This is a genomic window from Parapedobacter sp. GCM10030251 (assembly GCF_042666505.1).
GTDB lineage: Bacteria > Bacteroidota > Bacteroidia > Sphingobacteriales > Sphingobacteriaceae > Parapedobacter.
Genome location: NZ_JBHTDN010000001.1, coordinates 169051 through 399736, shown reverse-complemented (window position 1 = coordinate 399736; position 230686 = coordinate 169051). Strand labels below are relative to the sequence as shown.

Sequence of the window (230686 nt, the reverse complement as noted above, 5' to 3'; positions counted from 1 at the left end):
TAGAATTTTTCAACCTTAATCCCAAAAGCACGGGCCGCCAAAAAGTGACCGAACTCGTGCAGTACCACTAAAATGGACAAGCCCAATAACACTTGTCCGATCATTATCAATACACCCATTTAATTTATTTTGCTACTTGATATATTTTTTTGCTTTTTGTGACTAGTTCTCTCGCGACTTCACGACTAATCCGATCGGTTTCCGTATAGCTGTCCAATGATGGCGCCGCATGGTACGCTACCGTTTGCATGGTCTCTTCAATGATATCACTCATTTGCAAAAACCCAACCTCGCTTTTCAAAAATGCTGCCACGACTACCTCGTTGGCAGCATTAAGGATACACGGCATGTTGCCTTTTGCTTCCAATGCTTCGAACGCCAGGGCCAAATTACGGAAGGTATCCCGATCGGCTTGTTCAAACGTTAAATCGGGAAAATCCATGAAATTGAATCGCTTTAGGCTATTTTTTATCCGCGAAGGATAGGTGAGCGCATACTGAATAGGCAATTTCATGTCGGGTAGCCCGAGTTGCGCTTTGATGCTGCCGTCTTCAAACTGAACCAGGGAATGCACGATGGATTGGGGATGAACAATTACGTCAATTTGACGCATTTCCAATCCAAACAGCCATTTTGCCTCGATGACCTCCAAGCCCTTGTTCATCAACGTTGCAGAATCCACCGTGATCTTTGCCCCCATTACCCAATTGGGATGACGCAGTGCCTGTTCGGGCCCTACCGCGGCTAAATACTCCTTACTTCTTCCTCGAAAAGGACCACCGGATGCAGTAAGGTAAATCTTTTCGATACGATTCTCACTTTCACCTGCCAGACACTGAAAGATGGCAGAATGTTCCGAATCAACAGGTAATAGCTTAACGCCGTTTCTGCGTACGAGATCCATCACCAGCTCGCCAGCAACAACAAGCGTTTCCTTATTAGCCAATGCTACGTCCTTGCCTGCGTTAATGGCTGCCACCGTAGGTCGCAGTCCTACTGAACCGACCAAAGCGTTTAATACCAGATCGATCGCGGGATCACTGGCAGCCTCTTCAAGTGCAGCGTGGCCTGCCAATACCCGTATCGGGACACCTGAAAGCGCCTCTTTTACCTCGGCATATTTTCCTTCATCGGCAATAACTACCGTATGCGGATGAAACTCCAACGCCTGCTGAACCAATAATTTGGCATTCGTTGCTGCGGTGATTACCTGTATATCGAATCTCCCCGGATGTGCACGGGCCACATCCAACGCCTGCGTGCCTATGCTCCCTGTGGAACCTAATATGGCTATCTGCTTCTTTATCAAAACAATCCTATAACTTCACAATATTACTATCACATCCTGCCGGCTCCGTTCCTTATGCGCTACTTCACAAAATATTCTTCATCAACTCAGGATCATCCCCGCCCCGGTAGTCAACCATCATATTGCGATAAGCTACCGCGACTACCACACTGGATAACGGTCCGACCAAAAACGAATTGATCAAACTCAACACGGTTGACACCATTGGATACCCTGCATAGTTGAAATATAAGTATAAAAGGTGCAAAATGGCAAAAAATGCCAAGATGAGCAACAGTTTGGTCACATTTCCCTTGGTAAGCGCGAAACTGAGCCGGATAGCCCGGAACGGCTCCGCATGCCGATCGATGATGAAAAAAGGGTAAAACGCAACGCGAAGCAGAAAAATAAAGATGACTATCGCGGAAACAATACGGGCAATATTAACCATAAGTGAAACTTCAATCCGGGCATAAACCAAGGGAAATGCCAAAACAGAAATCACCAAATAAAATACCAGGGCAAGCAGCGCAATGCTGAACATCCCCGTAAAAAAAAACAGCAGTTCTTTGGTACTGGGTATGGTTTCGGTAAACTGGATTTTTTCCTTGTGATCAATTAACGTAAAAATATACTTGAACAGCGTAAGTTGGGTGCCGAAATACAAGATGGCAAAAAGGAAAGCCATGAACACGCTTAGAAAAGTATTAACCTCGCTGAAGTAAAAGGCCAGGATACCCGAGGTATTGGATGTAAGAAATAGTAAGAAACACAGCCCGGCAATTGAAAAATAATGTTGCCTAAGCAGATCCCACGATCTGTTGATCACTTCATTAACCGCAAATGTACTGTCTTTTAAAAATTGAATCATCGGATCGGCCAATTATCAAGGCAAAGGTGGGATAAAGTTTTTTATTTTTAAAATAACTTCACGCTAACATTACCAATACCGTGCTGCCTGTTCCAAAAACGATAAAGGAAGTACCATTTTGCGCATGGTATCCTCGGCTCAACCAATGTACCTTGCAACCCGTTTATTTTATTTAACCAACACCCATAAAAACGAATTATGAAAAAGTTGTATCTGTCTAATCAATTTAACCAATGAAGACGAAATTAGTGTATATATTTTTAACCGTATTTGTGCTGGGCGCAAATGCGGCCCCTCCCATCAGCGGACGGATTACAGATACCGATGGGCTTCCGCTTATCGGCGCTACCGTCGAAATCAAGGGCACTACCTCGGCCACAAAAACCGACGAAAATGGGAATTTCTCGCTGGATGTATCCTCTGGCCAAACGCTGGTTGTCTCGTTCATCGGCTATCAAAGTCGGGAAGTCCAAGTAGAAGACCTCTCAGCTCCCCTAACCATCCAATTGATCGCGGATGACGCACTGCTCGACGAGGTCGTGGTAGTGAGCTACGGCACCCAGAAAAAAAGAGAAATAACAGGGGCCATTTCAGATATCGATGCCGATAAGCTGAAAGATCAACCGGTAGGTCAGCTACTGAACAAGCTTCAGGGTAGGTTGGCTGGTGTCCAGATCAGCCAGACAAGCGGTACCCCAGGACAGGGCATGTCCATCAAGATACGTGGAGCAGCTTCAATTGGCGCCGGCAATAATCCGCTGTATGTCATTGATGGGGTTCCCATCGTCGGCGGTGCGTTCGGAATCGGCAACATCAATCCTAACGAAATCGAAAACATAAGCGTATTGAAAGATGCCTCTGCGGCTTCACTGTACGGCTCCCGGGCGGCAAACGGAGTAGTTTTGATCACGACAAAAAAAGCGAAGGCCGGACAAACCAACGTTACGTTGAGTGCGTTGTACGGGCTTACCAACGTTCCTCAAAAAGGGCGGCCCGAATTGATGAATGCTGAGGAATGGGTCCAGTTCCAAAAGGAAATCTATGAAGATAAGGCGCGATATGAAGGTTATGAAGACGGCGTACCCGAAATGTACCAAGATCCATCTGCCTATCGAAACAAAAGCACCGACTGGTACGATGCATTGCTCAGGCCAGGCAGGTCGTCGGACTATAGCCTTTCCATCGCCACGAACAAAGACAAATTCAGTTCTACATTAACAGCCGGATACTTCAAGCAGGACGGCGTCCTGCTGAACACCGACTACTCGCGCTTTTCCTTACGGTCCAACAACGAATACAACGTAAATGACCACATTAAAATCGGCACCAACATTTCGGCTACGCGCCAAAGCTTCCAAAGCTTCAACACCGACGGTGGTTACCAAATCCTTTTCTCAGCGTTTGTGACACCTCCTATTTTCTCGCCTTTCGATACCGATGAAACTGGCAACATCAAAACGAGTTTCTCCGCACCCGGAATACTTACGCAGCCCAACTGGTACCGTACGTTGACAGAACGTATCGAGCGCACTCACACGAATGGGTTGCTGACCAACAGTTATCTAGCGGTTACCTTCCTCAAGGATTTCAGGTTTAAGTCGACCTTCGGAGTCGAACTCGAAGACTGGCGGAATCGATCGTGGCGACCTTCAACGGCATCAGGCGATGTTTTCACCCCACCACCAACGCCGGGTGCAGCGGGTTACAACACGACTTCGGATATTTCGTGGGTTTGGGAAAACAACGTTACGTACAGTAAAACCTTTGCTGAAGACCATCAGGTGGAAGTATTGGTAGGTTATTCGGCTCAACGGTTTAGGAGAGAATACAACGAAGCCGGCGGTTCGAATTTTTCGGACGACCTGATTCCATGGATCAGCGGCGGGCTGCCTGAATTCCGTACGGCAAACAGCGGCACGACACAATGGTCGCTATTGGGAGAATACGCACGGTTGAATTACAATTTCCAAGGAAAGTATCTGCTTAACGCCGCGATTCGACGTGACGGATCATCACGGTTTGGAGTCGATGACCGGTGGGGCAGCTTCCCCTCCCTTTCTCTCGGATGGATTGTAACCGAGGAGAAATTTGCACAAAACTGGGGGGTATTCGATTATTTGAAACTCCGTGCTGGTTACGGTGTGACGGGTAATTTCAATATCGGCGATTTCCTTCAGTATCCTAACATTGGGCAGGATAACTATCCAATAAACCAGCAGATCACCATCGGCCGACCCATCGCAGCGCTGGGTAACTCGTTGCTCACATGGGAAACTACCAAGGGTAGCAATCTTGGCGCTGACCTTGGATTTTTCAACGACCGGATTGCGTTCAGTTTTGACTACTACGACAAAGTCACAGAGGGACTTTTGTACAACCTCGAAGTACCCGCTTCTTCAGGATTTGGCAGTGTAATGTCAAACATCGGCAAATTTAAGCTTTGGGGATACGAATTTGCACTCACCACGCAGAACCTACAAGGGAAATTGAACTGGACTACGGACATCAACGTATCGATCAACCGCACGAAGGTGATTCAATTGGGTGCCAACAATACACCGATTGGCGGTATAAACGAATACGGAGATAGCTGGAAAACGGAAATCGGCCGACCCATGGGGCAATTTTGGGGTTATGTTTACGATGGCATCTATATGACGGAAGAAGAATTCGAATCGCAGCCCAGGGGAATAAATTCCATGGTCGGAACCGTACGCTTCAAAGACATTAATGGCGACGGGGTCATCAATGCCGACGACCGGACGTACATTGGCAATCCCAATCCTAAGTTTGTCTTCGGAATCAACAATACATTGACTTATAAGAATTTCGATTTTAATATCGTCGCAACCGGTGCGGTTGGAGGTGACATCTTTGACGGTAAAGCCGAGTGGTTAGAACTGATAGACGGTTTGTTCAACACCTATAGCTATGTAAAAGATCGGTGGCGCTCACCTGAAAATCCGGGAGCGGGTATCATCGGACGTACTTCGCCGGGATCGACAACAGGTGAACACCGCAAAGACAACAGTCGGTACGTTCATGACGGCACGTATCTGACGATCAAAAACATCGCACTGGGATATACCTATCCACAGCCCTTTAAATCCATTGGCAGCATCAGGGCCTTTCTTAGCATTCAGCAAGCGTTCGTATTCAGCAGCTATGCAAATCCCGAAGTGAGTGCCAATGGGCTCAACGGACTCAGCGAGGGTAAGGACGCCGCAGCCTATCCAATCCCCCGAATATTTAGTTTGGGCATAAATGTTAACTTTTAAACAATCACAACGATGAAGAAATTAGTTATATTAGTCGCTGCCATTTTTTCGCTGGGGTCGTGCTCAGAAAGTTTTCTTGATAATGTCCCAGAAGATATTTTGACCGCCGGCAATTTCTTTAAAACAGAAAGCGACTTTCAGCAGGCGCTGATTGCGACGTATGGAGCTGTTCGGACGGCCGGCGATCTGAACTCTTGGGTAATGGGCGAAATGCGTTCAGACAATACACATTACGATATTAATCGCGGCGCGGATGCGAGTATCGGCACGATGGCAAGATTGGCAGTTGCGGATTTTCTGGATGACGATGACAATGGCGTCACCAATTCGAAATACGATGGTTCTTATGTGGGAATCTCGCGTGCAAACACAATATTAGACAGGATCAATGACATAGAAATGGATGCCGGGAGAAAAGACCAGATTATCGCTGAAGCAAAGTTTCTGCGGGCTTTTTTTTATTTTGAGCTTGCGCGTTATTACGGCGGCGTACCCCTGTACATACATGAGGTAAACAACGCCGAAGAAGCATCCTTGAAACGAGCAACCGTGGAAGAAGTGTATGCCCAAATCATTGCAGACGCTACGGAAGCGGCCGCGATCCTGCCGCCCAAAGCACAGGAGCTGGGCAGGGCATCCCAGGCTGCTGCGCAAATGCTCCTAGGATATGTCTACCTTACGCAAAAAAACTACCCCGCTGCCGAGGAGGTTCTCCGAGCAGTTACGGGCTACGGATATTCCCTGTTGGCCGACTATCGTTCCATATTCGACCCAAAGAATAAGACCAACAATGAATTGATCTTTGAAGTACAGTATCAAGATGGTCCGAACGGGATACCCAGTGATTTTATCTATCGGTTCCTACCGATGACGGACGACGCATCGATCGTGACAGGCTTTGCGATCAAAAACATTACGAGCGGATTGAACGTGCCGACGCAAGATCTACTCGAACAATACGAGGAAGGCGATACGAGACTGGAGGCATCCGTAGCCATTGCGGAAGGGACAGGCGAAACGGGATCCAGTTTCATTATTGAATCGATCAAAAGTCCGGTTAACTATGTTGCCCCCGCCGGTAAGCGGGGCAAGCCTTTCATTCACAAATATTCATGGCCCCATGCCATCGTGCAGGAAACGAACAGCAATTGGCCCATTTATCGGTATGCGGATGCATTGTTGCTCCTTGCCGAAGCATTGAACGAACAAGGGGGTGCAAAATCCGCCGAGGCGCTGACATACTTAAACGAGGTGCGGCACCGGGCATTTAATGGCGGAGGGACGATCGCGACCACCGACCAGGGAGCGCTTCGGGAAATCATTGCACACGAACGCAGAATCGAACTGGCGTTTGAAAACAAAAGATGGCTCGACCTGGTCCGGACCGGACAGGCCATTGATGTCATGACCGCTCACGGCGCTGAAATCAAAACGATCGATCGCGGCGTAAATCCGAACGCCTACAACGTAACCGCAACCAGGTTAATCTTTCCGATACCCCGGAGGGAAATACAGGTTGGCGGACTTGAACAGAATCCGGGGTATGATTAATTATTGGAAAGCAATAAAGTATGGATTTTAAAAAGCGATTCGGTTTTATTCCTTTGGTTATTTTTATACTGGCTCACAGTCCGATCTGCAACGCATCCGACGAAAAGCTGACGCTCACCAATCTCAGGTGCGATGACAGGATGAACCCCTTGGGCGTCGAATCCGAACATCCAAGGCTGAGCTGGATCATTCAAGCAGCGTATAGCGATGTCAAACAGACGGCTTATCGGATCCTCGTCTCAGACGATCCCGAGATGCTGAGCAAAGGAAAAGGAAACATCTGGGATACCGGAAAAATAAACGCCAGTACATCTATCCAGGTACCCTATGCCGGCAGCAAGCTTGCACCGGCAAAAAAATACTACTGGCAGGTAAAAATCTGGGACAACCATGGACAAGTTTCCGACTGGAGCGAGCCGGCAAGCTGGCAAATGGGACTGCTTGCAACGTCCGGTTGGATGGGTGCCCAGTGGATCGGCTACGACGAGTTGCCCGAATCCGACCGGATCGTTCCTGCTGCGCATGGCGGTGGAAAACCCGAATGGGGCACACTCCGGGATACCCTGCCCATCCTGAGGCGCAGATTTACCGTGGAAAAGCCTTTAAAACAGGCAACCATCTACATCTCCGGATTAGGGCATTTCGACCTGCATGTGAATGGAAAGAAAGTCGGCGACCATTTCCTGGATCCGGGCTGGACAAACTATGATAAGGCGGCACAATACGTCACATTCGATGTCACCGAGCAGCTAAATGGGGGTGCCAATGCGCTGGGCGTAATGCTTGGAAATGGCTTCTATCATGTTCCTGCTGAGCGGTACCGCAAGCTGACAGGTACATTTGGCCATCCGAAAATGATCTGTAGATTATTGCTTGAATATGCGGACGGAACGGTGGCCAACGTCATCAGTGACGGTTCGTGGAAAGCCGCCCCCGGCCCTATCCTGTTTTCGAGCATTTTCGGTGGCGAAGATTACGATGCGCGGCTTGAACAGCCGGGATGGGATACACCCTCGTTTGACGATGGGGCGTGGAAAGAGGCCATACGAGTGGATGGCCCGCTAAAGCTGATCTGCCAGTCGGCTGAACCGCTGAAAGTGATGGATACCTTTACCCCTACACGGATAAACCGATTGGGTCCGGCCAAGTGGGTGTACGACCTCGGACAGAATTTCTCCGGCATACCGGCTATATCGGTTAGCGGAAAAAGAGGAGACATGGTACGGATCATACCGGGTGAAATCCTCGATTCCACCGCAGCTGTCAGCCAACGGCCATCGGGCGGTCCCTCCTACTTCACGTACATTCTGGATGGTGAGGGCACAGAAAACTGGCAACCCCAGTTCACCTACTATGGATTCAGGTACCTACAAATCGAGGGAGCCGTTCCTGAAGGTGAACCAAACCCCGAAGGCCTGCCTGTGCTTACACGGGTAAATGGGTTGCATACGCGCAATGCGGCACAAACGGTGGGGGAATTCCATTGTTCCAATGCGCTTTTCAACGACATATTCCAACTGATCGATTGGTCGATCAAAAGCAATATGGCTAGCGTGTTGACGGATTGTCCCCACAGGGAAAAGCTCGGGTGGCTGGAAGTAGCGCACCTCCTCGGTGGTTCCATCCGCTACAATTATGATATCGCCACGTTTTACCGGAAGATCGTCCGGGATATGCAGCGGTCGCAGACCGATGCGGGCTTGGTACCCAACATCGCCCCGGAATGGGTCCAATTTGATCCGGATTTCCGGGACTCGCCCGAATGGGGAAGCAGCAGCGTGCTCCTGCCCTGGTACCTTTATCAATGGTACGGCGACAAAGAAATCGTCCGAGAAAGCTACCCCATGATGAAGCGATATGTCGATTACTTGGGTTCAAAAGCCGAAAATCACGTGGTATCACACGGGTTGGGCGATTGGTTTGACATCGGCGAAAACGGTTCCGGATCGGGTTATTCGCTAAATACGCCACAAGGAATAACCGGCACAGCCATCTATTACCATGACCTGACCGTCATGCAACGTGTGGCAGCTTTGCTGGGATACACTGGCGATTCGGCTCGGTACGGACAGCTTCGTGAGCGGGTAAAAACTGCTTTCAACAAGGTCTTTTTCAATGAAGAAACGAAGCAATATGGCACGGGAAGCCAAGCAGCCAATGCCATGGCGGTGTACATGGAGCTGGTCGACCCGCAGCATAAGGCCACCGTGGTCGAAAACATCGTCAAGGACATCCGCAACCGAAACAACAAACTCACTTCCGGCGAAGTGGGATTCCGCCACCTGGTGGATGTGCTGGAAGCTGAAAATAGATCCGATGTATTATTCGATATGAATAACCGATCCGACGTGCCGGGTTACGGATATCAGATCGCCCACGGTGCTACCACCTTGATGGAAGATTGGACCGCGATTAAAACGCTCGGCAACAACCATTGCATGCTGGGGCACCTGATGAAATGGTTTTACAGCGGACTTGCCGGAATCCGCCCCGCCGAAAATTCCGTGGCTTTTGATCACATCGTGATCTGCCCGGAGCCGGTGGGCGATGTCTCATCGACAACTGCTAGTTACCATTCACCGTATGGCTTGATCCGTAGCGTCTGGAACAGAAATGGCGATACGTTTGAACTCGACGTGACAATTCCGCCAAATACAGACGCCGTGGTGTATATACCGGCTGGTGCTGGAGCAAAAATTCTACAAAACGGCAAACGTGTCGACCCGCACCGGGTAACAACCGACGGGCACGGAAGGCAAGCCATTTCCATTGGTTCAGGAACGTACAAATTCCTGGTAACAGAATAATTGATCTCAAAACACTAACAGATGAAACCTGACTTCAGCTGGATGGTAGGACTTATTTTCCTCGCTTTCCATGTAGCATGTACCGGCCCGACAGAGACCGGCAGCTCTAAGGCATCCCTCATCCCGAAGCCGCAATCCGTAGAATGGTCGGACGAAACGTTCGACCTCGGCCAATGCACCGCCATTGCGGTGGAGACGCCCGTACTGGAGGAAGAGGGGGTCCGTCTGCAGCGGATGCTCGAAGAAATGGGGCACACGATAGCACTTACCGACTCCGAACTGCCGGAAAACTATACCATTGCGCTCCGCCTGGATTCGGTCGAAGCACAACACCTTCCGGCGGAAGCGTACCGCCTCCAGGTGAAAACCAATAGGATCGACCTTATCGCCAATACCCCGCATGGTATCTTCAATGGGCTGCAGACACTCGCGCAGCTGATTACAGACGGGAAATTCGTGCAGGGTTGCGATATCAATGATTTCCCCGCATATCAATGGCGGGGCTATATGGTCGATGTGGGGCGAAACTACCAATCCATCGAATTGCTAAAGCAACAAATCGACCAGATGGCCCGGTACAAGTTGAACGTATTTCACTTCCACCTGACCGAAGACGTTGCCTGGCGACTACAGATTGACCAGTACCCGCAACTCACCGACGGGGCGCACATGACACGGAACAAAGGAATGTTCTATAGCATTGAGCAGCTCAAGGAACTGATCGAATACTGCAAAGAACAATACATCACTCTGGTACCTGAAATCGATATGCCCGGACATAGTGCGGCGTTTACGAGGGCCATGGGTGTAAACATGCAGTCGGAAAAAGGTTTTGAAATCGTCAAAAACATCGTTGAGGAGGTATGCGAGACATACGATGTCCCCTATCTCCATATTGGCGCTGATGAGGTAAGAATTACCAATCAACAGTTTTTGCCGGAAATAACGGCCCTCATCCAGCGGCATGGAAAGACGGTGATTGGCTGGGCTCCGGGAGGCAACTACAGCGCACAGACCATCCACCAACTCTGGAAGGAAGAGGGCGACCAAACCGTTACCGACCGCACCCGCTTTATCGACTCAAAATTCTTATATATCAGCGATTTCGACCCGATGAACAGTGTAGTCACCATTTTCAACCGGCAACTCGGAGGGAAACCGCACGGTGATTCGACTTTATTAGGTGCTGAATTTTGCCTATGGGCAGATCGGCGGGCAAAGGATGAAGCCGCCCTGATGAACATGAACCCGGTGTACCCGGCCATGCTCGCCTTTTCCGAACGGAGCTGGCAAGGCGGCGGGTATCCCGGTGTGGTATTCAGCATCGGTCCAGATTCATCCGAACGGGCCACCGCGTTCGCCGATTTCGAGCAACGGCTATTAGCACATAAAGAAAAGTATTTTAGCGAGCTACCGTTCAATTATGTGAAGCAGACCCATATCAAATGGAAGCTGTTCGGCCCGTTTGAAAACCAAGGAAACCTGTCTGCAGCCTACTGGCCGGAACAGGCAGACGTGGCACCCGAGGATTCGGCGGCAGCGGTCACCGCCACGGGCGGCACGGTCTGGCTTTGGCATACCCATGGTCCTCCGGTACAAGCTTGGCTACCTTCACCCAAAGAAAACACCACATGGTATGCTTATACACGATTTTGGAGCGATGCTGATACCACAACGGCCCTATGGGTAGATTCTAAAGATCAATCCAAATCGGGTGCCGATGCCACGCCTCCGAAAGGCGAATGGGACTATATGAAAAGCAAAATATGGCTTAATGGCAACCTTATTCCACCGCCGGAGTGGTCATTCCCGGGTAGGCCATCCGGGCAATTGGAAGATCCATTGGCCGACGAAGGATTCTACTACCGGCCACCGGTGTCGGTAAGCGTCCAAAAAGGCTGGAATACAGTACTCATGAAACTGCCCATGGGATCGTTCGATCCTCTTTTGGATTGGCAAGTTCCTCCGAAGTGGATGTTCACCTTCGTGCCCGTACATAAGGGAAAAGGCATCAACTACGTTGCAAATGACATTAAATTCGAACCCTAAGGTGGCGATAAGCCAAATACACACAGATATTTTAAACCAGCAAGAAGCATTATAGATGAGCGAAAAAACAGCGAAGATCGGGTTATTTGGAATAGGGCTTGACACCTATTGGCCTCAGTTTCCGGAACTGAAGGAACGCCTTGAAGGATATCTTTCGGAGATAGCCGCAAAGCTCACCTCCTTTCAATCGGAGGTGGTCAACGTAGGACTGGTGGACACCGTAGACAAGGCCTTTGACGCCGGCAGCACATTTAGACGGGAAGAGGTCAGCCTAATTTTTTTGTATGCATCTACTTACGCTTTATCCTCCACCGTCTTTCCGGTTGTGCGCCAGGCCAACGTGCCTGTGGTTATCCTCAATTTGACCCCCGAGGCCGCAATCGACTACAGCGCATTTAATGCCATGGGCGACCGGACAAAAATGACGGGGGAATGGCTGGCTTACTGCTCCGCGTGTCCGGTACCGGAAATAGCCAGTGTGTTTAACCGCACAGGCATTGCTTTTTATGAGGTAACCGGTATGTTACACGACGAGGCCTGCTGGAATGAAGTGCGCGAATGGGTGGAGGCAGCGAATGTAGCGCACATCCTCTCTCGAAACCGATTGGGTTGTATAGGGCACTATTACAGCGGCATGCTCGATATCTATTCGGACCTAACCCAACAATACGCTTATTTCGGTGGACACATCGAAATCATTGAGGTGGATGAACTCTCCGCACTGCGCAGGAATGTATCGACCACGGAGATCACTGATCGGGTAGCACACTTCTACGAGTGCTTCGATGTGCAACCCGACTGCGTCAAGGAAGAACTTGAACGGGCTGCGCGGACATCCGTCGCGCTCGATAAACTCGCAGACCAGTACCGATTAGGCTCAATGGCGTATTACTACAAAGGCACCGGGACCGAAAATGCCGACACGATGAGTTCCATTATCCTTGGCACTTCGCTCCTCACGGCACGGAACATCCCGGTTGCCGGCGAGTATGAGATCAAAAATGCCCAAGCCATGAAGATATTGGACAGCTTTGGCGCCGGAGGGTCATTTACCGAATACTACGCGGTTGATTTCAATGACGACATCGTACTGATGGGTCACGATGGGCCGGGACACATTTCCATCGCAGAAGGAAAGACAAAGGTGCGACCGCTGTACGTATATCATGGAAAGGTAGGCAAAGGTCTATCCGTTGAAATGTCGGTCAAGAACGGACCCGTGACGCTGCTGGCCGTGGTCCAGCGCAAATCGGGCGAGCTAAGCCTGCTGATCGCCGAGGCAGAATCAGTTGCCGGACCGATATTGGAAATTGGCAACACCAACAGCCGTTATCGATTTCCCATCGGCGCAAGAAACTTTATCAAGAGCTGGAACAGGCATGGACCTGCCCACCATTGTGCCGTTGCGGTAGGTCATATAGCGGCCAAAATCGAAAAACTTGGCCATCTACTGGGCATGGAAACGGTGATAGTTTGTTAACTTGTAGGTAATATGGACCCCTATCGCAAATATTTCAGCACCAAGCAATTGAAAGAGCTGGTCGAAATGCAGCCGAATTGGGGGGTCAATGTCCTGAATGTCGGCCATAATATACATCCCGCATTCAAAAATTATCCAGATAAAGATCATCCCAATCATTACTTCTTTGACTGGAAAAAAGGAAGAATCCTCCATGAATACCAACTGGTATTCATCGCTAAAGGTCGCGGCACATTTGAAACGGAGCATATCGGGGAGGTCCCCATCAATCCGGGCTCCGTTTTCTTGCTTTTTCCCAATACCTGGCATACGTTTAAACCCCTGACAGATTCCGGCTGGGAGGAATACTGGGTGGGATTTAATGGTCCCTATGCGGAATATCTCATGCAGCAGGAATGCTTTAACCCGCGTTTTCCGCTGATTCACATGGGATTCAATACCGAGTTTCTGGATATTTTCACCCGTCTGCTGGAGACCATGAAAGGCGAAGGTGTTGCCTTCTGCCAGATTGCTTCCTGCCAGACTGTCCAGCTGCTTAGTTTAACCTACGCCGCAGCCTTGCTCAAAGCATCTCCACAGAACCGAAAAGAACACATTATCAATAACATCCGTTTCAAAATGCACGATGCCCTAGACAAGCATATAAACCTGGACGAATTGGCCGCAGACCACAACGTGAGCTATACGTGGTTCCGGAAGGCATTTAAAGAAGTTATCGGTGTCCCGCCCGGCCAATACCTCCTTAATCTCAAATTGGAAAAAACATGCAAACTACTTAAAGAAACAGATCTTACTATCGCAGAAATCGCATTCGCTGCAGGCTTTATGTCCGAATATCACTTTTCAAGGATATTCAAGAAGAAGATGAATATTTCCCCCTCGCTTTACAAGAAAGAGAGCAAATCTGATAGAATCTCGCATCCGCTTTAAGTTACATCGATTGTTTGCGGGGAGCCCGCAAAATAGTCCCCTTTAAATAAAAAAAGCGACTTCAAAAAAGTCGCCTTATGTCCTGTGGAGGATACCGGATTCGAACCGGTGACCTCTTGCATGCCATGCAAGCGCTCTAGCCAGCTGAGCTAAACCCCCGTTTTTCGGATTGCAAACATAGAGAAAATAGATTTCACTTGCAAGCGCCAAAACAAAATTTACGATTGTTGAAAATTAGACAGCAACAGATCGACGATGGCTCTATTATTCGATTCCAATGCAAGATTTCGCTGTCTGAGACGGTCATTTTCCGCTTCCAATTCATCCAATCGTCTCCGTCCATCCTCACGCATTTTCAGGTATTTTTTTTTCCACTGGTAAAATGTATTACGGTGAATGTTCAATTCTCTGCAAATATCACTTACTCGCTTCCCGTCAGCCGATGCACGGAGTGCTTTTAGCATCGCGGCCTCTTTGATTCTAGTTTTATTCATGGCGATGTCGTACCTCAAAATTGAATGTGCAGATAGCAAGGGTCACTATACCGCGTCATTCGATACAAAGTAAGAAAAAAACTACCACCGGAACAATACCTATTTGTGTGTATTTTCTGGCATCGGTTCAATTCTAAATCTCCACATGTTGCTGGGCAAAGACAAACAAACCATTGTTCCCTTTGATATCCAGCTTTACGCAAATGTTCCTTCGATGCGTTTCAATAGTAAATGGACTCACAAAAAGCTGGTCAGCTATTTCCTGCGTGGTTTTATTTTGCCTCACCAACCGGATAATTTCCACTTCGCGTTTAGTGAGGTTATATTTTTGCCGAATGTCTTTCTGTCCGTTTTCGTCGTCGGTCGAAGGTCGATTCACATAGGTCATAAAAAAATGCCCGCCACTATAGATTTGCTCAATCGCCTGTACAAGAACCGTGGCGTCTGAATCTTTCGGTATAAAGCCCGCTACCCCCGTTTCTTGTAGCGACTCTTGCAGCGAAGCCGTATAGTACATAGAGACAACCAATATTTTCAAACCCGGATACATCGCCAAGGCTTTGGTTGCTGCCTGCTGGCCGTCGATCTTGGGCATATTTAAATCCATGACAACCACGTCAGGTCTATGATACTGAAGCCATTGAAGTGCCTCACGACCGTCGCGCGCCGTATGACATACTGCAAAACGGGGATGGTTGCCCAGGATGGATCGTAGGCCATCGATGAAAAGTTGATGGTCATCGACCAGCAAAAGGTTGATCTTTTGGGCATCAATTGGTTGCGTCTCTATCATTTTGAAAGGGGATCTCTATCGTAATGGTTGTTCCGTTTTGGTTGGTATCAATCGTGTAGCGTCCACCTAAATACTGGATACGTGAAGACACGTTTTTAAGTCCGATACCGCTGGACGTTTCATAGCCCTCAAACCCGATACCGTTGTCCTCCACCGTAATAACGAGTTCCTGCGTGGTCTCAACCAATTGGATGGTAGCCTGCGTTGCACAAGAATGCTTCACGACGTTATTGATAAGTTCGTTGACAACGCGATAGATGGACAATTCAATTTCGGGATTCCCCCGCCGCGTATATTGATACACAAATTCAAAGTTGACCGCACTCACACGATTGAGGATAGAAATCCGCTCCTGTATCGTTCCGATGAGCCCGTTCTCCATAAAGAACTTGGGCTTGAGGCTATGCGATATTTCGCGGAGATCGTCGCAAGCCCGACTGATGAGTTGTATCGTTTCGTTGTAAACGATGCGTTCTTCGGGACGTAAAAGATCTAACTTTTTCTGAAAGTCGGTCGCTTTTAGCCGGATGACAGAAAGTGTGCCGCCCAAGTCATCGTGCAGGTCTTTTGCCAGCCGGTCACGTTCATCTTCCTGCGCCTGAAAAACCTGTCGGACAGCTTGCAACTTAATGTGGTCATTCTCTTTTTTTAATTGTGCTTTCTCACGCTTCAGGAAGTTGTAGCGCTGTGTAAATGCGAATGACAAAATGATTACTTCCGCCGCAAATCCAACGATCACCCCGTTAGGCTTGAACAATTGTGCCCCCACCACGCCCATGACCTGTAAGACATAGTTCGTGCCGCCGATGATCAGTGGCAATACGGCCAACAAATAATAATAGCCAAGTACAAAACCGTTCTTAATGCGCTCGATGGTGCAAACCACAATAACGAGTAAGGAAACCAGTGCCTGTATATTGGCGAAAAAGAAAATCGCTTTTTCCAACCGGATGTCAATGGGAAACAGCAGTGCAAAAAAAGGAACGGTCCCCATTGCATAGAGCAGATACGCATAGTACTTGGTAAAGCGATAAAGCTTGCTGTTCGCCGCAGTTTGGTTGGTAAATAATTGCATTACCTGAATTAACAGGGCACAACTCAAGATGCCGCAGGTAGCCTTTACGTAATCGTGAAATCTCCCCAGATCGTGAAACAACCACTCCTTCGTCAATCCCACCTCGTCGAGCACCAAGGTGACCGAACAAAAAATATACAACGAATAGTATAAATGAATGCGATCGCCAACCGACAGGAACATCAGGACATTAAAGAACAAGGCAAATGCAAAGATCCCGGCATAGAAGCTAAATACTGTATATATCTGAATATCGTCCTGTAAGATGGCTTCTCGTTTACCCAATCTGGTTTTGATAATAAAGTTCTGCCCGCGTTTATCGACTTTGAATAGCAGCACAGAAGTTTCATGTCCCTGTAGCCGGATCGGAAAAAGAAACTCCCACACCGGCCAGGGACGCTGGGCAAACGGAAGGCGATCGCCGGTCCTGCTCACTAACCTGAGTGAGCTATCTGCCATATGGTATTGGTATAATTCCAACACGTTAATGCTCGGACTGGGAACTGACAGAAATAAGTCTACATAATCGGGAAGCGTATTTTCCAGGTCGATAACCAGCCAATAGTACGAATCGGTATAGCCAAAGCTGATATACTCGTCGCCATTAATAGGGATAAACTGCCCGCGCTTTTTACGGGCCAGCACCTCTTCGGGCGTAGCATTCAGCGTACTGTCCTCGTAATAGGCAACGTATCCGTTAAGGGTATAGGTCGCTGCCGAATCAATCAATACCGGCTTGATTTCATCCGCACGGACTCCTGATGCCGTCCAGGCACAACACATCGACAATAGCAAACCATAATAGATACCCTTGTGCATCAGTGGCTGAAATAACGTAACCTTTCGGAGAACCAAAGGTACGATTGCTATCCGTCAGAATAAATACCGAACGTCAGGTAATTTTTGTACGTGCCGCCAACAAAAGATTATCGCAATGACGGGGGCACCGGCTTTTCTAACAAATATTGATAGTAAAACCGAAACCGCTCTTTGCTATCGTAAGCCGATTTTTCACGCGAAAAACCGTGTCGGCTCCCCGGATAGATCATTAGTTCAAACGGTTGGTCGCGGTTGGTCAGCGCGTCCACGAGTTGGATGGTGTTTTGCATGTGCACATTGTCGTCGATGTCGCCATGCATAATACGCAACCTGCCCTTATATTGATTTACGTAGGTCAACACGGACCCGTTTTTGTAGCCTTCAGGATTGTCCTGCGGAGTATCCATATATCGTTCAGTGTAATGCGTATCATACAGTTCCCAACTGGTTACGGGTGCCCCCGCAATGCCGTAATCAAAATAATCCGCTCCTTTGGTCAGCGCCAAACAGGTCATATACCCACCATAGCTGTGGCCCGTGATCAACAGCTTATCCTTTGCAACCCAGGGCTTGCTCTTTAACCATTTGGCAGCCGTGCTGTAGTCGATCATCTCCCAATGCCCCAGATTGCGATGCATCAGGGCAACACCTTCCTTGCCGAAATGACCGGATGCGCGGTGATCCACGCTGATTTGGATAATTCCCTCGTTAGCCCAATGCTGGTTAGCCGTACCTTTCCATGTATTTCTTACGGTACCAGCATCCGGACCTCCGTAAATGCTGAAAATGACCGGATGGGGCTTTGTTTTATCAAAATCAGTTGGCCAGGTAATCACCGCCGGCAGTTGATAACCGTCGGGTGTGGGAATCGTGACCATCTCTGTCTTGCCATACAAATAGTCACTAAAATCGTCCGCTTGGCTGTCCGCAAGCTCTTGGACAAGCTTACCTCTGTTATCCAGCAAAGCGACCTTGGGCGGTGTGCTTACATTGGAATATGTCGTAATGAAATGTTTGCCGTCTGGGGCTACTGCCACCTGATGGGTATAATCACCAAAGGTCAGCCGTTTCAGGTTTTGGCCATTATAATCCACGCGGTATAAGTCAACCGTAGTCGATTGTTCCTTACGAGCGGTGAAATAGATCACTTTATTTTTCTCATCTACCAATTCCAGCGACGACACCTGCCACTTGCCCGAGGTGATGGGGTTCATCAGGGTGCCGTCCAGCTTGTATAGATAATAATGTGCCCAACCGGTTTGATCACTTTTCAGGATGTAATGTTTGTTGTCTTTAAGATAGGTGATCCGCTCTTCGTGACTTAGGTCTATCCAGGAGTCCTGATGCTCGTGGTAAATTTCTCTTTTACTTCCCGCGAGAGGATCAACTTGATAAAATTTAAGATCGGTCTGATCACGGTTCATCCACTGGACCATCAGGTTGTTGCTATCGTAACTCCAATAGGGTTGTCCAAAATACTGGTCCGCTTCCTCGTCGAAGTCTGCCCAAACGACGTTCCCTCCCTCTACCGGTACAAAGCCAACCCGCACTTCAGGGTTCGGATCACCGGCTTTCGGATAGCGAGTCTGCTCTAAAAATCCATGCTGCCCGGTAGCGTTGTAGATCGGAAACATCGGTACGCGGGTGTCGTCAAACCGCATGAAAGCGATTGTCTTACTATTGGGAGACCACCAGAAGGCCCTGTAATTCGAACTTCTTCCCAGAATCTCCTCGTAGTACACCCACGATGCCCATCCATTGTATATAACATCTGTAGCGTCGGATGTATACCGGATTTCGTGACCATCCGTCACCCGTACGGCATACAGATCATTTTTTCGGGTAAAGGCGACATATTGATTATCCGGCGATAATGTCGGATTTTTTTCCTCGACTTCGGGCGAGTGAGTCAGCTGCTTTGGCGCACCCGTGCCCTGGCGAATGAACACATCCTTGTCCTGCAAGTACACTTCCACATCGCTGGCGGGTGGTGGCGTATAGGGTTTGCGTTCGCCGGTTTTGATATGCACCTGATAGGTTCGGCCGGTTTGCACATCGTGTTCTATGTAATGTTGGCTATCCGCCCAACCCTCGATCGTTGCGATCGGTTTGGTGAGCGATGGTTTGCTACCAAAGATTTGCTCCAGGTCCAATCGCTTGGTCTGGGCCGATACTGAATTCCCCAATAGGAGGAACACGCCAATTGCGAAATGTAGTTTATTCATATGTGTAAATTGGTTGTGTCAATAAAGGACGTAACTGGTGCCATTACACAACGATGTTCACGATCCTTCCTTTCACATAAATCACTTTCTTGACCGGTTTACCTTCCAGGTACCGCTGCACGTCCTCATTCGCCAGCACCGCTTTTTCGACATCCGGCTGAGTGAGGTCAAGTGGCAAAGTAAGATTCATCCGGGTCTTGCCGTTGACCGAAACGGGATATGAAAACTCACTTTCCACCAGGTAGTCGGGGTTGAATGCCGGAAAGGCCGCATAAGAAAGTGTGCCCGGCTCATTTCCCAGCAATTCCCATAGTTCTTCCGTAATATGCGGTGCATACGGATGTAACACGATACACAGTTCGTGCAGGATTGCCCGTTTGTTGCACTTCAGATCGGTCAGTTCGTTTACGCAGATCATGAACGAAGACACCGATGTATTAAAAGAAAACCGCTCAATATCGTCTTCTACTTTCTTGATGATTTTATGCAACGCCTTCCACTCGGCTTTGTTCGGCGCTTCATCGCTAACGGCAAAGTTGCCCGTTGCATCGTGAAACAGCTTCCAGAATTTCCGGAGAAATTTATAAACGCCTTCGATACCGTTGGTATTCCAGGGCTTGCTTTGCTCCAACGGCCCGAGGAACATCTCGTACATGCGCAAGGTATCGGCGCCGTATTGTTCAATGATATCATCCGGATTCACCACGTTGTATTTGGATTTCGACATCTTCTCTACCTCGTGTCCACAGGTATATTTGCCGTTCTCAAGGATAAACTCAGCGTCGGCGAAATCCGGCCGGAATTTTCGGAACTTATCAAGGTCGAGCACATCATTGCTTACAATGTTTACGTCAACATGCAACGCAATCGTCCGGTAATCGTCTTTCAGTCCGTGGGATACGAACGTATTGGTTCCCCGCCCCTCGTCATCCAGTACGCGGTACACAAAATTACTCCGCCCTTGGATCATCCCTTGGTTGATGAGCTTCTTGAAGGGTTCTTCTTCGCTCACGTACCCCAGGTCTTTTAGGAACTTGTTCCAGAACCGGCTATACAGCAAATGCCCAGTGGCATGTTCCGAACCGCCGATATACAGGTCAACATCCCGCCAATAATCGATGGCCTCCGACGACGCGAACGCCTCGGTATTCCGGGCATCCATATACCGGTACCAGTACCAGCTCGATCCAGCCCAGCCCGGCATGGTGCTCAGTTCGTATTCAAACGTATCGTGGTATTTCCAGTTTTTGGCGCGGCCCAAAGGCGGTTCTCCGGTTTCCGTTGGCAGGTATTTGTCTACTTCCGGAAGTAGCAAGGGTAATTCACTTTTATCGATTAATTGCGGCAGCCCCTCCCTGAAATACACGGGTACGGGTTCACCCCAATAACGCTGGCGACCGAAGATGGCGTCGCGCATCCGGTAGTTGATCGTTGCCTTGCCCGCGCCGATTGCTTCCAATTTCGCAATCAGCGTATCCACCGCTTCCCGGTAGGTCATGCCATTAATCACATCGGAATTGATGTATCGCCCTTCCTTCGTGGGGTCGGCCTGGCCATCTAGCTGCTGAGCATCGGAGATCGGTATAATCGGCAACCCAAAGTGCGTTGAAAATAAATAATCTCGTTGATCGCCCGACGGTACCGCCATGACTGCACCCGTACCGTACCCTGCCAGCACATAGTCGGCGATCCAGATCGGCACATCCTTACCGGTCAGCGGATGCACGGCGTACCTTCCGGTGAACGCTCCGGAAACCGCTTTTATATCTGCCATCCGGTCAAGTTCGGATTTCTTCTTGGTCTGCGCGATGTACGCATCCACCTCCGTCCGCTGTTCGTCGGTAGTCAGGGCCCCTACCAGCTCATGCTCCGGAGCGAGCACCAATGCGTTTACTCCATAAATAGTATCTACCCGTGTCGTAAACACTTCAATGTGCGGATTACCCGCTAGACCGGGTACGCCGAAACGTACGCTTGCGCCCACGCTTTTGCCGATCCAGTTACGCTGCATCTCAACCAAAGGTTCCGGCCAATCGATGGTTTCCAAACCGCTGAGCAAACGCTCCGCATAGGCCGTGATGCGCATGCTCCATTGCATCATCTTTTTTTGTTCCACCGGATATCCGCCCCGTTCGGATACCCCATTGACCACCTCGTCATTAGCCAATACGGTGCCCAACGCGGCACACCAGTTGACGGTACTTTCCCTCAGGTACGCCAATCGGTATTTCAGCAGCTCCCGCTGTTTTTCATCGTCTGTGAACGCCATCCATTCATCCGCCGTAAAGTAACGGGTATCGTCGTCGCAAACGGCGTGGACATTCTGCGTACCGACGGATTCAAAATGCGTCACCAATTCGTCGATGGGTACCGCACGGTCCCGCGACTTGTCATACCACGCATTAAAGAGCTGCATGAAAATCCATTGCGTCCACTTGTAAAACGACGGATCACTCGTGCGCACCTCCCGTTCCCAATCAAACGAAAAGCCAATGTTGTCCAACTGCTCGCGATACCGCGCGATGTTTGCGTCCGTTGTGATGGCCGGATGCTGTCCGGTTTGGATGGCATACTGCTCGGCCGGAAGACCGAACGAATCGAATCCCATCGGATGGAGCACATTGAATCCTTTCAACCGCTTGTACCGCGCAAAAATATCCGAAGCAATGTAGCCCAACGGATGCCCCACATGCAGTCCCGCACCCGACGGATAAGGGAACATATCCAACACATAATACTTCGGCTTGTCGGATGCATTGCTTACACGGAACGTCCGATTATCCGCCCAGAATTGCTGCCATTTTCTTTCAATCGCACGATGATGATAATCCATAGCTACGGTATATGGTAAGGACGGCGAAATTACAACTTTTTGGGCAATGGAGGAAATGACATCCATACGTAACAAAATCATGATTATATCCGTCCGATTTTGTCAATTATGCTATCTTTGCGTCCGGTCATGCGTACGAGATTGTTTTGCTTTCTTGCTCTTATTGCCTACATCAACACCATCTTTTACGAGGATGGTCATGTGCACGGTCGAAGCTCCGGCCAAATCATCGATGGTGCTCCGTTAGTCGAAATCATTCTGGAAGATGTGCTCGACATTCCGTGCAGTGACGAAGATGGAACGTCTGATGATTTCCCGTATAACGATTACCGGCCTGCATCTTCGAAATACCTTTCCATTGCGCCCCCTGAAAAGAAATCAGAATTCGCCCCCCTTTGGGGCCTGGATATTTTCCAATATACCGCCCGACTTAAGCTGAATACCAAAATCAGCTGCTTGTTGGGTTATTATAGCTTCCTCTTCCGGCTTAAACCGTTTTAACGGTATTTGCTCTCTCCCCTTTATTTAAACATTGATCGCCTTCCTTTAGCTGGCAAGGTGCTATACTATTTACCACGTTGGTAGGAATCGCTGCCGATCTGGCAAAGGTTCTTACTGATTTAACGCAGTTACTACTCGAATTTTAGAAGATGAATACGAAAACAAACAGACTGACTATTTTTTCGCTCGGCCTAATGGCCGTATCAATTACCGCCTGCACGGGCGACGCTAAGGAAATCAATGATACGAACACAATCCCGACAGCACCGGTCGCATCCATCGTCGAGCTCGACACGACCATACATCAGGATTACGTGGCGAACATTCAGGCGTTCAAAAATGTTGAAATCCGCTCTCGGCTGAAAGGTTTTTTGGATAAAATCTATGTGGACGAGGGAAGTGAAGTGAGTCAGGGTCAACCCCTTTTCCAGTTGAACGATACCGAGTACCAAGCGGAGGTTGCTCGGGCGGAAGCCGTTCTGGGCAGTGCGATTGCCGACCGGAAGACCATTGCCCTGGAAGTGGAGCGTACCCGGCTGCTTGTGGATAAAAACATTGTTTCGTCGACCGACCTTGAAGTCGCCGAAGCGCAGCTCAGCGCTGCTGACTCCCGGATCAAGGAAGCCAAATCGCAACTTCAGCATGCGAAAACACAGCTCTCCTATACCATCGTCCGTGCACCTTTTTCCGGACGCATCGACCGCATACCGCTGAAAGAGGGAAGCCTGTTGGATGAAGGCACGCTGCTTACTTCGATTTCAGACCTCAGCAAGGTGTATGCGTATTTCGACATCTCTGAACAGGAATACCTCAGCATTGTCGCCAACGATAGCGTTCGCACGGCAGATCCCCGCATGCCCGTAAAGCTCACCCTGGCCAACGATCGGGTATATCCCTACGAAGGGAAAGCGGAATTCGCCGAAAATGAATTTGAAGCAACCACAGGTACCATTTCGTTGCGCGCGCTCTTTCCAAATCCCCAAGGGTTGATCAAACATGCGGCCTCTGGCAAAGTGAGCGTACCCATGAAAAGCGGGCAGAACCTGGTGGTCCACCAAAAGTCTGTATTTGAAATCCAGGATCGGACCTACGTCTATAAAGTCAACGCGGATAGTACCATTGCCATGACGCCGTTTAAAGCTGGCCAGCGGGTGGGCCACTATTATTTGGTGGAGGCGGGCTTAGAGCCGGACGATAAAGTTGTTTTCGAGGGTGCGCAAAATCTAAGAGATGGCATGGTCATCGCTCCGCAGGAAATTGGCAGCAATGAAGGGCCGGAAATGGCCGTAAACAGCATCCCCTAATCAATGAACGTCGGTTAATTTTGCCTTAACTATCATGCTTGAAACATTCATCAAACGGCCGGTGCTATCACTGGTTATCTCCTTATTGATTACGTTGTTGGGATTGTTGTCCCTCTTTACATTGCCTGTCACACAATTCCCGGATATTGTACCCCCATCGGTCGTGGTCACGGCGAATTATACCGGTGCCAATGCGGAGGTTTGCACCGATGCGGTGGCCATTCCGCTGGAGCGCGCCATCAACGGTGTGGCCGGCATGACCTACATGACGTCGGTGTCGACCAATAACGGAACCACGCTCATCCAGGTATTTTTCAAAGTCGGCACCGATCCCGACATTGCCGCAGTGAACGTACAGAATCGCGTCACCACCGTACTCGACGAACTGCCCGAAGAGGTCATCAAAGCCGGTGTGACTACCGAGAAAGAGGTAAATAGCATGCTGATGTACCTTAATGTATTCAGCGATGACCCTACAGCAGACGAGCGGTTTATTTACAACTTTACGGACATCAATATCCTCAAAGAGCTGAAACGCATTGAGGGCGTCGGGTTTGCCCAGATCATGGGCATGCGTGACTACGCGATGCGGGTATGGCTGAAGCCGGATCGGCTTACCGCCTACGACATTTCCAGCGAGGAAGTTATCGCGGCGCTGCGTGCGCAGAACGTGGAAGCCGCTCCCGGCCAAACCGGCATCGGCTCAGACCAGCGGATTAATATGCAGCAATACGTGTTGCGATATCCGGGTAAGTTTTCTGAACCCGAGCAATACCGGAACATCCCCATCCGTGCAAACGCGGATGGCTCCGTTTTACGGGTAGGTGATATCGCCGACGTGGAATTCGGCTCGCTGGATTATGAAATGGAATCCAGGACCGATGGAAGGCCATCCGCTTCCATCATGATGAAACAGCTTCCGGGTTCCAACGCGCAGGAGGTTATTGAAAACGTGAAGCAGCGTATGGCAGAACTCAAGGAAACGTCGTTTCCACCGGGAATGAAATATACGGTAAGCTACGACGTATCCCGATTTCTGGATGCTTCAATCAACGAGGTAATCCGTACGCTGATCGAGGCTTTCCTCTTGGTGTTCCTCGTTGTATTCATTTTCCTGCAAGATTTCCGATCCACGCTGATACCGGCCTTAGCCGTGCCGGTATGCCTTATCGGCGCGCTTTTTTTTATGCAATTGCTCGGGTTCTCGATCAACTTGCTGACGCTATTTGCCCTGGTGCTTGCGATCGGCATCGTGGTCGACAACGCCATTGTCGTGGTCGAGGCCGTCCACGTAAAAATGGAAGAGGACCACCTTCCGCCGATGGAGGCAACCCTGGCGGCAATGAAAGAGATCGGCGGCGCGGTGGTGGCCATCACGCTGGTTATGTCGGCCGTCTTTGTGCCGGTGGCCTTTCTCTCGGGTCCGGTAGGCATCTTTTACCGGCAGTTTTCGCTCACATTGGCGGCAGCCATCGTGATTTCGGGCATCAATGCGCTCACACTCACACCAGCACTTTGCGCACTTTTCCTTCGCTCACCGCACGGAAAGCCACCGGCAAAAGGATGGTTGCCTAGCTTCTTCAAGCGTTTCAACCGCTGGTATAACGGAATATCGTCCCGCTATGCAGGCCTTATCGGCAAAATTGCCGGACGCAGGGTGGTGACCTTGGGCCTGCTGGCAGGATTCTTTGTGGCGACATGGGGAGTCAACAGCATTCTTCCATCCGGTTTCATCCCCACTGAAGACCAGGGTATGATTTATGTGAATGTGACTACGCCACCCGGTGCTACGGTAGACCGCACCATTGCCGTATTGAATCAAATCGATTCGATCAGCCGGCAGCACGAAGCGGTAGAGACGGTGTCGACCCTAGCGGGATATAGCATTGTAACGGAAGTATCCGGTGCCTCGTATGGCATGGGTATGATCAACCTGAAAGCCTGGGAAGACCGCAGGGAATCGGTTGCTGAGGTGATCGGCTGGCTGGAAGAGAACACCGGTCACCTGATGGACGCCAGCATCGAGTACTTTCCCCCGCCCACCGTACCGGGTTTTGGAAATTCCAGCGGCTTCGAGCTCCGGTTGCTTGACCGATCAGGGGCCGACAACCTGCAGCATACTGCCGACGTCCTGGAAGCGTTCATGACCGCACTGGAAGAAACGCCCGAGGTGGGGAATACGTTTTCCACGTTCGATCCGCGTTTTCCGCAATACCTCGTCAATGTGGACCACGACATGGCAGCGAAAAGGGGCATAAGTGTAGAAAATGCCATGACCACCCTACAAACGCTGATGGGCAGTTTTTACGCAACCAATTTCATCCGGTTTGGCCAAATGTATAAAGTGATGGTCCAAGCGGGGCCGGGCTACCGGGAGAAACCGGAGGACGTGCTCCGGCTCCATGTGAAAAACGCTTCCGGCGAAATGGTCCCCTTTTCGGCATTCATCACCATGGAACGTGTTTATGGACCGGAACAGGTGACCCGGTATAACATGTTCAGCTCGGCGTTGATCAGTGGTGACGCAGCTCCGGGATTCAGCTCCGGACAGGTGATCGACGCCGTGGAGCGGGTAGCCGCGGCAACCCTGCCCCAAGGATACGCGATCGAATGGTCAGGAATGACCCGCGAACAGATTTTATCGGGTAATCAGGCCATTTATGTTTTTGCATTGTGCCTCCTATTCGTGTATTTGATCCTTGCCGCACAGTACGAGAGCTTCTTATTACCGTTACCGGTCATCTTGTCATTACCTGCGGGGGTATTCGGCGCGTTCTTATTTCTGAAGTTGTTAGGGCTGGAAAATAACATTTATGCGCAGGTGGCCCTGGTCATGTTAATCGGGCTATTGGGAAAAAATGCCATTCTCATTGTGGAATATGCGATTCTCCGTTACAAACAAGGGGCTACGCAGCTGCAGGCGGCTGTCGAAGGATCGGTGGCCCGTCTCCGACCGATCCTGATGACGTCGTTTGCGTTCATTGCCGGACTGATTCCTCTGGCGATGGCTTCCGGGGCGGGCGCATTGGGTAACCGTTCGATCGGAACCACAGCGGTCGGCGGCATGATCATTGGCACGCTGGTCGGTGTGATTGTCATCCCGGGCTTGTACGTCTTGTTTACTGCGGTCCGACGGAATAAAAAGAGAAAAGCAATTAAGGCGGGAACCGCCGGGTTGCTGATGATTGCCGCCATCGGGCTACTGCCGGGATGTACCGCCGTAAAAAGCCTTCCCGATCCTCAACATCGCGTGTTACCGGAAACCTACGCAGGCAACACCGATACCTTAAACACCGCGCATCAACGCTGGCGTAGTTTCTTCAACGATCCGAATCTCATAGCACTTATCGACACGGCGTTGACTAACCATCCCGATATGTCGGCTGCACTTCATCAAATCGAAATTGCCCAGGCTAACTTAAGATTGAGGAAGTCGGCATTCTTCCCCTCGGTCGATGCGTTGGCCGAAGCCGGCCTCCGCAGATATGGCTTTTATACGATGGACGGCATCGGTAATTATGACACGAATTTCTCCGAAAACCTGAAAGACGATGAAAAACTCCCCGATCCCCTGCCCGACTATTTCGTAGGATTGCGCACAACCTGGGAAATCGACCTATGGGGTAAACTTAGAAATCGGAAACGCGCTGCTTACCAGCGATTCTTGTCGTCATACGAAGGAAAGCATCTGGTACAAACCGCCTTGATCGAAGAGGTAGCGACGACTTATTACGATCTCCTGGCTTTGGACAATGAGTTAGCGATTCTCCGCAAAAACATCACCCTGCAAAAAAATGCGTTGGATATCATCAACGTACAGAAAGCTGCGGGACGGGCAAATGAGCTGGGTGTCCAGCAGTTTATCGCTATGGTACACCATGCCCAAGGGAAAGAGCAGGAAGTGCGGCAGCAGATCTCCGCGGCCGAAGCCCATCTAAACTTCCTACTGGGACGCTTTCAAGGGGATATTCCGCGAGACACCGCCTTGTGGATGACTTCGGCGTTTACAGACTCCATCCACGTTGGTGTGCCGGCGCATTTTCTTGCCCTCCGCCCCGACATCCGGCAAGCCAGGCTGGAGCTGGCGGCGTCGGGGGCCGAACAACTGGCCGCAAAGGCGGAGTTCTTGCCATCCCTGGTTCTTTCGCCTTACGTCGGACTTCAGGCTTTCGACATCGATAAATTGCTGCTGGCCCCTACGTCAGTGGCATATGGCCTGGTGGGCGGTCTCACCGCGCCGATCTTCAACCAACGCACCATCCGGACGGCGTATGAAACGGCAAAAGCTACGTATGGAATCGCTTTTCACGACTACGAACGAGCCGTTTTAAAGGCATGGGAAGAAGTGCAACGCACCATGACTGCGCAAAAGCATATCAATCGCCGAACGGATCATAACCTGCAGGAGGTTGCTTCCCTACAGAAAGCCGTCGACGCCGCCCACGAGTTATTCAAAGCCGGCCGAGCGTCCTATCTGGATATTATTACGGCCCAACGTGCCGCACTGGATGCAGAGCTCAACCTGGTGAGTACCCGGCGAGAGAAAGCCATCAACAAGCTTTCCCTGTATAAAGCGTTGGGAGGCGGCTGGCAATAATTTGCAGGTCGTGGCGTCTTTTTTATGAATTGGGGCCGAATGTATTTTCTGCTTGCCAGATAGTACATTTCTCGCCCCAATTCATTACTTTCGCAACGAAAATAGCCGGCTATGGAAGTATATGAAGTAAGTACATCCTCAAAAAAGACCAAATCTGTATACATTTCCACGGTCATCAGTATTGCGTTGGTGCTGTTGATGACAGGCCTGTTGGGCCTCCTACTCGTTCATGCGAAAAACCTTTCCAATTATGTGAAGGAGAATATCGTACTCAACATCATCATGAAAGAAGGTGTAACCGAGGGAAATGTACTCGCCTACCAGAAAGAACTGGAATCCGATGCCTATGTACTCCGTTCCGAGTACATCAGTAAGGAGTTAGCTGCGAAAAATCTCTCCCAGGAACTGGGGGAAGACTTCGTGGAATTTCTCGGGCATAATCCCTTGCTTTCCTCCATTGATATCTATTTAAAAGCCGATTACGCCAACACCGATAGCATCGAAACGTTTATTAAAAAGGTATCCGCCAACGAAATGGTAAAAGAGGTCGTCTACCAAGAGTCACTCATCGACATGGTCAACAAAAACATACGGACCATTGGAATCGTCATCCTTGCCTTTACCGCCCTTTTATTAATCATTGCCGTTGCGCTCATTAACAATACCATCCGGCTGGCCATCTATTCGCAGCGCTTTTTAATCAAAAGTATGCAGATGGTAGGTGCAACCAAAGGTTTTATCAGGCGCCCGTTTATAGGTTATGGCATCCTGCACGGACTGTTAGGCGCCCTCATTGCTATTTTGCTCCTCTTGCTTACGCTGCACCTCGGGCAGCGTGAAGTTCCCGAATTGGTGTTCCTCCGCAATTGGTTTGAATTTATTGCCATTTTCGTGATTGTAACCTTATTAGGTATTCTTATTTCCGGATTGAGCACTTATTTTGCCGTGGGTAAGTATCTTCGGCTGAAATCAAACGAACTGTATCGATAATTATAGCTTATGTCACCATATAAAAAATCTCCGCAAGAACAAAAATCATCCTTAGTGTTCGGTAAACGGAACTATCAGTTTTTTTTGTTAAGCATTGCAGTGGTCACCCTCGGATTTATTCTGATGATGGGCACGGAGGACATCTATAGTTTTACCAAAATCACTTTGGCTCCTTTGGTTGTTGTTATTGGCTTCGCACTGGGCGTCGTATCCATTTTGATAAAACCTAAAAATTCCGAAAAAAGTTAATGACCTTATTCGAAGTGATTGTGTTGGCCATCATCGAGGGCCTCACGGAATTTCTGCCGGTTTCATCAACCGGTCATATGATCATTGCAACCGCGTTGATGGGCATAGCCCCGACTCCTTTTGTTAAACTGTTTACGATTGCTATCCAATTGGGTACCATCCTATCCGTTTTGGTGTTGTATTACCGCAGGTTTTTTCGGTCGCTTTCGTTTTATTACAAACTTGTTGTAGCAGCGATTCCTGCCTCTATTTTCGGCTATTTATTCAGCGATGAAATCGATGGGTTGCTGGAAAGCCCCTTAGTAGTGGGTATTACGCTGGTACTGGGAGGCGTCATTTTGCTATTTGTCGATAAATGGTTCAACCGTCCCCATATCGATGACTCCGACGAGATCTCCTACTGGCAAGCGTTGAAAATCGGTTTCTTTCAATGCCTGGCATTGATACCGGGCACGTCACGTTCTGCAAGCACCATTATCGGGGGCATGACCCAAAACCTAACCCGGAAAGCCGCCGCCGAGTTTTCCTTCTTTTTGGCTGTGCCGATGATGTTTGGCGCTACGGTACTTAAGCTAAAAGGCCATTTCGATGATGGGAACGGATTAAGCTCCACCGAAATCAACCAACTTGTCATTGGCAACGCGGTAGGATTTGTGGTGGCGATCATCGCTATCAAATCATTCATCGGTGTGGTATCCAAATATGGCTTTAAGGCATTTGGTTGGTATCGCATCGTTGTCGGCGGAATTATTCTAATCATGCTGGCAAGCGGACACAGTTTGCAGATTCTATAATGGAAACCACCGGAACGCCCCGTATATTTAACTTTGCCGACGGCGAAATACTGTTGGTTGACAAACCCATTCGCTGGACCAGTTTCGACGTGGTGCGAAAAATCCGGAATGCCATCAAGCCGTTGAAAATAAAGGTGGGGCATGCGGGCACACTGGATCCGTTGGCAACGGGATTATTGGTTGTCTGCACCGGGAAGTTCACAAAGCGCATTGACGAGTTTCAGGCCGAGGAAAAAGAATACATAGGAACGATCACCCTAGGGGCTACGACTCCTTCCTACGATCTGGAACGGGACATCGATGCCCGTTTTGACTGGTCGGCCATCGATGAAAATGAAATCATAGAAACGGCTGCTTCTTTTCTGGGTGAAATTGAGCAGATCCCTCCCGCTCATTCGGCCATCAAAATGGATGGCGAACGGGTATATGAAAAGGCACGGCGCGGGGAATCGGTTGACGTTAAATCGCGACGTGTGCATATTTACGAATTTGAGATAACACGTATCGCCATGCCGGATGTGGATTTCAGAGTGGTGTGTAGCAAAGGCACCTACATCCGGTCGCTGGCGCATGATTTCGGCAAAGCCATGAACAATGGTGCGCATCTGAGTCGCCTGAGACGAACGAAGAGTGGCGATTTCCACGTAAACGACGCCTGGCAAGTGAGCGATTTGGTGAACAGTATCAAGGAATTTACCGTTGCATCATCACAATGAAGATATACAGAAACCTTGAGGATTTTAGCCCGTTAAATAACGCCGTAGTAACCATCGGCACATTCGATGGCGTACACGTAGGGCATCAGAAAATATTGAGCACGCTCAAGGACTGTGCCCGGGAGAGCGGAGGCGAAACCGTGCTGCTCACCTTCTTTCCCCACCCGCGAATGATTTTACATCCCGAAGACGACAGTCTGCGACTCATCAGCGATATCGAAGAAAAAGTAGAACTCCTGGCCGGTGCGGGCATCGATCACCTTATCATCACACCCTTTACGCGCGATTTTTCCAACCAGTCGCCGGAAGCGTACATCCGGGACGTCCTCGTCGGTAAAATAGGCACTAAAAAGATTGTCATCGGCTATGACCATCGCTTTGGAAAAGATCGCAGCGGATCACTCGCCGATTTGGTAGATCATGCTGAAATCTATGGTTATACCGTCGAACAAATCCCCGAGCAGGATATTAACGACGTCGCCGTCTCGTCCACTAAAATTCGGGAGGCTTTGATTAAAGGCGATATCGCCACGGCAAACAGTTACTTAGGACATCCCTTTCAACTGACCGGCAAGGTTGTACGCGGTAATCAGTTGGGCCGCAACATCGGCTATCCCACGGCCAACCTGCAGGTACTCGAAAATTACAAACTTATCCCTGCTTACGGAATTTATGCCGTAGAAGCTGCCGTTATCGATCTGGCGAACATTGGTACCGGTGTTTATCAACCTAATCCCCCTGAACACGTGGTCAAGGGGATGGGATATATCGGCACCCGGCCAACCGTCGATGGCCTTAACAGAAGCATTGAAGTACACTTATTCGATTTCCATTCGGATATTTATGGAAAAACGTTGCGTATAAATTTCCTTCATTTTATCAGGCACGACCAGTGGTTTAATACCATGCAGGAAATGATTGATCAAATGGCAATGGATGAAAAGAAAATCCGTAATCTATTTGATTTGTAGGTGAAAACCAAGTCCGAAAAATCAGAAAACAAAACGTAACCCGGAGTTCGGATCGTTAGGCACTAAAATAGGCCCGGACATTTTTTCCCTCCACCCAATTCATATACGCACGGTTGACAACCCGATTGCCACCTGGCGTTGGGTAATCTCCCGAAAAATACCAATCGCCTTTATGCCCCGGACAAGCAACATGCAGGTTTTCCAGCTTCTGATAAATCACCTCCACGTCCGCTTGGATATGCGTGCCTCGGATGATACCGGCAATCTCCTTGGAAATCTCTTCATCCGTAAACGGCGCATAAATCGCCTTCACATAGTTTTCTACATCCGCTTTGGGTAGTTCCAGCGAAGCTACGCATTGATGGTAAACTTTTTCGATGACATCGCCCAGTCCCTTCTTGTACAAAAGTGAGACGGCCGCTTCAAACGCAACGAACTCCCCAAGCCGCGACATATCGATGCCATAACAGTCGGGGTAGCGAATCTGAGGGGCAGAAGATACGATGATGATTTTTTTCGGATTTAAGCGATCAAGAATAGTAAGAATGCTCTGCTTGAGCGTGGTCCCCCGTACAATGGAGTCGTCTACCGCTACAATGGTATCCTGATGGTCTCTCACGATGCCGTAGGTCGTATCGTATACGTGTTGCACCATGTCTTGACGATCCGCATCCTGTGTGATGAATGTACGCAGCTTCGCATCCTTGATATTGAGTTTCTCAAACCGCGGCTTAATGCTCAGCATTTCGTTCAACTCTTCGTCCGATATTTTATCGGCCCGATTAAGTAGGGTGTCTTTCTGTAATTTGCGAACGTAATCATTAATCCCCTCTCCCAGTCCGTAGAAAGCAACTTCCGCGGTATTAGGAATGTAGGAAAAAACCGTATTTTTTATGTCATAGTTAATCGCATCCAATATCTGCGGACATAGCAACCGCCCCAGATGTTTGCGTTCTTGATAAATGGCCGCATCACTGCCTCGAGAGAAATAAATCCGCTCAAATGAGCATGATTTTTTTTCCACGGGCTCCCGGAACATCTCCTCGGTAATTGTTCCGTCCTTTTTCACGATCAAGGCATAACCCGGCTTTATCTCGTTGATTTCTTCAAACTTTACATTGAAAGCGGTTTGAATAGCCGGCCTTTCGGATGTAACCACCACTACTTCATCGTTAACGTAATAATAGGCTGGTCGGATCCCTGCCGGATCACGCATCACGAACGCGTCCCCGTGCCCAACGATACCGCTGATGGTATAACCGCCGTCCCACGTCTTGGCCGATTTACGCAGAATCCGTGCTACATCCAGGTGCTCGGCAATTAGTGCACTGATTTCAACATTACTATATCCTTTTTGCTTGAACTTGTCGAACTGCTCTTGATTTTCAGCATCCAGAAAGTGACCGATTTTCTCCAATACGGTCACGGTATCCGCCTTTTCCTTGGGATGCTGGCCCAGTTCGTAAAGTTGTTCAAGCAATTCATCCACATTGGTCATGTTAAAATTGCCGGCGATGACCAGATTACGTGTCATCCAGTTGTTCTGACGGAGAAACGGATGGCAATTCTCGATGCTATTCTTACCATGTGTACCGTATCGCAGGTGCCCCATCAATACCTCACCTGTAAAACTCACGTTGTTCTTTAGCCACTGGCTGTCGGAAAACCGGTCGGGATAAGCCCGTTGCACCGTGGCAAACTTCCTTTGCACATACTCGAAAATGTCAGCTACTGCGTTGGGGGCCATTGACCGATAACGGCTGATGTAGCGGCTTCCGGGCTTTACGTCGAGTTTGATGGTAGCAATGCCTGCCCCATCTTGCCCCCGATTGTGCTGTTTCTCCATCAATAGGTACAGTTTATTGATGCCATATAAGGCCGTACCGTATTTTTCCTGATAATATGAAAGGGGTTTTAACAGGCGAATCAGTGCGATACCGCACTCGTGTTTGATAGCGTCACTCATGTTATGCTTTGAGTGCACAAAGATACACAAATTATTTCTTTCGCATGCAAATAAAAAAATGAGTCTGGACAAGATCCGCTCACGCCGGTGTTCTAGCCTGCCACGAAGCAAGCTCGCCGAGACACAAACGACGCGCGAAGGATTCGATGCTTGCGAGCCGCAGGCGTAGACCGGGCAGGTTCAATCCAAAACAAACTTGTAAAGAATCTGAAGTATCCTTAATTTTGCCGCCAAATTGCACACATCCATGTCCCAACAAACGGAGCAACGAGGTTCACTCTCGTTTGAAAATACTAAAATTGCGTTCAGGAGTAAAAGCAATCGAGACCTGGACAAAGCTTACTGGCTATTCAAAATTATTAGCAGTAACTTTCTGACCAAGGTGGGTCCGCCCATTACCAACTTTGCGCTGAATATCGGTTTGCCCATTACCGGCCTGATTCGCAACACCATTTTCGATCATTTCTGTGGCGGAGAAACCATTGAGGGCTGCCTCCCCGCCATCGATCGACTAGCGAATCAACGCGTAGAAACCATTCTCGACTATTCAGTTGAAGGCGAAGATAACGAGGCAGCCTTTGACGAAACATGCGACGAAATATTGCGTACGATCGAATATGCGCAACGCAATCCTAATATATCGTTTTCCGTATTTAAGCCCTCGGGGTTGGGACGTTTTGCATTGTTCGAAAAAGTAAATGCCGACCTTTCCCTTAACGAACAGGAAACAACGGAATACAATCGCGTCAAACATCGCATTGACCGTATATGCAAGGCCTGCCATGACGGCAACATCCGCGTATTGATCGATGCGGAACACTCGTGGATACAGCAAGCGATCGACGACATTGCCCGCGATATGATGCGTTTGTATAACCGTACCTCGCCTATCGTATATAACACCTACCAACTTTACCGGGTCGATAAACTGGCGTCTCTCCAAGCGGATTACTACCTCGCAGAGGCTGATGGATTCTTCTTGGGAGCTAAACTGGTACGCGGAGCGTATATGGAAATTGAACGAGGAAGAGCCGCGGAACTGGGATATGCCTCACCTATCCAACCCGATAAAGAAGCAACGGACCGCGACTACAATTCCGCCCTACGCTTCTGTTTAGATCATATGGACCGAATCGGGTTTATGGCTGGCACCCATAACGAGACCAGCTGCAGGCTGTTAGCCGAAGAGATCGACAAACGGCAATTATCGCATAACCATCCGCACATCCATTTCGCGCAGCTTCTGGGCATGAGCGACAACCTCAGCTTTAACCTTGCGGAAGCAGGCTATCAAGTTGCAAAATATATGCCTTACGGACCGGTTAAGGCCGTGATGCCCTATTTATTCCGAAGAGCCCAGGAAAACACGTCCGTCGCCGGGCAGACCGGACGCGAACTCTCATTAATTATCAAAGAAAAAAAACGAAGGAAATCCAGTAAATGACCACCGAGATCGTAGCACCCAAAAAACTTGAAATTCTCACCCAGGTGAGCCAACAGAAAAATTACCTGGCGTATTTATATGATTGTGACGGAACGCTGGCAGACAATATGCCCATGCACCGGGCTGCATACCGTCACGCCGCCGCCCAATACGGTATTGATTTGGATACGGCGATCGTTGATGAGCTGGCAGGCTGGCCAACGGTGCTCATAGCGGAGGAAATCAACAAGCGGTATGGCACTCAGGTACCACCCCATGAATTTGCTGCAACAAAATCGTCGATATTCCTGACGCACTATGTATCGAAAACCCAACCCGTGGATTTTGTGGTGCAACACCTGAAGAACCACGTGGGCAAAGTTCGCATTGGCGTAGTATCCGGTGGCAGCCGGAATACCGTTACGCAAACACTTACCGCCATCGGGCTGATCAACACCATTGAAACCCTGGTTTGCGCCGGTGAAACCGACCGCGGAAAACCCTATGCCGATCCGTTTCTACGTGCCGCACAACAACTGGGCGTTGCGCCCCAAGACTGCCTAGTTTTTGAAGATGGCAATCCCGGAGTACAGAGCGCCATTGCCGCCGGTATGGATTGGGTTCGTATCGATCAGATCTGAGTGTTTTTGACATTAGCCGCTTTCAGCATCAGGTAGTGAAGGTCGGTGTTACGCACAAATGGCGTGAGCAGGTCAGCTCCGGCGCCGTAGGCTGCAACTTCCACGTGATCACCGGAATGTCCGGTTCCCGCCCAACCGATCGATGTATATTTCCGCTGTATTTCGGCAAAATCGGCAAATGGTAATTTATAGGGATTATACAATCCATCTTCTCCCCGATCGGTCACATAATGACTAAGTAACCGCACGGCCTCATCCGCATTGATTGCGTATCCGTGCGCATATTCAATGCGCTCCCGCACCTGATTCGCGTTAAAGTCCCTGTCGATTCCTTGCAACACCCACTCATTGGTGTGCTTGAAACCCATAATTCGTTCAAAATTGGCGGTTGCGCCAAACAGTCCGGGATTCGCATTGCCGTGGTCGGTCGTCACGATTACCAAGGTTTCACCGTCCTTTTCGGCAAAATCAATCACCGTTGCCAGTGCTTTGTCAAATTCCAATTGATCGTAGATCAACGCCCCGATATCATTGGCATGAGCACCCCAATCCACCTTTCCGGCTTCAATTTGCAGAACAAATCCTTTAGGGTTCTGCTTCAAGCAACCGATGGCGGTAGCTACCATTTCCGTCAACGAGGGCGTACCAGTTTTCAGCGCTTCATCATGCTCCCGGTCTAATGCATACGGCAAGCCATCGGCATGGAACACCCCGAGAAGCGGCTTTTTAGAAACGCCGGCAGCAAGCATTTCATCCCGTGTTTTAACAACGGTAAAACCGCTCGTGGCAAATTTACCAAAGACGTCCTGCTTGTCTTTACGCATATCGGCACTGAAAAAATCCGTTCCACCTCCCATCATCACGTCAAAACGCAGATCATGGTACATCAGTGCAATCTCGGCCTGATCGCCACGGCTGTCACTGTTGACGCAGAATCCGGCTGGTGTAGCATGCGTAATCGGCACGGTCGTCACGCATCCGACGGACTTTCCCGCAGCTTTAAATTTCTGCAAAATGGGTGTAGGCCGGGCACCGTCAGGCGTGACATTTAACGTCCCGTTATTCACCCGTACTCCGCCTCCCCACGAAGAACTCGCAGCTGCTGAATCGGTCACCAGGCTGTTCGCCGATGCCGTGTCCATCAACCCCCGTACGGCATTTCCCTCCTTATATAAATTCATCCATGTGCACAACTTCCCGTCCCGCCGCTCACTAAGCATGTTAGCCATACTCAACGTACCTGTGCTCATGCCATCGCTAACCATGAAGATGATATTTTTTGCCGTTTTTTTTGCCTCCCGGTCGAATAGCCGCGGGGATCCGGGAGTCGCACCGGATCGCAAAGGAGAAATCACGGCAGAGCCCGCAGCCACCAGGGCCGTGTTCCTGAAAAAATCTCTACGTTTCATCTTTATCTTTAAAGGGTTCAAATTTTTCCTAATATATAGGCTGTTACAAATACCAAAAATAAGAGATTCAGGTTAACCCTTTGTAAAGAAATAATGACCAAACCAATCTTTGAGAAGTTACGCCTATCCTTTGAAACGGATTTTGTAAATGGAAAATTCGCCAAATGTGTACTGGATACTTCCCCCAAGTTGCTTTGTCAACGAATGAATCAGCCGGAACCCTAAAGTTTCATCGGTCTGTTTCAATTTGCTTTCCGGTATTCCTACGCCATCATCTTTAAAAATCAGTTCATATTCCTTTGGTCCTTCCTGCTTCACCAGAATACCGATCTCACCGGAACTCCGGCCTACAAAGGCATATTTCAGCGAATTTGTCATTAGTTCGGTCAATATTAATCCCAACGGAATCGCCGTATCTATATCCAGGGAAACCTCGTTGGCCTCTACACAGAAACGCACATTTTTTTTCCCAACGTTATAGACACTTAACAGATGTACCCCCAACTGCTCGATGTAGTCCTGTATGTCCAACCGGTTGAGGCTCTGCTGTTGATAGAGTTTCGTGTGGATAAGGGCTATGGAATTGATCCGGCTACTGCTTTCCTGCATCATCGCAACCACTTCCGGGCTGGCAGTTTTTCTGGATTGCAGATTAAGCAAGCTATTAATGATCTGCAAATTGTTCTTTACCCGATGGTGGATTTCGCGTAACAACAACTCATTCTGCTTATTTGCCTGTTTCAATATTTCGTTTTGAACGGATATCTCCGAATTCTGAAGCGCAACGCGGTGAGCCAACCGATCTTTTTCCCGGAAGTGGAAATATAGAATCGCCAAAATGGTAAGCAGGACGACAATTCCTACAATCAGGCCGTACCGTTGGTAGTTGGTATTGGACAACCTCAATTCCTGCTCCTTGATCTGCCGCTCAAACTTTTCCAATTTGTAGTTTTCGCTCATTTCCCTTCCTTGCCCGATGTATTGAGCGGCATAGAGGCTGTCCTTGGCATATTCATAGTCATCCAAAAGCATATCTGCGCGGTTGACATCGCCCAAAGCGTATAGTGCCTTTGTTTGCAACAGCCGTACGCGATGGCGTTCTTCGTCCTGCGACTTTCTATCGGTTAGCCGGCTTTCGAGTTCCATACAGGCTTTCAGCACACCTTCGTAATCTCCCTGAAAATACAGTTCGACCGCCAGTAACAGTTCGTAAGTGGTTTTCAGCTGTAAGTCATTAACCGAATTGACCATGGGTCCAACTTGCTCGAGTATCGCAGCCAGCCGGATTTCGTCGTGTATTTTACTGCAGATCTCTCCTTCCACAAGCAGTGTTTTCAGTTGCCATTTCGCCGCAGGCCCCGAAAAGTTGCTGAATTGCCGCTTCGCAAGGTCGCAATACCGTAAAGCAGCTTCGTGATCCCGCTGTTTTGCATATGCAACGCTATATTGCAAATAAAGAGGCCCCAAAACCGTAGGATAGCTTTTTCGGGTTGCCAAGCGCTCAGCACCTTCCAACATCGCAATGGCCTCCTTATAATCTTTTGAAATGGTATTATGATAATTAGCCAGTTCGATGGCCAATTCAACTTGGTTTAAGGATTTCCCATTCTCTTCGGCTACATGCAATCCCTTCAAAAAATGTTCAAACGCTGTGTAATGTCTATTTTCACCCATATAAATAGCGCCCAAACGTCGATACGTATCTGGTAGATTATTAAAAAAATTACCCTGTACATAGAGCGAAACTGCTCTTTCAAAATAGCGTTTGGCAATGTTCAGCTCACCCTTTCGCTCATACACACACCCCGTATAGTAATACCCGTCTGCAATGCCCTGGTCGTAAGCGATGTCGATAGATGTCTTCCAGGCTTTGTTGATGAGGTCGTCTGACTTTTTGAGGTTTTCATGCAACGACTGAAAGGCATAGTGGTACCAGTCATTGATAATCGCCGTATCGGCTTCCGAGAGGGAAGCGGGTGGTTGAAAAGCAGCAACACTCCTCCCCAGAGAAATCGCCGAAAGGAAAACTAAACAAAAACGCACTACGCTACGTCCCATTTATCTTATTTTATTCAATACTTCATACCTATACAGGGTCAGTGTATTACGCTGACTGCTCTGATAACCAAAAAAAACTTCAATAGGCAGATGTTTAGGCACTCAAATATAATACTTTTGTTGAGTAATCAAGTGGCGCTCGACAGAATTTTCGCCTGGTTGATTTTAATGGTTGGGCAGCCTGCTTCTCTGCCCGCTGCGGCCTCTGCAATGAAACGAGGAACTGCCCAATGCGGCGCCTGGATAGTTAAAGATAAGGTTGGCTAAAATCCGGTAATAATGCGAATCCCGCCGTTCGTAAAATCCATTTCCTCTTTTGAGAGCCGCCCGATGGGAAGTTTAAAATAGGGTTCTATAGAAAAGAAAACATGTTTGGACAGGGGCATTTTCCGGCCGACAGAAAAATTCATGAAGCCTGTATATCCCTTGCCCCTGAGCGGCTGAACGTCCATTTTTTCCGACATATAACCAACGGTTGTGGAAGCTGCCAAATCCTTACCTGCGACATTGTCCGACCCAAATGTGTTTTCGTTGAGGCCGCCGATAAAATGCTCGGTCCGCTGCTCGCTGAGTACCGCTACGTAAGAAACGCCTACCGACGTATAAAAACCATTGAAAACTTCATAACGAAGATCTAACGGGATATCCAAGGCAATCACGTTGCTTGTCAAGGAGACGTCTCGCTTATATTGCTGACGGTCTTTCGCCAGTCCCTGGATATCTCCAACCGAAGGAGCGTGGTAATATTGCTCTTCGTATGATGGTCTATAATCCGGATTTTCAGCCATACCAAGCCGCCCGATCGACACCCCGGATCCCACGGAAAATTTATCAGACAATTGATAGGCAATGGCTATTCCGCCACCCACATTTAATTTTTCGCTGGTCATCGAGGGTGTAACCGCTACCCCGAGGTTCCACTTTCGTACTGCTTGGTCGTCAGTCCGGTTTACCGTTGCTGCGTACTCCTCATTTCTGGAAAGTGGTTCAACGGCTACTGCGCGGGGTTCCTGCCGGTCTGTAACCGCCAAACGTTCAGACGGGTGACTGGGAAGTTCATTTTCTGTTTCGACGCTTGCCGCCGACTCGTTACTGACCGCCCCTTCCGCAGGTACTGCAGCAAGTTGTTCGACCGGCGCAACGTTATCAGGGGTAGCAATCTCCGCAACAACAGTAGAGACAGCGGCATTCCGCTTCGCTAGGTCTGGGACCCGTTTAGGAAGTTGTTGGACGGTGTCGGGAAATTCAGCATCCGTTATTTGTTCCGGTTCTGCCGGTTTGGAAAGCGTAGGCTGCTCTTTTTGCGTACCCAGGTCTGCCAGGGTGGGTACATCGGGGGTTGGGTTAAGCAAAAACCAAGCCGCTGCCGCCAACAGTATCGCTGCAGCGCTTCCGTACGGCCACCATACGACACGCTTTCGCCGTATGCCCTGCGTCGCAGCGAAACGTTCCCACGCCCCTTCCCTATAAGGCTCGGCATGATTGCGCAAGGTCTCTGCAATCCGCTGAATTAGTTCCTTATTTTTTTCACTTTCGTTCATGCCACCATACCTATTAAAATCTTGCCGTGATATTCGTTGAAGCCAGGTAAAGTTCCCTTAATTTTTTCTTCGCCCGCGTCAAATACGTTCGGGATGTACTTTCGGGGATCGCCAATAGCTCCGAGACTTCTTCATGAGAATACCCCTCGACCTCATATAAGTTAAAGATCGTTCGCTGGATTTCCGGCAATTGCAACAACAACCGCATGATATCTTCCACGTGCAAATCGTCTGCTACCGGTACGGTTTGATGTTCGATCTCCGACTCACTAACCTCATCCAACGCCAACACCTGTTTTTGAGCACGCAAGAAATCAATGGAAATATTTACTGCAATCCTCGCCAGCCACGCGCGAAACGATTTTTCAAAACGATCACCCGATTCTCCGCTATTGAATGTCCCTATTTTGTTAAACGCCCGGATGAAACTTTCGTTGGTAAGCTCCTCCGCATCGTATTCATTTTTGACATATCGCATAGCAATCGCGCGTACATAACCGTAACAGGCTTTATAAATAAACTCCTTGCTCCGCTCATTTCCAATCTGCGCACACTCCTTTACCGCGTTCTCCAATGACAACGCATATTTCCCCTTTAAGTGTCGGATGTTGAAACTCACTATGCGGCTACACTACTATTAATCAGCTTTTTGGACTCACCCCTGCAAATATACGCCCTATTCCCGTTATGTAGCCAATCCTACGAAAAATTAACCATACAAGCTTTATATCACGTTTATTCGCTAAACGTATGTGCGAATTAAAACGCTACACGTCGTTAGCTAAAAATGCGATGGTAGGTCAACATCCTACAAGCCTGTAGTAAGATGCTATAGTAATGTATATCCTGTGGATGTGTATTTTTGCTGCGATGGCATTGCAAATGGCATATCGTCTGTTAGGCATGTTTTTCCTGCTGACCGTAGTGGGCGCATGTCATCGTAAAGAAAAGTCGTTTATGAAGTTCCATGAAATTCAGCTTACCCGGTCGTCGCAGGGCCACACCTTGCACAACACACAGGTATTTTCCAGAAACGGTCAGTGGATTGTATACGATACGCGGAACGATGATACCCAAATCGGAAGTACCGGCACCATTGAGATGGTAAACGTGCGAACCGGCGAAGTCCGGACGCTGTATCGTACAGAAAGCCAAACTGCCTACGGCCCGGGGGTCGGAGCGGCTACTTTTTCACCCGTCGACGACCGGGTTTTATTCATTCACGGCATACGCAATGCGGATATAAACCGTCCATACGGTATCACACGGCGCACCGGAGTTGCCGTCGACATCGACCGGCCAGGGCACCCCGTCTTCATGGACGCCCGTGATATTACTCCGCCGTTTACACGGGGTGCATTGCGGGGCGGCACGCATGCCCATTCTTGGAGCGGCGATGGCCAATGGATCAGTTTTACTTACAACGACTACGTCATGGAGCAGCTGGCGAAAACAGCATCCGGTGTCCGGGACCTTCGCACGGTGGGAATTATGGTGCCCGGCACCGTGAAAGTTCCGTTCGACGGAAGCTTGGAGAACAACAGCGGTATCTGCTTTTCGGTCGTGGTGACCGATGTTACCGAAAACCCTGAACCCGGAAGCGATGCCATCGACAAAGCTTTTGACGAGTGCTGGATCGGAAAAAGCGGGTACCAGAAGTCCGATGGAACCCACCAACAGAAGGCCATTGCTTTTCAAGGTAACGTAAGAAATACCGAAGGGGAAACCGTTACGGAAATCTTTGTGGTTGACCTGCCCGACGAGGTCCCTACGGAGGTTAACGGGCAACCGTTGGAAGGAACGGCTGGCTCACGTCCCGGAGTACCGAAAGGCATCGTCCAACGCCGCGTTACCTATTCGGTCCGTGGGGTTGAAGGACCCCGCCACTGGCTTCGTACTACACCCGATGGAGGATTGATCTGCTATCTAGCTAAAGATCAAAGAGGAATTATACAGCTTTTCGGTGTTTCTCCAAATGGTGGTACCCCCCGCGCCATTACGCACAACAAATTTCCCGTACAAGGTCCGTTCAACATTGATCCTTCGGGAAACTGGATTGCTTATCCCGCCGATAATAGCGTATTCATTACGGAAATCACGCAGGGCACCACTTATCGGATCACGCAGCGCTTCGACGAAGCAGAAAAGCCCATAGGGGCGCCTAACTGGTCGCCCGATGGACGCATGCTGGCTTATAACCGCTACACAGGTAACGAAAATGAGCGCTTCCTACAAATTTTTCTACTTCGCCGATAATCAGTTATTATAGAGCTTTTCATAGTCTTCCTGGGTAGTTCCTTTGGCAAAGTAGCGGATGTTATACGTAAGACTTAACATAAAATACCGCTGCAATACATTCGATTGCGAATCCTGGATATAGGTTTCGGTTATGTCCCGTCTAATATTGTTATTCTGCCCAAATAAGTCATAAACATTCAGGCTTACTTCCGCGCGCTCATTTCGAAGGAATTTCTTGCCAACTGCCATATTAACCAAGAAAATACTATTGTCATATCCCTCGGAGAGTCCTGTATTGAATTGATGATTCAGGTCTAGCCGGTATACCAAATTCTGCCAAAGAATCCAATTGTAGTTCAGGTGAGTGGATTGGTTGAAAAAATTCGTATTCAGTGTCGGACGTAATGAATTTTCGACCGTATTGTAGGCAGCGCGGGTCCAGAGGTTGAAGTCAATGCGGTCGCTGATATTACTGCTTAGCGATACACCACAAAAAAATCGGGCATTATTAACGGTATTGATTTCATTGTTGATCATTCCGGGGCGATGGTCTAAGCGAACACCCCCATGAAGATTAAAATTGGACGGCAGAAACTGAACAGGTAGTCCGTAATGAAAGAAAGATAGGAGATCCCAATACCCATCCAGGTTGATGGGACGGCTCAGTTGCGATCCCCGTTCCAGCACAATCCCATCAGCCAGCTCGACCGGCTCTTCGGCTATGGTTGTGTGGGTAACCACGTTGTTGGAGGTTACCGACGATCGTACCATTGCGAAAAAACTCCGCTCTGTTTCGGAGTTGTAGCTTCGGTACCGCAAGCTGAAGCGATTGCTGTACGATTGGTCAAGATCTGGATTTCCGGTGCGTAAATGCAAGGGATTGGAATTGTCGATAACCGCTTGCAAATCGCCGATTCCCGGAGCATTCGTACGTGCATCGTAATCAAATTCCAGATTTTTTGAGTCGGTAAACTTGTAATCCACCCGCACCGAGGGCAGCACGCTCCGGAATGTCCGTTGCAATGCGAAGGTCGCCGGAAATTCCTGGTCATTTGCCAACCGGGCAAGTTGAAACTCCGCTTCGACCTGCGCCCGGAGTTTTTCGGCTTTGTATTGATAACCGATCTCCGCCTCCTGCGTAAGATACTTGCTGTTAAATGTATTACTGAGTATTGTATCGAGACGCAACCGTGTTCCCATCTCGTCTGTATCGTAAGTCAGTTGGTCGGAATCGTTGTACCGGTTACTGACTTCATATTCGAGTTCAACCATCCCTTTTTTGCCAACCGGCTCGGTATAGCCGGCGCTAGCCTCCCAATCGAATCCTTTGCGCTTTCGCAAGATCTGTTGGCTAATGATTTCCGTCCGTTCAGCGGGATCGAAGAATCTATTCTCCGCTTGTCGATCGGCATCATCATCATTTCGATGATTACCGGTTTCCAGTCCCAGGCTCAAGCTTCGTCCCGGTTTGGCAAAGCGATGACTGTAATAAAGCCGACCGTTAAAATCAACATCCGAATTGTCCGCCTGCCGCCGGTTTTCCGTCTGGTTGATCGGTCCGGAATCTGCCAACGTGTTTCCCGAAAAAAAGCTATCTTCTTTATCCGATTCCGCCGAGAAATCGGGCAGAAAGAGGATGCGGTTGTTACTATCGATCTGGTACTCGAAACGCATATTAAATCGGTGTTCCATGTTTCGGCGGGTATTGGTACTCGACTCGGTATAGCGTTGTCCATCGTCATCTGGGAGTACGTACTCACGGAAAAGCGAAGCCTCACCAAAGTTCTTGCGATGATTGAAAAGATAACTGGCATTGATTTCCATTTTTTCTCCCCATGAGTCGGTATAATTCAATCCGATACGATTGGTCCTGATGATACCGTTTTGCGGATTTACTTCTCCCTGACTGTTGGGATCGGCCGAATAATCGACCGCATTGATGTTGTTCGTCAATCCGGTCACCGTAAGCCTCCGATGCTCGTTGAACGCATTGACACTTGCTCCTACCAGATAGCGGCTGTCGGTGCCCGATCCGGCCGAAGATTTTCCGAATAACCCGCGCCGGCTGTTGGGCTTGGTAACGATGTTGATCGTTTTCAGGCGTTCTCCATCGTCAAATCCACTTATTTCGGCTTTATCGCTGAGCTTATCAAATACTTCGACGCGCTGAATAATCTCCGCTGGCAAATTTTGCAACGCGGCTTTAACATCGGTGCCAAAAAAAGGCTTACCGTCTACTAAAATTTGTGCAACATTTTCGCCCTGGGCTTGCAGGCTTCCGCCTTCACTAATCATTCCCGGCATTTTTTCAATCAGGTTTTGTGCCGTAGCGTCTTTCATGGTCTGGAAAGCAGCCGCATTGAATTGAATGGTATCGCCCCGCTGTTTCCCCACCGGCGGGTGCCCCAGAACGGTTATCTCATCCAGTACCCGGGCACCTTCACGAAGGTATAGCGCACCTACGTTGGTATCGCCGGTTACCTTTACCAGCTGGTCGGTGTTTTCGTATCCCAGGTATTGTACACGCAAAAAGTAATTTCCTTTGCTGACTTCTTTAAATTCAAACGTACCATCCGCATGGCTTACGGTTTCCCCGATAGCCGACGAATCCGATTTGGCTAACAGGGAAACGGTCGCATTTGGAAAAGGGATGCTGTCGGTGGCGGCGTATATCCGCCCTTTGAGGTGATATTGCTGAGCCCAGGCTAATTGAATGCAAAGAAACGGCAGCACCGCATAAAATAGGTATTTCATTAACAACTGTTATTTTAGTATCTGGGGGGGAACGCACAAATATCAGACCGCCATCTGGAAAATATGCCGTTAAGTCAGCCTTGTCACGGCTTCGTTATGTAAAATTACTGTTAACTCGGCGATATGCAAAACCTCGCAAAATACTTGTACCTTTGTATTCTATGGAACGGACAGCAGTATTGGAACAGTTTGACGTTGATAAGGTCCGGGAAGATTTTCCGATCCTCACCCGTACCGTCAATGGAAAACCTTTGGTATATCTCGACAACGGAGCTACCACCCAGAAGCCCAAGCAGGTGATAGACGCAATCGTCAACTATTATACGCAATTGAATAGCAATGTACACCGCGGTGTGCATCACTTGAGTCAAATAGCTACGGATGCTTTTGAAGCAACACGCCGGAAACTACGCCCGTTTATCAAGGCAGCGCATGAGCATGAAATCATCCTCACCAAGGGAACTACGGAAAGCATCAATCTAGTGGCAAGTTGTTACGGCAAAGCCTTTGTCAAAACAGGAGACGAAATTATCATCTCTGCCATGGAGCATCATTCCAACATTGTGCCCTGGCAGATTCTTTGTGAAGAGCGCGGGGCTGTCCTGCATGTGGTCCCCATCAATGATGCTGGAGAATTGGATATGGACGCATACCGTTCTCTATTAAACGAACGCACCAAGATGGTCGCCATTACCTACGTGTCGAATGCACTCGGAACGATCAATCCGGTCAAGGAAATTATCGCCTTGGCACATGACGCCGGCGCGTCGGTGTTGTTGGATGCCGCACAGGCCATTCAACACCTATCGATCGACGTGCAGGCATTGGATGTGGATTTCCTGGCGTTTTCTGGCCATAAGATGTATGGTCCAACCGGAATTGGCGTACTCTATGGGAAGGAAAAGTGGCTAAACGCCATGCCTCCCTACCAAAGTGGGGGCGAAATGATTAAGGAGGTGGCCTTTGCCCAAACCACGTACAACGATTTGCCGTTTAAGTTCGAAGCGGGTACGCCCAATATCGAGGCGGGCATCTGCCTGGCACATGCCATTGATTACATCTCCGCCTTGGGATTGGACAACATTGCCGCGTATGAACATGATCTCCTTGAATACGCAACGCAGCAGCTCCTCACCATCCCTAGCCTGCGGGTGGTAGGTACGGCCCGGGAGAAGTCAAGTGTGATCTCCTTTTTGCTGGATGGTGCCCATCCATACGATGTAGGCGTCATCCTTGACAAACTCGGCATCGCGGTCCGTACCGGGCATCATTGTACGCAACCACTCATGGATCGCTTTTGCATCCCCGGAACGGTCAGAGCTTCCATTGCCTTGTACAATACCAAAGAAGATATCGACACCTTGGTGGCTGGTGTGCAGAGAGCCGCCGCAATGTTGTTGTAACGTGGACGCCCATACGCCCGGAGTGAGAAATCTGTACGCGGCAGTCCAAGCACGGCGGTAACGGGAAGTCTAATATCGTGATCCAAAAATCAATATCAGGTGACCATAAACGAAACACAGGACGAATTAATCGATGATTTTGCCTTCTTTGAAGATTGGATGGCCAAATACGAATACCTCATCCAATTAGGAAAAGATTTACCACTGATTGACGACCGGTATAAAAAAGATGAATACCTCATTAAAGGATGCCAGTCGAAAGTATGGCTTCACGCAGATTATCAAAACGGCAAGGTGGTCTTTACTGCCGATAGTGATGCCATCATCACCAAAGGTCTGGTAGGGCTGATGATTAAGGTATTGTCTGAGCATACACCCGAGGAAATTGCCAGCAGCGAGCTCTATTTCATTGACCAAATCGGATTGAAAGAGCACCTCTCGCCCACACGCGCCAACGGCCTTTTATCGATGGTTAAGCAGATGAAATTATATGCTGTGGCGTTGAATGCGAAGAGTTGAAACTATTCAAACCACTTCAGCACTTCTTCTTTCGTCGGCATGGGAATTTCCAGCTTCATTTTCTTACGCAAGCCGCCAAGGTCATTGAACACTTTATTGGGATTAGCTGCTTTCAACGCTTCCACCGTTGTCAGCCCCATTTTCTGCAATACGGGCACCCATTCTTCCGGAACTCCCTGCGCTTGGTAATCGGCGGTGCTCGCTTGCTTTACCACTTTTTCCGGACGCATCTGCGGAAAGAAAAGTACATCTTGTATACTTTGCTGATTGGTCATTAACATTGCCAACCGGTCGATTCCAATTCCGATTCCGGCGGTAGGAGGCATACCGTATTCCAGGGCCCGAAGAAAGTCGTGATCGATGAACATCGCTTCATCGTCCCCCCGTTCCATTAGCTTAAGCTGCTCCTCAAAGCGGATCCGCTGATCGATGGGGTCATTCAGCTCGCTATAAGCATTGGCCAGTTCCTTGCCGTTAATCATTAATTCAAAACGTTCTACCAAACCATCCTTACTACGGTGTTTTTTGGTAAGCGGACTCATTTCGACCGGATAGTCGATGATAAACGTAGGCTGTATGTAATGGTGTTCGCAGGCTTCGCCAAATATTTCATCAATCAATTTGCCCTTGCCCATGCTCTCGTCGGTAGGTATACCCAATTTCTGGCATACATCGCGCAGACCCGCTTCGTCCAGCCCGTCCACGGTAAAGCCCGTATGCTCTTTGATTGCATCGTAAATACTTACGCGCGGGTAAGGAGCTGCAAAATTGATGACCTGATCACCTACCTGCAACGAAGTCGTCCCGTTGGTGGCCATAGCCACGCGCTCAAAAAGCTTTTCGGTAATGTCCATCATCCACAGATAGTCCTTGTAAGCAACGTAAAACTCCAATACGGTAAACTCCGGATTGTGCGTGCGGTCCATTCCCTCGTTGCGGAAATTGCGGCTGAATTCGTATACCCAATCGTACCCCCCTACTATGAGTCGTTTCAGATACAATTCGTTGGCAATACGGAGATACAACGGAATATCAAGCGCATTGTGATGGGTCGTGAACGGTCGGGCAGCGGCCCCACCCGGAATACTCTGTAATACCGGCGTATCTACTTCCAATGCCCCCCTTTCGTTCAAAAAATCCCGGATCGCGGTCTTTACCTTGGATACCTTTATAAACGTGTCACGTACCTGCGGATTGACCACAAGGTCTACGTAACGTTGGCGGTACCGGAATTCCGGATCCGTAACGGCGTCAAACGTTTTTCCGTCGGCAGATTTTACCACCGGCAAAGGCTTTAACGACTTGGCCAGCAAAGTGAGCTCCTGAACATGGATGGAGATTTCTCCTGTATTGGTGGTAAACACAAATCCCTTAATACCGAGAAAATCGCCGATATCAAGTAACTTTTTGAAAACCGTGTTATAAAGCGTTTTATCCTCATCCGGACATAAATCATCACGTTTTAAATACGCCTGTATCCGTCCGGTTGCATCCTGCAACTCGATGAAAGAAGCATTGCCCATTACGCGGCGGCTCATCATCCTGCCGGCAATGCTAATGGTTTTATAGTTGAGCTTGTCACGCTCGTAATTCGTTAAAATATCTTTGGCAGTAGCGTTAATTTCGAATGCCTCGGCCGGATAGGGATCGATTCCCATCGCTTCCAATTTAGCCAGCGCATCCCTGCGTTGCAGTTCCTGTTCAGATAAGACCGTGTTCATCTGGTATAAATTAAGCGGCAAACATAGCTAAAATGGATATTATATGCAATCTGCCTTTTAGGAAAGTCTTCGCTCTCCCTTCGCAGGTTTCACTCGAAAATATTATTAATCTATTATCCGTTTTTAGCGGCATTAATGAATCGCCTTTTGTGTCAGGCGCTGACATGGCAGGTTTCATTAAAAATAAATTGTTTCTTTGTAGAGGAATAGTTACCCCAATAAAAACAAAACGATATGAAGCACACCAACTATGTATTTAAATCGTGCCGTTTCATAACGGTGGCAACCGTTAGTATTTTTTTGTCGGCCAGCTTTCTGCCTTCGCCTGTACAGGCGCAATGGCAGGCCCCGGAACAGCAACTGGATCCCATTGTGCAGCAGATTGTACAAGAAGCTTACAGCAACTCGCAGTTAAAACAATTGGCTCACGAATTATTGGACGTAGTAGGCCCCCGCTTAGTGGGCACGCCCCAGATGAAACATGCGCACGATTGGGCCGTGGCGAAATATAAGGATTGGGGTATCGAGGCGAGGTATGAAGAATTCGGTGAATGGCGCGGATGGGACCGCGGCATTTCTCACATCGATATGATACATCCCCGTGTAAAAACGTTGGCGGGCACCCAATTGGCCTGGAGCCCAACCACCGGAGGAAAAGCCGTAGAAGGCGAAGTCGCCACGTTGCCCGATGTAAAAGACCCACAGGCCTTCCAAGCTTGGCTCCCCAGCATCAAAGGAAAATACGTATTGGTGTCCATGCCCCAGCCCACGGGCCGGCCCGATCACAATTGGGACGAGTTCGGCAGGCCCGAGTCGGTAGAACGGATGAAAAAAGAACGGGATTCGCTCACCGAAGCCTGGAACCGGAAAATCGAGGCTACGGGGGTTTCCAGCAATTCACTTCCCCGGATACTGGAGGAAGCCGGTGCTGCGGGAATTCTCCAATGCTATTGGTCGCGCGAATTTGGTTCGAACAAGATTTTCGGCGCCCGCACGACCACCGTACCTTCACTTGACATCTCTCTGGAAGACTATGGAATCCTTTATCGGCTGGCAGAAAATGGACACAAGCCCCGCATTCGGGTAGAAACCGAATCGAAAGACCTGGGCACCGTGCCCACTTTCAATACCATCGCTGAAATTAAGGGAACCGAAAAACCGGATGAATACGTGATCCTATCGGCCCACTTCGACTCGTGGGAAGGCGGGTCTGGTGCCACGGACAACGGCACGGGTACAATTACCATGATGGAAATCGCGCGTATCCTGAAAAAAGTGTATCCCAACCCGAAACGGACGATATTAATTGGTCATTGGGGCAGCGAAGAACAGGGATTGAATGGATCACGGGCCTTTGTGCTGGACCATCCGGATATTGTCGAAAAAACGCAGGCCGTTTTCAATCAAGACAACGGGACGGGACGCGTGGCAAATATCAACGGGTCGGGATTTCTGCATGCCTACGATTTCATGGGCCGGTGGCTGGCTGCAGCTCCCAGCAACGTTACAGCGGACATCAAAACCGATTTCCCCGGCTCGCCCAGCAGCGGCGGATCCGATCATGCGTCATTCACGGCAGCGGGTATACCGGCGTTCATGATGAGTTCGCTTTCATGGGGATACGGTACGATTACCTGGCACACCAATCTAGACACCTACGATAAGCTGATTTTCGACGATTTGCGCGACAACGTGATTCTTATTGCCACGCTTGCCTACAAAGCCAGCGAGGAGGCCGAATTGGTAAACCGTGAAAAACGTGTCATGCCCATGGGAAGGAATGGCCAGCCCGAACAGTGGCCCGTCATCCGGCAGCCCCGACGAACCGGAGTTGGGTATTGAGCTATCCCGTCATGGGCTTTTTGGCCCATGCGTATTCGACAAAATCGATTCCCGAAAAATCCGGTTTAAATGAGTCGGCACGACTGATTTTCATCAACAATTCGAATGCTTTGGGAACGGGTTTCGCCAAGAGGCTTCCTGTGGGGATGTATGGGTATGAATCCAGATAGGTTTCGACCTTATTCGGCGAAACCCGCCGATGGATATATACCCGATGGATATCATCCGGATGCGCAATGCCTGCCGCTCCCATCAGCTCTCCCGCACTTTTTACCGTTTCGTGATGGAAGTTCGCGACCCGCACCCGCTTTTCGGACACAACCAGCCCCTTTACCAGTTCCGGGTTTTGAGTTGCCACACCTGTCGGACAGGTGTTGGCATGGCATTGCAAGGCTTGGATACACCCCAGTGCCATCATCATGCCGCGCGCACTGTTGCAAATATCTGCACCCAATGCGAAGTGTTTCACTAAATCGAAGCCCGTGGCAATTTTCCCGGAAGCGATGATCTTAACGTGGCGCTTGAGATCAAAACCTGTCAGACAGTCGTACACAAAGGCCAATGCATCCCGCAGTGGCATACCCACGGAGTTGGAAAATTCCAGCGGTGCAGCTCCCGTCCCCCCTTCGCCGCCGTCTACCGTCACAAAATCGGGATATATTTCCGTCTGTACCATGGCTTTGCAAATGGCTACGAACTCGCTACGATGGCCGATGCATAACTTAAAGCCCACCGGCTTTCCACCAGATAGCTCCCGCAGCAGCTTCACAAAGTTCAGTAACCCGATGGGTGTCGAAAAGGCACGGTGAAAAGGGGGCGAATCCACCTCTTTCCCGACCTGTACCAGACGGATACGCGCCACTTCCGGCGTCACCTTTACCGCTGGCAGGATGCCCCCGTGGCCCGGCTTCGCACCCTGCGACAACTTGATCTCAATCATCTTCACATTCGGATGCTGCGCCTTTTGTTCAAATGCCTCCGGGTTAAAATTCCCGTCGGGGTGCCGACACCCGAAATACCCGGTCCCGATTTGCCATACGACATCCCCCCCACCTTCCAGATGGTAGTCGGTAAGCCCGCCTTCACCGGTGTTGTGATAGAAGCCCCCCATTTTGGCGCCTTCATTCAGCGCCATTACCGCGTTTTTGCTTAGCGACCCATAACTCATGGCCGAAATATTGAAGACACTGCTTGAGTAAGGTTGGGCACATTGCGGACCGCCGACGGTTACCCGGGGATGCTCATTGATCTTGAAATAGTCGATGGCGGTGATGCTATGGCTCAGCCACTCGTAGTTGTTGTCATACACGTCCAATTGGGTACCGAACGGTGTTGTATCCAGCACACGTTTCGACCGTTGGTAGATCACACTTCGAAACATCCTACTGAAAGGGCGACCGGTCGTATCGCTTTCCACAAAATACTGCTGAATCTCGGGACGGATGCTCTCAAACAGGTACCGTAATCGGCCGAACAACGGAAAATTCCTTCGGATGGCCTGCTTGGTTTGCACCATGTCCAATATGCCCAGGAGGATAAGCGGACCGACCACTACGTAACTCCACAGAATCGGCGGCCACCAGATTCCCGCCAACGCGATGCATGCCACCACCAGGCATACTCCGTAACTGAACTTCTTTCGCATACCCTCAAAGATGGGGAATTTTATCGGGTGTGTCAAATAACCGATCAACGTCGGCCTATCCGCTTTCCGGAGTCGAAACTTCGGATCACTTTACCAACCGCGCTAACAGCCATTCTTCTATTTTTGTCTGCTGTTCCGGGAAAGTCCAATGCCCGGTTTCCTGCATCAAAAAGAGTTCCTTCGGCGCATTGATTTGGTTATAAGCGGCGTAATACGATGTAGGTGGACACGTTTCATCGTTATATCCCCATGTATAAAATCCAGGTACTTTCACGGACTTCGCGAAATTAACCACGTCGTAATACCCGGAAACTTCGATCTTTTCCTTCTTAGCCATAAAAGGCGCATTCAATTCGTTGAACATATGCGGCCAACCACCGGCACGGCCGTGCAGATAGCCCGTCACATCGCATAGCGCCGGATACAGCGATACCAGAAACTTCACCCGACTGTCCAACGCCGCAGTAATGATGGATAAGGCGCCGCCCTGGCTTCCTCCCCACACCGCCAGCGTATTGCCATCGAACTCAGGAAGTGAGAAAAGGTAATCAACGGCGCGCACGCAACCCAGGTAAACCCGTTTGTAGTAATAATGATCTCTATCGTCCATGTTGAAAAACTGGTAATTTTTCAACGCCGCGGCACGGAGATCGTCGTATAAGCCGGTCTCGTAAGTTACCGGAACGCCATGAATGCCGATCTGGAGCGTAATGATGCCTTTTTCAGCTAAGTTGACAATCCCATAATACGGACGTATACCGGCACCCGGCACTTGAAGCACGGCGGGATATTTACCCGGCGCTTTCGGCTTGGCCAGGATGCCGTAGATGCGGCTCCCTGTTTCATAGTTCTGGATGTTCACCTGGTAAACATCGGCCTTTTCGGTACAGCGATCAGGGAGTAACGTTAGCTTGGCATCTAAGGGAATCTTGGCTGCTTCGGCCTTGGCATTATTCCAAAACGCCCAGAAGTCGTCCGGCAAGGTCTGCGTGGGCTGGATACGTTCCGGCGCATAGCCAGCTGTCGCCAACCCCCGGTAATCGGTACCATCCAGGGTAATCCGCGCTTCACACCGTAAGAAACCGGGATCGGTCAGTTTTCCTTTAACCGTTGCGATACCTTCTTTTAACTTCAGGGTTCCTTGGCTAACGGGCTTCATTTTCTCCGGTCCGACGGTATACATTACCTCCACGTCTTCGACCGGGACCTGATGCCGCAAAATCCGTATGGTGAAAGTTGCTTCCTCACCGGGCGCGTAGGTCCAATCTGGTTTATCGGGTGATACCAATACCTGGATGGGGTGCGGTGGACGGGATTGCGCGAATGAAGTTAGTGCCAAAAATAAAGCACCGCAAACGGCGAAGGCGGAACGGATAAACGATAGTCGGTTCATAATCTTACAATAAGGATCTTACTGATTGGTAATTGTCGGGATAAAGGTAATAAGATCGTTCGTAAACAAAAAGTTGGATTTTGCAATCCAACTTTTGTGAATACCCGCAATATTTTTGGGCTGACAGGCAAACCGTTACCACGGTTTGCCTGTCCCTTGCACCACCCAAGGTTTAGACCATTGACTATTCGGCTGATTACTGTATTGATTTTGTTCCAGACGTGTTATCGCCTCTTCTATATTGGTCGGATTGGCCAGTTGCTCTGCCGATCCATAAATAAACCGCAAGGGCAAAACAGGCTGTGGCGAAGCAGGTCCCGCTTTGAGGTCCGGCCATCCGGTTCTTCTGAAATCCATCCAAGCTTCGACCGCACCTGTCCAACTGGCTATCCATTTTTGGGTGATAATTTGCTGTAATGCGTTGGCACTGTTAAATGCTATCCCGTCTCTCGCTACAAACTCGCCATATGCATCTTCCTGCTTCCAGGTAATCAGTGAATTCCGAATACCGTCTAAGTAGTGGGACTCTGCGCTTCCATTGACCGACCATCCCTTGAGGGCCGCCTCGGCAAGAATGAAACTTACTTCAGCGGATGATATAATCCGGGACTTCATGAGATCGGGGTCTGAATGAGTCCGGTACAAATGCGACATTAAGGATACATGCTGATTCGGTTTATCCTGCCCCGGATCCGGATTGCCATTATGGCTATCCGGTGACACCAAACCCGCCGGCAATCCCACATAAAGATTGGCATTTAATTCAGGATCGTTTGCACCTTTTCGATTGGGATTAAACCGTCTTGTGAATTTATCGCCGGCCGCAATTCCCTGTTGTAATTCCGCATCAGGCAACGTTACCACGCTGAGTCGCTGGTTATTCCGATAGATCGCGTCGTCCATGTACTTATCCAACGATGGATCGGCCACCCATTGCACCTGAACCGGGCTCCACCAAACCGCCAGCCGGGGGTCTTGAGTAGACAACATTTGATCGATCAGCTTTTGCCCGGGCTTCCGCCTACGGAAATTACTGAAGGGACTGTCTCCGGTCCAAGGAGCCTCAATGGGCCAGGCGTTGCTCGTTTGCGTACCTACATAGGTAATGACGGCATCATCCGCTGGGGTCTTTATATACACCCCCGAGGCTGCCACACGTTCAATGTTGTCCTTTGCGACATCGGGTAACTTTTCAGAAATCCGCATCGCATAACGGAGGATGAGACTGTTTGCAAAACGTTGCCATTTTGCGGGATCCCCTGCATAATACACATCGTAACCGGCAAGGTAACCGGAATTATCGCCAGTAGCGAATATGTCAGACGCCGCCCATAAATCCGATAAAATCCCCCGATAAATGGTTTCCTGTGTATCAAAAACGGGTTCAAAAAGCCCTTCATCTCCTTTCAACGCATCGGTATAGGGCGCATCGCCCCACAGATCCGTAATCATGCCAAAAACGAATGCTTTCATCGTAAGCGCTACCCCGCGGTGAAATGGATAGGCATTTGGACTTTTCAACAAATAGTTATTGTTGCGCAACATACCGTAATAATTGGTCCAGTCCTGAGCGCTCCAGTCGTAATGGTTTATCCCTGAATTCCAACTATCATGTTGGATATGCTGTACGACCCCTGCCGGCTCGTTCCATCCCTTAAGGAGGTAATCCGTAGCGGCGGCCGACAGGACGGTTGGCATAATCATGTTGGGATTTCCGGTTGCCGGATCCACAACATTTGGATCGATATTCGCGTCGGTGAGCTTATCGCTGCATGCAGTGACACCGAGCAATGTAGTTACTATCGCTAGTTTATATAAAGTTTTCATTACCTTCATGACCTTGTGTGATTAGCAGTGATTAAAGGCTTATACTGACTTTGAATCCGATGGGTGAAGTATAGGGCAAAATGTTATTCCACTCGATGCCCTGCCGGAACCCGGATCCGTCTACCCGATATGCCCGTTCCGGATCTACGCCAATATTGGATTTCGTCCACAACATGATGTTCTGGGTATATACGGAGATATGCATATTCCGGAATTTCGAAAAATTAGGTATCGAATAGCCCAGCGATATTTCCCTGATTTTAAGAAAGTCTGCATCAAAGGTAACCTGTTTATTGAAGCCCCACGAAAACATATCCGTAATTGAACTCAAGATTGGCGTACCTGGCCCACCTAAGACTTCTGTGTAGGTACCGTCGCCGTTGTCGATAACACCCGGTATAAAGCCGCCGTCGTTCAATCCCTCAAAAGGATACCCGCCGGTTTCGGCGGTATGCCCGCCTACCCGTGGGAAGTTCCCATTCTGGGGGATGATGTATTTTTCAGGATCCGATTTCAGCATCGCCGCCAATTCCTCCGGCGCATACAGGCTGCCCGGTATCAACTTTCTTTCCTGATTCGCGTCCTTCCAATCGGATCCGCCGTAGCGGTATGTCCAAGACATGAATTGCCCACCTTTTCTCCAGTCGAAGCTGGTAACCAAAGAGAAACGCTTGTAACGGAGTGCGATTTGCCCACCCATCAAAAAGTCAGGATTCCAATTACCTACTTTTTCCATGTTTTCGACACCATTATTCTCGATCCATTGTCCGTCGGACTGGCCGAGAATGGGCCATCGGTAATAGGGGCTATTGGGATCAGTCACCTGCATGTACCCCCGGCTGTACAGGTTGCCGATGTCCTCGCCTACCCACGTAAATGCACCTCCGCCGTTGTCAGACCAAAACTGATGATATTTTAGATCACCGGCTAGCCGATCTAACCTGGCGCGGGTCCGCGACCAGTTCAGGCTTACATCGAGATTCCATCCGTTTCGATTTGCTATGGGCGTTCCGGACAACATCAACTCCAGTCCACGGCTCGAAAGTAAGCCTGCGTTGGTCTTTGCTGTCACATATCCCGATGACGGAGAGACATTCACGTCCAGAATCTGGTTTTTGTTCTCCACATAAAAATAGGTCCCCTCGAACCGCAGCCGGTTCCCGAACATCGACAAATCGAGGCCTCCCTCGTAGGAGGTGGCTATCTCCGGTTTCAAGATCGGATTCCGTAGGTTTTGATCAATGTTGATGGTAATTAAATCTCCCCAATTGCCGGTCCCGAGTGCGTTGTACAGCTGATAGGGCCCAGTATCATTGCCCACTTGGGCCACGCCGCCCCGAAGCTTGAACAGCGAAAAGGCCGATGGCAACGTAAACGTGTTGTTTACCAACCAACTTAACGACGCCGATGGGTAGAAATATGAACGATCATCCGCCGGTAATGTGCTGGACCAATCGTTCCGTGCCGTGATATCCAGGTAAAGCTTATCATCGAAACCAATGGACGCTAACCCAAAAACACTGTAGATGCGTTTTTCATACGTATGGTTTGTCGTTTGCCTATTGCTTGTGGGTATGTTTCCAATCCGGTACAGGCCGGGTATCGTCAGTTCTGTCCCACCCAAATACTGGCTTTTACCATGCTGCCTCATTCCGGAAGTCCCTGCCGTTAGGTTGATATCAAAATCGCCGGAAAACAGCCGGTATGAAGCACGGAATTCCATGTTCGTTTCCTGGTTTGCGAAGTCATCCAGGTAATATCCGCCCTTGCTGGCACGTGAGTAGCTCCAAGGTATCTTTGTTTCCTGATTCTCGTTGAACATATCGTGTGCGACGCGCCCTAGTAACGTTAAGTTTTCCAACGGCTTCCACTCGGCTTCAACGTTGCCATACGCATGGTCCCGGGTAAAAGCGTTGGTCAATTCATAGGCCAGAAAATAGGGGTTGTCTTGCCCGGTTCCTGGACGCCGCTGCGCTATATGCTCCTGTCCCGGCAGCCAGATTTGCTTCATATCCCGTACGTCGACCGCCGACCAGTTATACAACGCAAACAAGGGATTCGCACCCCGCCCCGTAGCAGGTCTGTTGGGCGAGCTTGACCGGAGGAAGTTCAGGTTTGTCCGCAACTTGATTGTCTGACCGACATTAAATTCCGCGACGGATGAGATCGCATCGCGTTTCAGGTCCGAATTGGGGATCATCCCATTGTGCCGCATCATATCGTACGATACCCGGTAGGAACCAAAACCCCGGGAACCTGAAACCGACAGGTTATTTACCGAGGTCACGCCCGTCTCCAGAAAATTCTTGGCATTATCTGGATAAGACTTCAGTTCAATGGGAATTTTGTTGCCGTTCTCATCAAGTGGACTCATAAAGTGAGGTGCCGTATATCCCTGATCTAAGGGCAACCCGCCCCAATACGCCGAGCCTTCATTGTAATGATCGGGCCGGTCTCCATTCGCATATTTATAATGGAAATCAACATAGCGGTACGGCATTTCGAATACGTTGCTGCTCGAAAACGTAATTCCCAATCCCTGATCTGATCTACCCGATTTGGTCGTGATCAATACCACACCGTTTCCTGCACGCGAGCCGTACAGCGCCGCGGCACTGGGGCCTTTCAATATTGAAATGCTCTCGATATTCTCCGGGTTGATATCTGAAATTACATTACCATAATCCACGTCGTTACGGTCCCCCCGTTGTCCACCGGCGCCATTGTTCAATGTATTTTGCATCGGAATGCCATCCACAACGAACAGGGGTTGGTTGTCCGTACTTAACGACGTTTGCCCGCGGATGATCATACTGACGGTCGATCCAGGCCCGCCTGTTTGGTTAATGGTTACCCCCGGCACCCGACCGGCTAGCGAATTTACCACGTTGGTCTGTGGAACCCTCACCAAGTCCTCTCCCGCCACCGTACCCACGCTGTAGCCCAGTGATTTCTTTTCCCGTTCAATGCCGAGAGCCGTCACGACCACCTCATTAAGCAGTTCGTCAACCGGTGCCAACGACACATCGATTACAGACCGGTTATTCACCGAAATTTCCTGCGATTCATAACCGACCGACTTAAATACCAGCACGGGATTGTCGCCGGTAACGCGGATCACATACTTGCCATCGGCATCGGTCGCGGCTTGGGTTTCTGAACCTTTTACAGCAACGCCTACACCTCCCAAAGGGGTCGCATCCGTAGTTGACCGGACTACCCCCGATACAGTCTGGCTTTGTTGCTGGGCAATGGCAAGATTCAGTGCCATACCAAGCGCAGATAAACCGCACAGCACGATCATCTGCTTGATTTGAAGTGTAAAACGCTGTTTCATATGCAACTAAATTTAAGTTATTGTCATTCACGCGATAAAAAGCCTCCGAATGGGGCGATGTATCGTTACGTCAGCTTAGGCAATTCAAAGAAGTACCTGCTGTCACTATTTCCATCAATCTGTACTCGGTTGTTGTTCGGCAATAATCGGTTAGTGTCTTTCTTCCATTTTTTCTGAAGACCACGGAACAACTGTTCGAAGATAACCCATATCCCGCAGTTTTATTTGTACGATCTTGCCAATTGCATGGCACATCTTAGCATATAAATCAAGTTAGAAATACCCGGTGTGCTGGTTTAATGCGGCTAGGTTAAGTTGAAGAGATGGAACAACCCGTTGACGTTCTTGATTCCGAGCAAGGGTGGTGTCATTGGACGGACACCACCCATCCCGCAATCAGCTGCGAATATCAAAATGCCTGCATCTTCTTACCACGGCTTTCCCGTACCCTGTAACAACCAGGGTTTAGACCAAGCGCTGTTTTTGTCGTCCGCCTGCGAATATGGTGTTACTTCCAGGCGTTCCAATGCGTGCTCCGCATTTTGGCGGTTGATGTTCAGTTCATCTTGCATGTAGTAGAAACGAACGGGAAGTACCCTTCTTAACGCGGCCGGACCCGCTTTCAGGTCGGGGTATCCCGTACGCCGGTAATCGAACCAGGCTTCGGTGGCGGCGGTCCAGCTTGCGATCCATTTCTGCTCCATCACCTGTTCGATTGTCCCCTCATAGGCCACTCCCGCGTTATCGATATAGTCTGCATATGCACTGCCGACTGTCCACGCCCTCAAAGACTGCTCAACACCCTGATTATAATGCTCTTGACCATTTCCTACAGACCAACCTTTCAGGGCGGCCTCCGCCAAGATAAAATGGACTTCCGCGGCCGACAATAACCGGGCTTTCAAAAGCGGACCGGAAGCTTCTTTGTAGAGATCGTTGAGGAACGACACATGCGGGTTGTTGGACAGCTGGCCCGGTGTCGGATTCAGATTGTAACTCGAAGGCACGGACGATGACCAACTCGGAGGCATACCCACATACTCCGGATCTTGGTCGATCGATATGCCAGCTACTTTATCGGGCGAAAGGTAACGCACATTTCCCTCAATCTTATCTGTTCCCGCCGGCAGACTGGGATCCACCTTCAGCGAAATCTGTACCCGATTTGCCCATATCGCCAACCGTGGGTCATTCAGTGCCTGCATCTGATTGACCAATGTTGCACACATTTTCAATCGCCGGTAATTACTGCCTGCCTCGGTATCAAATTCCAGGTTATGGGGCCACGAATCTGAGGCCGAATTTCCGACAAACGCCATGGTTGCATCATCGGCGGCTTCGGTAATGATCGGATATTGGCTGGGGTTACCCGCTATTTTTTCAACACCCGCCTTAGCGACTTCCGGCATTTTTTCAGAAATCCGCATGTAATACCGGAGCAGCAACGAATTCGCAAATTTACGCCACTTTACGGGCTCTCCCCCAAAATACACGTCGGCATTACCGATAATCCCGATGTATTCCGACGAAGGCTTCGATAACAGCCCACTTGCCTGCTCGAGCTCGCCGATAATTCCGGTGTAAATGGTCTCCTGGGTATCGAACTTTGGAAAAATATAAGCCAGGTCGTCTTCATCCCCCCGCAGCGCATCGGTATAAGGAGCATCGCCCCATAAATCGGTAATCAGCCCAAACATAAATGCACGCATCACCAATGCAACCCCCTGATGAAACTCCATGTTTTCTTCCGATGCGCGCTTGTATAGCAATGCATTGTTTCGCAATACGTCGTAATAGGCGTTCCAGCTTTGATCCCCGCCCCAATCGTAATCGTTATGGCCTTCGGCCCAGGCGTCTTTCTGGGTATGCTGTACAACGCCAGCGATATCCTGGTACCCCAAATTCAGATACAATTTTGCTCCTTCGGTCAACACGGTTGGCATAAGCAAATTGGGATTCGCTTCTTCTTCACTGGCGCCGTTCGGATTGATATTCAACTCACTCAAGTCTTTGCATGCGCCCAAAACCAGCGTAGCAATCGTTACGACTATAACTTTTGCTGCGCGGAAACGTATGTTACTATTCATCGATTTCATGTTGCTCTCGTCTAGAAATTAACACCTAATTTAAAACCAAACGGAATCACCCAGGGCGTTACGTTATACCGTTCAATTCCCTGCTTAAATTGACTTCCTGCCTGCGCTCCGCTTTCCTGCTGAAAGGCCAGTTCCGGATCGATCCCGATTTTTGACTTGGTCCATAAAATAATGTTTCGGCTATACACCGCAATGTTCGCGCTACTGATTCCTAATCTACGGACGAAGTTCGTTGGCAGTTCGTACCCCAAGGAAATCTCCCGTAATTTGATATAAGATGCATCAAATGTCGCCGCCCGCATAAAATCCCATGGGTAATTATCACCATAGGCAATATATTTAGTACCGGATTCTCCCAGGTTTTCTATGTACTCGGTGATTTTTCCGTCGTCATCGTATACCGCGATCACGCCGGGGTTAAATACTCCGCCATACGGAAATTTTGAGCCGTCTTCCAACTCAAAGGGAAATCCGCCCATTTCCTGGGTAGGACCGCCTACAATGTTAAACCGATTGCCACGAACCACAATAAGGTCATTGTCGATCAAGTAATTCTTAAGTTCAGCACCGGTCATTCCGTTCGGATGGATCAGGTTATCCAGGAAACGCTGGGTACGCAGATCCGACTCCGAATACCGATAGGTTTGTGAAACGAAATCCCCGCCAAAGCGCATATCCAGCGAAAAATTCAGCGAAAACCGTTTATAGCTCAGTGATGACATCACCCCCATGGTGAAGTCCGGGTTAAAATTACCAATCTTGTTGGTTGTATTATTCATACTGACAGACTGCCACGAACCTTGCTCGTCCAATAACGGCCAACCATAATACGGGGAATTCGGAGCGGTTACGGTTACCAACTGCGCATCATATAAATCCCCGATTTCCTGCCCTACATAGGTCCGAGCTCCACCTTTCGCATCGCCCCACAGATCGTAAAATTCAAGCCCTTCGGTCAACTCCATGATCCGCGTACGGTTGCGATACCAGTTTACGTTGATATCCCAACGCCAGTCGTTAGTTAGTATCGGGGTACCGCCTACCAGGAGCTCGAACCCTCGGCTCCGCAAAAGTCCGGCATTGATGTTTTTCGATGTGAAACCGCTGGAACCTGGTAATTTCGTCGGAATAATCTGGTTTTCGTTGTCCAGCTGGTAGTAAGTACCTTCAAAACGCAGCCGATTGTCCCACAATCCCAGGTCCAAGCCATATTCGTAGGAAGTAGCAATCTCCGGTTTCAAATTGGGCAACAGCAGATTTCCCGGCTTGGTGAGTCGCGTCACGTCGCCCCACGCCCCGGCGTTGGCCAATACATTAATCAGGTTGTATGGCCCTGTATCATTTCCCGCACGTGCCACCCCGCCGCGCAATTTCAATACATTTACCTGCTGCGGCAAACTGAACACTTCGTCCAATAATACGCTTAACGAAGCCGACGGATAGAAATACGAGCGGTTGTTTTCGGGTAACGTACTGGACCAATCATTCCGGGCGGTCAAATCCAGATACACCAGGTCGTTAAATCCGATATTTAACATTCCATACACGCTGTTCACGGATTTTTCCGCAAGGTAACTTCCGTAATTCAAGCCTGATGGACTAATATTAGATAGCGTATACAAGCCCGGCACCACCAATCCTGACCCACCTTTGCTTGAATTACTCTCATCCCGATTACGAACATACCGTGTATTGCCTCCAGCCGAAACAGACAGGTCCATCCAATTGAAGCCTTTTTTGTAAGTCGCCAGAAAATCAATATTCTGTTCCTGCCGATGCAGGTTAACTATGCCGTAAGCGCCTCGCGGGTCATCTGTATAACTGTATGGAATTTTGGATTCCCGCTGTTCTTGGTAACTATCCAGCGCATACCGGGCCATAAAGTCGAGCTCAGGGGTGATCTGCCAGTTGGCGCGAACGTTTCCGAACACCCGGTCGCGCACAAAACTGTTGCTCACGCCATATGCCAGAAAGTACGGATTATTTTTTTCTCCGAGCGCTGCGGTTAGTTGTTCAATATTTTCTTTTCCCTCCACCCAATAGTTCTTCAGATCCAGAATATTGATGTGCGGAGACACGCCATAGGCCCATTGCATGGGATTGGCGCCACGGTTGGTTGCCGGGCGATTGTCCGAGCCGTTGCGGCTGTAGTCGATGTTGGTAGAAATCGAAAAGTCGGGATGAAGCTTTAAGGTAGAACTCATATTAAGCGAATTCCTGGAGAGATCTGTATTGGGAATAATCCCCCGGTTAATCATATTCGAATACGATATCCGGTAATTCATCCGCTCGGTATTATTGGCGATGGATACGCCATTCGTCGTCGTAATTCCCGTTTGCACGAAATTTTTGACGTTGTTAGGATAAGATTTCAATTCTGTAGGTATCCTATTTCCATTCTCGTCCAAGGGGCTGTTCCATTGGATCGCCTTGTACCCTTTATCCAATTCGGGCCCGATCCCGCCAGCGGAACCTTCTTCGATTTCCAAAATGCCACCTTCAAACGGATTGAACTCCGGCGTAAAAGGAAATACGCCCGTAGCAAACTTGCTGTGCATGTCCAGATATCGATAGGGCATATCAAAAACGGTGTTACTAGTTACGGATACGGTCATTTTATTAACCGATGCACCCGATTTGGTGGTAATAAGCACCACCCCATTACCCGCTCGGGAACCGTATAATGCCGCTGCGCTCGGTCCCTTCAGGATGGATACGCTTTCGATATCGTCGGGATTCAAACTGGAAATCGCATTGCCATAATCCACGCGGTTATCGTTGCCGATCTGCGAAACGTTGTTTAAGGTGTTTGCAATCGGCACACCATCCACGACGAACAATGGTTGATTGTCGCTGCTTAGCGAGGTTGCGCCACGGATTACCATGCTGACGGACGACCCGGTCCCCCCCGTAGAACTGATGGCTACACCGGGTACCTTCCCTGCCATACCGCTCAACACGTTCTCGTTAGCAACCCGCGACAACTCTGCACCGTCCACCTTGCCTACGGAATAACCTAACGAGCGTTCTTCCCGTTTGATACCCAACGCTGTAACTACCACTTCCTCCAACGCCTCTTGGCCCTGGCTCAATTCGATATCGATAACGGATTTGCCACCGATACTAACCGATGCCGTTTCATAGCCGACGGCTTTAAACACCAAAGTCCCATCTGAAACGACGTCGTTGAGTGTATACCTCCCCGCGGCATCGGTAGCCGACGCTCTATTGGTTCCTTCCAAACTGACGGTCACACCGGCAACGGGATTGCCATCCGGCCCGGTTACCGTGCCCGACACATCCAATCGATCCTGAGCGAATACGTCCACGCATCCCCACAAACCGATTACCAAGCAAAGAAATGTCTTTACCCAGTCTCTTTTGATTGTAAAACTTTCCGTTCTCATACTTTTTACATTTCCTGATTTCTTCGATTATTCAGTCATTCATCGAGTTTAGTGCTTGGTTTAGCGTCCGCAAGTACGCGCTTTGGTATGAACCGTACGTTAGATCTTGATAAAGATTTTCTTCCGATAGAGTAAATAAACGGGTAGGTAACACATCAAGCAAATGAAAATCGCCCACCCCAACGAGGGCCATTCCGGATGATCCGAGGTATCCACTATCGTTTGCACATACCAATCATTAACCGCATACAGTAGGCTGGGCAGGATGCCTCCGATCACATATGCCGTAATGGCGTTCGAGCCGAACACGACCCCTGGCTTCGCCCAGTTTCTTATGCCCAGTATTTCGATCACGAAAAACAGGGTCGCAAAAAGCATAGTGGCCAAACCAGACGTGTAAAGCACATACGAACTCGTCCACAGGTTTTTGTTGATTGGGAAACCCCATCCCCAAGCCGAACCGGCCAGAAAGGAAGCCAACCCCGCCAGGTACATCCAGTTCAGTTTCCGTTCCGACGTATTTCGCGGATTTGCGAGGATATGGCCAACCAATAAGCCGGATATTCCGGTCGCAATGGCCGGAATCGTACTCAGTATGCCCTCCGGATCCCATGTACCCTGCCACATCTTGCCGGGTATCACCAAGCTGTCTATCCATGCCGCCAGGTTTCTCCCGGGTTCAAGCACTCCGGCACCCAAGCCGGGTACGGGGATGTAGATCATCGCCAACCAGTACCCTAACAGCAGCAAACCGGCGATGACTGCCTGCTGCTTCCAGGTGGTATACCAGAACAACAGTGCACAGAAAAAAAAGACGATGGCAATGCGTTGCAATACACCGGGAATCCGGACTTCCGACAAGTTAAACTCGGGAAACAAGCCGAGCAGTACCCCGATGAGGAAAATGAGAATCGCCCGCTTGGCCGTTTTGACCAATACCTGTTTGGTTTGCGCTCCTTTTTCCTTCAACCTGCCATAAGATAGGGTCAGCGAGATCCCCATCGCAAAAATAAAAAAGGGAAATACGGCATCTGTCGGCGTAAATCCATGCCAAGATGCATGCAGCAACGGAGCAAACACGTGATCCCATGAACCCGGTGTGTTTACGATTATCATTGCCGCTATCGTAAATCCGCGGAATGCATCCAGCGAAATCAAACGCCGATCTGTTTGGGTGTGTGTCATTTCTTACATTTTTCGTTGTTAATTACTCGTTACCAAACCCTCTTATCCTACCCTGTCCCGATGTCATCTTCGATGGTTCAGCCATTCAAAAGTAGAGCAACGGCGCTGATTTTCATTGTAGGATATTAGCATTTGCATGGCGCATTTTAGCATTTAAAAAACCAAACAAACTACTGATTTTCAGAATGAAAAACACATTAACAAAACATTGCTTATGTGTAAACAATACATGAAATTTACTATTGAAAATTTCGGTGGTTTATTTGCCGACCGGAGCGTCGATGACACCGAGATAGCGGCCCATCCAGTACGGAAACAGCCAAATGTCTCCCGCACTGTTTTCGGCTTTCCCGTCGCTTCCACCATCCAGTATAAATCGGTTTGCATTGTGACGTGAAATCTTCAACTCGTCCGGCGGAAGTACGGTTTCGATCGTCTGATTCCGGAAGTTAGGAGGCAGCGGTATGATATCCTGTCGATGACTGTTCTGTGTGGTCCATTGAATGAGATCGAGGGGATATTCCTGTAAATACCAGATGGCTTCCTCACGGTCGAAATTTTCCGTTCCCGTTATTGCCGTAAAAATATTCCACGCTCCTTCTTTTTCCGGTCTTTCGGCTTCCCAATGATCCAGTATGGCTTCTTTATATTTTGCTTTCAAGGTGTCGTTGAACGCATAACGGTATAAGCCCCAGTAGCCCGCGAAGTACATTTCATCGTCCGAATGGTTCCACGCTCCCGATAACATCTGGCTCCAGTCGTCTGAATTTTCCGGCGCTTTCCCAATCTCGCTCATGGGGCGCATCAGGTTTTCGAGATACCCATGATTATTCATCAGGTCAAATGCCTTCTCTTTATAAATGGACTTGCCTGTAAAATGATAGGCAGTTTGCAACATGGCAATGATATTGGAAGAATTTAGTTTCCGGTCGCCGACACTTGTTGGAAAGGCATTTACATATTCGGGGTTCCATCTGCCCCAAGTGGTGGGCTGCCCATCGTAGTCCACCAAATAAAAGTCGTTCTTTACAATATGTCCCATCAGGGTATCGATCAGCCGGATTGCTTTTTCGCGTATATCCCGGTGATTTATCAATTCCGCAACCACGCCAAATGCGAATATATGGCCAATCGCCTCATCACTGCTGGTTGTGGCCTTCCAATACCAATCTGGATGCTCCGACAACTGCCAGCGCTCGGGGTCGGAAAGCATCGAGCGGGTATCGCCACTACCTCGCCGTTCGAAGGAGCGAGCGGGAAATCCGGGCACGGGATTGATGTCATACAGCCGCGCCATGGCATCCAGTGATTCCTTGCTATTGTCCAGTGCCTGCTGTTCGCCGGTAGTGGCATAGCGGAAAGCCTCAGCAGCCAGATACAGGGACGTCCACAAACCGTCGTTATCCGAGTCGCCTAAGTAACCCATACTCAAATCTCCGTCGTCCAATCCGGTTAGCGTGGCATTGAACCCATTACGGATGTGGCGCTCCCTTACCTGTTGCTCGTAATATTGGGCTTTATCAAGCAGCGTCATTGGCTTGAAATGTATGCTGGCCAGCCCGCTTCGGGTAAGTAAAAGAACCGACTGACCGACTCCGCTTTCAATATCCATTACCTGATCATCCGGCAGCCAGCGCTTGCCTGCATAGTAATCGATTTTCCCATCACTTCTCACGGCAAACGCCCCTCGATCCGTTCCAAACCAATATTTCCCATCCAGTACTTTAACGACGCCGATATGCGGCCAAGGCAGCTTTTTTTGCAGCTCGCCCTGTATCTTTCCATTCGCCAATCCAAACCTGAAATATCCTTCGGATGTGCCCACGATCAGTAAGTTATTCCGCGCATCCACATCCGCGGATGTAAATCCGCTGCCTTCGTGAATTTTTTCCACGTGGTTGGCTATTTCAGAAAATCGGTATATGCACTCGGGCGTCAACAAAAAGAATACTGCCGAATCTGTAGGATGGCTGATTACCTGCTGCACATTGCCGCCCGGTACCGTTCCCCTCCATTTCACCGCGTTGTCACGAATGAAATGGACCCGTTCTCCGTCGGTAACCAGAAACGCAAAGCTATCGTTGAGCGCGAATGCGGTCGGATTTGCCAATTGGTGTTCAACATACAACCTTCCTGACCATGCATTGCTGAAAATAACGCGGGCATCGAGGTAGACAAACTCGCCCCGGCATACCGCCATATCAACCAGCTGTTTGGCCGTCATAAACCGGTAGAACTGATCATCCACCAAGTCGCCGGGATATAAAAAATGACCATTGAAAGGTCGTTTTAATCCGTCGGCGGTCAATACTTGAACGTTCCCTTCCCGATTGGCGTAAGCCCGCCGGGACGTACCCGGTTGGTTCTTATCTGCGAAATATTTTACGCTGTAATCTTGGGTAAACAGGGTGTCCGCATAGGAAATGGCAACGGCGGATGTGCCGCTGCTACAGGCACCGGCTAGCAGCGTGAGCAAAAGAATACCTTTTAGTTTAACTTTCATGGCTTGACAATCACGTATTTGATGGTTTTTTCTTCACTGTGGAGATGATACGAATAGCTGATATGGAGTAATCCATCGTGTCCTTGGATCAGCGACGGATACGAATAGCGCCCCTGCTTCTGCGTATCATTTTCGAGGGGTAGCTTTACGGGCCAGGTCTTCCCTTCGTCATCTGAAAAATAAAGGCTCAACCGATACCGTCCGTCGTCCACATCGTTTCCCAACATGACCCAGCGACCGTCATTGAGTACCAGCACATCGACGCTGGCGCCATTGGGGATATCCGATTTGCGCGCGGCCGTCCAACTCCTTCCCTGATCATGCGATTCGCTGACTTGCACTCGTGTAGGAGAATCTCCGCTGTCGCGCATATAGGCTACCAACGTACCATCCTTCCGCTTGGCAAGTGCAGGTTGAATAGGCCCGCGGCCGACAATCGGTAAACTTGGCTGCCAAGACATTCCTCCGTCTTCGGAAATCGCCAGCAACGAAAAATTGAATCCATCTGAATAGAGCGGTAAGAGAATCCGATCGCCCGACACCAGCGGTTTAATTCGCGTCATCCATCCCTGGCTCCGTTTTCCCGCATCCCGACTGGCCTCAACGATTTGCTCGTCGTACCTCGGCGCATACGCTGCCCATCCATGATGCAGTGCGGGCAGCTCACGCAATTTTACCGCCACCTCTTCGGCAAAATGGTCGTCCGGCTTCAGCAGGATATTATCCTGCCATTGCCATTCTGGGGCACCTTCGTCGCCGAAAATGGCGGTAGAGCGTAAGCGGAGTAACGAATTTTCCCATCGGTTGGCTTGGACCGCAATCCATACCAGGAATAACTTATCTCCGGCCATAAAAAGCACGGGATTGCAATCCGGCAGATGTGGCGTATCCGCAAGCTCAAAGGGGCGGCTCCATTGGTCATTCCCTTTCTTTTTACGTGCGCCCATAATCCGGACATCATCCGCTGTCCGCTCACCGCTCCCCTGAAACCATGCCAGCAAAAAATCCCCGTTGGGCAATTCCACCACACTGCTTCCGTGAACATGTTGGCTTTGCATCGGAAATACGAGGACCGAATCCACAATTTCGGGTATTCGGGCCTCCTCCGATTTGCCCAGGTACCATACGAGCAGAATAACACCGGTTAAAAGTTGTTTCTTCATCATACCATTTAAGATTATCGGCTAGTCATTTAATCAACTCAAAACGATCCCGGACAGCCCCTTCAGCATCTACGCAGGTAAACGACAGCTTGCGGCCATCCACTTGAACGTGTTGATAAAGGTATCCTTCTTTTAATACCTTCTCGGCGTAGGGCTCCGGCGGAGAATCATCATTTTTTCCGCGCGTGCTGACGGACATTACGTACCTTGTGCCGAAAGTTCCCGGCATCGCCAGCTGGCTGTTTTTCATCGGTTGTGTACGCAGGTAATAATGAAAATGCCCATTCATTACCATGTCCACACCGTACTTGTCAAACAAAGGCACCCAATTTTCAACGATGTCGGGATAAGGCTCTTCCGAAGTATACGGAGGAAAGTGAAAAACGACAAACTTCCACTTTGCATCTGTCTTCGACAATTGCGATTCGATCCACGCAGCCTGCTGTGATGTCGAAAAGCTGACGACGTCTACCATCAAAAATAAGGCGTGTTTATACCGGAATGCATACGTAAAACCCTCAGGTTGAGCGTCAGGGCCGTTTTCGGGATAGGATAGCAATTCGCGAAACATCCCTGCACCGAGTCCGTCTTGACTATCGTGATTGCCAGGTACAGCCATGAAAGGTTTTTCCCGGAACATCCCACCGGAGTACCCGAACAGCGCATCCCAGTCGTCACGGTGCAGACCGGTATTAACAAGGTCTCCCACCGAAAGATAAAAATTTGTTTGCGGGTAGGCTGCAGCGGCATCCCGTGCTAGCTTTCCCCATAACGAGTCGTTGTGTATATCGCCGAACCACGTGAATGCGAACGTATCATTGGTATCCGGTGTTGAAAAAACCGCGGTTTCGCCAATGACGTTTCCCTGCCCCACCCGATATCGATAAGTCGTACCGGGTTGCAGAGAATCGAGCCGTATACGGAAGCGGTTTACGTATCGATCGTTGCGTAACAGGCGATCTTCCGACAACATTCCTTCAACCTCGGTCCGTATGGTATCCGCTGTTCCGTCAGGCCAATACTCAATCCACCCTTCCCGCACGTCAGATTTGCACCGCCATTGGACAGTCATGCCGCGTTCGGTATCTTCCGGGAGGGTGAGAACCACCTGATCTGGCGTTTCGGTAGATGGAAATTCGGTTCTTCGGAACGCACCGATTAAATGTGCCTCCCGTGCACGTCCGCGAATGGTAGGTAGCAGATACTGTCCTTTCAGAGCTTCCGGTACTTCAGTGAGTACAAGCCCGTCCCAATCGTGATACGTGAATGCACCGGTGTTCAATACGGTAACGAGTTGTTTCTGCGGAAGAATGGGAGTAATATTGACCGCATCGCCCGAATGCTTGGGCGCCACCCCTACAAAATAAACGGGGCGGTGCTTGTCGAATCCATTTATTCCAAGTCCCACCTCACCGGCAGGAAAGTTTTTTTGCCATACTTCGTAGGTATACTGTTCATTCCGGACCTTGAGTGCTGTTTTTTTAAACCCATCTTCTACCAGCCAGAAAGGCACCGATTTTTGCGCACTATCACGCATAATGGAAACCACTACCGGTACATCCACCCGAAAGCGCCAATAGTTTTTAGCAAGCGCGGCACGTTCTTCGGGGCCAACGAATTTCAACACCCGGTTTTCATCCAAAACGTTAATCAACTGGGTATCCCATTGCGCAGAAATACGGGTTACCAAACTATCCATGACGCTTTTAACGGTGAGGTCCCCAACCCGAGGTTGGTGTGTACAGCCGGCCGTAAGGGCCATGCTCCAAAACACCCATTTAACAAGTCGTTTCGCGTTCATTTTACGCCCTCAAAATTCATATGCTGCTCTTCTCTTTCGTCAATTCAGAAAAAACGAATGGCTATCTGACACAAAGACCCGGGTACTTTGGGTATATAGTTCTCCATTTGCATTGCGGTATTTCAGATCCACGTAGAACGCTTTGTAGCCCGAATCCGGCAATTGCTCTTTTACCTTAAATTTCCGCTTCCGCGTTACCGGTAGTTCGCGACTTACCCAGGTTTCATCCCGAAAATCCGAATCGTCCGATACGGCACTCCAGACCACTGCCCCCGCTAACTTCGGTTTCGTTGCACGGATGTTCAATTCCAGTGCATCTTTTTCGATTGATGTCGTATAGTCGGTAACCGGATACGGTTTATGCTGCAAGGTATGTCCCCAAAAGGACGACAGTGCCTGAAACGCCTGTCGCTTATCGCCGAGATCATGCCCTTCGTTAGGTACATAATGGAGGTAGTAAGGTCCGGGTATGCTGTCTATATAATGCTTTACCGCATCAATGACCCAGTATGGGTCGTTGGTTCCCATAAATAACATTTTTGGCTTATTAAGCATCTTCCGGTACGAATATGGGTCGATCATCTGGGCCAAGGTCCGGCCACGATCGCTCTCAATATCCTGCACGAGACCAAGGGCTACATAATCCTGTATCTGGGGACTGTAATCCTGCCATACTTCGATCTGGTAATTCAGGTTAACAGGCATATTGACAATATCGATAACCATCGGTGCTAAAGCTTCCACCCGGTCGTCTTGCGAGGCGGTCAGCCATGTGGTCCAACCCCGCTTGGAGAGGCCTGAAACCACAAACCGATGTACCGGTTTTGTTGAGCGGTTTGCAACCAACTCCTGTATGGCATCCATGCCCCTCACGGCACTTTTCACCATCGGAAACAACAAGGGCCACGAAAAATCCTTGTCTTTTTGAAACTGGTGGAGCGTATAAGAGATAAGTTCGTCTTCAACCAAGCCTCCGTACAACGGTTGGTTGGGTACTTGGCGGATGACTGCAGCAACAGCTTTGTTTTCTTCAGCTATCCGCGCGATGTCCTGGATCAAGCCGTCCGTCGCCAAGTCATGCCATTGCGGCATCGTCGGATCATCTTTCTGCATACGGCCACTGCTGATGAAAAGCAGCCCTCCGTCAAACGTTACTTCGCGCGGAACGATGACGTTTAATTGATGTTTCCACGTATGTTCCCGCCAACGCTGCGATGTTAACAACACCTGAAAGATGGTCCCCTTTTCATAGACCAAACTGTCCCGGATTTCCCAAGCATAAGTCGGGTCGCCGTTGTTCAGGTAACTACGGAGCGCCGTTTCCGGCGAGACTACGGCTTGCTGACCAAAACCGGGCAGGGCAACGCACCAGACCAAGAAAAGCCCAAGGAAACATTTCCCAACCCCACATTTTGTGACGTTAGTTTGGAGGGAGGTCGTCATATGCATACGAAACATGTGCAATCGATTTATTTAGGTGCGAAGTTAACCACCGTATATTAATCCAAGTTTAAGAAGAACAGCTCAACGTTCAAAAATACCGGAGAATCTGCTTACTATTCTATAAAAAATTGCCGGGAGATTATAGCATATTATCTTTGCCTCATAACCGTCGTTACAAACCTTGTTTTGGATCTAAAACAACATGTTTTACCGACCGTCTGTTATACGTGTACGTAATATGCACCTTCCCATCGGACGATTGGATAACTGCCGGATAGGCATAACCATCCTCAATGGGTTCATTTTCCAGCGTCATTACGGGCTCCCACGTTTTTCCATCGTCCGAGAGCGCCACATTCAGGATATTTCTTCCCTTAGGTTCCTGGCCTTGCTTTGTAGCATGATTGTATACCAACAGTTGCCTTCCGTCGCTTAACGTCACGGCATCGGTTCCCGAATTCGGGTTGGGTAAGGCCATCGCGGTCATTTTGCTCCATGTCCGCCCTTGATCTTCAGACCAACTTTCTGCCAGTACGTCTTGACGTGTGCGGCAGATCACCTGCAATTTGCCGTCCGGGTAGGTCAGTATACTCGGTTGGATGGCGTCAAATTCCACGCCGTCGTTAATCGGGGCGACCACCTCCCACGTTTGTCCAAGGTCTTTGCTGATTTCAAAATAGACACGCCAATCTTGATCTTCATTGTCACCCTTCGGATATTCGATACTGGTTGGGTTGATGATGGTTCCGTCGGCTAACTGGATCGGCTTGTTCTTGATAGGCCCGAGTAGGTGCCCCACCTTGGGATCTTCACCTAGCTTCCGCGGTGCTGACCAGGTATGCCCGTTATCCTTCGAGGTCATGACCATGCCCCACCAGGTTTGCGGACTGGGCCCCACTTTATAGAACAACATCAGGTCTCCGCCCTTGGGTTGAAACAGCACGGGATTCCAACAGGGGTATCGCAGTGTGTCGTTCTGCACGCCGTTTACCACCTCTTCCGGCCGGGTCCATTTGCCGTCCGCCAAGCGGGATACCCAAATGCCTACGTCGGGATGGTTTTCATGTGTGCCCGCAAAAAAGGCTGCAACTAACCCTTCGGACGTTTCGACCAAGGTAGAGGCATGGCATTCGGGCGTTGGTTTGTTATCTAATGGATAGAGGAGTTCTCCGCTCACGTAAGCAGTATTCGTGGTATCCACTTTTGGCGGAAGGTCAACATTTCCCGCCGTGTGGTCAGGTTGGGAACAATTCAGGCAAAAGATGGCTAGAATGGGTAAAGAGAACCTTGCTTGCTTCTTCATGTCTATTTGTTTACGTTTTACAGTGTTTGCTTTGCTTTCTCACGGAAATCTTTAATACGGTGAAAGGTAAGGAAGTTTGCATCGTGATTGTTGTTTGCGACTTCCTTTCCGTCATCGTATGCTGTCCGACTGGCCATGATCAGGTCTTCGCCTTCAACGAGCCAGTCTACATACTGGAAGCCATGATTAATCACGTCCGGATGTTGCAGGATTACCTCATGGACTTGCCAATGAAGCAGGTCGGCCGAACTCATCAGCGCAAGCGTATTCCGGAAACTTGCGGGGTTTCTTTTCGGATAACGTTTGCGGAATGATTCGGGAATGATGTTGCTCAGTGTCCAGTAACGGTCCGACTTTTCATCGAACCGGATCGCGAACTTCTTACTGCCACCGGGAAAAGGTATAAAACCGGTCGATGGATCGAAAGAAGCCACGGTCCCTTCGGCACTTATCCGAACCAGGGCCGCCTTTTCTTCATGCGTAGTACGGTCGTCTACCCGCAGGATATCGACGATGCCACCATCCGGCGTTACAACGGCGTTCCCTTCGAGCCAGCCGGTAAAATTCCCATTTAGGTACGTCGAATCATAAAGCAAGGAATTGCTGGTCGTCCAGCTGCTGGCCTTCAGGAGATCGGCATCAACGGGTGCCGACATCATCATGGCGCCGTAACGTTTCCCCCACTCCAGATCGGGCCCGTGGGCGGTCTCCATGCCGCGCCATAAGCGACCGTTGTGTTCAATCACCGGCATGGGCGCACAATGGAACATGCCTTTCAGTAACAGGCCATCTTCGGTTCCCGTTGGACGCGTCCAAGTATTTCCCCCATCGTCCGACCGTCGGATCAATACCGTTCCGTGGTGCCGGTCAGGCCCGAGCAGATACAGCGTACCGCGGTTAACGAATAAGCTGGACCAAAACGCTCCCTGGATTTCGCTGACCTGGGTCCAGGTTCTTCCCTTGTCAGCCGAACGGTAAACACGCGTTATGGCTTGTACAAATTCCGAGCTTTTAGGGCCGAATAGGTCATGGGATGCAACGTAATCGCCATTCGGTAAAATGGCAATACTCGGTGAACCGATGTATTGTTGTGTGGAGGCAGGTTGGTGAGCAATCACGCTACCGCCTATGTCGCGTAAAACGTTATCTTGTGAAATGGATGGGGAAATCCATCCGAAATTCGCCAATACTAGCCACAAAAATCTTTTCATAATCCTGTCAATTGGTCCTGCTTCAAAAATATCAAATGATTCGGATGATTCCGGAAATTATCAGATAACTATTGAATAGCACGCGTTCAGCGATGTGATCGGATTTCTAGGGCAATTAGTTAAACCCATACCGATTTCAAATCGATTTGTTCAACCAACTGCTGAAAGTGCCGATAAAACGAATCCATGCGCGTCCTGACCGTCTCGTCGAATATGCCCGCATTTTTTCGGGTGAACGTTGAAATAGGCAGTCCTCTTTTCTGCAGAAAGTATTTGGCCACAATCGGGTATACGGCGTGCATGATCTCCATATGATCGATAAAAAACTGTTGTACCCGTGCAACCTGATCGGCCAATTCGTCGCTATCGTAGTGATTACACAGCCAAACAATCAGTTCTGGGTAGTAATTTCCCTGAATGCAGGACAGCCCTGCGGAACCGGCTTTTAATGACTCCACCGCGTGCACCATATAGGCATCGTATAAACCGAACTCGGACACCTGCTTCGTCGCGTCCAGCTTTGCCCTGATCTGCTCGATATCCAGGCAGGTATCTTTATGGTAAATAACACGCCCCGTACTGACGAAGCGCTTGAGTTGCTCTGCGGTCAGCACACGTTTGAAGGGTTCCGGACATTCGTAGAATCCCAGTGGGATATCCGCTGTGGCATCCAACAGATGTCCAAACCGTTCGTCAAATACGTCTGCGCTTTCCGATTCGCCGGCCAACATATTGGTGATCACAATCACGGCCTCCACACCCGTTTCATACATCCGCTTGACGAAATCCGCTTGCTTTTCCATGGCACCACCAAAAGTTCCGGTAGCCACAACGGGTACAGCGCCACCGGCGACATGTAACACATGTTCGGTAACAGCAAGTTGTTCTTCGGGTGACAGGTTAAACATTTCGCTCGACTGGCAGTTGGCAAACAGACCTGCCGCACCAGCCTGGAGGTAAAGCTCTGTGAGTTTGGTCAATCCGCCAAAATCAACCGCTCCGCTTTCCGTAAAAGGAGTTAGCATAACGGGAATATATCCCTTACTTTTTTCACTCATTGATACTATTCTGGTAATGTTGTATTGTCATTGATAAAGACAAAGATAGACGAAGCGACTACTGCAGTTCTGTAGCAAATTGGCGGGATATTATAGGATTTTACCCTGTCAGCACCCGGCTTTTTCGAACACCTGCTACGTGCGTATCTGTATAGAAAAGGCCGCCACTCAGCGGATATTCTGCTAATTGATTCATTGACATTTCCTGTCTGGCCGTGGTAATAAATAGGGTTTTCATGTCGTTTCCACCAAACGTGCAGGCGGTTACGTTGGGAGCAGGCACCTCCACTTTATCAAGTAGTTCTCCGTTACGCGGATTCCATCTGCCTACCGAATATCCACCGTAATGGGCAACCCACAGCATGCCTTCTTCATCAATGGCCATTCCGTCTGGCCCACCGAGCATTTCCGGTATCCGCACGACGTCTCCAAGGAGTGTGATACCGCCATCCGGCGCGTAGGCATACGCACTGACCGCCTTCCGGGGGGAATCGATAAAATACATGATCTGCCCGTCGGGCGACCAGACCAGTCCATTTGCGATGGTGGTGTTGTGTATCTTGGTAGCAAATCGGTTACCGTCCAGCATGTACAGATTGCCAGCACCTTCTTCGAATTGCGTATCCATCGTTCCCACCCAGAGCCTCCCATTGGGATCGCAACCTCCGTCGTTAGTCCGGTTATTCGGCTTATCAGCTTCCAATGGCAACAGCGGTGTAAGCGATCCGTCATGCAGGCTCAATTCCGCAATTTCTCCCTGCATAGCCACGATCAGTTTGTCGGCAGATTCGGTTGCGACCAACAATGTAACCGGCTTATCGTACCGGAAACATTGTAATTTTTCCCGTGAAAAATCGTACAAAAAAACTTCATTTCTCAGGATATCTACCCAACCTAATTGCCGCCGTTCTTCCAGCCATAACGGTCCCTCACCTAATAAGTTCTCTCCTTCAACGAGGATATTTGCCCTATTCATTAGCTACTGTACCGTTATCTTAACCGCATTTTTGCGGGTCATGAAAATAGCAAGTCCCGTAAACGCGATGATCAATACAAGTGGAATCTGAAGCGTCTTCAGCAAAACCTTAGGTCCTACCACGGCCTTCGCGGTCTCTAACTGAATGAACGCCTCTGTTCCGGGAGCAGCGGTCAGGTAACTCCCTATTACCGCCGCGGGTGGCAACTCTTGCAGAATCAAGGAATCGTAATACCCGCCCATGAACAATGTATAAAGCGTAACCGCAAACATGCCCGCACCTGCCATCAGGTTCATTCCGAGTGCACCGGATTGGGGAACATACTCCGCCACAAAGCCAAGCATCGTCGGCCAGATGTAACACACACCCAGACCAAAAATCACGGCGGCAATGAGTACCGTGCCGCCACTCACAGTAGCCAGCAGGTAAAGCCCTAGTGACGTGATGAGAATCGATGCGAGCAGCACACGTTCTGGCCGCATGAATTTCATAACCGGCGCAGCGAAAGCTCTACCTATCGCCATGATCCCAGTGGTTAGCGTAAGAATCAGAATGGCATTGTCTATGACATTCTTCAGCAATACGTCGATCCATTGCCCAGTAAAGAGTTCGGTAATTGCCGTTCCAAACATGCATACTACCATGAACAGAAATAACGGCGAAAACACGGCCTTGTACATCCGGCTGGCGGGTATACCCGACGACACGCGTTCCGTTTCCGGAAAATCCAATTTGATAAACAGATAACCGTAGCGCACCGCCGGCAATAGCATTACACCTACCTGCCATTGCCAGTTAAGCCCGATCGCATTAAACAACACGACAATCAACGTGCCGATGACGATACCTCCCGGAAACCAAAGGTGGAAATAATTTAGCATCGCCGTTCTTTTCTCCGGATACAAGGCGGTGACCAGTGGATTGCATGCTGCTTCTACGCTGCCGTTAGCAATACCGACGAGAAGCGTGGAAAAAAATAGCGACCAATAACCGGAGGCAAAGACCGTTAGCAATATACCGGCGACATGAAAAAAGAACGCCAGCAGTACCATGCGTTTCATACCGATGGCATCTACCAGGAAGCCTCCGGCAATCACGGCAAGCGGAAATCCCCAGAATGCGGCCGCCGTGATCTGACTCAACGCAGCGTTGCTGAGGTGAAAACTAGCCCCCAGCTCGTTGAGCACCCCGGCTCGGATACCAAAAGAAAGGGAGGTAACCAACAGCGCCAGGCAACTGGCCCGAAATAATTGTTTTCTTTGAATCATCAGTTGTGTTATTTTGTGTGTATCACCTCCACTCCATGAGTGCCGTATTCAGAACTTCCTCAACACGACGCTTTGCCCCCGAGAAATAGACCATGCCATGTCCGGGCAACATGTAGTCGATTTCCAGATCTGCCATCCGCTGCAGGGATTCCAGGTACTTCGTGCGACAGAAATCAATGGAACCGGACCACCCGAAATCGCCGCTCAGCTTGGTACCGATCACATCTCCGCTGATGACCAGCTTTTTACCCTCCCATATAAAGGAGAAGATGGTACAGCCCATACTGTGGCCGGGCATCAATCGGGCTTCGATTTCCAAGCCCAATACCGTAATTTTTCCGCCATCGTCAACGACAGTATCTACCTCAAACGGGTTAAACACTTTGTGATAGAGATAACCGCAGCACCGCTTGTCGCCTTTGCGTACTGCATCGGCCGTCTCTTTGCCGGAGATGAAGTGCACTCCAAGGTCTTTCAGGGCATGGCCTCCACCCGCGTGGTCGTAATGCGGATGGGTCAGGAAAACATACCGGATATCGGCCGGGTCCATTCCCCAGTAACGGATATTGGCAAACAGCTGATCAAGCGTGTCGCCGCAACCGGTATCGAACAGCAACAACCCATCCGGCAGACGGATTACATAGCTGTTGCAATCGTTCCAAATCGCACCCGGTTCATCGACGGTCAGGCCGACCAGATCGCCGCTTACCTGGAATATGTTGTGCAGTAATTGCATGCTACCTCAATTTGGCTTCCGCGAATGCTTCCAAGTCTGCCAGGGCGTACGCCGGGCAGCCGCCCGGTTGTTTCGCGATAAACGCACCGGTCAATACCGCGTGGGACAGCGCTGCCTCCACCGTTGCGCCGCCAAGCCGATGCCGCAGAAAGGCCGCCAAAAAAGCGTCGCCACAGCCGATGGTATCGGCTACCGGCACTGTTATGCCCGCCACGTCCACCTGTTCGTCGAACGTGTAATAGCTGGCACCATCTGCTCCGCGGGTAACAATCGTCTCCTTGATGCCAAATCGGCCCATCAGAGCACGGAGTTGTACCTGCTCGGGTGCCCGCGCCGAAGCGGGTTGGAAAATACTTGTCACCTCTGCGAGCTCCTCCTCGTTGATCTTCAGCAGATCGGTATGGCTTAACAAGGTGGATAGCGTCTGCCTATCATAGTAGCTGCCCCGCAGATTGATGTCGAACACACGTACGCACTTTTTAGACAGTAAGTTGAGCAGGGTCTGTTTGGAAACCGAATTCCGACAGGCCAGGCTACCGAAGATCAAGCAGGCATTTTCCGGAAAACACGCATTAAGGTCAGCATTTTCCTGTATATAGTCCCACGCTACAGGTTGTAGTATGTCATAGGTAACGTTGGCTCTGTCCGACACATTGGCGACCACCCGACCGGTAGGGTAGTCGTCGTTGGATTGTATGAACCGGGCGTCGATAGACCAATCATCGATGAGTGACCGCATCTTTTTACCCGCAGCATCCTTTCCCACGCTGCTGACCATGTATACGTCAAATCGGTTATCTTTCGCCATATGGTACGCCACATTCAGCGGAGCGCCACCTGGAAATTCGGCACCATCTACTTCATCCCACAATACTTCCCCGAAACAGAAAATTCGATTGTTCACTCCCATAACCTTTTGCTTGGCTACCAATACTGCTGGATCTTCCGGTTTACGAAATCCACGCTTCTTTTTAATTGTTCCATACCATCTACCCCATCTTCGATGCTGATCCAGCTATCGAAACCGACCGATTTCAAGGTTCCGAAGATCACATCATAATCGTTCAGTCCCTTGCCGATTTCGCCGTGCCGCAACACGGAGGCGTACCCCTCACTGTTATCCTCCATTTTCCTCAGGTCTTCGATGGTTCCACCCACTAGGTACCGGTCGCTCGCGTGCATCGTCTTGACGCGGCGTTTTACCTTTTCCAATAAATCCAGGGGATCTTCACCGGCAAGAAACGTATTGCTTGGGTCGTAGTTTACCCCGAAGTGCGGGTCGTCAATTGCCTCGACGATCTGGCAGAATACCGCAACCTTCTGCGCAAATTCCGGAAATTTCCAGAAATCATCTTTGTAATGGTTTTCCAGGATCAAGGTGATATCGAGCGTTCGTGCATAGTCCAGGCATTCCTGGATCGAATCTACCGCCAGTTTCACGCCTTCGTCGAGGGAAAGCTCCGGCCGTCGCTGGCCTGACAGCACCCGGCAATAACGGCCTCCCAGCGCATGCGTCATATCGATCCATTGTTTTTGCTTACCGATCTGTTCCTTTCTGAAGGCGGGATCCGGATGCGTAAAATCAGGCGAGCAGCACATCATCGGTATTTCGAGTCCGGCATCGCTGACCCGGTTTCGATAGCGGGTCCAGTTGTTCGGGTCTTCCATTCCCAGAAAACCCGCATACCATTCCAGTCCGTCAATTTCCAACGGCGACGCCAGATCGATCCATTCGTCGAGTGTCATTTCTCCCGTTACGCAAAGTTCCTTCATGAACGCTTTCGGGAATACAGCTAATTTGGGCATATTATTCGAGGTCTAACGCGTCTAAGTTCTTTTCCGGATTCCGTCCGATGATCGGATGTTGCTCGAGTTCAATGGCTTGGCCGCTTACCGGGCCGAGGGAATCCGAAAGCCACAATACGGCTGAATTCGCCACTTCCATCGGATCCAGCAACCTCCGGGCAGGTGCATACATCGGCGAAATAAGGGAATACCAGTCGGCCGGCAGTCCATGTCCTATTTTCCGCTCCTGTTCCTTTTCCGTCAGCACCCACCCCACATTCAACTGATTTACCCGGATACCGAAGTCCCGATGCAGGCTGTCGCCCAAGTTTCTCGTCAGTGTCATCAATGCCCCTTTGGACACGCTGTAAGCCAACAGATTCGGTTCTCCGGCATACGCATTGACCGAGCCGATATTCACCACCGCCCCTTTGGTTTCCGCCAGATGGGGCAGCGCCGATTGAATGATGGCAAATGGTGCCAGTGAATTCACTTCCAGTACTTCGCGGAATAACGCAAGTGTCGTATCGCCCACATTGGACGAGACCACGTAGGCAGCATTATTAACGATGCCATTGATTTTGCCGAATCGGCGGACGGTCGCTTCCACCAGATCCCGGGCGAAGTTCTCGCGGGTTACGTCACCCACGAACGGTTCCACCCAGTCGCCGCCGTCCAGGTAACGCAGTGCGTCCGCTTGATTCCGTTCGCTCCGTCCGTGCAGCAACACCCTTGCTCCAGCATTCAAGCAGGCCTTCGCAATCGCCAACCCGATTCCGCCAAATGCACCGGTGACGATGATCACCTTCTCTTTCAATAAGTCGTTTTGCATAGTTCCCTTTCCGATTCGTCATTATTTCGGTATCAATACGCTTTTGATGACCTCCCCGTCCTTCATTTTACGGAACGCCACTTCCCAGTCCTCCAAGGGCCACATGCCGCCGACGATTTTGCTGATGTCCAGGCGGCCTGTATCCAACAGCCGGATCACTTTTTCCCATACTGGCCAGTTGTGACTGAAACTGCCTTGGATGCGAACGTTCTTTTGCACGATCGGATCCAGTGAAAATCCGATGGGCTGTGGGCCCCAGCCTACTTTCACCACCTGTCCGTTGGGCCTCACCCAGTCGATAGCGTTCTGAAGCGTATGGCTGATCCCCGCGGAATCAATCACGCAGTCAACCCCCATGCCATCGAGCTCACGTGCCCACAGGCCGGCATCGCCTGTGAGGGGTTGTATACCGTAGGCCGCGGCAATATCTAGCCGTACCCGGTCACTTTCCAACCCGACGATGGCCACTTCCGCACCCCTCAACTGGGCCATCAGCGCGCAGAGCATGCCAATGGTGCCCGGGCCGATGACCAGCACCCGGTCTCCGGGTTTGATATCGGCATTGTTCACCACCGCATTATACGCAACGCTACACGGCTCGGTCAGGCAAGCCCGCTCAAACGGTAACGTATTCGGTATACGGTGCAAGCAGCGGGCAGGCACCGCGACGTATTTGGTCATTGCGCCGTTGACACCGTAACCAAACCCCTTCCGCGAGGGGTCGAGGTTATAAAGCCCAACCTTTGACAGCGGGTTATCCAGATCGATCACGGCCGCTGTTTCGCTAACCACGCGGTCGCCGGTTTTCCAGATTTTCACATCCGGACCGACTTCATCGATAATTCCCGCGAATTCATGGCCCAGGATAACCGGATAATTTACCTCCCAGCTATGGCTGGACGTCCATTGGTGCAGATCGCTGCCGCATACGCCTACGCCCTTTACTTCGAGGATTACTTCGCCGCTTTTCGGCTCCGGCCGCGGCACTTTCCGCAGCTCCACCGATCCCTTGGCACGATCAAAATTTACGACTGATAAAAACTCCATGGTTGCTTATATTGCTTATTGATTTGCTGCGAATGAATCTGCTCGCAAATAGTCCGTAATACGCTGGGAAGGTCGTTGCTGCTCGACGTTTTGAACGAGTCGGCATCAATCGTAAGGGGCGCCCCAAGCACCACCAGCGGTGCGCCGTACGAAGGGCACGAAATGGCCTGTTCAATGGACAGTCCACCTACCGCCTGAACGGGCACCTGTACCGCTTCCACCACTTCGGTAAGCTGGTCCAACGGACTCGGGCACGCAAAGCCCTGTGCGACCAAGCCCCGCCGTTCGTCGTACCCGATGTGGTGGATCACGTAATCGCATCCGAGGTCTTCGAGAAACCTAGCACCGTCTACCATCGAGTCGCAGGCCAGGTTATCGCCCATTACCTTAATACCGAAATCGCGCCCGGCCTGTACTACACATTTGATGGTTTCCGCATGGGCCCTGCCCATGACCACCACATGCGTAGCGCCTGCTTTGGCCATCATCTCCGCTTCGAGGTAGCCGCCATCCATGGTTTTCAGGTCGACCACCAAGGGTGTATCCGGGAATTCGCTTCTCAGTCTTCGTACCCCGTGCAGGCCCTCTGCCAGCACAAGCGGAGTACCCACCTCCAGCCAGTCGACCCCAGCCTGCAAGGCGACCTGTGCGGTATTTACCGCCTCCTCAATATCCGTGAGATCCAATGAGATCTGAACAATCGGTTTCATTTATTACTTGCTTAATCTAAAATCCTTACTTGAATATCTTTATACATCGCTTTTGAATTCGGGTCGTGCGCCTGGATGGCGAAGGTACCGGAACCCACATAGCGGCCAAAGTGATCCTCTTGCCGTACCAATCGACTTTTGTCGGTCATCTGGGTATAATCCACCACGGTCGTTCCGTCCACCTTGACGATCACCCGGTTGCCTTCCACCCGGATATACAGCTCGAACCACTCCCCGTCCACAGCATACTTGTCGGCTATGTCCACCACGTTGTATAAACTACCCGTACGGATGGCGTCGCGGTGGGAATTGTTGACCTGTACTTCATATCCGTAATTGGGGAATCCCGTTTCCTGGAAGCGGCTGTGGAAGTATACACCTGAGTTAGCGTTTTCAAAGGTGTACACCTGGGCTTTGAACTCAAAATTTTTGAACGCATGATCGGCCACATCACCGACGTAATACAGATGGGAACGTGGTCCTTCCTGCATAATGCAGCCGTTTTCAACCCGGAAAGATGCGGCATTGTCACTGGCTTTCCATCCGTTTAACGTCTTTCCGTCAAACAGAGATACCCAACGGCCGGTTTGCGCGTCTGCGGCGGAAAGCCACAGCGCAAGAAAACAGGCGACACAAAGTTTCAATTTCATGGCTCTATGTTTACAATTGTCCCCAACCTTTTCTATACTCGCGCTTCACAAACTGATTCGCCTCTTCGTAATTGGTAATCCGCATATTTCCGCTATCCCATTTCATCAACTTATTGCTTCCCGGATACACGAAGCCTTTTCCGTTGGGTCGTGGTTTGGGAATATCGGCCACGCGGATGGCCAGGTTGGCCATGAGTACCGTTTCCGTCAATGGGCCCGACAGTTCAAAAGGCGCACTCAGCTTGGCCTTGCCGTATCCTGCGATCGCACCTTCCACCCACTGCGCATAGTGCCCATCGGCGCCACCTTTCACCCGCTCATACCGCTGTGGAACCGTAACCTCCTTCGTCTTTGAAACCGGGATCAGCCTCGGATTGGCCGCGTATTCACTGGCCATCATTTTCCCCTTTGTACCGATAAACAAGATGCCGCTGTTGCCATCTCCCATGATTTCTTCCGGCTCCAGCTCGTCCGGCCGCATCGGCTTGATCCCGCCGTCCATCCAATGCAACTTCACTTCTCCCTGTGTCCGGCTGGTTTTGGGGAACGTCAAAATTGCGTAACCCGACGGCGGACAGCTATCCTTAAAGTAACCGCGTTCCCCAAAAGCCGTGTACACGCTGCCAACGGTCGCCTGCACATCGGTTGGGTATTTCAGGTCCAGTACGGAAAAAGGCGCTTCCAGCAAGTGGCAACCCAGGTCACCCAGCGCGCCTGTACCGTAATCCCACCAGCCGCGCCAGCTGCCCGGAATGAGCCCGTCTACGTAGGCCTTATCGGGTGCGGTCCCGAGCCAAAGGTCCCAATCCAGTTCCTTGGGCACGGAAGGCGATTGCGCTGGCCACGGAATGCCCTGCGGCCACACGGGGCGGTTCGTCCACGTATAGACGGTGTGCACATCGCCGATTATATCGGCATCGAACCATTCCCGGAGCTGCCGGACCCCGTCGCCCGATGCCCCCTGGTTGCCCATTTGCGTAACCACCTTGTATCTTTCAGCCGCTTCCGTGAGTTTACGGGCTTCGTAGATGTCGTGCGTCATCGGTTTTTGGACATACACATGTTTTCCGAGCTGCATGGCGCCCATGGCGATGACGGCATGGTTGTGATCGGGCGTTGACACCGATACCGCGTCGAAATGTTTGGACTCCTTGTCAAATAACTCCCGCCAGTCGTGGTAGTACTTTGCTTTGGGAAACCGTTCCCGCGATTCCTTCGCCATACGGTCGTCCACATCGCATAAGTAGGCAATTTCAGCTTTGCCGCTGTCATAAAAACTCTTTAGGTCGCTTCTCCCTTTACCTCCGATGCCCACACCGGCGACCACCAGCTTATCGCTGGGCGCAATAAATCCGCTACCGCCCAACACATGGCGGGGTACGATCGTTACACCAGCAACGGCGAGGCTGGTGGTGGTAATGAAATCCCTTCTGGATTGTTTCTTACTATCTTGCTTCATATTTCTGGATGCGTTAATTTACGTAATTAAGTCGGTAAGGTCGTATTGCCGGAGGACATCCACGGGAACGCCTTCCCACACATTCGGCCGGTTGCCTACATATCCGAGGTAGTCGATCCCCGCCTCCGTGGTAAAATATCCCGAAGCTGTCAGTTCCCTGAGTAAGGTAAAAAATGCAATACCCTGCATGAATTCGCTGTGTTCCGATTCCGGATAGGCAATCCGGTCCAGGATATCGATACGCTGATCGGCTGTGATCCCGGTAAAAACACCCTGAAACCGCTGCAGTGCATAATTGTCGAGCCATTTCAGCCCGTCCCGCATCGGCTGCTGCAATTCCGGCTGATCTTTCACGATAAATTCGATAAAATCGGGCACTTTCACATCGGAAGCGCTCGGCGAATCCTCATCTGCCGGTATAATCAGATCGACCAGCTCGGTAAGCGTCTCTCTTTCATGTGGATCAAAAAATGTATAGGAATTCAGTTCCTCAAGCCGTTCCCGCTCCCAAAGCTCCCGGCCTTCCTTCAGGTCCAGGTTGAGCCGGGAAACTACCCGGTCTGCTTTTTCGTTACTGCATCGATGAAAAAGCAATCCGCTGGCTACCATGGATACGCCGATGGCTTTCAAGGCATCTCTTCGTTTCATTTTGTCCATCGCCATTTTACAGGTTACGTCTTTTCCGTTGTTCCAAAATATATTCTGATGTCCGCATCGACAATGCCAATATGGTCCACGTTGGGTTTTTATCCCCCTGCTGTACAAACGGCGCTCCGTCTACCACGAATAAGTTTTTGCAATCATGAGCTTGACACCATTTATTCAAAGCCGAAGTTTTCGGATCATCTCCCATCCGTACCGTCCCCACTTCATGGATGATCTCGCCGGGCTTTTTGAGTCCATAGTGCTTGTCGGCTCCTACGTACGCCGACGTGATAACAGCACCCATACCGGTAAATAGGTCATGGAATGTATCCTGCATGTGCTTGCCCTGTTTGATTTCGGCATCGTGCCATTTGTAATGGAACTTCAACACGGGGATACCGTATTTGTCGACCGTATTGGGATCGATTTCGCAGTAATTGTCTTTTCGTGCGATGGCCAATCCCCGGCCGGCCAGAACCACTTTGGTTCCAAAGTAATCGCGGTACTCTTCCTTCAGCGACCGGCCGTATCCGCCGCTTTTTTTTCCAGCACCATTAACGTTGGCTAACGCACCGTTAAACCGGGGCAGATCATTTAGGTACCCGTAGGAAGGCATGTTCATCCCCCCGCCATATTCGATGTGATAGCCTCTCGGAAAATCCAGTTTCGAATTGTCCAGCCACCAGGGTGAATAGACATGCAGGCTTCCCACTCCATCCTCATTATACCGCTTTCGGTTTTTTAGCTGTGGAAGATATGCCGCGACACTGACGCCCGTGGAATCGTGCAGGTATTTACCGACCACCCCGCTGCTGTTCGCCAGTCCCTGCGGATGTTGCCGTGACTTTGAATTCAATAAAATACGCGCCGATTCACAGGCACTTGCGGCCAATATGACCTGCTGGCCATATACCTGATACTCCTGCATATCTTCTTTGCTGATGTAAGACACGCCCTTGGCGAGTCCATACCCATCCACCAGCACCTCGCGCACCAACGAGTTGGGAAGCACTTCCAGATTTCCGGTCCGGATGGCCGGGATGACCAAAGCGGACGAAGAAGAAAAATCCCCGTACACCTTGCACGACCTGCCGCACTGGCCACAATTGAAACACACGCCCCGCTGGTTATTGTTTTTCAATGGTTCGGTAAGCACCGATCCCCTACCCGGTATCACGGGAATGCCTTTTTTTCTGGCCGCTTCGGCGATCAGTAATTCGTGTAGCCTGGGTTTCGGCGGCTTCAGAAAGATCCCATCGGGATCATCCTCCAGCCCCTCATTGGTGCCATATACACCGAGCAGTATGTCCACTTTGTCGTAATACGGCTTAACTTCCTCGTAGCTGATCGGCCAGTCGTCGGTAGCCCCGTCGAAGCTTCCTCCCTTGAAATCTTTTGGGCCAAAACGCAGGGAAATACGCCCCCAATGGTTGGTACGTCCTCCCAGCATCCGTGACCTAAACCATCGGAACTCACTTCCCTCGCTGTTGGTATACGGCTCACCGTCGATCTCCCATCCCCCGAAAGCGCCATCGAAATCGCCAAAGGCGCGGTTTGTAGAAGCTCCTCTGCGGGGTGATTCCCAAGGCCAGCGCATCTGTAACGAGTCTTTGGCCGGATCGAAAAAGGGACCGGATTCCAACATCAGCACTTTCAAGCCCGCCTGTGCCAGCACATAGCCAGCCATGCCCCCGCCTGCCCCCGATCCGACAATGATAACATCGTATTTACCCTTACTTGCGTTTATGTTAAATGCCATGTGGTTTTTTAGGGTTTATAAATCAGTCAGCTTATACCGCTCGAAGTTCTACATTTTATGAAGCGGAACCTTGCTTCATTTTATCCTGTTGTTGTAGGATATTTGCATAAGGTTACACTTTGAGGTATACCTTTCTTTTCGCTAAGAAATACAATATCAAGAAGATCAAACTGACGCTGCACAACCTGGCGAACGGTTGATAGCCTTTGCCCAGAAACTGCTCCAAACCGAAAAACAGCGAATGGACAACGGAGCTGAAATCAACTATGGAAAACAGAAGATACGCCAGGATTGAGTTCATCCCATAGATTTTAAGCCAGCCTACGTATTTCCCTTTACCCAGACAGTCAATGACGTAGTAAAATATAGCCATCAGGATGAAACAGAGTCCGCTGCTATACAGCGTCATGGAGCTCGTCCATATTTTTTTTATAATGGGCATCTGTAAGCCCCATAACACCCCGAGGATAACCTGTAAAATCCCCAGCCCCAACAGCCACACAGCCTTGTTAACCTTCGTGATCTTGCTGCTCTTTAGGATATGGCCCGCAAAAACACCGGTCATTACGGTGACGCCGAAATTGAGGCTGCTTAACAGCCAGGTGTATCGGTAATTTCCAAAATCCAGACCTGCATCGGTAACTTTGACCCCGTCCCTAAACCGTCCTAGCACGGTCCGGTCCAGGTATTCGGCAAAGTTTTTATCAGGTGTAAAATCGCCCCTTCCGTAACCGTCAGCCCCTACAAATGTCATGATTCCCCAATAACCGAGCAGCAGTACCGCGGTAGCAACGAGCTGTCCACGGATCCCCAGGTGTATCAGGAGAACCGCCGAAATCAGGTATCCCATGGCAATGGCCTGCAAGGTATTCGAATACAAATAAATTTTATGGAAGTCGAACGCCAATAGATTTCCCTGACACATCATCCCAAAAATCCACAACAGCAATACCCGTTTCAGGACTCGTTTATAGAGCCTGGTTTTGCTCCCTTCGTTGAGGTACTTTTGAAAGGCGAATGGCATGGAAACCCCGGCCATAAACATAAATAACGGCATAATCAGATCCCAGAAAACGAATCCTTCCCATTGCACATGCCGAAACTGGGTCATGATGGCCGTTAATCCGTCATTGTCGAAAGCCCGGGCTAACGAAGACAGTACCGGCTGAAAAAATACCAGGCAGAATAAATCAAATCCCCGAAGGATGTCGAGCGACTCTAAACGGCTATTTATCCGGTTCATCATAACAGTAGGTCTATTTGGGAACGTAAAGATGCACATTTTTGTGCATCGTATAAAGCTTTGGTTTTTGTCCATCCCAAACCGTTATCGGGCTGGACTCATTGTTTTCCACCAACGGGTTATCCGGGTACTTTTGCCAGTTCAACAGGTCATCGGACACTGCTACATTGGAATTCCAATAGACGGGACGCCCCCCTTTGTTCCAGTCCTGATTTGAGGTGGCGTGGTAATACAGATAATATTTCCCGCCCCATTCAACGATCTGATTTGCGGCAACCGCACCTTTGTCATAATCTTCCGGCCCCGGAATCAGCACCGGTTCATCCTGGATGTTCCGCCAATGCAGCTTATCGGCCGACGTTGCCACCCAGATGGCGGAATCTACCCGCTCATAAAACAAATGCCATATGCCCTCTTTGATATACACCGTTGGCGTTCCATACGGACCAGGAATTGTATCGCCCTTGGCAGTGAGTATGGTCAAGTCGCCCTTGGATTCCCAGTTGATTCCATCCGCCGAAGTCAGCAGGTGGGCAATGTCGTTTTCTCCCTCTGCGAATAAGTAATACAACCCTTGGTCCTTCAGCACAAACACATCCTCGGTCCATTTTTCACGGTAAATGGGATTTTTCGCGAATCGCTCCCAATGTACGCCATCTTCAGAAACGGCATACCCCAGAAATTTAGCCGCTGAACGATCCGGATGGTAACCTGTATACCACATTTTATAGATTCCGTCGTCGTATAGGATAAATCCACGTTCGCGGATTTCCTTATCCCACGTGGAAGAATCCGTTCCGGAAAATAGAGCGCTGTCCGAGTAGGCGGTAAATGCTACCAACTGCTGTGGGAATTGCAGCTCTCCATTGCTGCCTGATCTGGTTGCGCAAGCAGCCAAAAGACACAGCACCGCCACCAAAGCCATCCGATTCATATTCGTATTCAACGTATGTAATTCCATCTAGTTCAACTTGGTAAGGGGTATATCCAGATCGCTGCACCACCTTTTAAATTCGCGATACAAATCATCCAAAGCCGCGATTTCACTTTTGGTTAGTTCGGTTCGTCTTGCCCGACTGTTTACCTGAACAGGCAATCCGCGTTTCTGAAGGAAATACTTCGCGCTCAACGGATACTTCAAGGATACGATTTTTTCCGCACGTATCAATTCCTGTTGCATGAATGCGAGCTGTGCAGATAAGGCTGGCTCGTTAGCGTGGTCACATATCCATGAAAATAGTTCCGGAAAAAAATTGCCCGCTATTGGCGACAGGCCACTTCCACCGGCTTGGATGAAAGGTACAGCCGTTCCCGAATGCGCGTTGAACACTTTGTATGCCCCTCCCTTGCTTATTTCAATTTTTTGGATCAGCTGTCCCATATCTTCCGACGTATCTTTGTGATACGTGAACCTTTGGGTCTCCATCAGCGTTCGGAACGCTGATGCAGAAAGAAGCCGCTTGTAGGGAGAAGGACATTCATAGGTACCCAACGGAATGCCGGGCGTCCGATCCACCAGCGCAAGCAACTGTTCAAGAAAAACCCGGTTATCCTGCCCTTTGTCGGCAAAGTGGCTGGTGATTAACACGACGGAATCCACCCCGGTTTCGGCCATTTGCTCGGTACAACGGATCTTTTCTTCCAGATTTTCACCGAAGGAGCCCGTTGCAACGACCGGTATATCACTTCCTGCCTGTTTCACGGTTAGCGCAGCGATATGCAATTGTTCCTGTCGGTTCAATTGATACATCTCACTGCTTAGGCAATTCGCGAAAAGTCCACCCGCACCGGACTGCCTGTAAAATGCGATGAGCTTTTCAACGCCATAGGTATCCACGCTAAGATCCTCACGGAACGGCGTAAGCATAACTGGAACCAACATCGCCTCGACGGTACGTGGTAGCGACCAAGACTCCCTGTTTATGCCAGCCAATCCGGTCAGCCCCAGTGTAAAGGCCCCTTTCAGGAAAGTCCGCCTTGAGCAGGCATCGTTCGCACGTATACCCGCCATCAGTCTTCCTTGTCCCACCAAAGCCGCGTGATGTAATTGTCTGTGCCCTGCCTCGCAACCGCTTCCTTATAATGATCGGTGTTCAGCACCGCTTCGTTCTCCGGGTATCTCAATCTTCTCGGAAACAACCCTCCCGTTTCGTTGTCGGGATAGTTTACCGGAATCAATCTTGGATAACCCGACCTTCTGACATTTGCAAACGCTTCGTATCCGTTCATAAACGTGGCTGCCCAGTATTGGGTATTGATCTGCTCGAAGGCAGCCGGTAAGTCCTGCGTTCCAACAAATGGGTTTTCTGCTAAATACTCATTAATTTCCGCATCCGAAATCAGCGCCGAGGGGTCGTAAATGCTCAGGTTTTTCATGGCAGATCGCACCCCCGTACCATAGTATTCCGCTGCATTTCCGCCGATCCACCCCCTAACGGTGGCCTCGGCCAGCAGCAATGCCACCTCTCCATGGGTAATGAACATGCGGGGGCCATCCAATTTTCCATACACATCCCGGTTTATGCCGGAATATTGATGCTCCTGCCCCGGCGCGTCGGGGTCATAGCTCGGATCTGCCATCAGTGTATTCCGATCCAATCCGTTCGGAAGTCCTTTCTGGATTGCGGGGTCCGTATTTTTTGTCGTGATGTCCATCGGATTCGTATACACCGCCACGGTGTGCTTCAGCCTTGGATCATGGTGGTTTTTCAGAAAGTCGAAGAAGGTTTTGCTGATTTTCCCTCCCTCCCGGGTGGATACACTCAGCACCCAGCTATCGGCATTGCTGAGCGCTTCAATGGTGCCTTCGGCGTCCGTACCCCTAATAAACAAATTGTCGTCATTGGACTCAAAAACACCGCCGTTATAGGCTTTTTGCACCCATAACTTCGCGTTTTCCGGCTCCACTTTTGACAGCCGCATTCCCAACCGCAGCATCATGGAATAGCCGAGACGTTTCCATTTCTGGATATCGCCGTCATACACAATGTCAGCCGATGGATACAGGGGCATATCGGAATTCAGCTTAGCCGTCGCATCCTCCAGTTCAGCCAGCATATGCTCATAAATAAATTTTTGGGAATCGTATTTGGGCTTGTAAATATGCTGGTAAAAAGCCAGGCCTGCTTCCGAATACGGCACATCCCCATATAGGTCTGTGAGCCGTTGAAAAACCACCGTTCTCCATATTCTACTCATCTGCAGGAGGTTGTTGTATTCAACCACCTCCTGCGTGTTCTGGATGAGGTCCTGCAACAATTTGACAATGTCGTAGGAAGCGAACCACAAAGCTTCATTATTGCCTTTGTGGTACACATATTTATCACCGTGAAAATTAAATATCCCCACGTTGCTCAATGACGCAAAATGCTGAACAAAACCTTCGCAGTAAAAGAGACCGGTATTCGCTTCGCCGCCGTTCTTCGCAGTCTGGAGTTGCGCCGAAGCCAGGAGATAAGCCGGATTAAACCGATCGCCCGTGACCGCATTTGGATCTTTATTCAGACTTTCAAATCCCTTGTCACAGGCCGCCAACGAGGCGATAAGCACGAAAGAAGCGATCCCTGCTTTATATATTCTCATGATACGTAAATTAAAACTTAACACTTAAATTGAAACCAAAGCTGCGGGTCGGGGGCAGGGCAGAATTCGCATAACCCTGTGCATTTCCGGCACTGAAATTTGTTTCAGGGTCCATACCCGGTGTTCGCTTCATAAGGATGAGCGCATTGTTGCCTATGAACGATAGGCTTGCCCCTTTGAGGTATCCGATTTTATCGGTGAGCCGTTGGGGCAGATGATACGTTAACGCAAAATTACGAAGTTTGATAAAACTGGCGTCGTAAACGTAATCATCCAACGCATCCCTTCTTCTGACGACGATCGCCCGGTTGTTTACCCGATCGGCAGAGACATGCACGGTATTGACCTGGCCGTCTTCGGTAACGCCATCCAATGTCACGCCATCGGCCCTTCCCAATAACGATCCCCAAGACATTCCCCGGTGGTCAAGGTCGTAATTCAGCCCGGAATATATCTTGGCATCGAATTTCGAATCGATCAGGAAGGAAAGTGAAAACGATCGGTAGGCAAATGAATTGGTCAGGCCTACGGTATATTTATGGATGCCCGAACCAAAGGGCACCACATCCACGGGCACAATCGGCAATCCCGTTGCGTCAATGACATCTTTGCCTGCTTCATTTCTCAATATCGTCCTTCCCACAATCTGGGAATATTCCATCCCTTCAATGTGCTTAATCCAACCCCGGGTTACTGTACCCAGCACCAACTCTTTCGAAGCATTGGATATTTTCAGCACCCTACTTTTGTTGTACGCAAAATTCGCGGCTACGTCCCATTTCAGGCTTCCTTCGCGCAGCGGTTTTCCCGTAAGCAAAAGCTCCCATCCCTTATTTTCAATTTCGCCGACATTCACCGACATCCCTTGGTAGCCGCTTGTGGAAGAGATGGTTTCAACGGCAATGTCATTGGTGGTCAATTTATGGTACCACGCCACGTCCAATCCGAGTCGGCTGTTAAACATTTTAACGTCCAGTCCGGCCTCAAACTCATTCACGCTTAAGGGTCTCAGATTTTCATTCGGCACATTTAATTGATTTATCTTTCCCAATGATTTACCATCGTACGAGTAAGATTGCAACCCATAGGTCAGATTCAGCAGATACGGATCGGTATCACCACCTACCGAAGCGTAAGCCACCCGCAGCTTTCCAAAATTAATTAGGGAAGGCATTTCCAACGCCTCGGAGAACACGAAACTCACTCCCGCCGATGGGTAAAAGTAGTTGTTCGACTTGGGGTTCAGTGTCGAAAACCAATCGTTCCGGCCGGTAAGGTTTAGATAAAGGAAGTCTTTGTATCCGAACTCCGCCGTAGCAAATAGCGAGTTGATCTTCTTTCGGTAGAGATCCGTGGTTGTCTGGCGATTGGACGTATTGTTGATCACATGCAACTGCGGGACAACGAAGCCAAATGCGTCGACATCCGTGGTTCCCCTTTTTTGCGACATGAGGTTCCCTCCGGCATTCACGGTCAGTGAAAAGGTATTCCATCGCTTATCGATCCCGATAATGCCCTCAAAATTCCGTTCCCAAAACGAGATGCTTCGTTGCTGAATTTCGCCATTTTTAAGAAAACCCGTTCCATCGGGTATGACGTTGGTATTGGTCACGCCATAGTAATCCTGCCCCACGCGGCCCTGCACATACAACCAATCCCATATTTCCCAGCGTATGTTGGCCGTCGTCAGATACCGATCCTTATCGGAGCCATTTCTCATACGGTTCAACACGAAATAGGGGTTCGTCGCATTCAGATCGGTTCCCAGCGTTTTTTCCTGAAAGTTTTCATCGTAACCTGGCGACAGTGCCTCGGTGGGCATATTGCTGTTTACCCAAAGGATGGTGCTCGTCATACTCGCGCGTCCACCCGAGGTAATCAGTCGGTTGTTCGCTTTCTCCTTGACATAGTCGATGCTGGCACCTATTGAAACTTTTTTCGTTAGGTTTTGCTGCAGGCCCAAACTGAGGTTATTTCGTTGAAGTCTTGAATTATCAACAATTGCATCGTTCCGTAAATTGGTGTAGGAAATGCGAAAAGATCCATTTTCATTCCCTTTACTGAAAGAAACGTTGTTGTTGATCGTGCTGCCTACTTGATAGAAATCTTCAAGTACGCGATCTTTGACAAATGAATAAGGTCTTTCTACGCCATCCAGTTGCACGGTCATTTTCCCATCGTATTTTTCGCCCCAGTGATTCTGGCCGTGGTTAGCCGCATCCTGCATGCTTGCCGGACGGAAACCACCATACCCCTGGCCGTATTCATTCTGAATTTCCCATAAAAAGAAGGGTATTTCGAATGTGGTATTTGAATTGACGGTGATCCCGATCCCTTGCTGGCCTTTTCCGGATTTGGTCACAATGATGATCGCTCCGTTCTTCGCCCGGGAACCATACAATGCTGCTGCGGTTGCCCCTTTCAGCACCGAGATCTCTTCGATATCGTCCGGATTGATACTTGACAAATTGTCGCCCCAATCCGGTGATACCGTATTCGTACTACCAAACTGCGAGTTGTCCATGGGCATTCCATTGATAATATACAGCGGTTGGTTATCGCCGGAAATGGATGTATTTCCCCGGATCGTTACCCGGCTTGAGCTGCCGGGGCCATTCGCGGTGCTGACCACGTTAACACCGGCCACCTTCCCGCTTAACGAGTTGGCAAAATTGACATTTTTGTTCTTCTCAAAGTCATCGCCGTCCAGCTTGCTCACCGCGTAGGCCAATGCCTTGGACTCTTTTCGGATGCCTAGGGCGGTAACCACGACTTCATCGAGGTTCTGGTTTTCTTCAGCAAGCGTGATCGCCAAAAAGTCCTGCCCGGTAAACTGCACTTCGTATGCCTCATAGCCAACGTAGGATACGACCAGTGTAACGGGCTGCGTCGGAACGTTCAGTTCGAATTGCCCTTGGTTATTGCTACTCGTAGACGTGTTACTGCCTTTTACATGGATCGAAACCCCTTCCAATGGTTCGGATCTGGCATTGTGGACGCTGCCTCTCACCCGGTACTCCTGGTCAGAGAACGCGCCATACCCCGGCAGGTTATCACTTCGCTCATCGGCATTTGCCGCAAAGAAAACCAGCAGGGGCACAAGGACACAAGAAAGCCTGACGCCCGACAAGCATCTCCTTCGCGCGTCGGTTACTTTGTTGAAAAGTATCATAATTAGCTATCGTAAATTGTGAATTGGTACACAAAAATCTTTTTAAAAACTGAATGGTTTTTATACGATGTTGCCGGATTCTTTTCAGAAGTTATCTTCTGATTTCGTGTATGATGTGTACCCGCGATCAAACGGAGTAGCCTCAACTATTCTGAAAAAAATGCGTTGATGTCCGGACCCCTTGCCAGGTTCTCCCCTGCCCGTTAGGTTTCATTGAACCGGCGCGTGGAAATATTTTTAAAAGTCCTTGATTGCCTTACGATCGCACCGATGGGACCGATCAGAGGGGCTTTTGATCTACACTTTTATAAAAATCCGTTTCCGGTAAAGAAAATAGAGCAATAGCCACACCAGGGCCAGGGCCCCCAATGCGTTGAACACCGGATGCCATTTTTCATGAAAATTCATGTACAGACCTTCAAACAGCAGCTTGGACGTATAATTGAAATCGATGAGCCGATAGGCCATGTACACGACGATGGAATTGGCACCAATGACCTCGAAAAAGAAACACCATCTTCGGTAACCCAGCACATCGATGATTCCATAGAACAACGCCAGCATGAAAAACGCCATTCCTCCCGTTAGCAAAATAAAGGAACTGGACCACATGTGTTTGTTAATGGGAAAACTCAAGCCCCATATCAAGCCCAGCGGTACAAGGATCGCCCCTAAGGCGCAGAGGTAGCCGATTTTTGTCTTTTCAGGCCTCTCGGTATTCCGCAGGATGTCGCCAGCAAGGGTTCCCAAAAGCGGAAGGCAAATGGCGGGAAATGTGGTCAGCAGCGCGTTTTCGTCGTAGGTTTCCTGTTTTAGTATACCCGGCATAAACGTACGGTCAATCCATCCGACGAGGTTGCCTTCAAACGAAAGATCACCCGCACCGTAACCGGGGACAGGGATCAGGAAAACAGCCGCATAATAGGCGAGTAAGATGCCCGACACCCAGGCCAGTCGGGCCCTTCCTCCGAAGTTCAAATACAAAATGGCCGCTACCAGTGTGGTGATGCCAATGCGTCCCAATACGGTTCCATATCGAATATTGGCGGGATGGAACAAGTCCAATGGCGTATTTTTATCGATGAGCCCCAATATAAACAAGATGAGGAACCGGTTGAAGGCCTTTTTATATAGCGCCGCTTTCGACATTCCACGTTCCAGTCCGGACTGCAGAGAAAAAGATAACGAAACACCGGCTATAAACAGGAACAACGGAAAGATAAAGTCGTAAAAAGTAAAACCATTCCAAGCCGGGTGGGTAAGCTGCGTGGCCAACCAGTCTATCCATCGCATCCCCGTCAAACCATGCGACCGCTCAATAAATGCGCCCCCGCCAGCAATGAGCAACATGTCAAAACCTCGCAGCGCGTCGATGGACAGCAATCGCCTACTTCTGAAAGTTGCGTTTTCATTCATGACTTGGTTTGTCCGTTAGTGATCTGTCAATTCATAAATTACGCTACCGACATTCCCGCTGGGCATCTGGATATGAAGCAACGAAGCAAGGGTAGCCGCGATGTCTGTATTATGGACGAGCCGGTTTGTCTTACCGGGCTGCACCCCCCACCCCATCCAGATCAACGGAATGTGTGCATCGTACGCATTCCAGTGGCTGTGGGACGCACCGGATATTGACCCCCATTTCCATCCGGATTGCACACTATATACGATGTCGCCGCCACGTTTCAGGTGATAACCGTTGATCATCATGGTTTTTATCGGTTCTGCCAAGGTAGCACTGCCTAGCTTGCGGGTTACAAACGCATCGGTGATGCCTGGGCTTTCCATCAAGAGCATGACAATGCGATCGGCGATTTCGTCTTTGGAGACCGTCAATCGGGAAATCGCTTTGTCGTTCAGATACAGTTGCTGATTTGCGTTGGCGGCAATCACTGAATCAAGTCCGTATTCGGAGCGGATAACGTTCTGGATCGAGTCGAGCAGATACTTTTCATTGAGGAACCCAAAAGGTAGTTTATTCGCGGCCAGGTATCCGGGCGACTGCGACGCACCGTGATCTGCGGTAATAAAAAACAAGTAATCGCCTTCGCCGAATGTTTGATCCAGGTAAGCAAAGAACGCCTCCAGTTCTTTGTCCAATCGGAGATAATTATCTTCAATTTCAATCGAATTGGGACCAAAGCGGTGACCTATGGCATCCGGCGATGACAAACTGACGGTTAGCAGATCGGTGTCGCCGTGGGTACCCAGTTGGTACGCTTGGATGGCCTCCTTGGCAAACGCGAGCACCAGGTTATTTCCGAACGGTGTATTGCTGATCCCCACATCGAAACCGGTCACGCTATCTACCAGTCTGTGCGGAAAAACCGGACGTCGCTCATTGGCAAACCGGGATTCATAGGGCATGTCGTCCGCTGTACTTTGCACGTACGAAGCGACCGGGTACAAGGTATTCCATCCCTGTTTGAGGTATTTTTGTGGAATTTTCCGGTTATTGAAGGACTGCACCCATTCGGGCAGTTCATCCATATAATAGGTGCTGGTGATAAAGCAATTATTGGTTTTGTCAAACCAGAATGCGGCGTCGGCCGTATGCCCCGCCGGCAGGATGGCTGCCCGGTCTTTGATGGATATGCCGACGACTTTACTTCTGAAATTGGTGGCAATCTTCAGTTCATCGCCTACGGTGGTCGTCAGGAGATTACGAGGAGAGGCTTTGCCGTATTTTGATTCAGTGCCCACGGACGACACATTTTCGTCGCCAACGCAATTGACCGAATAGCCCTTTTCAAAATCAGGCCAGTCGTTGCCGACGATGCCGTGGACAGCCGGTGTTGCGCCCGTAAATATAGAGGCATGCCCGCATCCGGTTACGGTAGGTGCGTAACTGATCAGTGTTTGATCGCAACTGAAACCATCCGTTAACAGTCGCTTGAAGCCCCCGTCGCCATATCGGTCATAGAAACGATACAGGTAATCCCAACGCATTTGGTCCACCACCAAACACACGACGATCTTGGGTCTCGGGACCACGGCGCTTGCCAACATACCCGTTATGCCAACCCATACGGCACAAACTAAAATACTTACGGTTCTTTTCATATCGGCTTTGTATCAGGCATTGACATGGCTGGTTCCTCTGAGACCGCAGCATTTACTGCCGTTCCGGCATCCGATTGGGTATCCGGTCGACCAGCTTGTTTATCGTTCCTTCTTGCTTAATTAAATCAAACGCGTCGTAAAGCTCTCCAGTGGCCAAATAGGCGTTAAACGAGAGCTTTTGTGAAGATACGTCAATAATTTGAAATAATTGGGTATAGATTGCCGACCGGTCCATCCAAGATTTTTTCTCTACATGGCTACCGGTCATTTTTGGACCGCTTACCGAGACAACATACATCGTTCCGGACGATTCCCCTTTGCCATCCATCGGGATTTTACTCATGCCCCGCGCATAGGTATGATCGTGTCCCTGCAACACGAGGTCGACCCTGTATCGGTCAAAAATCGGCTTAAACGTCTCCCGCATCCGCTTATTATCACGCGTTCCTTTGGGCGAATAAATCGGATGATGAAAGGTAACAACCGTCCAGGTGTTTGGGTTATTCTCGAGAATACGTTCCAACCAGACACGCTGGGCTTCCAAATGCACGTCTGACTCCTCCGCTTGGTCGGAATTAAGGGATATGAACCGTACCCCCTGCACATCAGCGAAATAACAAGTTTCTTCCAGTCCGTTCGGACCGTTTAACGGCAGGTTAAACTGGGGCCGCCAAAAAACCGACGCGGCCCGTTCACCATTCGGCAGGTTAAAATGATCGTGGTTGCCGGGCGACGGAAGTCCGGGTATCATGCTGTGTATGAAACCACCCGCCGCAAACCAATCGGCCCATTCTTCATCCCGGTTTGCCCGGTTAATGATGTCCCCGGCGTACAGTTGCAGTCGGGCGTTTGGCGCTTTCGCAAAGGCTTCTCGTACGACCCGCGACCAAAGTGATCGGATATTTACCTGCACGTCTCCGAAATAAATAAATTGGAAGGAGTCTGTCGGCTGATCGCTGGCCGTAACAAAGTGAAACCATTCGCTCCAATGGTTCCCGTGGCCGACGCGATAGGCATATTTCGTATTGGGAATCAGGTCATCGAAAACCAGCGAATGGTAGTTGGACGATACGGTATCGCCCAGCCCCACCCATTCGGTTTCAGCTTTTTTCCGAACTGCTTTATCGACGAAACGCGGGTCTGCATCGGCAATCGCGATCTCTGCGAAACTCTCTTTCACCTCACCGGCCGTTTGCCAGTTAATCGCTACCGAAGCGGCTAAATCCTCCGTTACATTCAAAATGATACGCCGGGGGATTGAATCAGCCAATCCTTGATCGGTGGTCTGCGAAAAACTACAGGTAACCGCTAAAAGAAGGCAATTACTTAGGATAAAACCATATTTTACCATTTGTTTGTCATTGATTTACTCAAAGGTATCCCATTAGGTCATCCGGCTTCTGTATCAAATTGGCCGGGTATTATAGGATGTTAGCGCTTTTTTAACCGCACCAGATAAAATTTACCGAGTTGCGCATCCCGTGATTGATAATAAAAGAATGCGGATGTCAAGCGGCTCACGCGGTATCCGGCAAAGGACGCGATCGACTCCACGTCGTAATAATCCGGTATTTCTTCCAAACGCTCTGTGCTTACCGCCAGCAGACTCCCATCCGCTATGGTTTTCCACCGCTCTCCGGACCGAATGGCTTGTAACGGCATGTTGCATCGGAAACCAAGCATAAAGTTTTCTATTTCCTGGTCTAACACATATATACACTCCCCATGGCGTTCTACGCCGATAGTGGCATTGATAAAACGCCCCATGCGATCTCCGCTTTGATAGCCTAATAGTCCAGGATATACGTATCCTCCGTAAAAGATTCCAATTAACAGGCCCACGGCATAGCTCGCCAGAAATGTGTTATGAGCTGAAATCCGACGCGTGTAAATCAGCGCCGACCCGCCCACTATGGCGATAAAGGCAACCAGTAACCACCAGCCATCACTATGGAAAAAAAAAACCAACAGGCAAAGCAGAATGATCACCAACAGGCCGGAATACCATTGCACACGGTGCATGACACCCATGCGGGGCAATCGGTCCATGCCGGCTAACAGCTGGCCTATCCAGATACTCATCAGCGGAAAGATTGCATTAAGGTAGTGTGGCAACTGGAATTGCGATGCCGAAAACAATAAAAACGTGATCAAAATGCTGCCCCACAACAGCGGATGCCCGATTGCCAGCTTCCGTTTCCTGCCGAACGAAAAATAGACGGCAGCGGGAAGCAGCAAAGACCAGGGCAGGAATGCCCATAACGTGGTATGCAGATAAAAGAACGGATCGCCATGCCCCTTTATGGGCCCTGAATTGAAGAAGCGGCCAAACTGACTATCCCAAAAAAAGAAGCGGATGCCCGACACATTCGTCTGTCCGAACACCTCAGCCGTAGGTCTTGCATCAAACTGCCTGTATAGGCAATAAAGTTCCGGTAGGATAAAGATCAATAACAGGACGATGGCCAGATACCATCGATAGTTGATAAATTGCCGCCATTCCCTCCGGATAAGCCACCACACGATGAACCCGCTGCCGATGATGATCAACACAAAAATTCCCTTGGTCATCACTGCCATGGCTGCCCACAATGCACCCAATACGAGCTGAACGAATGCATCGCCACGATACGTTCGGTAGAAATGATAGATCGCTGCGACGATCATTCCTGTCAGATACGGTTCGGCATTTACCGCCGAATTGCACAGCAAAAGGTGCAATACACTGAGATAAATCAATACGGCTATGCGCGCAGCATGACGACTATGCAGCCTGCGGGCGAGCAGAAAGGTATACAACGCACCGATAAGCCAAAAGATAAACGCGGGCAACTTGTAGGCGAAATCGCTGATAACCAACAGCTTGTAGATAAGTGCGGTGCACCAAAAAGGAAAATGGGGTTTGTCCAACCAGTCGAACCCGTGAAGCGTAAGAAATTCATAGTTGGCATTTACAACCATGTTCTTTGCGATGAGCGCATACAGTGCACCATCGATCATCATGACACCGGTAAACAGACCAATCCCATTCACCGCAATACCGGCTGCACATAAGAGAGAGAAAACTCGGTTACCTAACATCGATGAACAGAATAACGATGGATGATGCAAACCGTGAGTAAAGTTACCGATGAAATTTGCTTTTTTCAAACCAGCTGGCTATATTTGGTTAACCAACTGAACATACAATCATAAATTACCTATGAAATCATATACCATTACTACATATCATACAGGTACCTTCGCTGTACCTTCTCCTGAATGAGTCCAATATGAGTCCAATGTAAGTCCAATATGAATCCAATTTTTATGGAGAAAACCTGGACTTATATTGGGTGTACTATGAATTGATGACTGATTCATAGCGGAGATGGTATACACTTGGTATAAAGATGGTGCAAAGCTGGTCAGGAGGAAGAAAAAAGAAATATGGATAACGCAGGAGACCGATGTAAATTTAAAAAATAACTTGACAATAACGTAATTTTTCGAAAATGGCCACACAAGGAAGAAATGGGAAAATTAAGGGAAAAATAAACAACATCGTGTATCGCGGGTATCGGGATAAACAAGTGCTACAGATTGCTCCGGCACGCGTACGGCAGACCTACGCCACCAAGCTAAATGCATTGGAGTTTGGTTTGGCGAGTACGCAGGCAAAAATGCTTCGCCGCGTCCTGTGTAATTTCTTCGAAGAATATGATGGGAAGATGCCTGTCCGGTTAACCGCAGCCGTAGCAGAATGTATACGGACATCAACCAAAGAAATCGGTGAACGAACGCTTCATGACGCCGATTTAAGTCCGCTGAAAGGCTTTCAATTCAATCTCGATTCCCGTATCGAAAGGCTAATAAGGGTAAGACCGAGCGTCGAAATCGCACCGAATGGTCGGATTCAGTTCTCGATTCCGAAATTCAATGTGATGAAGGACATTAATTATCCAGCCGAACCGCCGCGGTTCAATCCCCACTTTTCTATTCTTGTGACTGCCTTCAATTTCTTCAATGAATCTGTCCACATCATCGATCACGTCACTTTTGATTTTGTGAATGAAAACCAAGAAGTTGAAATCAACTGGAATTGCAGTAGGCAGCTGCCAAAGGGAAGTTTTGTGTTGCTCACGCTTGCACTGAACTATGTAGCAATGAATTGGGTAGGCCAACGGACGGTGACCAAGAGCAAAGCATTCTTTCCATCCATCGTAGTAGAGGCATTCCAGGTAACCGACGAAATGGCGGACAAAGGAGTTGCGGACAATCTGGAACCACCGAAACAAGTAAGGTCGTTTGGCGACCGGTTCCACGAACAGTTAAAGAAAATCGCGCGCTTTAAGGAAAAATTCAACCAGAAAGAGGGGTAGCCTATCATGGCGATCTTAAACGGGTGAGCGCCTCATCGTGGCCAATCCCGTTCCCACCAGCGAGATCACCAATGTTCCGACCACAATGATCATATTTGCATGCAAGGGGTATCGCAGGTAACCGTATTGCTCAGGTATCAGATACGAAAAAGTCATCCACAGAATGGCCAATACGCCTGCAATCACTGCGATAATCGCGTCGCTGTTACCGGCCTTTTTACTGATGATCCCCAATAGGAATAATCCCAGCATACCTCCGGCAAAAATACCCGAAAGCTGCCACCACACATCCAAAATGCTTTTTACACCGATCATACTGATACCGGTTACAATACCCAGCACACCAAATACAGCCGTAGCAATAAACAAGACGCGTAACGCTTGCGAGCCGGAGCTGTCCGGACGGATATATCGCTTATAAATATCTTCCGTAAATACCGTCGCGGATGCGTTCATGCCTGAGCTGATGGTACTCATCGCCGCCGCCATGATGGCGGAAATCACGAGCCCCAGCAAACCCACAGGTATCATATTAACCATAAAGTGCGGCATTATCTTATCTCCAAAGTCCGCAGATGCCAGCGAAGTCGCTGTTTGTTGTACCTCGTCCGGCGACGCACTAAGGGATGGCCGTTCTGCAGCTGCCTGCAGCCGAATGGTCTCTGTCAATTCTGGATGTTGAGCATAATAGGCATACAGCCCGGTACCGATTACAAAAAATAATAGCGAAATGGGAATATACAGTTTCACGCAGAGCCATACAGATTTTGCAGCTTCGCGGGCGGAAGGTGCAGTATGATACCTCTGCACGTAGTTCTGATCCATCCCGAAGTTATTCAGGTTGATAAAAAAGCCATACAACAAGATCACCCAAAAGGACGACCCGGTAAAATCCGGTGCGAAACTACCTAAACTGAACTTTTCGTCGGCGATCCCGATATCAATAATCGCCGCTGCACCTCCCTCTACGTTGGCAAGTATGAGGTAAAGGATCAACAAACCACCAAAAGTCAGTAAAACTCCTTGTACAACCTCCGTCCAGATAACAGCTTCTATCCCCCCCAACACGGTGTAAATAACGATACATAACCCAGTTATCACCATAATTGTCGTCATGTCGTAACCCGTTAGCGCCTGCAGGCTCAGGGCAATCCCAAAGAAAATTGACCCCATGCGCGCAAGCTGCGTCAAGAGAAAACAGACCATCGCATACGTGCGTGCCCACGGTCCAAAACGACGTTCCAAATGGGTATATGCGGACACTCCTCCCGCAGTGCGATAAAACGGCACAAAATATTTGACGGCCACCCAGGCTGCTAAGGGCATGGACAGACTGAAAACGAATGGATTCCAGTTACTCCCAAATGCTTTACCCGGAACACCCAGAAACGTATTGCTGCTGAGAAAGGTCGCATACAGCGATATCCCTACAGCCCATCCCGGTATCATCCCCGAAGCTTTGGTAAATTGGTCGGCGTTTTTGTTTTTGCGGGAAAACCATACGCCGACCAGCACCATGGCTGCCAGGTAAGCTATAATTACCGCGATATCGATAAGGGGAAGGTTCTTCATCAAGTTTCTCTATTGGTCTTTCTGTCTTGGCAAAGATAATCGCTCCGTCCAATAATTCTCTCTACGATTTTTGCGCTCAATTATAGGATGTTGACTTTTCCTGCAGATTTCCCAGTGCCTGGTAGCGTTGGAACAACACGCGGTATACATCGGCACGGTCGGTACGTGGGTAAAATTCCCGTTCAAACCCGGATGACATCGCTTGTTGTGCTGCTTCAATGGACGAATACACGCCAGCCGCTACCGCCGCATACATAGCCGCTCCCAGCGCGCACGATTGTTCGGTTTTTACGGTTTTAATAGGTCTGTCCAACACGTCGGCCAACACCTGCATTATGTACGGCGATTTTTTGGCAATGCCCCCTGTGGCAATAATTTCACGTACAGGTATGCCTTCCGCCTCGAAACGATCGACTATGGCCTTCGACCCAAATGCCGTAGCCTCCACCAGTGCCTTGAATAAGCGCGGTGCATCCGTACCCAACGTAATTCCGGTAAGCCACCCATTCAACAAAGGGTTGACATCAGGTGTGCGCCGTCCGTTAACCCAATCCAACGCGATTTCATCATCATGCGATACGGGAAGTGCCTCAGCGTCCCGATTTAATGCCGCCAAAATGCGGTCGACAAGCACATGCGGTTCTTCCTGCTTAATATGATCGTTAAGCAAGGCGGCGACGGGATAAGCCACCAATCGGGCAAACCACTGGTAGAGGTCACCAAATGCCGACTGACCAGCTTCAAACCCGAGCATTCCGGGGATAATGGAGCCATCTACCTGGCCGCAGATGCCTTTGACCAGGTGATCGAGATGCCGGTTTACCGGCGCCACCAGCATATCGCAGGTGGATGTTCCGACGACCTTCACCAATGAATACGGACGGATAGCGGCGCCCACCGCGCCCATGTGCGCATCAATCGCCCCCACCCCAATGACAAGATTTCGAGGCAGACCCGTACGCATGGCCCATTCAGACGACAGGGTGCCGACAACGGCATCCGACGTATACGTCTGCCGGTATAGGCGCATGCGCATGTCCTTCAGGCGAGGATCCAATGTGGTAAGAAATGCTTCTGAGGGGAGGCCATCGAACGCTTCATGCCATAGCGCCTTATGACCTGCGGCACATCGGCTACGTTTCACAGTTAACACATCGTTATGGCCGCAAAGCAAATTTGGAATCCAATCGCAATGTTCCATCCAGGAGTAGGCGTGCTGCGCCACCTGGCGATCGACTCGTAAAATATGCAGCATTTTGGCCCAGAACCATTCGGACGAGTAGCTTCCCCCCGAATACATCGTATAATCGGTTTCCCATCGGCTCGCGAGTCGGTTGATTTCCTCGGCTTCGGCAATGGCCGTGTGGTCTTTCCATAACACAAACATCGCGTTGGGATTTTCGGCAAATTCGGGATGCAGCGCCAGTGGTATCCCCTGCCGGTCCACCGCAACGGGTGTTGAACCGGTCGTATCCACGGACAAACCCCGGATGCGGCTTACAGTTTCTTCTGGAATACCGGACAGCACTTCCCGGATAACCGCTTCCATGGTCTCTATGTAGTCTAACGGATGCTGCCGGAACCGGGATTGCCGGCTGTCACAATACCGACCCTCGTTCCAACGCGGATAAACCCTTACGGCGCTCTTTTGTTCTTCTCCCGTTGCTGCATCCACCAGCAATGCCCGCACAGAATCTGTACCGAAATCCAGTCCAATTACCCAGTTTTCACCTGCTTTGTTCATTGCCCTGAAATAGCTACGTCGCCACAGAAATGTACCTCAATACCTAACTCATCCAATGCCGCCGCCTTGACACGGCAGGCCCGGTGCGCTTGTTCGTCCGTTACGTAAACGACGTGTATGTGGTTGGCCGCATGACGGGCCATCAATTGATCGCGGTCAACGCCATGGAGCACTGCATGCATAATGGGCCATTCCGGAGAGGTTGCCTGCCATCGCCGCTGGGTTTCCTGTTCGGGCAGGCTGATGGCCTTACCTACGCCCAGATCGGCCTGTAACCGCCCGTCTTTCACATAAATACGGCTCCAAACGATCGGCCCCGGCTTGCTCACGCCACGTAATGTGCCCCCTCCCAGCCGGAAATACATAGGTGATTGCCGCCAGCTGCTCGCTGCTGCATACCCCCCTTCAAAATGGGACGCGGGCACCGCGCCGGATATCAGAAATACCCAGACAAAATCGTCAATTCCATTTCCGGAATAGTGCTCACCCCATCGGATATCGTGCAGCGTGTTTTCGCCGCTCATGCCCAGTTCCTTCCAAAGCCGGTACGTTACCAGCGCATCAATGCCCGCACATTCGTCTACTTCGTTAAAATGGGGAATCGCCTCCCCGGCAAAAAGCTCTTCACCTGATTCCGAAAACACGGGCGGCCGCTCTTGGTTGTTCAACAGCCCCTCGACCAGGTCGCTGGCCACCGTGAGGTCTTTAAGGCCCTGTTGATATTGAATACCGATGGTATTGCAGCCGAAATCTGCCGCCATGCGTACGGCGGCGATATACATTTTACACTGCTCCAGGGTTTGCCTGCGGGTAAGGTCCGTTTCTTCGTCCTCTCCCCATTTAAACGTCATCCCTTTATCTAGCAGCCACTGCAGCACGGTCTCCGCTTCTGTATCGCTAACGGTACGCATCCGCGCGTAAAGCGCCGATTGGCTGAGCCTTTCTTTAAAGATGCCGGTCGAATGCAGCAGCTCATCGGGCACGATCGCATTATACATGCCCATACAGCCTTCATCAAAAACACCCATAATCGCCTTCTCGGTACGGAGCCGGCGGGCAAATGAACGACCGGTATCTTCATCAGCGGCGGGAATTTTCACCAGATCAAAGGGGGTCACATGCCGAAGGTCGTGCCTAACCACGCCTTTTTCCAACCATTCCTTGAGGCCATTGCTAAAAAAATCGTCGGTAAAGTCCACACTCCATAAGGTACTATAGGCCACGTTGGCCTTGGTAAGCGAGCCATTGAGATTGAGCATACCCACCAGACCGGGCCACTGGCCACTCCAATTGGCTAACGTAAGGATGGGACCTTGATGTGTCGTAAGTCCGGCCAGCACATGGTGCGTATACTGCCAGACGGCTTCGGCGACAATCAGCGGTGCATTGGGGGGAATGCGCTTAAATACTTCAATGCCCATCCGCTGGGAATCGATAAATCCATGTTGCTTCACCGAATCGTAGTGATGTGCCCGTCTTATGTGCCATCCCTGGCGCGCGATGGCCGTAGCCAACTGGGCTTCCATTGTCTCTTGGGCCTGCCAACATAATCGATTGGCTGCTAACCGCAGGTCGCCACTTGCCACCAGCCAGATTTCCTTTTTGTTGTCGATCGTATCCATGGGTCTGTGGGTTTACAAATTCATAGCCGGATATGTGAACCGGCATGGTACAAAGGTGTGGCGAAACGGCAGCCGATTATTGGAATTTATTGCCTTCTTATTGTACAATCTTATCATTTCCTTGGAGATCGGATTTCTATTACATAATTTAGTACTCACGATGGAATAAGATATTTCAAGTACGGAGTCAAACAAATTATAAACCCTTCCTTTTCCATCACCAAGAAAAGGAAAAATAACGATTATGAACTATGAAACCGCTTTTTCATAAGGTACCGACTCAAATCCAATCGTCCTTCAGCGTACGGCACGACGTGCAGCCAAACTTTGGATCACTTTGGCATTATCATCCGGAATTGGAACTTCACCACGTTATACGGGGTAAAGGTGTACGTTTTATCGGTGATAATATCGGCAACTTTTCCGAGGGCGAAGTATTACTGCTTGGCAGTAACCTCCCCCACATGTGGCAATGCAACGAAGAGTATTACCAACGTCATTCGGAGCGCAAAGTTGAGGCAATCGTAATCCATTTTCTACCCGACTGCCTCGGTCGGGATTTCCTGAATTTACCGGAAACATATTTGGTCCCCAAGCTGTTTGAGAAAGCCCGGAAAGGGATGAAATTTAGCGGAAGAAGCCGGGTTAAGCTCATCGAACTCATGCATAAAGCTACCGCGGCTACGGATATGGAGCGACTGATTATCCTTTTGTCCATTCTCAAAACGGTTGCAGAATCGGAAGAATATACTTCGATGGCCTCTGCTCATGCGTTTTATAAATCCAATGAAATGGATGCGGTACGTATTAACAAAGTTTGCACGTACACCCTGAGCAACTACAAGAAAGAAATTAGCCTGGAAGAGATCGCTTCCATAGCGAACCTGAGTGTCACCTCGTTCTGTCGCTATTTCAAATTGATGACCAAAAAAACGTATTACGATTTCCTCATCGAAATACGCATCAGCCACGCGTGCAGGCTCTTGGTGGAGGACATACTGCCGACGGAAGTTATTTGCTTTGAATGTGGATTCAACAATGTTTCCAATTTCTACCGCCACTTCAAAAAAGTCACCGACATGACGCCCCTGGAATACAAAAAGAAGTATCTTTTTAACCGGCAGTTACCCGCTGTGGGGTAAGTCCATCGGCTTAGATGGTCGGTTATCAGCTTTCAGCGGTCGAACGGTGAAAGCTGATAACCAACAATGATTACGTGTCGATCTTTGCGTATTTGGCGTTACGTTCGATAAATTCACGCCGTGGCGCTACTTCGTCGCCCATCAGCATCGAAAAGATCCGGTCACATTCGGCTGCATTCTCTATGGTTACCTGCCGAAGCGTGCGTGTCTCAGGATTCATCGTGGTGTCCCAAAGCTGCTCCGCGTTCATTTCACCGAGACCTTTGTATCGCTGTACGTGCACGCTGTCTTCTTTGCCGCTCCCTTTGAGGCGCTGTATCGCTGCATCACGTTGGTCATCGTTCCAGGCATACTGCTGCTCCTTTCCTTTCTTGACGAGATATAAAGGCGGGGTTGCGATGTATACATATCCGTTCTCGATGAGCTCTTTCATATAACGGAAGTAGAACGTAAGGATCAACGTCGTGATATGCGAACCGTCGACGTCAGCATCCGTCATGATGATTACCCGGTGGTAGCGAAGTTTATCGAGGTTCAACGCTTTGGCATCATCTTCGGTACCGATACTCACGCCCAATGCCGTAAACATATTCTTGATTTCCTCGTTTTCGTAGATTTTATGCTCCATGGCTTTTTCCACGTTAAGGATTTTACCACGAAGCGGCAAAATAGCCTGAAACTCACGGTCACGGCCCTGTTTAGCCGTTCCGCCAGCGGAATCCCCTTCCACAAGGTATATTTCGCACTTGGTCGGGTCGTTATTGGAGCAGTCGGCCAATTTTCCGGGGAGGCCACTTCCTCCCATTACGTTTTTCCGTTGGACCATATCGCGGGCCTTCCTTGCTGCGGCCCGTGCTTGTGCAGCAATGATCACTTTCTGTACGATGGCCTTGGCTTCCTTCGGATTTTCTTCGAGGTAATTGGCAAGAATCTCACCAACCGCCATATCCACCGCTCCCATGACCTCGTTGTTCCCCAATTTCGTCTTGGTCTGCCCTTCAAATTGCGGCTCAGCCACCTTCACTGAAATTACCGCAGTGAGGCCCTCGCGGAAGTCGTCGCCCGTAATCTCCACCTTCATATTCTTTAGCAGTCCCGACTTGTCGGCATACGCTTTCAACGTACGGGTTAATCCCCTGCGGAAGCCGGCTACGTGCGTACCGCCCTCTATCGTATTGATGTTATTTACATAGGAATGCACATTTTCGGAGTACGTATCGTTGTATTGCAACGCTAACTCAACAGGAATGCCCTGTTTGATACCTTCCACGTGAATCGGCTCCGGAATGAGCGGTTGCCGGGTCCCGTCGAGGTATTTTACGAACTCCCTTAATCCACCTTCTGAAAAGAACACGTCGTTCATTAGGGAGCCGTCTGCTTGCTCCTCCCGTTCGTCCGTCAGGGTAAGTCGTATACCCTTATTAAGAAATGCCAATTCGCGCAGACGACTGGCCAGCGTATCGTAGTTATAGACCGTGGTCGTCGTGAATATTTCAGGGTCGGGGTGAAAGGTTACTTTCGTTCCGGTCCGACTGCTTTCACCGATGGCCTTTACGTCGTATTGTGGCTTTCCCTTGTGATACTCCTGCATGAATACCTTTCCCTCGCGGTGTACTTCCGCTATCAGTACCGTAGACAGCGCGTTGACGCAGGACACCCCAACACCGTGCAAACCGCCGGAAACTTTATAGGTGTCTTTGTCAAACTTACCGCCTGCATGGAGCACAGTCATTACGAGTTCCAGGGCCGACTTATTTTCTTTCTTATTGATGCCGGTTGGGATACCCCGCCCGTTATCTTCCACGGTAATAGAGTTATCTTTGTGAATAACAACCTGAATGTCGTCGCAATACCCTGCAACCGCTTCGTCGATTGAGTTATCCACCACTTCGTATACCAAGTGATGCAAGCCCTTGACACCGGTATCACCGATATACATGGAAGGCCGTTTGCGAACGGCCTCCAATCCTTCCAATACCTGTATATTATCTGCGGAATAAGTTGATTTATTCTTGTTTTCTTCGCTCATTACTGTTGTTAAATTCGGTGCCCAAAGATACAAAAAATGCTGGAGAAATGAAATAGATTTAGTACGCTATTCAGCGCGGATATCGTACGGATTGACCGATATTAACCGCGTCGTGGCGAAGGGCCAGAAGGAGCCGATGTATCGGGAAATCAGCAGATCGCGATCGAATCTCCGGCAATCGGCATCCCATCAATCTTTCAAAAAATTAGTGCAGGAATATGGGATTTTTATAGTAGGTTTGCGCTTTGTATGAAAAAAATGATCACAAAAAACATGAACAATGCATTTGCCTTTCTTGCAAAGGCTGGAATATGTGTGTTGCTGGCAGCGGCCGTGGTATCTTGCAACAACCAAGGGACGAAGCCGTCCACAACATCAGCAGCGGGCGATTCCACGCAAGCGAACGTTGAGAAAATCGTCTATGTAAACGCAGACACCCTTCTTGAAAAATATGAGTATTTTAAAGATGTACGGGTAAAACTGGAAGAGAAAGCGAAAAAAGCACAAGCTGACCTTCAGTCGCGCAGTAATGCATTCCAGCGTGAGGTAGCCGACTACCAACAAAAGGCGCCGACCATGAGTGCCGCCGACCGTCAAAGCACCGAAGAGCGGCTTGCCCGCAAGCAGGACGAACTGGCGCGCCATAACCAGAATGCCAGCACATCCTTCGCTCAGGAGGAGGCTTCGGAAAATGAAAAGCTCTATTCCAAAATTACGGACTATTTAAAGAAACACGCAAAAGAAAACGGGTACAAACTCGTATTGACTTACTCGGCCTCCAATCCCGCGGTGCTCTATGCAGACGAAAGTCTGGAGATTACCAAGGAGGTGCTTGCCGCATTGAACGCGGAATACGCAAAAGAGAAAAAATAGGCATAGCCACCATTCGGCACTTTCAGCAGCCGCCCTTTGGGCGGCTTTTTGGTTTGGCATGGTCTTCGCCAATGGTAAATCGTTCGTTTATTTCAAGAAAAACATTTAATCGACTGAATTTTTGTCAGTTTTGGTAGTTGTCGAAACTAATTTGGTGTTCATAGGTTTTTTAGTAACGAGTTAAGTTTACCATAACCAGAAAATGATGAAGATTGCGTTAATCAGCACCTACCGACCGCGGCAATGCGGAATCGGTTCATTCTCAAAAAATCTATTCGATTCATTACTCCTACAGCACGTCGATTATTCGGAAAGCTTCGTTGTGGCGATCAACGATCCGGGATGTGAATACCGATATCCGCCGGAAGTGCAGTTTGTCATTCGTCAAGATGACCACGACACCTATCTGAAGGCCGCGGAATTTATTAACCGGAACAACGTTGATGTCTGCATAGTCCAACACGAGTATGGCCTGTTTGGCGGGCAAAATGGCGTGTACGTTCTTTCATTGCTGCATAGCCTGGAAGTCCCGGTGATTACTACGCTTCACACCGTACTTAAAAAGCCGTCGTACAATGAGCTGTATATCATCAGCGAAATCAACAAACTCTCGCAGCGGATCGTGGTGATGGCCCATAAAGCCGTAGAACTTTTACGGGACGTATATTCCATTCCGCCAGATAAGATTTCCGTCATACACCATGGGGTTCCCGACATCCGTTACGACCGAGCCTGGGTTAGGAAGGAACTGGGCTTTGCCGACAAGAAATTACTATTGACGTTTGGATTCATTGGCCGTAACAAGGGAATTGAAACCGTCATTTCCGCCCTGCCGGGTATCGTGGCGCAGCATCCGGATGTCGTTTATGTTGTTCTTGGTAAAACCCATCCAAATGTCATTAAACACTCGGGCGAAGAATACCGACTTTTCCTGCATCGCTTGGTTCAGAAACTGGAACTTGAGCCCCATGTGGTCTTCATAAACGAATATGCATCGCAGGAGAACTTGTTCAAATACCTCATCGCATCCGACATTTACATCACCCCCTACCTGAACGAAGTGCAAATCACCAGTGGAACGCTTTCCTATGCGCTCGGCGTAGGTTCCGCTGTTGTCTCAACCCCCTATTGGCACGCAACGGAATTGCTTGCGGATGGCCGGGGTGCGTTGGTCGATTTTGCCGATCATCGGGGGCTGTCCGAGACGTTAATCGATCTATTCAACCGACCGGAGAAACTTCAACAGATGCGATTAAAAGCGGCCGAGTTCGGCAGTACCATTACCTGGCCCAAAATCGGCGGAATTTACCATTCACTTTTTGAAGAAAACAGGCTACAAAATCCCGTCAAACCGCCGAAAAAAGATCCCGCGTTTGACCGCAGCATTTTACCTCCGTTGCGATTGGACCACGTAGCGCGGCTCACCGACAGTACGGGGATTTTTCAACATGCTACCTATGGCATTCCCAATTACCACGAGGGGTACTGCCTGGACGACAATGCACGGGCTCTATTAATGGCGCTGATGGCGTACCGCAGAGCGAAGGACGAAACCGCATTGCGTTACATCCCGACGTATCTGGCCTATATCCACTACGCGCAGAACGACGACGGCACCTTCCGGAATTTCATGGGCTTCGACCGTAAGTTTCTGGATGACGTGGGGACGGAGGACGCATTTGGCAGGGCGATCTGGGCGATCGGCTATGCCATGGCGCATGCGCCGAAAGACGCCTACTTTCAAGTGGCCCGCCAGATTTTTTTCAAGGCGGTTCCCCAATTTGAGCGACTGCAATCCATCCGAAGCATTGCCAATACCATCCTGGGGCTATATCACTATCTCAAAAGTCATCCCACGGATGATGGCATGATGGAATTGACACATCGACTCGCATTGCGACTGCATCAGGAATACGACGTGTACCGACGTGACGATTGGCACTGGTACGAATCGTTACTGGCTTATGACAACGCGTTGTTGCCGCTAGCGATGCTGCGGGCGGGCGACCTGTTGAATAACGATTCATTCCGCCGTGTGGGATTTGAAAGCCTGGCTTTTCTTGAAAAACACACCATGCAACGCGGTCACCTGAGCTTAGTGGGAAACGAAGGCTGGTTCAAACAGAACGGGACGATCGCTAAGTTCGATCAGCAACCTATCGATGCCATGGCTACGGTATTGTTATTTCTTCAAGCCTATAACGATACCGGAGCGCCCCATTACCTGCGATCCGTTTATACCGCATTTATGTGGTTTTTGGGCGAAAATGACCTGCGGATGAGCCTGTATGACTTTGAAACCGGCGGATGTTGCGATGGACTGGGAAAGGACGGTGTAAATCGCAACCAGGGTGCGGAAAGCACGCTTGCCTACTTGATTTCGTACCTTGCTGTGCAGCAGACGTTTGAAAAACCCGCAAACCGCTTAATACCACTCGACAAAGAAAACGATGAGAATAGCGATATTAGCTCCCATAGCCTGGCGGACGCCTCCTCGTAAATACGGTCCCTGGGAACAGATAGCGTCCACGCTCACCGAGGGATTGGTGAAGCGTGGATTCGATGTCACGTTATTTGCTACGGCCGATTCCCTAACGGAGGCGCGTCTCCGTTACAGCACGCCTCGGGGATACGCCGAAGACCCCGACTTGGATCCGAAAGTGGAAGAATCCTTGCACATCAGTCAAGTGATGGAAAGCGCAGATGAATTTGATCTCATTCATAATCACTTTGACTTTCTTCCGCTTTCATTTTCGCGGCTGATCTCCACGCCCATGGTTACTACGATTCACGGGTTTTCGTCGCCGAAGATCATTCCTGTTTATAAAAAATACGACGACACGTGCGCCTATGTATCCATCAGCCACGCAGATCGGTCGCCAGAACTAACTTACATCGCTACGGTGTACAACGGCATTGATATTTCGCAATTCAACATGGTCAAGTACCCGAGCGACTACCTGCTATACTTCGGGCGCATACACCCTGAAAAAGGAGCGCATCGAGCTATCGAAGTAGCCAAACGTTCTGGCAGACGGCTTATCTTAGCCGGGCTTGTGCAGGATCAGCGCTATTTTGAGACAGCGGTATCTCCGTATATTGACGGCATTCAAATTCAATACGTCGGCAACGTCGGCCCCGAGGAGCGTAATAGGTTATTGGGCAATGCAGCGGCGTTGCTGCACCTCATTTCTTTCGAGGAACCTTTCGGATTAAGCGTCGCGGAATCCCTGCTCTGCGGCACCCCGGTTATTGCATTCAATCGGGGTGCCATGCCGGAGTTGATCACGCACGGAGAAACGGGGTTTCTCACTTCCCGTGTGAATGATGTCATTCCGTTGCTTGATAAACTTCCATCGATTTCCCGGGCACACTGTGCCCAGTATGCCAGAGATCGATTTTCGCAGGATCGGATGGTAGACGACTATATCCGTGTGTACGAGCAGGTGTTAGCTCGTTGAGGATGGCCCACTCTTGAGCAGCTCATCCAGCAACTCATTAAGGTCAACCGCTGCATAGGTAGATGCATAATCTGACATAGCGTACGGAATGAACAGTTGCCCGTGATGAATGTAAGCACCGCAGGAATATACGACATTCGGAACATAGCCTTCCCGCTCCTTTCGGTTAGGTACCAGCAGCGGGTGTTTCAGCCGACCGATCTCGCGGTCGGGATTTTCCAAATCCAACAGCGACGCCCCCAGCACATACTCCCTCATTGGGCCAACGCCGTGGGTGAGCACCAGCCATCCTGCCTCGGTTTCCAGCGGGGAGCCGCAGTTCCCCATCTGTACCAGTTCCCAGGGCTGACTCGGGGTCTGGATTAATTTGGCCTCACGCCATACATTGACTGAATCGGAATACGCGATGTAGTTGTTTACCCCATCTATCCGGCATAGCATGGCGTATTTGCCATTGATTTTGCGGGGGAACAGTGCCATGCCCTTGTTTTGCGCAATATAGCCATGCAGCGGCATCACCTGAAAGTGCCGGAAATCCTTGGTCATCAACAATTTCGGCAGGATGGATATCCCGTCGTAAGCCGTGTAGGTGGCGTAATACGTGACGTCTCCCTTATCCCCGATAAACCGGACAAACCGCGCATCTTCTATGCCGTTTTTTTCCGTGTCGGCAATCGGGAAAATTACCCGTTCGCAAACCGAGGTATCCGCAGAAAAGGTCATTTCATAATGGGACGATGCCAGCCACCGTACTTCCTGAAGAAATGCAAGATTTTCCTGCCGGGGCTCCAGCTTCACCTGCACTTCCTTCAATGCCTGTTTCAATTCTTCATACGTAAATGTGTCATGCAATTGATCGCTGATGATCTCGTATGCTTCGTCGTTACGGTAGCCACTATCGCTCCACATTTCTCTCAATTTACGTAGAAAGGCTTTTTTGTGGTAGGTGTGGTTTTTTACATGTTCCGGCACTTCAAGCATCTTACCGGGCGGCTCAACGTCGATATCCATGTTGCGTTCAAGCACCCCCTGTCTGAAAACAATAGAGGAGATATGTCCTTCACCGGTTGCCCGGAAGCTGATGATGATCCGCTTCTGACCCGGCGTGAGCGAGGTCTGATCGGGGTGCTCAATAATGGATGGATTAAAAAAAGCGGCCGCCTCGATGGAATATTCCATGGTAAAATATGCCCCGATAAGCAGCTTCGTATGTTCGGGTAGTTTGATATGTTCAATTTCCATCAGTTCCATGATGGAATGCAGGCGTTTGAAATGGTTGGCAAATATTTTCTGGATGCTCCGATGACGTTTTGAGTATTTACGTAATACCTGATCGAGCAGCTCGCGTTGCCTGCTGTCAGGAAGATCCATTACCGCCATAACTAACCGCTTGGCCCGCTCTTCTCCTGCGTATAAAAACCGCGTAATGACCCGGCTGGAATCCGGCTCAAATATTCTCTCTTTTCTGATTACTGATAGTGGCATGTATTTCAATTATTGGCATTGCTCATCTTGAGCAAAAAACGGATTTTTATCAGAAAAAATAGCACAAAAGCCAAGTTTTTTTTAGACATTCGGTCATATGCTTTCACCGGCCGCTTGGGCGGATTAATTTTGTTTGACGATGGTTCAACTACTGGCATCCAAAGAAAAAAACGGTTTTGACTGGGTAGATCTGTCTAATCCCAGTGACGATGAGATCAGGGAAGTGGCTACAAAATATACGTTGCATGAAGCCTCCATAAAAGATTGCATGCAACCCGACCACTTACCCAAATATGAGTTATTTGACAATTATACGTTTGTCATTTTCCGGGTACTTGCGACCGACCACGTGCACGAAGCGGACACGATACAGGAGTTGACCAATAAAATCTCCATTTTCTTCAACGGCGATTATTTCATTACAGTACACCGTGCGGAGGGGAGTCTTATCAATAGGATGAAGACTAAACGGATCGATACCGGTAAATGTGACAATACCTTGTATCTGCTCAATTCCATGATCCGGGAATCCATTCTCACGTTTGAACAGCCTGGGTTCAAGCTATCCGAGTCATTGGATTATTACGAAGAGCGGGTCTTCCTGCGGCAACGGACTTCACCGATACTTAGGGGGCTATATTTCGTGAAACGGAAAATTGACGTAATCCGCAGGTTGATGTTGCTCTCCTATGAAATCGTCGACAACATCGATTCGGAGGGACAGAGCGATGTGTATACACGGGATCTTCGAGATCTTTACGTACGCACGCAAACTTATTTTGACAACCTTTCCGAAAACACCGCTCAGTTGTTGACCGTATATTTCTCACTTGCATCCCAACGGACGAATGAAATTATGCGTGTGCTGACCATCTTTTCAGTATTTTTCATGCCTCTAACCTTCGTTGTTGGCGTCTATGGAATGAATTTCGAACATATGCCCGAACTGGCCTGGTACTATGGTTATCCGGCCGTGATGCTACTCATGGTGGGTATCTCCATAGGAATTTACTTCTGGTTTAAACGGAAGGGCTGGCTGTAGTCGCAACGAAATCTTTCAAATAATAAGGTTCGAAGTAAGCCACATCGACGAAATCACCAGCCAGAAATGCTTCATGGGCTTGGTGGCTCATGAATCTCGCGGAATTCAGAAAACCGGGAAACACCGTTACCTGATCGCTATCCGCGAACAGAGCCTTCAACTTATCCGCGCCGCTTCCAAACAGGACAATCCGCTGATCTGCCTTCAGCGCATCGAAAGAATGGACATCGATGACGGTGGCAGAAACCGGCTTAACCGGCTGCATTGCCTGGTCATAGACCGTCATATATACTTCCATACGGCGCGCATCAATCATGGGGCATAGAAATGCATGTCCTTCCCATATATCCGGATAATGGTTCTTAAATCCGTCTGCCATCCCTGCCAAGGTACCTATGCCGATCAATGGCAGACCCGTTGCATAACACAATCCCTTAGCCGTTGAAACGCCGATCCGCAACCCCGTGTACGATCCCGGGCCTTTACTCACGGCCACAGCGACCAGGTCTTCGAAGGCCAAGCCGGCTTCTTGAAGCACTTCGCCGATCAGTACAGTCAGGTGCGATGCATGGATATTGGGTGTATTGACATCCCGGAAGGCCATCGTCTTCCCATCGGTGGATAGGGCTACCGAACACACCTGGGTTGCTGTTTCGATCTGAAGAATATGATGATTGGACATAACTGAGTGCAAAAATACAAAATATTGCAGAGAGTTAAGGAACCGGATCGTGACCATGGCCGCCCCAAGGGTGACAGCGGGCTATCCGTTTGAGGGCAAGCCACCCGCCTTTAAAAGGACCGTATTTACGTATCGCTTCGACCGCATATTGTGAGCACGTTGGTGTATACCGACAAGAGGCACCCAGCATGGGCGACAATACTAACTGGTACGCCCTGATCAGCAACAAGAATATACCGCCGACGATGGGCTTGATGATTTTTTCCCACATGAATTGCAGAGCGCTCATAACGTCTCTTCTCCAAGCTTTTTTAACACGTCGGTCATCCTTTTATACATGAGTGCATAATCGAGCACCTCCTTGCCGACATACTGTATAGCCAATGTCAACCCAAAGGGTTTACTTTCGAAAGCCGGATACAATCGTTCACCTTTTTGAAGGCGATACGCTTCACGCATACGGCGTTTCAGCAAGTTTCGTTGCACGGCATGACGGAACCGGCGTTTGGATACCGACAGCAACACCTGAACCTTGGGTTGCAACCCATCGACGCGGGCAAAAGTAATTCGATAGGGATAAATGAAGAAAGAAGAACCGTTGCGGAAAAGGCTATCGATCAGCCTTTTGCTACACAACCGTTCTTCTTTTGAAAATGTATGCGTTTTCATTATCGATGACCTATCCGAAACCGGTTGAAGGCTCCGGACACAAGCAGTCACCGGCAATGGTGAAAAATTAGGCTTTGTGACGGCCTTCGTCCGATACAGTTAGACGTTTACGGCCCTTCGCGCGCCTTGCGGCCAGCACCCTACGGCCATTTGCGGTGCTCATGCGCTCTCTGAACCCATGTTTATTCTTTCTTTTCCGTAGCGATGGCTGAAATGTTCTCTTCATGACGCTTAATATCTTTAGTAATAACCCTCCAAAATGAGAGCGCAAATGTACGGGTTAATCAGATAAATATCAAATTTATCGCTGATATTTTTTCATTCGAAAATAGTTTGTTTTAACGGCCTCATGGAACCTCCATTTCCATCAGCACTTTGCTTTCAACGGTGATGGAGCTTGCGTTCGCCTATGGCTTCCACAGCTTTCATCGCCCTTCGTGTCACGCGTTGACATGGCAGGTTTCATCCAATTAAATTTGCGCTTCATCGGTGATGAATCTGCAATTCACGCAGTTTTTCATTGAAAAATAAGCGCCTGAAAAGGCGTATCTTCGTAACATGACCAGATGGATGTTTTGTTGCGCGATGGGCCTGTTGCCGTTCGCAGCGCTTTCTTTTCAGTTGGATAGCGCGTTATACCGTATTTATGATACCCGTACCCAGCAAGAGATTACGTTGCCACAATTAGCAGATGCCCTGAAAGTCGCCGATGTGGTATTTTTTGGCGAAGAACACCATGATTCCGTTGCCCATATACTGGAATATGAACTACTGAAAGCTATGGATGAACGCTACGCGGGGGTGGCACTTTCGATGGAAATGTTTGTCAGCGACGATCAGCTGGTACTTCAGGAATACCTTGCAGGCATCGTTACCGAACGTAACCTTCTGAAAGATGCTTCGTTGTGGAATAATTATCGGGATTACCGTCCCTTGGTCGAGTACGCCAAGGCACACGGCATTCCTGTACTGGCGGCAAATGCGCCAAGCCGATATACAAACCGGGTAACCCGCGACGGATTGGCGAGCCTCCACGTACTGGATAAATCTGCCCGATCGCTGCTTGCCCCCCTTCCCATAGACACCTTAACAGGAGCCTACTTTGAAAAATTTACGGGGCTTATGGGTGGGCACGGAGGGATGGAAAATCTAAAAATATACCAAAGCCAAAATCTATGGGATGCTACCATGGCTTATCGGATCAGTAGTTGGATCAAAAAGAAGTCAGTAAAAAAAATCCTCCATCTGAACGGTCGGTTTCACAGCGATGAGCAACTCGGTACGGTTGCGCATTTGCGCAAGTACAAGCGCCGAATCAACACAACCAATATTTCCTGTTTTCCCCATGCGTCCTTTTCCCACCCGAATTGGGCCGCTTTTAAGCATTTGGCAAACTTCATCATCCTTACCAATCCGCATGCGCCCAACTCTTTTTAACAAAAAAGGCGCCTGTGGCGCCTTAATTATTTCGTTACTGTTTGGTTCTAAGCAAGTCTCTGATTTCCGCTAACAGCACTTCTTCATTCGAAGGCGCAGGCGGTGCAGCTGGCGCCGCCTCCTCCTTACGCTTCAGTGCGTTGATCCCTTTGATCACCAAGAAAATACAAAAAGCAACAATGATAAACTGGATAACGACGTTAATGAAATTACCGTAAGCGATCGCTACCTCAGCCGATTCACTGGCCTCATCGCCAGGCTGGATAACATACCGCATCTGCGAAAAGTCGATCCCGCCCGTCAAGTATCCGATAGGCGGCATGATGATATCATCTACCAAGGAAGTGACAATCTTGCCAAAAGCACCACCAATCACCACACCCACGGCGAGATCGACCACACTTCCGCGCATGGCAAACTCCTTAAACTCCTTAAAAAATCCCATAAACAATAAGGTTAATTTGTTAATTAATTACTTTCTCAACACTAAGTTGGACATTTTTAGCGTTTAATCAAACTTTTTTTTATTTGCTGTATTTAGGCACAAATAACCTGCTACCGTTAACCGTTTGGTACATATTTTGATTAGCCGACTTTAGGAAATTTGACTAAACGGTTTATGCAAATATATTTTGCGCTATATTTGCATAGTTTGTGAATGTTGACATTCATACTTATGAAATAACCAAGCACCACGGATGTGGGGCATCTATGACAAACATTAGTTCACATGACAGAGATACTGATAGCAGATGATCATGGCATCGTTAGGCTGGGCACATCAATCGTCGTAAAAGAGGCACTGCCATTAGCCAAAGTAACCCAAGCCGAAGATTTCGACGAGATGATCAAATTGTTATCTGAGCGAAAATACGATTTGTTACTCCTAGACATCAATATGCCGGGCGGCAATAACATCAAAATGGTTGAGAAAGTATTGATGGTGCAGCCCAATATTAAAATATTGGTTTTCTCCTCGTACGACGAAACGCTGTATGCACTTCGATACCTACAAGCCGGGGCAGCCGGCTATTTAAATAAAAATACGTCAAAGGCCGACCTAAAAGACGCGATACTAGCGGTGATTCAACGGGGCAAATACATGAGTCCTGAAGTCAGGGAATTGTATTACAACACACTGACTATGGGAAAATCCGTTCTCAAAGCGGACAATCCCTTGAATAAACTTTCAAACCGGGAAGTTGACGTAGCCAAATACCTGGTACAGGGCATGGGTATCATGGAGGTATCCAAGGCACTGAATCTCAGCACCTCTACAGTTAGCACCTATAAAACACGGATTTTCGAAAAATTGCAGGTCGACAACATAGCCGAGCTGATCGAAAAATTCCGGCTGCATTCCGGGGTTTAATGGGACAGCAGCCGATCCATGGTCATTACGGGCACATCCGATACGGTCGGTTGAGAAAGCAAGCCGGAAGGACGGTACTGATATCCTTCGTTTGAATCAACGTCCCATAGCATGGGGGCCAAAAACGACACGGCCGCCTGAAATCCCTGTATGGTGGCGGCCAAATTGCCGGTATCTTTTGAATTCCGTGCTTCATTTTCGATTTCGTACGGACCGGTAAACCCACGCTCGGAAAGCAGTTCAACGAACGCACGCCAATCCGTGCTGTCCGATCCGCCGAAGCCTGGCAACATGGCTTCGTAATGATGACGGTCCCACTCATTTTTCGGCACATCCACCCCTGCCCTTTCCGCTAGGTCCGTGTCTACCGACTGCATGGGATACATCCCCCCCCAATCTACGCGCGCGCGGGTTCTCAGATTGCGTGTGGCTTTCACATGGATCCGATGGATGCGTGTGACATCGCTCTGCCCAATCACATCAACCGGATTAGTGTGTTGCCAGACGTCGTGCGACGGGTCGTAAATTTCGCCATGTGCCTTGCTGGGAATAAGCGCATACATAAGTTTACGCGCGGCTAACACACCCGGCAGGTTGTTGTAGGTAGAGGTATACGAGGCAGGGCGCCACCCTTCCATCGGGCAGTTTTCATACAGTATGGTCACACCAAGGTCTTCCGCATACGAGATAATCGGCGCAAATACCTTCCGGTAAGCCTCGAGATTTTTTTGGAATCCCCCCTCTTGGGTACCCAACTCGTGGTTATATCCTACAAATGTCCCTACCTTCACATCATTGGCGTCACCTCCCAACAAATAGGCAATCCGGATCAGCTTCAGCAGATGGTTCTGGTTCCTAATCTGTTCAGCCGGATCGCCGCCGATCAGATTTTCAAATGCCCCCACAGACAATCGTAGCCCCGCGGCATTGAAATCGTCTATGAGCTTCTTTGCAGTATCGGGAGTAAAGCCGTCATAGTCCAAATGCGTAGCGACGTGGTCTTGCCGGGTCCCGTCACGGCGAAAAACGCACAAATCGATTCCTTGTGCACCAATAGATCGGGCCGTCCTGATCAGCTCAGCCAACCTCAGTTTATCGAATGCTGAACTCATTACCCATATCGGATTGTTTCGTTTGCTGGTCATTGTCTATGGATTATTGCAGCGATAATACGAAAAATACCAGAATGGTAAAAATCGGGCTATTTTAAAATGGAAATTGACCCGGAAATGGGTTGGGCCAAGGCATCGGATGTTATCACATAATAATAAGTGGCGGTTGGAAGCGGTGCACCATTGAAGTAGCCGTCCCACGGAGTGGCATAGCCTTTTGAAGAAAACACAAGGGCTCCCCACCGGTTAAACACCCGGATAAACAAGTTCGGATAGGCCGCCAGTCCATCGATTTCCCAAGTATCGTTAAATCCATCCCCATTAGGCGTAAACCCGTTTGGTACCTTAAGATCCCTTAATACCGTAATGGTGATCTCCGCTGTCTTTTCACATCCCGCCGCATTGCTTGCGGTAAGTGTATAGGTTGTCGTCTCACTGGGAGACGCGATGGGATCCCGGACTTGGTAATTATCAAGCCCCGGCTGGCTGCTCCAGCTGAATTGCGATGCATTGGTTTGTGGGCTCAGGGTAATGCTTTGCCCCCACGGAAGCACCACATCCGCCATCGGCTCGAGGTAGATTGAATCCAATACGGTGATGACATCCTGTGAGCTATCCGCACACGGCGTGCCCGGAGGCGGCGAAAAGGTGATCGTATGCGCACCGACACCTGCCAAAGCCGGATAGAAACGGCCATTAATCACCCCATTGCCACTGTACACACCGTCTTTATCGCTATTGACTAGGGTTCCGCCGGAAAGTAACAGCGGCTCATCATCCGCACAGACTACGTCACGCGGTAATACCAAAGCCGTACGCACGGATTCGTTCACTTCGATTTCGAAAACATGCGTAACGAAGACATCACCGCAACTATTCACCACTTGCCGTTGCAGACGGGCCGTACCTGCTTCCCGGGCCTGAAACTCATACCCAGCTGATGTGGCTCCCGGTAAAATCACGGTGCCGTTACCTTGGTCCAGTACCCATTGATACGTGATCGGGCCAACACCTGCTCCGCCAAATCCGGGTGGATCCAACCGTATGGACTCGCCAACGCATATCGGATCCAGCGCAATCTCGTCGGCAACATCCGTTTGCGTTACCACCTGTGCAAGTCTGATCGAGTCGGAGGAAATCCGGCAGAGCGAATTCGTAAGATTGTCCGTGGTTGCAGCCACAGTGACCCGATACCATCGGTTGTGGACGGGTGTAATGCGTAACTGCTCGTTATTCTCTTGCGGCATATCCACCCAGGATATCTCCCCTTCTCGTCGGGTCTGCCATTGATATGCGGGGGTTTCCACGTAGCTATCGTCGGATACGATTTCGGCCCGAAGGGAGATGGGTTGTGGATCATTCCCGCAGAAAAACAACGTATCCATCTGCCTCAAGGCCTCGTCCATATTCAACAGGAGCTGCGGGCCATAAGGCCGGAACTGGATATCATCGATGGCCAGATCGTTTCCACAACCGCCGGGATTCTCGTTGATGAGCACGAGATCGAACTCAGATTGATCACCGGTATCGAACTCAAATCCATACTCCCGCCATTGAGGTGAAGAAGTAGCCTGTATGTCTCCGGTTTCATAGGAATTTATCACGGAACCATTCAAATCCTCAACGACAAACCGCACATTGGGGGGTATGGGACGTCCACCGCATTCCGCCGCTCGGTTGGCATTGGCAATCCATGCACTGAAGCGGAAACGCGTGCTTTTACACAATCCCGACACGCGGATGCGATAAAACTCGCCGGCATCGTAACTGGCGTTAACGACGAGCATCAAGCCATCCCCCTGTCCAGTCGTATGGTCGCGAAGATTATGCCATCCTGAACGCGCCTGATTGATATTGCTCGCCAACCGGTATTCGCCATCGGTTAGTGGACTGGTCGGTTCATGAAAATACGTCGTGGTTCCTCCACCAAAATCCGGATTGCTAACGGTTCCAAAGGTAATGTTGATAATCGGATCGCCTACCGAGCCATTCTGGGCATACCCCTCCAGACTGAGAAACCAGGTGGCCATCAGGATCCCTATGCGTAAAAGGTAATCGGTAATCGTGCGTTTTCTCATCGGCCTACCATACAATTGTCGGACATTTCGGTCCCCATTGATTATTGATATTGATTCCCAGAATTATTTCGTGTGACCCCTGCGAATGCCGGCGCAGATCGGAGTTGACAAAATCGTATGCGTACGCTACATTCAACGTCGGACTAATGAAAAATCCCGCCATGGCGGCTACGCCATCGCGGTATCGCCACGTTACACCGGTCCAAAACACGTCGGAAAACTGCCCTTTGACATTAACGTCATAACCTACGGGGGCCGGGTGCACGAACTTAACCATGGCCGAAGGGGTCAGGTAGAAACTACCAAATGTAAAGCGATATCCAGCCGTGGCGAAATAATGCCGCTGCATGGGCATTCGCAGATCGTCAGCCACCGAAAACTCCATGCTATTTTCCAGCAGGTTCTGGGCGGAGATACCCACATAAAGATCGTTCGAATAAAACCACAATCCCGCGCTCACCGTCGGTACCAATTGCCCAAAATCACCCTGGCTGTAAATGGGATCGGCGGGATCACGCAATTGCAGCTTCTGAATAGAAAGCCGATGATAATTGATTCCCGCTCCCACACCAAAAGATAACCGGTACATGGCATTCAATCGCAGGTGATAGGCACCACTCACCTCGGCCGAAGCCAGTGAAATCGGTCCGGTCTGGTCCAGAATGACCTTGCCACCGATGCCGATCCGATTCTTCTTGGCGTGTTGGGCATTCAACGGAGAATTTACAGTGGCGTATACGGTTTTGGGTGCATCCGAAATACCCGTCCATTGCGAACGGACAGCCAATTTAAGATCCGTATAAGATTCGACACCGGCCAGTGCGGGGTTAAGCACGAAGTTATTGGCCATGTACATGGTGTAGTGCGAATATTGCTGGCCCGTCACTGCCGTAGGCAGACAAGCCAGTAATAGCAACCACACCTTCCCAAGATTTGACATGGCTTCAACGATTTGGAATACTAAGCTATATATTTTTGATTTGATAATAAAATAAAAAAGCCCCGGAGTTTCCAGGGCTCAAAATTTTTACTTATCGTTAACGATTATGCTTATTTCGCGTTTTTTGCGTCTTGTATCTCCAAGCGGATGGCTTGTGCTAGATTTTTCACGTCCTGCAGGCCTTTCCGAACCCGAGTACCAGCAGCATTGTTGCCTTTATTAAAGAATTTGTCAGCATCTCCGTCTAACCCTTCGATCAAGCTCTTAAGCTCATTGAATTTTTGAATACTTGCCATAATTAATACTCCTTTTAGTTTTAAATTTAATTAAGTTAATAATCTACAGTGCGCTAAAAGTAGAATCTTTTTTCGGAAAAAAAAACTAAAAAACGCGCAAAACAAGCTTTAAATGCACTTTTTTTTCCACAATCAACACCGCCGGCAAATATTAAACACGAGCAACCACCAGACATATTACTGATAATCAAATAGATACGAAAGAAATAAGCTTACCAAACTAAAAAGGCCAAAAAGCCTGAAATAGTCGCTTTTTGGCCTTTTATGTAATATAAATCGTTTATTCTGACTGCAAGGAAACCGCTTGCTTATAATATCCCGCCTTCAGTTTCTCACTAATGGCTGTGAACGCTTCTAAGGTATAAGCAACGTCTTCCTCCGTATGGACGGCAGTAGGTATAAGCCTCAGTTCAATAAGTCCCTTAGGTATCACCGGATACACAACGATGGAGCAAAATACGCCGTGTGTCTCTCTCAGATCGCGTGTCAGGGCTGTAGCTTCATTAAGATCACCTTTCAGGAACACCGGTGTTACCATGGTATTCGTCGCTCCGATGTCAAATCCCCGTTCGCGAAGCCCGTTCTGCAATGCCAACGCGATGGTCCACAGTTTCTCCCGTAATTCGGGGCTGTTTTTCAACAATTCAAACCGCTTTTTCAGTCCGATTACCATAGGCATCGGCAAAGACTTGGCAAATGTCTGGGAACGCATGTTATACCTCAAGTAGGTAACCACCTCACGGGTTGAAGCGACAAACGCGCCGATGCCGGCCATTGATTTTGCGAACGTCCCGAAATAAATATCTACATCTGCCACACAGTCCTGCGCTTCATGGGTGCCCGCTCCTGTAGGGCCCATGGTACCAAATCCGTGGGCATCGTCGACCAACATGCGGAATCCGTACTCTTTTTTCAAGGCGGCTATTTTCTTTAGATGCCCTTGTGCACCGGACATCCCGAAAACGCCTTCGGTGATTAGCAAAACCGACCCGCCGTTGGCAGCTGCCAGTTTGCTGGCTCTGGCCAATTGCTTTTCACAGCTTTCGATGTCATTGTGACGGTAAACAAACCTCTTACCCAAATGCAATCGAACACCGTCAACGATGCATGCATGTGACTCGGCATCGTAAACTACCACGTCGTTGCGGTCCAGCAAAGCATCGATGATGGACACCATGCCCTGATAGCCGTAATTGAGCAGGAAGGCATCCTCTTTACCGACAAACGCGGCCAGATCCTGCTCGAGTTCTTCGTGATGGACACTGTTTCCGGACATCATCCGCGCTCCCATAGGATAGGCCAGCCCGAAATCCGCAGCTGCTTGTGCATCTACTTCTCGTATTTCCGGATGGTTTGCAAGACCGAGGTAATTATTCAGACTCCAGATCAAATGCTCTTTTCCTTGGAATAGCATACGGGGCGCGATTTCGCCTTCCAATTTCGGAAACGAAAAATAGCCATGTGACCACTCGTAGTGCTGACCTATAGGCCCGAAATTTTTCGTGATTTTATCAAATAAGTCCAATATCGTTTTTCAATATTAATTGTAAAAAAAATCGTTGCAAAGATAAACTTTATATCAAATGATACCAATACACGGGATGCTTATCTGATCCCTCCGCTACCGGTTGTTTACACAAAATTTACACAAAACTTACCCTTTTAAAACTAAAAAACTGTTTGGCGTCCAATTCTACCGAATCTCCACCAAACAGTTATGATTGACAAATAGGTATCGAGTACCTAGTCTACATTGTCATGCAAAAAAGAATTGTTTGGCCGGATTTCCGTAATACCCTCGTCGGTGGATAACGTAAATCTCGAAACCTGTGACTCTGATGAATGCGGCACATTGTCCAGCGCCATTTGCTTTCTTCGATACGCCGGTTCCGTTTCCAACTCCTGAAGACCGTTTGCTGACTTTAACTTCATACTTAATTCCTTTAAGCGCAAAATACGCTCTTTGGTTTTCAGCAATTCTTTTTCCACATAATCGGGAGTTTTGTGCTCGTCGGCCTTGTAGACCGATTCCGCAGGCGCCGGCGCCGACGGAGTCACGTCCGGACGATCCTGCCCGATGGTTGTTGCATCGTTCGTTCTAGGCACCGAATCTTCGGCCACCGACGGAAGTTCAAAATGAAACGCGGATGGCGTAGTTTTCACTTCGTAGCCATCGTTGTCTGGCTCGCGCTCTTCGACTTGCCGCTCCTGAGGTGCCAATGTGTGACGGATAATCCCATCTTTATCGGGGGTACTGTTCCGTAGCTGGGGCTTTGATACCGGGTTACTGAAGAGATCCACCTGTTGCGCAGTCGGCCGCGGCATATCCCGCTCCTCTGCGTCCAGTTTCATCACCGGTTCACTGTTTTCTGCCGCATCGGCTTCCTTCTGGACAAATCGATTAATTGGCTTAACATACGGAATTTTTGATTCCTCGGGAGTCAGGGGAATTTCGATCCGCTCATTTGCCTTCTCCTTTATCCGCTCTTCGGACGTTTGGAAACCGGTGGCGATAATCGTTACGGACAACTCATTTTCAAACGACTCATTGATACAGTTACCCCAGATCAAATCGGCCGAAAGACCGGCCTTGTCCTGGATGTAATCGGTAATGATGGTCACTTCGTCCATCGTTACCTCCTGTTTACCCGAAGTGATATTAAGCAAAATATAGCGTGCTCCCTCGATCTCGTTATCCTTAAGCAGCGGTGATGCCAATGCTCCCTCTACCGCTCGTAGTGCCCGTTGATCACCTTCGGCAACCGCGTTGCCCATAATAGCTACGCCGCTGTCGTTCATTACCGTCCTGACGTCTTTAAAATCGACATTGACATATCCGGGAATGGTAATGATCTCGGCAATACCCTTTGCGGCGGTAGTCAGGATATCGTCTGCCTTGGCAAAAGCGGCTGTCATGGTAAGATTACCGAAAATGTCCCTTAGCCGGTCGTTCGAAATAACAAGATAGGAATCGACATATTTTCGAAGCTCTCCCAGCCCTTCCTCAGCCTGAACGCGCCTCCTTTTGCCCTCAAACGCAAACGGGGTGGTTACGATCGCCACCGTAAGAATACCCAATTCCTTGGCTGCTTTGGCCAACACAGGGCTCGCCCCCGTACCGGTACCACCGCCCATTCCGGCCGTGATAAATAGCATCTTGGTGTTTGATCCCAACATGCGCTTGATGTCTTCGATGCTCTCTATCGCTGAATTCTCCCCGACCGTGGGGTCCGCTCCGGCTCCCATACCTTCGGTAAGGCTTGCTCCCAGCTGCACCTTGTTGGGGATAGGGCTCAGTTCGAGCGCTTGGGCATCTGTGTTACAGACTATGAAGTCAACCCCGCTGATTCCTTGTTTATACATGTGGTTGACCGCATTTCCACCGCCCCCACCAACGCCAATTACCTTAATAATTGCCGATTGTTCCTTTAACATTTCAAACTTGAAAGACATAACTCAATCGTATTTTGCTCGAAAAGAGCGTTATACAAAATTCAATTCGACCCTACAATCGTAGCGTAATATTAGCACTTTTTACACAATAGTTTTCCACAACTGTTAATAATGTGGAAAAAACAGCAGTTGTTGAAAATTATTTCTTGCCTAAATAACTTTCGTCGTCAATCTCGTTGCCGTCTTTGATAATATCCTTGAACCACTTGAAGAAACCCTTTTCTTTGTATCCCTTTTCGGTGATCTCCCTGACCGACAGTTGAACACCTTGCTTTTCATTCAGCTCGGCTTGTTCTTCCTCTGCCTGGATACCCTTGATCAGCAGGCCGATTCCGGTTGCGTACAGCGGGCTCTTCAGTTCGTCATACACATTTTTCGGCAATACCTCGTTCTTCGCCAAGTGCTCGTTCGGGAATCCCACGCGGCAATCGATGCCGGTGATGTATTCGACAAGCTGCACGAGATGCTTTAGTTGCGCACCGCCCCCGGTTATGACAATTCCCCCGATGAGCTTATTTTCGTATCCAGAAGATTTGATCTCGTAATAGACGTGTTCGATGATTTCCTCCATCCGGGCCTGGATAATGTATGCCAGATTTTTCACGGAAATCTCCTTGGGTTCGCGTCCCCGCAATCCCGGCACGCAAATCACTTCGTTTTCCTTATTTTCATCGGCCAATGCCGAACCAAATCGGATTTTCAGTAGTTCTGCTTGGTTGCGCAATACCGCACATCCCTGCTTAATGTCTTCGGTTACGATATTCCCCCCCAGTGGAATTACCGCTGTATGGCGGATGATTCCTTCGTGGAAGATGGCTACATCTGTGGTTCCTCCGCCTATATCTACCAGAACAACGCCGGCATCTTTATCTGCCTCATCCAACACCGCTTCCGAAGACGCAAGTGGCTCAAGGATAAGATCTTGCACTTCCAGCGACGCATTATCAATGCATTTCTTAATGTTCTTAATGGCACTCACATGCCCGGATATGATGTGAAAATTAGCTTCCATTCGTCGACCGGCCATCCCGATGGGATCCTTGATTCCGGGTTCGTTGTCAATGGTAAATTCCTGGGGAAGCACATGGATAATCTCTTCACCCGGGGGCAGCACCAACTTATACATATCTTCGATCAGCCGTTCGATGTCCCAGCGACTGATCTCATTATCGTCTTTCCGCGTAAGAATGCCCCGATGCTGAATACTTTTAATATGCTGTCCTGCAATTCCGACGTTAACAACTTTGACATCCACGTTAGACTGCCCTCCGGCTTCTTCCACCGCCTGAACAATGCTATTGACGGTCTTTTGGATATTGGCTACAACACCCCGGCTCACACCCGAGGATTCGGCTTTACCTACGCCGAGAATTTCAATTTTTTTCGCTCCGCTGCGCCTGCCTACCGTGACGCATATCTTCGTGGTACCAATGTCAAGTCCCACTACGATTGGCGAGTCTCTTTCGGTTTTCATTTTGGTCTTCATAACGCTATTGTGTAATGTTGCTTCTATTTTGTTGTATTGAATCCTGAATGATGATGTCTTCGGGCTTAAAACCATCGCTTCGTTCGCAGACGACCTGCCCGGCAAATTTTAGATTAACTGACTTATATGCGCCCATACCCGTTTTGGGTACAATCTTGGTATAAAACATTTTCAGTTTCTCAAATTTACGTTCCAGCGAATCGGCGTTACCCAATATAATCTGCTGACTGCCTACACGAGGTACCAGCTCGATGTCTTGTTGCTCGTTTACATACAATTGCACAACCTGGTTACTCCAGACACTATCGCCGTTGATAAATTGGGCGGTCCTGAATACATCTTTGACCAATTGACTTTCGATGCTGTCGAGCGCACCATTGTATGGTTCGGAAATGTGTCCGTTTACCACCGGCACGTGCGGAACATACTTCAGGGATACAGGCATTTTATGTCCCTCTATGTCGATGTAAAAATCCAGTCCTTTTTCGTTGATGACGCGGACGACAGCCTCCCGCTGTTTAACACGCACAGTTAACAAACCGTCCATATCGATGGTCACGATGGCGGAAAAAACAAAGGGAATTTGCCGTAAATCTGCCTCCATATCGTGAATGGGAATGGATTCCAGCGTACGCCCAACCAGCTCACCATACTTTTCGACCAACAAAGCCATGATGTCCTTTTGCTCAATGAACGACTCATTTCCCAATACAATGACCTGCACGTCGGAACAAGCCTGTTCACTGCTCTTGGTATTAATGAATCCCATCAGCAATACCGACCCTGCCAGCACGAGCGCCCCCACCCCTGCGTACAGCAGATTCCGCCAATTAAATCGATAAGACCGTAGTCTAAACATCTTCCAAAATCGCTTTCAAGGGTTCTACCAATAAATCTACGTCGCCCGCGCCTACGGTTACCAACAGCTCCGGTCTGTGTGTACGCACATAATCCGTTATCGAATCCGGTGTCGCCATGTGTTTATCCGTTAAGGCGATTTTTTCAAGCAGCATCCGTGAATCCACACCCTTAATCGGCAATTCCCGTGCTGGATAAATATCCATCAGCAATAAGGTATCTACGTTGGAGAGCACCTCCGCGAACCCATCAGCAAAATCGCGGGTACGGCTATACAAATGGGGTTGGAACACGGCTGTCAGTTTCCGTTTAGGATAAAGTTGCCGCACTGCCGAGAGAAACGCCCGTAACTCTTCCGGATGGTGGGCATAGTCATCAATATAGATCGTGTTATCGGTTTTCACGATGTATTCAAAGCGGCGCTTTACACCGGAAAATGATGATAATGCCTTCACAATTTTCGCTTCGGGGATCTGCAATTGTTGCGCAACGGCAATAGCCGCAACTGCATTCTCGACGTTGTGTTTCCCCGGCACTCCTATGTGCACATCCGTTATCTGCCCACCTTGCCAAATATAATCAAAGAAGAACTCGCCGTTCTTCACGTGTATCCGATCGGCATAGGCATCGGTCGGCGTACCGGCGGCATAGCGTATGTTACCCTCAAATGGCAATCCTTCCTTAACAATACTCGTTCCATCTTTATGCAGCTGCTTCAGGAATAAGGCGAACGATTCATGCAAATGATTCTTGTCCCCATAAATATCCAGGTGATCCGGATCAGCAGAGGTCACTACCGCGATGTCCGGATATAACGTCAGGAAGGACCGGTCGTATTCGTCTGCCTCCACTACCACCACTTCGCCGGTCGAAAAAAGCACATTGCTTCCGTAATTCGTACTGATTCCGCCCAAAAAAGCTGAGCAGCCATACCCGCTTTCTGTCAGAATATGGGCCACGAGCGTGGACGTAGTGGTCTTTCCGTGCGTTCCGGCCACCGCAATGGTAAACCGGTTTTGGCTGATCAGTCCGAGTACCTGTGAACGCTTAAACAAGGTATGCCCCAGTTGCTGGAACTGATTAAGAATATGCAGCTCCGCAGGGACCGCTGGTGTATAAATAATCAAGGTATGTTCGTCAGGAACCTTAAAGGAATCATCCACTAACGTAAAATCGTCGGCATACATGACAGAAATCCCTTCGGAAACCAGTTGTTTGGTTAGCGCGGTTTCCGTTTTATCGTATCCGCCCACCAAACAGCCGAGGTGACGGAAATACCGAGCCAAGGCGCTCATGCCAATTCCGCCGATTCCGATTAGGTAAACCTGTCTGATGTTATCAATGTTCATGTGTATCGCGCTATCAGCTATTTTTTTTTACTTATTTGCTGCCAATTTCAGGACTTCACGTGCAATCACTTCGTCCGCATTCGAAATCGCTAATTGTTTAATATTCGTTTCCAGTGTTCCGCACAAATTGCGGTCATTCAACAGATTCAAGGCCGTATCGACCAGTCTTTGCGGGGCTTCGGCATCGCTTACCATCAGGGCCGCCCGTTTATTCACCAATGCCAGCGCATTTTTAGTCTGGTGATCTTCCGCGACATTCGGCGACGGCACTAAAACAACCGGTTTGCCTACCACACAGAGTTCCGCGATGGTACCGGCACCTGCCCGGGCGATGATGACGTCCGCAGCCGCGTAGGCCAGGTCCATCCGGTGCAGGAAAGCGGTCAGTTTTACATAATCTTGATACTTCCCTTCTATCGACCGACGGAGTCCTTCGTAATAATACTCGCCGCACTGCCAAATCACCTGTACGCCTGCGTTGACCAGTTTATCTAAGCCCGCGCGCATACATTCGTTCAAAGTACGCGCCCCTAGGCTTCCACCGGTCAGCAGGATCGTTTTCCGATGGAGTGAAAGGCTTAACAACTCGGCGGCTTCAAATCGTTTATTATGGATAGCGACCGACTCCCGCCTGATCGGATTTCCGGTAAAAAGGATTTTTTCCTTCGGGAAAAAACGTTCCATTCCTTCAAAAGCGACACATATCTTATCGACTTTTTTACCCAAACGTTTATTGGTGATGCCCGCGTAGGAGTTTTGCTCCTGAATCAAGCAGGGTATGCCCATTTGAGCGGCGGTATGGAGCAATGGTCCAGATGCGTAGCCACCCACCCCGACGGCGACATCCGGTTTGAAATCACGCACTATCTGACGTGCCCTGCTGATACTTTTATACAATTTGAACGGCAACGCAAGGTTCTTCCATAGCGATTTCCTATCGATACCCTGGATATCTAAACCCACGATTTCATAGCCAGCAGCCGGTACCTTATCCATTTCCATTTTTCCATTAGCCCCTACAAAAAGTAGCCGGGTAGCGGGTTCCAACCTCTTCAGGGCATGAGCAATGGCTATCGCAGGGAAGATGTGTCCCCCGGTGCCCCCTCCGCTGATTATGATACGTTTTGCCATTGGTCGTTACCTGATTAATTAGTTTATTAAAATCATCCCATTGCCGGAATTTCGCCGATCACAACCTTTTTGGTGCGGCTTTCGACGCCTCTCTCCTTCAGCTCGTCGATATTCCGGCTTACGCTTAAAATAATTCCGAAAGCGACGCTGGTGAACAATATAGACGTGCCCCCCATACTCACCAAAGGCAGCGGAATACCGGTTACCGGACCGAGTCCGACGGCAACCGCCATATTCCCCAGTGCCTGCAGGGTAAGGCTAAAGCCTAATCCTGCAGCCAGTAGCGCACCAAAGGCTTTGGGACTCAGCGTAACGATACGGATACACCGGAACATGAGTACCACATATAAACACACCAATATGAAGCCCCCGACGGTTCCGTATTCCTCGATGATGATTGCAAAGATAAAGTCCGAATAAGGATGCGGCAACACGTTCCGCTGGGTGCTATTGCCGGGGCCTTTGCCGAATAGTCCGCCGGTGGCAATTGCTATTTTTGCGTGATCGGATTGAAACGACTTATCGTCGTCGGCAGCCTCGCCGTTGAGATAGGTTTGTACGCGCGACATATAGGTTTGTCTCCTGGGTCCCAATGAAACCACCAAAACCAGAAGGACAAAAACGCCCAGGCAAACATACGCAATCTGCTTAATGCTGATCCGCCCGATAATCAATAGCAATACGCTGACGCCGAACAGCATCAGTGCCGTCGAAAGGTTCGCGGGTGCAATCAGCGCAAAAATGAGGCATACCGAACCCATAATCGGCAGGAATGCCTTTTTCACGTCTTTGATATTTTCCTGTTTGCGGGTCAATGTTCGCGCCAGAAAAGTAATCAACGCTAATTTGGCCAAGTCGGACGTTTGAAACGTTTGGTTAATCACCGGAATGGTCAACCACCGGTTTGCATCGTTGATCGTATCTCCGAAAATCAACGTATATAGCAACAGTGGAATCGTAACGGCCATTAGAATTTTGGAAATACCTGCATACCAGCGATAATCCAGCAAATGTGAAAAATACATCAGCGCAAAACCGCCGAAAATCAATAACGTATGCTTAATAAGGTACACCTCCGTGCCTTTACCTTCTTTATACGCCAACGTTCCGACGGAACTATATACGGCTAATAGTGACCAAACGGATAAGATAATGATGATGATCCACAACCACCGGTCTCCTTTTAGTTTCGAAAATGCCTTTTCCATGTCTTTGTTAGTTATCAGCTATCGGCTTTTTTGTGCCCAACAGGTGGCTTACAGCCTCACAATCAGGTTTCCTCTTATAAATTCATCACGGCTTCCTTAAACTGTTCGCCCCGGTCTTCGAAATTCTTAAACCAATCGAAACTTGCGCAGGCTGGCGACAACAGCACCGTATCGCCCTTTTGAGCCAGGTGGGATGCTATTTCGACGGCATCGCGCATACTTGAGCTGTTTACAATAATCTGCGCATCTTCTTCTAAGGAGTCATAGATCCGCGAATTATCCTTCCCAATACATACGATAGCCCGTACTTTGGTGCGCACCAGGTCGCGGAGCATCTCGTAGTCATTGCCCTTATCCACTCCCCCCATAATCAGGACGACCTGTGGGGCAAGGCTTTCCAATGCATACCATACCGCATTTACATTCGTGGCCTTAGAGTCATTGATGTAATTGACACCGGCGATGCAAGCTACAAATTCAAGGCGGTGCGGGATGTTTTTAAAGGACCCCATGCTTTCCTTCATCGAAGCATTACGGAGTTCCTGCGCTTTGGCCACCAATCCGGAGGCCATGTTGTTGTACACATTGTGTTTGCCCTGAAGCGAAAGTTCGTTGATATCCATTGTAAATGTATCTTGGTGTGGTATATTAATTTCTATTTCATTGTGGGTATTCAAGTATGCCCCTGGCTCGATCCGCTTTTCAATACTGAAAGGCAGCGTGGTCGCCAAAGGATGGTGTCTTTCCAAGCCTTGTACCGTAATCGGATCATCGGCGCAGTAGATAAATAAATCTTCCGGCCGTTGATTCCGGATGATGCGGAACTTAGAATCGACGTAATTTTCCAGGTTATGGTCATACCGGTCCAGATGGTCGGGTGTAATATTAAGCAACACGGCTACATCGGCGCGGAAATGCTCCATATCATCGAGCATAAAGCTGCTCAGCTCTAACACGTAATAATCGTATTGTTCGCGGGCAACCTGTAAAGCGAAGCTCCGCCCGATGTTGCCCGCCAACCCGACATGGAGGCCACCGCGGCTCAAAATATGCCAAGTGAGCATCGTGGTGGTCGACTTTCCATTGGAACCCGTTATGCAAATCAGCTTCGCATCGGTATATTGTGCGGCAAATTCGATTTCGGCGATCACGGGGATCTGAGCGGCTTTCAGTTGCCGCACGATGGATACCGTTTGCGGTATCCCCGGGCTTTTGATTACCAGATCGGATTCCAATATTTTTGATTCACTGTGTGCCCCTTCTTCGTAGGATATGCCCGCTTCCTGTAATTCCTTCTTGTAGTGGTCGGCAATTTTTCCGCTGTCCGACACCCAAACGTCAAATCCTTTTTTCTGGGCAAGTATAGCCGTTCCAACGCCGCTCTCGCCAGCACCCAGCACCGTAATTCTACCTTGCTGCGGATAGTGATATGTTGGTATTGCTGCCATACTATCTTATTTTTAAGGTAACAATGGTCAGTATTGCCAGGATAACTCCCAATATCCAGAAGCGGGTTACGATTTTTGCCTCGTGATACCCTTTTTTCTGGTAATGATGATGCAAAGGCGCCATCCGGAAAATCCGTCGTCCCTCTCCATATTTCCGCTTCGTGTATTTGAAGTAGGATACCTGCATGATTACCGATAAGTTTTCGATCAGAAATACGCCGCATAAGATCGGTATGAGCAGTTCCTTACGTATCAGAACGGCAAATGCCGCAATAATACCCCCGATAGCAAGGCTTCCCGTATCGCCCATAAATACCTGGGCTGGGTAGGAGTTGTACCAAAGAAATCCCGTACATGCCCCAACGAAGGCGCCTGCGAAGATAACCAGCTCGCCTGAATTGGGAATATACATAATATTCAGGTAATCCGAGAAAATCACGTTACCGGATACGTAAGCCAAAATGGCCAGCGTGGCGCCGATCGTAGCCGATGTACCCGTTGCGAGTCCGTCGATCCCGTCGGTAATATTGGCGCCATTGGACACCGCTGTTACAATAATAACGACGACCAATAAAAACACAACAAATGTGAGGACAGGGCTGTTAAGGCCAAATATGCTCAACACTTTCGCATAGTCAAACTCGTTGTTTTTATAAAAGGGGATATTTGTTTTTGTCGACTTGACGTCCTTTGTATAATATTTTTGTCCGGTGCTCTCCTGTACGTGTGCTTCGACCTGGCTTCCGGGCACCGGATTCGCCACCGTTTCACGCACCACGATTTGGGGATGAAAATACATCGTACAGGCAATAATAATCCCCAATCCCACTTGACCCACAATTTTAAAACGGCCGGCCAATCCTTCTTTGTTTTTGCGGAATACCTTAATATAATCATCCAAAAATCCAATGGCTCCCATCCAGACGGTTGTGATCAGCATCAGGATTACATAGATGTTTTCCAACTTAGCAAATAATAACGTTGGGATCATGATTCCAGTAATGATAATCAAACCACCCATGGTTGGCGTACCCTGTTTCTTCTTTTCCCCCTCAAGTCCCAGATCCCGAATGGTTTCCCCTACCTGCTTTACCCGTAAAACACGAATCAGGCGGCTGCCGTATCCCGTGGTGATAATCAACGACACAATCACTGCCACAGCCGTACGGAATGAGATATACTGGAACAAGCCCGACCCGGGGATATGTACGTACTGTTCGATCCAAGTGAATAGATAATAGAGCATATGGCGTTATTGTTCGTTAAATGCGTTACTTAAAACCTGCTTGTCATCAAAATCAAAACGCTCACCGTTGATTTCCTGATATTTTTCATGGCCCTTTCCCGCGATCAGGATAATGTCCCCCGGCTGTGCCAGATGACAGGCCGCCCGGATCGCCTCCCGCCTATCGGCAACGGAAAAAACCTTTCGCTTGTGGTCTTCAGGAATGCCCGCCTCCATATCGTGGATAATCTGCATGGGATCTTCCGTGCGCGGGTTATCCGAAGTGATGATAACTTTACTACTGTTTTTTACCGCGACAGCTGCCATTTGAGGCCGCTTGGCTTTGTCTCTATCACCGCCGCATCCCAGCACCGTGATGACGTGCTCATCCTTTTTCCGGAGATCGTTGATGGTTTCCAGTACATTCCGCACTGCGTCGGGTGTGTGTGCATAATCGATAATGCCGATGACGCCCTTGGAAGAGATCAGGGTATCAAAGCGCCCCTCGGCTCCGCTGATATTACTCAGCGCGGTAAGCACTTTCATAGTTTCCTGTTCCAGCAGGATGGCAGCGCCGTATACCGCCAGTACGTTATAGGCATTGAAGCCTCCCACTAGCTTCACCCATACTTCCTGGCCGTCCAGGTTGAGCAGCATCCCATCGAAATGACTTTCAATCACCTTTGCCTTGAAATCGGCCATACTCCTGATTCCATAGGTCTTTTTGTGCGCAAACGTATTCTGAAGCATGACCGTCCCGTGCTTGTCGTCGGCATTGGATAGTGCAAAAGCATACCGATCAAGTCCGTCAAAAAAGGTCTTTTTTGCTTTTATATATTCGTCGAAGGTTTTATGGAAATCGAGGTGATCGTGCGTAATGTTTGAAAAAATCCCTCCGGCGAAGTTCAGGCCTGCAACTCGCTGCTGTACGATCGCATGGGAACTTACCTCCATAAAGCAGTAATCGCAACCGGCTTCCACCATCTCGTGGAGGAGACTATTGAGTGCGATAGGGTCCGGAGTTGTGTGGGTTGCAGCTACAACACGGTCGCCCACCTGATTCTGAACTGTGGACAGCAATCCAGCTTCGTAACCCAGTTTGCGAAAAAGTTTATACAACAGCGTTACAATGGTGGTTTTCCCATTCGTTCCCGTTACCCCCACAAGCCGCAACTGTTTGGACGGATTCCCGTAATAGTTAGCGGCTGAAACACCCAACGCAAAAGCGGTATCATCTACCTGTACATAGGTAACGTGATCCTGACTTTTTTCGGGAAGCTGTTCGCAAAGTATCACGGACGCCCCGGCAGCTATGGCCCCGTCGATAAACCCGTGTCCATCCGTATGGGTCCCGACTACCGCTACAAACAAGCTTTCAGATCCGACTTTGCGCGAATCGAAACATAGGTTGCTCACCGTTACATTCAGGTTACCGATTACCTGACGTACGGGTATGCCGTGGAGTATGTCCTTCAACGCCCTCATTGCAATTCAATCGATATCGGAGTTCCTATTTTTATCTTTTGTCCGGCCGCCAATGATTGTGAGACCACCTTACCTTTGCCCTTAACCTGGGTGCGATATCCCGCGTTTTCGAGTGCATACAACGCGTCGATCAGCCCCATTCCTGTCACATCAGGGACGACACCTTCGTTGATCTCGGTATCCGAAAAAGAGATTCCCTTAACCGTGTCAATCGACTGCATCGGCTCCGCAGAAGCGTACGTTGTTTTGATACCCAACGCTTCAAACACCTTTAGTGTTGCGGCCTTCGAACCTTTCAATGACTGAGGAAGCTCGGTATTCCCCACAAACCGCATCCGATCAAAATCACTTTGCAGATTGAGGTCGTTGGCATACACCATATCTGCCAATTCGCGAAATACCGGTCCGGCAATGGAAGCGCCGTAGTAGCCATTGCGCGGGTTACGAACCACCACAATCATGGAATATTTGGGATTATCGGCCGGAAAGTACCCGGCAAACGACGACTGATATTTCCGGTTTCGGTAGCCCGCTGCTCCGTCGGCCATTTGGGCAGTGCCGGTTTTACCGGCGGCCGGAAACAGCGGATTACGTAAGCGCTTACCAGTTCCTTCAATCATCACTCCTTCCAGCATTGCACGCAGTTTACCGATTGTGCTCGGAGAAGCGATTTGTTCTTCAATCACACGGGGCTCGAAGCGCTCGATGGTATTTCCGAGGTGCCTGATTTCTTTTACAAACAACGGGGCAACCATTTTTCCATTATTCGCTACCGCATTATACAAAGTAAGTGTCTGCAGCGGCGTCAGCTTCAACTCGTAACCATACGCCATCTGCGGAAGAGAGAGCCCACTCCAGCTTTTGCTTTCAGGTGTTTTGATCAGCGGATTACCCTCACCTGGGATCTGGAGGCCCAGCGGCTCATTGAGATGCAGCGCATGCAGGCGCTTGGTAAACGCCGCCGGGTTGTTTTTGTAATGGGTATTGATAATTTTGGTTATGGCAACGTTTGACGAAACTTCAAATGCTTTTTTTACGGTCACCGTTCCGTAAGCATGCGTGTCCTTAATGGTGTGCCGATGCACCTGATAAGTTCCATTACCCGTCTCCACAATGGTATTGGTGTCAATTTTACCGTCTTCCAAAGCCACCAGATAAGACGCCAGTTTAAACGTCGAACCCGGCTCGGCGCTCTGCGCAATGGCATAGTTGAATTTCTCACGGTATTTACCGTCACTATCTTTGGTAAAATTGGCAATGGCTCGGATTTCGCCGGTCGCCACTTCCATCAAAACCACGCAACCATTATCAGCATTGCTCGCAATTAACTGCTTTTCCAATGCACGTTGAGCCATATCCTGCATATTGACATCGATCGTCGAAATAATGTCCGAACCATCGACCGGTGCCACCTCGATTTCACGGTTCACCGGCATCCATACTCCACCGGCTATGCGTTGCACCAACCGCTTACCACTTTTCCCATCGATGTATTCGCCGTATGCACCTTCCAATCCTACGTTCACATCTTCGGTGGGTATCTTGTAACCGATTGTCCGTGCCGCCAAGTTAGTGAACGGCAGGATCCGCTTGTTTTTGCGTTCCGCAATCAGCCCTCCTTTATATTTGCCCAGATTAAAAACGGGAAACTCCCGGACCTGCTTTAATTCCTGGTGGCCCACATCACGCTTAATTAAATAATACCTATTTTTTTTCTTCCGGGCTTCCTTCAGTAACCGCGAATACTGGGCGGATGATTTGTCTTTGAAAAACAGGGCTAATTTAGCGGCCAATGAGTCTACTTTTGAATAAAAAACATCGTTATCTTCAATACCTGGAGCCAACAAATCCATCCTGAGGTCATACTCGGGCACCGACGTAGCCAACAAGCTACCATCATTTGAAAAAATATTACCCCGTACGGCTTCTACATCGATATAACGGGTAGACATGCTATCGGCCTTTGCCTGCCATACTTCTCCCTCCACGTATTGCAAATGGAAAAGTTTTACCAGCACAGCTACCGCAAACAACACGATCAGTCCGAAGGACAGGTACGCTCTCAGTAATATGTCGGTTCTGATGTTCATGTCTGTGTCATTTAAAATCCACCCGCTAATTTTTGGGTTTGATGATCCTTATTTTTTTGGGTGGTTCGGTACGTTCTTTCAGTCCCATGCTGTCCACCCTTTTGGCAATCTCAGTTTGTGTAGTCATCTTCATAAGGTCGGCCGAGAGGGATTTGTAGTCCCAATTCATCTCCTTTACCTCTTTTCCTAAATGATCTATCTCGCGCACTGTCCGCTCGGCGTAATGCCTATTGGCGATGTATATAATCGCCAACAATCCGACAAATGCAATAAACGGAATGTACCCTACAAATGCTGTCGACGAAAGCCAATCGGAGCCAAACAGCGATTGGAAAAACGTACGGGTGGCATCTGCTTTTTCCTCCACCGTTTCTTGCAGTTCCACTTGTTGTTCTTCACTCAATGGCTGTTGTTTATATACATTCCTTGCCATAGCTTTTCTATACTTTCTCTGCCGCCCTTAGTTTTGCGCTCCGAGCGCGGCTGTTATGACTCACTTCAGCCTCACTTGCAACCATTGCTTTCCGGGTGACCAACTTTAGGGGCTTAATTTCCCGTCCGAAAAAATCTTTTTCCACCTCTCCTTTAAATTTCCCCTTCGCCATAAAGTTCTTTACCAACCGATCTTCCAATGAATGATAAGACATCACCACCAACCGGCCACCGGGTTTGAGCATTGATACACTTTGCTGGAGGAATTCCTGCAGTGCTTCCAACTCACCGTTTACCTCAATGCGTAATGCCTGAAATAGCTGCGCATAATATTTATGTTCCTTGCCGCGTGGAACCACTTTCTTTACCACGCTTTTCAACGTTTCCACGGTATGAAGCGGCTGACTGGCCCGTGCAGTCACGATCGTTTTTGCCAATGTGCGCGCATTCTGCAGTTCGCCATACATTCCAAAGATGCGGTGAAGTTCCGCCTCGGAATAGGTATTCAGCACCTGTCTGGCATCCAGCTCTCCGGCCTGATCCATACGCATATCCAACACCGCCTCGAAACGGGTGGAGAATCCTCGCTCAGCACTATCGAATTGATGGGAAGATACCCCCAGATCCGCTAAAATGCCGTCGACCTCCCGGACGCCGTGAAGCCGCAAATTATTTTTCAAAAACCTGAAGTTCTGATGAATGAGCACGAATCGCCCGTCATCAATTACGTTTCGCAACGCGTCGGGGTCCTGGTCAAACGCATATAGCTTCCCATTCGGGCCCAATTGCCTTAACAATTCCTTTGAATGCCCTCCGCCCCCAAACGTGACGTCTACATACACCCCATCCGGCTTAATCGCCAGCGCCTCCATGCATTCGCGGAGCATTACGGGTATATGATACGCGTTATTCATCCTCTTCGGCAGCTAAGTTTCCACCCATCACTTCTTCCGCTAGTGCGGCAAAGTCATCGTCTTCGTCATCTTCCCACAACTGATTGTATGCGTCTTTAGACCACACTTCTATCTTATTGAACTGACACGAAAGCACAATATCCGCTTCGATCCCGGCATATTCCAGCAAGGATTTAGGCAGCAGCACGCGGCCCGCCGAATCCAATGTCAACTCCGTGGCGCCCCGTGTAAAATCGCGGATAAACTTTCTATTTCGTGCCACATACTGATTCAATTTTGCTAACCGGGCCGTAATTTTATCCCACTCCCCTCTTGGGTAAACGACAAGATGTTTCTCAAAACCGCGATTAATTACAAGCCCAGACTGCTCTACTTCAGGCATTTGCCTTTTGAGCGCAGCTGGCAGCACCATCCTTCCCTTGGTGTCTAACTTGCAATCAAATTCGCCTATGAGATGACTCATACCTACATGTTACCCAATAAATATGATGTAAAAGTAGATATTTGCTCCACTTTCTCCCACTTTTTCCCACAAAAAAGTTTTCCACATGCAAATCACCCGTTTCCTTGGCCAAAATGACGCGAATTGACACTTGTAGTGGAATCGCTACAAATCCAAAAATAGCGCGGAGTTTTAACCGGTTTCCCCTGGTTTTATCGGCATCTTTGTGCTTATAAACACCTATAAGACTGCTATGCATTTGACCGCTGTTGTCAAGACATTATTCTTAGTCATCCTATCACTTTTATCGTGCAATAAAAGCCAGGAGTTATTTCCTCAGCAATGCGATTGCCATATCGAAGCATTACAAGTATCCGGACCAAGCTTAGTGACCTACCAGGTATCTGCTTATAGCGATGCGTCCGTGAACTCGATTACCTACCAAACCAGCAAGGGAAAGGTAACGATTCAGCCTGATTCAATTCCGTTTGCCGTCAGTGTCCAATTAAACAAGGGGGACCGTGCCGTTTTGACCGCCACCGGCAATCCAAAAGGAGGAAGTATAATTTTGGGGTACGAAGTACAGGAGAAGGATTTTCCCACCCCTCGTAGCAGCAGTACCTCCAGGGTATGGATCGTAAAAGACGGCACTTGTCAATGATCAATTATCATGAAAGCCTCAAGGAAGCACTCAAAATAGCTGATTAAAAGATGAATACAATAATGTAAGCAAATTCCTACAACAAAAAAAGCGCAGTCTATCTACTTTAGCCTGCGATTACAGATCAGGTACTGAATTATTATAAAGTCATTATAACCATATCGATCCCATGAGACGAAAAAAGATACTTATCGTAGAAGACCAGCTTATTATCACGATGGATTTGGAGTATATGCTTGAAGAATTGGGTTACCAGGTATGCGGGGTTTCAACGACCTATGAAGATGCTGTATCCGCGATAAAGAGCAGCCAGCCCGATTTAATACTGATCGACATTATTCTTTCCGGCGAAAAAACCGGAATCGATCTCGCGCATGAAATCAACAGGAACTACCGCATCCCGTTTATCTTTCTGACGTCTCATGCCGACCGCAGCACCATCGAAGCGGCGAAGTCAACGAAGCCGTCGGGATATATCGTCAAACCGTTCAACCGAAATGACGTATATGCGTCCATCGAGATCGCTTTTAATCACATTGAGACAAAAGAAGAAGACCAAAACATCTTTCTCCCTGACGGGAGACACAAGACAAAAATACCGGTAGATGAAATGATCTACGCGCACGCCGAAGGAAACTACACGACCTTTATTACCACGAGCAAAAAATTTGTGCTCCGCAAATGCTTGAAAGAAGTTTCCGAAACCATCCTAACTAACAAAAAATTTATCCGGATACATAAGTCCTATCTGATCAACAAGGACGCCATCCGGGCACGCAGTGCATCGAACATTTTACTAAACAACGGCGAAAATGTGCCGTTGGGCCGCGCGTACGCCGGAAGCTTGTGCTGATGATGTTGTGGTTGTTCCGAAAAAACCGCTATTTTTGCCGCTTAATATAACGGAAAAATGCATAGAACACATACGTGCGGTGAATTGACCCTTTCGGATTTAGGTAAAACAGTTATTTTGAGCGGATGGATCCAAAAGTCTCGTGATCTTGGCGGAATGACATTTATCGACGTACGCGATCGTTATGGGATCACCCAGTTGGTGTTTGATGCTGCAGACGACGAGGCCTTGCGGAGCAAGGCCCGGGAATTGGGAAGAGAATACGTCATCAAAGTCACCGGTCGGGTAATTGAACGGGAAAACAAAAACCCCAAATTGGCTACGGGCGATATCGAGCTAAAGGTTACGTCGCTTGACGTACTGAATCCGGCCAACCTACCGCCATTTACCATTGAAGATGAAACCGACGGGGGCGATGACTTGCGGATGAAATATCGCTATCTGGATCTTCGACGGAATCCCCTTCGTAACAATCTTATATTACGCCACAGGCTGGCTCAAGAAACACGTAGATACCTGGATGGGCGACACTTTTTGGAAGTGGAAACACCGGTATTGATCAAATCTACGCCCGAAGGCGCACGCGATTTCGTGGTGCCCAGCCGTATGAATCCGGGGGAATTTTATGCGCTCCCCCAATCGCCGCAGACCTTCAAGCAATTGCTGATGGTTTCCGGCTTTGACCGATATTTCCAGATCGTGAAATGCTTCCGCGATGAAGACCTGCGTGCGGATAGACAGCCCGAATTCACTCAGATAGATTGTGAAATGGCGTTTGTGGAACAGGAAGATATTCTGCAGGTTTTTGAGGGCTTAATCAAACATTTATTTAAAACCGTAAAAGGCATTGATTTACGTGACATACCGCGTATGCCTTATGAACAGGCCATGCGCCTTTACGGTTCGGACAAACCCGATCTCCGTTTTGGAATGCCATTCGTGGAGTTGAACGATGTGCTCAAGGGATCGGGATTCCCCGTATTTGACCAAGCCGAGTTGGTCGTGGGCATCAAAGCCGAGGGGTGTGCTAACTATACCCGCAAACAACTGGACGCCTTGACCGATTTTGTAAAGCGCCCCCAGATCGGTGCCAGTGGATTGGTTTATCTCCGCTATGCCGATGACGGTACACTCAAGTCATCGGTCGACAAATTCTACACCCCTCAGCAGCTTGAGCTGTGGGCCGCTGCTTTTGACGCGAAGCCTGGGGATATGCTATTGGTAATGGCGGGACAAACCGATAAAGTAAGGAAGCAATTGTGCGAACTTCGTCTCGAAATCGCTTCGCAACTTGGATTACGGGATAAAGGCAAGTATGTTCCCCTATGGGTAGTGGATTTCCCACTGCTGGAATGGGACGAAGATAGTGGCCGGTATCACGCCATGCACCATCCCTTCACCTCTCCGAAACCCGAAGACATCCCCTTGCTGGATAGCGAGCCGGGCAAGGTTCGCGCTAATGCGTACGATTTGGTTATCAATGGCACCGAAGTGGGCGGTGGCTCGATCCGTATACACGATCGCCAATTGCAATCGCTATTATTCAAGCACCTTGGTTTCAGTCCGGAGGAAGCACAAAAGCAGTTCGGTTTTCTCCTGGATGCATTCACATATGGTGCGCCTCCACATGGTGGCATTGCATTCGGCTTTGACCGGCTAGTCGCCTTGTTTGCCGAAATAGACAGCATCCGTGACGTGATTGCCTTCCCGAAAAACAATTCCGGAAGAGACGTCATGATTGATTCGCCGTCGAGCCTATCCGCTGAGCAATTGACGGAATTGGCCATCGCGACGAAGCACTCATGACAACACTTTTGATTTTTATTCGTTATTAGTGTAGAAATACGCTTCATATGCCGTCTGTACAAGAAATCGCTTTCCTGAAAGACAGTGCTGCCAAGGCATTTGAACCTCGTCATCGGCAAATCATCAATTATAATATTGATAAGTACGATACCGCGGTCCAAATCGGGCTATCCCATTTCCACCACATCGAGAATTCCAAACGTAAAGCCCATATTATCAAGTGGCGGGTGATGGAAACCCTGGATAAGCTCTTGCCCGAGTTTGAATCGAATTTCGTCCAAAAGGGTGGTAAAGTCATCTGGGCCAACGACGCCGACGAGGCACGGGAAGAAATTTGGAAAATCATGCAGCGTTCCGGCGCGAAAACGGTGGTGAAATCAAAATCCATGACCACCGAGGAAATTGATCTGAATGACTTTCTTGAAAAAAAAGGCGTCAAAACCCTGGAAACGGATCTTGGCGAATACATTGTACAGCTACTTGGCCAAAAGCCCTACCACATCGTCACCCCTGCCATGCACCTTAGCCTGCAAGATATTGCCGAGCTCTTTCATCAGCGTTTCGGCACGCCCATTGACGCAAGTGCGCAGGAACTCACCCTCAAAGCACGGGAACTACTCCGCGAACCATATACGTCGGCAGATGTAGGCATTACGGGAGGGAACTTTCTCATTGCCGACACGGGCAGTATTGCCATTACGGAAAATGAAGGGAATGCACGGCTCTCAACAACCTTCCCCAAGATTCATATCGCCATTGTAGGCATTGAGAAAATCATTCCTTCCCTGGCGGATCTCGATTTGTTTTGGCCGCTGTTGTCCAGTCATGGTACGGGGCAGCGTCTTACCGTATACAACAGCATTATCGGTGGCCCCAGGCAAGCAGACGAAACGGACGGACCTGAGGAAATGTATGTAGTACTTCTGGACAATGGCCGCACCGATTTATTGGCGCAAAAGGAACAACGACAAGGCTTATATTGCATTCGTTGCGGTGCCTGTCTAAACGGCTGCCCCATTTACAAAAATGTGGGCGGGCATACCTACCATACCACGTACAGCGGGCCTATCGGTTCGCTGATTACCCCTCACCTTCGAGGAATGGAGGAGTTTAAGCACCTTAGCTATGCGTCAAGTTTATGCGGGAAGTGCTCTGAAGTCTGCCCCGTAAAAATAGACATTCATCAGATGTTGTTGCTTAACCGGCGGGACGCGGTAAGCAAGGGCATCGTCGCCAAAACTGAAAAATTAGCGTGGAAGGGCTTTACTTTTGCAATCACCAAGCGCAAAATGATCGACCTATTCGGTGGAAAGATCAAAAACTTTCTGCTCCGACGGTTTTTCCGGAAAGCATGGGGCAAACACCGGAAGCTACCTGAGCTTGCTGAAAAGTCTTTTAGCAGACAATGGAAAGAAAGGGGTAGATAAAACTACCCAAGTTCTGCCGATTTTGCCCAGATATTGAGGCCTCCGTCTTTGGCGTAAGTGTCGATTTCTGCCAGTTCATCGACAGAAAAATCAAGATTTTTCAATGCTCCTACACAATCGACTACCTGCTCCGGCCTGCTGGCACCGATCAGCGCAGACGTGACGCGTCTGTCTCGCAGCACCCAAGCAATGGCCATCTGCGCGAGTGTCTGTCCACGCCGCCTTGCGATCGCATCAAGTTCCCTTACATTTGCCAGATTTTGCTCGTTCAGAAAGTCGCTATGAAAAAAATGCTTGATATTTTTTGCCCGACTATCGGCGGGCACTCCGTTCAGGTATTTATCGGTTAACAATCCCTGTGCCAACGGAGAAAAAACAATCGATCCGATACCCAATTCGTCCAATGCCTCCAACAATCCGTCGTCTTCCACCCAACGATTAAGCAACGAATAACTTGGCTGATGAATGAGACAAGGTGTGCCCAATTCCCTCAGAATTGCCGCTGCCTCCCGCGTGCGTCTGGAATTGTACGACGAAATCCCTACGTACAGTGCCCTACCCGACCGCACGATATGATCCAGCGCCATCATGGTTTCCTCCAGGGGTGTTTCCGGGTCAAACCGATGCGAGTAGAAGATGTCAACATAGTCAACCCCCAGCCTTTTCAGGCTTTGATCGCAGCTCGCTATCAGGTATTTTCGGCTTCCCCATTCGCCATAGGGGCCCGGCCACATCTCATACCCCGCTTTTGAAGAAATAATCAGCTGATCGCGGCAACCGGCAAAGTCTTCTCTCAGTATCCGGCCAAACGTGGATTCGGCACTGCCTGCCGGAGGGCCGTAGTTGTTAGCCAGGTCGAAGTGGGTAATGCCCAAATCAAACGCTTGCCGGCATATCGCCTGTTTCGTGTGGTGCGGAATCGTATCGCCAAAATTATTCCACAGCCCGAGAGAAATTGCGGGAAGCTTCAATCCGCTCCGTCCGCAACGGTTGAACAGCATGTTTTCGTAACGGTCCACATTGGGAGTCCAGTTCATGTATTTGTTTTTTTTGAGTTTTTGTGTATTAGTTGTCAGCTACGGGGCCGTTGGCCAGCTCTCATAAACCATATCTAGCCTGCGGTGCCACGTCCTGCCCTACAAAATCGCGAGCAAGGTACTTATAGTGCCCTGCGATGGCAATCATGGCTGCATTATCTGTGCAATACTCGAATCTCGGAATAAATACACGCCAGCCCTGTTCTTCACCCAGTTCGGTTACGGCCGCCCGAAGTCCGGAATTAGCGGAAACCCCACCGGCCACTGCGATATCCATCACCCCGGTCGCTTCTGCTGCCCGCTTTAATTTACTGATCAAGATGGACACAATGCGCGCCTGCACTGATGCGCATATATCATCGAGATGATCGTGGATGAAATTAGGCTGTTCTGCTTCCATTTTCTGTACAAAATAAAGGATCGACGTCTTCAAGCCGCTGAAACTGAAATTCAGGCCAGAAATCTGAGGCTCGGGGAATGCAAACGCGTTCGCATTCCCCCGTTGCGCATAGCGATCAATCAACGGTCCGCCCGGGTACGGGAGTCCCAGTATTTTTGCGGTTTTGTCAAAAGCCTCTCCGGCGGCGTCATCCAGTGTTTGCCCGATCAGCTCCATTTGGAAATAATCCTTCATTAGCACCAATTGTGTGTGGCCTCCGGAAACCGTAAGACACAAAAACGGAAATTCAGGAGCCGGTTCTTCGATAAAATGCGCAAGTATATGCGCTTGCATGTGGTTAATATCAATTAGTGGAATGTTCCGTGCCAGCGCGAAGCCTTTGGCGAATGAAGTCCCGACAAGTAATGACCCCAATAATCCCGGCCCGCGTGTAAAGGCTACCGCATCTATGTCATTTTTATGTACTTTTGCCGCACGGACGGCCTGTTCCACCGTAGGAATGATGTTTTGCTGATGTGCTCGTGAAGCCAGCTCCGGCACTACACCGCCAAATTTTTCGTGGACGGTTTGATTAGCAATAATATTCGAACAGATTTTTCCGTCTATACAAATGGCGGCGGATGTCTCATCGCATGAAGATTCAATGCCAAGGATAATGGACATGGATACTATTTTGAACGCTTAATTAGGAGCAAATTTATCAAAAAAATATTAAAGATATCGTTGTGGACGTTAACCGGAATCCTCGTGCTTTCGGCGAGTCTAATTTTCGCGTTGCGATATCAACCTGTTCAAACCTATTTTGCGCAAAGAGCAGCTAGGTATCTTGCCAACGAGCTTCAGACGACAATTTCGTTGGAAAGGCTCTACCTCAAGCCTTTTTCTTCCCTGGTACTCAACGGGCTTTATATCGCTGATCGAGATGGCGACACGTTGTTATATGCAAACAAATTGACAGCATCGTTAGATCTCTGGAAACTACGTGAACAGCAAATCACTATCAAGAAACTTGCCGTTACGGATAGCCGCTTTTTTGTGAAAGGCGACTCCAATCGCAATAACCTCGCCTTTCTAATCGATTACTTTCGAACGGCACCGACGCCGGGAGAGAACAGAAAGCGCATAAAGCTCGACTTTCGTGCGGTAACTTTGTCTAACACTTCATTCGGATACAAACGTGTCGATAGACGCTCCAGAAACAGCGGCATCGACTTCAACGATATCCAGCTCAACGGGCTGAACGGTGAGTTCACCGACATCGACTTTACCAACCATTTATTCAAATCGACCATTAAAAATCTCCGTTTCAATGAACAAAGTGGTTTCAAGGTCCGTGAATTGAACACATTGGCTTTAATCGACACCAACAGTATTGAACTTCGGGAATTATACCTAGAAACCAATCGTAGCCGACTTCGTGACTACCTCCGGCTTGGATACGATAACTTCTCGTCTTTCCGTAATTTTATCCATGCAGTTGATATCGAACTAAACCTGGACGATGCGCGGATTCATTCCAAGGACCTCGAGTTTTTCGCACCAAAAATCGCCACAACACGTTTCGACGTCACCTTGTCAGGTACGTTTTTCGGAAAAATTCCAGCTATCAACGCCAGACACGTCACGCTGCGGGCAAGTGATGACACCCATTTGACAGGAAACTTCACCATTCACGGCTTGCCGGACATCAACCAAACCCTGTTCGACATGCACCTGAACCGTTTGTCGACCAATAGCCATGATATCGAAACCCTGGTACCCCAACTGGGGAATTTGCCTCCAATAAAGTTGCCCGCATTTTTTGAACACATGGGCAACGTCACCTATCAGGGCGCCCTTCGTGGGCTTTACCACGACTTTACCGCCAATGGCGTGCTTGAAACCCGGCTTGGCACAGTTACGACCGATATAGATCTCAATATCCGCAACGGGATAAGCTATTCCGGTCAACTTTTGACAACCGCATTTGATTTGGGCACACTATTACAGCAGAAACAACTTGGATCCAGCGGATTTGATGTCACGATAAACGGAAGTGGCTTTGCAGTAAAGGACATAAACAGTACCGTGAAAGGCCAGGTTGATTACCTCGATTTCCGGGGATACCGATACCGCAACATTGATCTCGGCGGCACTTTCGCCGAAATGCAATTTGCGGGCAACGTAGCCGTTTACGACCCCAACCTACGGCTTCACTTTGATGGCGATATAAACTTCAATCCCCAATTCCCGGAATATGCCTTTACCGCGGAAGTCGAATATGCGAACCTCTACCCCCTAGCCTTTTACAGAAAATCGCCCGTCACCTTGGAACACGCATCGATAATCAGCAATTTCAGAGGGAATACAATCAATGACATTCAAGGGGATATTGCCCTACATAACGTGCAGTTCCTAACCAATACAGATCGGTATGTGGTGGATTCGCTGACGTTATCCGCCAATGGTAATCAGGAGCATCGCACCCTGCGCATTCGATCGGACCTTGCAGATGCGACTTTGCATGGCGAAATAGATTTGACCAGTCTGGGCAGCTACTTTAAATCGGTGGCGATGCAATACGCCCCTTCCATGGATCTAAAGGTCGGGCCATTGGGAAAACAAGCCTTTGATTTCAACCTTGAACTCAAAAAAGCGGCTCCCGTCACCGCGCTGTGGCTTCCTAAGCTGATGTTACCTAAAGGAGCCTTCGCCAACGGCCATTTTTCAACAGCCGATAATGTTGCCAACATCAATCTGCTCGTACCCAAGCTATCACACGGTACGCTGGTCATAGACCGGTTAATCGTTGACGAATCGGCCCATTCGGGGGCGCTGCGCCTGTTTCTTACGGCCGACCGGGTCAGCGTATCCGACAGCCTGTACGTGAACAATGTGAATCTTTCCAATACCCTGGCAAACGACAGTCTGCATACCAATCTAAAACTGGCTGATGTAACCGCCGGCAACCAATTGGATTTTAATGGGCTCATTAGCTTTGAGAAAGGGAAGCCCATAAAAATGGGTGTACTTCCATCAACCCTTATATTGAACCATGAACCGTGGGAACTTGATAAAAACACATCGTTTCTTTTAGACGGTGATCGATTCAGCATCCAAGATCTCGAAATCTCAAACAACAAACAAGTTGCTCGATTGGAAGGTTTTATTTCTAAAAAACCGAACGACAAGACGCTGGTGACGTTTCAAAATTTCAACCTTGCCACCTTCAATTCGGCCACGCTGCCTTCGGGCGTTCAGCTACGCGGAATACTCGACGGTCACATGGAGATATCTTCCGTTTTGAAAAACCCGTATTTGTCGGCAGACATTACCGCCAAAGATGTATACGTTAATCGTACCGAAGTAGGAGATATGATCCTGCAAGCTAATTTTGACCAGGTACGTGAACTGGTGAACGTAAAATTAGAGACCACGCGCGGCGGAACAAAAACGTTGATGGCCAGCGGCACGTACGATGCCGCTGCTACGACAAATCAATTGGCTATAGAAGCCGACGTAAACCAAACCGAATTGGTGTTATTCCAGCCTTTTCTCAGTAAACTGGTTTCAGATATCAGCGGAACAATTTCGGCCGATTTGCGTATTGTGGGATCCGTAACCGAACCTCAGGTTAATGGCGTTTGTTACCTGCACGAAGCGGGGTTTACGGTAAATTACCTCAAAACACCTTATCGGATCAATGATCAGGTATCCCTGTCCAACAGCACCATCCTACTTAATAATCTGACCATTACGGACCCTAAAAACAATAAGGCCATCGCCAATGGCAGCGTAGATATGCGCAACCCGTTGATTCCGGACATCCGGGTGAACATTGACGCAACCAATTTTCTGGTTTTGAACACTACCTTCAGAGACAATCCGCTCTATTATGGCACGGCTTATGGCACCGGACAATTTGCTTTCAACGGCCCCACAGATGGCATGAATATATCCATACAGGCGCGAACCGAAGAAAACACGCATTTTTATATCCCCCTGAATGCGACGGGCACGGTGAGCGATAATGATTTCATCCATTTTGTGAATCATGACACGCTGAACTCGCAACACCCGCAACCCCGTTTATTCAGCGGACTAAGCATGAACATGGATTTACAGATTACCCCCGCGGCGGAAACCAGCTTGTATACCGATCTGGGCGAATTGACCGGACGGGGTGAGGGGCTGCTTTCCCTTCGTGTATCGAGTCTTGGGGATTTCGAAATGTTTGGCGACTATACATTCAATAGTGGGAAATTCACATTTACGGCTCAGGACTTTATCAATAAAATATTCGACATCAACCAAGGAGGTAATATTCGCTGGACAGGACAACCGACGGACGCAACCGTCAACCTAGCGGCGGTATATGGACAGCGCACCAGCCTTGGGCCGCTTTATAATGCCGCCGGAAGGGAGACGGTGGAACAGCGCGTACTCGCACACGCCGTGATGAATCTAAGCGGCAACCTCATGCGTCCCGACATTACGTTTGCCCTTGATTTCCCCAACGACCCCTACGTAAAGGACGAACTTCAGAGTTACCTCAGCGATGCCAATAATATAAACCAGCAGGCGCTGAGTTTGATTGTACGCCGTAGTTTCGTTCCCGGTTCGGAAGCAGATTTCAGTCGGGAGTTGAATAACACCTTATTGAGCGCAGGCACGGAGTTAGCTTTTAACCAACTGAACAACCTCATTTCCCAATCGTTAAACTTGAAGTTTGTAGACTTAAATATTCGCTCCTTAAATGATGCAAGTGCATCCGTAAGACTTTTCAACGACCGGTTGATTTTTACGGGCGGTGTTACCGATAGACGGAACCTCAACGATCTGAATGTGTTCAGCGACCGCGTGATAACCGACGCTGAACTCCTCTACCTCATCCGCAAAGACGGGCGTCTGGTGCTACGTGGATCCAATCGGCTCAACAGCCGGAATTTTTTGCCGCTTACAAACAACGAGAACTATGTCAGTGCATTGGGCCTCGTCTATCGCCAGGAGTTCTATACGTTTGATGAATTTCTCCGGCGGCTGTTTACGATAAAGCGGAAAACTGAAGAGGAAGAGGAAAATACCGAAATCAGAGAACCTTAACTGCCTGCCGGGCGAGTAGCGTCCACTGCATCTCTTGTTTTACCCATACGAGCAGGATACCCAGCTTCACGGTGCCTGGTCCCTTTCCCTTGTCGTTAGTCTTTGCTGACAACACATGCCGGACAATAGCGGTATCATCCACTACTTCCACCGTTTGGCTTTCCAATTGGATATCCTCAAAAACCGACATACCGGTTATCAATGTTTCCACAAATTCGGATTGGGTTTCAATTTTCCCGCTGGAATGACCATACGACAGGGCCTTATTTGTGAGCTTTCGCAACATCGGACCATCGGCATCAATCATTGCCCCGGTCAAGGCTTGTACAGCCTGCTCCACTTCCTGTACCCTTGAAGGTTGGGCAGCACTTAAACAGGGGACGACGATCGTGTATACGGCTAATAAGGAAACGGCTTTGTTCAATTTCATTTCTGTGGTGGTTTATAATCTGTGCCTGAACATTCAGCACACTTAAAAATATAACTTTCCCGGCACGTTATTCCAAACCAACCTCTCGTTACGCTATCCGCACGGTATATGTACCTGTTCCGTACCACATATGTACCTCATGTGTACCTTGGAAGATTAGGTATCCTGTGAAATATAGCTGCGTATGCTCTCTGTTACTTCCTGTTACTTCCCGATGCAGAATTTCGAAAAGATATTATCCAGCAGATCATCGGTAGACACCGATCCGGTAATCTCACCGAGGTGATGCAATGCCTGCCGGATATCCATGGCAAGGAAATCAGACGTAACCGAACCCTTGATACCCAGAAGTACCCCCTGCAGAGCTTCTTCCGTCCTGCGCAGCGCTTCTACATGGCGCACATTGGTCACCAGCACATCACCGGCGTCAAGCTTGTGCAGGTTCACTTTTCGCAACAGCTCTTCTTTTAGCTCCTCTACCCCCGTATTATTCTTGGCCGAGATGAATAGCGGATTGATGGCATTGAGTGTATCCACATGGTCGCGCGTCAGCAGATCCACCTTATTCACCACTGTGACGTACGGCACACCCAATTGGGCCACTTCTGCCAACTGGCTTTTTATTTCGTCCAGGTCATCCTGCTGCGGGTCTGCAAGGTATACGATAAGCCGTGCTTTTCGCATCTTTTCACGCGTACGCTCCACGCCCTTGGCTTCGATGACGTCGCGTGTATCCCGGATGCCGGCCGTGTCAATAAAGCGAAAGGTTACGCCGTGTATGTTTACTTCATCTTCAATGGTATCGCGCGTGGTGCCCGCGATGTCCGAAACAATGGCCCGCTCCTCATTGAGTAACGTGTTGAGCAGTGTAGATTTACCTACGTTGGGCCGGCCGGCAATGACTACCGGCACTCCATTTTTCAACACATTGCCCTGTTCAAACGACCCGATCAGCTTATGAATGACACGGTTTATCTCCACTATGAGTGCCTCAAGCTGGGATCGGTTGGCAAACTCTACATCCTCTTCCGAAAAGTCAAGTTCAAGTTCCACCAGCGAAGCGAATTGGATCAACTGCTCCCGGAGCTGCTTTAACACCGTAGAAAAGCCACCGCGCATTTGCTGCATGGCTACCAAATGTGAAGCTGCCGATGTAGAAGCAATGAGATCAGCTACCGCTTCTGCCTGCGAGAGATCCATTTGCCCGTTGAGAAACGCCCGTAACGTAAACTCGCCGGGGCGGGCTGCACGGGCGCCCCGTTGGATCAATAGCTCGAGGATGCGCTCAATGATGTACCGTGAGTTATGCGCGGAGATCTCGACGACATCTTCGCGCGTATAAGAATGGGGCGCGACAAACAACGAAACCAAAACCTCGTCCAATATTTCTGTCCCGTTCCGTATGGTACCGAAATGCACGGTGTGTGAGGCTTGTTTGGCCAAGTCTTTGCCTTTGAAAACCCCCTTTACAATCGGTATTGCTTGCGGACCGGAAAGGCGGATAACCGCGATGGCACCGCTACCTGTGGCGGTGGCCAACGCGACAATCGTATCAAGATTTGCCATTCGGCAAAAATACGAAATTAACCGATTTCCGTGCCGGATAGAATGACCGCACGCTTTTTTACCACGATAATACCGTCGCGGACTGCGTGGGTTTCAAAATCGCCGTCCTCCAAATGCGCACCGCCCTTGATACGCACATTGTCTCCAATGCAACAGTTTTTATCGAGGATCGCATTTTCGATGTAGCAGTTTTCGCCGACACCTACCAATGGGCTGCCCTGTTCCTTGACTCGTTCGATTTCCTCCAGCGTTTGGTAAAAGTCACTCCCCATCATATACGTCGTCTTGATCACCGTTCCGGCACCGATACGCGAACGGATGCCGATCACCGACCGTTCGATCTCCTCACCGGCGATGATGCAACCGTCCGCAATTACCACTTTGTCCAATTTAGTGCCCGATACCTTGGAGGGTGGCAACATCCGACCCCGGGTGAAGATGGTATGTTTATCAAACAAATTAAACTTCGGGATGTCGTCAGTGAGACTGATATTGGCCTCGAAAAAAGAATCGATCGTACCAATATCGGTCCAATATCCGGGATACTGGTAGCTGTGTATGCGGTAATTACCGATTGCTTCGGGCAGCAATTCTTTGCCAAAGTCCACACCGGGACTTTCATCCAATATTTCTTTGAGCACGTGTTTGTTAAACACATAAATTCCCATGGAGGCGAGGAATACCCGGCCTTCCGCCTTCATTTCTTCACTTACTTCGGATTCCCAAGGTGGCAGCAATGAACTATCCGGTTTTTCAATAAACGACGTAATATTCCCCTCGTCATCAGACTTGAGTATTCCGAACGACGTAGCATCCTTGGCACTCACCGGGATCGTCGCAACCGATATTTCGGCCTTCGCGGTGATGTGGTTCTCTATCATCTCCTGAAAATCGATTTGATAAAGCTGGTCACCGGAAAGAATCAGCAAATGTTCGTAGTCGTGATGTTGGAGGTAACGCAATAAATGCCGCACGGCATCTGCCGTTCCCTGATACCACTTTTCGCCCTCATTGGTTTGCTCCGCCGCAAGTATGTCCACAAATCCCTTGCTAAACACACTGAAATTATAGGTGTTTTTAATGTGGGAGTTTAAGGATGCAGAGTTATACTGAGTCAACACAAAAATCCGGTTATATCCCGAATTGAGGCAGTTGGAGATCGGAATGTCTACGAGCCGGTATTTGCCGGCAATGGGAACGGCAGGTTTGGAACGTTGGTGCGTCAATGGATACAGGCGTGTCCCTTTCCCTCCCCCCAATACGACAGAAATCACGTTGTGCTTAATCATAATTTATTCGGTTATATTTTGATAAATCTCCACATATTTAGCAGCCGATTTGTCCCACGAAAAATCGAGCTTCATCATAAATTTTCTCAGTTGTTGCATCCGTTGCTTATCGACGTACAACATCAATGCACGGCGAACGGCCTGTACAGCGTCTGCGGCGTTCATATGGAGGAACGTGATGCCGTACCCCTTCTCCTCACTCACGTCCTTTACCGTATCCTTAAGCCCCCCGGTACTCCTAACCACCGGCAGGGTGCCGTACCGCATGGAATAGAGTTGATTGAGGCCGCAAGGTTCCACCCGCGACGGCATTAGCAGAAAATCCGCAGCGGCATAAATCCGGTGTGACAGTTCTTCCTGGTAACCGATGTAAGCGCCCAGCTTTCCGTGGTATTTTTCGGTCAGATAAGCGATGTTATCCTGTATTTGCGCGTCTCCGGAACCCAATACCATCATCGTTAGATCAACAGCTTCATCGCCCAATAAGTTTTCGATAATTTCGGGCAAAAGATCTGCCCCTTTCTCCCCCGCGAACCGTCCGATGTAAGCAAGTAAAGGCTTTTCGGGATCCAGCCCATAGGCGTCGCATAACGACGCTTTATTTCTGCGTTTGCCGGTTTGCACATTAGAACTCTGGTAATGATGGAGCAGCATCCCGTCCTGCGCAGGATCCCATACGGTGGTGTCGATGCCGTTGACAATGCCCACGCCCTTCGCACGTTCCATGGCAAACAGACGCTCAAGGCCGTTGGCTTGTACCATCAGCTCGTCCAAATATCCCGTTGATACCGTTGTAAAAACGGTGCAGCATTTGATCAAGGCAGCCAGCGGATTGATGACCCCGTCCCAGTCCAGCAGTCCCCATTTCCACGTGTCAAACGGTGGCAAAAGAATCGCCCGGTTCCAATCCATCCACCCTTGGTATTGTCCATTGTGCACCGTGGCCACGGTCGGAACCTGTTTCAATGCCTTAAAACGTTCACAATGGTACATCAAAAAAGGAATGAGCCCTGTGTGGTGGTCATGGCAATGCACCACATCCGGCAGAATTCCGGTTTCGGTAATCCAATGCAGAAATCCATGCTGAAAGGCCATGAATTGTTCACTTTCATCCGAATAGCCATACGGTTCATCGCGATCCAGTAGTCCCGGTATTTTGATCAGATATAAGCCGAATCCCAACACACTTTCCTTTTCGCGGTACACCTGCATTTCCAACGGCCTTGACCCCTGCAGAAAATTACCGGTATAAATCCGTTCGAACGTGTGCTGCTGTACAAACGGTTTGTTGTACCACGGCATGACCACCCAAGTATGGAGCCCGGCCTGCTGGAGATATTTCGGCAATGCACCCAAAACATCCCCAAGCCCTCCCACTTTGGCAACGGGGTAGCATTCCGCACTCAGGTGGATGATAGGTTTCGATTCATTTGGCATGGTGTTTCACTTTTTTAAGTACCAATCCCGTCAGCGGCGGCAGGGTCAATTTTGCCGACCACTCCTTATTCATCCACCTTATGGGTTCTGCTTGTACCGTCTGTTGTTCGATGCCGCTCCCAAAATAGCTGCCGTCGTCCGAATTGAGCAACACGGCCCATTCGCCCGGCGAAGGCACGCCGCATCGGAAAAAATAACGTACCACCGGTGTCAAATTTAAGATGATCAGCAAATCGTTTTCTGCGTTGATCCCTTTTCTTGCGTAAGCTACCACCGAATTTGAAGCGTCTCCCTCTTCGATCCACTCAAATCCATCCGGGCTAAAGCTCTGTTCATACAATGCCGGTTCACTTCGGTATAAGTGATTAAGCGCTTTAACGAAGGCAAACATCCCCTTATGGGGTTCGTATTGCATCAACTGCCAATCCAGTGACTGGTTATGGTTCCACTCGGCCGTCTGTGCAAACTCACAGCCCATAAACAGCAGTTTCGTACCCGGGTGCGTATACATGTATAAGTAGAGCGACCGTAGGTTTGCGAAACGCTGCCAGTCATCGCCCGGCATTTTGTAAACCATCGATCCCTTTCCATGTACCACCTCATCATGAGACAGCGGCAACATAAAGTTTTCATGAAACGCATACAACATGCTAAAGGTAAGCTGCCCATGGTGATGTTGCCGGAATAGCGGGTCGCGGCTGAAATATTGTAGGGTATCGTGCATCCACCCCATCATCCATTTCATCCCGAATCCCAGTCCGCCGCTGAACACCGGGCGGCTTACTCCCGGCCAGGACGTGGATTCTTCCGCGATGGTCTGCACATCGGGAAAATGGCTGTAGACCGCTTCGTTTAATTCCTTAAGAAAACCAATAGCGTGCAGATTTTCCCGCCCGCCATATTCGTTGGGTATCCATTCGCCTTCTTTTCGTGAGTAGTCCAGGTAAAGCATCGAGGCAACGGCGTCCACCCGAAGGCCATCTGCGTGATATCGCTCCAACCAGAACAATGCGTTACTGATCAGGAATGACCGCACCTCGTTACGGCCGTAGTTGAAAATATAGGAGCCCCAATCGGGATGATACCCCTGCCGGGGATCTGCGTGTTCGTATAAGTGTGATCCGTCAAAGCGATAGAGGCCGTGGGCGTCCCCGGGGAAATGGGAAGGCACCCAGTCCAATATAACACCGATACCGTTAAGATGTAACTGCTCGATGAGAAACATCAGATCCTGTGGGGAGCCATAACGCGATGAAGCCGCAAAATATCCGGTAATCTGATAGCCCCACGAGGGATAGTAGGGGTGCTCCATGACCGGTAGCAGTTCCACATGCGTGAAACCTGCCTCTTTTATGTATTCGACCAGACGGCCAGCGACATCCCGATAGCCCAGTAGCTGCTGGGGGTTATCCGGGCTGCGCATCCAAGACCCCAAATGCATTTCATACACTGCAACGGGCTTATTAAGCGCATTATGTTCCTGTCTGGTACGCATCCATTCATCGTCCTTCCACTCATACCAGGTAGTGGAAACCAAGGAAGCTGTTTTTGGCGAGAGTTCCCATTGTAACGCAAACGGGTCACCTTTTTGAAGCGTTTCACCGTGATAGGAACGGATGTGATATTTATAAATTTCGCCAATATCCACATTTGGAATAAATCCCTCCCAAATGCCCGATCCGTCCCAGCGAACGTTTAACACATGTGAATAGGGATTCCAGCCGTTGAAATTACCGATTACAGATACCGACTCGGCATTCGGTGCCCAAACCGCAAAATAGGTCCCTCGGACTTCATTTCGCAAAAGCCCATGCGCCCCAAACTTTTCATACAGTTTATAGTGTTTGCCCGCCCGGAAGAGGCTTATGTCAAAATCCGTAAACAACGAGTGGAATTCTACCGCCTGCATAATTGGTACCGTTTATAATTAGCCTATCGTGATGTCAACAAATCGATCACTGCCCCACAATCTGAATACTTCGAAAGTCTTTGGACACCTTTATTAAATATCTTCCCGTTGCGTCCGGTTCAGCCGAAACGAGGGTATCGTCAACTTTTACCTGGCCTATTTTAAAAGGCAGTGCAGCAAGATATACATCATATGTATCGTATTTCTCGGAATACAATCCCTCCACGTGCTGGTGGATGCTTAACCTATCGGGGGCGCCTTTCACCACAAATTTCTTCTCCAGATATATCTGTTGTTCATATGCGAAGGTATCGCCATGGTCTTCATAAAGATAGGAATTGACCTCCCGCAAGGTATGATAGACTACGAGCTTAAGCGAATCTATCTTCTTTTCGTTGACATACTGCATAACGGGGTATTCCGGCAATACCGTCCCTGCTTTAATAAACATCGGCATTTTGTCGATCGGGGTATCCACCTTGTGTTCCTTCCCTCCTTCGAGTAGGCGGTCCTCCCAATAGTCATACCACTCCCCAACAGGCAGGTATACCATTTTGTTTGGTTGCCCCGGGTTTAAGACGGGCGACACCAGTACTTTGTCGCCGAAACAAAACTCCTCTTCCCGTTGGATGTTACCTTCCAACCGTTGTTCTACCATGGTTATCGGCCGAAGGATGGGGAAACCGTACTTCGCATGTTCCCAAAACACAGAGTAGATGTAAGGCAGTAGTTTATACCGCAATTCGATGAACTTACGGTTGAGAGCTTCATGGGTTTCGCCGAAGCTCCACGGCTCGCGCTCGGCGGTGTCCCCGGCGGAATGCGCACGCATAAACGGAGAAAACACACCGAACTGTATCCACCTGGTAAACAGCTCTGCATCCGGCTCACCGCTGAACCCTCCGATATCCGTACCACAGAACGGCATACCGGACGTGGAGAGCCGCTGAAGTTGCAGCGCGCCCAGGCGGAGGTGCTCCCAGGTCGCCACGTTGTCCCCGGTCCATACCGAAGCATACCGCTGCGTACCCGCATACGCTGCCCGGGTAATGGTAAATGGACGTTTTTTCTGAAACAGCTTTTTCAGTCCCTCGTAGGTGGCCCGCACCATCTGCATGCCGTAGACGTTATGTGCTTTGCGGTGTGAACCGCGGAAGCCATCAAAATTATGCCGTACATCATTGGGAAACGTTCCTCTACCGAATACCGCCGGTTCATTCATATCATTCCATACCCCGGCCACCCCGGCCTCCACCAAGCCTTTGAATAGCCCCCCCCACCATTCGCGTACTTCAGCGTTGGTAAAATCCGGAAATTGGCAACGACCCGGCCAAACGTATCCCTCCATGAAATAATCATCTCCGCGGCGACAGAAATACCGGTTTTTCTTTCCTTCTCGAAATACCCAGTAGTTTTCATCGACTTTTATTCCCGGGTCAATGATCACTACCGTGTGAAAGCCGTCATCAGCCAACTCCTTGATCATCTTTTTCGGGTCTGGGAAATATCGCTTATTCCAGGTAAAACAGCGGTAGCCATCCATGTAATCGATGTCAAGGTAAATGGCATCGCATGGGATTTTGCGTTCACGGAAGTTTTTTGCCAGGTCCCTCACCTTACTCTCGGGATAGTAGCTCCATCGGCACTGATGGAACCCTAGCGCCCACAGGGGCGGTAAATAGTGTGTACCGGTCAGGGTATGGTATCGTTTCACCACGTCCATCATATGCGGGCCGTGGATGTAGTAATATTGAAGCTCACCGCCTTCAGACCAGAAGCTCGTTTGGTCCTGGGCTTCCGCTGCAAAGTCAAAATACGTTTTGAAGGTATTATCGAAAAAAATGCCGTACGCATCTCCCTCATGCAAACCTATGTAAAACGGAATACTGCGGTATAAGGGATCTTGATGAAACTGAAATGAATACGTATCTGAATTCCAGTTAACGAACCGCCTACCGCGAATATTCAAATGCGTGGGCTTATCGCCCAGCCCGTAGAATGCCTCACTGGCCATCGCTAACTTGGTACAATACACGTAATAGCCTCCAAAATCGGGATTCTCTTCCCAATGCATGGGTGCATAGTCCTTGTTGTAGGCCTTTCCCTCGCGATCTTCAAAAGATACGAGAAAATCTGCCTTGTTGATGACGCAGGTTACGGTATTGGTTTTTACCCGATAAGCCAGCTGGTCTTCTTCAAAATTATAGACAGCGACGTGTTGATCCGATTGGGGTACTGCGTAGGAAAAATCCTCCAGAAATAGGCCTTTAGGTGCCAACCGCACCCGAATGATTTCATCGCTTACTACCTTTATTTCTACGCTCGCACTGCCATCGCTAAAGTAATAGTTATTATTTTCCTGATGGTATCCCGCTACGGGCCCCAGGTAATTCTTAACAATTTCCGGCAGATCCAATACCGGGTTATTGACATGGTGTACGCCCTCTTCCAGCACCTGCGTTCCATGATTTTCGTCTGTTTCCTGTTGTTTAGTCAAATCCTTCGCCATAAATATCACTTCCTTTGATTTAGCCAAAGTACATGTTTTGGTGAACTAATACAATGATCGCTACACAAATTAATTTCCATTATTTTTTGTTTCACGACACTTACCTACTATATTTGCCGAATCATTCCATCATGCGATTATTAATAGTAAACATGTATACTTTCTTCCATCGCGTACACCTGCATCATCGCCCCTGCGGCGAATGGTAATCTGTATGTTTCTACGTGAAGCAAAGAAAATGTTAGTCTTTATTAATAATTATAATTTACAATCTTGAAGAATCTCAAAATAGCCATCCAAAAATCCGGCAGGCTCAATGAAAAGTCGGTACAACTGCTAAAAAACTGCGGGCTGAGTTTTGAAAATTATAAAAGTTCGCTGATAACTTCCGTTTCCAATTTCCCGCTGGAAATTCTGTTTTTAAGAGATGACGATATTCCCGAATACGTCCAGGACGGCATCGCGGACCTCGGTATAGTAGGAGAAAACGTGATTGCTGAGACCGAGGCCAGCGTACGTTACTTACAACGGCTCGGGTTTGGCAAATGCAGCCTCAAAATTGCTGTGCCAACTCATAGCGACATCAGTAAATTGGCCGACCTGAATGGGAAGGCGATAGCGACCTCTTATCCCACTATTCTCCAAAAATTCTTAACGGAAAACAACATTGCCGCGGATATCCGGATGATTTCCGGTTCGGTCGAAATTTCGCCGGCTCTGGAATTAAGTCATGCGATTTTTGACATCGTATCTACGGGAGGCACCCTGCGCAGCAATGGATTGGTACCTTTCGCAGACGTCATGACCTCAGAAGCAATTCTGATCAGCAAAAACGGCATCGACAGCAATCCGGTGGTACGTGAATTGATTCAACGGATTCAGTCCGTCCTTCGCGCTGCCGAGACCAAATACGTCGTATTGAATGTTGAGCGCAGCAGTCTTGACGAAATCATTGCCTTATTACCTGGCGTCAAAAGCCCTACCATTGTACCACTTGCGGAAGAAAACTGGGTCGCGGTCCATACCGTTATTTCCGAGCAAGATTTCTGGGAAAAAATCAATAAACTGAAAGCTGCAGGTGCTCAGGGGATTGTCGTCATGCCTGTTGAAAAAATCATCATCTGACGGATGCCATGCTAAAGACCTTCTCATACTCATCGCTTGGGGAGCTTGAGCTCCAACAACTTCTCACCCGCAACACCGACCCTTCCAACGCCATCCAAGAGTCGGTCTTATCGATTTTGGATGATGTGCAAACCAACGGCGATGCCGCACTCAAAGGCTACGCAGAGAGGTTTGACGGCATTCGTTTGGAAAGCCTTTGCCTCACAGCGCATGAAATCGCTTCCCTTGCCTCGACCATTGGGCGTGAACAACAACGTGCATTGGAAATTGCATTTGCCAACATCCACCGTTTCCACGAGACGCAATTGCGCAAAGAGCGGCCTGTCGAAACGATGCCCGGTGTGAAATGCTGGCGCGAGCCACGACCGATCGAAAAGGTCGGATTGTATATTCCAGGTGGGTCGGCCGTCTTACCCAGCACACTGTTAATGCTAGGTGTTCCGGCGCGGATCGCCGGTTGCAAGGAAATCGTCGTCTGTTCGCCACCACAAGCCGGGGGCGGCATCAACGGATACGTTGCCTATTGCTTGCAACTGCTTCGGATCGACAACGTTTATCTGGTGGGCGGTGCACAAGCCATAGCCGCCATGGCATACGGTACGAAGACGGTTCCGAAAGTTGATAAAATATTCGGGCCGGGTAATCAATACGTCACAAAAGCCAAGAGCTTGGTTCAAAGTCTTGCCCAGGTAAGTATCGATATGCCTGCCGGGCCATCCGAGGTGCTCGTTATTGCCGATCATACGGCCAATCCCGAGTATGTAGCTGCCGATCTGCTGGCTCAGGCCGAACATGGGGCCGATAGCCAGGCCCTTTTAGTGAGTACGGATCCGCGGCTGATTGACGAAGTGCAGTTGGCTTTATCGGCCCAACTTGCAAAGTTACCCCGGGCCGCAGTGGCCACCAAAGCCCTTGCTAACTCCTATGCAATCTTGTGCAATACACTGGATGAAGCGATCGCATTCAGCAACCGGTATGCGCCGGAGCATCTGATCGTAGAAACCGACGAATGGGAGCCGCTATTACGGAAAATAAGCAATGCGGGTTCGGTATTTGTGGGCCACCTTACACCCGAAAGTGCTGGAGATTACGCCTCCGGCACGAATCACACGTTGCCTACAAGCGGATTTGCCCGCTCGTATTCGGGTGTATCTGTTGATTCATTTGTCAAAAAAATCACCTTCCAGCATATTACGGCGGAAGGTCTTCGGCATATCGGCCCTACCGTGGAGATACTGGCCGAACTGGAGGGCTTGCAGGCTCACAAAAATGCGGTATCGGTCAGGCTCGATTAGTGGCTTACTGTCAAAAATCGACGACAAATTAAAAATCAACTCCTGTTTTGGAAGGAGGTATTCAACTACTGAAACTCCCTGAAAACCAAACACTAACAAACCGGTTAAAACCAACAGGAATATGGGGTAGCCGTTATCCTACAACCGGTTGTATCTCAAAGATTCATTTTCGCAGCGTTAACATTCAAAATACACTAAAATTTGAACGCAACGAACATGAAAACGTTAATTATCGCATCCATCGTAGCTCCGTTGCTGAGCTTCGCTGGAGTGAACCAAAAAGAAAAAGCCAATTTATCCAAGCACACCGTAGAACAAGCCAGGTTGGCGAATAAGCTCATCCTCGTGGTCAGCCATCCCCCTCAAGAAGGTGGATTTGCCGCACTTTTGAAAGATAAGCACATCTCGCAATTTCTGAACAAGCACTTTGTCATCGAAACGCAAGTCGCCGGCGCGGATATCGGTTGTTACCTCATCTACAACCAACAACGCGAGTTGGTGCATCGTGTGGCCGATGAGAAATACCCGTACGAGCTGGCCGTGAAAATCAAACGCGGGTTGGACGATCAAACTCAATATTACACATTGTTATCCCGCTCCGAAAGCGGCGATCGTTCAACCGATCTGCTCGCGAATCTGATTATCGGCGCTACGGATGCCGCCGACCCCGTAAACGCTCCGCGGTTTCTGCAAGCGTACCTGGAAACGTTACCTACGCCACCGACCGACGCGGACTTACGGTTTGTCATGCGACATACAACCCGGAGCAGTGATCCAGGCTTTCACTTGTTGTTAGACCGCCCGATTGACGTGGAAAAACTCGCGGCTATCATCTTTCACGAGACGTTCACTCCATATCTTAACGATAAGGATGTCAATGTGGCCCTGTTAGCCGGTCAAACCAAGGCAAAATATCCCATTCCGGCGCTCGCCCGGCATATCGATCGCATGCCGATTGAGTTTCTCGAAATGCGTGAAGATTGGGATGAGCTCGGCACGTACCTTCACACAAATAACTTGCAATTAAGTCCTGCACAGCTGGAATACTACAACGGGTTATTAAAGGCCCATGACGCGAAGACGTAGCCGGCGGCAAGTCTTGATAATATACAAACAATTCCGTAATTTTGTACCCTGTTTCTAACATGGGGTCGACCGGAATTGACAGGATGGCGGCGGTTATGTAAGCATGCAGCGCGTTGTAAGTATTGCGCTTTAATCCAAACTTTCAACTTTATAAATGGCGAAAATAACTACGCCTTAGCTGCCTAATTTAGAATTAGCTCAGCTTTTGTCCCGCTTACGCTTGGTTCCGTAGCGTAGCACCTGGGGCATCGATTTATGGAACTGGCCGAGCCGGTGTTGTGACGGATCGGTGAGACACAACAACTAAGGAAAACGGTATAGGCAAGCGTCCGGCCTTCCCTTTCCCGACAATTAAACGGATGCTAAGCATGTAGAAAGCGTATATTGCACCATGGCTGGACGAGAGTTCGAATCTCTCCGACTCCACCCGACGGGACGATTAAAAAAATCGTCCCGTTTTTTTTCGCACAAAATCCATCTCTTTTAAAATCAGCCCGTTTGATAAAACACAGCAATTAGGCCTTAGGCCCTACGCGTTACTTCTTTACCTTCTTCAACGCGTCGAGGTATTTCTTCTTTACGCCGTTGTCTTCCTCATTTCCAATGAGCACCTCTATCTCCGGCAACAACTCTTTATTCGCACTGGTCTTTAATTTCAATATTTCAGCCAGCGCATATGCGGCGGCCCAACGGACAACAGTTCCTTTATTTTTGGCATTTGTCAGCAGATTGGCCACTGATCTTTCCAATCCAGCCGGGAATAACGCAGCGATATTTCCGATTACCTTCGCGCTTTCCCACTTTACCCTTGGCTCATCGTCCGCTAACGCTGTCGTAACAAAAGCAAGCAGGCTTTCGTTCGCGATGCCGGGAGTCTTTCTCGTGGCAAATTCCACGGCCTCAATGCACGTTGCTTTGTCGGTGGCTTTTTGCTTTTCCGCGTATACCAGCAACTCGTCCAAAGGCAGTTCTCCGTTCAGGAGCCATTCCCCGATCGTTGAAACCTTTGCCTTTGCCTTTATCGATTTGTCTTGGAAGATCTTTTCAATGGTCATGACTATCTGTTGGTTTATATATGAAGGCAATGTTGCCGGCAGGCTTCGATTAATAAGGTGGAAACCGCCGTGTCCGAATTAACATTTGTCTCGAAAGTTACTACTTAACACCGTTACCTGGAAATTTATAGCACTTAATTTCTACTTTTAATTTCTACTCCGCAATTCTAGACCAGCGTACTAATTAACTTCCCCAAACAATCTTTCAACCAAACCGTTTAATCAGATGACGGCGATCATTAACAACTAAAGAGGAGGATGATTATGTTACGGTTGCTAATGGGTGCAACATCCATTCTGTTGTTTTTTATTTCCTGCGAAAAAGATGAAGGCTCGGGGTCGCCCAAGACCGTTTATTCCGACTTCTCGAATGGCGAAGACGGTTGGCAAGCCGGATTTTCAGAATATAACGGCGATAACGTTGAAAGTTATGAATTGGAGCATGGAATCGCACCGCTGCCCTCCCCACTGGACGAGACCAAAATGGCTTACCGGATCTCGGGGATGAACCGCAGCGACGATCTTTTCAGGTACCTCACCAAAAGGGTACAGGGTCTTGAGCCGGGAGTTACCTATAAGGCTCGATTTACGTTACAGATCGCATCCGATGCGAGAAGCGGCGGTATAGGTGCCGGTGGGGCGCCCGGCGAATCAGTTGGCATAGGTGTCGGACTGACGACAGACCAGCCGACCTCGTCTCCCGACGAAAACAATTTCTACCGCATGAACATCGACAAAATCCAGCAATGCTGCACGAACGGGAACGACATGGTAGTAATTGGAAACGTGGCAAACGGCACGGACGAATATCAATACACGCTCCTTGAGCGAACGGGTGAATTCTCCGCAGTGACCGATCACCAGGGAATATTATGGATTATCGTAGGTACGGATTCCGGCTACGAGGGCAAAACCACCTTATATTATTCCAGTATCGAAGTAATCCTCGAAAAAATGTAGGGAAGATCAAGCAAACCCTTGATAATCAAAAATAATATCTCTACCTTTGCCGTCCTTAAAATAAGTTTAGGACAAAAGTAAAATTTAAAAACTGTAAATGCCTACTATTCAACAATTAGTTAGAAAAGGTAGAGTAGCTCTGGAAGACAAGAGTAAGTCCCCAGCGTTGGACAGCTGTCCACAGCGAAGAGGCGTATGCACACGCGTGTATACCACTACCCCTAAAAAACCAAACTCAGCAATGCGTAAAGTGGCGCGGGTGCGCCTTACCAATGGCAAAGAGGTAAACGCGTACATCCCTGGCGAAGGCCACAACCTGCAAGAGCACTCGATCGTATTGATCCGTGGTGGTCGGGTGAAGGACCTTCCCGGTGTCCGGTATCACATCATTCGTGGCGCATTGGATACTTCGGGCGTTGCGGGACGTAATCAACGTCGTTCTAAATACGGCACCAAGCGTCCGAAACCCGGACAGGCAGCAGCCCCAACAAAAGGCAAGAAATAAGTTAAACGGAGGATAATGAGATGAGAAAATCAAAACCGAAAAAACGAATCATTTTACCTGATCCGAAGTTTAACGATGTTCAGGTTACACGTTTTGTCAACAACATGATGCTTGACGGTAAGAAGTCGCTTGCTTATACCATCTTCTACAAGTCTATGGAGTTGGTCGAAAAACGGACCAGCGAAAATGGCTTGGATACCTGGAAGAAAGCACTGAACAATGTAATGCCCTCGGTCGAGGTAAAGTCTCGGCGTGTAGGTGGTGCCAACTTTCAAGTACCTACTGAGGTTCGTCCGGAGCGCAAAGTCTCCCTGGGCATGAAATGGTTGATCAACTTTGCCCGTAAACGTGGTGAAAAAACCATGTATGAAAAATTGGCCGCAGAAATCATATCGGCTTCCAAGGGTGAAGGTGCAGCCGTAAAAAAGAAGGAAGACACGCACCGCATGGCAGAAGCCAATAAGGCATTCTCGCATTTCAGGTTCTAAATTTGGCAAGATAGCCCATGAAATTACACCGATTTGAAGGACAACAGAATCATCCGTAAAATCGGTGTGTTTTTTTTAAGCGAATCAACAGTATTAGCAACATGTCAAGAGATTTAAAATACACAAGAAATATTGGAATTGCCGCTCACATCGATGCCGGCAAAACCACGACCACTGAGCGTATCCTTTATTACGCTGGTGTGAATCACAAAATCGGTGAAGTGCATGAAGGGGCTTCTACAATGGACTGGATGGTACAGGAAGCCGAGCGTGGTATCACCATCACCTCCGCTGCAACCACCGTGTTTTGGAATTACCGGGGCAACAAATATAATGTCAACATTATCGATACGCCCGGCCACGTGGATTTTACCGTAGAGGTAAACCGCTCACTGCGCGTATTGGACGGATTGGTATTTTTATTTTCCGCGGTTGATGGCGTAGAACCCCAATCGGAAACCAACTGGCGTTTAGCAGACAACTATAAGGTTTCCCGCATTGGTTTCGTCAACAAGATGGACCGTTCGGGCGCTGACTTCCTTAATGTCGTAAAACAGGTAAAAGAGATGCTGGGTGCGGAGGCTGTGCCGCTGCAATTACCCATTGGCGCGGAAGACAACTTCAAAGGGGTTGTGGATCTTATCAACAACCGGGGTATCGTTTGGAATGAGCATGACAAAGGCATGACGTTTACGGAAGTTCCCATTCCAGACGACATGTTGGACGACGTGGCGCATTGGCGCGAGAAACTGCTTGAATCCGTTGCGAGCTATGATGAATCGCTGATGGAAAAGTTCTTTGATGATCCGGACACGATTACAGAACGGGAAGTATTGGATGCACTACGTAAAGCGGTACTTGATAATTCAATCGTACCCATGGTATGTGGTTCATCTTTCAAGAACAAAGGCGTACAAACCATGCTAGACCTGGTAATGGAACTATTGCCTTCGCCTTTGGATCAAGAAGCGGTAAGGGGAACCGATCCACGAAACGACCAGGAAATTGTTCGTAAGCCCGATGTAAAAGAACCTTTTGCAGCTTTGGCCTTTAAAATCGCAACAGATCCCTTTGTGGGTCGTCTTTGCTTTATCCGGGTTTACTCGGGTAATTTGGATGCCGGTTCCTATGTATACAATACACGTTCGGATAATAAGGAACGGATTTCCCGGATATTCCAAATGCATGCAAACAAGCAAAATCCCATCCCGAATATCGGCGCGGGGGATATCGGTGCTGTAGTAGGTTTCAAAGATATTAAAACAGGTGATACGCTTTGTGACGAAAAGCATCCGATTGTTTTGGAATCGATGACGTTCCCGGAACCGGTAATCGGCTTGGCTATCGAGCCGAAAACCCAGGTAGACGTCGACAAACTCGGCATTGCTTTAGGCAAATTGGCGGAGGAAGACCCTACGTTCCGTGTACAAACCGATGAGGAAACCGGCCAAACCGTCATTTCCGGAATGGGCGAATTGCACTTGGACATCTTGATCGATCGCTTGAAACGTGAATTCAAGGTGGAAGTAAACCAAGGTGCTCCGCAGGTAGCTTACAAGGAATCCATCACCGGCACTACGCAACATCGCGAAGTGTATAAAAAACAAACCGGTGGACGCGGTAAATTTGCCGATATCCAAGTGGTTGTTTCACCGGTGGATGCGGATTGGGACGCCGTTAAATCGCCGTTGCAATTTGTAAACGAAATCGTAGGTGGGGCCATTCCTAAAGAATACATTCCGTCGGTACAAAAGGGCTTTGAAAGTTCCATGACCAATGGCGTATTGGCCGGATACCCGCTGTCGAGTATGAAAGTACGCTTGATAGATGGTTCGTTCCACGCGGTCGACTCAGACTCTCTCTCCTTCGAAATTGCAGCGCGCACTGCCTTCCGTGAAGCACTTCCGAAATGTAAGCCCGTCTTGATGGAGCCCATCATGAAAATCGAAGTACTTACACCGGAGGAAAACATGGGAGACGTTATGGGCGACTTAAACCGCCGCCGTGGCCAACTGCAAGGTATTGACACCCGCGCCGGATCACAGGTGATTAAAGCCCTGGTACCGCTTTCGGAAATGTTTGGATACGTTACACAATTGCGTACGATTACTTCCGGGCGGGCTACTTCGACCATGGAATTCGACCATTACGCCGAAGCACCCAGAAACATTCAGGACGAGGTGATTGCCAAGGCAAAAGGCAAAGTAAATGCTTAATATCGCTATTAACTATCATAGTCGGTTGGCCGTTGCAAATAGCTCTAACGGACCGGCCATAACTTTAAACAAATAAAATGAGCCAACGAATCAGAATCAAATTGAAATCGTACGATTACAACCTGGTGGACAAATCCGCCGAGAAAATCGTTAAAACTGTGAAACCTACAGGCGCTGTGGTAAGCGGTCCCATTCCGCTACCTACGGAGAAGAAAGTGTACACCGTTTTGCGTTCACCGCACGTGAACAAAAAAGCACGTGAACAGTTCCAACTCTGTGCGTACAAAAGGTTGTTGGATATCTACAGTTCCAATTCAAAAACAGTGGACGCTTTGATGAAACTCGAATTGCCAAGCGGCGTGGAAGTAGAAATCAAAGTGTGATGATTTCTTTAGCAACAAGAAAGGCCCGCCAAATGGCGGGCCTTTCTTGTTATCATACCTTGCTGTTCTATAATGCAAAGCCTAATCCTACGGTCCACACCCGGTTGGTCAATTTATTATCTCCTGTGAAGAAGTTATTGTTAGATCCCCGTAAATCGGTTATGCCCAATCCGTAACCGCCATGAATCATCAATCCATTTGCCAACTGGAATCCGCCAATAAAGTTAAACCCGAAGTCTGTACCCTTAATTGTACCGTCTTTGTCAAATTCAAATTCCTCTGTTGTTGTATTCCATCCGTTGTCGTATTTATTCTTTCCGGAGATACCGAAAGCCACGTAGGGACCGGCACCTAGGAAGAAGCTGCCTGCATTCTGCACGGGAAACTTCGCAACAAAATTTACAGGCACCTCAATCCACATCGTATTTTGTGTAGCTTCCAGGTTGTCCGTATCAATGAATTTCGCCCCTTTGCCTTGCAGGGATACACCGGGCTGGATATAAAACCAATCCGTAGCAATCGGGGCATCCAAAAATGCCGTTACGTGAAAATTGGTTGCAGCTTTGGTTTCAAAGTCACTGTTAGTGCCAGACCAGTGGTACTTGGGGAAATTCACGCCTGCTTTGATACCGAAACCCATAGGTTGCCCCTGAGCAAAAGCGCCGACTGAAATACCTAACATCATTATTCCTAATACTAACTTTTTCATATTAATTCTCCTTTAATTTTCTGTTTGTTATTTATTTAAAAACAATGAGTACGATACAAGATATGCGCCATTAGACGAAACAAAATAATAAATAACTGAATATAAACAAGTTAAAAACAAAAACATCTCATACTTGAAGTGTATATATTATTATACACTTACGCTAAAATGGACAAATAATATGCTATCGTATACAATAAACAATCTATGCTTTCAATTATCAATAATTTATATTAGCTTTGCATTCCTTTTAGAAAGGGTCGGGTGGCCGAGTGGCTAGGCAGAGGTCTGCAAAACCTTTTACAGCGGTTCGAATCCGCTTCCGACCTCGTTTAACATCAAAAGATAAGAAAATGGGAGTTACACGTTTAAAAAGAAAAGACAGAAGAAATAAAGTGGTGGCGAAACATGAAGTGCAATTTTTGAAGCTTGGCCGCAACCTCGAGACCGGTAGCCGCTCAAAAATGCCTGCCAAAAGCCAAGTTGTTAAAAACAATGCGGTGTTGGCCAAATTAGAGGCCGAACTAAAAAAATAATTGCCTTTTTAACCAAGTGCATTAACTTCTATAAAGTTTTTAGGATATCCGCTAAATGGCGGATTTTTTCTTTTGAAGATTCCCATACCTCAAACCCCATCCCTCCTACTACCTTATTGGTATGGTTCATCCTACTTTTCAGCACTGCCTTAGCTGAAGTATGGAACGTACTAGCGCCGGTTAAACGGGCAATATCGGCCAGATTTGCTTCATTGACGCCTGAACCAGGCATGATTTCAATCCGTCCCTTAGCTCGTTCGATCAACTCACTAATCAGACCTACACCATCCAAAGCGGTGTTTTTCATACCCGAGGTAAGCAGTCGTTTACAACCGCATGCAATGATGGCCTCCAACGCTTCAAAGGGCTCCCTGCAGACATCAAACGCGCGGTGAAATGTTACATGCATGGGATGCGCCAGTGTTACCAATTCCTCCGTCCGCTGGTCCACACGGCCATCAGCATCCAGCAAACCGATTACTATTCCATCGCAATTCGATTCTTTGCAAAACGAAATATCTGCTTTCATTTCCTCAAATTCAGCGTCTGTATATAGAAAATCGCCGGCCCTTGGCCTGATCAGTACGTGCAAACCGATGGTCAGCCGCTGACGGGCTATCCGAATCTGTCCGGCCGAGGGTGTTGTCCCTCCTGTTTCCAGGTTCTGGCAAAACTCCACACGATGGGCGCCCCCCTCTTCGGCGGCTATTGCCGAGGCGACGGAATTGGCACAGATTTCCAATTGATAAGATGCATCCATATTATTTCAGGCATTCAGACCAAAAGTAGCAAAAGCGATAAACAACCCAAATAAATATTGCTTGAAAAACCGAGGGTTGAAAAATCAATAAAATCAGATTTATTCAGTTATTCTAATTTTATTTATAATCTTTCTAAATAATTTATATCTTTGACGCACCGGCACAAGTTGCCCCCGAAAGAGTCCTATATGGTTTGTTTTATATAGTTGTTTAGTTTAGTTAGTAGAAACCCCGCTGATGTGAATCACCGGGGTTTTTTGATCATTTAGCTTACAGCATCCCGGCCGAAAAGCCTTCCAGGATACGACTGTTGTCGGTTTCCGGCTCGAAGAGATTTTCGATACGGAATGCCAACGCGCCGTAGATTTCCAGATTACTTTGTTTTTTCTCCCCGATACTGGCCAGTCGTTGCTGGCCCTCGTTCAATACCCGCTCAAACGCAACCCGGTATTCGCCTTTGATGGGTTCCGATGGCGGAAATACCTGAGCCAGGGCATCAACCTGTCGACCGTTCTTCCAAAAACGATAACATACATGTGGACCAGTCGCCAGTCCGGTGCTGCCCACATACCCGATTACCTGACCTTGAGAAACGCGCTGCCCCGCTTTTACGGCCCGCCTACTCATGTGTAAGTATTGTGTTGTATACACGTTATCGTGCTTGATTTTAACGTAGTTTCCATTACCGCCGCCGTAACGAGACTCGGTCACGATGCCGGCTGCTGTGGCGACGATCGGGGTGCCGTGGGGAGCCGCAAAATCAGTTCCCAGATGAGCTTTCCAGCGCCGTTGGACGGGATGGAATCTCCTCATGGTAAAACGGGAGGATATACGGCTGTATTTCAATGGAGCCTTGAGAAACGTTCGGCGCAAGCTCTTTCCACTTTCGTCGTAATACGCTCCCGGTTGACCGTCATTCGGTTCAAAATAAAATGCCTGGTATTGTTTTCCGTCGTGTCCAAACACCGCGGATTGTATCCGCCCGGGCCCGATCGGATTACCATCAACATACTTACGTTCGTAGATCAATTTAAACCAGTCATTCCGATTGATGCGATAAAAATTAACCGCCCAACCGTATATTTCAGCCAACTGAACAGCAAGATCAGGACTCGCACCATTTGCTTCTAATGTTTCATAGAGTGAGCTTTCGATAGTACCGGATACGGACTCAATTTTGGTATCCACCTCCTTTTGTCCTTTATAGACGGAAATGCTATCCCTTAAGTCGTATACTATGTAATCAATCGGATTAGGTTGGTATACAAAATAGGCCGTCTTACCGGCTTTATCCTTGAAGACGGTGTAATCATGCCCGGCGCCTATTTTACGCACATCAAATATTGCCTTCGACTTATTTGCCAAAACTGAAATGCGCGGTAAATCGACACCGTACCGTTGGAGGATGTCTGACAGGAATTCATTCCGCTTTACGGAACTCGTTTCAATGGCATATTCGCTTACCGGTAAATCATATAAGAATTCGGCAGCCGTATTTCCTTCAACAACCCGAGGAGTTGTTGTTGGAGATAGATCATCAGTTTTTGCGTCAAAAGACGAAAGGAAAATGAAACTGGCACCCAATACAATCACAACCAGCACAACCAGTGCAAGCACATTCTTTTTAAAAATCATTTTTTATTATAGGTAATTGCGTATTCAAAAGTTGACCCCGTGGTTAATTTGAACAAGTTGACGGTCTTTTACTCCCGTCAAATTTCCATCACACACTTAGTAAATCGCAAATAAAGGAATTTATTCGAATAGACCACTTTTTTTAACATTTTTTTACATTCTGAGATAGTCCCGTAACTCGTACTTTGGCCAGCAGATCTTTATTAACTGATAATTTATATAACACAATTAACATTTTGATTTATAATTAACTATAAATTTTACTTAAAGTTAACAAAAAAGACTTCAACAAAACCACATAAGACATTGAAAATCAGATAAATCATGCTGAAATGCACCCAAATTTTCAATCTGGGTAAGCAGGACACCAGACTGACCGGTAAAGACCTCGTCAAAAGGGACAATCCCATCGACTCAATGTAACAACGTGGAAAACGAACCGGCGCCACCAATTACGAGCATGCCGAATAATCCACATCCGCTAATCGCCTTACTTCGAATCTGATCTCGGCGATCCCTGCCTACGGCTTTGGATACGCGCGGGTTTTGAATCTACAACTGGTTCCCTTCCCCGGGACTACGTAATTAACGACCGTTTCGTCCCTTGAATTTGCATTTTCAGTTCGGTTGGATAACGGCGAACCCAGGTAAAACGGAACCTGGTTACTTTCACAAAAAAATAATCATAATGAACAAGCAGACCCTACCATTTTTAATCCTCTTTTTCACAACATTGGTAGCCAATAAGGCATTTGCGCAGCCGCAGTTTAATGATTCTCCGATATCAGAAACAGACCAATTGCTCAGAGAAATCGATACCGTTCTGCAGAAAGAACACATACCCGGGTTACTGATTTCCATCGTAAAGAAAGACAGCATCTTGTTTTCGGGAGGATTGGGGTATGCAGACTTGGAACAAAAAATAAAAGTCGACCACACAACACAATTTCACCTGGCGTCCATTACAACATTCTTTGTAGCAATGGGTATCCAGAAATTGATAGCATTGGGTCAATTAGACCTCAATGACCGATTGCAGGCAATCGCACCCGAAATTCCCTTTAGCAACAAATGGGAGTCTACCCACCCTGTTAGGGTTGTCCACCTGTTAGAACACACCGCTGCGTTCGAAGATATACAATTGAACAAGATGGTAAATATCACCGGAAAACCGCTAAAAGGGATAGTCGGCGTAAAAGCGGTAGCGAACTCGCTGAATTCCCGTTGGAAACCCGGTAAAATGATGTCCTATTCGAATCCGGGATATAATGTTTTAGGGTATGTAATAGAGAAAGTATCGGGCGTTCCTTGGGACAACTATATCCATCAGGCACTGCTTATACCGTTGGGGATGGATCATACACGATTTGATCTAAACGGTGAAAGGCTGCCTTCGTACGCGAAAGGTTATAACTTTAGCGATGGGAAATACACACTTCTTCCTCTGTACGGGCCAAGCGGCAACGGGGCTTGCGGATCGTTGGTATCGGACGCTGCAGATATGGCCAAATTTATGCAATACCTTTTAAATGCCGACCAAAACAGCAACGTTGATCTACTGGATGGAAAAGCTATTTTGGAAATGGAAAAAGTTCACAGCACACTAGCGGGTCAAAGTGGGCTACAGGCGGGATATGCCTTGGGTAACGACCTATTCCCAAACAACAAAAAAATAACATTCAGGGGGCACAACGGGAAGGGAGAAGGATTCGTCTCCTGGATATTTTTCAACCGGGAAGCAGGTCTGGCCTATACAATTGCGGCCAATTGCAATACCAATCTCTGGCCCGTCTCCCAGCTCATTGAAGACTTTTTAACCAAAGCCATCGACCACCCCACCATGCGCAGTGTGAAGATAGACCCGTCAAAAATGGCACCGATGCTGGGGTACTACCAATTTATGAATCCCAAGAATGAAAGGTGGGAATTTTTCAAGAGAATATTCGATGGGATCTACCTTTTGTCGATAGATGCGGACAAACTGGTGGTCGAAAGGGGAAACGGACAGATCGACTCTTTAATACACATGGGAAATCATATTTTTCGATTAAAAGGAAACATTATCCCCTCGCTTATTGTGGGTCGTGATCACGAAGGACGTCCTTTCTTTCAGGGTTATGGAAATGGTTTTTATAGTAAAACGTCGTATGGACCGATCCTATTCCAAAAAGCACTTATTCATCTGGGACTGCTTGCCGCGCTGTTGTCCCTGATCTATACGGTTATCGGATTACCGTTGGTCCTGTTTAGAAAAATAAAAGCAATAGACTTTGGCATTTTAGGCTTGCCCGCCATCGGAACGATCAGTTTCTTGCTCGCCTATCGTAAACTGGGATTGACGGATGCCGCGAATAATGAATTGTTTACGACGCTGAATACAACCAGTTTTTCTATTTTCGCCGGTATGCTTTTTTTCGGAATAGGTGTGTTGATCGGAGCCTATTTACTGTACAGACGCTGGCCGCAGATACGCAGTAAATGGATCAAGTTTCCCTTGGCTTTCATTGTCCTATTCTTGTTTTATTTGGTGACATTATTTTCAATTCACGGCTGGATCGGGATTCCGATCTGGAATATGTAGTTTACACTTTTCACGCAAATACCTACATTTACGAAACAGTCCGAAGTATCCAATGTCTGAAATAAATACCTTAGCTGCTTTCTACGCCTTTTCAGGCGGAGCATTATGGCTATTGGGATCCCTGGTTTTTGTCGGGTTTGACAAAGCGAATATCCAAGCCAACCGATGGCTTGGAGCATTCTATTGCATCATGGCATGCAGTTTTACCCAGCTTTTTCTGGAAGGATTTGGAATCGGCGGAAGCTTCCTGATCCACCTGCTAGAACTGCCTAGATGGGCGATGCTTCCCTGCCTTTATATGGCGGTAACCCATTACACATCCCCTTTTCTGCCAAAAAAGGACTGGCTTATCCATTTTGTTCCTTTCCTGCTTTTCCTTGTATTTTCGCTGGTCTACTTGATGCCGATTCTGTTTAATGCCCAAAACCATCTGCCGGCATTGCCGCCGTGGATCGGGTTTATCGTCCGGTATTTTTTCTTCGGCCAGATGGTTTATTATTGGGTCGTTTGTTTCTCGCTGCTTCGTCGTCACCAAAAGAACGTAAAAATGGTAGCTTCGTTTACCGAAAAAATAGACCTGGAATGGCTAAAATACCTCTTAATTTCCGTATTAATCCTGATTCTCATCCGTATACTGAGTTTATCAAACATCCACGTAACGCACTATTCCCCTATCCTATATTTTTTGGGGATCATCCTGTTAGCCTATTCAACACTTACTCAAAAATCAATTTATGCCGTCGAAACTTATCAACCGGAGGAAAAAGACGAAACAGCACCCAAAAAAGTGCTCAATGAACGGCTTACCCTTGAGCAGGTTGAAGAACTTAAGCTAACAATTATGCAAAAGACCGTTGGTGAAAAACTATATCTCGACCCAAGCCTGACGCTTTCCGTACTTTCAGCTAAAATAGGCATCAGTACACATGAACTATCCTACGTCCTGAATAATGGAGTTGGCAAGAGCTTTTATCAATTTATTAATGAGTTGCGGACGGAGGAAGCAAAAACACTTTTATTATCAGAGGACACCCGGCATTTAGATATGCTCGGGGTTGCCATCAGAGCCGGCTTCAACTCCAAAACGACATTCTATACGACCTTTAAAAAAGCCACAAACCTCACCCCTAAAGAATACATTAAAGCAAATTCAGCGGCTAGTTGACCGCAGAGCTGTTCAGTTGCATCCATCCGAACTTCTTCCAATTGCCGGAGCGTTATCATTGCACCATAAAAAAAAATGATTATGAAGACAATGAACTTATTCAAGTCTGCAATCGCCCCGAAAATCCGTCGGGTCATCGGCAGCATTTTATTCGGAAGCGCATTTCTTTTAACGAACTGTTTCGCGCAAGGAGAAAGCCAGCCAGCTAAAACGGTACCGCTGGAAGAATTTTCAGGGTATTACCAGTTTCCCAGTAAAGCAGGCTTCATTCAATTTGAGGTAAAAGACAAGGTACTTTTTGCCAAGCAAGTATGGGATGGAAAAGAATATCCGCTCATCCAGCTCAATGGGACAAACTTTGAATCAGAAAAAGAAGGTCACAAAATTGAGTTCCTAAAGGACGACGCCGGTCAGTTTACTTACGCCAAGCTTATGGGAAGAATCATTACGGTAAAAGTCGGGTTTGATCCCAAGAAGGTCAAGCAGCTATCGGCCGCACAGCTTAAACGGCTCGAAGGAACGTATATCCTGCAGGACGATCATAACCTTAAACTCCATATCCAGCCATCAGCAAACGGATTGACCATAAAACAGCTATGGGACAATAAACAGGTAACCTTTACACCCCGATCAGAAACTTTTTTCCTGAATGACGACGGTACTTTCCCGCTGACGTTTTTATTGAACGATGGACAGGCTGTGCAAGTCACCTGCTTTGCGGACGATATATGGCTCAAAGCAGAATAGCCGATGACCATGCAGAAATTAGCCAGCCCAGGTTTTTTCATTTGGTGTGCGCTAGTCTTTTGGGCGTCGGACGGGATCGCACAGCAAGTGGCAGACGAAACGTTCTACTATCCGATTCCTACCCCTACATACATGGCAGGAAGCGGCCCCCAAGTCCTATTTGACGAAGCGCATAATAATGCATCGACCTTAAGGGGAGCTTATGCCCCTTTTGGCAAACTGCTCGTAAGTGACGGCTATCAGGTGGTAAGCAGCAAAGAAAAGGTAACATTCGAGCTTCTAAAAAAAGTAAAGATCTATGTGACCGTAAATGCCATGTATGATATGGAGGACTGGGATCTGCCAGCGAGATCGGCCTTTTCGCCAGAAGAAATAGATGAACTCTCCAATTGGGTGGCTGATGGAGGGAGTTTATTTCTGGTCACGGATCACATGCCCTGTGGTGCCTCAGTCAATGAACTGGCAGGAAGATTTGGAATCAACATACTAAATGGCTTCGCGATCCGAAAGGACGGCCGGTCGGAAGTATTCTCAAAAGAAAAAAAGACACTTCTGTCAAATGAGATTACCAGCCGCCCCGGCAAAGAGGTCGATAGCATTCGGTGCTGGGGTGGAACGGGGTTCCTCGTTCCATCCCATGCCCAGGTTATTTCCGTGCTGGGCGACGATTACCAAATCTATCTGCCCAGCCAAGTTTCCCAAATAAAAAAACGGTTATCAGACACGATCCCCTCTATTTCCGGAAGGGGATTAGTGAATGGCGCATACTTAAAATTCGGCAAAGGCAGAATCGTCATATTCGGAGATGGGGCACCCTTTTCGGCGCAGCTCCAAGGCGTCAAAAGTGAAAAGAGGGGCATGAATCACCCCGAAGCGACACAAAATGCCCGATTTCTGCTCAATATTATTCATTGGCTAGACAGAAAATTATAAATCCAGGCTTAGCTGATTGGAAGGGAATGCCTCAGCGCGCAAAAGCACGCTTTGCTGGCTATAAAACAACAAAAGCCCTTGCTTTCGCAAGGGCTTTTTGTCCGTCGGGGTGGCAGGATTCGAACCTACGACCTCCTGCTCCCAAAGCAGGCGCGATACCGGGCTACGCTACACCCCGTCCTCGTAAGGGTTTGCAAAGGTAAAAATTAATTCCAAATTTCAAAACATCAATGTAATTCTTTTTTGAAAAACAACTTTCGTATTCAAAAAATAATCACTAATATTGCAGCTCGATTTTTACGGGATAATAATCGTCATTAATTACTCAAAATCATGGATTTAGTAAAATTTGTAGAAGAGCAGGCGGTAACGAAAAATGAGGTTCCCGCATTCAAGGCTGGGGATACCGTTAGCGTTCACTATAAAATTCGCGAAGGAAACAAAGAGCGTATTCAGGTCTACCAAGGTGTTGTTATCCAACGCAATAGCATTGGTGCAAACCAAACCTTCACCGTGCGAAAAATTTCCAACGGTGTGGGTGTAGAGCGTATTTTTCCAATCAATTCGCCTAACATTGAGAAAATAGAAATCAACAGCTACGGAAAAGTACGCCGCTCAAAACTGTATTATCTTCGTGGCCTTACCGGTAAAGCGGCACGCATTAAATCGAAAAGATTCTAATCTCATTCTTTAAAGATGGATAAAAGAGGTTGCTTTCAAAGAGCAACCTCTTTTTATTTTCCCGAAGTCAACACCTGAAGCTAGCGTTCTTTCCGTTAGTAATTCCATTCTTTAAATCATGCTTCACATTTACCGATAAACCAAATGAAAAGTTATCCGCATTTCATAAAAAATCCATATCTTTGCATCCCGTACACAAACGTGATGATTACAGCTTCTTTAGCGTAAACAGCGTATAAAATACACCCAAAATTTGTCATGACTAAATACATTTTTGTTACGGGCGGCGTTACCTCGTCGTTGGGGAAAGGTATTATTTCGGCATCCTTAGCCAAGCTTCTTCAAGCGCGCGGCTACCGGGTTACTATCCAGAAATTTGATCCTTACATCAACATTGACCCAGGCACACTGAATCCTTATGAACACGGCGAATGCTACGTCACGGAAGACGGAGCGGAAACCGATTTGGACCTTGGGCATTATGAGCGTTTCCTAAACGCTCCGACTTCTCAGGCGAATAACGTGACCACCGGCCGCATTTACCAGCATGTGATTGATAAGGAGCGTGAAGGTGCCTACCTCGGCAAAACCGTTCAGGTAGTGCCGCATATTACTGATGAAATAAAGCGGAGAATGTGCCTATTGGGCAAAGACGGCCATTACGACATCATCATCACTGAACTTGGTGGTACGGTAGGTGATATCGAGTCGCTTCCTTTCATTGAAGCGGTGCGGCAACTGCGCTGGGAATTAGGAAGCAACAGTTCCCTGGTCATCCATTTGACCCTCGTGCCTTTTCTCGCAGCAGCAGGTGAGCTAAAAACCAAACCAACCCAACATTCGGTAAAAACACTGCTGGAATATGGCATACAGCCGGATATATTGGTTTGCCGGACCGAACATCATCTTAATTCCGACATCCGTAAAAAGCTCGCCTTGTTTTGCAATGTTCACATCAACGCGGTAGTTGAATCCATTGATGCACCGTCGATATACGACGTGCCCTTGCTCATGCTGAAAGAACAGTTGGACAAGACGGTACTGACCAAACTTAAGCTATCTACGAAAAACGAGCCCGACTTAGAAAGCTGGAAGATTTTTCTCGGCAAGCTGAAGAATCCCACCGCCGAGGTAACGGTGGCATTGGTTGGCAAATATGTGGAGTTACCCGATGCCTATAAATCGATCAATGAAGCGTTTATCCATGCAGGTGCCATGAATGAATGCAAAGTGAGGGTGAAGTACATTGCGGCGGAAAGTATAAACAACGACAATGTTGCCGAAAAACTTAGGCGAGTTTGCGGCGTATTGGTGGCCCCTGGGTTCGGCGAGCGCGGACTGGAAGGCAAATTGGCCGCTATACGTTACGTCCGGGAGAACAACATTCCTTTTTTCGGCATTTGCTTAGGCATGCAATGCGCGGTGGTCGAGTTCGGGCGGAACGTCCTGAATCTGAAAAACGCAAATAGTTATGAAATGGACCCGACAACGAAGCATCCGGTAATCCATCTCATGGAAGAACAAAAGCAAGTAAAAAACATGGGCGGCACTATGCGGTTGGGCGCTTATGAATGCGAAATCAAAAAGGGAACGAAAGCTGCAGCCATTTATGGAAAGGGTAAAATATCGGAACGTCATCGCCACCGGTATGAGTTCAATAACGATTACCTTGCGCAGTACGAAGCAGCCGGTATGATCGCCTCCGGCATTAACCCTAAGAATAACTTGGTGGAAATCGTTGAGCTCAAAAACCACCCCTTTTTCGTTGCGGGCCAATTCCACCCCGAATTAAAGTCAACAGTTGCAAATCCTCACCCACTTTTTGTTAGCTTTGTAGCCGCTTCTTTGGCCCACAGCAAAGCATCGAAGCAGAAATAGCGCAAATTTAGAAAATGGATAAAAACTCAATCACCGGCCTCGTTTTAATCTTTGTCATCATCGCGGGTTCCTTTTATGTATTAAAGCCCTCGGAAGAGGAAATTAAACGCGAGCGCCAATTACAAGATTCCCTTGCCCGGGCGCGGGCCGGCGTCGAAACCATAAAAACCGACAGCGCCGCAGCAGTTGCTCCCGTGCTCGATTCAGCTATATTAAATAGTCCGTTCGGCAGGGCTACCGTTGGAGAAGAAAAAATACTTACCCTCGAAAATGAACACATCCGTGCCAACATTAGTACAAAAGGCGGGCGTGTAAAGTCTGTCGAACTCAAGGACCAAAAGACCTATGACGGTCAACCGCTCATGCTGTTTGAAGGCGAACATAACAAATTCGGCTTGTTTTTCTCGGCAGCCGGAAAAAACATCAGTACCAATGACCTGTTTTTTTCTGCTGAAGGTAGCAATGTACAAGTATCGGGGCAAGACTCCGCTTCGGTTACGTTCCGGTTAACGTATGCGCAGGACAAATACATTGATTACATTTATTCGATCAAAGGTGAAGATTACAACCTCGGTTTTACCATCGTTACCAAGGGTCTGCAGGATGTGATCGCTCCAACCGAAAGCCAACTGGTACTTAACTGGGAGGCATCGCTTTCTCAAAAAGAAAAGGATATAAAAAGCGAACGGGAACGTTCGACGTTGTACTATGCACTGGCTGACGGGGAAATTGACCATTTGAACACCGCTAAAGACGACGAAGAAGAAGTCAATAACAAAGTGGAATGGATATCCTTCAAACAACACTTTTTCTCCAACGTCTTGATATCCGATCACGGCTTCAGTGGTGGTAAAATCAATGTATATACGAGCGCTGATGACCACATCGTCAAGCTGTTTTCGGCAAATCTGCGCCTGGATTTCAACCGGCAGGACATCAACACCTATCCCATGCATTTTTTCTTCGGCCCAAACCAATACAAGGTATTGAAAGCACACGGCTACGGTCTGGAAAAGCAAATCGACATGGGCTGGGGGCCGATGAAATGGATCAACCGTTTCATTACCATTCCGGTGTTCAACTTTCTTGACGGCTTCCATTGGAGCTACGGATTGGTGATCCTGATCCTGACCGTGATGCTGAAACTGGTACTATCTCCGCTCACCTATCGGTCTTATGTCTCCATGGCCAAGATGCGCGTGCTCAAACCCGAGATGGATCAAATCAAAGAAAAAGTAGGACAGGACAATCCCGCATTGTTGCAACAGGAATATCTTAAATTGTATAAGCAGGCGGGTGTTAATCCGCTGGGCGGCTGTATTCCGCTCCTTTTACAGATGCCCTTTACCATTGCCTTCTTTTTCTTCTTCCCAAACCTTTTTGAACTGCGAGGCGAGAGCTTCCTTTGGGTTAAGGATCTATCGACTTACGACTCGCCCATAACGTTTCCACCCCTACCGCTTATCGGCATGGATCACATCAGTTTGATGTGTATTCTGATGACGGTGGCAACCTTGTTATCGACCTGGTATAACAACACCATTTCCGGCGCGGCCAATGCGCAGATGAAATACATCGGCTATTTTATGCCACTAATTTTCCTGTTTGTATTGAATAGTTTCCCAGCTGGATTAAACTACTACTATTTTCTCTCCACTGTCTTTACTTTCGGCCAACAGGTAGTCATCCGCAAGATGATCAACGACGACAAAATTCTGGCTATCATCGAGGCCAATAAGAAAAAGCCCGAATCGCAGAAGAAAAAATCCAAATTCCAGCAGCGTATGGAAGAGTATATGCGGCAGCAGCAGGCTCAGGCCAAAGGAAAAGGAAAGAAATAAATCTACGAGAGGCCGGATATATTCCGGCCTCATTGTTTACACAAATGCGCTAAAACCGGTAATCGATCTACCTACGATTAGTGAATTGATTTCTTTTGTGCCTTCGTATGAATAGATGGCTTCAGCATCGGCTAGGAAACGAGCTACATCATACTCAAGCAGGATGCCATTGCCTCCCATTACTTCCCGCGCGCGGCTCACGATATCCCGTGTACGAAGCGTACAGAATACCTTCGCCAATGAAGCGTGTTCGTCGCGTAACCTACCTGCATCCTGTAGCTCGGACAGGCGATACACCAATGTCTGCATGGCGGTAAGGTTGGAGAGCATCTCTACGAGGTGGTTCTGGATCAGTTGAAAAGACGAGATCGGTTTACCGAATTGCTTGCGTTTGCGCGTGTAGTCCAGCGCATTTTCATAAGCGCCCCGTGCACAGCCTACGGCCATCCAGGCCACCCCGGCCCGGGTTAGTTGCAGCACCTTCGCCGTATCTTTGAAAGAGTGTGCATTTTGCAGTCGATCACTTTCTTCAACCACGCAATCGGTCAGCGTAATCAGCCCGTTTTGAACGATTCGCAGAGCCATTTTTCCTTTTATTTTCTCCACGAAAAAGCCCGGCGTACCCTTTCGTACCAAAAAGCCCTTTACTTCGCCATCTTCCATGTCTTTCGCCCAAATGATCGTTACATCTGCAAACGGGGCATTGCCGATCCATTTTTTTTGTCCATTGAGCACCCAACCGGAGGCCGTCTTCCGGGCTGTCACAGTCAACCCACCGGCCGCCCCGGACCCGACTTCGGGCTCGGTCAAGCCGAATGCTCCAATCAACTTCATCTGTTGCATGGCTGGCAACCATTCCTGTTTCTGCTCGTCGGAGCCGCACAGGTAAATCGATCCCATGGCCAATCCGCTCTGCACACCGAAAAACGTAGCCACAGAAGCATCAATCCGGGCAATTTCCATAGCGACGATCCCTTCCATGAGGGATGATCTACCCGCACATCCATACCCTTGATAAGTCAGACCGCAGATATCCAATTTTGCTAGCATGGGGATAATTTCAAAAGGGAATTCATCACGAAGCCAATAGTGATTAACCAGCGGCCTTATTTTACGTTCCATAAAGTCCCTCACTTTCAATTGGAGTTTTCGATCTTCCTCATTTAGCCGGAGATGCAATTCATAAAAATCACCGTTAATAGGTGGAAGTTCCTTTTTGGGTTTTCCACCCTCCAGCATCTTCATCAGACCATTGAGCTGTTTTTCATCCAGCTTGGAAAAAGATTCCATGACCTTGGGCAGGTCCACTTTACGTGATAATCGATCTAACTGCTCGAAATCAATATTTTTGAATAATTGATACGCTTTTTTGATTTTTGCAAACATCGGCTTTTTCTTTTTTTGTGTTTTTGCTTGTATTTCCACGCAAAGATCGCTCAGGCGATACGTCTATCCGAATGGACGCAGGGATGACTACGTCTGTATTACCCCGACATTGAACGGCTTTTCAATGGGGGCCTGATTGGCTGCCTCGATACCCAAGGAAATCACTTTCCGGGTTTCCAGTGGGTCGATGACGCCATCCACCCAAAGCCTTGCTGCGGCATAATACGGAGTGGTTTGGGCCTGGTAACGTTCCGCGATGTCCCTAAGCAGCACTTCTTCCTCTTTATCGCCAATTTCTTCGCCTTTAGCCTTTACCGATGCTTTTTGTATCTGCAGCAACGTCTTCGCTGCCTGGGCACCGCCCATTACGGCGATCTTGGCAGATGGCCACGCGAAAATCAATCTCGGATCGTAGGCTTTGCCGCACATCGCGTAGTTTCCCGCGCCGTAGGAGTTACCTATCACAATCGTAATTTTAGGCACAACGGAATTGGCCACTGCGTTGACCATTTTGGCCCCGTCCTTGATAATTCCTCCCTGCTCAGCCCGGCTACCTACCATAAAACCGGTTACATCCTGTAGGAATACCAGCGGTATTTTCCGCTGATTACAATTCATGATAAATCGGGTCGCTTTATCCGCCGCGTCCGAATAAATGACACCGCCGAGTTGCATCTCCCCTTTTCCATTCTTCACCACGTTTCGTTGATTTGCGACGATTCCCACTGCCCAACCTTCCACCCGACCCCATCCGCAAATAATGCTCTTTCCATACAGCGCCTTGTATTCCTCAAATTCCGACTGATCCAGTAACCGAAGTATGATTTCCTTCATGTCATACGGTTTTTCACGCGACGACGGCAGAATCCCGTAGATCTGCCGTTCATCGAGCTTTGGTGAAGTGGGCTTTATTCGGTCAAAACCTGCATCCTTGGGTTTCCCGAGCATTCCCACGATGTTACGAATGGAATCCAGGCAGGTCTTGTCGTCTGGTTGCTTGTAATCTGTGACCCCCGAAATTTCACAATGTGTGGTAGCGCCCCCCAGGGTCTCGTTGTCGACGGATTCACCGATCGCCGATTTAACCAGATATGAACCAGCCAGGAACACAGATCCGGTCCCCTCGACGATCATCGCCTCGTCGCTCATAATTGGAAGATAGGCCCCACCGGCCACGCAGGCCCCCATAATTGCGGCTATCTGTATGATGCCTTCACTGCTCATGCGGGCGTTGTTTCGGAAGATCCGGCCGAAGTGGTCCTTATCGGGAAAAATCTCATCCTGCATGGGCAGAAATACGCCCGCCGAATCCACCAGATAAATGATTGGCAGTCTGTTTTCCATAGCGATTTCCTGGGCACGAAGATTTTTTTTGACAGTCATCGGAAACCAGGCACCGGCCTTTACCGTCGCGTCATTGGCCACTATCACGCACTGCCTTCCCGCTATGTAGCCGATACCTGCAACAACCCCCGCTGACGGGCATCCCCCGTATTCGGTATACATGTCTTCAGCAGCCAACGCTCCGACTTCCAGCCAAGGCTTATTCTCGTCCAATAGGTAAGCGATCCGTTCACGGGCCAATAGCTTGCCCTTGGCATGCTGTTTTTCGGCAGCCGCCGGCCCTCCTCCGTCACATACCCTCTTCAGCCGATTTTTCAATTCGGAGGCGGCCTGCTTGTTTAGGTCTTCATTCTGATTGAATTCCAGGTTTGCCATGGATCACAAGATACGGCATTCTTTTGTTTCTTACAAAGCGTTGAATTTCCGTATTGAAATTCTCCTTCAATTTTTTTTAAAATTTTGGGTTACCTTTCTGAAACCAGCGTATTAATGGATAAAATAAACAAATTTGTTTTAACCAAAAAAGAAAATTACAATGAAAAACGTATTTAAATTCGGTTTCTTAGGTCTAGCTCTTACTTTAGGGATTGCAGCTTGCAACAACACAACTTCTCAAAGCGAGCAAACTGCCGATTCATTGACAAACGAAATCGAACAAGAAGTTGATGCAGTTACGGATTCTATCGATTCAATCGGTTCCCGTGCAATCGACTCGTTGGATTCATTGGCTCAGTAATCTTTACAACGCCAAGATAAAAAAGGGGTATTCCTAATGAGTACCCCTTTTTTATGCTTCTGCTGCACCTCCCACTATTAGCTTGTATCCAATTCCCCGGATATTCACAATTCCGATATCATCATCGCTTTTCAGATGTTTACGGAGCTTGGTAATGAAAACATCCATGCTTCTGGCGTTAAAAAAACTGTCGCTTCCCCAAAGATAATCCAACGCAACCTTACGGTCGAGCACCTGGTTTTTATGTTCAATCAACATTTTCAGCAGCGCCGATTCCCGGAAGGAAAGCCTAATGATGTCTTCCCCCAGGACAAGTTCCTGTGTAGCGTTATTGAACCTGTACCTACCGATAGTGAATTGTTCATGACAAGAGGTCTTCACCTTGGTTGTCCTATCCAGCAAGGCGTTCATCCGGACAATCAGCTCCTCCATGCTAAAGGGCTTTTTCAGGTAGTCGTTACCGCCGAGTTCGAACCCTTTCACGACATCTTCCGTAAGCGACTTAGCCGTAAGGAAAATAATGGGCACACGGTCGTTTACCTTACGGATATCTTCGGTGAGTGTAAACCCATCTTTGGTAGGCATCATCACGTCAACAATGCATATCGACGGATCGAACGACCGGAATGCTGAATAGGCCTTCAAGCCATCTTGTACCCACAACACATGAAAATTCCTCGACTCCAGACTTTCTTTTACGATTTTGCCTAAGAATGGCTCATCCTCTGCCAGCAGTACTTTGATTTTTCCGGTTTGCTCCATGATTTTCAAACTAAATAGTTGTGTTGAGGTGAATACCTGTAGGCAGGGTGATGGCGAACGTAGTACCTTCGCCGACGGTGCTTTTCACATCGATGTGACCCTGATGTCTCTTGACAATTGCTGCTACATACCCCAATCCCAGTCCAAATCCTTTGGCATTGTGAATGTTTCCGGTAGGCACGCGAAAAAAATTCTCAAAGATCCGTTCCCGGTAAACCGTGGGGATGCCTATGCCGTTATCAGTCACCGAAAACCGGAGCCGGCCGTCGTCCGTGGTCCCGAACGACACTGCTATTTCCGGGCGTTTGTCGGTATACTTCAAGCTATTGTCAATCAGGTTGTACACTACGTTAGCGATATGATCCCGATCGATCATCGCCTCCGCGTGGCTTCCCAGGCCTTGTACAGAAAGCTTCGCCGCCTTTTTCTCCCACTGCGGGCGCATGTTTTCAATTACATCATGCACCAACTTTCCAAAATCAGTCTTTTGGAGCGATAATTTCAGATCCATCCGCTCAAATACCGCCATTTTGAGCACCTTCTCCACCATCACCGATATCCGCTTTAATTCGTGTTGACAGATATTCAGGTATTCCTTTGCCTGTTCGGGCCGGCTCATCACATCGAAATGCTGCATCGCTTCCACAGCCAGGGATACCGTAGCAATGGGCGTCTTGAACTCATGCGTCATGTTGTTGATGAAATCATTTTTAATGTCTGACAGTCGCTTTTGCTGAAAAATGGTACGCAGCATAGCAACAAATGCCCAAATGGTAATCCCAACGATCGCGAGTGATGCCATCAACACCCAGAGCATGTTTTTTAAGATATAGACGATATCGTTGCCGATCGCCAATGTAAGCCGATAAGGCCTGAGCAGACCGATTTTAGCCTCCCGGCCGATGCGTACCGGCTGCCTGTCGAAAGACGCACTATCTGAGACATACTCATCACCTTTCGCGTTCAGATTACTTAATCTGACGGAAAAGGCAGCACCGATACCACTCGCCTCCAGAAGTGAGTCAATTTCATGAATCAACGGCGTCGCAAACTCTGCAAAATCATTGTTGGTATACCTGTATGCTGTATGGAGCGCAACCAACTCACCATCCTTATTCGCCCGGATCAGCTTCAGTGAATCCCCGAAAAACGTCCGGAATTTCATCACACTGTCCAAATGGATCCTTCTACCGATATCCACCGTATCATCCCGATAGGTAAATGTTACCCGCGATTCCGTGATCAATTTTCGATCCGTGAAACGTTTGCTCACGGGTCTGCCGGACGGCACATGCGGGCCCGACAGTAGAAAATCTACCGTTTTCATCATCCGCTCCCGATCGTGCTGGCCTGCACTGTCCGAGAAAAAACCCATGGCTTCCATATCGGCCAGCGCGTGACTGCGTTCAAGGTGTCTCATCACCTCCATCACCTCCCGATCGAACTGCTGAGTGGAAAGCCGGTACGAGTTATACAACCAATATCCCTGGAATAGGAAAATCCCGGCCAATGCGCACGCCACAATAATCACGATGAAGCGGATCCGTTTCGACATCATCTTACAAAACTAGAAAACGTTCTTCGGTTTCAGTAGCGTACGCGCCAAGTATAACATCAAATAACATTCGTTAACAGTATTTAACACAGTGCGCCTTGCTTAACACTGCTTAACACTCAAAACCCCTTCCCTTCACCCCCGCCCGGCTACATTTGCTTCCGGTTACCATAAAAAAATTTGAAATCATGGATACACAAAACATTTCAATGAGGATCATGTTGCTGGCGGGATGTATTTTCTGCCAGATCGCGTACATGCAGGCGCAGCAGGCGGATAGCGCGTTGATGCACATCAAATACGAACTGATCCATGTAGATGACACCAACTTCCGGGATAATCCCCGCAAGGAGGAAATGATCGTCTACATCGGCAGGCAATCGGCTATGTACAACAGCTTTACGCGCGCAGCGACTCTGGCCAAGATGAAACAGGACATAGAAAACCGGCAGCGTGCGGATGGCAGCAATGCGGATGCAAGAAACGGCACCAACCGGTCACGGCTTTTCGTAAGTGCACCGCACATCTCCAGCGAAACGCTTTACCTATTTCCGAAAAAAAACGAGGCATTTGTCGCCAATACCCTCGGCTCAACCACGTATATCATTCCGCAGGATTATCCGCAAATCGACTGGCAAATCAGCGAAACAGCCAAAGAAATCGGCGGATATATGTGCCAGCAGGCAACGGGCGCATTCGGCGGCCGCCTTTATACCGCATGGTTTACCATGGAGCTGCCATTTCCCTACGGCCCCTGGAAGCTGCATGGCCTGCCCGGCCTTATCCTTGAAGCCGAAGACAGCAAGGGGGAAGTCATTTTCCGCTACGCCGGCTTTGATAAGGAAACGGGGCCAGGTGTTGAGATTGCCCTACCCGAAGATGCGCAAACCACCACCGCCAAAGCATTTGCGAAGGCCAAAGCCGCGTTTGACAAAAACCCTATGGCCTATGCCATGCGTAACATCGAGGCACCTGCGGGCGCCAAGATCGAGCGGAAAATCGTCATGAAAGACCAAAACGGCCGGGAGCTCAGTCCGGAACAATTCCAGGCCATGCGTGAGATGGCCATGAGAGAAGGCAAGATGAAACGACCGAATAACCCCTTGGAGCTGGTCAACTAACATCGAAGCGATGAAAGCGGCATCCCTATTCGTTCTTGTATGTTGGTCGGCCTCCCTCCTCGCCCAAACCAGACAGATACACGGTACGCTGGCCACCAGGGATGGCACGCCGGTATCCCTTGCCAGCGTCACGCTCAAAAACACGCAACAACGTGTGGTCGCATTCAAAACCAGCAATGATGCCGGCGCGTTTACGCTGGCCTGGCGCGATACGATCGCTATCGCAGACCTGCACCTTGAGGTGAATCACCTCGGCTATAAAAACGTACGTATACCGCTTTCCGCCGGAACGAAACGCTACGATATCGTTATGGACGAACAAGCCATCGACTTGGCGGAAGTGGAGGTTAAAAGCCGCCCGAAAATCAGCTTGAAAGGGGACACATTGACCTATGATGTTGCTTCGTTCACCAAGGCCGAGGATCGTACCATCGGCGACGTACTGAAACGGATGCCGGGTGTGGAAGTTGAAGAAAATGGCCAGATCAAATACAATGGCAAAGCCATATCCAATTTTTATGTGGATGGCGATGACCTGTTGGACGATAAATATGCCATCGGTACGAAAACCATACCCCATGCGATGGTCAAAGGCGTGGAGGTGTTACAAAATCACCAGCCGTTGAAAGTGCTGCAAGGCAAGACACGCTCCGAAAACGTCGCCCTGAACCTCGTCATCAAGGATGAAGCCCGTCTGGAGCTCACCGGTCAGGCCCGGCCCGGGGGTGGATTTCCGGCGCAGTATGACAGCGAATTGAACACCATGCTATTTAATAAAAAGAACAAAATGCTCCATGCCGCCAAAGCCAACAACGTAGGTGTCGATCTGGGTACCGACTTCACAGCCTTCAACAAGGCCGGTCAACTTTCCCGAATGGGCAATACGCGTCCATCGGAGCTGCTGTCGTCGGGAACCGTAGGTAATCCGGCGCTTCCAACCCATCGTTTTTACGTCAACAACTCCGGCTCGTTGAACGCCAACAACCTCGTCAACCTGAAAAATGGTTTGCAACTGAGATCCAACGTCGGGCTGATGCTGGACAACAACCATCTGGATTATTACAGCACCAACGACTTATACCTCACCGATGACACCGTACGGTACAGCGAAATCCAACAGCTGAACCGAAACCCTTTCTTGATAGACATTTCGCTCAATGGCCAGGTCAACCAAGAAACGTATTACTTCAATAATGCACTGAAAATCGGCTATTCAGGCGAAACCGGCAATTCGTCGCTGGCCAGCAACACCGTGGATATGGTGCAGCACCTCCGCACCCGGGTACTTGATTTTTCCAATACACTGGAATATGTGCCCGCGCTCCAAAACCGGCATATCCTGAGTTTCAACTGGTACCTCAATCATTTCAGCCGACCGCAAACCCTTCACGTCGCCCCCGGCATCAATGCGGATGTATTGAATGAAGGCGAACCCTTCGAGGCCTTATACCAGTATACCGAAACGCCTACATGGTTCAATACTTTATCTGCGGGCTACCGCATCCCCCAGGGCTTAATCACGCAATACTACCGCCTAAGCGCGCTTAACGAATGGCAGCAGCTCCATTCGCAGCTCCACCTGACGCAAGCCAACGGCGAGCAGCTGCCTTACGCCGGCAGCCTGGAAAACGACCTGTACTGGCAAAGGCACCACGCCCAGCTGAACGCCACGTATGAACTCAAGGAAGGCCCTTGGGAGGTGATGCTTTCCCTTCCACTTACCTGGCAACGCATTACCTACAAAGACGCCGGGTTTGCGCTCGACGAGCAAAACGAACGCCTGTTATTCAATCCATCGTTCGGAGCCAAATACAACACCACTCCGGAGGATTATCTATCGCTCAATTATGGGTACAGCAACCATATGGGCAACATCAACAGCATCTACCGCGGCGCCATCCTCACCAATTACCGCAGTTTGAAAGCAAACGACGCCGCCCTGGAAGAACGCTATGGTCACAACATGGGATTGAACTACCATTTTCAGCGAAACATCAGCATGCTGTTCCTGAATGCCGGCATCGATTACAGTCATGCCATAAGCAACACCATCGCGTCCAATGTCGTCACGGACAACATTATCAACACGGTGCTGGTGCCTTATGACAACACGATCAGCACCTTCAGTTTGAATGCCGGCATCAGCAAATACGTCTTTGCCCTTGGTGCTACAGCGGCCCTGAAAGGTTCGTGGAGCACCTCGCGGGCCAACCAATTGCTGAATGGCGAATTGCTGCCATACAACCATATCACAGCCAGTATTACACCAAGCATTGAAGCCCGCCTGTGGGACCGCATCAGCGTCAGCTACGAAGGCACCGGCTCCTGGACCGCGAGCCAGCTGATCGCTACCGGAACGGCCATGCGTGTGCCAGAGAGGCGTATACAACGTTACGACCAATCGATGAGTCTGTTGTATTCACCTTTCCGGAACACCTTTCTGCGTCTCAGCGGCCGCCATCAATACACCAGTCAGGCACAGTCGGAAGCCATCCGTTATCTCTTTGCCGACGCCAATATCCGATACAAGCTGAACAAATGGAATACCGACATCGAGCTGAACATTACCAATTTGGCTAACGTTACGAAATATGAAACATACAGCGTATCGGCAAATCAGTTCGGCTACAGCCGATACGACCTACGTGGGCGTATGGCGGTATTGAAGCTGACGGTCAACCTGTAAGGGCTTTCATGGCAGGGTGCCGTCATGCGCCCGATGCTCAATGTTGACACCGTTAACGGTACGGTGCCCGTTCCTTTTCTTCCACTTCATCCCAAACAACAGACGAACGACGTTGAAGGGGCGGATAAATACCCAATAAAACCCCAGGCACGCGAACAATGTCAGGATACTGATCGCCCAGAATTTTGCAAAAATCCCCCAATCCAATCGGGAGATGTAATAACCTATCCAGATGATTACCGTCTGATGCAGGATATAAAAAGGATAAAGCCCCTCGTTTATGTGTACCAGCCAGGGGTGAGGCCGATTTAAATACTGTTGCGCGTACCCAACCACGGCGATGACTGTAAACCAACCCAGGAGAATGGCCGATACGTCAAACATGAGCTCCGCGGCCCCGGTTGTCAGCGGCAACGAGATCACATCCCGCATGTGCAGAAATCCCCCATAAAAGGGAATCACCACCGACAATGCGGCGACCAACACATAAAAACGACTCAGCCTTATGGTCTCCCACAGCTCGGGCGTAGCGTACAATAACATTCCAAAAAAGAAAAAACAGCCATATAACGCAAGAAATGCCCAATCGTCAATCAGTCCATGTGTTTCTTCCGGAAAATAAGGCCGGAGCAATACCTGCGTCAGTAAAATAAACAGCGCAGGCACGAAAACCAATCCCCACGGCCTACCCACCACGCGGTAGAGCATTGCTTTGAAGCTGGTTGATCGCGACGATTTCAGAAACACAAGCAGCGGCAGCGCAACCAAGCTATACACCAGCAGGTAAGCGATGAACCACAGGTGGTGCCAGCTGAAACTGCCCTGCGGATAGGGGATGAATTCGAATACCGTCTGATAAAAATCCCAGTAATTATCGTACCGGCCGATGTGTTCAAAATAGATCTGCGGGGGAACAATGACAAACATCCCGAATGCCAGGGGGATAAACAACCTCCTGACACGCTCGCCGGCGAATTGGCGCGGCGACCGTTTCCCGAGCGCAAGATACGTACCAGCTCCCGAGATAAACAGCAGCAACGGCATGCGCCAGCAATGCAACCATATCATCCAGTAGTCAAATGCGGAACTTAGTTCCGTATTTTTCACATGCCATCCAAAGGTATTGAACCACATACCCGTATGGAAAAACAACAAAATCAAAATGGCCAGAAACCTCAACCAGTCGAGGTCATGTCGCCGTGTAATCGCAGTTTTCATTTTCTTTGAATTTTCAGCCAAAAAAAACGTTTCGATTGACGGGAAAAGAACGATTTTATCGGCAGGACGTACGAATTTATAAAATCGAACGCCTTTTAGCACTGCCGGTATTGTGAGGGCGTCATGCCGGTAATTTTTTTGAAGGAGGTATTGAATGACGACTTGGAACTGTACCCTACCCGGTCGGCGATTTCTTCGATCTTATAGTTGGGATATTGCTTCAACAGCACTTTGGACTCCTCGATGCGGTACTCGCCGATCCATTCGAAAAAACCCTTGCCGAATTGCTCATTGATGACCTGCGAAACGACGTGGGGTGTCGTCCGGATTTCCGCAGCGAGTTTAGCCAAGCTGATGTCAGCTGAGGCGAAGAGCTTCCTCTCCTCCACTATCCGGGACAGCAGGTCGGCTATCCGTGTCTTATCGTCAGCAGACAAATTCGACCTTTTGTATTTCCCCTCCTCGGTAAGCGGAACCTGCCTGAAAAAGCCGGAATTTTTGACGACGATAAAGCTGGTAATATAAACGCTCATGGAAATGCAGGTTGCAATGATCTGGTCGCCCGTGTCGTTTGGGTTCAGTAGTTTCACAATGATAACAATCAACAACAAAGCAAGAAACTGGATAGCCGATGCCCGCGCTGTTTTAAGGGCTTGCGTTTTCGGAGCCAGCAGTCGCTCGTTCCTATTCTTGAACGCCTCCGCCAGCAATCCGGCGGCCATCAAGAAGTATAGGCAGAAAAAAGCAACCAGGATATTTGTATGGAAGAGCGTAAGGCGAAAAAAGGGCATGGACCACCACCACGGCAGGTCGATTTCACGGAGTGGAATGTTTAGCTGATACGATACGATCCATGCATTGAACTTAACGTCTTCGGAAGAAAGGAGGTAGGGTAAGGAAGACAACAAATACAAAACCGGAATAGCAAGGTGTGCGGCGACCTCGTTCTTTCCTATCTTCCCCTTTAACAGCGACTTGACCGACAAAAAAAACAGCGGCGCGATCAGCAAGCTGAGGGTTTCCGAAAAATCAACCAAGTAGAGCACGCGGACAATATAACCGGTATACAGCAGGAAAATTTCCACCAGACTGAGTGCCATGCAGATTAGCATCCACCCTTGAAATACGTTAAAAGGCTTTTCTCGATTGCCAGCCCCGAGGAAAAACAACGACAGAAAGAGCGCCTGTACGATACCCAACAAGGTAAATACCGCATAAAAATCCAACGTAACAGGCGCGTTTGTATCAGCCATTGGCGGTAAAACAGTTGCGACGATACATCAAAAGTAAGAAAAAGTAGCACTCGCCGATCTGTATTTTTGTTTCGTCTGCCGCTTAAGACTGCGTTTGTGCTACCGATGGATCATTTACCTGTCCGATAAACAGAATCAGCCCGGTATTCATTTCACGGATCGCAAAGAGAAATGGGCGATCTACGGTGAACGCATAGGTCTGAGGTAATGACGTGAGAATAATCCCCACCGAAGTGACGGCCGCAGCTTCCGTACCTTCTTCGTTCACTTCGATGAATGACTTATGTTTAACCTCATCGATTTTAAGTTCACCTATTTCATTGATCCCAGAAAAATCAGCGGAATTGCTGAAGGCGACCTCCATGCCCATCACTGCGAGCTCATCATTCAGTTTATTCTCGTAGCTAAATGTAAATTTTGGCAGTGCCAGTTGGGTTTCCGTGGTGTTCAACGCCCGTATAACCGATGCCCAAGTATCCTTATCGGCCAATTTCTCAGCCAGTTGGGCGGTCGAGACGGTTTCTCTCGGTTTTAACACCACCATGCTATATTTTTTGTTGCCGTAAGGAAGCTCAATGGCTTCCAAATCATTCGTGGCCGCTACCTTAAATGTGTGCTTTAGATGCATAAAGTCCGTTTGCAGCGTGCTGCCATCCGGCAACTGGAAGACACCTTTTTTGGTATCCGCCTTGTCAAAACGCTGCTCCCAGGCACCGTTAAAATATACGGCGTTGATGAGGTACATGACCATATCGTCAGGAATACTACCATCAATAATGGTTGGTATTTTTTTTTTGGTTTTTTCGCTGACCCAGTTATTTATCACGTCTGGCGCACCGGAATCAGCAAAATCCAGTGCCGATACGTCTGCTTTATAAAACGTATGGTTTGCATTGAGAAAATCCGGCAATACGTGAAAGCCCTGTCGGTACCAAATGGAGTTAGCAATCTCTAGCGTGGTTCTGGGATCAAGGGCGGGCAGGTCGGTCATTAGCTTTTGATAATAAGCATTGATAGTCTCCGTATCCAGGCCATCAAATTTCAAGGTGCTTTCAATCGCTTTGCGGGTTTCCCCAGCAGCTCCATTATTGGTCATTGCCAGAGCCATGCCAACACTTAGCGGCGATAGCAGCGCGTTTTCGTTGGCCTTCAGGTCTGTCGTTGCTGTTCGGAAAATTTCAAAGGCAAACCGATTGTCGTTGTCTGCCTTTTGTTGTTCTGCAGCAGTAAGTATCAAATCCTTGCCTGGCCCCAGTTTTTCGGAGGCCGCTTTATCGCAGGAAGCGAAGCCTGATATGGCAATTACCCACAATAGGGCTCCAAAGTTGATCCGTCGATTCATCATTGGTGTTGTTTTCAGAAATAGACGAACTTGGCCGGCAAAATGCTACACCAGCGTACTTCTTACCTGACAATTCAGAAAAATCTGCGACATCAAAAGGAAAAGCGGATATTCCGGCTTAAATTATAGACTTGATTTTTCCCTTAACTACGATCCGGATATCGGGGTTCACATTCCGCAATGCAGCGACAAACGCATCGTTGGAGTCAGGAGAAAAGTAGATTTCGTCATAGCGGTTATATTTCACAATGACCCCTTTGCGTGCCAGGGCAGGTTTGAATCCGGACCACATGGTTTCTCCTATGACGACTTCACTTATGGCCGTGACGCGAATTTTTCCACGCAAAGGCCCCGAACGGAAATGAACAAAAACTTCGTCTATGGCATAACGGGTGTCAAACCATAGCCAGAGCATAAGGCCGGTTACCGATGCCAGGAGTATTAAGCCGAATACCTGAACCTCATGACCAGATTGAACAACATGTCGCAACTCAATACCCGTCACGAAAAGCAGCGTCAGTATGGTACCCCACGTCACCGCTTTAAACAACGTGTCTTTCCGACTTTTGAAAACTGTTCGCATCACCATCAAAAATAAACATTGTTTGGCAATCTACGGGTGTAACGATTAAGAATGCTCAGCCCGTTATGCGTCTTCGCCGCGTTTCAGCACCTCATCCACCATGCCGAATTCCTTGGCCTCGTCAGCAGTCATCCAGTGGTCTCGGTCCGACAGTTTATCCACCCGTTCAAAGTCCTGCCCGCTGTGGGCGGCAATGATCCGGTAAAGCTCCTGCTGGATCTTTAAAGTTTGCCGGATACTGATATCCATATCTGCGGCTGTACCCTGCATGCCACCGGAAGTCTGGTGGATCATTACACGCGCATGGGGCAATGCCGCACGTTTTCCCTTGGCACCCGCGCACAACAATACCGCGGCCATTGATAAGGCAATACCCGTGCAAATGGTCGCCACATCAGGGCCAATATACTGCATCGTGTCGTAAATGCCCAGTCCGGCATAGACCGAACCGCCCGGTGAGTTGACATATAGCTGGATGTCTTTCTTCGGGTCGGCCGACTGCAGGAACAGCAGCTGGGCCTGGATGATGTTCGCTACACGGTCATCAACCGGCTCGCCAAGAAAGATGATGCGGTCTACCATAAGACGTGAAAACACGTCCATCTGCGCCACATTGAGCTGCCTTTCTTCGGTGATGTAAGGTGTCATGGACATGGGCCATACGTAGGCGGGCAGGCAAGAAACATACTGATCTACATACATACCGTTGATACGGTGATGCTTTACTGCGTATTCACGAAATTCAGTGTTCATATTCATACATTTGTTAATTGTTATTAATTGTTATCAAACTCCAACATGGGTATCCCTGCACGCCCCATGCGGGGCGTGTCGATTGCTTACTTTACAAGATCGAATTCAGTGATTACCTACGGAAGAACCCCAATACTCTATCGCGAAATGCCTGATGCCTCGGGGCTGTGAATAGCACGTGATGTACCCGCTCTAATTCCGCTCGCAACTGCTGGCGGCCGTATTCACTGATGATGCCATAGGTTTTCCGCTGCCAATGGGCGTCCTCCCGAAGTGCTGGGTTCACTAGCAGGTTCGCCTCAAAAAGCAGACGGTGTTCGTCAGATGCCCGCTCCAACAAACAATCTTCCATAAGTTGCATCTCATCCAACGAAGTCTTCATATTCCAATGATTTCTCTTTAACAACCTGTTTTACCTTTTGCAGGCATTTAAACTTCTGTACCGTAGCTGATCGCGTACCGGAAAAGCCGAACCGGTGTGCCAGTTCCTGCATATCCAGCTTTTCGTAGTAAAAGGCGGTGAGCACTCGCATACATTTCCGACCGGCAGCCTGCAATAGCCGAAGAATGCGTTTGTTTGACAATGCCTCATTGCTGGAAGCGTCATCCCCCCTCTCCCACTCCACATTTTCACTCTCGAACCCCTCCATCAGTTGATCCAGTGAAGCATACCGTTGATTTTCACTGTGACGTTTGGCCCAAAGGTGCCGGGCAATACCAAAGATGTAAGCTTCCTCACTCCGTTGCAAGAAAAGCCTGCCTTCATATTTTTTCTCAAAAAAGACCAACAACGCCTCGTGGAATACATCTTTTGCCTCCTCAAATGTCCCGCCACATCTGGACACGTATCGAGCCACGGCGGGAAAGGCTTGTTGGTAAACCGCCTGTATCGTTTTGTTCATGAGTTATCCTTTACTACTTATGTGAGATCAGCCGACTAAATATCACCCAAACCTATCATTTATTTATCATTTTTTTTAGTCGTTCCGGATCCCCAAAACAAATCGCAGCGATCCACTGTTAGTACCCATACAGCGGTTCGGATGTATGAGAGAAAATCGTCAACCACATATCCAAACCTTGCAGTGCAACAGCCGCTTGTGGCAAAATGCTTGTAAAAACTTTATACTGTAATTTTTAACTGATGAGGATAGCTTATATTTCTACCTGCCAGCCCCGGGAATGCGGTTTGGCCACGTTTAACGAAAACTTAGTCCAGGCAGTGGATCAACACATTCCTTTCTCCGAGCATGGCAGCTTTATGGTGGCGCTGAATGATTCGGACGATAAACGCCAATATGCATATGATGACAACGTTAAATTTGTGATTAGCCAGGAGCGACTGTCGGATTACCAAGCAGCCGCAGCTTTTATCAATGGCAACGGCGTGGATATGTGCTGCATCCAACACGAATTTGGGATATACGGTGGTCGTAGCGGCGTTTACCTGCTCGCGTTGACCCGCTTATTGAAGGTTCCGTATACCGTAATATTCCATACGGTACTCGCGCAACCCGATCCGATTCAGCTTTCTATTGTCAAACGGCTTTCCGCCCGCGCAGCCGCAGTTGTGGTAATGACCAAAAAGGCTGTTCAATTGCTACGATCCGTTTATAACCTATCGTCCAACAAAATTAAGGCCATTCCACATGGTGTACCCGATTTCGATAAACCAGACCTAACGGTCATCAAATCACACCTTGGGTTGCCTACCGGAAAAATCCTATTGACTTTCGGATTGCTCGGACCCAGTAAAGGCTTGGAGACTACCATCCGTTCGCTACCGGCGATATGTCGGCAACATCCCGATGTCCGATATGTGATTCTTGGAAAAACGCATCCCGGCATCTTGCGGAATTTTGGCGAAGATTACCGTAATAGCCTGATGGAGTTAGCCAAAAAACTGGGCGTTGAAGATCACTTAATTTTCATCTCTGAGTTCGTGCACGAGAAGAAACTTCACGCGTACTTGTCTGCATGTGATATATACATTACCCCCTATCCCAATGAGGCCCAGATTACAAGCGGGACCCTTTCCTATGCCATCGGTGCCGGCGCTGCTGTGGTCTCCACTCCCTATTGGCATGCCGCAGAATTACTTAAAGGCGACCGTGGTAAATTATTCGATTTTAACAATGATCGACAACTTTCGACCATTATCAATGAACTGTTAAACAATCCATCCGAGTTAAAAAGCCTTAAGCGGAATGCTTACCGCCATGGATTGTCTTTACGCTGGCCAAAGATCGGCAAACAATACGCGCAGCTGTTTAAAGCGCACGTAAAAACTGAGGAGAGACCGTCGTTGCCTGAACAAGCGCTCATGCAGGTAACCTCGTCATTCAGCCGTACCCTTACCTGGAATACGCTTGAAGTGAAAACCACCTAAAAAGACAAAGCCCGCAAACTCGGTCTGCGGGCTTTAAGTAAGCATCGATGATAATGCCTATATCGTTACGGCAATACCCGTTGTACGGTCGTTGTGTCCATCGGACTAATCGAATCCCGGATGGCTTTGGCCGCTTCGTGGTGCTTTTTCAACGCCGGAAGCGTCTTGGAAGCAAACGCCTTTAGATCAGAATTCTGCACATCGGATGCCGCGTCTTCAAACAAAGATATCACTTTGTCGTGGTCTTTGACCATCAGATCCATATAGTCCTTGTCAAATTCGGCACCGGACTTTTCCCGGAGTTTGCGCTGTTTTTCTACGTGATCCTCACTAGCCACCGGTGGCAGCGTTATGTTATGCCGGGTGGCAATTGCCATTAACTCATCATTAGCCTTCTGATGATCATTCACCATCATTTGGGCAAAATCCTTAATCCGCTGATCGGTCGCTTTTTCTTGGGCGAGCTTACCTAATTCAACTTCCGCCAAGCCCGCGTCTGCGGCCTTTACGGCAAAATCCGCATCCTTTTCATTGACCATAGCAGTGGTATCATTCACATCCTGTGCCTGTTCCACACTATCATCGGCCGTTCGCCGGTTGGTGTTATTGCACGCCGCGACTCCTATCGCGAACAGAATCAGTACTAAAAAAAATTGTAGCGTTTTCATGATATTTCAATTTGATAAGTTCCTAAATTAGTTAACGAAAGCTCAATTCCGTTTTACCAGCCCCTCGATCAAGCTCTTCCATTGTGGGTATGAAAGCCCCAGCTTTGCCCCCAAACCGACAGCGGCGTTTCTCGTATTGTCGACCATAGAATCCGTATCCGTATTGGCCACCTCGTTCCTGCCGTGATATCGCGCGATAACTTCCAGCCCCTTTCGTTCAACGATTAAGGTAGACGTGGCTTGCTCATCGAAAAAATGTGCGGTTTCTTCACTTAATTTTAAGGGATTGTCGGTAGGACGGAGTGTAAGGGAACACAAAGTGTCGTTTATTTCCGTTATGTTCTCCACAACCACCCAGTCGTACCCGTCGCCCGTAGATGGACCCGGGCCGGGTATGTCGATCCGTATTTTGTCACGCTCCGCTGGTCGGGATTTGACCGCTTCACCGCCGTACGGATCGGTCAGCACAAACGTAGAAAGCGGGATTTCCGCCAGTTCAAACCAGCGATTCACATCTAACAAACGGTGTTTCGCCAACATAAAGAAAGCATGGGCGCTTTCCGCATCGGGCAGCACCACCTTTGCTTCCAAATCGAGCTGTTTGCCCGTGTGTTGAGCGGGAATATCGGGCGGCGACAGCTTTTCCTTCTGATCGTTTTTCATGATGACTATCTCTATCCTTTCAGCGATAAGCTTTTGCGATTATCCGGTAGTCTCGGTCGGGTCGTCCGATTGAATTTGCTTGTCGCCCAGTGGATCGCGTTCGTCTACGGGGGGGACATCAAGCGGTTCAATGGGCCGGTTGGGATCATCGCCGATGGGTTCGTCATCGTCACGTCTCGGGTCGTCAAACGGGGGCACTTCCCCTTCGTTTTCCCCTTCATCCTCTTCGGGACCGTCCACAATTGGGTTATTCGCCCCCCCTGCATCATCTCTAACTGGATATCCTTCTTCATCCAAATCCCCGCGCTCGTCTTCCGGTGTCTGCGCAAGTTGCCGATCCGTCTCATCCAATTCAGCCAGCTCATCATCCACGGCTTCATCGTCCAACTCGGCAAGTTCTCCCTCTAAGGCCGATCGTTTGTCCCGGTATTCATCGGCAGTATAGGGATTTTCCTCATCATATGTAGAGTTATCATCTTCACCTTGCGGGGCAGCGGTATTATATGGGTCAGGATGCTGGTATTCGCTATCGGCCGTTTCCGGATCCAGCTCGAAGCTATTTTCTTCCTCATTGAAGCGCAGGTCTTCTCCGGTGGGCTCTCTCGTTTCGTCGGAATCTTCCACATCAAGCGGAATCATCGGCGGCTTTTTCGTATTGGGTATCATAATTCACTCCTTTTTTAAGTCTTGACTACTACTGAGTACTTTCTATACGTTAGACAAATGGTCTGCGTTTTTGATTTTAGTTTTTAAAAAAACTCAATTCAGTGTCTTGACAGCCTTTAGCAATTTTTCCTGTACGGTTAACCGAGCGTCTGGATAACTTTCTTCTTCCACCCACACAGAAATTGAAATTCGGTAGCCGTCCGGCTCAAGCACACCGATGCCGATCACGTGGTCGGCGTTCACAAACAAATCATTAGCGTCGCGCAGTGTTTCTGTTATTACGTGTTTTGCATGCTCAAAATCGACGTCATACTTTACTTTTAACTCCAAATCGAGTCTCCGTTTGCCCGCTTGGCTCATATTGACAATTACCTCATTGGAAAGCTTGCTATTCGGTACAATAACCGTTCGGTAGTCCTGTGTGAGGATCACTGTGAAAAATAATTGGATGGATTGCACTCTTCCTTCCTGCCCCTGCGTGAATATCTGATCTCCCACGCGGAACGGCTTGAGCATAAGGATCAGTACACCACTGGCAAAATTCTGCAACGTACCCGACAACGCCAGCCCTGCCGCTACGCCGAACGCTCCGACCAAAGCGGCAAACAAAGTCATCTGCAGTCCCATAACTTGAATGACAAGTAGAACGAGGAGGATGCGCAGCGCTAACACAATCAGGTTGGAAAGAAAGACTTCTAAAGTGGGGTCCCAATTTTTCCGGTCGACTTTCCGTTTGATCCAGCGGGTTAATTGCCTGATTAACCACATCCCGATTAACAAAATAAGGATACCCATCAGCACGCGGGGCGCCTGATGAACTATCCATTCCGCAAAACGGGTATAAAGCTTTTCTATCTCCATAAGCGGTTACAACTAAGCAAAAAGCCTACCCTCTGTATCATTGAGCGAACGGATTGTGCCAACTGTACTAAATACCACATACACTGTCCATATTTGAAAAAACATTGTTTTATAAAAGGGAAAGCCGCTGCTCGATCGACGAGCATTTTGCGAGAAAAAGTGTCCTCTCGGGCGTAAACACCAGCAATTGATCTACTGGCATCTTCTATGCATCCGTTTTGGAAAAACAAAAGAAAGGAGTACGATTATGGCTTTACAAGAAAATCTGCAGCATCAGGAGGGTCAGACCACTAAGGCAATTGAAGAACAAACCGCTAAATTACCATCGAAACTTTTTCTTTGCGCGGCGTTAGGCGCAATGGCTGTCTCGCTGGCCTTAAAAATTTCGGGTCACAAACACACGGCACTATTTGTCGGGCAGTGGGCAGCGCCGTTTTTGCTGTTGGGCACCTACAATAAAATCGTGAAGACCCTCGGGCATGATCAACAGGACCGGTAAAATGCTATGCCAATGGTTGAATCAGGAAACAATAGAGCGCTAACCAACGTCTTCCTTTTCCAAGGTGCTTATTTTGTGATCACAGGCGTATGGCCATTACTAGGCATGGACAGTTTCATCGCCGCCACAGGTCCTAAACAAGACACGTGGTTAGTTGAAATGGTCGGTTTGCTATCGGTATCCATTGGAATCACCTTTATAGTTGCCAGTTTGCGTAAACAAAAACTGCCGTTGGTATTAGGTTATTCGGTGGCGCTCAGTTTCCTCTTCATGGATCTTATCTATGTCATCAAGGATGTAATTAGCCCGGTCTATCTATTGGATGGCGCCATTCAGTTTATCTTTATTTCTGTCGTAACTTTCCTGGTGATCAAAAACCCCTAACTACTTAATCCAGAACAATATGTACACATTAGGTATCAACGCCGTTTTTCATGATTCAGCCGCATGCATCGTTAAAGATGGGCACTTGCTAGCTGCTGTTGAGGATGAGCGATTTACACGCATAAAACATGGAAAACGGCCGATCCCGTTTTCCACTTATGAATTGCCCTTTCATGCAATTAGCTATTGCCTACAAGCTGCCGACATCCACTTAAGAGATGTGGACCAGGTGGTGTATTCATTTGACCCGTATCTCCTGATCGATGAAAAAAAAGCGACGGATCTGCATCTTTCCATTCCTTTTCACCTGAAAGACTGGGACCCGGCCGATCCGCAACCTTGGGAAAATCTGTTTTTATCGTCGATTATCAATGCGCCGGCTCAACTAGCAGACGGTTATCCGCATCATCTGCAAAAGCGGTTTAAAGATGCCAAGCCGGCGGATTGGGAATGGCATTTCATTGAGCATCATCTTTCCCATGCTGCCAGCGCTTACCTTCCTTCTCCATATACGGAAGCCGCGGTGATGGTACTCGATGGGCGAGGCGAGAGGGCCACCACTTCGTATCACATAGGCGAGCAGCAGAACCTAACGCGGCTCGGACAGGTAGACCTGCCGCACTCTCTGGGCCTGCTGTATGAGGAAGTGACCACATATCTGGGATTCCTTCATTCATCTGACGAATATAAAGTTATGGCGCTGGCTTCTTATGGAAAGCCTGCCTACGTAAAAGATTTCCGGGATATGGTATGGCTGGGAGAACAAGGTCAATACCGTATCCAGCAAACGCAGCTCGAAGCACGTTTCGGGCCAGCACGGCTGCGTGACGAGCCCTTTACCCACCATCATTTCGATATCGCCCGCTCTCTCCAGTACGTCTTGGAAGAGACGGTGCTGGAATTGACGTTATGGCTGCACAGCGAAACGAAACAACGTTGCCTGACCTTAGCCGGGGGCGTGGCGCTCAATTGTGTGCTTAACGCTCGAATCCGTGACGACGGACCTTTTGAGCAGGTTTGGGTGCAACCCGCAGCAGGCGATTCCGGCACGGCGTTGGGTGCAGCATTGTGGGCAGACGCCAAGTTACGCGGTGAACGTGAAAAAGTATTCGTGATGAATCACGCTTATTGGGGGCCTTCGTATAACGATGACGCAATTGGCGATTTCCTGAAAAAAGCAAAGGTCCCCTATGTACGCATGGAGAACGTCGCCGAGGAAACTGCCGAATTGCTTGCTGCCAACCGCATTATCGGGTGGTTCCAGGGCGCCATGGAATACGGCCCTCGGGCACTTGGCAGTCGGTCCATCCTGGCTTCACCTATCCTCCCTGAAATGCAGGCGTGGCTCAATGAGGTCAAAGATCGTGAAGATTTCCGCCCTGTGGCGCCTGTGGTAACCGAAGAAGATGCATCCCTTTGGTTTACGGATGCCCAACCCTCCCCCTTTATGCTTTTTGTTAATCAGGTGGCTTCCGATAAAGTGGATGTCATACCGGCGGTCAAGCACGTGGACGGGACGGCACGTATACAGACAGTGAACCGAAAACAAAATCCTCTGTACTATGATCTGCTTAAGGCATTCGAACGGATAACCGGCATTCCTGTGTTGATCAACACATCGTTCAACACGGTGGGCCGACCAATCGTTTGCAGCCCGAGGGATGCACTCGAATGCTTCTGGACCTCGCCTTTTGATGTATTGGTTATCGGATCCTTTTTAATTTTAAAAAACGATGGAGACAAAGATATCCGTGGTCATTCCCACGTACAAACGGCCTCAGCTTTTGATTAATTGCCTGAATGCACTCGCACGCCAGGCATTGGATAAGGCAGCTTTCGAAGTCATCGTTGTAAGCGACGGACCGGATATACAGACCGCTGAAGCTATTGCGCGTTGGCATGCCACGCAGCTGACGTTAAATTTCCGTTATCTATCTACGCCAACCAAACGCGGACCGGCTTCAGCCCGCAATACTGGATGGATGGTCGCCAACGCACCACTTATTGCTTTTACGGACGATGACTGCCTACCAGACTCTGGTTGGTTAAAGGCATTCGTTCATCAGTATCGCCGCGAGCCCTACATTGCAATGACCGGCTGTGTGCATGTGCCGCTGCCATCGCAGCCAACGGATTTTGAATGGAACACCGCACAGCTGGAAACCGCAGAGTTCGTTACCGCCAATTGCTGCTGTTCAAAAGAGGCCTTGCAGCTCGTTGGTGGATTTGATGAGGCGTTCGGCATGGCATGGCGTGAAGACAGCGAACTCCAATTTAAAATGATTATGAACGGAATCCCGGTTATACGTATCGAGCAGGCTTGCGTACAGCATCCGGTGCGGTCAGCTCCTTGGGGAATAAGCCTCCGCGAGCAAAAGAAAGGACAATACAACGCGTTGCTTTATAAAAAATACCCAGAACTGTTTCGAAATAAAATCCAGAAGCACCCTGTCTGGCATTACTACATCGCAATATTGCTGTTTATGACCGTATGCATAGCCGTGGTGTTCAACGCATCGCTGTTGGCACAGTTAGCATTCGCCGGATGGATACTTTCCATTGCTATTTTTTCATGGAAACGCTTACGCATAACCCGTAAATCAATGAGTCACGTTGCGGAAATGATCGTTACTTCGGCGTTCATTCCCTTTGCTTCGATTTACTGGCAATGGTATGGCGCTATTAAGTACCGGGTCCTGTTACTTTAACCGTTACCACATGGAGCTTACCAATATACGGAAAATAGTCCTTTTTCGGGCCCTTCAACTCGGAGATCTGTTGTGTGCAATTCCGGCTGTACGCGCGTTGCGTCACCGTTGGCCGGAGGCAAGCGTCACGCTCATCGGACTGCCTTGGGCAGAACAACTCACACGTCGTTTCCCCATGTATTTCGACGCATTCGAACGTTTTCCAGGATACCCCGGACTTCCCGAACAGCCCTACACAGTAGGGGATTTACCTCCGTTCCTAGCACGCATACAGTCGGAAAAATTTGATTTAGCCGTGCAAATGCAAGGTGATGGCACCTTAGTCAATCCCTTAGTCGAGCTATTTGGGGCCAGGCATACGGCTGGATTTTATAATGAAACCAGTTATCGTCCACCCGGTGATCTATTCATCCCTTATCCTTCCCATGTGCACGAGGTTTGCCGCCACTTGCTGCTGATGCAGCACTTGGGAGCTCCGCACCAGGGAGTAACGATGGAATTTCCGCTTACCAACGAAGACTACGCCGATCTTGAAGCGCTCCGCCTGCCGATACAACCGGGCGGATACGTTTGTGTTCACCCCGGAAGCCGGGCGGCGTGGCGTCAATGGCCTCCTTTAGCTTTTGCAAACATGGCAGATCGGTGTGCCAAATTAGGCTATGACGTGGTCCTTACCGGGACAACGGATGAGATACCTATTGTAGACCAGGTGGTGCAATTCATGCGCGCCACACCGATTGTCGTAGCGGGGAAAACCTCGCTGGGAGCAATGGCTGTGCTTATTAAGCAGGCCAAAGCCATTCTTTCCAACTGCACGGGAACCTCACACTTGGCGTCGGCTTTGGGAACACCGGGCGTTGTCATCAGCATGGATGGCGAACCCAATCGCTGGCGTCCGCTTAATAGAGCTACGCTGGTTACCGTTGACTGGATTCAAACCCCCGATTTGACGGTTGTGGAAGAGGCACTCTTAAACAAGCTGGCTCTCCCACTGCCTATCGAGCAATCCGTCAATGGCGTCTAGAATATTATCGATTGCAGGCAAGCTTACCTTTTCGGAGTACAACAAGCGATCTACATGGCGTATCACCTCATTACGGCTTTGGAGACGCTCTTCGGGCACACTATAGGGAAAGAGCGAGTATGGACAACGCCAAGGCGTATGCTGTGGATTGGTAAGGGCATACAACACGACCAGCGGCCTTCCCAAGGCCGCAGCCAAGTGGATGGTAGCCGTATTAACGGACACCACCAAAGCCGCATGCCGGATAACGGCAGCGAATTCGGTGATATTCAATAGACCGCCGACTGAAAAGGTTCCCGCACCACAAGCGGCACAAAGCTCGCCAGTCAAATTCTGATCCTTGTCGTTACCCGTGAACAGTACCTGCTGTGTCGTATGAATAGCCAGGAAACGCTGCGTCAGCTCGATCCAACGTTCGATCGGAAAAGCACGTTTGGGTTCGCTTACACCTGCATGAAAAATCACAAACGGGCGCTCCACATCTATACCCATTCGACTTAATTTTTCCCTCGCTTGTATATCGGAGCTATCTGGAATTGTAAGGGTTATTCGATCATCGCTTGAATAGGCGCCTACTTGCTCCACCAAATCCAAATCCCGCACAACCTGGTGCCGGATGTGTGAGTAAGGCTCGGCGTCCGGCACCCAATGTGTAAGCAATCCATACGGGTTCTCGCGGCAATAGGCCAACCGGCGCGGAATACCGGCCTGCCAAGCCAACATGGCCGTGGGTAGCGGGTTTTGACTGTATACAGTAAATATCACGCAACCATCAAAGGCTGCGATATTAAGTTGCGAAATTAGGTTATCCAAATAGGCGGTGGAAATCGATGATGCATGCTTCGCCCATGGAAGGTTAGCCACCAGCGTCTCATCGACCTCAGGCAGCAGTGCGGAAGCTAATGCGCCCGCTTCGGATGTAAGCAGCGTAATTTTGCAGCCAAAACTTCGTTTTAATGCACGAATAGCCGGACTGCTCATTAACACATCACCAATGTTATCCGGACGGATAACCAACAGATTCGCGCAGTGATTCCAATTGTCCATAATCGTTATACAATCGCACTTTTATCGTGTGTGTGTTCATAAATGCGCCGAATCAATTGAGTGGTAGACCGATTAGCGGTAAGCGGGATCAACTCGACCCTGCCACCCAGCGATTCCACGAGTTTTGCTTCTGGCAGTTCGGATAGTTGGTAATCCCCGCCTTTCACAAAAACATCCGGTTCCAACACATTGATGAGCGTTGTTGGCGTATCGTCCTGTACGCATCCAAAGACGACCAAATGATCCACGCATCCCAAACCCGCTAAGACGGAGAGTCGATCCGATATACCATTAATGGGTCTTTCTGACCCTTTCAGCCTTCGGATGCTTTCATCGTCGTTCACTCCGACAATGAGGACATCACCGAGTCTTTTTGCCTGTCTCAGGTAGTTGACGTGACCACTATGCAGGATATCGAAACATCCATTGGTGAAAACGATGCGACGTCCCATACTTTTGTAGTACCCACGGATTTCCCGAAGGTGTTTTAACGATGTCACCAGTTTCTGTTCGTTATCCAATTTGGCCAAAAGTTCCAGGTGCGTACATAAGGACACCGTTTCCTTTTCGATTGCCACGGTAGCCGCGGCAGTAGCCATCGCGGCTGCACGTTTCGCATCGGCCCCAGCGAGCAATCCCAGTGTGCAGGCGCTGATAAACGTATCCCCCGCGCCGCATACATGCGGGGAAACTACGGGAATTGCTCCGATATGAAAAGCCAGCTTGCCTTTTTCAAACCAAAGCGAGCCTTCTTTATCCAGCGTCAGTACCGACCAATGTGCGCGGGTCCTATGATATAATTCCGCACCACACCTTTCGAGCAGAGCCCTTCTGTCCTTTGCGCCCCGCTCGTAACCCAAAAGTTGCAAGGCTTCCGGATAATTGGGTTTTACCAAGGTAGGCTCCATCTCCCGGAAAAGCGCTAACCGCTTCGAATCGATTGCGACGAATTTCGGTTGTTTCCGGATTAAGTTGCAGAGGCAATCTATAATAGCTGGCGTGATCACTCCTTTGTGATAATCGGCCACGATGATGCCGTCGCATGCGCCAAAATGGCGCTGCACCTGTTGAATCAGCTGTTGCTGAGATATTACGGAAATCGGCGTATCGTCTCCCCGGTCGATCCTTGCCAGCGGATGGCCATCGGCTAAAACCCGGGTTTTCACCAGGGTTTTCCTTTCTTTTTCCTGAATCAGGCCGTCGGACGAAAAACCCGCTTCAACGGCCATCGCACACGCCCGATCGGCTTCGGCATCGGCGCCGATAACCGAACAAAAAATCACTTGTGCTCCCAGCGCCCTCACGTTTGCTGCCACATTAGCTGCCCCTCCCAGCACCCAGTTGTCCGATTGCACGTCCACAACGGGGACAGGAGCTTCGGGAGACAGTCGCGTGCTATCTCCTTCGATGTATTCATCGAGAATGAGATCGCCAATAACCAGGATTTTCTTTTGCTCGAATTGTGCCGTAAATTGCCAATTATATTTTTCCATATCCGGTATTATTTATGATTAAACTTCCTGCTTATGATTAAACTTGCTGCTTCACTAAAACTGTCGGCGATAAAGGAGGGGTTCCGGTACCCGTTGTGTTCCTTCTGCCTCTCACGCCGAAGTTCGTCGACCAACACGGTTTTGCACCCCGCTCGGTTGCCGGCTTCTACATCATCGAGTATATCGCCCACCATCCAAGAATCCCGAAGGCTTATCCCATGGGTTAACGCAGCTTCTATCAATAAGCCAGGAAGAGGTTTACGACAATGGCATCGCTTGGTGTATGCTTGCACCGTGCCCTCGGGGTGATGCGGACAATAATAAAAGCCCGTTAATGCTATGCCGTTTTGACCAAGCAATTGCTGTAATTTATGCTCCACATCACGAAGTGCCTCTTCCCTGAAATAGCCCTTGGCCACGCCTGCTTGATTGGTTATAACGAAGAAAGAAAAACCCTGCAGGCTTAGTAACCGGAGTCCGTCAGCCACACCCGTCAACAACTCGATTTTGTTAGGGTCGGCGTTGTAGGGAACGTCTCGGATTAACGTACCATCCTTATCCAAAAACACCGCTCTTTTGTTTGGTATACCCATGTTTTGCTTGGCCATTTAGTGACATCGATAAATCAACTGCATCAACCAATGACGACGTTCCCGATAGTTGTCGTCCTACCGAATCATACGCAAGTTGCCGCTCGACGATGGTGCAGAGCAAATGAATGATGTGGAGGTGCAATTCCTGAATCCGTTGTGTATTGCCCGAAGGCACGACGAGATTGATATCACCTTTTGCCACCGCCTGACCACCACCGTTGCCCAGTAATGTCAGGCAAATCATCCCCAATTGCTTGGCCCTGTCCATAGCGTTCAACAGATTGGGCGAATTACCGCTCGTGCTAAGACACATCAATATATCGCCTGGACGACCGTACGCTTCTACCTGACGAGCGAAGACATCGTTAAAGCCGATATCGTTAGACCACGCCGTAAGCATCGCTGGATCGGCCATCAAGGAAATAACCGGCAATCCTACCCGATTTGGCATTTCAAATCGGCCTAGTAATTCGGCCGAAAAATGGAGGCTCTCCGCCGCGCTGCCACCGTTGCCGCAAACCAGTACTTTGCCTCCTTTTTCGAATGTTCTCGTGAGCGTGTTACCTGCGTATAATATCGTATCGGTAAGACTATCTGCCGTGAGCCGAAATGTATCCGCAGCCTCCGAAAACGCGTCGGCGATCAGGCGCCTTTCGTCGTTCGCCCTGCCCAGTTGTTTTGCGATAAGTCCACGGTACACCTCCTCCATCTGCTGTGCGACTTTCTTCCAGGTAAAGCACTCATTTACTCGTTTTATGGCGTTTTGCCGTAAGTATAGTTGCAAGTCTTCACTTTTAAGCACCAATTCGAGCTTGCGGGCGAGTCCCTGCGGATCCTTTGGCCGCACTAAAAAACCGGTCTTACCATTGGCAACGCTGTACTGAATTCCACCTACTTTAGCACCGATCACAGGCGTTCCGCACGCCATGGCTTCCAAAGGTGTAATGCCAAAAGGCTCATACCAGGGCGTCGACACAAATACGTCGGCAGCGGCATAGAAATATTTCAGCTGTTCTCTATTTTTCCGGCCTTCAAATGAGACGATATCCGCCACTCCCAATTCAGTGGCCATTTCCATTAGCCGCCGATATTCCGGGTCGGCGTGGAGGTGTGGTTTGTCGTATTCTCCGCCAACAATTACCAGCTGGACATCCGTTGAACTTTTACGTAACTGTGCCAAAGCTTGGATAACCGTGTCAATACCTTTGCGGGGTACCATCCTACCCAATTGTAAGATAATTTTGCGAGTTGGATGGAGATCCAGAAGCATCCTGGCGTAGGCCTTGTCAATTGGGTGGAATTCATGCGGACTGAAGCCGCAGGGTACCATGGTAATTTTTTTAGGGTCAGCTCGGTACAACTGCATCAAATCCGCTTCATCCTGTGGGCACTCCGCAATGATACCGTCAGCCACCTGCATTATCTGTGCCTCAACATCACAGCGTTCCTCCGGAAATCGATCATTTTCCCGCTGATGCATCAATCTCACCTTTCCCAAGGCGTGGAAGGTAATCACAAATGGAATGCCCAACCGCGCCTTGAGCTTCATAGCCACATAACCTGACATCCAGAAATTGGCGTGGAGCAAAGCATACCGCTTTGGCTGCCGTGCCATAAATGTTTCCATGGATTCAGTAAACGCGTCCATGTACTGGAATAAGGACTCCTTTGGCAATTGCTTAGGTGGTCCAGCGTCGACGTGTATAATCCGCACGTTCGATAGCCATTGTACTTCTATGGGCAACTTTGAATCGTCCCTCCGGGTAAAAACATCAACCGTATAACCCAACGCCGCCAACTGCCGCGCGAGTTCGCCTACGTAAATGTTTTGTCCGCCACTGTCTACACCGCCCAGCATTGCCAGGGGTGAAGCATGTTCACTGATTAACGCGATCGTTTTATCCATGATATATCGTTCTAAAAGCTATGTAAGCTTGTTATGAATTGCTTATCAATCACTTGTCTAAACAGGTTTTCCCACTCCTGCACAAACCGTTGGATGTTAAAGTTCTCCAGTGCGTAGCGACGGGCATTGGTTCCCATAGACTTAGCGAGATCTGGATTTTCAAGCAAAAGAGTCATTTTATCGACGAGGCCTTTCGGATTGAGATCTAAAAAGCCATTGAATCCGTCGCGGATATGCCGCACCATTTCCGTGGTAGCCAAACCGATTATGGGCATCCCATAGGTCATGGCCTCACATACCGCCAGCCCCATGCTGGTATAGCGAATGGGGTTAAACATAAATCGGTATTTGCCAGCAAATGCCGGCAATTGAGGATGCAGTACTTCAGGCAGCCCATAGGAGCCAGCCCCCATGCCTACCAAATCGAGAGGGATCTGCTTACGCAGTTCCAAAAAGAGGTCAAACCCCAACATGCGTCCGCGTTTGGGCAGGTTATTGATAATTACCAGTCCCTTATTCAGTTCTCCGCTGTAGGTATATCCGTTATCCACGACACCGTGTTCGATAACCCGTGCATCCAATTGGCCGTTGTCCCACATCAATTTATTGAAATACGTTACGTGAACCAAGGTGACGTCACTTCCGCATGCGATATGCGCCGTGTCTGTAGGATGCCCCCAGGGTGGGTCGTGCTGTAAAAAAATTTTCGGTAATTCACGCTGGCTCGGCGATAGCACATCGTATTGATCCTGTTGATAGTTCGCGGTGGTTTGAAACAGAATGAGGTCGAGGTCGAGCAACGGCACATCGTTAACATCCACCTCATGTACATTGGATCCGAAAGGGAACGTTTTTCCCCGACCGTAATAACCTTCTGTACGTTCTTTATTTACCGGTATATAAAGTTCGTAATTTCCCTGCGCTAAATAATACAGGTAGCTTCCGTGTACATGCCACGTAAAAATATGCAGTCGTCGATTGCTTGCGTTCATTGCGGCTTTATTATTTTTATTAATATGAGAGACACTTGTAGGCGACATCCACCATCACCGTATACCTTTATATACAAAGTGAAGGAAATACCAAATCCGACAAGGAATGGGAGTCAAGCGATGTACCACCTCATCGAATAGGGGAAAAATTATTTACCTGACCCGCTTCCATCTAGAGACAAAGCACTTACCTACTGATCGTTATCGCAAAAAGCAGTTTGCTTGGCATGTATAAACATTTTCATAAAGTTGCTTTGGCCTGTTTTTAGGGTAGTTTGGTCTACCATTCTTCAATGTACTAAAAAGCAAACTCCTTGTCGATTAAGGGAAAGTATCTTAAAAAAACTAAAACCTTTATAACCGTTGAAACGTATTCCTTACGACTGAAAACGAAGAACTATTTAACGATTGAAGGATAAGATTATGGAAGACTCAGCAAAAATCATTTGGGCTTCGCCTCAAACACTCGCCCGAGATGGCATCGTTGCGTTACTAAGCCAAGAGCCCGATTTCACTTTTGCAGAAATTGTCTCTAAACGAGAGGACATTGCGACAGCGCTTTTATCTAAGCCCACCATTAATTTATTGGTTATTGACCATGCATTTCTTGATGGCAGTCCGGGATACATCATTTCGTTAAAGCAAAGAGCTCCAAAGGTGAAGGTTCTTGTTTTGTCGGGAATTGAATACAACGAAGATATCCTTAGTATAGTAAAGTCCGGCGCGGATGGATACATTGTAAACGAGGCCAACAAAGATGAACTTGTTTTTGCCATTAAACACATCCTTAGCGGTAATACGTATATCTGTACAGCGCTGTATTTAAAAGTGCTGGAATCTATTACCGCAACGGATTTCGGTAGAAATGGGCAGACCGTAGAATTTTCTCCAAGAGAAGAACAAATCTTGAAACTTATCCTCGAAGGGTATTCGAACCAAGAAATCGCTTATCAACTCTTTACGAATAAGCGGACCATTCTCAAATACCGGGAAAGTCTACTGCAAAAGACGGGCGCGCCCGACATCGGCACGGTAATTCGTATTGCGCTGCAACAAGGGGTATTAAACTGATAACATTGACCATGGAAAAATCCGAAGATACGTTTGAAATTATCTTGCCAGGAAGACTGACGGATAGGCCTGTGCTCGTTCGGCCGGAACAAACCACGGATGGGATTCCCATTTACCATTGTTTTCTCGACGGGACTTCTATCAGCCAACTGAGACAGGAACCCTCGGGAGAATGGGTGCAGATCTGGGGGAATTTTTCCCCTGAAATCGTTCAACAACTGGGGGCTCGTATTATTCAACACAGGGGATAACCATACATACATCGATTTGGTGGCGACAAAGATCTATATCGGTACATCGGGCTGGCATTATAAGCATTGGAAGGGAGTTTTCTATCCCGAAAAGCTGAAAGAACGTGATCAGCTATCCTTTTATAGCAAGTCGTTTTATACGGTTGAAATCAACAATTCATTTTACCGGCTACCCAGCGAAAGTACCTTCAACAACTGGAAAGATCAGGTACCAACGGATTTCCTGTTTGCCGTAAAAGCAAACCGCTATATAACACATTTAAAAAAGCTTAATGAAGTAGCCGAATACACCAGAGATTTCGTCCAACTAGCTAACCATCTCGGAAAGAAATTAGGTCCCTTTTTGTTTCAATTACCCCCCTCTTGGAAATTAAATCTCGATCGTTTGTCGAATTTTGCAGAGATACTACCGAAGGGATATCGTTACGCATTCGAGTTCAGAAATCAGGATTGGTATGTACCCGGCGTTTACGAAGTCCTCCGCCACCATAATTGCGCATTCTGTATCTATGAATTGGCGGGTCACCAATCTCCTATTGAAATTACAGCTGACTTTGCATACGTCCGTTTGCACGGCCCCGGAGGCAAATACCAAGGTAAATATTCGGACGCGACTATGTCTGAATGGGCCGATCGATGCCGAGCGTGGAAACAGAAGGGCAAAGATATATTTTTCTATTTCGACAATGACGAAAAGGCTTATGCAGTTGATAATGCAAAAACCTTGGCTGAACTTCTCACCTGAAACGTATGAAAAACGCGAAACCAAGTAGATTTCTGAAGACACAGATACACCTAAAAGAGGACACTGTGGGCGCTAATTTCGCATTAGCGGTAACGGCATGGAAACTGATAATAAATAGAACCAACTAAATATTACGATCATGGCAAACAAAACAAAAAGCAATTCGAACATGCCCAATGGGCATTTGCATGAATTATTTGTGGACGAACTCCGCGACATTTTAGGGGCAGAAAAACAATTGCTGAAGGGATTGAAAAAGATGGCTACAAAAGCCGAGGGCGAAAGTCTCAAAGCAGCTTTCGAAGAGCATCGTATGCAAACCGAAGAGCATGTGGAGCGACTCAAAAAGGTATTTGCGTTTGTCAATCTATCTCCGCGAGGAAAAACCTGCAAGGCGATGGAGGGTTTATTGAATGAAGCTGACGAAATTATGGAAAGCTTTGAAGATGCAGCGGTACTGGATGCAGCGCTCATTTCAGCGGCTCAAAAGGTTGAACATTACGAAATCGCCAGCTATGGTTGCTTGGTCACATATGCCAACTTAATGGAGCACCGTGAAGCAGCCGAATTGTTGAGCCAAACCCTGGAAGAGGAAAAAAATACCGACGTCAAACTGACAGAAATCGCCATGCAAGAAGCAAACATGGCAATGTAGCGGTATTTGAATAATCCCAGCCCCCTTTGCACCTTTCCATCACAACAAACACGGCGTACATTACCGGTGCAAAGCGGGGCATTTTAGTCTGCTTTTTTAGTGAAAGTGCATTTGTACTGTCCGTAAAAACGACTTTATATCAAATGGTTTACCAACAAAATCATCCGCATCCTGAGCCCGGTTATCGTTCCGGTAATCTTCGTAAGCAGACATTACCAATACCGGAACATGCCGAGTGGCATCGGCCGATTTCCATTCTCTGCAAACGTCCAAACCATTTCCATCAGGCAACATCACATCAATAATCAATAATTGAGGTAATACATTGTGCTCCGTGTGCCGTTTGAAAGCGGCAATACTGCCAAACACAGAGACCACATAACCCTGCTCCGTGAGAAGAAAATTAATAAGTTCGCCAATATCGGCATCATCTTCCAATACATAGATTGTTCTTTTCATAGTTCGAAACTAAAATCCGGTAATTAGTTAAAGAAATTTAGAAGGTTGACGCCGGGGGATCGAAAAATAAAAGGTCGAACCTTTTCCTAGACGGCTATTGACTCCAATGTGTCCGCCGTGCCGATCAATAATCTCTTTACTGAGATACAGCCCAAGTCCCAATCCAGCCATCTTTGAAGTCCCTTCAACCTGATAAAATCGAGTAAACACTTTCTCCTGTTGGTCGTGGCCCAGTCCCATCCCTTCATCCATTACATGTACGCTTACCTCCTGAGGGGATGATTCAAGCGTTATACGTACATTATTTGCATCTGGAGAGTATTTTATGGCGTTGGTTATCAAATTGATCATGACTTGTTCCATGCGTTGCCGATCGGCCTCAACCACGTAATCTCCCCGGGTGTTGTTGACAAAAATCGTATGGGTTTGATTACTGAAATGAAACGTTTCTACCACATCGAGTACCATTTCGCTCAAGTCAAAAGTTTCCAGATGAAAACTCAGTTTGCCCGCTTCGATCTTTGAGATATCCAATAGTTCCGATATCAACGCATTGATCCGCTCCAGTTGTTTTAGCGCTTTGGTAAGGAACCGCCGGCCTACCTGGTCAATTTCCGACCGTTCCAATATCTGAAGATATCCCTTCGTCGTAGTCAACGGGGTTTTAAGTTCATGGCTCGCTAATGCGATGAATTCATTTTTTTTAAGATTCAGGGTGTTTACCTCTTCCAAAAGCCATGCGTTATCTAACGTGACCGCAACGAGGGATGCAATGCTCCGCATCATGTCTTCGTCGGCCGCATTGAACAGATCAAAGCGCGTGTATCCAAAAAACATGGCTCCGATCAACAATTTATCTACAGAACGGATGGGGATAGCCAAGCAATGTTGAATACGAGGTAGATCAGGGTATTTTGGCAAGTCAAACAATGAAAGTATATGCGGGACTTTGCATACATCGTCAAATCTGACCGAGTCTTCACCTGAAAAAACCGCATGGATAAGGCTATCTTCCAAATCGACGCTATACTCATCCGGATGAATCGCAATTTCAGATGCTGCTATTGAAACCGATAGCTTTGACCGGCCTTCTTCATCCGTTACCCGATAAAAACAAAGCCCCAAATCGGCTGCTACCAGGTGCGTGGTTGAATTAATGACCGTTTGAATAATCGATGGCGTATCCAGCTTTTCGGAAATCACCCGCCCAATTGCGTGCAAGGTTTCCAATTGCTGTTCGTGGAACTGGATCGTCTGCTCGCGCTGAATCTGATCCGAGATGTCTCGTGCAATTTTGGAAGCACCTATAATTTGCCCCTGTTTGTTGCGCATGGGCGAGATTGTAAGAGATACGGGTATTTCCTTTCCCGATTTAGTGACTCGGATGGTCTGATAATGATCTACTTTTCTACCCTCGCTAATCTCTTGGAGAATGATTTTCTCTTCGCTTTTAAGGTGGTTTGGAATCAGTGTTTCGATTGATTTGCCGATAATTTCGCTCTCGGAATAGCCAAAAATACGTTGAGCGCCGTTGTTCCAGCTAATGATAATTCCATTGAGATTTTTGCTAACAATGGCATCATTGGATGATTGAACGATTTCAGAAAGGATGGTCTGCCGTTCTTCAAACTGCTTATACACAGTAATATCAACCAGGGTATTATGTGCGCCGACCAATTGACCCGTCGATGATCGGATGGGTCTCGGACAGACTAAAACATTTCGTTTTGTGCCATCGGCCCTCTCAATGACCAATTCCACCTGGCAAACATCTTCCTTGCCATCAAACAATGCCGCCATCGGACTTTCTTCTGGACGCATCGGACGTCCATCTGGATAATAAACAGCGGCCGCTCCTGACCATTTAGCGTCGCCTGGTTCAGGACGTTGGCCCCATAGCGAAACTGCCGCCTCGTTGAACGCAATAATGTCCCCGGTGCGATTACAGATGTAGCTTGCTATAGGCGAAGCCAAAAACAATTCCTTGAAGATACTGTCATCTACGGCATTTAATTCTTTCATTTAGACAAATTGTGCTCATTCATTGCCTGTTTAAAAAACAAAGGTACAATTGTCTTGTACATATTAAACTATTCGATACAATAAGTTCATATCAGATCCGGACGGTTGATAGCACACAAAAGCGAAAAGTATATTACACAAATTGCCGTTCCCTATATAACGATTTATATTGGTGATAAAACGCGGCTAATTCACGTTTCTGGATAGCAATTAGTTTATGTAAAGAAGATGCCGTAGATGTATGTTTTTCCGCATAACGATACGCTTTTAGCAAGGCTCGTTCGCCTTTGTCAAAAGCAACGCAGATTGGCATAAGAGTCGATTTGGGGAATAAAGTTTTGACAATCCGCCATGCGCGCACAATTGTCCCGCTTGGGTTTCCCCGTTTGGGGAGGTCGTGCGCCAATTCCAGAAATTGCAACTCCAGCGCTTCCTGAAAACGCTGGCTTTGATCAACAATTTGCTCCAAGATTCCCCGCAACTCCAAGTCAGAAGTATTGCTACTTGCTTTTAATGCAAGCTGATAATTCCATATTCGTTGGCCATTCACCGTTATCAGATCGTTGATGATTTCCAGGGTATCGTCTAATCGATTCATGGCATTTGATGTCTACGCCTAGATACTAAGATACAGCTGCTAACTGCTGGGCGGCATGGTGATTGCCCAACCTTTCAAAATGTGAGATCCAACCACGTGCATCGATCAGCTCCCTTTTCTGCCGGTTTACCAGTGCCCTCAACGGTGATTGCAATCCGTCAGTTCCCTCAACGCTATGATATGCAATCAAAAGTGCATTTTCACCCGATCGGCATTTCTCGAGCGAATAACTGGGCATCCGGCTGGAAAAAACCGCTTTTACAACCGACCAAGCCAAGCCAAACTGCCCACCGGTGGTTAACTGCATTTCCGTAAGTCCGAATTGAGCGCCCATCTCGATGAGTTCCAGTTTCATTGCCGTGCTCTGCTTAATAAATGCCTCGAATAGGGTGGTTAAATGCCGTTCGTCTGCGAGAAGTCCGTTGAGCAATGCCTGATAGCCATTAATCCGTTCACTATGGAATGCCACCAAATCTCGGAGGCATTCCATTGTTGTTTTTAGGTTTTCCATGATGTTGGAAATATGTGTTGATTATATTTATTTGTACGTGCGCAGAGATTAACCGACTTTTTCGCGATCTCTGAGTTGCTTGATGTGGTCATGCGATGCCAACAATTGTGTTTTTTGATTGGCAATAAGCGCACGTGCCGAGGTTGAAATCCCTTCCTCTTTCTCGGCTTCCCTATAGGCCTTTTGAGCAGCATCTTCTCCATATTCGCAACTTTCCAGGACGGCCTTGCGATCATCCATGGCAAACGCCTGTCTCACATCCATCCACATGCGATATACCTTTCCCGAGGTTGTCGTCTCGTCCTCTACTCTATTTTCCCATGCACTGATATGTTGCTGAAGTTCTGCTTTCAAACGTTCACTTTGTTCCATCAAACTGCTGAACAATGCTTTAAGATCGACATCGGCAACCGGCAATTCCGCTATGGCCTTTTCGTAACCTGCGATCCGGTCGTTGTTGATCTTGATTAAATCATTCAATACTTCGGCGGTTTTCTTCAAATCTTCCATAATTTCTCCTTTCTGTTACTTAATTATTTTGCCTTCCGGCTTTTGTTTCTATCGGGGTTGACAATCGATGGATGTCAATTGTTTGAAAAATCTCAGATATCTTCAGCTTAACGAATTGTACCGAGCGTAGGGGTGCAAGGCATCGCCGATAGCGGAAATAATTTCCGGGTGAATATCGTCATCAATCACCTCCCATTCGCCGTTTCGTTCAAGAATGACAAATGAGTCTTTCTCGGGTGTAATAATCCGCCACCCTTGTTCGCCGTTATAATCTTCCGGCTGAGCCAATAAACTAATTGTTTCTCCAGTAATCGGCTCTTTTATAATAAGTCGCCTCATATTTTCTCCTCCTCCATTTCTAACAAGTCAGCAATTTCCTGTGTTAACTGTCCCTTGACATGTTCGGCGGCAGCTTCATCGTCGGCATCACCTCTGAAGTCCCGTCCGGGAGCCGCACTGTTTGCCGGGATTTCCTGTAAAATTCCGCCAAAGTGGACGACTCCCGTCGTTCTTCGTGGATGTTCCAGCCGTTTACATACATCGCTTTTAGTACCAGGGGTGACTCTGAGCTTGCACCTCCTACGCATACTGTTCAAAATGATTTCCATATTACTTTTCCTCCTGATCAAGTGAAATCGATAACCATTCCAATCGAGCTACCGATCTTATCGGCTACCTGAATGCATTGTTTAGTGATGCGATTTGTTTATGCGATCTTTTTTTCCGAACACTGGGTTGTTTTTTTAGTACAGCAAGGCTGCAAAAATTCAACTTTTAGCTACATCTTGTTTCATGTAAAAAGTACCTAAAAAGAAAATCAAGCGCAGAATCTTAAATGCCAACCAGCGGAACAACCGGTTTACGAGCGTGTTTTCCGCCGCAAAATCATCGGCCTTTATCCGTATGCAATCGGTCTCCATGAGGTGGGTTAACTCACGGATTGTATGTCGCACAAAGGCTTTTCCTTCCACGTCGAGGTTCAGCTCTATACTTACGCGTGCGCTCAGATCATTTACGTTGAATGAGCCAATGGTCATCCACAAGTCATCGCAGGTAGCAAGCTTGCCGTGGAGCATATTTCCTGTATATTCATAAATCTCAATTCCATGCTCAAGGAGCCATTCGTACATAGACCGCTCAGCATCTTTTACCAGCGGGACATCCATGCGGCTGCAAACGATCAATTGGATCCTGACGCCGCGCTTTATCGCCGTAATCATATCCTTCCGAACGGTGGTTCCGGGCAGAAAATAGCTGGAAAGTAAAATTATCCGGTCGTGGGCTTTTCGAAAAATTTCCTTGTACGTCCGGCTGATATCAGATTTACGGCGCACCCAATCATTGCGGCGCATGCGGATACCACATACCGCCTCATGGCCAAAATCTATCTGTGCAGGGGAAGGGCGGCATTTTTCGGGCATGGCTCTGATGCGCTGGGAGTTTTTCCACATTGTCCAAGCCAATTCACACAGTCGTTGAGCTATTTCTCCTTCTACACACAACGCAAAATCAAGCCAGGCCGGTTTGCCGGGCGTATCGTTATACCGGTCGCCGACATTAGCTCCCGACACGACGACATAACGCGCATCCACCACCAGCAGCTTTTGATGCATCCTGCGACCGATGTAGAAATGTTTGCTTTTAAACAGTGGCTCGAAAACACGAAAATGCACCCCATTCTCGACAAACTGCGATGTAAATGTACTTTTCAGGCCCTGTGAGCCATAACCATCCACCAACACATGGACATCCACCCCGCGCTTTGCAGCGTCAATTAAGGCATCGGCAACCAATTGTCCGGTGGCATCTGCCTCGTATATGTATACTTGTAAGTGGACGCTTTCCTGCGCACGATTGATCAGTTGAACAAGCAATGAAAAGAAAGTCCTACCGCCCGTGAGCAACCGTACTTTGTGATTGGAAGAAAAATCCGAATTAGGATTGGCAACCATTAGAACCGGTTAATCGATGCGGCCCCGGTTTCTGAAGGCATTTTTTCTTTTGGAAGAATCCATACCTCACCCCCATGCCGCAGTACAAGTTCCGCCAGGTCATCCAGTATATCATCAACGGCGCCATCCATGTCGTCCAAGTAGTACTGAACATGGTCCCGGTCAATTATCCGACCGCCTATGATACGGTTTTCTTCAAGCAACAGGGTCGCAACCTTACCGTCGAACGCATCCCTTACAATCTCTTCCAGTTGATCTGCTCCGAGTTGTTTGGTGGTAGCGTGACGATATTGACCAATCATACTGTTCAAGCGTTTGTTGTAATGGGGTTCAAACACCTCCCCGGCCGCTTCCCGGAGAGCATCCCCAGACAATGCTGCAGCATTGATGGCGATTCCCTCCTCCACAAGCTGGTTATTGCGGCTTATCCGTCTGAACATATGCTGATGTTCGGGAAGTGCTGCCAAGATCAGCGGAAGTCGTGTAGGAACTGAATACTTCACGGTGACTCCCCGGTCAACCGATCTGAAAAATTGTTCGACGTCATTATCGATATCCGTCTTCCGTAATCCATGGTTCTGCGCTACCTCCCACTTTTCCCCTGTTGCCGTGTGATATGCAGCCAAAGTCGCGTGTAGATCGCGTAATTCGTGATCCAACGCATCCATCATCGATTCGGGAATATCTCCCTGGGAAAGATCGATTTCATCCAGCTGGTACCGATTGCCTTCAAACAGTTGTGCAGTGTTTGTGCTAAGCACCAATACATGATAACGGTCGCTGCTTTGCAGGTATTTTAATAACGGTTTTGTGTGAGGGCTGTCTGCGACAATTGCCAATGGCTGGACCCTCGTAGGTAATCGATATATGTCAAAGGCATCCCGTGTTGCAAATACCGCCAACCCTTCCTTCGAATGTTGCCAAAACCGATAATCTTCCGCCAAAGCCTCAAACCTGGAAAAGACATTTTGGATGCCCCGGTCTCTCGCGTATTCGTTCTTCAGGGGCTCGAACTGTTCCACCAGTTTTTTAAATACATCCGAATCCTGTGCGTTGTCGGGATGGGTGCGGTGTGTGGGCATATATACAGAGAAGACAGGCCCCTCCTGATATCCCATTAGCGTGCCAAGTTGTTTTTCAGTTAGCGTTGCCATAAAAATCGTCTTAAGGGTTCAACAAACAAAGCGGCCAAGTGACTGCCTGTATTACCTTCAACAGCCATCCTCTTCAATTGTTGGGGGATTTGCAAGAAAACATTTCGTTACCGGAAATTGTATCTATAGCACGCTTACACTTTTTCAACACCATGGATTGGGAACGTATTTTTCTTCACGAGGTCGACGGTCGATTTGTCCTCGAAGTCGTCTTCCGGACCACATTGATGTTTATTGTCGTCATGGCTGTTCTCCGACTATCCGGAAAACGGGGAGTACGGCAATTGTCAATCTTTGAACTGGCTATTATCTTGAGCTTGGGATCGGCAGCCGGAGACCCGATGTTTTACGATGACGTGGCAATCATACCTACCGTTTTAGTATGCGCCACGGCAATAGGCCTCTATCGTTTGGTAACTTGGCTAATGACCAAAAGCGAACGATTCGAGCGGATTCTAGAAGGCGAGCCGGTATATATTATCGAAGATAGTGTCATGACGATCAAGGATGACGCCAAAGATAGCCTCTCGATAGACGAGTTCTTCGCAGAACTTCGAGACAAAGGCGTTGAACATCTCGGCCAGGTCCGGACCGCCATCTTGGAAACTAACGGCAGCATGAGCGTCTTTTTTTATCCGGAAGATGAAATTAGGTATGGCTTGCCAATTTTACCCAACGTATACCGAAAGCACGTACGTGTAATTACCCAACAAGGCCTGTATGCGTGTATATATTGCGGTACACTTCGGCAATTACCGCCCGGACAACATTCGTGTAGTCGCTGCAACCATCATGAATGGGTGCAAGCGATCAACACTAAACGGATAACTTAACAGTTCTCATAAAACAACATTCAACCCGTCATGCGCGCAGGGATGACGAATTTGATCGCGATGTCGAATCATTTCATCGCCCAGATGTGTAAGTAATAATTGCTTGTACAACAGTTGGTCATCATAGGCCAACAACGTCTCGTAATTCATGTGGCCTTTTACTTCCGAATGGTAATAATTGCATTCGCAGATAAATAAATCAGCATCCCGGGCCAATTCAATCAGCATCGGAGTCCAACCCGTATCACCCGTAAAACTGATTATTTTCCCTGCGACGCCTAACCGTAGTCCATGAGGCAATGTATCTACGGCATGCTCGACAGGAAACGCGGCTATTTCGAGGTGATCTGCCTGCAGTACACCATCTATCCGATAGTTCTTAAAAATCAAGTTCAGTTTGTTCAGCACATTGCTTCCCGGATAAAGCTGATCCAAAAGT

The 230686-nt window shown here is 48.8% G+C and carries 183 protein-coding genes, 3 tRNA genes and 1 other RNA gene (2 of these 187 running past the window's edge); 65 read left to right on the top strand and 122 right to left on the bottom strand.

The features are described from left to right. The 3 genes from rseP to ACFQRK_RS01785 form a co-directional block, all read right to left on the bottom strand. Nucleotides 1-119: the start of an RIP metalloprotease RseP gene (rseP, locus tag ACFQRK_RS01795; RefSeq protein ID WP_379003018.1), read on the bottom strand. Its footprint begins 1210 nt before the window's first position; only the first 119 of its 1329 coding nucleotides appear in the window; the start codon lies at nt 117-119; the stop codon falls past the left edge of the window. Nucleotides 120-124: 5 nt separating this feature from the next. Beyond that, nucleotides 125-1306, bottom strand: a complete 1182-nt coding sequence (locus ACFQRK_RS01790) for a 1-deoxy-D-xylulose-5-phosphate reductoisomerase (protein ID WP_379004640.1) — start codon at nt 1304-1306, stop codon at nt 125-127. Between the two features lie 67 nt (nt 1307-1373). Beyond that, entirely contained in the window at nt 1374-2159 is a 786-nt protein-coding gene (locus ACFQRK_RS01785; protein ID WP_379003016.1) for a beta-carotene 15,15'-monooxygenase, read from the bottom strand. 233 nt (nt 2160-2392) lie between these two features. On the opposite strand from ACFQRK_RS01785, the gene ACFQRK_RS01780 reads away from it, so the two are divergent. From ACFQRK_RS01780 to ACFQRK_RS01755, 6 genes are read left to right on the top strand one after another with little or no spacing between them, the layout of a single operon-like run. After that, nucleotides 2393-5437, top strand: a complete 3045-nt coding sequence (locus tag ACFQRK_RS01780) for a SusC/RagA family TonB-linked outer membrane protein (protein WP_379003014.1) — start codon at nt 2393-2395, stop codon at nt 5435-5437. A 12-nt stretch (nt 5438-5449) separates the two neighbouring features. After that, a complete protein-coding gene (locus tag ACFQRK_RS01775) occupies nt 5450-6988 on the top strand; it encodes a RagB/SusD family nutrient uptake outer membrane protein (protein WP_379003012.1) in 1539 nt (512 codons plus the stop codon). 20 nt (nt 6989-7008) lie between these two features. After that, nucleotides 7009-9795, top strand: a complete 2787-nt coding sequence (locus tag ACFQRK_RS01770; protein ID WP_379003011.1) for a family 78 glycoside hydrolase catalytic domain — start codon at nt 7009-7011, stop codon at nt 9793-9795. A gap of 21 nt (nt 9796-9816) precedes the next feature. After that, nucleotides 9817-11844, top strand: a complete 2028-nt coding sequence (locus ACFQRK_RS01765; protein ID WP_379003009.1) for a family 20 glycosylhydrolase — start codon at nt 9817-9819, stop codon at nt 11842-11844. Between the two features lie 55 nt (nt 11845-11899). Further along, nucleotides 11900-13324, top strand: coding sequence for an arabinose isomerase (locus ACFQRK_RS01760; RefSeq protein ID WP_379003007.1), 1425 nt, complete (start codon nt 11900-11902; stop codon nt 13322-13324). A gap of 12 nt (nt 13325-13336) precedes the next feature. Continuing rightward, nucleotides 13337-14254, top strand: a complete 918-nt coding sequence (locus ACFQRK_RS01755; protein WP_379003005.1) for a helix-turn-helix domain-containing protein — start codon at nt 13337-13339, stop codon at nt 14252-14254. Nucleotides 14255-14339: 85 nt separating this feature from the next. Here ACFQRK_RS01755 and ACFQRK_RS01750 read toward each other — a convergent pair. From ACFQRK_RS01750 to leuS, 6 genes are all read right to left on the bottom strand, one after another. Further along, nucleotides 14340-14413 (bottom strand) — tRNA-Ala (locus ACFQRK_RS01750). Between the two features lie 59 nt (nt 14414-14472). After that, on the bottom strand, nt 14473-14748 hold the full coding sequence (locus ACFQRK_RS01745) for a transposase (protein WP_379003003.1): 276 nt from the start codon (nt 14746-14748) through the stop codon (nt 14473-14475). A gap of 133 nt (nt 14749-14881) precedes the next feature. After that, on the bottom strand, nt 14882-15541 hold the full coding sequence (locus ACFQRK_RS01740; RefSeq protein WP_379003002.1) for a response regulator: 660 nt from the start codon (nt 15539-15541) through the stop codon (nt 14882-14884). After that, on the bottom strand, nt 15519-17435 hold the full coding sequence (locus ACFQRK_RS01735) for a 7TM-DISM domain-containing protein (protein ID WP_379003000.1): 1917 nt from the start codon (nt 17433-17435) through the stop codon (nt 15519-15521). The genes ACFQRK_RS01740 and ACFQRK_RS01735 overlap by 23 nt, the downstream gene beginning before the upstream one ends. 107 nt (nt 17436-17542) lie before the next feature. Further along, nucleotides 17543-19660 carry a DPP IV N-terminal domain-containing protein gene (locus ACFQRK_RS01730; protein ID WP_379002998.1) on the bottom strand — a complete coding sequence of 706 codons (2118 nt, stop codon included), beginning with the start codon at nt 19658-19660 and terminating at the stop codon, nt 17543-17545. A 43-nt stretch (nt 19661-19703) separates the two neighbouring features. Next, entirely contained in the window at nt 19704-22493 is a 2790-nt protein-coding gene (gene leuS, locus ACFQRK_RS01725; RefSeq protein WP_379004638.1) for a leucine--tRNA ligase, read from the bottom strand. 129 nt (nt 22494-22622) lie between these two features. Here leuS and ACFQRK_RS01720 point away from each other — a divergent pair, with 129 nt between their 5' ends. The 8 genes from ACFQRK_RS01720 (at nt 22623) to ACFQRK_RS01685 (ending at nt 32615) form a co-directional block, all read left to right on the top strand. After that, nucleotides 22623-22994 carry a hypothetical protein gene (locus ACFQRK_RS01720; protein ID WP_379002996.1) on the top strand — a complete coding sequence of 124 codons (372 nt, stop codon included), beginning with the start codon at nt 22623-22625 and terminating at the stop codon, nt 22992-22994. Nucleotides 22995-23143: 149 nt separating this feature from the next. After that, the gene (locus ACFQRK_RS01715; RefSeq protein ID WP_379002994.1) at nt 23144-24298 is read left to right on the top strand and encodes an efflux RND transporter periplasmic adaptor subunit; all 1155 of its coding nucleotides are present in this window, start codon (nt 23144-23146) and stop codon (nt 24296-24298) included. Between the two features lie 34 nt (nt 24299-24332). After that, nucleotides 24333-28895, top strand: a complete 4563-nt coding sequence (locus ACFQRK_RS01710) for an efflux RND transporter permease subunit (RefSeq protein WP_379002992.1) — start codon at nt 24333-24335, stop codon at nt 28893-28895. Between the two features lie 111 nt (nt 28896-29006). Continuing rightward, on the top strand, nt 29007-29885 hold the full coding sequence (locus tag ACFQRK_RS01705) for a cell division protein FtsX (protein ID WP_379002990.1): 879 nt from the start codon (nt 29007-29009) through the stop codon (nt 29883-29885). 9 nt (nt 29886-29894) lie between these two features. After that, nucleotides 29895-30134 (top strand): DUF3098 domain-containing protein, encoded by a 240-nt coding sequence (locus tag ACFQRK_RS01700; protein ID WP_379002989.1) that lies wholly within the window; start codon nt 29895-29897, stop codon nt 30132-30134. Then, entirely contained in the window at nt 30134-30928 is a 795-nt protein-coding gene (locus ACFQRK_RS01695) for an undecaprenyl-diphosphate phosphatase (protein WP_379002987.1), read from the top strand. The genes ACFQRK_RS01700 and ACFQRK_RS01695 overlap by 1 nt, the downstream gene beginning before the upstream one ends. Beyond that, nucleotides 30928-31644 (top strand): tRNA pseudouridine(55) synthase TruB, encoded by a 717-nt coding sequence (gene truB / locus ACFQRK_RS01690; protein WP_379002985.1) that lies wholly within the window; start codon nt 30928-30930, stop codon nt 31642-31644. The genes ACFQRK_RS01695 and truB overlap by 1 nt, the downstream gene beginning before the upstream one ends. Continuing rightward, nucleotides 31641-32615 carry a bifunctional riboflavin kinase/FAD synthetase gene (locus tag ACFQRK_RS01685; RefSeq protein ID WP_379002983.1) on the top strand — a complete coding sequence of 325 codons (975 nt, stop codon included), beginning with the start codon at nt 31641-31643 and terminating at the stop codon, nt 32613-32615. Before truB ends, ACFQRK_RS01685 begins: the two co-directional genes overlap by 4 nt. A gap of 55 nt (nt 32616-32670) precedes the next feature. Here the strand turns inward: ACFQRK_RS01685 and ACFQRK_RS01680 are convergent, their stop codons facing one another. Beyond that, nucleotides 32671-34581, bottom strand: a complete 1911-nt coding sequence (locus ACFQRK_RS01680) for a class II glutamine amidotransferase (protein ID WP_379002981.1) — start codon at nt 34579-34581, stop codon at nt 32671-32673. A 247-nt stretch (nt 34582-34828) separates the two neighbouring features. Between ACFQRK_RS01680 and ACFQRK_RS01675 the strand changes: the two genes are divergently transcribed. Together ACFQRK_RS01675 and ACFQRK_RS01670 are read left to right on the top strand one after the other, a co-directional pair. Continuing rightward, a complete protein-coding gene (locus tag ACFQRK_RS01675; RefSeq protein ID WP_379002979.1) occupies nt 34829-36025 on the top strand; it encodes a proline dehydrogenase family protein in 1197 nt (398 codons plus the stop codon). After that, entirely contained in the window at nt 36022-36645 is a 624-nt protein-coding gene (locus ACFQRK_RS01670) for an HAD family hydrolase (protein ID WP_379002977.1), read from the top strand. Before ACFQRK_RS01675 ends, ACFQRK_RS01670 begins: the two co-directional genes overlap by 4 nt. Here the strand turns inward: ACFQRK_RS01670 and ACFQRK_RS01665 are convergent. The 4 genes from ACFQRK_RS01665 to ACFQRK_RS01650 form a co-directional block, all read right to left on the bottom strand. Beyond that, nucleotides 36636-38054 (bottom strand): alkaline phosphatase, encoded by a 1419-nt coding sequence (locus ACFQRK_RS01665; RefSeq protein ID WP_379002974.1) that lies wholly within the window; start codon nt 38052-38054, stop codon nt 36636-36638. The genes ACFQRK_RS01670 and ACFQRK_RS01665 overlap by 10 nt on opposite strands. A gap of 123 nt (nt 38055-38177) precedes the next feature. Further along, a complete protein-coding gene (locus ACFQRK_RS01660; RefSeq protein WP_379002973.1) occupies nt 38178-40112 on the bottom strand; it encodes a histidine kinase dimerization/phosphoacceptor domain -containing protein in 1935 nt (644 codons plus the stop codon). A 263-nt stretch (nt 40113-40375) separates the two neighbouring features. Further along, nucleotides 40376-41653: a hypothetical protein gene (locus ACFQRK_RS01655; RefSeq protein WP_379002971.1), complete on the bottom strand. Its 1278-nt coding sequence runs from the start codon at nt 41651-41653 to the stop codon at nt 40376-40378. 13 nt (nt 41654-41666) lie between these two features. After that, on the bottom strand, nt 41667-42272 hold the full coding sequence (locus ACFQRK_RS01650; protein WP_379002969.1) for an RNA polymerase sigma factor: 606 nt from the start codon (nt 42270-42272) through the stop codon (nt 41667-41669). A gap of 218 nt (nt 42273-42490) precedes the next feature. On the opposite strand from ACFQRK_RS01650, the gene ACFQRK_RS01645 reads away from it, so the two are divergent. Further along, entirely contained in the window at nt 42491-43909 is a 1419-nt protein-coding gene (locus ACFQRK_RS01645) for a DUF3748 domain-containing protein (RefSeq protein ID WP_379002967.1), read from the top strand. On the opposite strand, the gene ACFQRK_RS01640 is transcribed toward ACFQRK_RS01645, so the two are convergent. Beyond that, nucleotides 43910-46645 carry an outer membrane beta-barrel protein gene (locus ACFQRK_RS01640; RefSeq protein ID WP_379002964.1) on the bottom strand — a complete coding sequence of 912 codons (2736 nt, stop codon included), beginning with the start codon at nt 46643-46645 and terminating at the stop codon, nt 43910-43912. It abuts the gene before it with no gap. 161 nt (nt 46646-46806) lie between these two features. Between ACFQRK_RS01640 and ACFQRK_RS01635 the strand changes: the two genes are divergently transcribed. Both ACFQRK_RS01635 and ACFQRK_RS01630 read left to right on the top strand, forming a co-directional pair. Beyond that, the gene (locus tag ACFQRK_RS01635) at nt 46807-48048 is read left to right on the top strand and encodes a SufS family cysteine desulfurase (protein WP_379002962.1); all 1242 of its coding nucleotides are present in this window, start codon (nt 46807-46809) and stop codon (nt 48046-48048) included. A 99-nt stretch (nt 48049-48147) separates the two neighbouring features. Continuing rightward, a complete protein-coding gene (locus tag ACFQRK_RS01630; protein ID WP_379002961.1) occupies nt 48148-48567 on the top strand; it encodes a SufE family protein in 420 nt (139 codons plus the stop codon). A gap of 2 nt (nt 48568-48569) precedes the next feature. Here ACFQRK_RS01630 and lysS read toward each other — a convergent pair whose 3' ends face one another. Further along, a complete protein-coding gene (lysS, locus tag ACFQRK_RS01625; protein WP_379002959.1) occupies nt 48570-50288 on the bottom strand; it encodes a lysine--tRNA ligase in 1719 nt (572 codons plus the stop codon). A gap of 234 nt (nt 50289-50522) precedes the next feature. On the opposite strand from lysS, the gene ACFQRK_RS01620 reads away from it, so the two are divergent. Further along, a complete protein-coding gene (locus ACFQRK_RS01620; RefSeq protein WP_379002957.1) occupies nt 50523-52130 on the top strand; it encodes a M20/M25/M40 family metallo-hydrolase in 1608 nt (535 codons plus the stop codon). Nucleotide 52131: 1 nt separating this feature from the next. On the opposite strand, the gene ACFQRK_RS01615 is transcribed toward ACFQRK_RS01620, so the two are convergent. From ACFQRK_RS01615 to ACFQRK_RS01445, 35 genes are all read right to left on the bottom strand, one after another. Beyond that, nucleotides 52132-53775, bottom strand: coding sequence for an FMN-binding glutamate synthase family protein (locus ACFQRK_RS01615; RefSeq protein ID WP_379002955.1), 1644 nt, complete (start codon nt 53773-53775; stop codon nt 52132-52134). Nucleotides 53776-53860: 85 nt separating this feature from the next. Continuing rightward, a complete protein-coding gene (locus ACFQRK_RS01610) occupies nt 53861-55168 on the bottom strand; it encodes an acetylxylan esterase (RefSeq protein ID WP_379002953.1) in 1308 nt (435 codons plus the stop codon). A gap of 135 nt (nt 55169-55303) precedes the next feature. After that, complete coding sequence (locus tag ACFQRK_RS01605; RefSeq protein ID WP_379002951.1) at nt 55304-57004, bottom strand: SusD/RagB family nutrient-binding outer membrane lipoprotein; 1701 nt, start codon at nt 57002-57004, stop codon at nt 55304-55306. Nucleotides 57005-57026: 22 nt separating this feature from the next. Then, nucleotides 57027-60332 (bottom strand): SusC/RagA family TonB-linked outer membrane protein, encoded by a 3306-nt coding sequence (locus ACFQRK_RS01600; RefSeq protein WP_379002950.1) that lies wholly within the window; start codon nt 60330-60332, stop codon nt 57027-57029. 428 nt (nt 60333-60760) lie between these two features. Beyond that, entirely contained in the window at nt 60761-62419 is a 1659-nt protein-coding gene (locus ACFQRK_RS01595; protein WP_379002948.1) for a SusD/RagB family nutrient-binding outer membrane lipoprotein, read from the bottom strand. A gap of 20 nt (nt 62420-62439) precedes the next feature. Then, a complete protein-coding gene (locus tag ACFQRK_RS01590; protein WP_379002946.1) occupies nt 62440-65835 on the bottom strand; it encodes a SusC/RagA family TonB-linked outer membrane protein in 3396 nt (1131 codons plus the stop codon). 99 nt (nt 65836-65934) lie between these two features. Further along, nucleotides 65935-67020, bottom strand: coding sequence for an acyltransferase family protein (locus tag ACFQRK_RS01585; protein ID WP_379002944.1), 1086 nt, complete (start codon nt 67018-67020; stop codon nt 65935-65937). A gap of 259 nt (nt 67021-67279) precedes the next feature. After that, the gene (locus ACFQRK_RS01580; RefSeq protein ID WP_379002942.1) at nt 67280-69523 is read right to left on the bottom strand and encodes a hypothetical protein; all 2244 of its coding nucleotides are present in this window, start codon (nt 69521-69523) and stop codon (nt 67280-67282) included. Next, the gene (locus tag ACFQRK_RS01575; RefSeq protein WP_379002941.1) at nt 69520-70689 is read right to left on the bottom strand and encodes an exo-alpha-sialidase; all 1170 of its coding nucleotides are present in this window, start codon (nt 70687-70689) and stop codon (nt 69520-69522) included. The genes ACFQRK_RS01580 and ACFQRK_RS01575 overlap by 4 nt, the downstream gene beginning before the upstream one ends. 22 nt (nt 70690-70711) lie before the next feature. Then, nucleotides 70712-72487, bottom strand: coding sequence for a metallophosphoesterase (locus ACFQRK_RS01570; RefSeq protein ID WP_379002939.1), 1776 nt, complete (start codon nt 72485-72487; stop codon nt 70712-70714). Nucleotides 72488-72526: 39 nt separating this feature from the next. Beyond that, entirely contained in the window at nt 72527-73945 is a 1419-nt protein-coding gene (locus ACFQRK_RS01565; RefSeq protein ID WP_379002938.1) for a PhoPQ-activated pathogenicity-related family protein, read from the bottom strand. Nucleotides 73946-74102: 157 nt separating this feature from the next. Beyond that, the gene (locus ACFQRK_RS01560) at nt 74103-75233 is read right to left on the bottom strand and encodes an exo-alpha-sialidase (protein ID WP_379002936.1); all 1131 of its coding nucleotides are present in this window, start codon (nt 75231-75233) and stop codon (nt 74103-74105) included. Between the two features lie 17 nt (nt 75234-75250). After that, nucleotides 75251-76444 (bottom strand): exo-alpha-sialidase, encoded by a 1194-nt coding sequence (locus tag ACFQRK_RS01555; RefSeq protein WP_379002934.1) that lies wholly within the window; start codon nt 76442-76444, stop codon nt 75251-75253. 119 nt (nt 76445-76563) lie between these two features. Beyond that, nucleotides 76564-77502 (bottom strand): dihydrodipicolinate synthase family protein, encoded by a 939-nt coding sequence (locus tag ACFQRK_RS01550; protein ID WP_379002932.1) that lies wholly within the window; start codon nt 77500-77502, stop codon nt 76564-76566. Nucleotides 77503-77602: 100 nt separating this feature from the next. Then, nucleotides 77603-78478: an SMP-30/gluconolactonase/LRE family protein gene (locus ACFQRK_RS01545; RefSeq protein WP_379002930.1), complete on the bottom strand. Its 876-nt coding sequence runs from the start codon at nt 78476-78478 to the stop codon at nt 77603-77605. Between the two features lie 3 nt (nt 78479-78481). Then, nucleotides 78482-79747, bottom strand: a complete 1266-nt coding sequence (locus tag ACFQRK_RS01540) for an MFS transporter (RefSeq protein ID WP_379002929.1) — start codon at nt 79745-79747, stop codon at nt 78482-78484. A 22-nt stretch (nt 79748-79769) separates the two neighbouring features. Then, complete coding sequence (locus tag ACFQRK_RS01535) at nt 79770-80483, bottom strand: MBL fold metallo-hydrolase (RefSeq protein ID WP_379002927.1); 714 nt, start codon at nt 80481-80483, stop codon at nt 79770-79772. 1 nt (nt 80484) lies between these two features. Then, nucleotides 80485-81387: a PfkB family carbohydrate kinase gene (locus tag ACFQRK_RS01530; RefSeq protein WP_379002925.1), complete on the bottom strand. Its 903-nt coding sequence runs from the start codon at nt 81385-81387 to the stop codon at nt 80485-80487. A 20-nt stretch (nt 81388-81407) separates the two neighbouring features. Next, complete coding sequence (locus ACFQRK_RS01525; RefSeq protein ID WP_379002923.1) at nt 81408-82289, bottom strand: sugar phosphate isomerase/epimerase family protein; 882 nt, start codon at nt 82287-82289, stop codon at nt 81408-81410. Nucleotide 82290: 1 nt separating this feature from the next. Then, on the bottom strand, nt 82291-83100 hold the full coding sequence (locus ACFQRK_RS01520) for an SDR family oxidoreductase (protein ID WP_379002921.1): 810 nt from the start codon (nt 83098-83100) through the stop codon (nt 82291-82293). A gap of 21 nt (nt 83101-83121) precedes the next feature. Beyond that, the gene (locus ACFQRK_RS01515; RefSeq protein ID WP_379002919.1) at nt 83122-84147 is read right to left on the bottom strand and encodes a zinc-binding dehydrogenase; all 1026 of its coding nucleotides are present in this window, start codon (nt 84145-84147) and stop codon (nt 83122-83124) included. Continuing rightward, nucleotides 84126-84857 (bottom strand): orotidine 5'-phosphate decarboxylase / HUMPS family protein, encoded by a 732-nt coding sequence (locus ACFQRK_RS01510; protein ID WP_379002916.1) that lies wholly within the window; start codon nt 84855-84857, stop codon nt 84126-84128. Before ACFQRK_RS01510 ends, ACFQRK_RS01515 begins: the two co-directional genes overlap by 22 nt. A gap of 11 nt (nt 84858-84868) precedes the next feature. Then, the gene (locus ACFQRK_RS01505) at nt 84869-85507 is read right to left on the bottom strand and encodes a DUF1080 domain-containing protein (protein WP_379002914.1); all 639 of its coding nucleotides are present in this window, start codon (nt 85505-85507) and stop codon (nt 84869-84871) included. 10 nt (nt 85508-85517) lie between these two features. Beyond that, nucleotides 85518-86966 (bottom strand): Gfo/Idh/MocA family protein, encoded by a 1449-nt coding sequence (locus tag ACFQRK_RS01500; protein WP_379002912.1) that lies wholly within the window; start codon nt 86964-86966, stop codon nt 85518-85520. An 18-nt stretch (nt 86967-86984) separates the two neighbouring features. After that, the gene (locus ACFQRK_RS01495; protein ID WP_379002910.1) at nt 86985-87614 is read right to left on the bottom strand and encodes a gluconate 2-dehydrogenase subunit 3 family protein; all 630 of its coding nucleotides are present in this window, start codon (nt 87612-87614) and stop codon (nt 86985-86987) included. Between the two features lie 16 nt (nt 87615-87630). Continuing rightward, entirely contained in the window at nt 87631-89370 is a 1740-nt protein-coding gene (locus tag ACFQRK_RS01490; protein WP_379002908.1) for a GMC oxidoreductase, read from the bottom strand. A 112-nt stretch (nt 89371-89482) separates the two neighbouring features. Next, entirely contained in the window at nt 89483-90616 is a 1134-nt protein-coding gene (locus ACFQRK_RS01485) for an acyltransferase family protein (protein WP_379002906.1), read from the bottom strand. 10 nt (nt 90617-90626) lie between these two features. Continuing rightward, nucleotides 90627-91574 (bottom strand): hypothetical protein, encoded by a 948-nt coding sequence (locus ACFQRK_RS01480; RefSeq protein ID WP_379002904.1) that lies wholly within the window; start codon nt 91572-91574, stop codon nt 90627-90629. Then, the gene (locus ACFQRK_RS01475; RefSeq protein ID WP_379002903.1) at nt 91575-92642 is read right to left on the bottom strand and encodes a dihydrodipicolinate synthase family protein; all 1068 of its coding nucleotides are present in this window, start codon (nt 92640-92642) and stop codon (nt 91575-91577) included. Continuing rightward, entirely contained in the window at nt 92624-94195 is a 1572-nt protein-coding gene (locus ACFQRK_RS01470) for a SusD/RagB family nutrient-binding outer membrane lipoprotein (RefSeq protein ID WP_379002901.1), read from the bottom strand. Before ACFQRK_RS01470 ends, ACFQRK_RS01475 begins: the two co-directional genes overlap by 19 nt. Nucleotides 94196-94205: 10 nt before the next feature. Beyond that, nucleotides 94206-97367, bottom strand: a complete 3162-nt coding sequence (locus tag ACFQRK_RS01465; RefSeq protein WP_379002898.1) for a SusC/RagA family TonB-linked outer membrane protein — start codon at nt 97365-97367, stop codon at nt 94206-94208. A gap of 297 nt (nt 97368-97664) precedes the next feature. After that, on the bottom strand, nt 97665-98783 hold the full coding sequence (locus tag ACFQRK_RS01460; RefSeq protein ID WP_379002896.1) for an acyltransferase family protein: 1119 nt from the start codon (nt 98781-98783) through the stop codon (nt 97665-97667). Between the two features lie 15 nt (nt 98784-98798). Continuing rightward, nucleotides 98799-100430, bottom strand: coding sequence for an alkaline phosphatase PafA (gene pafA, locus ACFQRK_RS01455; protein ID WP_379002894.1), 1632 nt, complete (start codon nt 100428-100430; stop codon nt 98799-98801). A 52-nt stretch (nt 100431-100482) separates the two neighbouring features. Beyond that, nucleotides 100483-101781, bottom strand: coding sequence for a fibronectin type III domain-containing protein (locus ACFQRK_RS01450; protein ID WP_379002892.1), 1299 nt, complete (start codon nt 101779-101781; stop codon nt 100483-100485). Nucleotides 101782-101861: 80 nt separating this feature from the next. Further along, nucleotides 101862-103511, bottom strand: coding sequence for an ArnT family glycosyltransferase (locus ACFQRK_RS01445; RefSeq protein ID WP_379002890.1), 1650 nt, complete (start codon nt 103509-103511; stop codon nt 101862-101864). A 413-nt stretch (nt 103512-103924) separates the two neighbouring features. Here ACFQRK_RS01445 and ACFQRK_RS01440 point away from each other — a divergent pair, with 413 nt between their 5' ends. After that, the gene (locus ACFQRK_RS01440) at nt 103925-104791 is read left to right on the top strand and encodes a hypothetical protein (RefSeq protein ID WP_379002888.1); all 867 of its coding nucleotides are present in this window, start codon (nt 103925-103927) and stop codon (nt 104789-104791) included. Between the two features lie 15 nt (nt 104792-104806). Here ACFQRK_RS01440 and ACFQRK_RS01435 read toward each other — a convergent pair whose 3' ends face one another. From ACFQRK_RS01435 to ACFQRK_RS01425, 3 genes are all read right to left on the bottom strand, one after another. Then, nucleotides 104807-106363, bottom strand: a complete 1557-nt coding sequence (locus tag ACFQRK_RS01435) for a sodium:solute symporter (protein ID WP_379002886.1) — start codon at nt 106361-106363, stop codon at nt 104807-104809. A 76-nt stretch (nt 106364-106439) separates the two neighbouring features. Continuing rightward, complete coding sequence (locus ACFQRK_RS01430) at nt 106440-108107, bottom strand: ribulokinase (protein ID WP_379002884.1); 1668 nt, start codon at nt 108105-108107, stop codon at nt 106440-106442. Further along, nucleotides 108104-109729, bottom strand: coding sequence for a fucose isomerase (locus ACFQRK_RS01425; protein ID WP_379002882.1), 1626 nt, complete (start codon nt 109727-109729; stop codon nt 108104-108106). Before ACFQRK_RS01425 ends, ACFQRK_RS01430 begins: the two co-directional genes overlap by 4 nt. Nucleotides 109730-109980: 251 nt before the next feature. On the opposite strand from ACFQRK_RS01425, the gene ACFQRK_RS01420 reads away from it, so the two are divergent. Further along, the gene (locus ACFQRK_RS01420) at nt 109981-110871 is read left to right on the top strand and encodes a helix-turn-helix domain-containing protein (RefSeq protein ID WP_379002880.1); all 891 of its coding nucleotides are present in this window, start codon (nt 109981-109983) and stop codon (nt 110869-110871) included. A gap of 70 nt (nt 110872-110941) precedes the next feature. On the opposite strand, the gene gyrB is transcribed toward ACFQRK_RS01420, so the two are convergent. Continuing rightward, nucleotides 110942-112900, bottom strand: coding sequence for a DNA topoisomerase (ATP-hydrolyzing) subunit B (gyrB, locus tag ACFQRK_RS01415; RefSeq protein ID WP_379002877.1), 1959 nt, complete (start codon nt 112898-112900; stop codon nt 110942-110944). Nucleotides 112901-113158: 258 nt separating this feature from the next. Between gyrB and ACFQRK_RS01410 the strand changes: the two genes are divergently transcribed. The 3 genes from ACFQRK_RS01410 (at nt 113159) to ACFQRK_RS01400 (ending at nt 117234) form a co-directional block, all read left to right on the top strand. Further along, a complete protein-coding gene (locus tag ACFQRK_RS01410; protein WP_379002874.1) occupies nt 113159-113773 on the top strand; it encodes an OmpH family outer membrane protein in 615 nt (204 codons plus the stop codon). A gap of 202 nt (nt 113774-113975) precedes the next feature. Further along, nucleotides 113976-116273: a glycosyltransferase family 4 protein gene (locus ACFQRK_RS01405; RefSeq protein WP_379002872.1), complete on the top strand. Its 2298-nt coding sequence runs from the start codon at nt 113976-113978 to the stop codon at nt 116271-116273. Then, nucleotides 116224-117234 carry a glycosyltransferase family 4 protein gene (locus ACFQRK_RS01400; protein ID WP_379002871.1) on the top strand — a complete coding sequence of 337 codons (1011 nt, stop codon included), beginning with the start codon at nt 116224-116226 and terminating at the stop codon, nt 117232-117234. Before ACFQRK_RS01405 ends, ACFQRK_RS01400 begins: the two co-directional genes overlap by 50 nt. Here ACFQRK_RS01400 and ACFQRK_RS01395 read toward each other — a convergent pair. Next, on the bottom strand, nt 117223-118719 hold the full coding sequence (locus ACFQRK_RS01395; RefSeq protein ID WP_379002869.1) for a glycoside hydrolase family 130 protein: 1497 nt from the start codon (nt 118717-118719) through the stop codon (nt 117223-117225). The genes ACFQRK_RS01400 and ACFQRK_RS01395 overlap by 12 nt on opposite strands. 139 nt (nt 118720-118858) lie before the next feature. Here ACFQRK_RS01395 and ACFQRK_RS01390 point away from each other — a divergent pair, with 139 nt between their 5' ends. Continuing rightward, nucleotides 118859-119761 (top strand): CorA family divalent cation transporter, encoded by a 903-nt coding sequence (locus tag ACFQRK_RS01390; RefSeq protein WP_379002867.1) that lies wholly within the window; start codon nt 118859-118861, stop codon nt 119759-119761. On the opposite strand, the gene tsaB is transcribed toward ACFQRK_RS01390, so the two are convergent. The 4 genes from tsaB to rpmH form a co-directional block, all read right to left on the bottom strand. After that, the gene (gene tsaB, locus ACFQRK_RS01385; RefSeq protein WP_379002865.1) at nt 119739-120443 is read right to left on the bottom strand and encodes a tRNA (adenosine(37)-N6)-threonylcarbamoyltransferase complex dimerization subunit type 1 TsaB; all 705 of its coding nucleotides are present in this window, start codon (nt 120441-120443) and stop codon (nt 119739-119741) included. The genes ACFQRK_RS01390 and tsaB overlap by 23 nt on opposite strands. 34 nt (nt 120444-120477) lie before the next feature. Then, complete coding sequence (gene yidD / locus ACFQRK_RS01380; protein ID WP_379002863.1) at nt 120478-120732, bottom strand: membrane protein insertion efficiency factor YidD; 255 nt, start codon at nt 120730-120732, stop codon at nt 120478-120480. Continuing rightward, nucleotides 120729-121112 carry a ribonuclease P protein component gene (locus ACFQRK_RS01375; protein ID WP_379002861.1) on the bottom strand — a complete coding sequence of 128 codons (384 nt, stop codon included), beginning with the start codon at nt 121110-121112 and terminating at the stop codon, nt 120729-120731. The genes yidD and ACFQRK_RS01375 overlap by 4 nt, the downstream gene beginning before the upstream one ends. 67 nt (nt 121113-121179) lie before the next feature. After that, a complete protein-coding gene (gene rpmH, locus ACFQRK_RS01370; protein WP_379002859.1) occupies nt 121180-121338 on the bottom strand; it encodes a 50S ribosomal protein L34 in 159 nt (52 codons plus the stop codon). A gap of 332 nt (nt 121339-121670) precedes the next feature. Between rpmH and ACFQRK_RS01365 the strand changes: the two genes are divergently transcribed. Continuing rightward, nucleotides 121671-122549, top strand: coding sequence for a ChaN family lipoprotein (locus ACFQRK_RS01365; RefSeq protein WP_379002858.1), 879 nt, complete (start codon nt 121671-121673; stop codon nt 122547-122549). 34 nt (nt 122550-122583) lie between these two features. Here the strand turns inward: ACFQRK_RS01365 and mscL are convergent, their stop codons facing one another. Continuing rightward, nucleotides 122584-122994: a large-conductance mechanosensitive channel protein MscL gene (mscL, locus tag ACFQRK_RS01360; protein ID WP_379002856.1), complete on the bottom strand. Its 411-nt coding sequence runs from the start codon at nt 122992-122994 to the stop codon at nt 122584-122586. A 285-nt stretch (nt 122995-123279) separates the two neighbouring features. Here mscL and ACFQRK_RS01355 point away from each other — a divergent pair, with 285 nt between their 5' ends. Beyond that, nucleotides 123280-123921: a response regulator gene (locus tag ACFQRK_RS01355; protein ID WP_379002854.1), complete on the top strand. Its 642-nt coding sequence runs from the start codon at nt 123280-123282 to the stop codon at nt 123919-123921. Here the strand turns inward: ACFQRK_RS01355 and ACFQRK_RS01350 are convergent. The 18 genes from ACFQRK_RS01350 to mraZ all read right to left on the bottom strand — a co-directional run bounded on the left by ACFQRK_RS01350 (nt 123918) and on the right by mraZ (nt 145889). Next, a complete protein-coding gene (locus ACFQRK_RS01350; protein WP_379002853.1) occupies nt 123918-125066 on the bottom strand; it encodes a sugar phosphate isomerase/epimerase family protein in 1149 nt (382 codons plus the stop codon). The genes ACFQRK_RS01355 and ACFQRK_RS01350 overlap by 4 nt on opposite strands. A gap of 56 nt (nt 125067-125122) precedes the next feature. Then, nucleotides 125123-127111 carry a gliding motility-associated C-terminal domain-containing protein gene (locus ACFQRK_RS01345; protein ID WP_379002852.1) on the bottom strand — a complete coding sequence of 663 codons (1989 nt, stop codon included), beginning with the start codon at nt 127109-127111 and terminating at the stop codon, nt 125123-125125. A gap of 4 nt (nt 127112-127115) precedes the next feature. After that, a complete protein-coding gene (locus ACFQRK_RS01340) occupies nt 127116-128051 on the bottom strand; it encodes a type IX secretion system membrane protein PorP/SprF (RefSeq protein WP_379002851.1) in 936 nt (311 codons plus the stop codon). Nucleotides 128052-128161: 110 nt separating this feature from the next. Beyond that, entirely contained in the window at nt 128162-128347 is a 186-nt protein-coding gene (locus tag ACFQRK_RS01335; protein ID WP_090629460.1) for a histone H1, read from the bottom strand. 280 nt (nt 128348-128627) lie between these two features. Further along, the gene (locus ACFQRK_RS01330; protein ID WP_379002850.1) at nt 128628-129872 is read right to left on the bottom strand and encodes an aminotransferase class I/II-fold pyridoxal phosphate-dependent enzyme; all 1245 of its coding nucleotides are present in this window, start codon (nt 129870-129872) and stop codon (nt 128628-128630) included. Between the two features lie 218 nt (nt 129873-130090). Continuing rightward, nucleotides 130091-131800 carry a cell division protein FtsZ gene (gene ftsZ / locus ACFQRK_RS01325; RefSeq protein WP_379002849.1) on the bottom strand — a complete coding sequence of 570 codons (1710 nt, stop codon included), beginning with the start codon at nt 131798-131800 and terminating at the stop codon, nt 130091-130093. Nucleotides 131801-131939: 139 nt separating this feature from the next. Beyond that, entirely contained in the window at nt 131940-133286 is a 1347-nt protein-coding gene (gene ftsA, locus ACFQRK_RS01320; protein ID WP_379002848.1) for a cell division protein FtsA, read from the bottom strand. Nucleotides 133287-133290: 4 nt separating this feature from the next. After that, nucleotides 133291-134145, bottom strand: coding sequence for a cell division protein FtsQ/DivIB (locus ACFQRK_RS01315; RefSeq protein WP_379002847.1), 855 nt, complete (start codon nt 134143-134145; stop codon nt 133291-133293). Continuing rightward, nucleotides 134138-135493 carry a UDP-N-acetylmuramate--L-alanine ligase gene (gene murC / locus ACFQRK_RS01310; RefSeq protein WP_379002846.1) on the bottom strand — a complete coding sequence of 452 codons (1356 nt, stop codon included), beginning with the start codon at nt 135491-135493 and terminating at the stop codon, nt 134138-134140. Before murC ends, ACFQRK_RS01315 begins: the two co-directional genes overlap by 8 nt. A gap of 27 nt (nt 135494-135520) precedes the next feature. Next, on the bottom strand, nt 135521-136624 hold the full coding sequence (gene murG / locus ACFQRK_RS01305) for an undecaprenyldiphospho-muramoylpentapeptide beta-N-acetylglucosaminyltransferase (RefSeq protein ID WP_379002845.1): 1104 nt from the start codon (nt 136622-136624) through the stop codon (nt 135521-135523). Between the two features lie 32 nt (nt 136625-136656). Beyond that, complete coding sequence (locus ACFQRK_RS01300; protein WP_379002844.1) at nt 136657-137832, bottom strand: FtsW/RodA/SpoVE family cell cycle protein; 1176 nt, start codon at nt 137830-137832, stop codon at nt 136657-136659. A gap of 74 nt (nt 137833-137906) precedes the next feature. Beyond that, a complete protein-coding gene (murD, locus tag ACFQRK_RS01295) occupies nt 137907-139280 on the bottom strand; it encodes a UDP-N-acetylmuramoyl-L-alanine--D-glutamate ligase (protein WP_379002842.1) in 1374 nt (457 codons plus the stop codon). A gap of 1 nt (nt 139281) precedes the next feature. After that, nucleotides 139282-140526 (bottom strand): phospho-N-acetylmuramoyl-pentapeptide-transferase, encoded by a 1245-nt coding sequence (gene mraY, locus ACFQRK_RS01290; RefSeq protein WP_379002841.1) that lies wholly within the window; start codon nt 140524-140526, stop codon nt 139282-139284. 6 nt (nt 140527-140532) lie between these two features. Then, a complete protein-coding gene (locus ACFQRK_RS01285; protein ID WP_379002839.1) occupies nt 140533-141990 on the bottom strand; it encodes a UDP-N-acetylmuramoyl-L-alanyl-D-glutamate--2,6-diaminopimelate ligase in 1458 nt (485 codons plus the stop codon). Continuing rightward, a complete protein-coding gene (locus ACFQRK_RS01280) occupies nt 141987-144080 on the bottom strand; it encodes a penicillin-binding protein (protein WP_379002837.1) in 2094 nt (697 codons plus the stop codon). Before ACFQRK_RS01280 ends, ACFQRK_RS01285 begins: the two co-directional genes overlap by 4 nt. 25 nt (nt 144081-144105) lie before the next feature. Next, a complete protein-coding gene (locus ACFQRK_RS01275) occupies nt 144106-144513 on the bottom strand; it encodes an FtsL-like putative cell division protein (protein ID WP_379002835.1) in 408 nt (135 codons plus the stop codon). Between the two features lie 7 nt (nt 144514-144520). Then, nucleotides 144521-145426: a 16S rRNA (cytosine(1402)-N(4))-methyltransferase RsmH gene (gene rsmH, locus ACFQRK_RS01270; protein WP_379002833.1), complete on the bottom strand. Its 906-nt coding sequence runs from the start codon at nt 145424-145426 to the stop codon at nt 144521-144523. Continuing rightward, nucleotides 145419-145889, bottom strand: a complete 471-nt coding sequence (gene mraZ, locus ACFQRK_RS01265; RefSeq protein WP_379002831.1) for a division/cell wall cluster transcriptional repressor MraZ — start codon at nt 145887-145889, stop codon at nt 145419-145421. The genes rsmH and mraZ overlap by 8 nt, the downstream gene beginning before the upstream one ends. Before the next feature lie 232 nt (nt 145890-146121). On the opposite strand from mraZ, the gene ACFQRK_RS01260 reads away from it, so the two are divergent. The 4 genes from ACFQRK_RS01260 to ACFQRK_RS01245 all read left to right on the top strand — a co-directional run bounded on the left by ACFQRK_RS01260 (nt 146122) and on the right by ACFQRK_RS01245 (nt 150615). Continuing rightward, nucleotides 146122-146529 (top strand): hypothetical protein, encoded by a 408-nt coding sequence (locus tag ACFQRK_RS01260; protein ID WP_379002828.1) that lies wholly within the window; start codon nt 146122-146124, stop codon nt 146527-146529. A gap of 169 nt (nt 146530-146698) precedes the next feature. Further along, the gene (locus tag ACFQRK_RS01255; RefSeq protein WP_379002827.1) at nt 146699-147382 is read left to right on the top strand and encodes a response regulator; all 684 of its coding nucleotides are present in this window, start codon (nt 146699-146701) and stop codon (nt 147380-147382) included. A gap of 57 nt (nt 147383-147439) precedes the next feature. Beyond that, nucleotides 147440-149188 (top strand): aspartate--tRNA ligase, encoded by a 1749-nt coding sequence (gene aspS, locus ACFQRK_RS01250; protein ID WP_379002826.1) that lies wholly within the window; start codon nt 147440-147442, stop codon nt 149186-149188. A 47-nt stretch (nt 149189-149235) separates the two neighbouring features. Then, entirely contained in the window at nt 149236-150615 is a 1380-nt protein-coding gene (locus ACFQRK_RS01245) for a LutB/LldF family L-lactate oxidation iron-sulfur protein (protein ID WP_379002825.1), read from the top strand. A gap of 2 nt (nt 150616-150617) precedes the next feature. On the opposite strand, the gene mgrA is transcribed toward ACFQRK_RS01245, so the two are convergent. Further along, the gene (mgrA, locus tag ACFQRK_RS01240) at nt 150618-151652 is read right to left on the bottom strand and encodes an L-glyceraldehyde 3-phosphate reductase (RefSeq protein WP_379002823.1); all 1035 of its coding nucleotides are present in this window, start codon (nt 151650-151652) and stop codon (nt 150618-150620) included. A gap of 61 nt (nt 151653-151713) precedes the next feature. After that, nucleotides 151714-152715: a tRNA (adenosine(37)-N6)-threonylcarbamoyltransferase complex transferase subunit TsaD gene (tsaD, locus tag ACFQRK_RS01235; RefSeq protein WP_379002821.1), complete on the bottom strand. Its 1002-nt coding sequence runs from the start codon at nt 152713-152715 to the stop codon at nt 151714-151716. Between the two features lie 60 nt (nt 152716-152775). Between tsaD and ACFQRK_RS01230 the strand changes: the two genes are divergently transcribed. Beyond that, nucleotides 152776-157134, top strand: a complete 4359-nt coding sequence (locus tag ACFQRK_RS01230; RefSeq protein WP_379002819.1) for a translocation/assembly module TamB domain-containing protein — start codon at nt 152776-152778, stop codon at nt 157132-157134. Here ACFQRK_RS01230 and ACFQRK_RS01225 read toward each other — a convergent pair. The 6 genes from ACFQRK_RS01225 to ACFQRK_RS01200 form a co-directional block, all read right to left on the bottom strand. Then, on the bottom strand, nt 157121-157564 hold the full coding sequence (locus ACFQRK_RS01225; RefSeq protein WP_379002816.1) for a nuclear transport factor 2 family protein: 444 nt from the start codon (nt 157562-157564) through the stop codon (nt 157121-157123). The two genes, ACFQRK_RS01230 and ACFQRK_RS01225, sit on opposite strands and share 14 nt — an antisense overlap. Before the next feature lie 204 nt (nt 157565-157768). Then, complete coding sequence (gene mnmE / locus ACFQRK_RS01220; protein WP_379002815.1) at nt 157769-159130, bottom strand: tRNA uridine-5-carboxymethylaminomethyl(34) synthesis GTPase MnmE; 1362 nt, start codon at nt 159128-159130, stop codon at nt 157769-157771. A 17-nt stretch (nt 159131-159147) separates the two neighbouring features. Further along, on the bottom strand, nt 159148-160416 hold the full coding sequence (locus tag ACFQRK_RS01215) for a glucose-1-phosphate adenylyltransferase (protein WP_379004636.1): 1269 nt from the start codon (nt 160414-160416) through the stop codon (nt 159148-159150). Between the two features lie 6 nt (nt 160417-160422). Further along, the gene (locus tag ACFQRK_RS01210) at nt 160423-161856 is read right to left on the bottom strand and encodes a glycogen synthase (RefSeq protein WP_379002813.1); all 1434 of its coding nucleotides are present in this window, start codon (nt 161854-161856) and stop codon (nt 160423-160425) included. Continuing rightward, on the bottom strand, nt 161846-163765 hold the full coding sequence (gene glgB, locus ACFQRK_RS01205) for a 1,4-alpha-glucan branching protein GlgB (protein WP_379002811.1): 1920 nt from the start codon (nt 163763-163765) through the stop codon (nt 161846-161848). The genes ACFQRK_RS01210 and glgB overlap by 11 nt, the downstream gene beginning before the upstream one ends. Before the next feature lie 46 nt (nt 163766-163811). After that, nucleotides 163812-166274 (bottom strand): TIM-barrel domain-containing protein, encoded by a 2463-nt coding sequence (locus ACFQRK_RS01200; RefSeq protein ID WP_379004634.1) that lies wholly within the window; start codon nt 166272-166274, stop codon nt 163812-163814. Between the two features lie 273 nt (nt 166275-166547). Here ACFQRK_RS01200 and hisG point away from each other — a divergent pair, with 273 nt between their 5' ends. The 4 genes from hisG to ssrA all read left to right on the top strand — a co-directional run bounded on the left by hisG (nt 166548) and on the right by ssrA (nt 170209). Next, nucleotides 166548-167399 carry an ATP phosphoribosyltransferase gene (hisG, locus tag ACFQRK_RS01195; protein WP_379002809.1) on the top strand — a complete coding sequence of 284 codons (852 nt, stop codon included), beginning with the start codon at nt 166548-166550 and terminating at the stop codon, nt 167397-167399. An 8-nt stretch (nt 167400-167407) separates the two neighbouring features. Then, complete coding sequence (hisD, locus tag ACFQRK_RS01190; RefSeq protein WP_379002807.1) at nt 167408-168694, top strand: histidinol dehydrogenase; 1287 nt, start codon at nt 167408-167410, stop codon at nt 168692-168694. Between the two features lie 216 nt (nt 168695-168910). Continuing rightward, the gene (locus ACFQRK_RS01185; RefSeq protein WP_379002806.1) at nt 168911-169780 is read left to right on the top strand and encodes a hypothetical protein; all 870 of its coding nucleotides are present in this window, start codon (nt 168911-168913) and stop codon (nt 169778-169780) included. A gap of 61 nt (nt 169781-169841) precedes the next feature. Then, nucleotides 169842-170209, top strand: a transfer-messenger RNA (tmRNA) gene (gene ssrA / locus ACFQRK_RS01180). A gap of 107 nt (nt 170210-170316) precedes the next feature. On the opposite strand, the gene ACFQRK_RS01175 is transcribed toward ssrA, so the two are convergent. Continuing rightward, a complete protein-coding gene (locus ACFQRK_RS01175; protein ID WP_379002804.1) occupies nt 170317-170835 on the bottom strand; it encodes a HEAT repeat domain-containing protein in 519 nt (172 codons plus the stop codon). Between the two features lie 264 nt (nt 170836-171099). Here ACFQRK_RS01175 and ACFQRK_RS01170 point away from each other — a divergent pair, with 264 nt between their 5' ends. From ACFQRK_RS01170 to rpsJ, 5 genes are all read left to right on the top strand, one after another. Continuing rightward, complete coding sequence (locus ACFQRK_RS01170) at nt 171100-171795, top strand: hypothetical protein (protein WP_379002802.1); 696 nt, start codon at nt 171100-171102, stop codon at nt 171793-171795. Nucleotides 171796-171892: 97 nt separating this feature from the next. Continuing rightward, on the top strand, nt 171893-172300 hold the full coding sequence (rpsL, locus tag ACFQRK_RS01165) for a 30S ribosomal protein S12 (RefSeq protein ID WP_374743945.1): 408 nt from the start codon (nt 171893-171895) through the stop codon (nt 172298-172300). Nucleotides 172301-172320: 20 nt separating this feature from the next. Next, nucleotides 172321-172788 (top strand): 30S ribosomal protein S7, encoded by a 468-nt coding sequence (rpsG, locus tag ACFQRK_RS01160; RefSeq protein WP_379002800.1) that lies wholly within the window; start codon nt 172321-172323, stop codon nt 172786-172788. A gap of 101 nt (nt 172789-172889) precedes the next feature. Further along, a complete protein-coding gene (gene fusA, locus ACFQRK_RS01155; RefSeq protein ID WP_379002799.1) occupies nt 172890-175004 on the top strand; it encodes an elongation factor G in 2115 nt (704 codons plus the stop codon). Between the two features lie 77 nt (nt 175005-175081). Beyond that, nucleotides 175082-175387 carry a 30S ribosomal protein S10 gene (gene rpsJ / locus ACFQRK_RS01150; RefSeq protein WP_090632042.1) on the top strand — a complete coding sequence of 102 codons (306 nt, stop codon included), beginning with the start codon at nt 175082-175084 and terminating at the stop codon, nt 175385-175387. A gap of 67 nt (nt 175388-175454) precedes the next feature. Here rpsJ and ACFQRK_RS01145 read toward each other — a convergent pair whose 3' ends face one another. After that, nucleotides 175455-176096, bottom strand: coding sequence for an outer membrane beta-barrel protein (locus ACFQRK_RS01145; RefSeq protein WP_379002797.1), 642 nt, complete (start codon nt 176094-176096; stop codon nt 175455-175457). 258 nt (nt 176097-176354) lie between these two features. On the opposite strand from ACFQRK_RS01145, the gene ACFQRK_RS01140 reads away from it, so the two are divergent. Both ACFQRK_RS01140 and ACFQRK_RS01135 read left to right on the top strand, forming a co-directional pair. Next, nucleotides 176355-176425, top strand: a tRNA-Cys gene (locus ACFQRK_RS01140). A 24-nt stretch (nt 176426-176449) separates the two neighbouring features. Next, nucleotides 176450-176632 (top strand): spore protein, encoded by a 183-nt coding sequence (locus ACFQRK_RS01135; protein WP_379002795.1) that lies wholly within the window; start codon nt 176450-176452, stop codon nt 176630-176632. Between the two features lie 28 nt (nt 176633-176660). On the opposite strand, the gene ACFQRK_RS01130 is transcribed toward ACFQRK_RS01135, so the two are convergent. Further along, a complete protein-coding gene (locus ACFQRK_RS01130; RefSeq protein ID WP_379002792.1) occupies nt 176661-177392 on the bottom strand; it encodes a copper homeostasis protein CutC in 732 nt (243 codons plus the stop codon). A gap of 271 nt (nt 177393-177663) precedes the next feature. Next, the gene (locus ACFQRK_RS01125; protein ID WP_379002791.1) at nt 177664-179028 is read right to left on the bottom strand and encodes a peptidoglycan DD-metalloendopeptidase family protein; all 1365 of its coding nucleotides are present in this window, start codon (nt 179026-179028) and stop codon (nt 177664-177666) included. 688 nt (nt 179029-179716) lie between these two features. Between ACFQRK_RS01125 and ACFQRK_RS01120 the strand changes: the two genes are divergently transcribed. From ACFQRK_RS01120 to ACFQRK_RS01105, 4 genes are all read left to right on the top strand, one after another. Continuing rightward, on the top strand, nt 179717-181609 hold the full coding sequence (locus ACFQRK_RS01120) for a serine hydrolase domain-containing protein (protein ID WP_379002789.1): 1893 nt from the start codon (nt 179717-179719) through the stop codon (nt 181607-181609). Between the two features lie 52 nt (nt 181610-181661). After that, on the top strand, nt 181662-182774 hold the full coding sequence (locus tag ACFQRK_RS01115; protein ID WP_379002787.1) for a helix-turn-helix domain-containing protein: 1113 nt from the start codon (nt 181662-181664) through the stop codon (nt 182772-182774). Nucleotides 182775-182855: 81 nt separating this feature from the next. After that, nucleotides 182856-183521 carry a hypothetical protein gene (locus ACFQRK_RS01110; protein WP_379002786.1) on the top strand — a complete coding sequence of 222 codons (666 nt, stop codon included), beginning with the start codon at nt 182856-182858 and terminating at the stop codon, nt 183519-183521. 9 nt (nt 183522-183530) lie between these two features. After that, complete coding sequence (locus tag ACFQRK_RS01105) at nt 183531-184454, top strand: hypothetical protein (protein WP_379002784.1); 924 nt, start codon at nt 183531-183533, stop codon at nt 184452-184454. A gap of 104 nt (nt 184455-184558) precedes the next feature. Here the strand turns inward: ACFQRK_RS01105 and ACFQRK_RS01100 are convergent. Continuing rightward, nucleotides 184559-184632, bottom strand: a tRNA-Pro gene (locus ACFQRK_RS01100). 155 nt (nt 184633-184787) lie between these two features. On the opposite strand from ACFQRK_RS01100, the gene rplS reads away from it, so the two are divergent. The 3 genes from rplS to yidC all read left to right on the top strand — a co-directional run bounded on the left by rplS (nt 184788) and on the right by yidC (nt 188854). Continuing rightward, nucleotides 184788-185135 carry a 50S ribosomal protein L19 gene (gene rplS, locus ACFQRK_RS01095; protein ID WP_379002782.1) on the top strand — a complete coding sequence of 116 codons (348 nt, stop codon included), beginning with the start codon at nt 184788-184790 and terminating at the stop codon, nt 185133-185135. 258 nt (nt 185136-185393) lie between these two features. Beyond that, nucleotides 185394-187013 (top strand): CTP synthase, encoded by a 1620-nt coding sequence (locus ACFQRK_RS01090; RefSeq protein WP_379002781.1) that lies wholly within the window; start codon nt 185394-185396, stop codon nt 187011-187013. A gap of 14 nt (nt 187014-187027) precedes the next feature. Next, nucleotides 187028-188854, top strand: a complete 1827-nt coding sequence (gene yidC / locus ACFQRK_RS01085) for a membrane protein insertase YidC (protein WP_379002779.1) — start codon at nt 187028-187030, stop codon at nt 188852-188854. A gap of 36 nt (nt 188855-188890) precedes the next feature. Here the strand turns inward: yidC and ACFQRK_RS01080 are convergent, their stop codons facing one another. Further along, the gene (locus tag ACFQRK_RS01080; RefSeq protein WP_379002777.1) at nt 188891-190240 is read right to left on the bottom strand and encodes an acyl-CoA dehydrogenase family protein; all 1350 of its coding nucleotides are present in this window, start codon (nt 190238-190240) and stop codon (nt 188891-188893) included. 87 nt (nt 190241-190327) lie between these two features. After that, entirely contained in the window at nt 190328-191959 is a 1632-nt protein-coding gene (locus ACFQRK_RS01075; RefSeq protein WP_379002775.1) for an acyl-CoA carboxylase subunit beta, read from the bottom strand. 160 nt (nt 191960-192119) lie between these two features. Here ACFQRK_RS01075 and ACFQRK_RS01070 point away from each other — a divergent pair, with 160 nt between their 5' ends. After that, the gene (locus tag ACFQRK_RS01070; RefSeq protein ID WP_379002773.1) at nt 192120-192320 is read left to right on the top strand and encodes a hypothetical protein; all 201 of its coding nucleotides are present in this window, start codon (nt 192120-192122) and stop codon (nt 192318-192320) included. Between the two features lie 51 nt (nt 192321-192371). Here ACFQRK_RS01070 and ACFQRK_RS01065 read toward each other — a convergent pair whose 3' ends face one another. Together ACFQRK_RS01065 and ACFQRK_RS01060 are read right to left on the bottom strand one after the other, a co-directional pair. Then, on the bottom strand, nt 192372-193082 hold the full coding sequence (locus ACFQRK_RS01065; protein WP_379002771.1) for a response regulator transcription factor: 711 nt from the start codon (nt 193080-193082) through the stop codon (nt 192372-192374). A gap of 10 nt (nt 193083-193092) precedes the next feature. Beyond that, nucleotides 193093-194640 (bottom strand): sensor histidine kinase, encoded by a 1548-nt coding sequence (locus tag ACFQRK_RS01060; protein ID WP_379002769.1) that lies wholly within the window; start codon nt 194638-194640, stop codon nt 193093-193095. Nucleotides 194641-194825: 185 nt separating this feature from the next. On the opposite strand from ACFQRK_RS01060, the gene ACFQRK_RS01055 reads away from it, so the two are divergent. Together ACFQRK_RS01055 and ACFQRK_RS01050 are read left to right on the top strand one after the other, a co-directional pair. Then, a complete protein-coding gene (locus ACFQRK_RS01055; RefSeq protein WP_379002767.1) occupies nt 194826-195758 on the top strand; it encodes a GLPGLI family protein in 933 nt (310 codons plus the stop codon). Between the two features lie 10 nt (nt 195759-195768). Then, nucleotides 195769-198444 carry a hypothetical protein gene (locus ACFQRK_RS01050; protein ID WP_379002765.1) on the top strand — a complete coding sequence of 892 codons (2676 nt, stop codon included), beginning with the start codon at nt 195769-195771 and terminating at the stop codon, nt 198442-198444. A 6-nt stretch (nt 198445-198450) separates the two neighbouring features. On the opposite strand, the gene ACFQRK_RS01045 is transcribed toward ACFQRK_RS01050, so the two are convergent. The 7 genes from ACFQRK_RS01045 to ACFQRK_RS01015 all read right to left on the bottom strand — a co-directional run bounded on the left by ACFQRK_RS01045 (nt 198451) and on the right by ACFQRK_RS01015 (nt 204495). Further along, nucleotides 198451-199662, bottom strand: coding sequence for an acyltransferase family protein (locus ACFQRK_RS01045; RefSeq protein WP_379002762.1), 1212 nt, complete (start codon nt 199660-199662; stop codon nt 198451-198453). A 95-nt stretch (nt 199663-199757) separates the two neighbouring features. Next, nucleotides 199758-200915: a helix-turn-helix domain-containing protein gene (locus ACFQRK_RS01040; protein ID WP_379002760.1), complete on the bottom strand. Its 1158-nt coding sequence runs from the start codon at nt 200913-200915 to the stop codon at nt 199758-199760. 82 nt (nt 200916-200997) lie between these two features. Next, nucleotides 200998-202260, bottom strand: a complete 1263-nt coding sequence (locus ACFQRK_RS01035; RefSeq protein ID WP_379002758.1) for a serpin family protein — start codon at nt 202258-202260, stop codon at nt 200998-201000. Nucleotides 202261-202375: 115 nt separating this feature from the next. Beyond that, nucleotides 202376-202840, bottom strand: a complete 465-nt coding sequence (locus ACFQRK_RS01030; RefSeq protein WP_379002756.1) for a PH domain-containing protein — start codon at nt 202838-202840, stop codon at nt 202376-202378. Between the two features lie 63 nt (nt 202841-202903). Beyond that, on the bottom strand, nt 202904-203599 hold the full coding sequence (locus tag ACFQRK_RS01025) for an ATP-dependent Clp protease proteolytic subunit (protein WP_379002753.1): 696 nt from the start codon (nt 203597-203599) through the stop codon (nt 202904-202906). A 106-nt stretch (nt 203600-203705) separates the two neighbouring features. Then, nucleotides 203706-203975, bottom strand: a complete 270-nt coding sequence (locus ACFQRK_RS01020) for a hypothetical protein (RefSeq protein ID WP_379002750.1) — start codon at nt 203973-203975, stop codon at nt 203706-203708. Continuing rightward, on the bottom strand, nt 203956-204495 hold the full coding sequence (locus ACFQRK_RS01015; RefSeq protein ID WP_379002748.1) for an RNA polymerase sigma factor: 540 nt from the start codon (nt 204493-204495) through the stop codon (nt 203956-203958). The genes ACFQRK_RS01020 and ACFQRK_RS01015 overlap by 20 nt, the downstream gene beginning before the upstream one ends. A 242-nt stretch (nt 204496-204737) precedes the next feature. Here ACFQRK_RS01015 and ACFQRK_RS01010 point away from each other — a divergent pair, with 242 nt between their 5' ends. Further along, nucleotides 204738-205982 (top strand): glycosyltransferase family 4 protein, encoded by a 1245-nt coding sequence (locus ACFQRK_RS01010; protein WP_379002746.1) that lies wholly within the window; start codon nt 204738-204740, stop codon nt 205980-205982. Nucleotides 205983-206047: 65 nt separating this feature from the next. On the opposite strand, the gene ACFQRK_RS01005 is transcribed toward ACFQRK_RS01010, so the two are convergent. From ACFQRK_RS01005 to ACFQRK_RS00990, 4 genes are all read right to left on the bottom strand, one after another. Further along, nucleotides 206048-206650 (bottom strand): DUF4142 domain-containing protein, encoded by a 603-nt coding sequence (locus ACFQRK_RS01005; RefSeq protein WP_379002744.1) that lies wholly within the window; start codon nt 206648-206650, stop codon nt 206048-206050. A gap of 42 nt (nt 206651-206692) precedes the next feature. Next, the gene (locus ACFQRK_RS01000) at nt 206693-207313 is read right to left on the bottom strand and encodes a hypothetical protein (protein ID WP_379002742.1); all 621 of its coding nucleotides are present in this window, start codon (nt 207311-207313) and stop codon (nt 206693-206695) included. 39 nt (nt 207314-207352) lie between these two features. After that, the gene (locus ACFQRK_RS00995) at nt 207353-207979 is read right to left on the bottom strand and encodes a hypothetical protein (RefSeq protein WP_379002740.1); all 627 of its coding nucleotides are present in this window, start codon (nt 207977-207979) and stop codon (nt 207353-207355) included. A gap of 93 nt (nt 207980-208072) precedes the next feature. After that, nucleotides 208073-208840: a mechanosensitive ion channel family protein gene (locus ACFQRK_RS00990; protein ID WP_379002738.1), complete on the bottom strand. Its 768-nt coding sequence runs from the start codon at nt 208838-208840 to the stop codon at nt 208073-208075. Nucleotides 208841-209087: 247 nt separating this feature from the next. On the opposite strand from ACFQRK_RS00990, the gene ACFQRK_RS00985 reads away from it, so the two are divergent. From ACFQRK_RS00985 to ACFQRK_RS00965, 5 genes are read left to right on the top strand one after another with little or no spacing between them, the layout of a single operon-like run. Further along, nucleotides 209088-209339: a hypothetical protein gene (locus ACFQRK_RS00985; protein ID WP_379002735.1), complete on the top strand. Its 252-nt coding sequence runs from the start codon at nt 209088-209090 to the stop codon at nt 209337-209339. 12 nt (nt 209340-209351) lie between these two features. Next, entirely contained in the window at nt 209352-209723 is a 372-nt protein-coding gene (locus ACFQRK_RS00980) for a hypothetical protein (protein ID WP_379002733.1), read from the top strand. Nucleotides 209724-209742: 19 nt separating this feature from the next. Further along, entirely contained in the window at nt 209743-211515 is a 1773-nt protein-coding gene (locus ACFQRK_RS00975; RefSeq protein ID WP_379002731.1) for a carbamoyltransferase, read from the top strand. Further along, entirely contained in the window at nt 211457-212431 is a 975-nt protein-coding gene (locus ACFQRK_RS00970) for a glycosyltransferase family 2 protein (protein ID WP_379002729.1), read from the top strand. Before ACFQRK_RS00975 ends, ACFQRK_RS00970 begins: the two co-directional genes overlap by 59 nt. A 10-nt stretch (nt 212432-212441) precedes the next feature. Next, complete coding sequence (locus ACFQRK_RS00965; protein ID WP_379002727.1) at nt 212442-213455, top strand: glycosyltransferase family 9 protein; 1014 nt, start codon at nt 212442-212444, stop codon at nt 213453-213455. Here the strand turns inward: ACFQRK_RS00965 and ACFQRK_RS00960 are convergent. Genes ACFQRK_RS00960 through ACFQRK_RS00940 form a run of 5 tightly spaced genes read right to left on the bottom strand, consistent with a single transcriptional unit; the run spans nt 213402 to nt 219486 of the window. Further along, nucleotides 213402-214502: a glycosyltransferase family 9 protein gene (locus tag ACFQRK_RS00960; protein ID WP_379002725.1), complete on the bottom strand. Its 1101-nt coding sequence runs from the start codon at nt 214500-214502 to the stop codon at nt 213402-213404. The genes ACFQRK_RS00965 and ACFQRK_RS00960 overlap by 54 nt on opposite strands. Nucleotides 214503-214507: 5 nt before the next feature. Next, complete coding sequence (gene rfaE2 / locus ACFQRK_RS00955; RefSeq protein ID WP_379002723.1) at nt 214508-215995, bottom strand: D-glycero-beta-D-manno-heptose 1-phosphate adenylyltransferase; 1488 nt, start codon at nt 215993-215995, stop codon at nt 214508-214510. 8 nt (nt 215996-216003) lie between these two features. Continuing rightward, complete coding sequence (locus tag ACFQRK_RS00950; RefSeq protein ID WP_379002721.1) at nt 216004-216588, bottom strand: D-glycero-alpha-D-manno-heptose-1,7-bisphosphate 7-phosphatase; 585 nt, start codon at nt 216586-216588, stop codon at nt 216004-216006. After that, on the bottom strand, nt 216551-218494 hold the full coding sequence (locus ACFQRK_RS00945) for a glycosyltransferase (protein WP_379002719.1): 1944 nt from the start codon (nt 218492-218494) through the stop codon (nt 216551-216553). The genes ACFQRK_RS00950 and ACFQRK_RS00945 overlap by 38 nt, the downstream gene beginning before the upstream one ends. 11 nt (nt 218495-218505) lie before the next feature. After that, nucleotides 218506-219486: a glycosyltransferase gene (locus ACFQRK_RS00940; RefSeq protein WP_379002718.1), complete on the bottom strand. Its 981-nt coding sequence runs from the start codon at nt 219484-219486 to the stop codon at nt 218506-218508. Between the two features lie 423 nt (nt 219487-219909). Between ACFQRK_RS00940 and ACFQRK_RS00935 the strand changes: the two genes are divergently transcribed. The 4 genes from ACFQRK_RS00935 to ACFQRK_RS00920 all read left to right on the top strand — a co-directional run bounded on the left by ACFQRK_RS00935 (nt 219910) and on the right by ACFQRK_RS00920 (nt 222208). Further along, a complete protein-coding gene (locus ACFQRK_RS00935; protein ID WP_379002716.1) occupies nt 219910-220557 on the top strand; it encodes a LuxR C-terminal-related transcriptional regulator in 648 nt (215 codons plus the stop codon). An 11-nt stretch (nt 220558-220568) separates the two neighbouring features. Next, nucleotides 220569-220808: a hypothetical protein gene (locus ACFQRK_RS00930; RefSeq protein ID WP_379002715.1), complete on the top strand. Its 240-nt coding sequence runs from the start codon at nt 220569-220571 to the stop codon at nt 220806-220808. A 19-nt stretch (nt 220809-220827) separates the two neighbouring features. Next, complete coding sequence (locus ACFQRK_RS00925; RefSeq protein WP_379002713.1) at nt 220828-221553, top strand: DUF72 domain-containing protein; 726 nt, start codon at nt 220828-220830, stop codon at nt 221551-221553. Between the two features lie 139 nt (nt 221554-221692). Next, a complete protein-coding gene (locus ACFQRK_RS00920) occupies nt 221693-222208 on the top strand; it encodes a ferritin-like domain-containing protein (RefSeq protein ID WP_379002711.1) in 516 nt (171 codons plus the stop codon). 96 nt (nt 222209-222304) lie between these two features. Here ACFQRK_RS00920 and ACFQRK_RS00915 read toward each other — a convergent pair whose 3' ends face one another. The 9 genes from ACFQRK_RS00915 to ACFQRK_RS00875 all read right to left on the bottom strand — a co-directional run bounded on the left by ACFQRK_RS00915 (nt 222305) and on the right by ACFQRK_RS00875 (nt 229414). Then, nucleotides 222305-222667 (bottom strand): response regulator transcription factor, encoded by a 363-nt coding sequence (locus ACFQRK_RS00915; RefSeq protein ID WP_379002709.1) that lies wholly within the window; start codon nt 222665-222667, stop codon nt 222305-222307. Nucleotides 222668-222694: 27 nt separating this feature from the next. After that, nucleotides 222695-224689, bottom strand: coding sequence for a PAS domain S-box protein (locus tag ACFQRK_RS00910; protein ID WP_379002707.1), 1995 nt, complete (start codon nt 224687-224689; stop codon nt 222695-222697). A 133-nt stretch (nt 224690-224822) separates the two neighbouring features. Then, nucleotides 224823-225287, bottom strand: coding sequence for a hypothetical protein (locus tag ACFQRK_RS00905; protein ID WP_379002705.1), 465 nt, complete (start codon nt 225285-225287; stop codon nt 224823-224825). Between the two features lie 25 nt (nt 225288-225312). Next, on the bottom strand, nt 225313-225798 hold the full coding sequence (locus ACFQRK_RS00900; protein WP_379002704.1) for a hypothetical protein: 486 nt from the start codon (nt 225796-225798) through the stop codon (nt 225313-225315). A 48-nt stretch (nt 225799-225846) separates the two neighbouring features. Next, nucleotides 225847-226308 (bottom strand): PA2169 family four-helix-bundle protein, encoded by a 462-nt coding sequence (locus ACFQRK_RS00895; protein WP_379002702.1) that lies wholly within the window; start codon nt 226306-226308, stop codon nt 225847-225849. Between the two features lie 102 nt (nt 226309-226410). Continuing rightward, a complete protein-coding gene (locus ACFQRK_RS00890; RefSeq protein WP_379002700.1) occupies nt 226411-226647 on the bottom strand; it encodes a hypothetical protein in 237 nt (78 codons plus the stop codon). Continuing rightward, nucleotides 226644-226895 carry a hypothetical protein gene (locus ACFQRK_RS00885; protein ID WP_379002699.1) on the bottom strand — a complete coding sequence of 84 codons (252 nt, stop codon included), beginning with the start codon at nt 226893-226895 and terminating at the stop codon, nt 226644-226646. The genes ACFQRK_RS00890 and ACFQRK_RS00885 overlap by 4 nt, the downstream gene beginning before the upstream one ends. Nucleotides 226896-227075: 180 nt before the next feature. After that, nucleotides 227076-228260 (bottom strand): phosphatidylserine/phosphatidylglycerophosphate/cardiolipin synthase family protein, encoded by a 1185-nt coding sequence (locus ACFQRK_RS00880; protein ID WP_379002697.1) that lies wholly within the window; start codon nt 228258-228260, stop codon nt 227076-227078. After that, nucleotides 228260-229414 (bottom strand): hypothetical protein, encoded by a 1155-nt coding sequence (locus ACFQRK_RS00875; protein WP_379002694.1) that lies wholly within the window; start codon nt 229412-229414, stop codon nt 228260-228262. The genes ACFQRK_RS00880 and ACFQRK_RS00875 overlap by 1 nt, the downstream gene beginning before the upstream one ends. A gap of 152 nt (nt 229415-229566) precedes the next feature. On the opposite strand from ACFQRK_RS00875, the gene ACFQRK_RS00870 reads away from it, so the two are divergent. Then, a complete protein-coding gene (locus ACFQRK_RS00870) occupies nt 229567-230247 on the top strand; it encodes a DUF421 domain-containing protein (RefSeq protein ID WP_379002693.1) in 681 nt (226 codons plus the stop codon). Nucleotides 230248-230253: 6 nt separating this feature from the next. On the opposite strand, the gene ACFQRK_RS00865 is transcribed toward ACFQRK_RS00870, so the two are convergent. Then, a protein-coding gene (locus ACFQRK_RS00865) for an MBL fold metallo-hydrolase (protein WP_379002691.1) crosses the window boundary here: on the bottom strand, nt 230254-230686 show its 3' portion. 305 nt of this gene lie beyond the right edge of the window; 433 of the gene's 738 nt are visible here — the last part of the coding sequence; its start codon lies off the right edge, out of view — the gene reads right to left on this strand; its stop codon occupies nt 230254-230256.

Excerpts from the sequence above, each read along its gene's own strand:
- ACFQRK_RS01785 (WP_379003016.1), bottom strand. The coding sequence starts at position 2,159 with ATGATTCAATTTTTAAAAGACAGTACATTTGCGGTTAATGAAGTGATC.
- ACFQRK_RS01780 (WP_379003014.1), top strand. The coding sequence starts at position 2,393 with ATGAAGACGAAATTAGTGTATATATTTTTAACCGTATTTGTGCTGGGC.
- ACFQRK_RS01775 (WP_379003012.1), top strand. The coding sequence starts at position 5,450 with ATGAAGAAATTAGTTATATTAGTCGCTGCCATTTTTTCGCTGGGGTCG.
- ACFQRK_RS01770 (WP_379003011.1), top strand. The coding sequence starts at position 7,009 with ATGGATTTTAAAAAGCGATTCGGTTTTATTCCTTTGGTTATTTTTATA.
- ACFQRK_RS01765 (WP_379003009.1), top strand. The coding sequence starts at position 9,817 with ATGAAACCTGACTTCAGCTGGATGGTAGGACTTATTTTCCTCGCTTTC.
- ACFQRK_RS01760 (WP_379003007.1), top strand. The coding sequence starts at position 11,900 with ATGAGCGAAAAAACAGCGAAGATCGGGTTATTTGGAATAGGGCTTGAC.
- ACFQRK_RS01755 (WP_379003005.1), top strand. The coding sequence starts at position 13,337 with ATGGACCCCTATCGCAAATATTTCAGCACCAAGCAATTGAAAGAGCTG.
- ACFQRK_RS01745 (WP_379003003.1), bottom strand. The coding sequence starts at position 14,748 with ATGAATAAAACTAGAATCAAAGAGGCCGCGATGCTAAAAGCACTCCGT.
- ACFQRK_RS01740 (WP_379003002.1), bottom strand. The coding sequence starts at position 15,541 with ATGATAGAGACGCAACCAATTGATGCCCAAAAGATCAACCTTTTGCTG.
- ACFQRK_RS01735 (WP_379003000.1), bottom strand. The coding sequence starts at position 17,435 with ATGCACAAGGGTATCTATTATGGTTTGCTATTGTCGATGTGTTGTGCC.
- ACFQRK_RS01730 (WP_379002998.1), bottom strand. The coding sequence starts at position 19,660 with ATGAATAAACTACATTTCGCAATTGGCGTGTTCCTCCTATTGGGGAAT.
- leuS (WP_379004638.1), bottom strand. The coding sequence starts at position 22,493 with ATGGATTATCATCATCGTGCGATTGAAAGAAAATGGCAGCAATTCTGG.
- ACFQRK_RS01720 (WP_379002996.1), top strand. The coding sequence starts at position 22,623 with ATGCGTACGAGATTGTTTTGCTTTCTTGCTCTTATTGCCTACATCAAC.
- ACFQRK_RS01715 (WP_379002994.1), top strand. The coding sequence starts at position 23,144 with ATGAATACGAAAACAAACAGACTGACTATTTTTTCGCTCGGCCTAATG.
- ACFQRK_RS01710 (WP_379002992.1), top strand. The coding sequence starts at position 24,333 with ATGCTTGAAACATTCATCAAACGGCCGGTGCTATCACTGGTTATCTCC.
- ACFQRK_RS01705 (WP_379002990.1), top strand. The coding sequence starts at position 29,007 with ATGGAAGTATATGAAGTAAGTACATCCTCAAAAAAGACCAAATCTGTA.
- ACFQRK_RS01700 (WP_379002989.1), top strand. The coding sequence starts at position 29,895 with ATGTCACCATATAAAAAATCTCCGCAAGAACAAAAATCATCCTTAGTG.
- ACFQRK_RS01695 (WP_379002987.1), top strand. The coding sequence starts at position 30,134 with ATGACCTTATTCGAAGTGATTGTGTTGGCCATCATCGAGGGCCTCACG.
- truB (WP_379002985.1), top strand. The coding sequence starts at position 30,928 with ATGGAAACCACCGGAACGCCCCGTATATTTAACTTTGCCGACGGCGAA.
- ACFQRK_RS01685 (WP_379002983.1), top strand. The coding sequence starts at position 31,641 with ATGAAGATATACAGAAACCTTGAGGATTTTAGCCCGTTAAATAACGCC.
- ACFQRK_RS01680 (WP_379002981.1), bottom strand. The coding sequence starts at position 34,581 with ATGAGTGACGCTATCAAACACGAGTGCGGTATCGCACTGATTCGCCTG.
- ACFQRK_RS01675 (WP_379002979.1), top strand. The coding sequence starts at position 34,829 with ATGTCCCAACAAACGGAGCAACGAGGTTCACTCTCGTTTGAAAATACT.
- ACFQRK_RS01670 (WP_379002977.1), top strand. The coding sequence starts at position 36,022 with ATGACCACCGAGATCGTAGCACCCAAAAAACTTGAAATTCTCACCCAG.
- ACFQRK_RS01665 (WP_379002974.1), bottom strand. The coding sequence starts at position 38,054 with ATGAAACGTAGAGATTTTTTCAGGAACACGGCCCTGGTGGCTGCGGGC.
- ACFQRK_RS01660 (WP_379002973.1), bottom strand. The coding sequence starts at position 40,112 with ATGGGACGTAGCGTAGTGCGTTTTTGTTTAGTTTTCCTTTCGGCGATT.
- ACFQRK_RS01655 (WP_379002971.1), bottom strand. The coding sequence starts at position 41,653 with ATGAACGAAAGTGAAAAAAATAAGGAACTAATTCAGCGGATTGCAGAG.
- ACFQRK_RS01645 (WP_379002967.1), top strand. The coding sequence starts at position 42,491 with ATGTATATCCTGTGGATGTGTATTTTTGCTGCGATGGCATTGCAAATG.
- ACFQRK_RS01640 (WP_379002964.1), bottom strand. The coding sequence starts at position 46,645 with ATGAAATACCTATTTTATGCGGTGCTGCCGTTTCTTTGCATTCAATTA.
- ACFQRK_RS01635 (WP_379002962.1), top strand. The coding sequence starts at position 46,807 with ATGGAACGGACAGCAGTATTGGAACAGTTTGACGTTGATAAGGTCCGG.
- lysS (WP_379002959.1), bottom strand. The coding sequence starts at position 50,288 with ATGAACACGGTCTTATCTGAACAGGAACTGCAACGCAGGGATGCGCTG.
- ACFQRK_RS01620 (WP_379002957.1), top strand. The coding sequence starts at position 50,523 with ATGAAGCACACCAACTATGTATTTAAATCGTGCCGTTTCATAACGGTG.
- ACFQRK_RS01615 (WP_379002955.1), bottom strand. The coding sequence starts at position 53,775 with ATGCGAAAGAAGTTCAGTTACGGAGTATGCCTGGTGGTGGCATGCATC.
- ACFQRK_RS01610 (WP_379002953.1), bottom strand. The coding sequence starts at position 55,168 with ATGAACCGACTATCGTTTATCCGTTCCGCCTTCGCCGTTTGCGGTGCT.
- ACFQRK_RS01605 (WP_379002951.1), bottom strand. The coding sequence starts at position 57,004 with ATGAAGGTAATGAAAACTTTATATAAACTAGCGATAGTAACTACATTG.
- ACFQRK_RS01600 (WP_379002950.1), bottom strand. The coding sequence starts at position 60,332 with ATGAAACAGCGTTTTACACTTCAAATCAAGCAGATGATCGTGCTGTGC.
- ACFQRK_RS01595 (WP_379002948.1), bottom strand. The coding sequence starts at position 62,419 with ATGAATAGTAACATACGTTTCCGCGCAGCAAAAGTTATAGTCGTAACG.
- ACFQRK_RS01590 (WP_379002946.1), bottom strand. The coding sequence starts at position 65,835 with ATGAGAACGGAAAGTTTTACAATCAAAAGAGACTGGGTAAAGACATTT.
- ACFQRK_RS01585 (WP_379002944.1), bottom strand. The coding sequence starts at position 67,020 with ATGACACACACCCAAACAGATCGGCGTTTGATTTCGCTGGATGCATTC.
- ACFQRK_RS01580 (WP_379002942.1), bottom strand. The coding sequence starts at position 69,523 with ATGAAAGTTAAACTAAAAGGTATTCTTTTGCTCACGCTGCTAGCCGGT.
- ACFQRK_RS01575 (WP_379002941.1), bottom strand. The coding sequence starts at position 70,689 with ATGATGAAGAAACAACTTTTAACCGGTGTTATTCTGCTCGTATGGTAC.
- ACFQRK_RS01570 (WP_379002939.1), bottom strand. The coding sequence starts at position 72,487 with ATGAACGCGAAACGACTTGTTAAATGGGTGTTTTGGAGCATGGCCCTT.
- ACFQRK_RS01565 (WP_379002938.1), bottom strand. The coding sequence starts at position 73,945 with ATGTTTCGTATGCATATGACGACCTCCCTCCAAACTAACGTCACAAAA.
- ACFQRK_RS01560 (WP_379002936.1), bottom strand. The coding sequence starts at position 75,233 with ATGAAGAAGCAAGCAAGGTTCTCTTTACCCATTCTAGCCATCTTTTGC.
- ACFQRK_RS01555 (WP_379002934.1), bottom strand. The coding sequence starts at position 76,444 with ATGAAAAGATTTTTGTGGCTAGTATTGGCGAATTTCGGATGGATTTCC.
- ACFQRK_RS01550 (WP_379002932.1), bottom strand. The coding sequence starts at position 77,502 with ATGAGTGAAAAAAGTAAGGGATATATTCCCGTTATGCTAACTCCTTTT.
- ACFQRK_RS01545 (WP_379002930.1), bottom strand. The coding sequence starts at position 78,478 with ATGAATAGGGCAAATATCCTCGTTGAAGGAGAGAACTTATTAGGTGAG.
- ACFQRK_RS01540 (WP_379002929.1), bottom strand. The coding sequence starts at position 79,747 with ATGATTCAAAGAAAACAATTATTTCGGGCCAGTTGCCTGGCGCTGTTG.
- ACFQRK_RS01535 (WP_379002927.1), bottom strand. The coding sequence starts at position 80,483 with ATGCAATTACTGCACAACATATTCCAGGTAAGCGGCGATCTGGTCGGC.
- ACFQRK_RS01525 (WP_379002923.1), bottom strand. The coding sequence starts at position 82,289 with ATGCCCAAATTAGCTGTATTCCCGAAAGCGTTCATGAAGGAACTTTGC.
- ACFQRK_RS01520 (WP_379002921.1), bottom strand. The coding sequence starts at position 83,100 with ATGCAAAACGACTTATTGAAAGAGAAGGTGATCATCGTCACCGGTGCA.
- ACFQRK_RS01515 (WP_379002919.1), bottom strand. The coding sequence starts at position 84,147 with ATGGAGTTTTTATCAGTCGTAAATTTTGATCGTGCCAAGGGATCGGTG.
- ACFQRK_RS01510 (WP_379002916.1), bottom strand. The coding sequence starts at position 84,857 with ATGAAACCGATTGTTCAGATCTCATTGGATCTCACGGATATTGAGGAG.
- ACFQRK_RS01505 (WP_379002914.1), bottom strand. The coding sequence starts at position 85,507 with ATGAAATTGAAACTTTGTGTCGCCTGTTTTCTTGCGCTGTGGCTTTCC.
- ACFQRK_RS01500 (WP_379002912.1), bottom strand. The coding sequence starts at position 86,966 with ATGAAGCAAGATAGTAAGAAACAATCCAGAAGGGATTTCATTACCACC.
- ACFQRK_RS01495 (WP_379002910.1), bottom strand. The coding sequence starts at position 87,614 with ATGAAACGAAGAGATGCCTTGAAAGCCATCGGCGTATCCATGGTAGCC.
- ACFQRK_RS01490 (WP_379002908.1), bottom strand. The coding sequence starts at position 89,370 with ATGGCATTTAACATAAACGCAAGTAAGGGTAAATACGATGTTATCATT.
- ACFQRK_RS01485 (WP_379002906.1), bottom strand. The coding sequence starts at position 90,616 with ATGATGAACCGGATAAATAGCCGTTTAGAGTCGCTCGACATCCTTCGG.
- ACFQRK_RS01480 (WP_379002904.1), bottom strand. The coding sequence starts at position 91,574 with ATGGAATTACATACGTTGAATACGAATATGAATCGGATGGCTTTGGTG.
- ACFQRK_RS01470 (WP_379002901.1), bottom strand. The coding sequence starts at position 94,195 with ATGAGAATATATAAAGCAGGGATCGCTTCTTTCGTGCTTATCGCCTCG.
- ACFQRK_RS01465 (WP_379002898.1), bottom strand. The coding sequence starts at position 97,367 with ATGATACTTTTCAACAAAGTAACCGACGCGCGAAGGAGATGCTTGTCG.
- ACFQRK_RS01460 (WP_379002896.1), bottom strand. The coding sequence starts at position 98,783 with ATGAATGAAAACGCAACTTTCAGAAGTAGGCGATTGCTGTCCATCGAC.
- pafA (WP_379002894.1), bottom strand. The coding sequence starts at position 100,430 with ATGAAAAGAACCGTAAGTATTTTAGTTTGTGCCGTATGGGTTGGCATA.
- ACFQRK_RS01450 (WP_379002892.1), bottom strand. The coding sequence starts at position 101,781 with ATGGTAAAATATGGTTTTATCCTAAGTAATTGCCTTCTTTTAGCGGTT.
- ACFQRK_RS01445 (WP_379002890.1), bottom strand. The coding sequence starts at position 103,511 with ATGTTAGGTAACCGAGTTTTCTCTCTCTTATGTGCAGCCGGTATTGCG.
- ACFQRK_RS01440 (WP_379002888.1), top strand. The coding sequence starts at position 103,925 with ATGGCCACACAAGGAAGAAATGGGAAAATTAAGGGAAAAATAAACAAC.
- ACFQRK_RS01435 (WP_379002886.1), bottom strand. The coding sequence starts at position 106,363 with ATGAAGAACCTTCCCCTTATCGATATCGCGGTAATTATAGCTTACCTG.
- ACFQRK_RS01430 (WP_379002884.1), bottom strand. The coding sequence starts at position 108,107 with ATGAACAAAGCAGGTGAAAACTGGGTAATTGGACTGGATTTCGGTACA.
- ACFQRK_RS01425 (WP_379002882.1), bottom strand. The coding sequence starts at position 109,729 with ATGGATACGATCGACAACAAAAAGGAAATCTGGCTGGTGGCAAGTGGC.
- ACFQRK_RS01420 (WP_379002880.1), top strand. The coding sequence starts at position 109,981 with ATGAAACCGCTTTTTCATAAGGTACCGACTCAAATCCAATCGTCCTTC.
- gyrB (WP_379002877.1), bottom strand. The coding sequence starts at position 112,900 with ATGAGCGAAGAAAACAAGAATAAATCAACTTATTCCGCAGATAATATA.
- ACFQRK_RS01410 (WP_379002874.1), top strand. The coding sequence starts at position 113,159 with ATGATCACAAAAAACATGAACAATGCATTTGCCTTTCTTGCAAAGGCT.
- ACFQRK_RS01405 (WP_379002872.1), top strand. The coding sequence starts at position 113,976 with ATGATGAAGATTGCGTTAATCAGCACCTACCGACCGCGGCAATGCGGA.
- ACFQRK_RS01400 (WP_379002871.1), top strand. The coding sequence starts at position 116,224 with ATGAGAATAGCGATATTAGCTCCCATAGCCTGGCGGACGCCTCCTCGT.
- ACFQRK_RS01395 (WP_379002869.1), bottom strand. The coding sequence starts at position 118,719 with ATGCCACTATCAGTAATCAGAAAAGAGAGAATATTTGAGCCGGATTCC.
- ACFQRK_RS01390 (WP_379002867.1), top strand. The coding sequence starts at position 118,859 with ATGGTTCAACTACTGGCATCCAAAGAAAAAAACGGTTTTGACTGGGTA.
- tsaB (WP_379002865.1), bottom strand. The coding sequence starts at position 120,443 with ATGTCCAATCATCATATTCTTCAGATCGAAACAGCAACCCAGGTGTGT.
- yidD (WP_379002863.1), bottom strand. The coding sequence starts at position 120,732 with ATGAGCGCTCTGCAATTCATGTGGGAAAAAATCATCAAGCCCATCGTC.
- ACFQRK_RS01375 (WP_379002861.1), bottom strand. The coding sequence starts at position 121,112 with ATGAAAACGCATACATTTTCAAAAGAAGAACGGTTGTGTAGCAAAAGG.
- rpmH (WP_379002859.1), bottom strand. The coding sequence starts at position 121,338 with ATGAAGAGAACATTTCAGCCATCGCTACGGAAAAGAAAGAATAAACAT.
- ACFQRK_RS01365 (WP_379002858.1), top strand. The coding sequence starts at position 121,671 with ATGACCAGATGGATGTTTTGTTGCGCGATGGGCCTGTTGCCGTTCGCA.
- mscL (WP_379002856.1), bottom strand. The coding sequence starts at position 122,994 with ATGGGATTTTTTAAGGAGTTTAAGGAGTTTGCCATGCGCGGAAGTGTG.
- ACFQRK_RS01355 (WP_379002854.1), top strand. The coding sequence starts at position 123,280 with ATGACAGAGATACTGATAGCAGATGATCATGGCATCGTTAGGCTGGGC.
- ACFQRK_RS01350 (WP_379002853.1), bottom strand. The coding sequence starts at position 125,066 with ATGACCAGCAAACGAAACAATCCGATATGGGTAATGAGTTCAGCATTC.
- ACFQRK_RS01345 (WP_379002852.1), bottom strand. The coding sequence starts at position 127,111 with ATGAGAAAACGCACGATTACCGATTACCTTTTACGCATAGGGATCCTG.
- ACFQRK_RS01340 (WP_379002851.1), bottom strand. The coding sequence starts at position 128,051 with ATGTCAAATCTTGGGAAGGTGTGGTTGCTATTACTGGCTTGTCTGCCT.
- ACFQRK_RS01335 (WP_090629460.1), bottom strand. The coding sequence starts at position 128,347 with ATGGCAAGTATTCAAAAATTCAATGAGCTTAAGAGCTTGATCGAAGGG.
- ftsZ (WP_379002849.1), bottom strand. The coding sequence starts at position 131,800 with ATGTCTTTCAAGTTTGAAATGTTAAAGGAACAATCGGCAATTATTAAG.
- ftsA (WP_379002848.1), bottom strand. The coding sequence starts at position 133,286 with ATGAAGACCAAAATGAAAACCGAAAGAGACTCGCCAATCGTAGTGGGA.
- ACFQRK_RS01315 (WP_379002847.1), bottom strand. The coding sequence starts at position 134,145 with ATGTTTAGACTACGGTCTTATCGATTTAATTGGCGGAATCTGCTGTAC.
- murC (WP_379002846.1), bottom strand. The coding sequence starts at position 135,493 with ATGAACATTGATAACATCAGACAGGTTTACCTAATCGGAATCGGCGGA.
- murG (WP_379002845.1), bottom strand. The coding sequence starts at position 136,624 with ATGGCAAAACGTATCATAATCAGCGGAGGGGGCACCGGGGGACACATC.
- ACFQRK_RS01300 (WP_379002844.1), bottom strand. The coding sequence starts at position 137,832 with ATGGAAAAGGCATTTTCGAAACTAAAAGGAGACCGGTGGTTGTGGATC.
- murD (WP_379002842.1), bottom strand. The coding sequence starts at position 139,280 with ATGGCAGCAATACCAACATATCACTATCCGCAGCAAGGTAGAATTACG.
- mraY (WP_379002841.1), bottom strand. The coding sequence starts at position 140,526 with ATGCTCTATTATCTATTCACTTGGATCGAACAGTACGTACATATCCCC.
- ACFQRK_RS01285 (WP_379002839.1), bottom strand. The coding sequence starts at position 141,990 with ATGAGGGCGTTGAAGGACATACTCCACGGCATACCCGTACGTCAGGTA.
- ACFQRK_RS01280 (WP_379002837.1), bottom strand. The coding sequence starts at position 144,080 with ATGAACATCAGAACCGACATATTACTGAGAGCGTACCTGTCCTTCGGA.
- ACFQRK_RS01275 (WP_379002835.1), bottom strand. The coding sequence starts at position 144,513 with ATGGCAAGGAATGTATATAAACAACAGCCATTGAGTGAAGAACAACAA.
- rsmH (WP_379002833.1), bottom strand. The coding sequence starts at position 145,426 with ATGAATAACGCGTATCATATACCCGTAATGCTCCGCGAATGCATGGAG.
- mraZ (WP_379002831.1), bottom strand. The coding sequence starts at position 145,889 with ATGAGTCATCTCATAGGCGAATTTGATTGCAAGTTAGACACCAAGGGA.
- ACFQRK_RS01260 (WP_379002828.1), top strand. The coding sequence starts at position 146,122 with ATGCATTTGACCGCTGTTGTCAAGACATTATTCTTAGTCATCCTATCA.
- ACFQRK_RS01255 (WP_379002827.1), top strand. The coding sequence starts at position 146,699 with ATGAGACGAAAAAAGATACTTATCGTAGAAGACCAGCTTATTATCACG.
- aspS (WP_379002826.1), top strand. The coding sequence starts at position 147,440 with ATGCATAGAACACATACGTGCGGTGAATTGACCCTTTCGGATTTAGGT.
- ACFQRK_RS01245 (WP_379002825.1), top strand. The coding sequence starts at position 149,236 with ATGCCGTCTGTACAAGAAATCGCTTTCCTGAAAGACAGTGCTGCCAAG.
- mgrA (WP_379002823.1), bottom strand. The coding sequence starts at position 151,652 with ATGAACTGGACTCCCAATGTGGACCGTTACGAAAACATGCTGTTCAAC.
- tsaD (WP_379002821.1), bottom strand. The coding sequence starts at position 152,715 with ATGTCCATTATCCTTGGCATTGAATCTTCATGCGATGAGACATCCGCC.
- ACFQRK_RS01225 (WP_379002816.1), bottom strand. The coding sequence starts at position 157,564 with ATGAAATTGAACAAAGCCGTTTCCTTATTAGCCGTATACACGATCGTC.
- mnmE (WP_379002815.1), bottom strand. The coding sequence starts at position 159,130 with ATGGCAAATCTTGATACGATTGTCGCGTTGGCCACCGCCACAGGTAGC.
- ACFQRK_RS01210 (WP_379002813.1), bottom strand. The coding sequence starts at position 161,856 with ATGCCAAATGAATCGAAACCTATCATCCACCTGAGTGCGGAATGCTAC.
- glgB (WP_379002811.1), bottom strand. The coding sequence starts at position 163,765 with ATGCAGGCGGTAGAATTCCACTCGTTGTTTACGGATTTTGACATAAGC.
- ACFQRK_RS01200 (WP_379004634.1), bottom strand. The coding sequence starts at position 166,274 with ATGGCGAAGGATTTGACTAAACAACAGGAAACAGACGAAAATCATGGA.
- hisD (WP_379002807.1), top strand. The coding sequence starts at position 167,408 with ATGCTAAAGACCTTCTCATACTCATCGCTTGGGGAGCTTGAGCTCCAA.
- ACFQRK_RS01185 (WP_379002806.1), top strand. The coding sequence starts at position 168,911 with ATGAAAACGTTAATTATCGCATCCATCGTAGCTCCGTTGCTGAGCTTC.
- ACFQRK_RS01175 (WP_379002804.1), bottom strand. The coding sequence starts at position 170,835 with ATGACCATTGAAAAGATCTTCCAAGACAAATCGATAAAGGCAAAGGCA.
- ACFQRK_RS01170 (WP_379002802.1), top strand. The coding sequence starts at position 171,100 with ATGTTACGGTTGCTAATGGGTGCAACATCCATTCTGTTGTTTTTTATT.
- rpsL (WP_374743945.1), top strand. The coding sequence starts at position 171,893 with ATGCCTACTATTCAACAATTAGTTAGAAAAGGTAGAGTAGCTCTGGAA.
- rpsG (WP_379002800.1), top strand. The coding sequence starts at position 172,321 with ATGAGAAAATCAAAACCGAAAAAACGAATCATTTTACCTGATCCGAAG.
- fusA (WP_379002799.1), top strand. The coding sequence starts at position 172,890 with ATGTCAAGAGATTTAAAATACACAAGAAATATTGGAATTGCCGCTCAC.
- rpsJ (WP_090632042.1), top strand. The coding sequence starts at position 175,082 with ATGAGCCAACGAATCAGAATCAAATTGAAATCGTACGATTACAACCTG.
- ACFQRK_RS01145 (WP_379002797.1), bottom strand. The coding sequence starts at position 176,096 with ATGAAAAAGTTAGTATTAGGAATAATGATGTTAGGTATTTCAGTCGGC.
- ACFQRK_RS01135 (WP_379002795.1), top strand. The coding sequence starts at position 176,450 with ATGGGAGTTACACGTTTAAAAAGAAAAGACAGAAGAAATAAAGTGGTG.
- ACFQRK_RS01130 (WP_379002792.1), bottom strand. The coding sequence starts at position 177,392 with ATGGATGCATCTTATCAATTGGAAATCTGTGCCAATTCCGTCGCCTCG.
- ACFQRK_RS01125 (WP_379002791.1), bottom strand. The coding sequence starts at position 179,028 with ATGATTTTTAAAAAGAATGTGCTTGCACTGGTTGTGCTGGTTGTGATT.
- ACFQRK_RS01120 (WP_379002789.1), top strand. The coding sequence starts at position 179,717 with ATGAACAAGCAGACCCTACCATTTTTAATCCTCTTTTTCACAACATTG.
- ACFQRK_RS01115 (WP_379002787.1), top strand. The coding sequence starts at position 181,662 with ATGTCTGAAATAAATACCTTAGCTGCTTTCTACGCCTTTTCAGGCGGA.
- ACFQRK_RS01110 (WP_379002786.1), top strand. The coding sequence starts at position 182,856 with ATGAAGACAATGAACTTATTCAAGTCTGCAATCGCCCCGAAAATCCGT.
- ACFQRK_RS01105 (WP_379002784.1), top strand. The coding sequence starts at position 183,531 with ATGCAGAAATTAGCCAGCCCAGGTTTTTTCATTTGGTGTGCGCTAGTC.
- rplS (WP_379002782.1), top strand. The coding sequence starts at position 184,788 with ATGGATTTAGTAAAATTTGTAGAAGAGCAGGCGGTAACGAAAAATGAG.
- ACFQRK_RS01090 (WP_379002781.1), top strand. The coding sequence starts at position 185,394 with ATGACTAAATACATTTTTGTTACGGGCGGCGTTACCTCGTCGTTGGGG.
- yidC (WP_379002779.1), top strand. The coding sequence starts at position 187,028 with ATGGATAAAAACTCAATCACCGGCCTCGTTTTAATCTTTGTCATCATC.
- ACFQRK_RS01080 (WP_379002777.1), bottom strand. The coding sequence starts at position 190,240 with ATGTTTGCAAAAATCAAAAAAGCGTATCAATTATTCAAAAATATTGAT.
- ACFQRK_RS01075 (WP_379002775.1), bottom strand. The coding sequence starts at position 191,959 with ATGGCAAACCTGGAATTCAATCAGAATGAAGACCTAAACAAGCAGGCC.
- ACFQRK_RS01070 (WP_379002773.1), top strand. The coding sequence starts at position 192,120 with ATGAAAAACGTATTTAAATTCGGTTTCTTAGGTCTAGCTCTTACTTTA.
- ACFQRK_RS01065 (WP_379002771.1), bottom strand. The coding sequence starts at position 193,082 with ATGGAGCAAACCGGAAAAATCAAAGTACTGCTGGCAGAGGATGAGCCA.
- ACFQRK_RS01060 (WP_379002769.1), bottom strand. The coding sequence starts at position 194,640 with ATGATGTCGAAACGGATCCGCTTCATCGTGATTATTGTGGCGTGCGCA.
- ACFQRK_RS01055 (WP_379002767.1), top strand. The coding sequence starts at position 194,826 with ATGGATACACAAAACATTTCAATGAGGATCATGTTGCTGGCGGGATGT.
- ACFQRK_RS01050 (WP_379002765.1), top strand. The coding sequence starts at position 195,769 with ATGAAAGCGGCATCCCTATTCGTTCTTGTATGTTGGTCGGCCTCCCTC.
- ACFQRK_RS01045 (WP_379002762.1), bottom strand. The coding sequence starts at position 199,662 with ATGAAAACTGCGATTACACGGCGACATGACCTCGACTGGTTGAGGTTT.
- ACFQRK_RS01040 (WP_379002760.1), bottom strand. The coding sequence starts at position 200,915 with ATGGCTGATACAAACGCGCCTGTTACGTTGGATTTTTATGCGGTATTT.
- ACFQRK_RS01035 (WP_379002758.1), bottom strand. The coding sequence starts at position 202,260 with ATGATGAATCGACGGATCAACTTTGGAGCCCTATTGTGGGTAATTGCC.
- ACFQRK_RS01030 (WP_379002756.1), bottom strand. The coding sequence starts at position 202,840 with ATGCGAACAGTTTTCAAAAGTCGGAAAGACACGTTGTTTAAAGCGGTG.
- ACFQRK_RS01025 (WP_379002753.1), bottom strand. The coding sequence starts at position 203,599 with ATGAATATGAACACTGAATTTCGTGAATACGCAGTAAAGCATCACCGT.
- ACFQRK_RS01020 (WP_379002750.1), bottom strand. The coding sequence starts at position 203,975 with ATGAAGACTTCGTTGGATGAGATGCAACTTATGGAAGATTGTTTGTTG.
- ACFQRK_RS01015 (WP_379002748.1), bottom strand. The coding sequence starts at position 204,495 with ATGAACAAAACGATACAGGCGGTTTACCAACAAGCCTTTCCCGCCGTG.
- ACFQRK_RS01010 (WP_379002746.1), top strand. The coding sequence starts at position 204,738 with ATGAGGATAGCTTATATTTCTACCTGCCAGCCCCGGGAATGCGGTTTG.
- ACFQRK_RS01005 (WP_379002744.1), bottom strand. The coding sequence starts at position 206,650 with ATGAAAACGCTACAATTTTTTTTAGTACTGATTCTGTTCGCGATAGGA.
- ACFQRK_RS01000 (WP_379002742.1), bottom strand. The coding sequence starts at position 207,313 with ATGAAAAACGATCAGAAGGAAAAGCTGTCGCCGCCCGATATTCCCGCT.
- ACFQRK_RS00995 (WP_379002740.1), bottom strand. The coding sequence starts at position 207,979 with ATGATACCCAATACGAAAAAGCCGCCGATGATTCCGCTTGATGTGGAA.
- ACFQRK_RS00990 (WP_379002738.1), bottom strand. The coding sequence starts at position 208,840 with ATGGAGATAGAAAAGCTTTATACCCGTTTTGCGGAATGGATAGTTCAT.
- ACFQRK_RS00985 (WP_379002735.1), top strand. The coding sequence starts at position 209,088 with ATGGCTTTACAAGAAAATCTGCAGCATCAGGAGGGTCAGACCACTAAG.
- ACFQRK_RS00980 (WP_379002733.1), top strand. The coding sequence starts at position 209,352 with ATGGTTGAATCAGGAAACAATAGAGCGCTAACCAACGTCTTCCTTTTC.
- ACFQRK_RS00975 (WP_379002731.1), top strand. The coding sequence starts at position 209,743 with ATGTACACATTAGGTATCAACGCCGTTTTTCATGATTCAGCCGCATGC.
- ACFQRK_RS00970 (WP_379002729.1), top strand. The coding sequence starts at position 211,457 with ATGGAGACAAAGATATCCGTGGTCATTCCCACGTACAAACGGCCTCAG.
- ACFQRK_RS00965 (WP_379002727.1), top strand. The coding sequence starts at position 212,442 with ATGGAGCTTACCAATATACGGAAAATAGTCCTTTTTCGGGCCCTTCAA.
- ACFQRK_RS00960 (WP_379002725.1), bottom strand. The coding sequence starts at position 214,502 with ATGGACAATTGGAATCACTGCGCGAATCTGTTGGTTATCCGTCCGGAT.
- rfaE2 (WP_379002723.1), bottom strand. The coding sequence starts at position 215,995 with ATGGAAAAATATAATTGGCAATTTACGGCACAATTCGAGCAAAAGAAA.
- ACFQRK_RS00950 (WP_379002721.1), bottom strand. The coding sequence starts at position 216,588 with ATGGGTATACCAAACAAAAGAGCGGTGTTTTTGGATAAGGATGGTACG.
- ACFQRK_RS00945 (WP_379002719.1), bottom strand. The coding sequence starts at position 218,494 with ATGGATAAAACGATCGCGTTAATCAGTGAACATGCTTCACCCCTGGCA.
- ACFQRK_RS00940 (WP_379002718.1), bottom strand. The coding sequence starts at position 219,486 with ATGAACGCAAGCAATCGACGACTGCATATTTTTACGTGGCATGTACAC.
- ACFQRK_RS00935 (WP_379002716.1), top strand. The coding sequence starts at position 219,910 with ATGGAAGACTCAGCAAAAATCATTTGGGCTTCGCCTCAAACACTCGCC.
- ACFQRK_RS00930 (WP_379002715.1), top strand. The coding sequence starts at position 220,569 with ATGGAAAAATCCGAAGATACGTTTGAAATTATCTTGCCAGGAAGACTG.
- ACFQRK_RS00920 (WP_379002711.1), top strand. The coding sequence starts at position 221,693 with ATGGCAAACAAAACAAAAAGCAATTCGAACATGCCCAATGGGCATTTG.
- ACFQRK_RS00915 (WP_379002709.1), bottom strand. The coding sequence starts at position 222,667 with ATGAAAAGAACAATCTATGTATTGGAAGATGATGCCGATATTGGCGAA.
- ACFQRK_RS00910 (WP_379002707.1), bottom strand. The coding sequence starts at position 224,689 with ATGAAAGAATTAAATGCCGTAGATGACAGTATCTTCAAGGAATTGTTT.
- ACFQRK_RS00905 (WP_379002705.1), bottom strand. The coding sequence starts at position 225,287 with ATGAATCGATTAGACGATACCCTGGAAATCATCAACGATCTGATAACG.
- ACFQRK_RS00900 (WP_379002704.1), bottom strand. The coding sequence starts at position 225,798 with ATGGAAAACCTAAAAACAACAATGGAATGCCTCCGAGATTTGGTGGCA.
- ACFQRK_RS00895 (WP_379002702.1), bottom strand. The coding sequence starts at position 226,308 with ATGGAAGATTTGAAGAAAACCGCCGAAGTATTGAATGATTTAATCAAG.
- ACFQRK_RS00890 (WP_379002700.1), bottom strand. The coding sequence starts at position 226,647 with ATGAGGCGACTTATTATAAAAGAGCCGATTACTGGAGAAACAATTAGT.
- ACFQRK_RS00885 (WP_379002699.1), bottom strand. The coding sequence starts at position 226,895 with ATGCGTAGGAGGTGCAAGCTCAGAGTCACCCCTGGTACTAAAAGCGAT.
- ACFQRK_RS00880 (WP_379002697.1), bottom strand. The coding sequence starts at position 228,260 with ATGGTTGCCAATCCTAATTCGGATTTTTCTTCCAATCACAAAGTACGG.
- ACFQRK_RS00875 (WP_379002694.1), bottom strand. The coding sequence starts at position 229,414 with ATGGCAACGCTAACTGAAAAACAACTTGGCACGCTAATGGGATATCAG.
- ACFQRK_RS00870 (WP_379002693.1), top strand. The coding sequence starts at position 229,567 with ATGGATTGGGAACGTATTTTTCTTCACGAGGTCGACGGTCGATTTGTC.